This window comes from Nocardia sp. BMG51109, assembly GCF_000526215.1.
Taxonomy (GTDB): Bacteria; Actinomycetota; Actinomycetes; order Mycobacteriales; family Mycobacteriaceae; genus Nocardia.
This window is the reverse complement of record NZ_JAFQ01000004.1, coordinates 2,295,632-2,526,317: the sequence shown is the minus strand read 5'-3', so window position 1 is coordinate 2,526,317 and position 230,686 is coordinate 2,295,632. Positions and strand designations below refer to the sequence as shown.

The following is a 230,686-nucleotide window of genomic DNA, read 5'->3' as shown; positions in this document are numbered from 1 at the left end:
TGGCGCCGACCTACGCGGTGCCGCGCCTGCTCGCCCGTAACGGCCTGACCCTGCAGGACTTCGACTACTACGAGATCCACGAGGCGTTCGCGTCCGTGGTGCTGGCCACCCTGCAGGCGTGGGAGTCGGATCAGTACTGCAAGGAGCGGCTCGGCTTGGACGGCGCCCTCGGCGCGATCGATCGCGCCAAGCTCAACGTCAACGGCTCCTCGCTGGCGGCCGGCCACCCGTTCGCCGCGACCGGCGGCCGCATCATCGCCCAGACCGCGAAGCAGCTGGCGGAGAAGGGCTCCGGCCGCGCGCTGATCTCCATCTGCGCCGCCGGCGGCCAGGGCGTGGTGGCGATTCTGGAGCGCTGAGATTCTGGAGCGCTGAGATCCCGCCGCGCCGAATTCGGCCGTAGCCCAACACGTCCGGCGGGTCGGTGCCCGGGTTCCGGGAACGATGGTTCCGAGGACGAGGAATCCGGGCACCGGGCGTTCGACGCGATCACCGGGCCGCAATCATCGAGCAGAACCGCTCAGCAGATGTGGCCCATATTCACGGTGCCCGGTGGCGTCCCCAAGGGGCAGGCCTGGCGCTCGCGCTGCCGATCCAGCTCCTCCTGCTGACGTTGGCGCTGCTGGTCGAGCTGCTGCTGTTGTTCCTGGCGCTGCCGATCCAGCTCGGCCTGCCACGCCGGCAGGCCCTGCGCGTTCCACAGGATGGGGAACGCGCCCGGCCCGCAATCCTCGATGAACTGCTGTGTCGTATTGGCTTCGGCCACATAGCCGAGCCAGAAGATCCGGAGGTTCGTGCACAGCGCCTGCATGCCGACACCGGCGGGCGCATCGTCCTCGTTGACGCAGGTCGTCACGATTCGGCTGCCCTCGGGCTGTGCGCCGCAGGTGATCGGGCCGAACGGCCGGGCATCCGCCGCACCGGCGCCGAGTACCACGCCGGCCGCCAGAGTGATCGCCGCGGCACCGCCGGCCGCCGTCGCGCGCATATTCATGTAGGTCCCCCCGGATTGACGATCTGGAGATCAGCAGCCTGGCACAGGCGCGCACGGCATGTCAACGATACTCGCACGGAATACCCAGGGGCACTTCATCTCCGGCGCCTACCGATCCACCGGCCGTCATCCACAGACGACATGCCGACTGGCGACGTCGAAGGTGCGGCGGGCCAGGGCAGAGATGCTGACGGCATCGTACCCGGAGACCACGCTGCGCAGGCGATCGTGCAGCGGACCGGTCCAGTGCCGCGGGATCGCGCCGGCGCCCAGCAGGATTCCGGAGACCGACCCCGCGGTGGCGCCGTTGCAGCCGGTGTCCCAGCCGCCCTGCACCGTGAGCGCTATCGTTCTGCCGAAATCCCCTGCGCCCCACAGTAGCCCGGCGGCCACCAGGCAGCTGTTGCCGACCGCGTGCATCCAGTTGTAGTGCTCGTGACCGGTGTGGACCGTCGCGATCGCCTGCTCCCAGCCGACACCGCGGCGATGGTCGTCGATCACCTGCGCCAAGGCCCTCGCCAGCCGTGAATTCTCCGGAATCACCTGCTGTGCCGCGGTTATCGCGGACAACGGATCGGCGGCGCCGAACGATGCGGCGATCAGGGCGGCCGCCCACATCGCCGCCCAGACGCCGTTTCCGGTGTGCGACAGCGCGGCGTCGCGGGCCGCCAGGTCGGCGGCGCGCACCGGATCGTCGGGGCAGACGTATCCGTAGATGTCGGCGCGGCTCATCCCGCCGGTCCACTCCCGGTACGGGTTGCGGAACCGGGCGGTCGCCGGCGGCGTCCAGCCGTCGATGAGGTTGCGGTAGGCGACCCGCTCGGCGGTGTAGGTCTGCAGGAACGGCAGCCGCTCCAGCCAGCCGGCCGCGACATCACCGGCGGTGAAGCCGGTGCCGTGCTGCTCCAGCAGGTGCAGCCCGAGCACGGTGTAGTCGAGGGCGTCGTCGCGCGGGCAGCCGTCGACGCGGCCCCGGGTCGATTCCGGCCAGCCGCGCTGCAGCCGGTACCCGTCCGGCATCGGATTCGAGACGGGGACGTAGTCCGACAGCGGATAGGCGTCGGCGCGCTCCAGATAGGAGCGGATCACCTGCGGACTCCACCGGAACCCGTTCTCCAGCGGCTTGCCGAGCGTGCAGCCCACGCAGCGGCCGAGCCAGCCGCCCAGAATCCGGTCGTAGAGCCGGTTGCCGAACTGCGACGCGCCCGCAACCCGGTGCGCCGCGACGGTGTCGGCAACATCCTCGCCATCGCCGGCAACTGTGCCATTGCCGGCGGCCCCCTTACCCTCGGCGAGCCCGTCACCGATCTCGTCGTAGGGCCAGGCCGGGACGCTCGGTGCGGATTCGATGCGGTCGAGCAGGCGCCAGCACGACGCCGGATCGGGCAGCGCGGTGTGGGTCAGGTCGCGGACCTCTTCCGCGAAATCGTCCACGGCATAGCCGGATTCGCGACGCTGCAGCCATTCGAAGTACAACAGGGCGCGCGGGTCCCCTTCGGGGTGGCCGAAGAAGGCCAGTTCGATCGGTTCCATGATGGTCACAGGACGGTGGCAACCGTCGCGACGACCTCCGACAGCAATGGCAGCGATTCATCCCGCTGGGGCGCGCGCGCCCACCAGCGTCCCTCGTGGGTATGTCGGCCGAAGCCGGTGGGCAGGATGACATTGCTGCGGTGCGGGCCGATATCCACGCCGTGACGCTCCAGTTGGACGGTACATTCCAGAGAGGGGTACCCATCGAAGACGACGAGGAACGTCCGGCGCGGCGGCCGGTCGCGCACCAGCACCGGGCCGGGAACCCCGCGGACCATCAACTCGCCCAGCATCAGCGCGCCCAGCGGCTCGGGGGTGTTCACGACGGCGATCGAATCGACCAGCGGTAGCACGACGAAGCCCGGGGAAGTCACATGGACATGCGGCAACCCGAACAGCGACCGGTACGCTTGCGCCCAATCCTGGGGGGTGGCAAGTTCTTCCAACCGCAAGATCAACCTCATTCGGTTTTCGCTGCCCGGTACCGAGGTTCGCGCCGGGCGTGGGTATACCAGTGAAGACCGGAATACCGAGCAAACGCAGCGGTTTCGGTGAATCGCGCGCAAATTGTCAGGTACGAGTGCATGAGTTGTCATAGCGAACGTGGGTTCCGAAATCCTTGCGCCACAAACTGTTCGGTCGCAATAGTGAACGCGGAGGTCGATATCCGACCGAATACGCACTCGCGTTCCGACCCGGCGAGGAAAACCGCCGCGCCGCCGCGCCGCCGTCAACAGGCACGACGCCGCGCCGCGCGCCGCATCCCGGTGCCCGCCGGACTCGTGGCGCTTTCCCGGCGAGCCGCTCGACATCCGCATCGCGGGAGATCGGCCGGGGTACTCTCACAGCACAGCCGAGGCACCGGGACCCGGGAGGTTCGCTATGCCCTGCGACACCATGCTCATTGCCTACGACGGATCCGAGAACGCCAAACGGGCGGTCGAGTATGCGGGCCGGTTCCTGTCGGCCACCAGGGCGGTGGTACTCACCGCCTGGGAGCCGATGGTGCGCCAGGCCGCGCGGTTGTCCGGGCTCTCGGGGGTGATGCAGCCGGAGTGGCTCCCCGACGAGGAGATCGAGGACGTCGCCTACGTCGACGCCAAGCACACCAACGCGGAAGGGGTGCGGCTGGCCAAGCTGGCCGGGCTCAACGCCGAGGCGCGCACGGCCGAATGCACCTCGACGATCTGGAATGCCATCGTCGACGTCGCCGACGACCTGAACGTCGACATCATCGTGGCCGGCACCCGCGGCGCCACCGGCGTCCGCGCGCTGCTGCACTCCAGCGTCGCCGAGGCGGTTCTCAAGCACTGCCATCGCCCGATCCTGCTGGTGCCGCCGGGCCGGGACCCGGCCGACGCCGCGCGCTGATACCCGCAACGGCACCCCGGTGTCACCGCTCACGGTGAGACCTCCCTCGCCTCCGGGCTCCGTTTCGGACACGGCGGACTATCGTCGTCGGGACATGGACGGTTTTCTGCTCGCTCAGCCCGGCGGCGTGCTGCGCGCCGCAGGTACGCGCCGCGCGTTCGACGACGGTCGGCGGGCGGCCGACGCGCTGCGCGACGGGGCCGAGCTGATCGTGGGTGCGCTGGCGTTCGACCCGCGCCGCCCCGCCGCACTGGCCGAGCCGGACCGGGCCGAACACACCGCGGGACCGTGGCGCCCGGCGGCCTTACCGCCGCTGCCGGGAGTTCGGGTGATCACCGAGATACCCAGCGCCGCAGAGCATGTCGCGCGGGTGACGAAACTGGTAGAGCAGCTCTCGGACGTGGCGCAGCCGCTGCGCAAGGTAGTCGCGGCGCGATCGCTACTCGCCGAGGCGAGCGATCCCCTGGAGCCGGAAGTGGTGGCCGGCCATCTGCTCGCCCGCCATCCCCGGGCCAACGTCTTCGCGGTGGATCTCACGCCGGCGGGACGGCCCGGCGCCACCTTGGTCGGCGCGACGCCGGAGGTGCTGGTCGCCCGATACGGCGACACGGTGACGCTGCGCCCGCTGGCCGGTACCGCGGCCCGCCACCCCGATCCGGACGCCGATGCCGAACTGTCCCGAGAGTTGTTGTCCAGCACCAAGAATCGGGCCGAGCATGCCTTCGTCATCGACTGGATCCAGGAACGGCTCGGCCCGGTCTGCCGCGAGCTGACGGTCCCGGAGGCCCCGGAACTGATCAATACGGCCGAGGTCTGGCACCTGGCCACCCCGATCCACGGCCGCCTGCGCGACCCCGGCACCACGGCCCTGGACCTGGCGATGCTGCTGCACCCGACCCCGGCCGTCTGCGGCACCCCTACCGATCCGGCCCTCGAGATCATCACGGAGACGGAGGAGGACCGCGGCTTCTACGGCGGCGCGGTCGGCTGGTGCGACGCCCGCGGCGACGGCGAATGGGTCGTGGCGATCCGCTGCGCCGAACTGTCCGCCGACCGCCGCACGCTGCGCGCCTTCGGCGGCGGCGGCATCGTCGCGGCCTCGGACCCGAAGGCCGAACTCGACGAGACCACCGCGAAACTGCGCACGCTGCTGGGCGGGCTGCACTGCGCTGTTCCCGAATGACCCAGCGCAGCTCCCGAACAACTCGGCGCAGCCCCTGGACAACGCCCCGCGGCGCCCGCGCCGACCCGCACTCGTCGCCGGTCACAGTTCGATGTTGTAGGTTGACTCGGAATACGCCTGCGTCGATGTATGGGAGTACGCGATGAAGTTTGCCGGTCCTGGTGCTGCGAGCGCCGTCGCTGGAGCGCTGCTCGGCGTGGTCGCGGTGTTCGTCATCACCGCGGCGGCACAGCAGAACTCGCGCCCGGAGATCGATCGCAGCGGTGATGCGTCGTCGTCGCTGCTGAACAACGTTGAGTACGGCTCTCGCTGAGTCGCCGACCGTCGCTGCTGCTCCCGCCGACTCCGGCCCCGCGGCGCCGCTGGGCCGGCGCTGGTTCGCCGGTACCGTCGTCGCCGCGTTCCTGCTGAGCTTTCTGCAGGCACCCGGGCTCACCGTCGCCGATACCAAATACGATCTCGCCCAGAATCCGCTGGGCTTCCTGCAGCGGGCCGCGCACCTGTGGAGCAGTCAGGCCCCGATGGGGCAGGTGCAGAATCAGGCCTACGGGTACTTCTTCCCGCACGGGGCGTTCTTTTCGCTCGGGCACGCGATCGGGCTGCCGGCCTGGGCAACGCAGCGGATCTGGTGGGCGCTGCTGATCCTGGCCGGTTTCTGGGGGATCGTCCGGCTGTGCGAGGTGCTGGGCATCGGGACCCGCGGCTCGCGGGTGGTGGCGGCGCTGGCGTTCGCGCTCTCGCCGCGGGTGCTGACCACGCTCGGGTCCATCTCGTCGGAAACCCTGCCGATGATGCTGGCGCCGTGGGTGCTGCTGGCTCCCTGCGCCCTGGGAACCGCCTACGGCGTCCGCAAGCGCGGTGCGCGGTCACCGGCCGGCAGTGCGCTGGCGCTGGCGCTGATGGGCGCGGTGAACGCCGTCGCCACGGTGGCCGCGTTCCTGCCCGCGGTACTGTGGTGGCTGTCGTACCGGCCGAATCGGCGCTGGTGGCGGTTCACCCGGGCATGGATTCCGCTGGCGGTTCTCGCCACGTTCTGGTGGGTCGTGCCGCTGCTGCTGCTCGGCAGGGTGAGCCCGCCGTTCCTGGACTACATCGAATCCTCGGGGGTGACCACGCAGTGGGCCTCGCTGGCCGAGGTGCTGCGCGGGACCGGCAGCTGGACGCCGTTCGTCTCGCCGGAACGTATCGCCGGCGCCGTGCTGGTCACCCAGCCCGCCGCGGTGCTGGCGACGGGGCTGCTCGCCGCGGCGGGGATGGCCGGGCTGGCGCTGCGGTCCATGCCGCACCGGGGCCGGTTCGCGCTCATCCTGATCGTCGGGCTGGCCGGCATCTGCGCCGGATACGTCGGCGAGATCGGCGGACCGTTCGCCGAGCAGATCCGGATCTTCCTCGACGCCGGCGGGGCGCCGCTGCGCAATGTGCACAAGCTGGAACCGCTGATCCGCATACCGCTGGTGGTCGGCCTCGCGCATCTGCTACACCGGGTGCCGCTGCCGGCCTCGGTGCCGATGCCGGTGTGGCGCCGGGCCTTCGCCCGTCCCGAACGGGACCGGATGGTGGCGGTCACGGCCCTGATCCTGGCCGCGCTGACGCTGTCGACCTCGCTGGCCTGGACCTCCCGCCTCGCGCCGCGCGGCGCCTACGACGAGGTCCCGGCCTACTGGCGGCAGACCGCGGAATGGCTGGCGCACAACGCCTCCGGCACCCGCGCGCTGGTGGCTCCCGGCGCGCCGTTCGGCAGCCAGATCTGGGGCTTGACCCGCGACGAACCGTTGCAGGCGCTGGCGAGCACGCCGTGGGCGGTGCGCGACGCCGTGCCGCTCACCCCGCCGGGCGCGATCCGGGCGATGGATTCGGTGCAGCGCCTGATCGCCGACGGGCGGCCGTCCACCGGGCTGGCCCCGACCCTGGCCGCCCAGGGCATCGGAGTCGTGGTGCTGCGCAACGATCTCGACCCCGAGACCTCCCGCTCGACCCGCCCGATGCTCGCCCACCAGGCCGTCGAGGGTTCCCCGGGCCTGACGAAGGTGGCCGAGTTCGGCGACGACATCGAACTCGGGCACGGCGACGGCCTGGTTACCGACGGCGATCTCCGACCGGTCTATCCGGCCGTCGAGGTCTACCGGGTCGAGGGCACCCGGCCCGGTGCGCCGGTGGATGTCCGGAGCGGATCCGGTGCGCCACCGGCGTTTCCGGGTGCCTACACCGTGCCGCTCGATTCGGTACCGGTCGTGCAGGGCGGGCCCGAGGTGCTGGAGCGGCTGCGGCGTGCCGGCGACGCGCCGGTCGGGCCGACCGTACTGTCCTCCGATGCCGCGCGGGCCGGGCTGTCCGGTGGCGCGGTGACCGTCACCGACACCCCGATGGACCGCGAGGCCGACTTCGGCCGCGTCGACAACCACGCCTCGGCGCTGCGGGCGCCGACCGACCCGCGGCGCACGCACAACCTCGTGCCCGACTATCCCGTGCCCGGCGCGGCGCCGGTCGAGGGCGAATGGTCCGGCGCCACCGTCACCGCCTCCGGTTCCGCCGCCGATGCCACCCAGCTCGGCGGGGCCGCACCCGGCAGTTCCACCGCCGCGGCGGTCGACGACGATCCGTCCACCGCCTGGTTGAGCAACAGTGCCGAACATGCTGTCGGCCAGTGGATCCGGCTCGATCTCGATCGGCCGATCCGGTCCGGGTCGCTACAGCTGACGACCAGTCCTGCGGCGATCGGCGATCCGGTGAAATGGATGGAGGTGCGCACCGCGAACGGGACGGTTGCCGCCCGTGTTTCCAAACCCGGTGCGCCGGTGTCGGTTTCGCTGCCGCCCGGGCGCACCGACTGGGTGCGGATCACCGCGATCCGCACCGAGGGCGACAGCGCCGGCGGCCAGTTCGGCATCAGCGAACTCGGCCTGACCGACTACTCGAACCTGGACGCGCCGGTGCCGGTCGATATCCGGCACCGCACGGTGCTGCCGCCACCGCCGGCCGGTGCGCCGCTGCGGGGATGGTCGCTCGGACAGGAGTTCCCCGGGCGCGGCGGGTGTTTCGATGCTCCCGAGCGGGTGCGGTGCAGTAAAGGTATGGCCCTGTTCGCCGAGGAGCCGAGCACCTTCCAGCGCACACTGAGCGTTCCCGGGCCGATGGACGTGGCCCCGCGGCTGACCGTCCGCACCCGTCAGGGCCCGGCGCTGGAGTCGCTGCTGACCGATCCGGACCGGCCGATCGCCCGGGGCGAGGCGGAGGTCGGCGATCTGCGCGGTTCCGCCTTCGCCGCCACCGACGGCGATCCGCGCACCAGCTGGACGGCGCCCGAGGAGACGGTGCGCACCCCCGACGGACCGAAACCGACGCTCACCCTGGAACTTCCGAGGCCGACCCTGGTGGACGGCCTCGACATCACCACGCCGCGCGGCGACCTACCCGCCCGCCCCACCTCGGTGGCGGTGAATCTCGGCGACGGACCGCAGGTCCGCGAGATCGATGCGGACGCCGAACCCGGCAGCACGACCCGGATACCGTTGCACCCGCGGATCACCGACCACATCGAACTCAGCATCGACACCTGGAAATCCGTCCTGGACCGCACGGCCCTGGGGATCACCCAGGAGCAGCCACCGGGGCTGGCCGAGGTGTCGGTCCTCGGGCCGGACTACCCTCCCCCCGCCCCCCTGGACCGCCCGGTCACCGTCGACTGCGAGCACGGGCCCACCGTGGCGATGGCCGGGAAGATCGTGCACACCACCGTGACCGCGACGGCCGACGAACTACGTTCGGGCGCACCCGTTTCCGCGCAGGTGTGCGGAGTCGAGTCCGGCGGCGGGATGTCGAATCCCCCCGGGAGCACGGCCGGTTCGCCGGACAACACGTCCGCCCCGGCCGGAAGCACGGCCGGCGCCGCCGAGAACGATCCCCGGGCGCTCGACGAGGCGCACCGGAATTCCGGGTCCGCTGCGACTGCGGGCGAGGACATTTCGCCGCCGGGAACCGATACGCCGATAAGTCTGCCCGCCGGGCGCGTGGACGTGACCACCGCGCCGACCGACCTGTTCTCCGTCGACGAGCTGCGCCTCGATCACATCGGCGCCGAGGCCACGCCGATGGCCGCTCCCCCGGGCGCCCGGCTGCTGGTGCTGCCTCTGAGCACCAATGTGGGCTGGGTCGCGCACACCGCCGACGGCCGGGAGTTGCGCCCGGTCGTGGCGGACGGCTGGGAACAGGCCTGGCTGCTGCCGCCGGACGCGCAGGGCCCGATCACGGTCGAGTTCCCCACCGACCGCTGGTACCGACTGGCCATCTTCGGCGGCCTGCTGCTGGTGATTCCGCTTGTCGCCCTGGCCGTTCCGTGGCCCGGTCGTCGGCGACCGCGCGGGACCGGCGGCCGGATCGCCGAAAACGGCGGCCTCGGCGAACCTTCCGATAATCCGCCCGGCGGCCGCGAGCCGGACAATGACGGCCCCACCGCCACTGCCGATCATCCGACCAGCGGCCGAGTGCCCGAAAACGACAGCTCCGCCGATCGTCCGGCCGACAGGCGGGAGTCCGAAAGCAGCGGCCCCGGCGAAGCGGCTCACCGGAACCCGACAATGGCGGCTCCCCCGCCCGAGACCCACCCGGAAACCACTGCCGTCCCGGCGGATTCGCCCCCGCGCCCCTGGAAGGCCCGGATCCTCGGCATGATCGGGCTGGCCCTGGCCACCCTGCTGATCGCCGGCCCGATCGGATTCGGCCTGACCGCAGCGGGTCTCATCGCGGCGCGATTCGCGGGCCGCATCGTGCCGCGCGCACTGGTCGTCGTCGCGGGGGCGGGCACGGTGGTATCGATGGCGGCACTGTCCACGGGCCCGTGGCGGTCACCCGACGGCTACATGGGCGGATCAGTCTGGGTTCAGCTACCCGCGTTACTCGCCGTCATCGCGGTCGGCATCGCCGCACTCCCGTCACGCCGGGACGCCCGATAGTCCGTACACCTCATCGCCCGCGGCACCTCGTCGGCGAAATCGGTGGCAGCACTACCCCACCCGCTCGTGGTGGCATTCACCCGGCGACCACCTGGACGGCGCCGGCCGGGCATCACCCGAAACGGCGCCGGACCCACTGCCGCACCGGCTCCTCGATCAGTGCGTAGCCGGCCGCCGCCAGCGGCACGGTGAATGCCACGGTCAGTACCAGCACATGCAGGAAGCTGCGCTGGAACGGGACGATGCCGAATACCGGGAACACCATGGCCAGCACGGCCAGATGCCAGATGAAGATGCCGTAGGACCAGCGGCCGATCGCCGCGGCCACCCGGCTGCGCAGCCAGCGGTGCGGCCGGTTGCCGAGCACGAGGGGCGCCAGCAGCCCGAATCCGACCAGGGCGCCCAGCCCCATCTTCATCGCGTACTGCCAGGCGGCACCGCGTTCCAACCCGGCCGGGCCCGCCAGATCGGAGGCCGCGAGCAGGAAGGCGATCAGCCCCAACGGCCACATGACCCAGGGGTTTCCGGCGATCCGCCACCCCTGCGAGCCCGCGAGCCCCGGCCGGACGGCGCCCTCCTCGACCAGCTCGGCCAGCAGCATTCCGGCGACGAACCAGGGCAGATATCCGGGCAGCCAGTTGTCGGCGTGGATCGCGTCCGGCGTCGGCACCGGAAGGAAGTTCCAGCTCAGGCTGATCACTCCGAGCGCGAGCACGACGGGGGCGCGCCATCGAGCCGCCGCTCCGCGCAGCCACATCACCGCCCAGGCCAGGAGCGGCAGCACCAGATAGAAGGCCACCTCCACCGACAGGCTCCACATCTGGGTCAGCCCGTCGGTCAGCGTCAGCGGCACGAACACCTGCAGCAGCGCCAGATTCGACACCCACACCCGCAGACCCGCCGATTGTGCCGCCGTCGGCAGCAGTATCAGCACCGCGCAGACCACCACCCAGTACGCCGGCAGAATGCGGGCCGCGCGATGCAACAGGTAGCGACCCGCGGTCGGCGCCGTCCCGAGCCCGCGGGCGGCCGCGGCGTGCGGGCGCCACAGCAGGAATCCCGACAGCCCGAAGAACACGGCCACCGCCATATCGAACCGTCCCAATACCCGGCCCAGCACAGGTATTCCGTTCGCGCCGGTCTGAAAGGCGACGTGGGTCAACACGACTCCGAGCGCGGCCAGCCCGCGCATCCCCTCCAGAGCCGGAACGAATACGCGACGACCCGCGGCGGCCGAGTCGGGCCCGGACAGCTCGGCATGCGGTATTTCTGCATGCGGTATCTCTGCACGCGGTGTCTCGGCATGCGGTGTCACGGAGGCGGTCATCGGGCTCCAGTCTGCCGTCTCCGATGCTACGGCGGCGTTCCCGTCGGGGATTCCGGTATTTCCGGCCTCAGCTCGGCATGCGGACGGACCGGACTGTTAGTGTCAGGGCTCACGAACGCTGCCCCCTTGTCCGCAGCGTTCCCCCGGAGCGTCCTGTTCGATGACGAGGAGAGTTTGCATGGCACTCAGTGCCGGAACCAAGAGGACGGTGGCCTGCCTGCTCGTGGGACTCGGCGCGCTGCTGATCGTGGCAGCGCTGCTGATACCAACGTACGCCGTCGGCCAGCTGGCCAAGACTCCTCTCGACCTCGAGATCACCACCATCGCGAAGAATCGCACGGACGCGCCCAGCGAGGTGCTGGATTCCAGCACCCTCACCTCCGGTGACGGGCCCGCGAAGGTGGACCGGAACGTACGCCTGCTATCGCAGCGCTTCCTCACCGTCGAGGATCCGTCCGACAAGAGTGAGATGACGCTGCAGGCCGGTCAGACGATCCGCAACATCGATAAGCAGGGCGAGACGGGGCTGCTCAGCGCCACCATCGACCGGGTCACCATCGACCGCAAGGACGGCATGCCGGTCGGCGCCGATCCCAACGGTTCCATCGCGTCGTCGGTGAACAGCAAGGGCGAGAGCGTCGCCGAGCCGGTGCAGCACGACGGACTGCAGTACCGGTTCCCGATCGGCACCGAGCAGCAGACCTACCCCTACTTCGATATCAACGCGCGCCAGACCTTCGACATGAACTTCGTCGAGGAGTCCGAGATCAACGACCTGAAGGTCTACCACTTCCAGCAGCAGATCCCGCCCACGGATCTGGCGAAGGTGACCAACTCGCCCACCAACCGGGTCGCGCTGCCGGCGGCCAAGTGGGGCGTGGACGGCGGCGACGCCACCGTCACGATGGACCGCTACTACTCCAACACCCGCGACGTCTGGGTCGAGCCGGAGACCGGCACGATCATCAAGGGGTCCGAGCAGCTGCACATGTACTACTCGCGCGACGGGGCCAAGCCCGAGGTGACGGCGCTGAAGTCGACACTGGAGTTCGACGACAACACGGTGACCTCGCAGATCGCCGAGGCCAAGAAGTACATGGACGAGATCTCGCTCTACAGCCGGGTGCTGCCGATCGTATTCGGCGTCGTCGGCGTCGTCGCCCTGATCATCGGCCTGCTGATGGGCCTGCGCGGCGGCGGATCGGGCCCCACTCTCGTCCAGCGGCGTAACCCGAGCGAGCAGCCGACCGGGGACGACTCTCCGACCCAGCAGATCAATCTCGGCGACAACAAGTAGGTCTACTCACCGAGTGGCTCCCCGGCGCGAATGCCGGGGAGCCACTGGCGTTTTCGGGACCTGTGCGTTGTCGGGGAAGCTGGCCGAGCCCGCAGCGCTGTCCGAGGCGGCCACCGGGCGTCTCCGCGTTCCCCGGTCGGCACGTACCGACGATCATCGGGCCGCTCGGGAATTTCAGGCGCTAGAGCAGTTCCTGCCGAGCCCGGGAGTCCGGCGTGCCCGCGCGGGCGAGCGGACGGGCGGAGCCGAGGATCACCCCGACGATCCCGGCGGTGACGAGCGCGGCGCAGGCCGTCGCCGTGCCGAGCAGCGCGGGCAGCGAGCGGGCGAACAGCAGCATGATGCCCACCTCGGCGGCGAGGCCCGCCCAGGTGAGGGCGGCGAGCGCGGTGCGGTCCACCGCGATCGCGGACAGCAGCGCGCCCTGCAACAAGGCCAGCAGGGCGCCGTCGAGCGCGAACAGCCACAGCCACCCTTGGATCGGGGCATAGTCGGCGCCGGCGAACAGCGGTGCCAACGGGGCGCAGACGGCCGCGCCCACGACGGCGGCCACCCCGATCGCCGACAGCACTCCGAGCGCATCGCGAACGGCGCGGGCGGAATGCCGGGGCTGCGCCATCCGCGGATACAGCACGACTCCCACTGCCTGCGGCAGCCAGAACGCGATCTTGGTGGCGATCGCACCGAGCGCGTACCGGCTGGCATCGGCGTCGTCCAGCACGATCCGGGCCACGATCAGGTCGGCCGACGACAGCGCCATCAGTGCCGCCTGCACCTGCGCCGCCCGCAACACCGCCGGCACGCCGGGCGCCGGAAACGAGCCGGAACCCGGTGCGGTACCGGCGTTCTCGCGGGCGGCGCGCGCCCCCAACGCGGCGGCCGACAGACCTGCCGCGGTGCTCCACAGCGCGGCGGCCGAACCTCCGCCCAGAGCCAGCACGACCACCGCCGGAGTAACCCGGGCTATGCCGACACCACCCAGAACCGTTGCCAGCGAACGGAATCGGCGTTCGCCCTGCAGCACCCCCTGCTCTCCCGACACCAGCACCAGTACGGGAGCGGCCGCGAGCGCACCGGCCGCCGCCGCCCAGTTCGCCTGCAATATCACCGCGACCACGGGCACGAGGACGACCGCGACGACCGCGACGATCCCGGCGCACCGCCACCCCAGCCGCCGCACGACCGCCACCGGCGCGCCCCGCACCAGTTCGCGGGCCACCACGTTCTGCAGCGCCAGCGCCGGGACCGCGCACAACAGCTGCACTGCGAGCAGGCTCGCGAACTCGCCGTACCCGGCCACCCCGAGCCACCGCCCCGCCAGCAGTTGCAGCAGGTATCCGGCCACATTCGCGGTCATCGCCCCGGCCGTCACCAGCGTCAGATCCGCGACGACGGGCAGACGAGGTAGGGCGGGCATCCCGTCATGCTGCCACCCACCGGCGCGCCCCGGCATCCGGCCTGGCAGATACCGCGAGGACGAGGAACGTCCGGCGCGGCGGACGGTCGCGCACCGGCACCGGACCGGGAATGCCGGGGACCATCGACGCGCCGAGCATCAACGCGCCCGACCACGGACACGCGATCGGATCACCGCTGCGGGTGGCGCCGCCGGACCGGCGCGACCGCCGCGCGACCGACTCGCCGGTACCGCACACCCGGCACGTAGGGTGGCTGACCGTGACCGAGGGTGGCCGGGTGTCGAGCGGGCGGTGGCGCCCCTTCGTCCCTGCCGCCTACAGCCTCGCGCTGGCGCTGCTCATCGTCGGGCCGCTGCTCGGATCGGGGTATCTGCTGCTGCGGGACGCGGTGAGTACGCCGCGGTCCTATCTCACCGATTCGGCACTCGGCCTGGGGGATGCCGCGCCGCGCGCGGTGCCGCAGGACGCCCTGCTGGCCGTGCTGTCGGCGGTTGTCGACGGCGGCCTCGTCGTGAAGGCGATCCTGGTCGCGGCCCTGTGGGCGGCCGGATGGGGCGCGGCGGTGCTCGCGCGCCGGATGCTGCGCGCGTCAACCGGACCGCAGCTGGTGGCGGCCACCGTGGCCGTATGGAACCCGTACGTGGCCGAGCGACTGCTGCAGGGGCATTGGAGCCTGCTCACCGGATACGCCGCGCTGCCCTGGACGGTGCTGGCCGCACAGCGCATCCGCGCCTCATCCCGAAATACCGCTGCCCCCGGAAATGCCGTCGCCCCCCGAAATACCCTGCGCGCCCGAAATACCGTGGCCGACTGGGCAATACTCGCCGGATGCCTGGCCGTCGCGGGGCTGACCCCGACCGGCGCCCTGCTGGCGGGGTGCGTGGCGCTGACGGTGGCCGGTCGGCGGAACATCCCCTGGACGCTGGCACTGTGGTGCGCCGCCTCGGCGCCGTGGCTGACCGCGACCGCGCTGTCCGGCGCCGGGGCGGAGCCGTCGGATCCGGCGGGGATCGCGGCGTTCGCGGCGCGCGCCGAGCCGGGCCTGGCCACGCTGGGCAGCCTCGCGGGCCTGGGCGGGATCTGGAACTCGGATGCCGTACCCGCCTCGCGCACCACGCTTTTCGCATTGGCGGCGACGGCGGTACTGCTCGTCCTGGTCGCGGTCGGTGCCCGGAACGCCCTCGCGGCCGGTGATCCCGCGACCCGCCACACCCGCCGGGCGCTGCTCGCGGTGGCCGCCGCGGCGATCGTGCTGCCCGCCCTGGGCGCGACGGGGTGGGGCGTGCACATCGGGGAATACCTCGTCACCAGGATTCCCGGCGCCGGATTGCTCAGGGACACACAGAAATACGTCGCGCTGGCGATGCCCGGCTTCGCGGTGTGCGCCGCGGCCGGCTGCCGAACCGTGGCCGAGGCGGGCCGGAGCCGCGGCGGCTCCGTCGGAACGCCCCTGACCGCAACGTTTTTCATCGCCGCGCTGATACTGACGCTGCCCGACCTGATGTGGGGCGTCGGTGGCGCGTTGCGGCCGGTGCACTACCCGTCCGGCTGGCAGCACGTCGCGGCGCGAATCACCGCCCCGGGCGACGTCGCGGTCCTGCCCGCCGGAATGTTCCGCAAGTTCCCGTACAGCGGCCGCGCACCGGTGCTCGACCCCGCACCCCGAATGCTGCCCAGGGACGTCCTGCAGACCGGCGAACTCCCGGTCCGCGGCCGCACGGTCTCCGGCGAGGGCGCCCGCGCCCGCACCGCCGAACACCTGCTGCTGAGCGGCGCCGGCGCACCGGACCTCGCGGCCCGGGGCATCGGCTGGGTGCTGGTCGAACGAACCACCCCCGGCCCCCTCGGCGATTCGAAAACCACACTGGCCCAGCTGGACCCGGTCTATTCCGACGACGACCTGGCCCTGTACCGCGTCCCGGGCGCCACCGACCTCCGCCCGGACTCCCACACCCGCCACCGGCACACCGCCATCGCCGCCCACATCCTGTGGGCACTGCTCCTGTTCGCCGCCCCGGCAGCCCTACTCACCCGCCGCCTCCGACAGCGAACCGCGGCCGGCGAACCCACGACCGCCCGGTAGTTCCCCGCCGGCACATACGTACTCCGGCGTACTCCGGGCAGCCCTGTGCACCAACACCTGGTAACGCCCCACACCTGCCGTGGACCCCGTTGCTCTTCACCGGCGCGACAACACTTCTCACCCATCACCTCCGGCAGCGGCGCGAACGGAGAGGCGGCACCATCACATGCGCTACCGACACACGAGGGCAGCGCCCCGGGGACTGCCGACCCCGTCCACAGCACTGTCGCCGGCCGCCGCCGAGCCCCGGCCCACCACGTTCGGCGCCGTCCTACAGTCTTCGACGCCACCGATGTACGCGGCCCGGCCGAGTTCTATCGCCTCCTGCTGGGCTACGAATACCGCGCCGGAGACGAACCGCCCGGGCTCGGCGAGCCGGATACCGCCGATCGGCTCGTGCTCACCGTCGACGGCAGCGGGCATTTCGGATCCGAGCACTCGTGCGCCGACACCGCATCGTCGATCAGCGCCAACCCCCAGCACTGGCGCGCAATCGCCTGCACCACACCGAAACACACCGTCGCCTCCGCCTCCACGGGACACCGCATCCCGGGACCACCCGACACGGCGGAGCACAGCGGGGAGTGACCCGGCAGCGCGTGCGTGCGACATGATGGCCGCATGGCCGACAACTTCCCCGCTCTGCGTTCGACGGTCTTCGACGCCACCGATGTGCGCGGCCTGGCCGAGTTCTATCGCCTTCTGCTGGGCTACGAATACCGTGCCGGAGACGAACCGCCCGCGGCCGGCGAGCCCGATACCGCCGACTGGCTCGTGCTCGACGACCCTGCCGGGCACGCCCGCCTGGCCTTCCAGCAGGTCGCCGAGCTACCGCGGGCGAGCTGGCCGGAACCGGATGTGCCGCAACAACTTCACCTGGACCTGACCGTCCCGGATACCCGGGAGCTGATCGTGCAGCACGAACGGGCGCTGGCGCTGGGCGCGACCCTGCTGCTGGACCGGTTCGACGATCCGGTCGAGCCGCTGTACGTCTACGCGGATCCGGCGGGCCATCCGTTCTGCATATTCGTCGTATCGCCCGGCTCCTCGGACGCCTGAGCGTTACCGCGGATCGACGGGCGACCGCCGACCAGCCCCGACACGCACTCCCCGCGCACGGCGGCGGTGAGGACGTCGAGGACGCCGTTCGCCGTTTGCTCCCAGGAGAATTCGCGGGCGCGGGCGCGGGCCTTCTCCCCGAGGACCGTGCGGGTCTCGGTGCGGGTGAGCAGTTCGCCGACCGCCTCCGACAGCTGGTCGGCATCGTCGACCAGCATGCCGGTGACGCCGTCGACGACGGAGTCGGTGAGCCCGCGGGAGGACCGGTAGCCGACGGTCGGGACGCCGTGCTGGGCGGCCTCGATCACCGCCAGCCCCCAGCCCTCCTTGCGGGACGGCAGCACGTGCACCCAAGCGCGGGACAGCAATTCGTGCTTGCGGCACTCGTCCACATGCCCGTGGAAGGTGACCGCGTCCGCGATGCCGAGGTGCCGCGCACAGGCTTCGAGATTCTCCGACCACCAGCCGTCGCCGACCACGTCCAGCCGCACCTCGGGCAGGTGCGGTCGCAGCGCGGCCGTGGCGGCCAGCGCGTCCTCGATCTGCTTGTGCGGCACCAGCCGGGACAGCACCACGATGCTCGGGTGGGCCGTGCGGGTCCGGGCCGAGCCGGTCGGCGCCGGGCGCGGTATCGGCTCGGCGCCGTTGCGCACCACCGCGATCCGGTCCCGTCGCACACCCAGCGCGGCCAGTTCCTCCGCCGAAGGCAGCGACACGGTCAGGTACTGATTGCGCCGATGCGCGCGGGGCGACAGCCACGACTCGATCCACCAGCCGACGCGGCCCACCAGGCGCCCCGCCACCGGCCACTGCTCGCGATGGCCGTGATGCACGAGCACGACCGAGGGCGCCCGGGTCGCGACCCGGGCGAAGAACGGCATGCCGTTCTGGGTATCGATCACCGCATCCGGCCGCACCCCGCGCAGCGGTCCGAACCCGAACCGCCCGCACACCATCGCCACCAGGGCGCGCGGATACACGGTGAAACGCCCACCGGCACGGCTGATATCGATGCCGTCGACCCACTCCCGCCGCGCCGCGCCGCGATAGCGCGCGGTCCGCAGCGTCACCTTCACGCCGCGAGCGGCCAGGTGCGCGCCGACCTGCTCCAGGTATCGCTCACTGCCGCCGCCCTGCGGATGCCCGGTGTCCCGCCAGCACAGCAGCAACACCTCACGCACCGGACCGGGACCGCTGCCACCCGGAAAAAGATCCGCGAATCCGCCGGCGATCTCCGCCGCACCGGGCGTGATCATCGCTGCCGCGACCCGTGCGGCCGGAGCGGGCTCGCGGGGGCCGGTATCGGGCACGGCACATCTCCAGAGTGGTACTAGGTACTAGGTCGGACGACTGGCAGTCCGCACCACCCTATAGGCCACCCGCGCGGGCCATGTCATCGGCGGGCGACCGGTCGGCACCGGACCGCCCGCGACCGGGCGGCATCCGGCCCCGTCCGCTGTGCGAAACTGATTCGCTGTGCGCGCGGTCGGGACGCGACACGGACGACGGGAGCGGAGACGGCATGTGTGATCAGGGCGCGACCCGGCGAACACTGCCGACCGGGCCAAAGACACTGCCGACCGAACCGAAGACACTGCCGACCGGGCCGAGAACACTGCCGACCGAACCGGCGGAGGCAGCGTGCGCAACCCCGTAGGGCCCGGGTTCCTGCGCGGTCGGCCGCTTGCGCTCCTGCTCGGGCGAAGCACACCGGCGCTTCTGCGCGAGCGAGCGGCCACTTTTCTGCGTAACCGGGCCCCAGCCCTGCTGCGCAACCGCGCATCCGAACCGGCACCCGCAGGCGACACGACGTCCGCACACGACCGAACACGGCTCGGCGACCTCGGACCGCGCCCGAGTTTCGCCCGGCGGGCAACCCTGCGCCGGTCGCTGCGGCTGCTCGGCAGCTTCCGCTTCGAGCAGACCGATCCGGCCCGGTTCTACGGCGGCATCGCCGCCGATACCGCCGACCTGGTCCGCGACTTCTACCGCGACCTGACCGGCCGCGACCTCGGCGGCACGACCGTGCTGGACGTCGGCGGCGGCCCGGGCTATTTCGCCGACGAGTTCGCCGCGGCCGGCGCCCGGTACATCCCGCTCGAGCCGGACCCCAGCGAACTGCACGCCGCCGGGCTGACGGTCCCGGGCACCGTCCGCGGCTCCGGGATGGCGCTGCCGATCCGCGACGACGCCGTCGACATCTGCCTGTCCTCCAATGTCGCCGAACATGTTCCGAATCCCTGGCTGATGGCCGACGAGATGCTGCGGGTGACCAGACCGGGCGGGCTGATGGTGTTCTCCTACACGGTCTGGCTCGGGCCGTTCGGCGGGCACGAGACCGGACCCTGGCACTACCTCGGCGGCGAGTACGCCGCGCGCCGCTACCGGTGCAGGCACGGACACGAACCGAAGAACCGGTTCGGCCGGTCGCTGTTCGCCGTGCGCGCGGCCGACGGCATGCGCTGGGCGGACCGGTCGCCGGCGCGCACCCTGGCCGCCTTCCCGCGCTATCACCCGCGCTGGGCGTGGTGGCTGGTCCGGATACCGGGCCTGCGTGAACTATTCGTCAGCAATCTGGTGGTGGTAGCCGCACCGCGGTGACCGCGTCGGGCCGAGAACGACCGAGAACGCTGCCCCGGTGTTTGCCCATCCGGCGCGGCGCCGGTGTCACTATCGGCCGCGACGCCAGAGCCGGCCGACGCCGGATTCACACGGTTCGCTCCACGGCGGTTCCTGGATGGCCAGCCCGACCGTCTCCATCGGCGTCAGCCCCACCCGGCCGGCCAGCGCGCTGACGGTCGAGACCGCCTCGGCCGCCTGTAACGCCGCCGTCGCCTGCTCCAGCGTCAGGGTCCGGCCGGGTAGGAAGGAGACGACCCAGCCCCCCTGCCCGACACACCTCGCCTGATGTGGGGTCTGGTCGCTGGTCATCAACGCCCGGCCGACCACTTGCACCGCCATGACTCGGCTCTCCTGCGATTGCATATGAAAAATCGAGCGGAAGATTGCTACAAGCATGCTCCGCAACGGCTCACAATGCAATAGTGCGTTCTCCGAAAAGCGAACCGGCAGGTTGGATTTCGAGAATCGGGATGCCTGGCGTTAACTGTCGTGACGAGTGAGGCGCGAATCAGTCCCTGAGTCAGTCTCCGAATCAGTCCCTTAATCAATCCTCGGGCATGTGCACCCGGAGAACGGGCCGGGCCGGATGCTCCACCGCGACGGAGGGTTCGGCAACGGCTACCCGCCAGCCGGACGGCAACACCTCCTGCAGGCGGCTCGCGGCGCGGTGCAGCGGCGTACTCGGGGAGGACAACGGATCGTCGACTACCTCCGGGACAACCACCGCGTCGACTATCGGATCGATCATGCCCACCACCCGCCTATCCACGTTCGGTCCCGGTCGACCGCGGTCGGGCGCGTCCGCGGGCAATACCGGGGCTACCGGTGCAGTCGATCGTTTATGCCGTGCAATCGAACTGGTCAGTCATGAGACGTAGAACACACTCAGGATAAAACAGTCTGCGGCCGATTCCGTACAACGGTTGCGTCACACGCCGAAAACAACCGCCCGCACCGTGCGAGCGACGGTGCGGGCGGTGTGGATTCGCGGAGCGGGCGGCTAGCCGAGCCGCTGCTTGAGCGCCTCGAACTCGTCGCGCACGCCCGACGGCAGCTTCTCACCGATGAATTCGAACCATTCCTCGATGAGCGGAATCTCCTTGCGCCACTCCTCGGCGTCGACCTTCAGCGCCGCGTCGACGTCGGCCGGATTCACGTCCAGGCCGTCCAGGTCGAGCTGGCCGGCGGTGGGCACGTTGCCGATCGCGGTGGACTCGGCCTCGGCCTTGCCCTCGATGCGGTTGATGATCCACTCCAGCACGCGCGAGTTCTCGCCGAAGCCGGGCCACAGGAAGCGGCCGTCCTCGCCGCGGCGGAACCAGTTGACGTAGAAGATTTTCGGCAGCTTCTGCGCGTCGGCGCCCTTGCCGATGTTGATCCAGTGGCCCAGGTAGTCGCCGACGTGGTAACCCATGAACGGCAGCATGGCCATCGGGTCGCGGCGCACCGTGCCGACCTTGCCCTCGGCCGCGGCGGTCTGCTCGGACGACAGCGTGGCGCCCATGAACACGCCGTGCTGCCAGTCGAAGGACTCGGTCACCAGCGGCACCGTGGTCTTGCGGCGGCCGCCGAACAGGATCGCCGAGATCGGCACGCCCTGCGGGTCGTCCCACTCCGGCGCCAGTATCGGGCACTGCGACATCGGCGTGCAGTAGCGCGAGTTCGGATGGGCGGCAAGGGTTTCGGTATCGCGCAGATACCAGTCGTTACCCTTCCAGTCGATCAGGTGGTCGGGCTCGCCCTCCATGCCCTCCCACCAGACATCCTGGTCGTCGGTCAGGGCGACGTTGGTGAAGACGGTGTTGCCGTCGTCCATGGTGGCCATGGCGTTCGGGTTCGAGCTGTGGTTGGTGCCCGGCGCGACACCGAAGAAGCCGAACTCCGGATTCACCGCGTACAGCCGGCCGTCGTCACCGAAGCGCATCCAGGCGATGTCGTCGCCCAGGGTCTCGGCGCGCCAGCCCGGCACGGTCGGCTGGATCATCGCCAGGTTGGTCTTGCCGCAGGCGCTCGGGAACGCGGCCGCGACGTAGTAGTTCTTGTTCTCCGGCGAGATCAGCTTGAGGATCAGCATGTGCTCGGCCAGCCAGCCCTCGTCGTGCGCCATGGCCGAGGCGATCCGCAGCGAGTAGCACTTCTTGCCCAGCAGCGCGTTGCCGCCGTAGCCCGAACCGAAGGACCAGATCTCGCGGTCCTCGGGAAAGTGGGTGATGTACTTGGTGTCGTTGCACGGCCACGGGACGTCGGCCTGGCCCGGCTCCAGCGGGGCGCCGACCGAATGCAGCGCCTTCACGAACGGCTTGTCGGTGCCCAGCTTCTCCAGCGCGGCCGCGCCCATCCGGGTCATCACGCGCATCGAGATGACGACGTACTCGGAGTCGGTGATCTCCACGCCCAGCTTCGGATCGGCGGCGCCGAGCGGACCCATGCAGAACGGCACCACGAACATGGTGCGGCCCTTCATCGAACCCCGGTACAGATCGGACATGGTCTTGCGCATCTGCGCCGGATCGATCCAGTTGTTGGTCGGGCCGGCGTCGGCCTCCTCGCGCGAACAGATGAAGGTGCGCGATTCCACGCGGGCCACGTCGGAGGGATCGGAGAGCGCCAGGAAGGAGTTCGGCCGCTTGGCCTCGTTCAGTTTCTTCAGGGTGCCGGCCTCGACCAGCTGGGTGGTCAGCCTGTCCCATTCCTCGTCGGTACCGTCGGCCCAGACGACCCGATCCGGCTGGGTGAGTTCTGCGACCTCCTGCACCCAGGCGAGCAACCCTGCGTGTTTCGTCGGTGCGGTGCCATCGGATCCGTGAAGACCGGGAATGGTCACTGAGGTCATAAAAACTCTCCTGAGACGGGTGGCCGAGGAGGCGAAGAGTGGGCGCGAGCCCAGCTCGCGACGCCGGGGGGCCACCGTTGGCGGTGGGTACCCGCTCCGGCTTGCCGAAAGCACGCCCCGGGTGGGCGGCGTACAAGGACGAAGCGGACGCCCAGGGATTCCTTGATTAAGAGGTTAACGCGATGTGACCCCAGGTACGGAATGGGGTCGCTCACTCGGTACCCGGTCGTGACGCCCGGCAATCACCCGAGTCCGGGGCGCCCCGCACCGGTACTGATCGGTAATGCCGTCCGGCAAGGACTCATAGGCGCTGTCAACTCACCGATAGGAGACATATATAAGGCCTGTGGCATTCGAACAGCATGTGATGCGTCACACACCGGTGACCCCGGATTCCGGGTTGCCGGTGGGCGGGAGCGACGGCTCGGTTACTCCGGAAAGGCCTCGGCGATGACGGCGAGATCCCGTTCACACGCCGCCAATTGAGCCGGCTGCTGCGCGGATGCCTCGCGCAGTTGCCGCTCCAGTTCGGCGACGCGGCGATCGGTCTCCACCACCCGGGCGGTGCTGGCCCGCACCACCTGATCGGTGAGCCGGGACTCCGCCTCCACCAGGGCCGTCGCGACCCGCTGCTCCAGCTGTGCCTTCACGTTCACCAGCGCGTCGGATACCCACTGCCCCAGGTGCGCACGGTCGGCGAGGTGGCCGCGGGCGCGCACCACCCAGTACGCCACGCCCGCGCCGAGCAGCAGGGTCACCGGAACGGTCGCGTAGTCCAGGGCCGGCACCAGGGCCAGCGGCGCGACCACCAGCCGGCCCAGGCCGAAACCGGCGGACGCGCCCAGCGCGATCATCAGATGGTCCTCGACGCCGCGGTGCCGCGGTTCGGGGTCCGGGCCCAGGCTCGGCGGCGGATCGGTGCGGGAGGGCCCCGGCTCGGGGCCCGGGCCGGGGGCGGGGCCCGTCACGGCCTCGATCTGCCGGGCCAGCTCGGCCAGCCGCCGCTCGACGACCACGTCGAGCTCGGCGGTCAGCTCGTGCACCGATCGCTGCAGTTGTTCGGGATAGTCGCGGGCGGCGCGGCGGCCGAGGCGGTCCAGGTCGGCGCGCGCCGAGGCGTTCAACGCGCGGATCCGGGCGCCGACCTCGTGCAGCAGATCCACCCGGGCCAGATGCAGCCGGTTGCGCAGTGCCGCCATGGCCTGCGCGCGGCCGCCGTCGCGGCCGGCCAGCAGGGTCGCGCGCTCCTCGCGCAGCCGGCCGACGGATTCGCCCGAGCGCAGCGTGGCGGCCTGGGCTCGAATGCGCTCGCGGGTGTCGGCGAGCACGCGGGCCGTGACCGCGGCCGCCCGCCCCGGACCGCCGTCGGCGCCGACCGCCCTGGTCAGCATCGTGTGCAAGGCACCGAGACCGGACCGATCCAGCAGCGCGGGATCGCCGGACCGGCGGGCGCCGACCGCCAGCTGGGCCGAGACCGGCACGATATCGGCCGCGGCGCCCAGGACGGGGGCCAGCAGCGCACCGTTGCGGTCGAAGACCGTGCGCCACTCCGGATGCGCGTGAATGCCGTTCATGGCGAACACGATTCGCGTGCCGGCCGCGCCCAGCCGCCCGACCAGCCGCAGGGCGTCCGCACCGATCGTGGCGCCGGCGTCCAGCACCATCAGCGCGACCTGCGGCGCCGCGGCCGGCGCGGCGGGCTCGGTGAGCACGATATGCGGCTCGAACCGGGCCAATTCGGTGCGCAGCAGCATGGTGTTGGGGTCGCCGGGACCGATCAGGGTGACCGGCACCGGCGGCGTGCCGGGTTCGGCGCCGGTCGCCGGCACCGCCTGTAGCAGCGCGCTGCCCTGCGGATTCCACCGCGCCACAACGGCTTCCACCTGCTGCGGCAGGACCGGCGCGTCTGCGTCCGGCACCGGCACGGAGGCGGCCGGAACCGGCACCGAGGTGGAATCGACCTGATCAGAGTCCGGCACTGCTCATTCGCTCCCAGATCCGGACGTAACCGTTGTGCACCCGCAGCGCGGCTCGGCGTGCCGGTGCCGGCATGTCACCGGCGACCACCGCGCGCCAGCGCTGAGCGCGCAGCGCCGCGTCGTCGGCATCGGCCGGCCGCACCGACGGGTAACCGGCCGCGAGATGGGCGACCTCCGGCCCGGCCAGCCCGGCCTGCAGCCCCAGCCACAGCGCCTCGTCACCGGCGAGGTAGTCCTCGATCAGGTCGCGGGCCCGACCCGAACCGGCCGCGCCGCCCGGCACCGAGCGCGCGGCCAGGCGGGCGAGTTCGTCGAGGAATTCGCCGCCGCGCAGGACGCCGATGCGTTCGTAGCGCCGGTGCAGCAGGGCGTGCACCGGGTCGATGGCGCCGGCCGCGTGCAACAGCTGCAGCAGTTCCCGCGGACCCAGATCCGGCTCGTCCCGCAGCGCCGTCAGCGCGCAGGACACCCCGTGCAGGCCCCAGCGCTCCAGCACCGCCTGCCGGTCGGCGACATCGGGGCCCGCGGCCGCGGCGGTGAACAGCTCCGGCGACAGCGTGAAGGTGGGATCGGTCGTGCCCGCGTGCCGGCGCAGTGTGCGCAGGTCGTCGTCGTTCGGCGTGCCGGCCCGGGTGGCCACCGCCAGCGCGGCGACCACCGGCAGCACCGGGACACCCAGGCCGTGCGCCAGCTGTTCGGCCGCCGACACGGCGTCGGCCCACCGGGAGCCGATCGCATCGGCCTTGTTGAGCACCACGATCGTCCGGTCCGGGGGCAGCTCGGCCACGATGCGGCGGTCGGCGGCCTGCGGCGCCGCCGGCACCACGTAGACGACGAGATCGCCGTCCAGCTCCGGATCGGGGCGGCCCGGCTCGTCCACCGGCTCGGTCTCCACCGCCGATATCAGTGCCAGCGCCCGCAGCAGGGTGCTCTTGCCCGACCGGGCCCGGCCGGTGACCTGAATGACCAACGGCCGCCGCCACATTCCCGCGGCCGCCACCACCTGCTCGGCAATCCGGGGATCGTTCCCCGCGCCGACCCGCAGCGTGGCGATCAGCTGATCGAGCTCCGGCACCGGACCGCCCTGGTCGTTCCCGAGTCCCGATGCGGTGACTGCCGACACGTGCAACACCCCCTTCCGCCGCGCAATTCTGTCAGAACCGGACCCGGTTGTCGGCACGGACCACGGAGTTCGGCCCGGTATCACGGCGGCCGGGCCGCCCGACGCCACAGCGACCGGGCCGCCCGCCCGGTCACCGGGCGCGCGTGATGATCCGGTTGACGGCCCGAACCAGCTGGTTCGGCGCGTATTTCCCGGCCGCCGCCAGCACCTTGGCCTGCGCGCCGATCGAGTAGTGCACCCGCGGCAGCGGGCCCCGCCGCCGCGTCGCGCGCCAAATACCCTCGGCCACCTCGTCGGCGGTCAACCGCACGCCCAGCGATCGGGTCGAGGCGGTCCGCACGCCCGCGAGCATGCCGGTCGCGACGAACAGCGGCCAGATCGCCAGCACCCGGATGTCGTGGCGGTGCCATTCCAGATCGAGCGCCTCGGTGAGATTGCGCACCGCGGCCTTGGTCGCGCCATAGCCGGCCAGTTCGGCCTGGCCGTAGACCGCCGAGGCCGAGCACAGATTCACCACCTGCGCCCCGGGCGTATCCCGGAGGTATTCGAAGGCGGCGCGCGTACCGGCGATGACGCCACCCAGATTCACCGCCACGATCCGGTCGTATGCGGCCTGGTCGATGCTCTCGAACGCCCCCGCCCGCAGTACCCCGGCATTGTTGACCAGGATATCCAATCGCCCTGTCGCGGAATGGAATTCGGCCAGTCGCGCCCGCCACTGCGCGGCATCGGTGACATCCAGCACCCCGGTGCGCGCGCTGCCGCCGGCCGCGGTGATCTCGGCCGCGAGCCGTTCCAGTCCCGGCTCGTCGAGGTCGTAGGCGCCCACGTGATAGCCGCGCGCGGCGAACAGCAGTGCCGTCGCCCGCCCGATACCCGCGGCCGCCCCTGTCACGAAGATCGCCGGTTCACCCATGCGCGGCAGCATAGGCACCCGGCCCCCGGAGAGAGATACAGCACGCGCGACACCTCGGGTTCCGGCGCGTCACCGCAGGCCACAGGGACCGCGCCGGAGACTGGGAAACATCCGTACAACCGGGGTGCTCCACCTGTGGCACAGCACAATTCGATCTTCGGGCGAAGGCCGGGTGCGGACTCGTCACTTAGTGTGAAAGGGTCGGCCGCCGCCGAGGGGTGACTTCGGCGGTGTGGTTCGCGCGAACCGGCACGGCAGACCGCGGGGATCCGAAGGAAGGTTGCGATGACCATCACGGACGTCATCGGGAGAGTCGGCGGCGGGACGGCCGGCCTCGTCGGGCGAGCCGACGCGGCGTTCGACCGGGTCGCGGGGCGTGCCTCCCGGCGGCCACTGCCACCGTCACGGGATCCGTTCTTCCGGCCACCCGCCGATCTCGCCGCGCATCCTCCCGGCACCGTGCTGCGCAGCCGTCGCGTCCGGATCGGCCTGTTCGGCCTCGTTCCGCAGCGCGTGCGCGCCTGGCAGCTGGCCTACCGCAGCAACGATCTGCACTCCCGCCCGGAACTCGCCGTCACCACCGTGCTGCTGCCCGACGACGACCTCTCGAACCCCTCGGATATCTCGGATATCTCGGCCGGGCGCCCGCTGCTGGCCTTCCAGTCGGCGGTCGACGCGGTCTCGGAGAAATGCGCGCCCTCGTACGCCCTGCGCCTCGGCGCCCTCGTGCCGGGCTCGATCACCCAGCTGGAATACCTGTTGCTGGCGGGCGCCCTGCGGCGCGGCTGGGCGGTGAGCATCGCCGACCACGAGGGGCCGCACGGCCACTTCGGCGCGCCGCGCGAACCCGGCTACCGCGCCCTGGACGGCGTCCGCGCGGCGCTGCGCTTCGCCCCGCTGAACCTGTCCGCCGACACACCGGTCACGGTGTGGGGGTATTCGGGCGGCGGCATGGCCGGCGCGTGGGCGGTGGAGGCGGCGCACACCTACGCGCCCGAACTCGACGTCGTCGGCGCGGCGCTGGGTGCTCCGGTCGGCGATCCGGGCCGGGTGTTCGTGCGGCTCAACGGCGGTCGCTACGCCGGCTTCCCGGCCATCGTGATCGCCGCGCTGCGCACGATCTATCCCGCGGTGCGCCGCGTCCTCGACGAGGACATCACGCCCGCCGGACGGCAGCTGCTGAACCGTGCCGCGCGGCTGACGCCGCTCCTCGCGCTGCCGCTGCTGTCCCATCGCGACGTCGGCCGCTACCTGACCCGGCCGCTGGCCGAGGTCCTGGCCGAACCGGAGATGCGGGCCGTATTCGACGACCTGCGCCTCGGCACCGCCGCGCCGCACTGCCCGCTGCTCGTGATCCAGCCGCTGAGCGACCGGATCATCCATGTCGACGACGTGGACGCGCTGGTGGCCGACTACCGGCGCGGCGGCACCCCGGTCCGCTATCTGCGCGACCGCCTCAGCAGTCATTTCTCCCTGCTGCCGCTCGGCACGCCGCTCGTCCTCGACTGGCTGGCCGACCGGATCGCGGGACGGCCGGTGACGGATGCCACAACGCGAACCGTCCGGTCGGTGGCGGCCTCCCCGGCGAGCCGGCGCGGCCTCCTCGAAATGGCAGGCACCGCAACGCGTGTGGTGCTCGGCCGGCCGCTGCGCCGGCGAACCGAACCCGCCCCGCGCCCCGCCGACACCCTGGCCGCCTGATTCGCGCGCCCGGTCGGTCGGTGCGGTCGATTGCTGCGCTAATCATGGAGTACTGGACAATAGGAGCCGTGAACGACGCCGCGAACCCCACCGCCGGGAGCGACGGGCCTGGTCGAAAGGCCGACGCCACCGGCAGCCCGCGCAGCCACCAGGGGCCCCGCGGCCGGCACGCGGAGACCGCCGGAATCGGCCACGGCAGCACCGCCGGAATCGGCCACAGCAACACCGCCGGAACCGGCCACACGGAACGCATCGAGACGGCGGGCGGCGACCGGCCCCGGACCGCGGTTTCCGCACCGGCGGGACACCCGACCGGCTCCCGCCTCTACCCGCGGGTGACCAGCTTCCGGTCCCGCCGGGGCGCGATCACCCCGGCCCAGCAGCAATCCTGGGAGCGGACCTGGCCGCGCATCGGGCGCGAGGTGTCCGACGATCCGCTCGACACCGCCGCCTGGTTCGGCCGCGAGGCACCGCTGATCGTGGAGATCGGTTGCGGCACCGGCACCGCCACCGCCGCCATGGCGCTGGCCGAGCCGCAGTTCGACCTGATCGGCATCGAGGTCTACAAGCCCGGCCTGGCGCAGCTGGTGCAGCGCATCGAGCGCGAGGGCATCGAGAACGTCCGGCTGCTGCGCGGCGACGCCGTCGACGTTCTCGAAAACATGATTGCCAAGAATTCGCTGACCGGCGTTCGGGTCTTCTTCCCCGATCCGTGGCCGAAGGCTCGCCACCACAAACGGCGATTACTGCAGCCGAGCACGATGGCCCTCGTCGCCAGCCGCCTGAAGCCCGGCGGCGTGTTGCACGTCGCCACCGACCACGCCGACTACGCCGAGCACATCGCCGCGGTCGGCGCCGAAGAACCCCTGTTCACCGGCATGAACGAGGCGACGGGGGGCGACCCGGCCGCCTGGCGTTCGGGCGCGCCGATCGGGCTCGAACGCCCGGTCACCAAGTTCGAAAGCAAGGCACATCGGACCGGAAGCGTCATCACCGAGCTCGTTTGGGGGAAGATCGACGCATGAGCGAGCGCAGCGAGCGATCAATTAGCTCGGCCGTGGCCACGATCATGACCGGACCGAGCGTCAGCGAGGCCCGATCATGAGCGTCAGCGAGATGACCCCGGAGGTCATGGATGTCGCCGGAATAGTGCACGGCACCGCCTCGGGGCCGAGAGGAGACGCCGAGCCGACCGGCACCACCGCCGTCGGCGCCGCGGGCATCCCCGGCCCGACGGGCAACGCCACCGACGTGCGCCGGGTGCTGCTCGTCTGGGACGCCCCGAATCTCGACATGGGCCTGGGCGCGATCCTCGGGGGCCGACCCACCGCCGCCTACCGGCCGCGGTTCGACGCGCTGGGCCGGTGGCTGCTGGCCCGCACCGCCGAACTATCGGTGGGCAGCGTGCAGCGCGTCGAGCCGGAGGCGACGGTGTTCACCAATATCGCCCCCGGCACCGCCGATGTGGTGCGGCCGTGGGTGGAGGCGCTGCGCAACGTCGGCTACGCCGTCTTCGCCAAGCCCAAGATCGATGAGGACTCCGACGTCGACAGCGACATGCTGGCGCATATCGAATTGCGCCGCGGCGGTGCCGGACTGGCCGGCATCATGGTCGCCTCCGCCGACGGCCAGGCCTTCCGCGAGCCGCTCGAGGAGCTCGCGGGAAGCGGAATTCCCGTGCAGGTGCTGGGTTTCCGCGAGCATGCCAGCTGGGCGGTGACGTCCGATATCCTCGAGTTCATCGACCTCGAGGACATCCCGGGTGTGTTCCGCGAACCGCTGCCCCGGGTGAGCCTCGACTCGCTGCCCGAAGAGGGGGCCTGGCTGCAGCCCTTCCGGCCGCTGTCGGCCCTGCTCACGTCCCGCCCCGCTCAAGGAGTCGCTTAGTGTTCACCCGCTGGGGCGACCTGGTCTACAGATTCCGCTTTCTCGTCCTCGGTGCAGTCGTCGCCGCCCTGCTCGGCCTGGGCGGTTACGGCTTCGGCATCGAGGATCATCTCAGCGCCAGCGGCTGGGATGATCCGACCTCGGAGGCGACGCAGGCGGCACAGCTCAAGGACGAGGCATACGGCCGCGACCACACGGGCGACGTGCTGCTGCTCTACACCGCCCCGGACGGGAAGACGGTCGACGACCCGGAGTTCAGCCGCAAGATCACCGACAGTCTCGGCAGACTGCCACAGCGGTACCCCGACCAGATCGACAGGATCAACTACGCGTACTGGCGGGCCGCCGGCGGCCAGTGGACCTCGACGGGCGTCGCCTCCCCGGACAAGAAGGTCACCTTCGCCTCCCTGGCCATCAAGGGCAACAACGACACCGAGATGGTGAACAACTTCCGGAAGGTGAAGGACGTCTTCGCCATTCCCGGAGTGGACATCCAGGTCGCCGGCCAGCAGGCGGTGTCCGGCACGCTCAACGACACCATGGCCCAGGACCAGAAGCGGATGGAAGTCATCGCCATCCCGGTCGTCGCGGTCCTGCTGTTCTTCATCTTCGGCGGCATCGTCGCCGCGGCGATGCCGCTGATCGTCGGCGGCCTGACCGTGCTCGGCGCCAACGGCATAGTCATGGCCATCACCAAGTTCACCGAGGTGAACTCGTTCGTCAGTCCGGTCGTGTCGATGATCGGGCTCGGCCTCGCCATCGACTACGGCCTGTTCATAGTCAGTCGTTTCCGCGAGGAACTCGCCGAGGGGTACAGCACCGGCGCGGCGGTACGACGATCGGTGATGACCGCCGGCCGCACCGTGGCGATGTCGGCCACCATGATCATCGCGGCCAGCGCCGGCATGCTGCTGTTCCCGCAGGGCTTCCTGAAGTCGGTGGCCTACGGCACGATCGCCACGGTGCTGCTCGCGGCGCTGACCGCGCTCACCGTGCTGCCGGCGATCCTCGGCATCCTCGGCAAGCGCGTGGACATGCTGGGGCTCAAGTGGTTCCGCAAGACCAAGACCGCCGAGGAGATCGAGAACAGCTTCTGGGGGCGCGGCACCCAGTGGGTGATGAAGCACCCGCTGAAGGTCGCGATCCCGCTGTGCATCCTGCTGCTGCTGTTGATCATCCCGGTGAAGGACCTGAAGTTCGGCGGCATCAGCGAAACCTATCTGCCGCCGGACAATTCGACCCGCCTCGCGCAGGAGGAGTTCGACGAGCTGTTCCCGCAGTACCGGTCGAACCCGCTGCAGCTGGTCATGGTCACCGACAATCCCCGCGAGATCTACGGCGTCCTGCAGCAGGCGAACGAGGCGCCGGGGCTGGCCGAGAAGTTCAAGACGCCGGACAACCCGCCGAACGACTCCAACGTGTGGACCACGCAGACGTCGCTGGTCGACGCCGACACCGAAACCGCCGACGAGGCCATCGAACATCTGCGGCAGGACGTCGCGGTGCCCGACGACATGCAGTTCCTGGTGACCGGCCAGCCGGCCATCCAGAAGGACAGTATCGACGCGCTGCTCGACCGCATGCCGCTGATGATCGCGCTGGTCGTGCTGGTCACCACGCTGCTGATGTTCCTGACCTTCGGCTCGCTGGTGCTGCCGATCAAGGCGGCGCTGATGAGCGCGCTCGGCCTCGGCTCCACGCTCGGCATCCTGACCTGGATATTCGTCGACGGCAACGGGGCGGGGCTGCTCAATTTCACGCCGCAGCCGATCATGTCGCCGGTGCTGGTGCTGATCATCGCGATCATCTACGGCCTGTCCACCGACTACGAGGTGTTCCTGCTCTCCCGCATGGTGGAGGCGCGAAGTATGGGCGCCAGTACCACCGAGGCGGTGCGTTCCGGCACCGCGCAGACCGGTCGCATCATCACGGCCGCCGCGCTGATCCTGCTGGTGGTGACGGGCGCGTTCGCATTCTCGGATCTGGTGATGATGCAGTACATCGCGTACGGCATGATCGCCGCGCTGTTCATCGACGCCACCGTGCTGCGCATGCTGCTGGTGCCGGCCACCATGAAGCTGCTCGGCGACGACTGCTGGTGGGCGCCGAAGTGGATGAAGAAGATCCAGCGCAAGATCGGCCTCGGCGAGCCCATCCTGGACGACGAGCGTCCGGGCACCGACGATCTGGTCGACCTGGTCAAGACCACTCCGGTCACCGATCCGGTGACCCAGCAGATCCCCGTGATGCCCGACGGCACCCCGGCCAAGCCCGCGCGCCGGAAGAAGAAGCCCAAGCGCGCCCGGCGCCTGGAGGACGTGGACCCCGAGGCGCCCACGCAGCGTCTCGGTGAGATCGAGGACGAGGCCGATCCGCAGGACGATTCCGGTCCCGAAGGTGGTGCGGTGCAGGCATATTCGAGCGCCTCACCGACGGGCACGGCGGCGGATGCGCCCGAGCCGAATGCTCCCGCGACGACACCGCAGGCGAACTCCCCCTCGAGCACCCCGCCGTCGGGCACGGGTCGCTGGCTGAATTTGGGTGGCGCGCAATCGAAGCCGTCGGCAAGCGTGGGATCGCCGGATTCCCGTACGGCGCAACAGCGTTCGTCGTCGTCCGATCCCGGTGAGCCGCCGCAGGGGCTGATCGCGCCGCAGACCACGCCGCAGACGAACCTGAAGCTGCCGCGGGCGATCGAGCCGCAGTCGGGCGTGATCGGGATGACCCCGAACCCGAATATGCCGCAGGGCGAGGCGGATTCGCCGGAGCCGCCGTCGGCGCCGCCGCGGCTGTCCGGGGCGCTGCCGCCGGACGTGCCGACACCACCGGCGGGGCAACCGGTCGTGCCGCCGCGGCGCCCGGCCGAGCCGACCCGGCCGCCGGCGTCCTTCACACCGCCCGCCGCGCCGGAGCCGCCCGCGACTTCGGCCTGGTCGGCCGCGCTACCGCCGGATGCCTCGACCCCGCCGGCCGGACAACCGATGTCGGCACCGCAGCATCCGGTCGAGCCCCCTGCCGCACCGCCGATGCCGAGCGTGTCCACGCCGCCGTCGGTGTCGATACCGCGCTCGCCGGTGCCGCCGCGCATCGTGCCGCCCCGCGCGCCGGATGCGTCCCGCCATGCGGATCCGGACTCGTCCACCGGCCCGGCACCGCGCTCCGGCGACGAGTCGACGCAGCCCACCGGCCCGGTCGACACCACGTACCGCACGCTCCCGCCGGAGCAGCCGGTCGCACCGCATCCGGCCACCAGGGCCCAGATGTTCCACCCGCACGAGGCCAGGGAAGACGAGGCCGGGCAGCACGAAGCCGGGCAATACGAAGCCGGGCGATACGAAGCCACAGCGCACGAGACGGACTCCCCCGCACCGCATTCCGCCCCGGACAAGCCGTTCGCGAATCCGGAGCGGCCGGCGGATACGGCCGGACCGCAGGCCCAGCACACGGCGCTCGATCAGCCCGACCTGTCCGACCGCAGCAGCATCGAACAGTGGATGGCCGGCCTGCGCTCCTCTCGCCGCCGCCCCGACCAGCCGGACGAGGGCGAACAGCACGACACCCCGGGCCGCACCGTGAGCGTCAACGAGCTGCTCCGCCGCCAGAACCGCGACTGAGCAGTATCGGGGGCGGCCGGAGGCCGTCATCGGGTGTTACCGGCGGTTGCCGGTCCGGAGTCACTGCCGGGAACGATGTCACCGGAACCGTTGTCGCGCAGCAGGATGCGTTCGACAACCCGGAACGGAGGGGCGGGCATCGGATCGTGCGTCGCGTCGGTGAGCAGCTCGACGGTCTCGATACCGAGGTCCGCCAGGATGTTGCGGGCCGTCCGGATGTCCTCGTGGTCGACGCGATGCCCGGCGCCCGGACCGTCGGCGAAACCGATCGCCCGGGACGGCCTGCCCGCCAGCATAATTCGAGCGTCTCCGGCTCGCCGCGCCGGACTGGTCCGGCGGCGATACTCGATCAGGCCGGCGAGCGACACCGCGGGAAGCCGACCGGCGCGACTGAGCGCCGGCAGCTCGGAGGCGCCCGCCGGACCGCCGTCCCGGCCGTGCACCAGGCACAGCACGCCGGGGCCGACGGTTTTGCGGCAGGGAGCCGGCCCGCCGGGCACGCGCCCTGCGAACAGAGATGTGCGAGAACCTGTCTCGGCGTAACGCCCCGTCGAACGGAGCGGGTGTGACCGGGGCCGACGACGGCAGGCAGCGATCAGAATCCGGACATCAGGCGTCGGAACTGCGCCGCGAACGGCTGCTTGGCGGTGACGGATCCGAAGCGCAGCCGCCCCGTCACCACCAGGTGCAGTGGGCCGTACGGCGGGCCCGTGCGCACCTTGTTGTTCGCGCTGGAACCGATCAGGTCCAGTCCGTTCAGATCGACGGTGGCCTCGGCCGGCACGATCAGCGTCAGCGAACTGCAGAAATCGTCCACTCGCAGCTCGACCACCTGCGTCGACATCACCGCCTGGGTGAAATCGAGACTCACCCCGGACAGCTGGCTGCTCAGATGGAGCACGGGCGGAACCTGCCACCGGCCCTTGCGGTTCACGCTGGACAACCGCGTGCGGATGGTGTTTCCGGAGGGGGCCGGCGCCGGGCGGGCCCGGTCGAACGAGGGCCGCTCCGGCATCGGCGGTGCCTGATTCGGCTGCCCCTGCAGGCGGATACCCGGCAGGTCGACCAGCACCGCGTTCAGCTCGCCGCGGGTCTTGGCGGCCAGCGCGGTATCCATGCGCTCGGTGAACTCGCCGAGCGACAACATTCCGAGGCCGACCGCACGCTGCAGCAGCATCCCGACATGCTCGCGCTCGGTATCCGATACCCGCAGATCCCGGTCGCCCACCGCGCCCCCGGGCTCCGGCACCGACCGCGCTCCCGGACTCGATATCCCCGGGGTGGAAACCGTCTCACCGCCCATGCGACCGAGGGTACCGACGGCGGTGCCGCCGCACATCAGGGCAATCCCTGATCTCCTACTCCAGCCCCTGCTCGATCGCGTAGCGGGTCAGCTCGACGCGGTTGGCCAGCTGCAGTTTGCGTAACGTGGCCTGGACGTGGTTCTCGACCGTGCGGTGGCTGAGGCCGAGCCGGGTGGCGATCTGCTTGGCGGACAGGCCCTTGGCGACCAGGCGCAGCACCTCGGTCTCCCGCTCGGTGAGCGCCGGACGGTGCGGCTCGTCGCGCTCGGCGGGCGCGTTCGCGATGCGACGGTACTCGCCCAGCACCAGACCGGCCAGGCCCGGCGTGAACACCGCCTGACCCGCCGCGGTGGCGCGCACCGCATCGACCAACTCCGCGGCCGAGGCACTCTTCACCAGGTAGCCGGTGGCACCGGCCTTGATCGCGTCCAGCACGTCGTCGCGTTCGGCCGAGGCGGACAGCACCAGCACCCGGCTGCCGGGTGACACCCGCAGAATCTCGGCGGTGGCGTGCACGCCGGTGCCGTCGGGCAGCTGCATATCCATCAGGACGACCGCAGGACGCGCGGCGGCGGCCCGGCGGGTCGCCGCACCGACCCCGTCGGCGGTGGCGATCACCCGGAAACCCGCCTCGGCCAGATCGCGGGAGACCCCGTCCCGCCACATGGGGTGGTCGTCCACCACCATCACCGAGATGTCCTCGGCGGCACCGCTTTCACCTTCCGAGCTTTCGCCCGCTGAACCTTCACTCACCGATCCACCTCCCGTTCCTCGGTGTTGCGCGGCACCCGGAACTCCCATTCCGTGCCGTCGTCGGCGGTCAGCAGTTCCGCCACGCCGCCCAGTGCCTCGATGCGACCGACCATCGAGCGCGACACACCCATCCGGCCCTCGGCGGCGGCATCGGCGAGCCGCCCCGGAGCGATGCCCGGGCCGTCGTCGCGAACGCTGACCAGCACAGCATCGCCCACATCCTCGAGCAGGACATAGGCTTTCGCGCCCGGTCCGGCGTGCGCCGCGGTATTCGACAGCGCCGCGGCCACGGCGGCGGCGATCTCGCGGGCCATCCGCTCGCCGAGCAGCACCGCATCGCCGGGTGTCGAGACGAAGATCGACGGAGCCGTCTGCGCCGTCAGCAGCGGGCGCAGATCGACCTGTGCGCCCAGGGTTTTCGGCCGCTCGCCCTGTTCTGAGACGAGCACCCGCAGCGCCACCTCCTGCTCACCGGCGCGCTGCGCCAGTTCCGCCGTGCTGCCGCCGATTTCGGTGCCGCGGCGCTTGATGTAGCTGAGCACCTGCAGGACTCCGTCGTGCACCTCGCGCGCCAGCCGCTCGCGTTCCTCGGCGGCGGCCGTCAGGCGCACCGCGGCCTGCAGCTGCTGCTGGGCGCGCCGGGCGGTATTGGCGGCCAGGCCGATGGCCAGTCCCACCGACACCAGCACCGGCGCGGTGGCATCGGACCACAGATCGAGTTCCCACTGGGCGCGCACGACGATGCTCACCGCGGAGATCAACACACCGGACGACACCCCGCCGGCGGGACCCCACAGGATGGCCGCCGACATCACCGCGTTCGCGGCCCACAGCGTGGTGGGCAGCGTCTGGTGCCCGTGATACCAGTCGTAGTCGGCGACCAGCCGGGTCGATGCCATCAGCGCGATCACCACCGCGTGGTCGCCGAGCACCACCACCGTGCGCCGCCGCGCCGAGCCGGGATCGGCCCACCGCGACAACGGAATCGCCGAGACCACCGACCAGACCACCAGCACTCCGATGAGCGCCCAGCTGAGGCCGGGATGGCGGTAGTTGTCCACCGAAGCGATCTGCTGACCGACCGCGTACAGCACCGTCACCAGCCGGAAGGCCTGCGCCGCCCGCCACAGCGGGGCGGTGGCGACCGTATCGCGCTCGCGTTCGGCGCTCGCCATCACCGGCCTCCCGCCCCGGGTGCTTCCGGCACCCACCGACGCCCGGCGAGCGCGGCCGCGCCGGACCCGGGGCGAGATCGCTCAGCTGTCGCCCGCACTATTCGTCCCCCCACGATCACTGCCTGTTCCCCGGCTGCCACCCGGCGACGCCTCATCGTCTCCGGGCACGTCACCGCTGCCCCGCCCGGCCTCGGCGAGCCGATATTTCCCCTTCTCCGCCGTATCCGCCTCGGCAGGGAACATCGGCTCGTCCGCCCGCCCCGTATTGAGCTCCTGGTACAACTCCTCGGGCGTGTCGGCGAACAGCGAGCGGATCGCCGTGTTGAGCACCGCGACGAACGGCACCGCGAGCAGGCCGCCGGCGATGCCCGCCAGCACCACGCCGGCGGTGATCGCCAGCACCACCGCCAGCGGATGGATCCGCACCGCCCGGCCCAGCAGCAGCGGTTGCAGCACATGGCTTTCCAGCTGCATCACCGCGATCGTGATACCGAGCACGATCAGCGCCGTCACCAGGCCCTTCGTCATCAGCGCCAGGAACACCGCCACCGAGCCGGCCAGCACCGAGCCCACGATCGGGATGAACGCGCCGATGAACACCAGGGAGGCCAGCGGCAGCGCCAGGGGCACGCTGAGAATGGCCAGGCCGGCGCCGATACCGATGGCGTCCACCGCCGCCACCACGACCGTCGCGCGCACGAATCCGATCAGCGTGCCGAACCCCAGCTGACCGGCCCGGCGCACCCGCTCGCGCTGCTCGGTCGGGATGACCCGGGTGACGTACTGCCAGATCTGGTCGCCGCCGTAGAGGAAGAAGATGGTGATGAACAAGGTCAGGAAGATGCCGGTGAGGAACTCCCCGACCGCGGCCGCGGTGGTCAGCGCGCCGCTGGTGAGCGAGTCCTGATTGCTCTCCAGGGTCTTGATGATGGTGTTGCCGCCGCTGCGGATCTGATCGTCGCTCAGGTGCAGCGGGCCGTTGATCAACCAGTCCTGAATCGTCTGGACGCTGGTCTTGAACTCGTCGGTCAGCTGCGGCACGCCGCTGACGAACTGCTCGATGACGAAGGTGAAGATGCCCGCCAGCAGCCCGAGCGAACCGATCAGCGCGACGAGCACCGCGATCGAGCGGGGCAGCCCCATCCGCTGCATCCAGTCCACCAGCGGTGACAGCAGGGCGGCCAGCAGCAGCGCGATGGCCAGCGGGATGACGACCGTGGTCAGCCGGTGCGCGAGATAGGCGACGGCCAGCACGGCGACCAGGATGATCAGCAGTCGCCAGCACCATTCGGCGGCCTCCCGCACCAGGGGATGCACCGCCTCGGCGGCGCTGCGCGCCGGACGCTCCCGCACCACCGTGGCCCGCCCGGCCGGCTCCCCCGCCGTGTCGGTACGGTCGCCGCGACCCTTCCCCACGTCACTCACGCCGCGAGCCTAGCCGCACCGACCGACAACGAGCACGTGAGCGCGCGGATAGCAGGCGTACCATCGGCCGCCGTCGGGAGCACCGGCGCTCCGCAACGGCGCGAAACGATAGATTGGTCCTCGTGTCAGCGCCCTTGGAAGCGGTCAAACAGACCATGCGGACGCGCTGGCCGCTATATCTCGCATCGATGCTGGCGGCCAACGCCTTCGGTGCGATTCTGGTGTACGCGTTCATCCAGTACGGCCTGCCCTCCCCCGAGGGCACGCCGGCGGGTGTGCGGCGCACCGGCCTGGTGGTCCCGGTGTCGGTGTTCGTCGTCGGCGGCGCGCTGAGCGTCACCGCGTCGGCGCTGATGCTGCGCCCGGTGATGCGCTGGCGGCTGCGCGGCGGCCCGCCGAGCCGGCAGGAACAGATGGCCGCGCTGCACGCCCCGCTGCGGCAGGCCATCGTGCACCTGTTGCTGTGGCTGGTCTGCGGCGCGGTGCTGGCCGCGACGATCATCGTGGACACCCCGGAGCTGGCCGGCGCCGTCATCGTCACCGAATGTATGGCCGCGACCATCGTGTTCGGCTTCACCTACATGCTCGGCGAGCGGATCCTGCGGCCGGTCGCCGCGCACGCGCTGTCCACCGGCACCTTCGATCACACCCTCACCCCCGGCGTCGGCACCCGGATGGCGATGACCTGGGGCATGGGCACGTTCGCGCCCACCATCGCGATCGTGCTGCTGTGCGTCACCCAGATCACCTCCCAGGTGCGGTTCTCCGCGCAGTCCCTGGCGGTGTCGATCCTGCTGCTGTGCGGCGTGGTGATCATGCAGGCGCTGGCCCTGTCGATGCTGACCGGATCCAGCATCTCCGATCCCGTCCGCCAGCTCTCGCGGGCCATCGACCGGGTCCAGGAGGGTGCCCGCGACGTGCAGGTGGAGGTGTTCGACGGCAGCGAGATCGGACTGCTGCAGGTCGGTTTCAACCGCATGATGGACGAGGCCGCCCAGCGCCGCGAGCTGCAGGAGCTGTTCGGCCAGCACGTCGGCGAGGAGGTCGCGCGGCGCGCGCTCGCGCACGGCACCGAACTCGGCGGCGAGACCCGATTCGTCGCGGTGCTGTTCGTGGACATGGTCGGCTCCACCGCCACCGCGGCCGAACGGCCGCCCACCGAGGTGGTCAGCCTGCTCAACGAGTTCTTCCGGGTCGTCGTCGATGTCGTCGACCGCAACAACGGCCTCATCAACAAATTCGTCGGCGATGCCGCGCTGGCCATTTTCGGCGCGCCGCTGGACCGCCCGGACGCGCCGACCGCCGCCCTGACCGCCGCCCGAGAACTGCGCGAGGCGTTGCGCGAGGTGCCCGGCCTGGATATCGGCATCGGCGTCTCGGCCGGCCTGGCGGTCGCCGGAAATATCGGCGCCGCAAATCGTTTCGAATACACCGTGATCGGCGATCCCGTCAATGAGGCTTCCCGGCTGACGGAACTGGCCAAGGATCATCCGGGCCGGGTTCTCGGTTCGGGCAGCGCGTTGTATTTCGCGGACGAACACGAGCAGCGATTCTGGGAATCCGGCGACGAGGTGCAGCTGCGCGGCCGCCGCCGCAAGACGCGGCTGGCCTGGCCGAAGTCCGGGGAAGACCGGTCGGTGCCGACCGGCGCGGACGAGTCCGAGGCACGCCCGGATTCGGTCCTGGACTGATCGGTATGTGTCGCCGCCGCGCACGCAACCGTCAAACCAGGGGGCTGCTCCGGATAGCGCCGTTGGTTAGGCTGACTCGCGTGAGGGCCCATGGAGAACTAGCCGGCGACGCGGCGTCGCCCGCGGATCCGGGCCGCCGCGGGCGGTTCTGGTGGATGAAATGGGTTCTCGGCCTGGCGGTGTCGGCGCTGCTGATAGCCGAGGGCGTTTATCTCTGGCCCCGATTGCACGATTCCTGGCGAAATCTCACCGAAATCCATTGGGGCTGGGTCGCGGCCTGCATCCTGATGCAGGCGGTGTCGATGAGCGGTTTCGGCCGGATCCAGAAACAACTGTTACGCGCCGGCGGAGTGGACGTGAGCCAGCGCAAATCCGTGGCGGTGGTGTACGGCGCCACGGCGATGTCGGTGACGCTGCCGGCCGGTCAGGTGTTCTCCACCGCGTTCACCTACCGCCAGACCAGGCGCTGGGGAACGAGCCCGATCGTGGCCTCCTGGCAGCTGGTGATCTCCGGCGTGGTCGCCGCGGCCGGCCTGGCGCTGCTGGGTGTGGGCGGCGCGGTCCTGGTCGGCGACCAGGTCGGGCCGTGGAAGCTCGTGCTCCCGGTGGTCGCGGTCGTCGCGCTGATCTGGGCCGGCAACTACATCTCGAACAACCCGGGCTCGCTGGAATCGCTGGCCCGCCGGATCCTGCACCTGGTCAACCGGATTCGGCGGCATCGCGCCGACGACGGCCTGGACAAGGTCCACGAGATCCTGCATCAACTGGAGTCGGTGGATCTGGGCCGGCGCGACGGCGCCCTGGTGGCGGGGTGGGCGCTGGTGCACCGGCTCGGCGACGTGGCCTGCCTGGGCGCGGCCTGTTACGCCGTGGGCGCCGAGCCGCGGCTGGCCGGGCTGTTGATCGCGTTCAGCGTCGGGAAGGCGGTCGGCACGATACCGTTCGCGCCCGGCGGCATCGTCTACGTCGACGCCACCCTCATCTACAGCCTCACCGCCGCCGCCGGGCTGCCGGCCGCGCAGGCGGTCGCCGCGGCATTCGTGTACCGCATGGTCAGCTTCATCCTGGTGGCGATCATCGGGTGGATCGTGTTCGCGTTCCTGTTCCGCAAGCCCCAGGCCGAGGACGCCCAGTTCGAGAAGGAGTTCGAGCAGCGCTCGACGATCCTGGCCGAGCAGCGGCTCCGGAACGACAAACGAGGGGGCGACAAGCGAGGCGGCGACAAGCGGGCCGAGCGCGATCGCCGGGACGAGCCGGGCGAGCCCGGCTGAGGGGTACCTCGCGCCGAGCCGAACATCCCCCGCACTACCCTGTCCGGCGTGCGAAATCTGGTGCCGCTCGTGGCCGACGCCCTGCTGGTGATCGTGTTCTGCGCGATCGGCCGGCGCAGCCACGACGAGGCCGTGCTCGCCGGCCTGCTCCGCACGGTATGGCCGTTCGGCATCGGCCTGCTGGTCGGCTGGCTGCTCGCGGCGGGGATCGCGGCCCGCGGCGAGTTCGCCGCCGCGATACGGCGATTCGACCGCCGCCCGCTGTGGCCGGCCGGGGTGGTGGTGTGGCTGAGCACGCTGGTCGTCGGGATGGTGTTGCGGGTGGTCAGCGGTCAGGGCACCGCGGTGAGCTTCATCGTGGTCGCGGCGACCGTGCTGGCGTTGTTCCTGCTCGGCTGGCGTGCCGTCGCGCGGATGCTGGATCGTCCGAAGGCACAGGGCTGAGCCGTCCGAGCGGAACCGCGGCCCGGCCGGCGGAGAACTCGCGCTACTTGTCCGGTGCGGCCAGCGACTGCAACATGCGCGCGGCCATGCGCGCGGTGGCGTCGCCGCTGTCGGTGTTGTCGATGTGGATCGCGAACGCCAGATCACCCATGTTCGCCAGCAGCCAGCCGTTCTTGCCGGCGTCGGCCGCGTAGGCGGTGACGCCCGCGTACCGGCGCAGCGAGGCCAGCTCCGGGCCGGCGGCGGCATCGTCGGTCAGCATCCGGCGCAGCTGTTGCAGCACGTCGTCGGGGAGCTGTCTCAGCTGGGCCTCGGTGGTGGCCGGGCGGCCGATCTCGATCATCGGCGGCGCGACCGAGCCGCGCGAGATGGCCGCGGCCGCGATGGCCATCCCGAACGGGCTGGCCTGAATCGGGTCGGCGGCACCCTGTTTCACCTGCTCGACACCGCGGCCGCCGATCGGCAGCCGGCCGGTGGTCTGGTCGAGGCCGGGAACCTTGAAGCCGATGCCGACGCCCAGCACGGCCGCCGCCTCCGCGGCATCCTGCACCGAGACATCCTGTGGCGCCTTCTTCTTCATCACGGCCGCGGCCTGCTTGAACAGCTCCATGGTGCCGCCGGCGGGATAGGCGCCGGTGAAGGCCACCGGCCCCTGCTCGCTGGCATACGTGTTCTGCGCGGCCGCCACGACGGCGCCGGTGGACGGCTGGATCGCCACCAGCGTGGCCGCGGTGCCGGCGCTGACCACAGCGTCCTCGGCGGCCCGCTGCAACTTCTGGTCCAGCGTCGAGGCGACGTCCGGGCCGGGCGGCCCCTGCTGGCCGGCGAGCTGCGTGACCGGGCGGCCGTCCCCCTCGAACAGCTTCACTCCCCAGCCCGCATGCTGATCCCGATTCTCCTGCCACACCTTCTGCAGCGCATCGGTCATCGGCGAGGAGATCCGGCGGTCGGTGACGATCAGCCGCGGCTGCTTCTCCAGCACGACGCCCGGAATCGACGCCATCTTCGGCTCCAGGATGGCGAAATCGTCCTCGCGCAGGCGCACCGCGGTGACCGGCTTCCCCGGCGCGGCCGCCAGCTGCTGCATCAGTGAGGGGCCGGTGATCAGCGGCGCGACGGGCTCGATGGCATCGGCCAGCGCATTGGTCGAGGCCACCGGGTCCGGCATCTTGCCGGGATCGAGGTTCACGACATTGATGACCTGCTCGGCCATCAGCGTGTTGCCGGCGTTGTCGTTGACCTTCGGCGGCGGCGCGTCGGTGCGCACCAGCTTGACGCTGCGCTGATTGTCCAGCTGCGGGACCACCAGGCTGGGCTCCCAGGAGATTCGCCACCCGATCGCGAGCTTGCGGATCGACCCCTGCAGATCGTAGGTCCAGTCCTTACCCGGGCCGAAGTTCCAACCGGCCTGCAGGTTGAACATCGCCGAATCGCCGTCCAGGTCGATGTATTGGGCCAGCCGGTAATCCGGTTTGCCAGGATTGAGCCCGTCGAAGATTCGACGGAGCGTCGCCTCCGCGCCGTTGGGGTACGACGTCAGCTGGGCGGCACCGCCGGCATCCTTCTCATCCAGCAGATGAGTGAACTTTTCGACGATGGCTTGGGGGCTGTTCGGCTCCTCGTCGAGACCGCACGATCCCATCGCGATCACCAAGGCGACCGCGCCCACCAATGCCGCTGCGCCACGAAGGCGAAAGCGGCGGGATCCCCACACATCCATGTCGCCCACTCTTCACTCTTGTCACTCCAGCAACAAGACCAACGGTACCCGAAAGTAACGGACCCGGCGCCCGGTTGACGCCGACCGCATTCTCCATGCTCAGCGACCAGAATAATGCCCGTATCGCGTCATCCGGCACAGCAGATGCCAAAACGTTGGACGTGTTCTCGATGTGGCCGCCGGGACAGTCGTTCTCCGACAGCGGAATTCGTCGCGGCCCATCCGGTGTAATCTTGTAATCATTGTTTCACCACATCGAGCGTAAGTGAGGTAAGACCATGAGACACGGACCGCGGGGCCGGGGATTCGGGCGTCCGGGTGGTTGGCAACAGGCCGACCTCCCCGATGCCGCGGAGGCGCCGGACTGGTTCGCCGGCAGGTTGCCGAGCGACTGGTTCACGGGGCCTCCGGCGGTCGAGATCGACCGCGACGAGATCGTGGTGATCGGCGAATTGCCGCTGCCGGAGCAGGATCGCGGCGAGACACCGGCCACCGAGCAGTCCACCGAGGCGGAGCCGACCAGCACGACCGAGGCGGAGCCGAACGGCAAGACCGAAGCTGAGCCGGCCGGCGGCGAGACACCGACCACGGAGGTACCGCAGGCCACCCGGGACGGCCTCGTCGCGCGCTTCCGCGAAACCACCCGTCCGGCCCGGATACAAATCGCTCAGGAGGCGCAGGCCCGCTACGGCCGCAACGTCGCCTGGGGCGTCTCGGTGGAGGGCGAGCGAATCCTGTTCACCCACTTGGCGGTTCCGGTGATGACGCGGCTGCGCCAGCCGGAGCGAAAGGTGCTGGACACGCTGGTGGACGCCGGGGTCGCCCGCTCCCGCGCCGACGCGCTGGCCTGGACGGTGAAGCTGGCCGGCAAGCACGCCGAGGAATGGCTCGACGAGCTGCGCTCGGCCATGCGCAAGGTCGACGATCTGCGCGCCGAGGGTCCGCGCGGGCTCTGATATCGCGGGCGCCGACTAAGGTGTCCGGCATGGCACCGATCCTCGTGCTCAACGGCCCGAACCTGAATATGCTGGGCGCCCGCCAGCCCGACGTGTACGGCTCGGACACCCTCGACGACGTCATCGAGCTGTGCCGCAAGACGGCCGCGCGTTTCGGCCGGGAGATCATCGCGTTCCAGTCCAATTCCGAAGGCGCCCTCATCGATCGGGTGCACGCGGCGCGCGGGGCCGAGTCCGCCATCGTCATCAATCCCGGCGGATTCACCCACACCTCGGTGGCGCTGCGGGACGCGCTGGTCGTCCCGGAGGTGCCGATCGTGGAGGTGCACATCTCGAACGTGCACGCCCGGGAGGACTTCCGGCACCACTCCTACATCTCCCCCATCGCCACCGCGGTGGTCGCGGGCATGGGCATCCAGGGCTACGCCGCCGCCGTCGAATTCCTCTGCACCAGACCGTAGTTCGCTGGACACGTCGGCGATTCCGCGCTCGGCGAAAATCCCTGTGCGCCTCCGGGTGTAGTAGATATGCTACGAGCCATCCTGATGTTGCTACGGAGGGCAGGATGACAGTAGGCGATGACGTCGTGCTCGACGTCCGGGGTCTGCGAATGCGGTACGGCACCCGGGACGTGTTGCACGACGTGACATTTCAGGCCCGCGCGGGAGAGGTCCTGGTGCTGCTGGGGCCGAACGGCGCGGGTAAGACCACCACGATCGAGATCCTGGAGAGCTTCCGGATGCGGTCGGCCGGCGAGGTCACGGTGCTCGGCACCGATCCCGCGCACGGCGACGAGACGTGGCGGGCGCGGTTGGGCATCGTGCTGCAATCCTGGCGCGACCACGGCCGCTGGCGCGTGCGCGAGCTGCTGACCCAGCTCGGGGCGTACTACGCGCCGTATTCGACGGCGGCGATCACCCGGCCGTGGGACACCGACGAACTGATCGCCGCGGTCGGCCTGACCGAGCAGTCCGACACCAAGATCAGCAGACTGTCCGGCGGCCAGCGCCGCCGCCTGGACGTGGCCATCGGCATCGTCGGCCGGCCGGAACTGCTGTTCCTCGACGAACCCACCGCGGGCTTCGATCCGCAGGCGCGCCGCGAATTCCACGACCTGATCCACCGCCTGTCCGACGACGAGCACACCACGATCATGCTGACCACGCACGACCTGGACGAGGCGGAGAAGCTGGCCGACCGCATCCTGATCCTGGCCGGCGGGCGCATCATCGCCGACGGCTCGGCCGACGAGCTGTCGCGGCGGATCGCCGGCGAGGCCGAGGTGAAATGGACCCGCGAGGGTCAGCGGTTCGTGCACACCACCACCGAATCGACCAAGTTCGTCTACGAGCTGTTCCAGCAGTACGGCGAGGCGATCGGCGAACTGGAGGTGCGCCGCGCCTCGCTCGAGGACACCTACATGATCCTGGTGCAGCGCTTCGAGTCCGGGCAGGGCGGCGCCGAGGTGCACAGCCTGGAGGAGGTGACCCGATGAGTCCGATAGCGGCGGCGGCCCGGGCCGGGGCGGCTCGCGGGCTGACCGAGATGCGCCAGATGCACACCAACGGACAAGATCTGTTCGTGCAGTACTTCTGGCCGATGCTCATGCTCGTGGCGCTGTTTTTCATGCGCAACGGCCATTTCGAGAGCACCGGAATCGGTCTGGGGTCGCTGGCCCTGCCGAGCGTGCTGGGCCTGCTGGTGGCCTCGACCGGACTGCTCGGCATCTCGCAGTTCCTGGCCATCGATCGCGAAGACGGAACCCTGTTGCGCGCCAAGGCGACTCCGAACGGCATGTTCGGCTACCTGATCGGCAAGATCATCAGCACCTCCGGTTCCGTACTGGTGCAGGTGGTGGTCATGCTGGTGGCCGGGGCCTTCATCGTCGGCGGGCTGCACCTCGGCAGCGTCTACACCTGGTTCACCCTGGTCTGGGTGCTCGTGCTCGGCCTGCTCGCCACGCTGCCGATCGGGGCGGTCCTCGGCTCGGTGTTCGAGAACCCGCGCAATATCGGGTTCATCTCGTTTCCGATCATGGGCCTGGTCGCGGTGTCCGGCATCTTCTACCCCATCACCGCGATGCCGGGCTGGGTGCAGGGACTGGCCCAGGTCTTCCCGGTCTACTGGCTGGGCCTGGGCATGCGCTCGGCTCTGCTGCCCGGCGATGCGGCCGTCGTCGAGCTCGGCCACTCCTGGCGGCACTGGGAGACGCTCGGCATGCTGGGAGTCTGGACCGTGATCGGGCTGACGATCGCCCCGATCGTGTTGCGGCGCATGGCTCGTCGCGAATCCGGATCGAGCGTGGCCGCGCGCCGCGAGAGGGCGATGCGGAGTGCCTACTGAGGTCATCTACAACCGCATCGCGATGCTGCGCGCCGAGCGCGGCATCTCGCGGCGGCAGCTGGCCGAGGCCCTGGGCGTGCACTATCAGACCGTCGGATACCTGGAGCGCGGCGAGTACAACCCGAGCCTGCATCTGGCGCTGCGGATTTCGGAGTACTTCGGGGTGACGGTGGAGGTGATCTTCTCCGTCACGCCTTTCCCGCGGCTCGGGTCGGAATCCGAATCTGCTTGAACCACCGAGGTTTCCGCTGTCGAACCGGGCACAGGCAATCTCAGCGCCACACGACGTCCCGGCACGGCAACGTCCACTCGGCAGGACGAGGCCGGATCGCCCTCAGCCGATGAGGGTTTCGGCGAGAGCGCGCCATTGCGCACGGGGCACGTCATCGGGGTCGGTCGGTTGCACGACGAGCACCACTTGGTCGGCTCCCGCGTCGAGATGGCGCCTGACGCGGGTGGCGACGGCGTCGACGTCACCCCGGGCGACCAGCCCGTCGATCAGGCGGTCACTCGTACTGTCGATGTCGTCGTCGCCGAAGCCCATCCGGCGTAGGTTCTGGCGGTAGCCGCCCACCCGGGTCAAGAAGCCGACCGACTCGCGGACCGTGGCCCGGGCCCGCTCCGGATCCCGTTCGAGCACAACGTATTCCATGACGGCCAGGGTCGACTCGTCACCCAGGATCCGCCGGGCCCGCGCGGTGAACTCCGGGGTGACCAGCAGCGGCAGCGCGCCCGCCGCCCGGTCGCGGGACAGTTCCAGCATCCGCGGACCCAGCGCCGACAGCATCCGGGCGCTCGCCGGAACCGGCGGGTCGGCGGCGTCCAGGTCGTCGAGGTAGGCGTTCATGGTGCGCAGTGGCCGTTCACCGTGCGCCCCACCCAATCCCGTGATCAGCCGCCCCGGATCGGTGGCCTCGAGATCGCGGCGGAACGCGACCACATCCTCGGCGGAATACCTCCCGACCGGAACGATCGCGCTGCCGACGGTGACCTTCCCGGTCGCCCGGACGACGTCGCGCAGCGGGTCCAGCGTCGCCAGCTGTCCGCCGGCGATCCAGATCGTGGAGTAACCGAGACTCTCCAGCAGGGCGGCGTCGTCGAGGTGGCCGCCGTCGGCGCGCGCATCCAGGGTCACGCCGATCGGGCCCAGTTCGAGGTGTGTCATCTGTCGACGCCTTCCGTAGCGGTCTCATCGGATGAACGCGACGCTAGATCCTGAACCTAACTCGAGGTCAAGCGGCGGGCGGGAGCGCGTGCGAGGCGGGTCGGCACCGCGCATGGCCAGGTGCGATACCGCAGGCGCGCCACCGGGGCCACACACGCTCGTGCCGGACCGGTTTCGGGTTACCCTCGAAGAAATTGTCCGATTCGCCCAGGGAGTACGACCCCGTGCCGAACGAGCCCATCGATCTGAAACAGGACCGGCCGCACAGCGCCCGCATGTACGACTACATGCTCGACGGCAAGTCGAACTACGAGGTGGACCGGGCGGCGGCGGAGCAGGTCCTGCGGTCGAATCCCCACGCGCGCAAGGTCGCCAAGGCCAACCGGGCCTTCATGCACCGGGCGGCACGATTCCTGGCCGAGACGGGAATTCGGCAGTTCCTGGACATCGGCACCGGGATCCCGACCGAGCCCAATCTGCACCAGGTCGCGCAGGAGGTGAATCCGGCCGCGCGCGTGGTGTACGCCGACAACGACCCGATCGTCCTCGCCAACGCCCGAGCGCTGATGTCCAGCACGCCGGAGGGCCGCACCGCCTACGTGCACGCCGACCTCACCGACCCGGAGGCCATCCTGAACGCACCCGAGGTCGCCGCGACGCTGGATTTCGCGGAGCCGATCGCGGTGAGCCTCATCGCCGTCGCCCATTTCGTCCCCGGCGACCGGCTGTACGAGATCGTCGACAGTCTGCTGGCACCGCTGGTTCCCGGCAGCTACCTGGCGATGACCCACCTGACCACCGACATCGACCCCGAGGGCGTCGGCGCCACCGTCCGGGCCGCGGCGCAGGGCGGCATCGAGCTGGCGCCCCGCGACCGGGACGCCGTCGCCCGATTCTGCGCCGGACTGAACCTGGTCGAGCCCGGCATCGTCCCCCTGCACCGCTGGCGGCCCGAGATGGAGCAGCCCGCCACCTACGACGCCACCCTGCCGCTCTACGCCGCGGTCGCCCGCAAGCCCTGATCCGCCGCACAACCAAGCGCGCTGCCGCGGCGCCCGGTGGCGAACCGGAACGTCGATGTGATGTCCGCGGTCCTGCACGACTGGGACGACGACTCCGCGCACGCATCCTGCCGTCGATCAAGCGCTCCGCGAATCCAGGGCCCGGTGCGCATCGTGGATGGGCGGTTATCCGGCGGGCGTGCTCAGGTAGTGGTCGAGGTGGGTGGCTGCGGTGAGCATGGCCAGGCCCTGGGTGGTGAGCTTGTGTTGCCATTCGGTCAGGGCGGCGGTCAGTTCGTCTGTGCCGCGGGCCGTTCTGACCTGCTGGACCACGGTGGCGATGTGGTCCAGGGGGTAGCCGCCGCGTCTGAGGAGGTGGGCCAGGTCGGCGTCGCGGGTGTCGGTTGCGCGGAAGATCCGGTGGCCGGTGAGCGGGTCTCGGGCGGGGGCGAGGATGCCGACTCGTTCCCAGGTGCGCACCGTGGCCGGGGTGACGCCGAGCCGGTGCGCGAGCTCGCCGATGGATCGAATGCCGGGACCCGTTCGGTCCCAGTCATTTTCGGACTGCGAGGTGAGGTGGTCGACCGCCTTTCGCACCCGATCGAGGGTGTCGCGGTCGCGGAGCAGCCGGGCGTGGCCGCGGTCGATGATCGTCAGGGCCTTGTCCAGTTCGTTCGCGTGCAGCGCGTTCATGATCGCGCCGCCGGCCCGGTGGCCGTAGGCCGCGATGAGGGCGAGGTAGGCGCGAAGCGCCGCCGCGTGCAGTTCGGTGAAGATGCGGTAGCCGCTGTGCGTGCGGGCGGCGGGTGGGATGAACCCGTCTCGCTCGTAGTTGCGGACGGCCTGGGTCGAGAGGCCGTGTTCGCGGGCCAGGTCGGCAGGGCGCATGTTTTCACCGATTTGAGACTTTATGGCATTACTTGCTGGTGGTGGCTGACGAAGTTTACCTCGTTCGTTCAAAGATACGATTCAGGAGTATGAGCCAGGAGATTCGAGACTTCGCCAATCCGCCGTGTGAGCTGCTGGCACTGGGCGAACCGGCACACCCGACGCAGGAACCGGCCTTCGGGCCCCTCCGGAACGAACTGTTCGCATCGCTTGCGCGCCAAGGCTTCCGGTCCATCGCCCTGGAGACCGATCGGGTGTCGGCGCTCGCGGTGAACGACTTCGTCCAGGACGGCGTGGGAACACTCGAAAAGGCGATGGGGCAAGGCTTTTCGCACGGATTCGGCGAGCTGGAGGCCAACCGCCGGCTGGTCACCTGGATGCGCGAATACAACGAGGGCCGCCCCGCCACGGAACGGCTGGCCTTCCACGGCTTCGACGCGCCGACCGAGAACACCAGCGCACCCAGTCCCCGGCGCTATCTCGAATACGCGCGCGACTATCTGGGACTCGACCTAGACCTCGCGAACCTGCTGGGCGCCGACGAACGGTGGAGCCGCCAGGAGGCGATCCTGGACCCCGCCCTGTCGATCGGCGACAGCCCCGCGGCCGCGCACCTGCGGGCGATCGCCGACGACCTGCTCACCGCGCTCTACACCCGCGCGGCGGAGCTGATCGCGGCGACCTCGCGCGCCGACTGGTTCCGGGCCCGCACCCACCTCACCGCCGGCCTCGGGCTGCTGCGCTACCACAAGCAGGCCGCCCGGCGGATCGAGGAGGGCGCCCGAATATCCGGCCTGCTGGCCGCCCGGGACACGCTCATGGCCCGGAACCTCCTGGACATCCGCGGCATCGAGGAGCAGCGCGGCCCGACGCTGGTTTTCGCCAACAACGCTCACCTGCAACGCAATCGGAGCAGTATGCGCATGGCGGGGATGACCGTCGACTGGTCCCCCGCCGGCGCCATCGTGGGCGCCCTGCTGGACCGGCGGTACACCGTCGTCGTCGGCAGTCTGGGTCGCAGCGCAGCCCTCGGGCTCGGAGAGCCGGATCCGGACACCTACGAGGGGTTCCTGCAGGGGCACATCACCACCTGGGGCCTGACGAGCGCCGCCGCGGTCCCTTCCGCACGCACGCGCACGGACATGCGGGCGGGGCTGGCCTACGCTCCCCTCGACCAGGCAGTCGTCGACTCGGCCGACGCCATCCTGCATGCCGATGCCGGCCCGGTGCCCGCGAAGGAGCGCACGGCGTGATCACGCACCGCTGAGACCGACATCGGCCCGGACCGTCTTACGGCCCGGCCGATTCCAGCTCGCAACCGAGGATCCGGGCGCGGTGCTCGTCGCCCCACCGTTCCAGTGGGCGCAGGGCCGTACGCAGCTCCTCGCCGAGCGGAGTGAGCGAATATTCCACGCGCGGTGGAATTTCCGGATAGATCTCGCGATGGACGATGCCGCTGCCCTCCAGGTGGCGCAGGTTCTCGGCCAGCACCTTCTCACTGACCCCGTCGAGCAGCCGGCGGATGCGGCCGAAGCGCTGCGGACCCTCGCCGAGCACCCACATCAGGTGCATCCTCCACTTGCCGCCGACCACGTCGATGGCCACGGACATGCCGCACACGTCGTCATCCGGGTGACAGCCATCCGGGTGACAGTTATCCGCGTCACAGCTCGGCTCCATCGCGACCCTCCTGACGGTATTTCCCACCTCGAGGTAAGCAACCGGACCTCGACGTGCGGTATTCCCGAGACTACCGGCGGCCGCGACCATCGGAATCCGGCGCCACTTCCGATTTCGCGACAACACGAAGGATTTCACGATGTCTCAGCAGTCCGTCTCGGTCATCGGCCTGGGCCCGATGGGGCAGGCGATGGTGAAACAGTTCCTGGCGGCCGGCCTCGAGGTGACGGTGTGGAACCGGAGCCCCGACAAGGCCGATGCCATGGCCGAATCGGGCGCCACGCGGGCGGCCACCGTGGCCGAGGCGCTGGACGCCAACGAGGTGATCGTGGTCAGCCTGACCCACTACGACGCCATGTACGAGGTGCTGACCCCGGCGACCGGCCACCTGGCGGGCAAGGTGATCGTCAACCTGTCCTCCGACTCCCCGGAGCGGGCCCGGGCGGGCGGGGCCTGGATCCGCTCGCACGGTGCGGAATTCCTGTCCGGCGGTTTCATGTCGGCCGGCGACAACATCACGCATCCGGCGTCGTACATCTTCTTCAGCGGACCGCGGGAGGTCTTCGACGCGCACGCCGGCCTGCTGCGCCCGCTGAGTCCGCAGGAATACCTCGGCGCCGACGACGGTGTCGCACAGGTCTTCTACCAGGCCCTGCTGGTGATCTTCCACCCGTGGACGCTGGGGTTCACCCAGGCGCTGGCGGTCATCGAGAACTCCGGGCACGAGATCGACCAATTCCTGCCCTACGCGGAACGATCCAGCGCGGCGTTCCCGTACTTCATGACCGAGTACGCGACCGCGGCCAAGGCCGGCGGCTGGGGCGATGCGGCGAGCTGGGTGATGATGGACGCCGGCGCGCAGCACATCATCGACGCCAGCACGGAGTCCGGTGTCGACGCCACCCTGTCGCGGGCCGCACAAAGCCTGTGGCGCAAGGCGATTGCCGCAAACCGGGGGGCCGACCGGCCCGTGACGATGTACGAGTTGTTGCGCGGCGGCCGCTAGCTCAGGTACTCGGCGGCGAGCCGGGCACCGAGCTGCTCCAGCAGTGACCCGGCGTAGGCGATGGAACGCGCCGGGTCCGGTTCCAGCTCCGACAGCGCACGGCACCCGTCGAAGCCCGCCGTGCGCAGCTGTTCGCCGGACAGCAGGCAGCGCCCGGCCACCGCCACCACCGGTACACCGGCGGCGCGGGCGGCCGCGCGGACACCCATCGGCGCCTTACCGCGCAAGGTCTGCTCGTCCAGCGAACCCTCGCCGGTGACGACGAGAGCCGCACCGCGCAAACGGGATTCGATATCGGTCAGCTCCAGCACGACATCGATTCCGGGACGTTCGACCGCGCCGAGCACGGACATCGCACCGAAGCCGGTACCGCCGGCCGCCCCCGCGCCGGGGCGCCCGGCGGCTTCCGGATCGATCAGCTCGGCCCAATTCGCCAGGGCTGCTTCGAGAATCGCGCACTGACCGGGATCGGCGCCCTTCTGCGGGCCGAAGACCGCCGCCGCACCCTCGGGTCCGAGCAGCGGATTGTCGACATCGCTCGCGAGCGTGACCGTGGACTCGGCGAGGGCGGGGTGCAGGGCCGACCGATCCACTCGCGCCGCCTCAGCGAGAGCCGCTCCGCCCCTGGGGATCTCGTCGCCGCCGACATCGAGGATTCGCAGTCCGAGTGCCTGCAACATGCCCGCGCCACCGTCGCTGGACGCACTGCCGCCGACCCCGAGAACGAGGGACCGCGCACCCCGGTCGAGGGCGTGGGCGATCACCTGCCCCAAGCCGTAGGTGCCCGCATGCAGCGGATCGAGCTGCCCGCCGGGCAATGTCACCAGGCCCACGACGGAGGCCAGTTCGATCACAGCGGTATCGTCTCGCACCGCATAGCAAGTCGACACCGGAGCACCGGTCGGCCCCGACGCCGCCACCGATACCCGCTCCCACCCGGCCGCGAGAAAGGCGTCGACGGTCCCGTCCCCGCCGTCCGCCACCGGAACCTGCCGGATGTCGGCCTCCGGGACCTCCCGGGTGATCCCGGCCGCCAGCGCCGCCGCCACCTCGGCGGCCGTCAGCGACCCCTTGAACTTGTCCGGTGCCAGCACCACTCGCCGCGAAGTCCCGTTGATCATCCCGCCATTCTGCGATGCCGCCCGCTCGGCCTCCTACCGCGAATCGCATTCGCCCGGTCACGCGCGTCGGACGCGCACGACCGGTCGCTCAGTTCAGCGGAGCCTGGTCGACGTGGTCGATCGTGACGTCGCCGGTGCGCAGATACGTCATCACGGCATCGTCGAGCGGGGCGTTCCCGCGGCCGAAGGTGCCGTGGTCACCGCCCTCGACGGTGATCAGGGAGCCGTTCAGGACGGCCGACATGGCCGGGCCGCCTTCGTATTTGGTGGCCGCGTCGTGACGGCTCTGCAGAACCAGGGGCCGGGTGGGCAGCCCGCGGTTGGCGACGGCGACCGGCGTGGCCACCGGATCCCAATCGGAGCAGGCCACCCCGGACCGGACCATATCGGCCCGGGCGTCCAGGGCGTTGCCGCCGGAGGCGACGGTCGCGGCGGCCGTCCCGAGCAGTTCCATCCGGCCCGGTATCGCGTTCTCGTTGCAGGTGATCGCGGCGAATACGTTGCGGCCCGTGCTGTCGGTCGCCGTCACGCCCTCGATCGCCTGCAGTTCCCGGGTGTCGTTCGGATCGAGGTCGGCGTCGGCCATGGCGCGGGCGAAGGTCGGCCAGAAGCCGCGGGTGTAGGTCGCGACCGACGTCGCCGCCAGCAGCGGCACCTGCGCCGAGGTCCCGCCGGAGGTCAGCGCGCGAATCAGGTTCTGCAGCTGGCCGATCTGGTCGCGGCTGCCGTTGAGGCCGTCGCGGGCCACCTGGAGAACCGGTTCGGGCAGATTGCCCGGCAGGTCGGCGGTCGAGGCGGGCGGCGGGGTGAGGTTGGCGTACCAGCCGCCGCCCTGCGCGACCACCAGCCGCACCCAGTTCCGGTACACCTGCAGCGGTGTCGCGCCGAGGTGGTACTCGGCATCGTGCTCGGCGATCCAGCTGAACAGGTCGTCCAGGCGCTGCTTGCCGGCCAGCTGCTGCTGCGCGAACTGCTCGTTCCACACCCAGCCCGGATGCACGCTGGAGTCGAGCACCATGCGGTCGACCCGCTCGGGGAACATCGTCGCGTAGACCGCGCCCAGATAGGTGCCGTACGAGGTGCCGTAGAAGTCGATGCGGTCCAGGCCCAGAGCGGCGCGCACGGCGTCCATGTCCCGCGCGGTGTTCTCGGTGGTGATGGTCTGCACGTAGCCGGGTTGCGCCTCGTCACAGGCGGCGCGCGTGACACTGCGGTCCTCGTGATCGGCGATTCCGCAGCTCAGCGGCGTGGACCAACGCAGCCCGCGCGGCTGCACGGCGATGCGGTCGTAATGCTCGCTCAGCTCCGCGGGCAGCCGCGGCGAATGCTGGGCCCAATAGTCCAGGGCATCGGCGCCGGGGCCGCCGGGATTGGCGAACAGCGTGCCGAGCCGCTCCCCCGTCGCGCGGATCCGGCTGACGGTCACGTCGATTCGCGGCCCGTCGGGTGCGGAATAGTCGCGCGGCACCGAGATCACCGCGCATTCGGCGCCGCTGCCCGGCGCCACCGCGCCCTCCGGGCAGGCGCCGAACGCGGGCGCGGCGTCGGCGACCGCGACACCGACCGACTGCACACCCAGGCAGGCGGCGAACAGCCAGGCCACCGAGCGCATCGCGCGTCGTCTCGTCATCGGCGTCGTTCTCCCCGGTCGAGCCGCTCGAGCATCGGATCGCGCTCACAGTCGGCCACAAGCATTCTGGGCGGCCGCGGGCCCGGTGACAACTCGAGTCGGCCGCCGGCGGCGGGCAACCGGATACCCGTCACATTCGGCCCGCTCGCGTGCGCGACACAGTAGCGTCGAACCATGTCGACCGATGTGCGCAACAACAAGGAGCTCGATCGTTTCGAGATCTATGTGGACGACGGACTCGCCGGCATCGCGGAATATCAGGACACCGCCGCCGAGCGCGCCTTCGTCCACACCGAGATCTATTCCCGCTACGGGGGCCAGGGCTACGGGCGCACGCTGGTCCACGCCGCCCTCGACGCCAGCCGCGACGAGGGGTACGGAATCCTGCCGCTGTGCCCGATGGTGCACCGCTTCGTGGAGACCAGGCCGGAGTACGTGGCGCTGGTCCCGCAATGGGCGCGCGAACGGTTCGGGCTGCCCGAATGAGCCGGCTCCGCGAGTAGGCCGCGACAGACTCTGTCAGTAGGCCGCCTCTGTCAGTAGGCCGCCTCTGTCAGTAGGCCGCCTCTGTCAGTAGGCCGCCTCTGTCAGTAGGCCGCGACGGCTCCGTCGAGCGCCCGCTGCAGGCTCTCGCGCACCACCCGGGCGATCTCGGCGGGGCGGGCGGGCAGTTCGGCCACCGGCACGCCGAGATGGAAGCTGGCCGACTTCGCCTCGTCGCCGGTCGGCGGCACGGTCGGGTCGGGGCGCGGGCCGTAGCTGAGACCGAGGCCGACCAGGGCCGGGCGGGCGCCGAGCTTCATCGCGCGGAACGCGATGTGCCCGATGCCGCTGCCGACCGCCTGCACCCGGGTGGGGTCGACATCGTTGCAGGTGCCCTCGGGAAAGACCGCCACGGCGTCGCCGCGCGCCATCCGCTCGGCGCAGACGTCGATCATCCGCTGGCCCGCCGCGTTCACCGCGCGCAGGCCGTGATCCTTGCCGCGGAACACCGGAATGCCGCCCATCATGTCGACCTTGCGGCGCTGTTCGGGATCGATGAACAGCTCGTCCTTGGCCAGCACCCGGGCCCGCCCGATCACCGGCCGCAATCCGCTGCGCCAGGCCGCGGCCGCCACGGTGTAGGGATCCTGTTCGGAGAGGTGGTTGATCGCGATCAGCAGCGGGCGCCGCCGGGACACCAACTCCCGCAGGCCCTCCCGGGCCCCGTCGGCGTAGCTGATCCGCGGCCGGTAGCGCCGCGCCAGCAGTGCGTAAGCGCCCTTGGCCTGCCACCGATTCTGCCGGTGCTCCCGATAGAACTCGTACACGGCATCGCAGTTGTCGAGGACCACCTCGGGGTGTTGCATGCCGGAAACAGTAGCGAGAACGGCCCACGCACCCAAACGGTCCTGTGATTTGCCTTACACCCTACCGCCGGCGCGGTCCGTGCCGGTCCGGACACCGGCGCCGCGGCCATTGCGAGGCAACCGATCACTATGGCACGGGCCGATCGAAAAGCTCCCGCGCAACCCCTCCCGAATCCCGGTGCGGCTCGGTTCGCGACGGTCGGCGCGCAACCGGCGGTGGACCGGACGGGGCCCGCCGGAACCGCACCGCGAGACCGCGGAAACACGCCGTGGCGCAGTCGCGGCAACCAACACGGTCCCGTTTCGGCGACAGCGGTGCGATGATGACGGGGTGGCACGCGCAGAGGAACACGGCGACCGCTTCGGACGGGAATCCCAGCACGAGGAACAGGTGGTGCGGCCCGGCACGCTGCTGGTTTCGGCGACCGATCTGACCGAGCCCTCGTTCCGGCGCACCGTCGTGTACATCGTCGAGCACAACGACGCCGGCAGCCTCGGCGTAGTCATCAACCGGCCCAGCGACACGCCGGTGGGGGACGTGCTACCGCGCTGGGGCGAGCTGGCGGCCGCACCAGGTTCGCTGTACCTGGGCGGCCCGGTGAAGCGCGACGCGGCACTGTGCCTGGCCACGGTGAAGGTGGGCACCCCGATAGATCGGTCCGCCGGCCTGCGCCGGGTGGACGGCCGGGTGGCGCTGCTGGATCTGGATTCCGATCCGGACGTGATCGCGCCGATGGTGGAGGGTATCCGTGTCTTCGCTGGCTATGCGGGCTGGACGTTCGGGCAATTGGAGAGCGAGCTGGAGCGCGGCGACTGGATCGTGCTGTCGGCCCTGCCGAGCGACCCGATCGCCGGCCGCGCCGACCTGTGGGCTCAGGTGCTGCGCCGACAGCCGCTGCCGCTGTCGATGCTGGCCACGCATCCGATCGAACTGGAACGGAACTGAAAACGTATACGCCTAGTGTGGCCACTATTTCCGGATCCGTGATCCGACGATCGACCAGGCGAGCGTATGGCACGCTCGCCCAGTGACGGATCCGATACCCAGCCGTCTCGCGGCGGCGCTCCCGCACTCCCGGCCGTCGGTGGTGACCCGGCTCAGGCGGAGCTGCTGCGGGTGCTGTACGACCAGCACTCGGCGGCGCTGTGGCGCTACACCTACAGCCTCGTCGGGGATTCGGGGCGGGCCGAGGACATCGTGCAGGAGACGCTGTTGCGGGCGTGGCAACGCCCGCAGGTCCTCGATCAGTCGACCGCCTCGGCGCGGGCGTGGTTGTTCACCGTGGCCCGCAACATGGTGGTGGACGAGTACCGCAGCGCCCGCCATCGCCGGGAGTTCCGCACCGACAAGCCGCCCGAGCAGCCGACCCCGGACCAGGCGGACCGCGCCTTGGACGGCTGGCTGATCACGGATGCGCTCGCCCGGCTCAGCATCGACCACCGCGAGGTGATCGTGCGCGCCTACTACCGTGGCCTGTCGACCCAGCAGATCGCGACGGAACTGGCCATCCCCGAGGGCACGGTGAAATCCCGGATGCACTACGGCATGCGCGCGCTGCGCTCGGCACTACAGGAGATGGGGGTGACGAAGTGACGGACACGGCGCCAACGGCGGTGCCCGGCGGCGACGACGCGTACGCGACGTGGGATGCCCCTTACGTTCTCGGCGCCCTCGACCGTGCCGAACGATGGGAATTCGAGGCGCATCTGGCGCAGTGCGCGCGGTGCCGGGAGGCGGTGGCGGAGCTGGCCGGGATGCCCGGGTTGCTCGGGCAGGTGAATGCCGGTGTGGCGCTGTCGCTGGTCGATTCGGTACCCGGCGAGCCGACCGCGTACGAGGATCCGGGTGCGTTCGGTCACCCGGCGGCGTCTGCGCCGATGCCCACGTCCGCGCCGATGCCCGCGCCTATACCACTGTCCCGCTTGGCAACCCGGGCGCGCGAGGAGCGCCGCCGCGGGCGGGCACTCGCGGCCGCGGGGGCGGTGGCCGCGGCCGTCGCGGCGGCGGCCATCGCGATCCCGGTGACGACCTCGCTGAGCGAGAGCCCCGCTCCGGCGGCCGTTCCCCAGGTGGTGGCCGAGCGGAGCATGGATCCGGTGGTTCCCTCGCCGATCACCGCCAGTTTCCGGGTGGTGGCCGTACCCGACGGCACCCGGGTCGAAATGACGTGCAGCTACGCACCGTCCGCCACGCAGTACACGTGGCAGGGTTCGATGTGGGTACTGCACGCCGACGGCACCCAGTCGATGATCGCGCAGTGGACGGCCCAGCCGGGCGAGACCGTGGCGCCCGACGGCACCACCGCCGCCCCGCCGGATCAGATCCGTTCCATCGAGATCCGTTCCACCGCATCCAATCAGGCGTTGCTCCGGAGCAGCCTGTGATGCCCGGCATTTCTCGCAGCAGCGCCAGGGTCGTGCACAGGGCCGCGACGGCGATGCCCTGCGCACCGACCCGCAGGCCCAGGACGCTGTCCCATTTCTGGTGCAGCGCACGGGCGTCCGGCGGAATCACGCCCGATCGCGCGGCCGCCTTCTGCGCCTCGTCGATCGGCTCGGCGACGCCGGCGTAGCGGGTGAGGAACCCGAGTAGCAACGCCCGACGGCACTGTCCAGCGCTGCTAGTTTTTCTGGTCGTCGCCGTCCCCGGTCGATTCGGATCGCACGGTGTAGGTGCACATGCCGGTGTCCTCGCGCCGGGACCGGAACCGATGTCCGCCGACCGGTGCGTGCTCGGTCAGCACCCGCCGGACCGCGGCGTCCGACAGCGGATCGCCGACCGCGATCCGGGCACTGCCGTCCGGATAGGTCTTGGCCGCGATGCCTGCCCGGGCCAGCCGGTCGGCGACGTCCGCACCAGGCAGGTAGAGGAAGTTCGCGCGACTGCGCGGCACGCGGATACCGTGGCAGCGCAACGTCGTTCGCAGCATCTCGCGCCCGGTGGTGATGCGCAGCACCCGATCGTCCAGCTCCCGCCGCGCGGCGTAGGAGGCGGTCACCGCGGTGACCGCCGATTCGGGCACCCCGAACGGCAGCTGCAACCGCCGCACCCGGCGCACCAGGTCCGTCTGACCGATCGCGTAGCCGATGCGCAGCCCGGCCAGCCCGTAGGCCTTGGAGAAGGTCCGCAGGACCAGCAGATTCGGATAGCGGGAGACCAGCCCGACGGCGTCGAGAGTGTCGTCGGCGCCGAGGAATTCGACGTAGGCCTCGTCCAGGACCACCGGCACGTCGCGCGGCATCCCGAACAGGAATGCCTTGAGTTCGGCGGCCGGGACCACGGTGCCGGTCGGGTTGTGCGGACGGCACACCGCGACCAGCCCGGTGCGATCGCCGACGGCCCGCGCCAGCGCCCACAGGTCCTGCCGGCCCCGCGAATCCAGCGGCAGCGCAACGGTCTTCAGCCCCGCCATCCCCGCCAGGATCGGGTAGCCGTCGAAGGTCGGTGTCGCGTGGACCATCTCGTCGCCCGGGGCGGTCAGCGCCTGCATGATCTGCAGTGCCACGCCGGTCGCCCCCGAGCCGACCACGATCTGGTCCTCGGACACCCCCACCTGCCCGGCGATCAGCCGCGGCAGCCGGTGCGGCAGGAATTCCGGATACCGGTTCGCCTGCGCCAGCGTGCCGTTCATCGCCTCGACCACCGAGGGCAGTGGCGGAAACGGGTTTTCGCTCAGCCGCAGATCGAAGCGGACCGGATTCGTCACCTGTCGCGGCATCGTGTGCTGCGCCCGCACCGACTGCCGGGCCGAGGGGCGCCGGGCCGAGGTGGACCGGTTGCCGCTCATTCCGCGGCCCCCCAGCGCACGGCGGCCGCGGCGGCGAAATCACCGGCGTGCGCGAAGGCCGACAGCAGCACCACCGAGCCGTTGCGCAGCCGGCCCGCCCGATTCTCGGCATCCAGCGTGACGGGAATGCCCGCGGCGAACAGGTTTCCGCACCGGTCGAAGGTGTCGGGATGACGTTCCGCCGGCAGCTCCAGCGCGTCGTGCCAGTTGCGCAGGAACAACCGGTTGGGTTGATTGGTGACGAAGGTATCGACGTCGCGGCTCTTCATCCCGATCCGTTCACAGACCGCCAGCGCCACCTCGGGCACCAGCCGGTTGCCGCGCGCGAACACCTTGGTGATCTTGGATTCGTTGAAGCTGACGCAGCCCTGCCCCTCCCCCGGCTCCCAGTACTTGCGCTCCGAGTTGGTGCCGAAGTCCATATCGCCGGCGAATTCGGGATAGGTGCGGGCCTCGATGTCCAGGATCGGCGCCCGGTTGTTCTTCATCAGCAGCCCGACACCGCAGCCGTCGCCCGGCACCGGGGCCTGGGCGAGCCCACGGATGGTGCTCTGCGTGAACACCGGGCCCGCGGTGTTCTGGACCGCCGCGATCAATGCGCTGCGGGCGCTGGTGGTCTGCAGGATCATCCGCGCCAGCGACATCATGTGGATGAATGCCGCACAGCCGCCGTTGTGCACGTCGAGCACCCAGCCCGGGCGCATCCCGAGCCGCCGGGCCACCTCGGGCCCGGCGCCCAGTACCGGATTGGTCGGCAGCTGGGTATGGGTGATCACCACGTCGACATCCGAAACGACCCGTGCCCCATGACGTTCGATCAACGGCGCGACGGCGCGCTCGACCATGTCGACCGCCGTCTCGTCCCGATCGACGTGATGGCGGGCCTTGGGCGCCCGGAACATCACGTTCTTGGCCATCCGCTCGGAACGGGAGAACTGCGTGAAATACTCGGTGCCGACCGGGTCCCCGGGCAGATATCCGGCCACGTCGACCAGGCTGACCGGCGGCAGCGACAGGGTGGGTTCGGTGAAATCCATCGGCGCGTGCCTCACTTCATCCAGTCGGGGGTGACGGGCAGGCCGTGCGCCGCCCGGTATTCACAGATCGCCTTGAGGTTGTTCATCTCCAGCTGATGACCGGCGGAGAACATGTCCCAGAAGTCACCCACCCACACCGGCCGCTTCGGCGGCGCGGTCTCCGGGTAGGGGTTGTCGTCGTAGAACGGGTGGCGGCAGTTCATCCACAGCACCACCGAACCCGGCTTGTCGAACACCACCTGGGCGTCGACCACCCGCATCAGGTAGATCATCCACAGGTGTTTGCCCTGGTCCCAGGCGCAGTGGTAGTCGACGGTCAGCGCGTCCGGGTTGGCGACGGTGCGGGTGTAGATCTCGGTTTCCGAACCCAGCCGGTCGTAGGCCAGCCACAGCCCCGGCTCGTCGGTCTCGACGAATCCGCGCAGGCTGTAGGTCCATTCCTCCAGGCTGCGGGTGTCGGCCAGATACTCGTAGACCTCGCGCGGCGGTGCGGCGATGTAGGACTGCACCGGGCAGTACTCGCCGTAGATCTGGTCGTGCGGATACACCGACCGCAGCATGTCCATGATGATCGGCGTCGTGGCCTCGCGATCGGAGTTCTCGATGCGCAGGATCTCGGGGATGTCCTGCTGCGGAATATCGCTGAGCGCGGGCAGGGAACTGGTGGTCACGGATTCCTCCTGGGTATCGAGAGAAATGGAGCGAACGGCGGGATCTCGTCCGGGTCGCAGTCGATCGAGACGAACGACGGCCCGGTGGTTTCGAAGCAGTGGTCCAGCACGGCGGCGAGTTCGTCCGTGCCGGTGGGGGAGTACGAGGGCAGCCGCGGGAACATGGCGGCCACGCCCGCGCCGAGGTGGGCGGGCTGGAATCGGTTGAAGCTGTAGCGATCTCCGTAGTACAGCTGTTCCCGGGTGACGCACATGGCGTGCGCGTTGTTGTTGAACACCAGGAACGTCACCGGTAGCTCGTGCTCGATCGCGGTGTGAATCTCCATGCCGTGCATGAAGAATGCGCCGTCCCCGGCGACCACCAGGGTGCGCCGCACGCCGCCGCCGGAGCGCCGCCGCCGCGCGAAGGCCGAGCCGATGCCGGCGCCGAAGGCGTACCCCATGCCGCCCATGCCCAGCGCGACGACGAACCGGCCACCACGGGGGAGGCGCAGGTGGTGGACCACCGACGCACCCGTATTGCCGGCGTCGGCGAAGACGTCGGTGCCGGGATCGACGGTGGCATTGAGAGTTTCGACGATGTCCCGGTAGCGCAGCCCGGGGCCGGTGGCGGCGGGCACCTCGAGCGGGGTCAGCTCGCGCGGGCGCGCCGCGGCGAAGAAGGGACCGTCGGAGGGATTTGGGCGGTGCGGCGCCGGTTCGGGCTCGGTGGCGCCCTGGGATGCGGCGAGTTCGGCGAGGGCCGTCCTCAGGTCGGCGCTGGTGGCGTGCACCGACGCCGGGTAGGGCGGTTCGGCGCCCACGCTCGCCAGCGCGGGGCCGCGCAGCGCGTCGTCCAGCCCGGCCCGGGCCGTGACCGGCATGCGGGTGCCGACCAGCAGGCACAGCGCCGAACGCCGCACGGCGTCGACGAGTTCGGGGTGACCCATGGTGCCGGACACGCCGCAGAATCCGGGTTCGTCGGGGCCGTAGACGTCCTTGGCGTCCGGGGCCACGCCCACCGCGGCATCCAATACCGCTGCCAGGTGCCGCAATTCGTCGCGGGCGCCGTCGCGGGCCACCTGATCACCGGCGATGATCACGATCTTGCCGGTGGCCCGGGCCGAATGCAGCTCGGCCACCACCCGGTCCAGCCCGGCGTCGTCCCGGGCGGTGGACGGCCGCGGCGCGACGAACGGGGGCAGGTCACCGATCTCCGCCTGCTGAACGTCCTTGGGCAGCAACAGCACCGCCGGGCCGCCCCGCCGGGCCGCCGTCACCGCCCGGGACAGGTGCCGGGGCAGCGCGTCGACCGCGTCCACCCGGGCGCAGTACCGCGTGATCTGTTCGAAAAGCCTTGCGGCATCGAAGGTCCCGGCAAGACCGCTGGAATCCTGGAAGGCGCCCCGCCCTTCCAGCGCGGCCGGCTGCTGCCCGACCAGCGCCAGCACGGGCACCCGCGCGGCGAACGATTCCGCCAGCCCCGCAACGAGATTCATGGCGCCGCCGCCGGACGTGGCGCACACGACGCCGAGTCCGGCGGTGGATCGCGCGTATCCGTCGGCCATGGTGGCGGCGGAGAACTCGTGCTTGGCCACTACACCGGTCACGTCGTGGGGCGAGTCGAAGATCGCGTCGTAGAGGTCCTCGATGTTGGCGCCGTCCACGCCGAAGATGTGCCGGACCCCGAGGGTCGCGACGGCCTGCACCAGATAATCCACTGCCCGTGGTGGCATGAGGGCTCCTTTCTGCCGGGCCCGAGCGCACGATCGTTGTTCGCTCTGCCCGGAATACGACCCACGGCAGCGGGGAGTTCACACACCTAGGGCTGAACCGAGCACCCCCTGCCGGCAACGCCCGGCGGTTGCCGTTCCGCGACAGCCCTTGTGTGTATGTATACGTCTACGTATAGTGATTCACATGCCCAACAAGACCGTGTACGTATCCGACGACGACCTGCCCCTGTTCCAGCGCGCGCAGGAGTTGGTCGGCGGCAATCTGTCGGGGGCGATCGTGACGGCGCTGCGCCGGTTCATCGAACTGGAGGAGGGCCGGCAGCAGGGCTACGAGGAGGTCGTCCTGCGCGTCGGCCACAACGGCGGCAGACAGGTCCGCTTCTCGGGGGTCCTGCTGGGCGAGTTCCGCGATATCAACGATCAGCACCAGCAACACATCCGCGTGTACCGCAGCCGCAAGGGCAAGTTCGCGCTGCACATGCAGACCTCCGCGTGGGCCGAATATCCCACCGACAGCGGCGGCAACTGGATCAAGGACCTGACCAACTGGCGCAAGCTGCTCGGCGTCGGCGATCCCGACTGGGGCGATTTCACGCTGGACATCTACGACTCGGTCACCGATCTGAAGGGGAGGATCCCGAACAACCTCTACGCGCGCGTGCGCGACATCGTCGAGCATCCGCAGATCGAGGATCTCGACATCTGAGCCTCGGCGGGAACCTTTCCCGCACAACCGAATACGGCACAACCCACCCTTGGCCACTGTCGAAGTGGTCACGGCGCGGCCGATTCATGCATTCATAACCATTCACTGATGAGAGGGACAACCATGACCACCGGATATCCCCCGCCGGCCATTGCGGTCGCCGGCCTGCGGAAATCCTTCGGCGACCAGGTCGTGCTCGACGGCATCGACCTGAACGTCGGCGAAGGCACCATCTTCTCGCTACTCGGCCCCAACGGCGCGGGCAAGACCACGATGGTGCACATCCTGTCCACGCTGCTGCGCGCCGACGGTGGCGAGATCCGGGTGGGCGGCCACGATATCGCCGGCGATCCGGATGCGGTGCGCGCGATCATCGGCGTCACCGGGCAGTTCTCCGCCGTCGACGAACTGCTCACCGGTCGCGAGAACCTGCTGCTGATGGGCGATCTGCATCATCTGCCGCGCGGGGAGGGCCGCCGCCGCGCGGACGATCTGCTGGCCCGGTTCGACCTGGTGGAGGCGGCCGAGAAGGTGGCGGGCACCTACTCCGGCGGCATGACCCGGCGGCTCGACCTGGCCATGACGCTGGTCGGCGATCCGCAGGTGATCTTCCTGGACGAGCCGACCACCGGTCTCGATCCACGCAGCCGCCGCGGCATGTGGGAGATCATCCGCGAGCTGGTCGCGGACGGCGTGACGGTCTTCCTCACCACGCAGTACCTGGAGGAGGCGGATCAGCTCGCGGACCGGATCGCGGTCCTCGACCACGGCCGCATCGTCGCGCAGGGCACACCCGGCGAGCTGAAACGGCTGGTCCCCGGTGGCCACATCCGGTTGACGTTCGCCGATCGCGCCGCCCTGGACATCGCGGCGCGGCTGCTCGGCGGCGTGCCGCAGGCCGACGACCCGACCCTCGCGATCCCCAGCGACGGCGGCGTGCGTTCGCTGCGCGCCGTGCTGGACCGGCTCGACGCCGCCGACATCGAACCCGAGGGGCTGGCCGTGCACACCCCCGATCTCGACGACGTATTCCTCACCCTCACCGGACAACCCGTTCCCGACGTTCCCGAAAAGGAAACCGTGTCATGAGCACCACCTATGCGGTGGCCGATACCGCCACCATGCTGCGCCGGAATATGGTGCACGCCAAGCGTTATCCCGGCATGACGGTGATGTTGATCGCCCTGCCCGTCGTGCTGCTGCTGATGTTCAACTACGTGTTCGGCGGCGCGCTCGGCGGCGCCATCGACGGCGACTACATCGACTACCTCGCCCCGGGCATCATCCTGCTGGTCCCGGCGCTGCTGGTCACATCGGTCTCGGTGTCGGTGGCGACGGATATGACCAAGGGCATCGTCAATCGCTTTCGCACCATGTCGATGTCGCACTCCGCGATACTCACCGGCGAGGTGCTCGGCACGCTGATCCAGGGGCTGCTGGGCATCACCCTGATGGTCGGCGTCGCGCTGCTGCTCGGGTTCCGGCCGAATGCCGACCCGCTCGAATGGGTGGCCGCGGTGGGCCTGCTGACGGTGGTGGTCTTCGCATTGAACTGGCTCGGTGCGGGTTTCGGCGTCTCGGCCTCGAATCCGGAGAGCGCCAGCAACACCCCCATGCCCGTCGTATACCTGCCGATGCTCGGCAGCGGCCTGGTCCCGACCGACACCATGCCGACCGGCGTCCGCCAGTTCGCCGAGTACCAGCCCTTCACCCCGATCACCGAGACCCTGCGCGGCCTGCTGATGGGCACGGAGATCGGCAACAACGCCCTCATCGCCCTCGCCTGGTGCGCGGGCATCGCGATCGTCGGCTACCTCTGGGCGAAAACCACATTCCGCCGCAGGACCACCTGAGCCGGCACGCCGGACCGAACGCTCCCGGGACGACCTCGTCCCGGGAGCGTTCGTCTGCCCTCGGTGACGCCCGGAAGCCCTGATCCCGTCGTGGTCAGGCGGAGCGCACGGTGTCGAGGTAGCCGTCCAGCCAATCGGGGAAGTCCGTCAGGTCGGTCAGCACGACGTCCGCGCCCGCGGCGCGTAGCTCCTCGGCGTCGCAGGGGCCGGTGGTGACGGCGACGGAGTAGGCGCCGGCGGTGCGGGCGCCGAGCACGTCGCCGGTGTGGTCGCCGACGTAGATGCTCGCGCCGTGTTCGCGCAGGGCGTGTGCCTTGCGTTCCGCCCACAGATCGCCGACGACCGCATCCGTGGGAATGTCCAGCTCGGTCAGGTGCAGTTCGGCGTTGGGCTGGTATTTGGCCGTGACCACCAGCGTGCTGCCGCCCGCGGCGCGCACGGCCTCGATGGCCTCGCGCGCGCCGGGCATCGCGAGCGTTCCGGTGACGGCGTGGCCGGGATACATCTCGCGGTAGAGGTCGGCCATCGCCGCGACGTCGGCGGCCGGGAACCAGTGCGCGAGCTCGTCCTCCAGCGGCGGGCCGAGCCTGGTGATCGTCAGATCCCAGTCGATGTGGGTGCCGGTGCGTTCGGACAGCGCTCGATAGCAGGCGCGGATGCCGGGACGGGAATCGATCAGGGTCATGTCGAGGTCGAAGCCGACCGTGAGCGGCGGGCGCATCAGTCGGCCGATCGGCAGGCGTCGCGCAGCGAGCAGGCCCCGCACGCCTGGCCGCAACCACCGCTCGCGGAGGCGAGTCCGGCGATGGCCCCCGCGCCGGCGTTCGCGCCCGCGCCGAGCACGAACAGCGCGATCACCGCGGCCAGCAGCGCACCGATCAGGCCCACGATCCCGCCCGCCAGCAGCGCGATCATCCCGCCCGCGGCGAGCAGCACCCCCGCGCCGAAGGAGGTGGGGGCCGCGACCCGGTTGGCGACCCGGAAGGTCTCGTCCGTGCGCAGGGCAGCCTCGGTGTGCACACCGAAGAAGCGATTGCGAGGCAGGGAACCGGTCAGCCCGAGCACCCCGGTGACGACGGCCACCACCGCCAGCACGAACAGGATCAGCGCCAGCACGAACACCTCGCATACGGTACCCGGGTGTGAAAAGGCGGCGTTCGCGGAGGTCCCCCGGGAACCCTTTTTGGGCTCTGACATGCGCACGCTCTACCCTGGTAGCGACGTTCATTCCGGGGGCGTTCATTCCGGGGACATCGGCGACCAGAAGGCAGGACCGTGCAGGACACTCGTGTAACCGATCCGGTCGGCGCGACAGCCGGCGACAGCGACGTGCCCGCACACCGCTACAACGCCGACCTCGCCGGCCGCATCGAGCGCAAGTGGCAGCGGGCATGGGACGAGCGCGGCACCTTCCAGGCGCCCAACCCGGTCGGCCCGCTGCGCGGCGAGACGCCGGTCGACAAGCTGTTCATCCAGGACATGTTCCCGTACCCGTCCGGCGCGGGCCTGCACGTCGGCCATCCGCTGGGCTACATCGCCACCGACACGTTCGCCCGCTTCCACCGGATGCGCGGCCGCAACGTGCTGCATGCCCTGGGCTACGACGCCTTCGGCCTGCCCGCCGAGCAGTACGCGGTGCAGACCGGCGCGCATCCCCGGCAGACCACCGAGGCCAACATCAAGAACATGCGGCGCCAGCTGGACCGCCTGGGCCTGGGCCACGACCGGCGGCGCTCGTTCGCCACCACCGATCCCGAGTTCTACAAGTGGACGCAGTGGATCTTCCTGCGCATCTACAACGCCTGGTACGACACGGCGGCGAACAAGGCCCGCCCGATCGCCGAGCTGGAGGCCGAATTCGCCGCGGGCGAGCGCGACATCGACGGCGGCCGGGCCTGGGCGGAGCTGTCCCGGGCCGAGCGCGGCGAGCTGCTGGACTCCTATCGCCTGGTGTACCAGTCGGATTCGGTGGTCAACTGGTGCCCCGGCCTGGGCACGGTGCTGGCCAACGAGGAGGTCACCGCCGAGGGACGCAGCGAGCGGGGCAACTTCCCCGTGTTCCGCAAGCGCCTGCGGCAGTGGATGATGCGCATCACCGCCTACTCCGACCGGCTGGTCGACGATCTGGACCTGCTGGAGTGGCCGGACAACGTGAAGACCATGCAGCGCAACTGGATCGGCCGGTCGCGGGGCGCGCAGGTCACGTTCCCGGCCGGCGCGGGATCAGCGACGGGACGGGCGGGAGACGACCCTACCGCAGCGGCCGCGACGAAGGAGGGACCCGGAAGCCCCGCCATCGACACAGCGGAGACGGTCGAGGTGTTCACCACCCGGCCCGACACCCTGTTCGGTGCGACGTACGTGGTGCTGGCGCCCGAACACGAACTGGTGGACCGGCTGGTCGCCGCGCGGTACCCGGCGGGCGTCGACGAGCGCTGGACCTTCGGCTCCGACACCCCCGCGAAAGCCGTTGCGGCCTACCGCGAGTCGATCGCGGCGAAGTCGGATCTGGAACGCCAGGAGAACAAGGAGAAGACGGGCGTCTTCCTGGGCGTGCACGCGACCAACCCGGTGAACGGCGAGCAGGTTCCGGTGTTCATCGCCGACTACGTGCTGAGCGGCTACGGTACCGGTGCCATCATGGCCGTGCCCGGCCACGATCAGCGCGACTGGGAGTTCGCCTCCGCCTTCGGCCTGCCGATCGTGGAAGTCGTTGCCGGCGGCGATGTTTCGACGGCCGCATACTCCGGTGACGGTGTGCTGGTGAACTCCGACTATCTGAACGGCCTGGACATCGAGGCCGCGAAGGCGAAGGTCGTCGAGCATCTGGAGGCCGACGGCCACGGCCGCGGCACCGTGCAGTACAAGCTGCGCGACTGGCTGTTCGCGCGCCAGCGTTACTGGGGCGAGCCGTTCCCGATCGTCTACGACGAGGACGGGCAGGCGCACGCGCTGCCGGAATCCCTGCTGCCGGTGGAACTGCCGGAGGTCAAGGACTTCGCGCCGGTCACCTTCGATCCCGACGACGCCGATTCCGAACCGTCGCCGCCGCTGGCCAAGGCCACCGACTGGGTGAACGTCGAACTGGACCTGGGCGACGGGCCCAAGACCTACCGCCGCGACACCAACGTGATGCCGCAGTGGGCGGGCAGCTCCTGGTATCAGCTGCGCTACACCGATCCGACCAATACCGAGGCACTGGCCGCGCCGGAGAACGAGCGGTACTGGCTGGGCCCCCGCCCGGCCGAGCACGGCCCGGACGATCCGGGCGGCGTCGATCTGTACGTCGGCGGCGTCGAGCACGCGGTGCTGCACCTGCTGTACGCGCGGTTCTGGCAGAAGGTGCTGTTCGACCTGGGTGACGTGTCCGGTCCGGAACCGTATCGCCGGCTGTTCAACCAGGGCTACATCCAGGCCTACGCCTACACCGACAAGCGCGGCGCGTACGTGCCGGCCGCCGAGGTCGAGGAGCGGCTGGGCAAGTTCTTCTGGACCGACGGGGACGACGTCGAGCACGAGGTCTTCCAGGAGTACGGCAAGATCGGCAAGTCGCTGCGCAACGCCGTCTCGCCGGACGAGATGTACGACCTGTACGGGGCCGACACGTTCCGCTTCTACGAGATGGCGATGGGTCCGCTGGACACCTCGCGGCCGTGGGCGACCAAGGACGTCGTCGGCGCGCACCGGTTCCTGCAGCGGGTGTGGCGCCTGGTCGTCGACGAGGAGAGCGGCGCGGTGCGCACCACCGACGCCGAACCGTCCGGCGGCACACTGCGCCTGCTGCACAAGACGATCGACGGCGTCGACGCCGACTATGCCGCGCTGCGCGACAACACCGCAGGCGCCAAGCTGATCGAGCTGACCAACCACCTGACCAAGGGGTACCCGCAGGGCGCGCCGCGGTCGGTGGTGGAGCCGCTGGTGCTGATGCTGGCGCCGATGGCCCCGCACATCGCGGAGGAACTGTGGGAACGGCTGGGGCACAGCGACGCGCTGGCACACGGCCCGTTCCCCGTCGCGGATCCCGCACTGCTGGTGGAGGATTCGGTCGAGTACCCGATCCAGGTCAACGGCAAGGTCCGCAGCCGCATCAGCGTCCCCGCCGACGCCGACCGGCAGACCATCGAATCGGCCGCCCTGACCGACGAGAAGCTGCTGGAGTTCCTGAACGGCAAGCAGCCCCGCAAGGTCATCGTCGTCCCGGGCCGCCTGGTCAACGTCGTGGCGTAGGCGGACGGCGGCCGCCGGTCAGCGCGCGATCGGCCGCAGCACGATCTCGGTCGGATGAGCGTCGCCGGGTGTCTCGATCGCATTCCGCACCGCCCGGGCGACCGTCTCGGGGGTGAGGAACTCGTTCGGGTCGAACTCGCGGCCCTCGCCGGCGACGATGGCGCGCTGCATCTCCGTGGCGATGCGGCCGGGGTGCACCGAGGTCACGCGCAGGTCCGGCTCCTCGGCGCGCAGCGCGTCACCGAAGGCGCGCAGGCCGAACTTGCTCGCCGCGTACACACCCCAGCCCGGGTTGGCGCGCAGCCCGGCGCCCGAATTGATCAGCACCACATGGCCTTTGGCCGCCCGCAAGGCGGGGAGCAGAAGCCGGGTCAGTTCGGCCACCGCGATCAGGTTGGCCTCCAAGGTGTTTCGCCACTGCTCGACCGACGACTCCGCCAGGGTGCCCAGTTCGGCGATGCCGGCGTTGTGCACGAGCACGTCCAGCCGCTCGATCGGCGCGGCCGCGCGCCGCACCGCGGCGTAGTCGGTCAGCTCCACCGGCCACGGTGCGGCACCGGGCAATTCGGCCAGGATGCCGGTCAGCGCGTCCGCGGAGCGCGCGCCGAGCAGCAGATCGCGGCCGGGCGCCAGTTCCCGGGCGATGGCGGCGCCGAGTCCCCGGCTCGCCCCGGTGATCAGCGCGGTCGGCTTCGAGAGGTCGGAGCTGGATGCGGCCATGCGATCACCGTAACCGGGGCGACGGCACGCGGGCGCGAGCACCCGGCCGGCAAGCACCGGCCGGCGTTCGAGCGATTCGCGGGCATGCCGCCCGTAACCCCGGAGACGGCCGCGACGATGCACGCAATGGCCGGTGTGAGCAAACAGTCACCCCACGGGTGGCGAGCACCCCGCGGCCGGGTGTATCAATCTCGGCAACCGGAATCACGAACCGAGGCGAACAGTGTGAGTACTGCCGAACAGCAGCCGGCATCGCACCGGCCGGAGGGTGGGACCGTGCGGCACGCGTACCTGAAGGTGACGTCGCAGAATAGGGGTATGAACGGGCCCGGATTCACACCGACACAGCTGGCTGCCCGGGCCGCGTACCTCCTGCGAGGTAACGACCTGGGCACCATGACCAGCGCCGCACCCAAGCTGTACCCGCACATGTGGAGCTGGGACGCGGCGTTCGTCGCGGTGGGCCTAGCCCCGCTGAGCGTGGAACGCGCGGTGGTCGAACTCGACACGCTGCTGTCGGCGCAGTGGAAGAACGGGATGATCCCGCACATCGTGTTCGCCAACGGTGTGGACGGATATTTCCCGGGGCCGTCCCGCTGGGAGTGCCGCCGTCTGGCCGCCAACGCACCCGACGGCCCGGACACCTCCGGGATCACCCAGCCGCCCGTGCACGCCATCGCGGTCCAGCGGATCCTGGACCACTCCCGCCGGCACGGCCGCAGCACCCGCTCGGTCGCCGAGGCATTCCTCGATCGGCGCTGGCCCGACCTGATGCGCTGGCACCGCTGGCTGGCGCACGCGCGCGACCCCAAGCAGAACGGCCGCATCACGCTGTACCACGGCTGGGAGTCCGGGATGGACAACTCCCCGCGCTGGGACCGCGCGTACGAGAACGTGATCCCCGGCGACCTGACGCCCTACGAGCGCGCCGACATCACCCTGGTGGACGCGGCGCAGCGCCCCAGCGACCGCGAATACGACCGCTACATGTGGCTGGTGGAGCAGATGCGGCGGTGTGGATACGACGATTTCCAACTGGCCGCGACGATGGGCTTCGCGGTGGAGGACGTGTTCGTCACCGCGATCTTCGCGCTGGCCTGCGAGGTGCTGGCGAATATCGGCGAGGACTATCGGCTGCCGCACGCCGACGTGCGCGAGCTGTACGAGTGGGCCGATTACTTCCGCGCCGGGGTCGTCGCCACCACCGATTCCCGCACGGGCGCGGCCCGCGACTTCGATGTGCGCCTGGGCCGCTGGATCACCACCGAGACGCTGGCCATGTTCTCGCCGCTGCTGTGCGGCGGCCTGCCCCGCGACACCGAGCGCAGCCTGCTGCGGCTGTTCGAGGGCCCGCGCTTCTGCGGCCACCCGGACCTGTACTACGCGCTGCCGCCGTCGACGTCGCCCGTGTCGAAGGACTTCCGCCGGCGCGAATATTGGCGCGGCCCGGTGTGGCCGGTGATGAGCTGGCTGTTCTCCTGGGTGTTCGCCCGGCGCGGCTGGGCCGAGCGCTCGTTCATGCTGCGCGCCGAGGGCCTGCGCCAGGCGAGCGACGGCAGCTTCGCCGAGTACTACGACCCGTTCACCGGCGCGCCGCTGGGCAGCATGCAACAGTCCTGGACGGCGGCATCGGTGCTCGACTGGCTCGGGTGAGCCATGACGGTGGTCACAATCGGCTCGGCTGCTTACGCTCTTAGCCATGTACCGACGCACCGTGGCCCGTCCGAAAGTTCGTCGCGCTCTCCTGGTTCTGCCCGCGATAGCGGCGGCAGGCATCCTTTCCGCAACTTCCATGGCAATCGCCGAACCGGCGGGTCCGGACGTCTCGTCCTGGCAGCATGTCGACGGCCGGATGATCAACTGGTTCGAGGTCAGGGCCTCGGGCAACAACTTCGCGATGGTGAAGGCCACCGAGGGGCTCAACTACGTCAACCCGTACTTCGTGCCGGACAGCGTGCTGATGCGCGCGGCCGGAGTCGCCCGCGGCACCTATCACTACGCGCATCCCGAACTGCCGCCCGAACCGCAGGCGGCGCTGTACGCGACGACGGTCCTCGGCCAGAACGGCCCGCTGGACCTGCCGCCGGTCCTCGACCTGGAGACGTCCGGCGGCCTGCCGCCGGCGGGGCTGATCGACTGGACGCATCGCTACCTGAACACGGTGCAGGCGCTCACCGGCCGGGCGCCGATCATCTACACCTATCCGACGTTCTGGAAGACGGCGATGGCCGACACCAACGAGTTCACCGGCTACCCGCTGTGGATCGCCGACTACCGCGGCAACGACCAGCCCGAGGTGCCCGGCGGCTGGCCGGCCTGGACGTTCTGGCAGACCACCGATTCCGGGCATGTTCCGGGTATCGGCGGGAAGACCGATATGAACGTCTACAGCGGGGCGCAGGGCGATTTCGCGCGGTTCGCGAACATGCCGCCGACCGGCAGCAGCTGATCCGGCCCGAGCGCGCGGCGCGAGCCAGCGGAGACGGAGCCAGCGGAGACGAGGGGGTCGCGGAACCCGCGGACGGGTGGCGACCCCCTCGACCCACGCGTCCCCTCACAACACGCGAGATGGCTCCGCCAGGGGCGGCGGCTTACGCACCGATGTTGCCGCCCTTGCCATTCCACACCGCCACCACCGACGGCCGCGGCAGTGAGCTGCCGCCGTCGGGCCAATGCGATGCGGGCTTGTCCGCCGTCGCCCCGTCGCGCTCGCCGGGGTGCTGAACGCACACCGTGACCCGCTTGCCGGTGACGATGGGACCGCATGTCTCGGCGCCGAACGGCACCGTCAGGAACTGTTTGGTCTCGCCGCGGTTGGGGCCGTCCAGCACCACCGAGAACAGTCCGTCGTTGGCCTCCATGGCCCGCGACGAGTCGGTGGAGATCCACAGGTTGCCGTGGTCGTCGAAGGCGAGGTTGTCCGGCGCGGCGATCGGGCTGATGTTCGCCTTGTCGAATCCGGCGAAGTAGGTGTCGGCGGTCTTCGGATCGCCGCAGAGCAGCAGCACGGTCCAGGTGAATGTGGTGCCGGCGTGGTCGTCGTCGAGCTCGAGCACCTGGCCGAACTTGTTGGCGTTGCGCGGGTTCGCCTCGTCGGCGGCGGCCTTGCCGTCGGTGCCGCGCTTCTCGTTGTTGGTCAGCGCGACATACACCTTGCCGGACTTGGGGTTCGCCTCGAAGTCCTCGGGCCGGTCCATCTTGGTGGCGCCGGCCTTATCGGCCGCGAGCCGGGTGAACACCGCGACCTCCTCGGCCGTGAACCCCTCGACCTTCGATTCGGCCTTGCCGTCCTCGCCGGTCACCAATAGCGGAATCCAGCTGCCCTTACCGGTGAAACCCTGGTCGGAGGGCGGCTTTCCACTACCGTCGATCCGGTCCGGATGGTCGCCGGTGAACTTGGCGACATACAGCGTGCCCGCGTCCAGGATGGCGGTGTTCGTGCGGCGGTCGGCCGCCGTTCCGCCGGACTGCATCTTGCGGGAGGACACGAACTTGTACATGTAGTCGAAGCGCTCGTCGTCGCCCAGATAGGCGACCACGGTCCCGTCCCCGGTGACGTGGATGGTCGCCGCCTCGTGCTTGAACCGCCCGAGCGCGGTGTGCTTGATCGGCTTCGCGGACGGATCCCACGGATCGACCTCGACGACCCAGCCGAACCGGTTGGCCTCGTTGGGTTCCTTGGTCAGATCGAAGCGGGGGTCGAACCGCTCCCACTTGCGCTCGGAGGCGTCGCTGAAGCCGTAGCGCGCCAGCCGGGACTTCGCCGGTTCCGGCGTCTGTCCCGCGTTGGCGAAGTACTGGTTGATGTTCTCCTCGCCGGAAAGCACCGTGCCCCAAGGGGTCCGGCCGCCGGAACAGTTGTTGAACGTGCCGAGCACCTTGGTGCCGGTCGGGTCGGCGGCGGTTTTCAACAACGGGCTGCCGGCGGCCGGGCCGGTGACCACGAATTCGGTCGTGCCGGTGATGCGGCGGTTGTACTGACCGAATTCCGGTGTGAGCCTGCCGGATCCGGCCTCGCCGCGCACCTGGACCACCGAAAGACCATGTGCCGCAAGGGCGGTGCGATAGTGGACCTCGGACGGATTCGCCGGATCGTAGCCCGGGAACATCTGCGGCTCGGTGGTGTACTCGTGGTTGACCACCATGAGGTAGGTGTCCGGCGCGCCGTCGATCGGCAGCAGGGCGGCGAAATCGTTGTTGAACCCGAACTGCTTGGCCTGCGACTCCGGGGTCTGCCGCGCCGGGTCGAACTTCGGGGCGTCGGCGAACAGCGGGTCGCCCCACCGGATCACGACCTGGTGCTCGTAACCGGCCGCGGTCACGAAGGCGTCCTCGGAATTCGGCACGACCGGTGTGAAGTTGGTTCCGACCGGCACGCCGTCGACCAGGGTGCCCCCGGCGGCCGTGCCGGTGGGCTCGTCGTCACCGCAAGCCGCCAGCAGACCGCCCGTGCCGAACGCGGCCACCACCGCCGCACCGCCCTTGAGCATGCCGCGACGCGACAGGGCCGAGCGGACGATATCGCCGAAGTATTCGTTGCCCGAGGTGTTGGGCGCCTCGTGCGCACAGGCGTCACCGCACTTGTATCGGCAGGTGAGCGACGACCGCCTGGGGCCGCCGTCCCGCTTGACGAACAAGGTCAACGGTTGGATCGCCGACTTCGGCGGCGAAGGGTGAGAACTCACTGTTGCTCCCGGGGTTCAGCGTGCTGGGCGCACGCTAAACAGCGCAGGCAAGGGCCGGAAGACGAACAGGTGAACACAGGGCCAATACGTGACGCTTGCCACAGCCGTACCGGTCGGATTGTTCGTTTCCGGCTACAGCACCTGCGAGAGGAACTGGCGCAACCGCGGGGTCTCGGCATCGTCGAAGATCCGATCCGGCACGCCGGATTCGACGACCCGGCCCCGGTCCATGAACACCACGCGATCGGACACCGAACGGGCGAAACCCATTTCGTGCGTCACGACGAGCATCGTCATGCCGCCGGAGGCCAGGTCGGTCATCAGCGCCAGCACGCCCTTGATCAGTTCCGGATCCAGCGCCGAGGTGGCCTCGTCGAACAGCATCAGCCCCGGCTTCATCGCCAGCGCCCGGGCGATCGCGACGCGCTGCTGCTGCCCGCCGGACAGGTTCGCCGGGCGCGCGTCGGCGCGCCCCGCGAGGCCCACGGCCTCCAGCTGCTCGACGGCCACCGCGCGCGCCTCGTCCTTCGGCAGTCCGAGCAGCTTGCGCGGTCCCAGCGCCACGTTCTCGGCGATGGTCATGTGCGGGAACAGGTTGAAATGCTGGAAGACCATGCCGATGCGCCGGCGCAGCCGGTCCGGATCCTCCGTGAGCACCGAGACGCCGTCGAGCAGCACGTCGCCGGAATCCGGCTCGTACAGGCGGTTCAGCACGCGCAGCAGCGTGGACTTACCGGAGCCGGACGGGCCGATCACGGTGGTGGTGCGGCCCGCGTCGACGTGGATGTCGATACCGCGCAGCACCTCGTTGCGGCCCAGGGTCAGGTGCAGGCCGGTGCCGGTCAGCGAGGAGCTGTGCTGCTGATTCGGATTGTCGCTCACGCTCCGCGCCCTTCCGTGACGGCCGACTGTTCGATGGGATCCACCGGCTCCTCGGTGCGCCCGGTCCGCAGCCGACGGTCGACGTAGTTCACCAGATGGGTCAGCGGAATGGTGAGCAGCAGGTAGACCAGGCCGGCGGCGACCAGCGGAGAGAGGTTGCCGGTCTGCGCGTTGAGGTCGCGCCCGACGGCGAACAACTCCCGCTACGAGGCCAGCAGGCCCAGGAAGTAGATCAGCGAGGAGTCCTTGATCAGCGCGATGAACTGGTTCATCAGCGCGGGCAGCACCCGCCGCACGCCCTGCGGGATCACCACCAGGGTCATCGACTGCCGATACCCGAACCCGATGGCCCGCGCGGCCTCCAGCTGCCCCGCCTCCACGGATTGGATGCCGGAGCGGAAGATCTCGCCGATATACGCGGAGGCCAGCAGCGCCAGCCCCACCGCGCCCAGCCAGTACGGGTTGTTCCCGGTGAGGTTCTTGACCACCGGGCCGATGCCGAGGCCGATCAGCAGGATGATCACCACGGCGGGCAGGCCGCGGAAGATATCGGTGTACACCCGTGCGGGCCACCGCAGCCAGCGCGTGCGCGAGATTCCGGCGACCGCCAGCAGCATGCCCAGCAGGGTGCCCAGGACACCCGAGACCAGCGCCAGGATCAGGGTATTCGGCAGACCGGTCTCGAGCAGGTCGGGAAATGCCTTGCGGTACAGCGACCAGTCGAAGAACGTGTCCCGCAGTTGCTCCAGGGTCGACTTGGGCGCGGCCTGCTGCTGGGCGTCGGGTTTCTGGTGCTCGGCGGCGATCTCGTCGAAGTCCGGCAGCTGCGGCGTCGGCGCGGCCTTGGATCCCGGTTTCCAGCCCGGCGGGAAAGTCCTTGGCGCCCAGTCGGAATAGAGCTTCGCGTACGTGCCGTCGGCGATGATCGCGTCCAGGCCGGCGTTGAGCGCATCGATCAGCGGCTGGTTGTCCTTGCGCACCGCCCACGCCGTGAAGTTGTCCAGGCTGAAGGTGTTCTGCACGATCGCGGTGGAATCGCCCGGCTGGACGGCGCCGGTGGCCTGCGCCGACGGGGCGACCCAGGCGTCGATCTGGCCGGACTTCAGATTCGCGTACGCGGTGTTGTAGTCCGGGAACTTCACCGGCTCCAGCTTCAGCGTGTTGACGACGTACTCGTCCTGCACCGTGCCCTGCACCACGCCGATCCGCACGCCCGGTTTCAGGTCCGAGAAACCGTGCACCGCACTGCCGTTCGGCACCACCAGCGAGAAATAGCCGAAGTCGTAGCCGTTGGTGAACCCCACCAGCTTCCGGCGCTCGTCGGTGGTGGTGATGCTCGACGAACCGGCATCGAATCGCCCGTTGGCCACCTGCGCCAGCAGGCCGGAGAATTCGGTGCCGTTGAACTCCACCCGCAGGCCGAGTTTCGCGCCGATCGCACGCAGCAGCTCGTTGTCGAAGCCGGTGTAGGTGCCCTGCCCATTCACGCAGATGCTCGGCGGCGCGTCCGACAGCGTGCCGACGCTCAGCGTGCCCGGCGTGAGCAGGCCGAGCTTGCCGGTATCGATCCCCTCCAGCGGAACGGTGTTCGGCGTGGTGAACCGGTCGGTCCCGGACTGGGCGCCCGTGGCCAGGTTGGTCGGTGCCGCGGACGCCGACTCGACACCCGGCGGTGCGCACAGCCCGCTGTTCGCCGAGGTGTTGCTGCTGTCCGAACCACACGCCGTCAGAAACAGCAGGCTCAGGACCGAAACCACCGCGATCAGCGCACGGGATCGTGATACGGGCAAACGGACCATAGGCGAAAACATTAGCCGGAAACACTACCCATCAGTCGACCACACCCCAGTGCAACACCCGCGTGGTGAACAACATCAACCCCAGCGACACGGTCGCCACGACCACCAGGCCGACCACCGCCACCACCAGCGGACGCCAGCCGGTGCGCCCGAGCTCACGGAAGTCGGTGTTCAGCCCGACCCCCGCGAAGGTGAGCAGGAACGCCCACTTGGACACGTTGGCCAGGCTCGCCAGCTGGGCCTTGTCGATCCAGTGCACCGTCGCCAGCGCCGACACGACCAGGAAACCGAGCACGAACTTGGGGAACTTCTCCCAGACGAACGCCGCCTTGGCGCGCAGCCCCGGCGCGAGCGCGTCGGCCTCGCCCCGCGCCGCCCAGTACAGACCGAAGCCCAGCACCACGAACCCGATCAGGGCGTTGCGCGTCGACTTCACCAGCACCGCCACCTTGCCCGCCTCCTCGGAGTAGGCGTAGCCGGTCGCGGTGGTCTCGGCGGTGTTGTCCACGGCCAGACCGGCCCACAGGCCGAACTCGTGATCGGTCAGGCCGAGGCCGTGCCCGATCGCGGGCAGGGTGAACAGCGCCACCGCACCCAGCGCGAGAATGGCGGCGATCGCGTAGCCGACGTCCGCGTTGCGGGCGCGGATGGCGCCCCGGGCGGCCACGATCGCCGAGACCCCGCAGATCGAAGTCCCCACCGCCAGTAGCGAACCCAGCTTGCCGGACAGCCCCAGCAACCGCGCCACCACGAGGATGATCGCCCCCGCGACCGTCATATCGACCAGGATCAGCACGAAACTGGTCCCGCCCAGCTTCGCCACGTCACCGAGCACGAACCGCGAGCCCAGCGCGACGATGCCGACCTTCAGCCAGAACTCGTAGGTTCCGATACCCGGCTTGAAGATCCGGTGCACGCCGACGGTATTGGCGATGATCAGCCCGAAGAGGATGGCCCACAGCACATATTCGATGTCCGGGAAACGCCATTCGCGGTCGTGCGCGAAATCGTTCACCCAGATCTGGGTGTACTTGCCGAGCAGCCCGACCGCGATCAGCAGCGCGACACCCGGCAGATAGTCGAGCACCCGCCGCCCTGGCACGAACTCCGTTGCCGGAGTAGTTGTTTCGGTGGCCATCGGATCACCACGGGATCTTCGGCAGCACCCCGGCGACAGCGAGCAGCACGACCACACCCGCGACGATCACCGCCCACCAGTCCACGCCGATCCGCTCGACCACCGACCGTCGCGAGTCCCCCGCGGGGCCCGGCTCGCCCATCACTGACTCCCTCATCACTACCGACCGCGGCATTCGGCACGCGATCAGCAGCCATCATGAGGGCACGTGGCGTTCGGGGGAACCGATCGAATCACGGTGATTCGAGCCGGCACGGAAGCGGCTGTCCACCTGCGGATCCGACACCGCGCCCGAAAATACGCACCCGGCAGTGCCTTCCGAGTCCGGTTGCCGCTGCGTTCTCGGCCGGGCCCGAAGACCCGGCCGAGAACCGGAGTGGCGCAGTGTCGGTCGAGACAGCCCGTTACGAGCCCGACTGGAACCGGTCGCGCCAGCGGATGGCCTCCACCAGCTGGGTCAGGTCGTATTCGGGGCCGCCGGTGCCGACCGTGAACAGGGTCGCGCCGGCGTCCACCAGCGCCGCGGCATGATCGGCGCCCGGCCAGTCGACCGAGCGCTCGATAGCGCCCGGGTCGGTGCCCACGGTCGCGCAGTGTTCGGCGAGGATCTTCGACTTGCGTTCCAGCACATCCAGTTTCGCGAAGGTGTGCCAGATGTCGGCGTACTCGGCGACCAGTCGCAGCGTCTTCTTCTCGCCGCCACCGCCGATCAGGATCGGAATATCGCGCACGGGCTGCGGATTCAGCTTCTTCAGGCGGGCGTCGATGCGCGCCATGTAGTCCTTCAGCAGCGCCAGACGCGTTCCGGCCGTGCCGAATTCGTAGCCGTACTCGTCGTAGTCCTTCTCGAACCAGCCGGCGCCGATGCCGAGAATCAAGCGGCCGCCGGAGATGTGGTCGACGGTGCGTGCCATATCGGCGAGCAGATCCGGGTTCCGGTAGCCACCGCCGGTGACCAGGGCGCCCAGCTCCACCCGCTCGGTCTGCTCGGCGATCGCGCCGAGCATCGTCCAGCACTCGAAGTGCGCGCCGTCCGGATCCCCGTACAGCGGATAGAAGTGATCCCAGTTGAAGACGACATCCACCCCCGCGTCCTCGGCGCGGAGCACGGCATCGCGGATCAGGCCGTAGTCGGGGGCGTGCTGCGGCTGTAGCTGGACTCCGATGCGGACCGCTCGGGTCATATCTCCTCCTCGCTGCCGCCCGAAGCACCGGCCGGCAGTGTTCGATGATTCACAGACGGGTGACGTGGCTTACGCCGGTGCCAACCGGCCCCGGCCCCGAACTGTTCCCGAGGCTACCCCGCCGCCCCGCCGGCACGGCCTCCTCGTCGGGGTCCGAGCGGTAACCGGCGGGTTGGTAGGTTTGCCCCGTGAGCCGAGTGCACGAGACGGACCGGGCCGACGGATCGACGGCGGGCGATCATCGGGAGATCCGGCCCTACTACCTGTCGGGGAGATCGTCCGAGGCCGGGTTCGAGCGGTATCTGGCGACCGAATCGACGGTGAGCGTCTGGGCCGCCACCATGCAGCACGGTGCGCCGCCGTCGGCGCTGCTGGGGCGCGCGATCGAACGGTGTGGTCCGCGGGACGGGGCGCGGGTGGCGCGGATGACCATGGAGATCCTGGGGCCGATTCCGGTGGCCGAGATCGACGTTCGCGCCTGGGTCGAGCGGCCCGGCAAGCGGGTCGAGCTCGTGGCCGCCGAACTCGTGGCCGCCCGGCCCGACGGCTCCCGCCGCGTGGTCGCCACCGCCCGCGCGTGGCGCATCGCGACGTCGGACACGACGGCGGTCACCCTGGCCGCGGATGCTCCGCTGCCGCCGGTTCCGGCGGCGCCGGATGCCGACTCGACGATCCCGTCCGGGTGGCATGTCGGGTATGTGAAGACGGTCGATCTCCGGTCCCTCGACGGCGGGCGACGGGTGTGGGTGCGGCCGCGCACCGCCGTGGTCGACGACGAGCGGATGAGCCCGCTGGTCCGCACCCTGGCCGTCGCGGATATCGCCAATGGCGTCGGGGCGCGGCTCGATCCGGAGAAGTGGACCTTCCTCAACACGGATCTCACCGTCGACCTGTTCCGAAACCCGAACGGCGAGTGGATCGGCCTGGACGTGCAGACCTCCCTCGGCCCCGACGGTGTCGGCCTGTGCTCGACCGTGCTGCACGACGAGCAGGGCCCGATCGGCCGTGCGCTGCAAACCCTCGAGGTGCGCGCCCGCGACTGATGCGGCGCACGATCGTCAGGTGATGCGGGTGGCGAGGCCGGGGTAGTTCAGGATCAGGCCGAATTGGTCGTACGTCAGGCGACAGGCCACCCCGAACTCCGGTGCGGTGTAGTCGTAATGCCGTTCGGTGGAACGGGTATAGGTCTGTTCCAAACGCTCCACCGCCGGCCCGGCCGCACGGACGTAGGCCGCCGGTGCGGACATCGCGCGGCCGGTTTCCAGGCGCAACCGGTGCACGGGAAAGGTGTTGGTCATTGCCGAGGCCTCCAGATCCAGGTCCAGGCAGCCCTCCAGCCGGGGCGCGGGGGCACCGTCGATGTGCCAGCCGCCCACCCCGTCCGCCTCGATCACCGTGACCGTGGTGGCGCCGCGGGAACGACTCGTGATCCGCGCGTACCGGGTCACCCAGGATTCGTCCAGGCGGATCAGGTAATCCACGACCCAGGGCGTCCCGTCCTCGGTGGCCGTGGTGGTGCCTTCGACTTGCAGGCCGCGCTCGTCATCGGCGAAGAACGCGGCCTCGAATCCCACGCGCGCTCCTTCGTGCCGCCAGGAAGCGACGGTGGGCAGAGCGGTCGACGACACGGCGGCCTCCTCGGAAACAACCTATACACCAAGGTTTTTCGGTAATCGTTCAGGGTTGGACGAGGGCCGCCGCGCCGAACGACACGCTGAACCGTTCGCACCAGATCGTCACCGTGTCGAAGCCGGTCGGGTCCGTCCCGGCGGGCACCTGATAGTTCTGGTTGCCCTGGTTGCCCTTCAGCGCGCCGAGGTCGATGTACCGCCCGTCGTCGAGGTTGTGCCAGTCGTCCGGCCGCACCGGCTGATCGCTGAGCCAGACGTGCAGGGCGGGTCCGTCGGAGGTGCGCAGGTCGCTGATCCGCAGCGTCGCCGTGCCGTCCGGCGCGCGTTGCAGACTCGCCGAGCCGGAGGTCGAATGCTCATGAGAGACAAAGGTTCCCATCGCGACCACCGGCGGAGCCTGACCGTCGGCCGCCACCACGGCGGCCTCGTCCACCCGGACCGTGGTGAACAACCGCCAGGGCTGGAACAGATAGAGTCCGATCGCCAGCGCGAAGACCAGGCAGATCGCGAAGCCGGCCAGCAGCCGGGGCCGGGACAGTCGTATCGAGGACATGCCTCTCAGTGCCCCTCTCGGCGCGCGGCGTTACAGCGCGGGCGCGGAACTATCCTCTTCCGGCTCACGGGATCTCGACTACGACCTTGCCGAGGGCCCGCCCCTCGCCGACGTGCGCCAGGGCCTCGGGCACCTCGTCGAGGGAGAAACTGCGGTCGATACGGATGCCGACCCGGCCGGCGACGCACTGTTCGGCGAGCGGAACGAAGTGCGGCGGGCCCGGTTTCACGACCAGGACCCCCAGGTGGCGGCCGGTCACGGCGCCGACCAGCGCTCCGGCCGTCACGAGCCGCAGCAGTACCCGCGTGGTACCCCCGACACAGCGGTACCGGCCACCGCGGGCGAGCGCCCTTCGGTACGCGAACACCGAGCGGTAGCCCACGAGATCGAGCACGAGGTCGTACGGCCCGGTTGCGGTGAAATCCCGAGTGCGATAGTCGATCACCTCGTCGGCCCCGACCGAGCGCATGAACTCCAGCTTGGCGCCGTTGTCCACCCCGGTCACGTGCGCGCCGGCGTTCTTGGCGAGTGGGATCGCGAACGCCCCCGAGCCGCCGCCCGCCCCGTTGATCAGCACCGACGTGCCGGGACCGGCGCCCGCCGTGCCCTGCAGCGCGATCGCCCCGGCCTGCGGCAGCGTCGACGCCTCGGCGAACGTCAGCGACTCCGGCTTGCGGGCCAAGGCCGACTCGGGAGCCACCGCGTACTCGGCGAAACCTCCCTTGAGCGAAAGGTTGTCACCATAGACCTCGTCACCGAGCCGGAACCGGGTGACAGCGGAGCCCACGGCCTCGACCCGTCCGGCGATGTCGGAACCGAGAATCCGCCGCCCCGGCGCCCGCAATCCGTCGATACGCGAATAGAACGGCTTCCCCCGCAGGCACTCCCAGTCCGACAGGTTGAGCGAGGTGGCATGGACCCGGACGAGGACCTGCTTCTCGTTCGGCGCAGGTACCGGCACCTCCGCGATCGACAGCACCTCCGGGCCACCGTAGCGGCCGTAGACGACGGCCCTCACGATGTTCCACGATCCGGCACGGACCGACAGACTGGCATGGCATCCAGACTATGCGAGAACGGCCCGGACGGTGTGTGTTCCGAGGTTTATCAGCGCAGCCCTTCGCGCGCGAGATTCCAGCTCTGCCAACCGGATCCGTCCGAATGCGCACGTATCGCCTCGAGTACCGGTGCGCGCTGTGGTTCCGGCAGCCGGGCCACCGCGGGGGCGAGGTCGGCGGACAGGCCGCTCAGGTACACGGTGTCGATGTTCTTGCCCGCCTGCCGGCGATCGATGTTCCGGTCGGCGATCAGGCGCTCCGGATTCACGACGGCCAGCGCCAGCAGGGTCACCGCCGCCGTGCCGATCACCGCCCGCGGTAGCCACCGCCTGCGCAACCGGATCAGCCCGGCGAGCACCAGCACGTACACCAGGCCGATCCACAGCTCGCACACCTCCACCAGCAGGCGCAGCACGGTGAAACCGTAGGCCTGCTGGTAGGTCCACATGCGGTAGAGCGCGGAGGCGATGATCACCAGGGTCAGCACCGCCACCGCACCGAGCAGGGCGCGCAACCGGTTGCGGTCGGTACCGCGATCCTGCACGGCCCATCGCAGTACGGCGGCGATCACCGCCAACGTCAGGATCGTCACCGCCGACAGCTGCCAGAACCCCTGGCGCGCGTGCTCGGCATAGGTGAGGCCGGCGGTGCGCTGCACATAGTCGTCGCCGCCGAACAGCGTGGCCAGCTGGACGGCCACGAAGACCGCGAACAGCACGGTCAGCGTGCCCACCGGCAGCGCCCACTCCGCGGTTCGCCATCGGAGTCCGCGCCGATCGGCGCCTTCCTGCCGAGTCGCGGGCGGCGGCGGGCCGGCCAGCAGATACAGCGCGCCGGCGACCACACCCGCGGCAATCCCGAACGCCGCCAGTCCCTTTGCCGCCGACGCCGCATCCAGATCCGGTACCGCCGCGCTCAGCAGGCTCGCGAAGACGGCGTCCGCTCCCGCCAGCAGCGGTACGAACACCGCGAGCATGACCACGGTCACCGCCAGCGACACCCCGACTCGCACGCCCCGCGTTCCGCCGCCGCGACTCGAGGCGGCACGGAACAGCCACGGCGGCACCGTCAGGGCCGACCACGGCACGGCGAACGCATCGAACCACATGCCGAACGCCGACCGCCGGCCCACCAGAGCCAGCGATCCGGTCACCGTCGCGGCCGCGAGGCAGCAGGCGAACAGCCAGCCCGAGGCCCGCCAAGTACCCACCGACAACAGCGCCACAGTGAGAGCAGCCCACCATCGACGTCCTCGATACGGCTGTGGCGCAACCGGTTCGGCGGTGCCGGCTTCCCTGTCGGCCCCCTCGGGTTCCGTGCGCGGCGTGCCGGGAACAGCGGTGGCCGATTCCAGGGCGGACTCGTCGGCGTTCGGCTCGGTGCTCGTCTGGTCGGCGTTCGGCTCGGTACCCGCTCGGTCGGCGGTCGCCTCGGTACCCGCTCGGTCGGCGGTCGCCTCGGTACCTTCTTGGTCGGCGGTCGCCTCGATGCCCGCGAGGATCTGTCGCCATACCCGAGTCTCGGGCGAGATATCGATCTCCGGCGTCTCGGTGCCCGGCCCCGATGCGGAAACGGCGGGGCGCGAGCACTCTTCCATGTCCGTCGCGTCCGGATCGCCAACGTCGTCGCCCGCCGGGCCGGACGTCGCCGTGCCGGGTTCGGAGGGATCGACAAGACGTTCCGCCGCCGGTTCTTTCGGGTCTTTCCTCGCCGGTCCCGGTTTCCAGATCTCGGCGTCTGCCTCGGCCTCGATGCCGGACGGTGCGACCGCCGGGGGCGGGTTCAGGGAAGTAGTGGCCGCCGCGCGCCGGGCACCGCGGTCGACAACAACAATCGCAGCGCCGCAGACCAGCGCGGCCAGCAGCCACCCGACACCGGGGCGATCGAGCGGAATCGCGATCGCGCCGGCGACGCCCGCGGCGACGGTCGCCGGTAGAACACCGCGGGGCACCGCGACCCGCGTCCATCGCGGGGGGATTCGTTGCGGCACCGGTCTCTTCGAAGATTCCGCCGGCGTGACCACGGGAGTCGGGACGGTTGTGGGCGGCATGGTGAATACCTCCGGTAGGCGTGCGGGATCGTCCCGCGACCGGTGGTGCGGTCCGGGATTCGGGAGAGGGGCGGGGACGGGGAAGCTACGGGGAAGGCAAGGTCACCCGGATTCGGGAACCGGGGTCCGCGACGGCGACGGTGCCGCCGTGCAGGCCGACGATCCACCGGGCGATGGCCAGGCCGAGGCCGGTGCCGCCGCCCTCGGAGCGCCCGCCGCGGGTGAATCGCTCGAACACCCGGGCCCGATCGGCCGGCGGGATGCCGGGACCCTCGTCGCTCACCTCGAGCACGACGCCGTCGGCGGTGGCGTAGGCCGCGAGACATACCGTGCCCCCGGCCGGTCCGTGCCGAGCGGCGTTGTCCAGCAAGTTCAGCAGCACCTGGTGCAGGCGCGCCCGATCGGCATGCACGAGGAGTTCGGGCCGCGCCGAGGTCGTCACCCGCACCCCGCGCCCCGCCGCGGCGACCGCCGCCTCGGCCTCGGCCACGACGTCGGCCAACAACCGCTCGACCCGGATGGTCTCGCGGTCCAGCGCGATCGCGCCCGCCTCGACGCTGGACAGCTGCAACAGCTCCGACACCAGCCGGCCCAGGCGCTCGGTCTGTGTCAGGGCGGTGCGCAACGTCTCCGGATCGGAGTCCGCCACCCCGTCCACGAGGTTCTCCAGCACGGCCGTCACCGCCGTGATCGGGGTGCGCAGTTCGTGCGACACATTGGCGATGAAGTCGCGGCGCTGCTGGTCGGCGGCGGCCAGATCGGCCGCCATCGTGTTGAACGCGTCGGCCAGCTGCCCCACCTCGTCGCGGGAGGTGGCCCGGACCCGGTGCGAGTAGTCGCCGTCGGCCATCCGCTGCGCCGCGACCGTCATCTCCCGCAGCGGACGGGTGATGCCGTGCGCCAAGATTTGCGACGTGACCAGCGCGATCAGCAACGCCACCACGGTCGTCAGCGGCGGGATCCAGCCGATCTGCACACTGAAGAACGCGAAGGCGAGACCGCCCGAGCACACCATCAGGATGGCCAGCTTCAGCTTGATCGAGCGGACCGGATCCAGCGGCCGGGGCAGCCGTGCCCCGATCCGGTCGGCGAGGGTCGAGGTCATCGCACCTCCAACGCGTATCCGACGCCGTGCACGGTGCGGATGAGATCCGCACCGAGCTTGCGCCGCAAGGCTTTGACGTGGCTGTCGACGACCCGCGTTCCGGACGCGTCGGCCCATCCCCACACGTCACCGAGCAGTTGGTCGCGCGAGTACACCGCCCGCGGACGGCGCGCGAGATACGTCAGCAGCTCGAACTCCAAGGGCGTCAGCTGCTTTTCGGCGTCGGCACGCCACACCCGCCGCTGTTCGAGATCGATCCGCAGATCGCCGACGACCACGGCGGCATCGGAGCCGCCGGCCCGCGCGACCCGGCGCAGCAGCGCGTTGACCCGCGCGGTGAGCACGCGCATCGAGAACGGTTTCGTCAGGTAGTCGTCGGCGCCCACGCCGAGCCCGACCAGCATGTCGGTCTCGTCCGCGCGGGCGGTGAGCATCAGCACCGGAATCGGCCGCTGGGCCTGGATGCGCCGGCACACCTCGAGTCCGTCGAAGCCGGGCAGCATGAGGTCGAGCACCACCAGATCCGGCGCGTGGGCCTCGGCGGCGGCGACCCCGGCCGGTCCGTCACAGGCAATGGTGACCTCGAACCCCGTGGCACGCAGCCGCACGGCGATCGAGTCCGCGATCGCCGGCTCGTCCTCGACGACGAGAATCCGGCGCCCGCCGCGGTGCGGGTGGATCGGTTCCATACCCTGAGACCCTAAGGACCGACGGTGGAGATGGTTTGCGCCGAATGTGTGGATTCTGTGCAGGACTCACCGAACCGGCCACGCTCCCGCTCACGGCCGCCGGGCAACGGTGTGGGTGACGCTCATATTGCGCATCTCGCAGCCGACCACCGACATCGCGGCGAACAGCCGCCAGGCGCGGGCCCGCTGTTCGCCGATCGCCGAGACCGCAGCGTCCCAGTTCTCCTCGATATTGCGCAGCCAGGCCCGGTGGCTCGCGGTGAAGTGGTCGCGCAGGTCCTCGACCGTGTGCACGTCGAAGCCGGCCGACTCGAGGCAGTCGATCGCGGACGTGCGCGTGGGAATGTCGATCTCCGGGAAGATGTATGCGGTGATGAATCCGGAAAACCGTTGGAACAGACGGCCTCTGCGCGATGCCGTGATCTCGTGGCAGAACAGCCGGCCGCCGGGCCGCAGCAGGTCGTATGCCGTGCGCGCGTGCGCGCGGCGGGCCCGGGCGTCCAGGTGGAAGGTCATCTCGATGCTGGAGACCGCGTCGAACGGCCCGTCGGTGATGTCGCGGTAATCGCACAGCCGGATATCGACCCGATCGGAAACTCCGCACCGGCCGGCGAGTTCGCGCGCGTAGCGGGCCTGGTTGCGCGCCAGGGTCACGCCCACCACGTCGACGCCGTAATGCTGGGCCGCGTGGACGGCCAGAGCGCCCCAGCCGCAACCGATGTCGAGCAGCCGCATCCCGGGTTGCAGTTCCAGGCGTTCACAGACCCGATCCAGCTTGGCGAGCTGCGCCGCCTCCAGGTCGGTCGATTGTGCCGGGGACTTCCAGACGGCGCCCGAGTACACCATCGACGGGCCCAGCATCAGCCGGTAGAACTCGTCGTCCAGGTCGTAGTGGTGCCGGACGGCCGCCGCACCCCGCAGCCCGGCCCGGGCCACCTCCGTGGCGGGCGGCCGCGGCGGCAGCCCGACACCCCCGGAGTGGCGCAGCAGATCCGCGATGGCGGCCAATGCGGCCAGCCGCGCCAGGGTCGGCCGGACCCGCGGGGCCAGCAGATCGTCGAACGCATGCCCGGTGGCGCCCATGAACTCCCGGACGACGTCGACGAGACCACCCTCGATGTCGAGATCACCGCTGACGTAGGCCCGTGCCACACCGAGATCCCCCGGCCGAAACAACATCCACCGCAAGGCATTCCGATTGCGAAACACCACCACCGGCCCGTCCTCCCCAGCCGCACTGCCGTCCCACAGCCGAAGCCGGAGCCGCACGGATCCATCCGCGATCGTCTCCGCGATACGCAGCAGTCGATGTGCAGAGGTATCGATCATCTCGGCTCCCTGTCGATGATGGCGGCGGCCGGGCCCGAGCCGAGGCACAGGTGGTCGGGGATAGATCGAAATTAACCCCCCGAAACAGTCTTTCGAGCATCGCCCGGGAACCGTCCGGTAATCGCGAGAACGGACCCGGAAACGTTCACGCCCGACACGGGACGTTCACCCACCCGCCCGGCACCGGCCCAGTAAGATCGCTGCCTGCGGCCTGGCCGCACCCACCCTCTACTCGGATCGTCCGGCACGTTCCTGCCGGTGAAGGGATTGATTCACGATGGCCACGGTCACCTTCGACCGCGCGACCCGGGTGTACCCGGGCGCCACCACACCCGCCGTCGACAAGCTGGACCTGGAGATCGCCGACGGCGAGTTCCTGGTCCTCGTCGGCCCGTCCGGCTGCGGCAAGTCCACCTCGCTGCGCATGCTCGCGGGGCTCGAGGACGTCGACGGCGGGCGCATCCTGATCGGCGACAAGGACGTCACCGACGCCGAGCCCAAGGAGCGCGACATCGCGATGGTGTTCCAGAACTACGCGCTCTACCCGCACATGACGGTCGCGGAGAACATGGGCTTCGCGCTGAAGATGGCCAAGGTGCCCAAGGTGGAGAAGGAGCAGCGCGTGCGCGAGGCCGCCGAGCTGCTGGATCTGACGCAGTACCTGGACCGCAAGCCCAAGCAGCTGTCCGGCGGTCAGCGCCAGCGGGTGGCGATGGGCCGGGCCATCGTGCGGCAGCCGCAGGTGTTCCTGATGGACGAGCCGCTGTCGAACCTGGACGCCAAGCTGCGCGTGCAGACCCGCACCCAGATCGCGCAGTTGCAGCGCCGGCTCGCCACCACCACGGTCTACGTCACCCACGACCAGGTCGAGGCGATGACGATGGGCGACCGGGTGGCCGTGCTGAAAGACGGTGTGCTGCAACAGTGTGCGACCCCGCGCGACCTGTACCGGGATCCGGCGAACCTGTTCGTCGCCGGTTTCATGGGGTCGCCGGCGATGAACCTGTTCACGCTGCCGGTGCAGGCCGAGGGCGTGACGCTGGGCGGCCACACGCTGCCGGTGCCCCGCACGGTCACCGACGCGGTCGAGGGAACCGTGGAGGTCGGCATCCGGCCGGAACATTTCGAACTCGCCGGAACGGGTGACGGCATCGCGATCGAGATCGACGTGGTCGAGGAGCTCGGCTCCGACGCCTACATCTACGGCCGCACCCTCGGCGAGGACGGTACGCCGGGTACGGGCGAGACCGTGGTCGCCCGGGCCGACTGGCGCAACCCGCCGGCCAAGGGCGACAAGCTCACGCTCACAGCGACTCCCGAGCACATCTACTTCTTCGCGCCGGCCGACGGCACGCGCCTGAACTGAGCGAGCGCGCCGGGCGGGCCACACCGGCGCCCGCCCGGCACACCCAACCGCCCGACATGCGCCACGCCCGGCACAGCTCGAGTCGCGGCCGTCGAAACATGTCGCCGTCAGGACTTGCGGCGGCGCCACTTCCGGTTCAGGCGGATGCGCAGATTCTCCAGCGGGACCTCGTTTCCCGCCGCGCTGCGGATCTCGACACGCACCGGCTCGCCGGTGGAATCCTCGAGGCGTTCCAGCGGCGCCTCAGCGTCCTGCAGGTACTTGTCGCCCCACTGCCACAGGGCGAACACCACCGGCAGCAGATCGCGGCCCATGTCGGTGAGCACGTATTCGTTCCGGGTCCGCTTGCCCTCCTCCCGATAGGGCCGCTTGCGGAGCAGGCCGGCCTCGGTGAGCTTGCGCAGCGCGGCCGAGGCGGCGGCATCGGTGATGCCCACTCGCGCGGCGAAACCGTCGAAACGCGTGGTGCCGTAGATGGTCTCGCGCAGGATGAGCAGCGCGGACCGGGTTCCGACGACATCCAGCGCCTTCACGATCGAGCAGTGCTCGGGCTTCCACGAACTCAGATCGCGCAGCGGTCCTTCCAGTACAGCCGACATGACGACGATCATAGCAATTCTGACTTGTGGCAACTATTGCCAGCGATTAATCTGACTATAGTTATTCCTAGTTAGATGTCGCACAGCCGCGGCACGGAAGGAATCGTCATGAGAGACGCAGTGATCGTCGAGGCCGTGCGCACCCCGATCGGGAAGGGCAAGGCCACCGGCGCCCTGCACGCGACGCACCCGGTGGATCTGTTCGCCCACACCCTGCGCGAGGTGGTGCGGCGCAGCGGCATCGACCCGGAACTGATCGACGACGTGATCGGCGGCGTGGTCACCCAGGCCGGCGAGCAGGCCGCCAACGTGACCAGGCGGGCCGTGCTCGCCGCCGGCTATCCGGAGTCCGTGCCCGCGACCACCGTCGACCGCCAGTGCGGCAGCAGCCAGCAGGCCATCCACTTCGCCGCCCAGGGCGTGATCGCGGGCGCCTACGACGTGGTGGTCGCCGCCGGGCTGGAGTCGATGAGCCGAATCCCGATGGGCGCCGGCGTGCTCGACGCGTCGGACCTCGACGGGATCGCCTTCCGGGAGCGTTATCCGGAAGACCTTGTCCCGCAGGGCATCAGCGCCGAGCTGATCGCGGCGCGATGGGGCATCGATCGCACCGCCATGGACGAGTTCTCACTCGCCAGCCATGAGAAGGCCGCGGCGGCAACCAAGAACGGTGCGTTCGAGCCCGAGCTCGCGCCGATCGGCGGGCTGACCGCCGACGAGGGCATCCGGGTCGGCAGCACCCTGGACACCCTGGCCGGCCTGCGCCCGGCGTATTACAACGAGCAATACGCGGCCCGGTTCCCGGAGATCGGCTGGAATGTCACCGCCGCCAACGCCAGCCAGATCAACGACGGCAGCGCCGCGGTACTGATCACGACCAGCGAGGTCGCCGCCCGGCTCGGCCTGACCCCGCTGGCCCGGGTGCACAGCGTCGCCGTCGCGGGCGACGATCCGCTGCTGATGCTGACCGCGGTGCTACCGGCGACTCGGAAGGTGTTGCGGCGGGCCGGTTTACAGCTGTCCGATATCGACCTGGTCGAGATCAACGAGGCGTTCGCCTCCGTCGTGCTGGCATGGCAGCGCGATACCGGGGCGGACCCGTCGCGGGTGAACGTCAACGGTGGTGCCATCGCGCTGGGGCACCCCCTCGGCGCCTCCGGCGCACGGCTGGCCACCACGCTGGTGCACGCCATGCGCGAGCGCGGCGCGCGCTACGGCCTGCAAACCATGTGCGAGGCAGGCGGTTTGGCGAACGCCACGATCTACGAACGGCTGTGAACGGGTAGCGGCCGCCACCGGAAACCGTTCAGCCGGTGACCTGTTCGGCGAGTGCCATTCCGACGAGGAACGACACCGGCACGAGCACCAGAGCGAGGGTGGGCCAGATCCATATCTGCCACCGTTTCACCGCGGCCAGGATCATCATCACCAGTCCGCCGCCGAGCGCGACGGCGGTTCCGCCCCAGGAGACCAGGATTCCCCAGGTGGCCAGCTCTTCGCGACAGCCCGACTCCGCCCCGCAGGAATCGCTCGCCATCGCGAAGAACGGTGTGATGGACGCGGCCAGCAGACCGGCCGCCACGGCGAGCACGTACAACACGATGGCCAGCACCAGATCCCAGGTTCGCATCGGCTGGGCCGCCGCGGTTGGTGGGTGAGCGGTGGAGCCGTATCCCGGATGAGCCATGGTTCCAGCATGGGCGACCGGCATGCGCCAGACATCCGAGAAACTACTCAGCGGCCGCTGCGATATTCGCCGGTCGCCGGGCCCGAGTCGCTGTCGCCCGATGTGTCCGAAGAACGCTGTGACCACCGTGACCGACCGAACCCACGGCGTCGGCTTCCCGCCCGCGCGAGAGCGGTCCGCGAGCATCCCACCCCGCCCGCACCAGGCGGAAACCAGTCGGCAGGCACGCCCATTAGGCTGGCGCGGATGAGCGACCTGCTGGATCCGGAGTCGGCCTACGTGTACGCGATCCCGCTGCGTACCCGCTTCCGCGGCATCACGGTCCGCGAGGGAGTGCTGATCGAGGGCCCGCTCGGCTGGGGCGAATTCTGCCCGTTCCCGGAGTACGACGACCGGGAAGCGGCGAACTGGCTGGCCACCACGGTCGAACAGGTCACCGCGGGGTGGCCCGAACCGGTCCGCGACCGCATTCCGGTCAACTGCACCGTGCCCGCCGTCAGCGCCGAGCGCGCCCATGCCATTGTCGCCGGATCGGGTTGCCGCACAGCCAAAGTCAAGATCGCCGATCACCCGGACGCACTGCCCGAGGATCTGGACCGGGTCGCCGCGGTGCGCGACGCGCTGGGCCCGGACGGCGCGATCCGCGTGGACGCCAACGCGGTGTGGGACGTCGAGACCGCGGTGCGGCAGATCGAGCGGATCGACCGCGCCGCAGGCGGTCTCGAATATGTGGAACAACCCTGCCGCACCATCGAGGAACTGGCGGAGGTCCGGCGCCGCGTCGACGTCCGCGTCGCCGCCGACGAATCCATCCGCCGCGCCGAGGACCCGCTGCGGGTGGCGGTCGCCGGCGCGGCCGACGTGGCGGTGCTCAAGTGCACCCCGCTCGGCGGAGTGCGCCGGGCGCTACGGGTCGCCGAGGCCGCCGGGCTGCCCTGCGTCGTCTCCTCCGCGCTGGAGACCAGCATCGGCCTGCCCGCCCAGCTGGCCCTCGCGGGCGCCCTCCCGGACCTGGAGTTCGCCTGCGGCCTGGGCACCGTCCGCCTGTTCGACGGCGACCTGATCACGGACTCGCTACTCCCCGAGAACGGCTCTTTACCAGTACCTCGGACCCCGCCACAACCCGATCCCGAACTGCTGCACCGCTTCCGCCACCCCGACCCGCAGCGAGAACGCTGGTGGCGCGACCGCCTCGACCGCGTGCGCCGACTGCTGGACTAGCACCCACCGGCATTCCGGCACGCACCCGAGCCCCGATCCGCCGGCGTCGCGCGAAAACGGCGGGCGATCAGCTCGGCCGGTCCGGGTGCAGGTCTTCGATATCGGCCACGCTCGCCGCGCCCGGGCCGAGGCTGCGGCCTCGACGACTCCGTTCAGTTGCTGTGCAGGCGCTCGGCGAACGGATCGGTACCGGCCGTCAGCACCAGGAGGCGTGCGGGCGGCATACCGCCCAGCCGCTGCCGTCCGGCTTCTGCACTCCGGTCCATGTCTTGGCGCGCGACTCGGTGCCGAGGGCGCGTTCCGGAGTGTTCTGGTTGTATCGGCCGCTGCGGTATTCGCGCCGGTTGTCCTGCTGTTCGAGGCGGTTCAGCACATTGGGGTTGGTGTGGTGGTAACCGCGCGGATCGATGTGGTGCCAGCCGCCGCCGTCGGTGTTGTTGCCGATCACACCCCTGCCGGTACCCGCGTGCGGACTCGCGGCATTGCCGGACCGGGGCCCGGGGTCGGCCCCGGCGGTGCCGCCCGCGAGTACTGTTCCGGCGGCCGCGGCCCCGATGACCAGGATCGATGCCGCCATGCGCGACAACCGTCGCGGCGGCTCCGTCGTCGACGATCCTCGCGGACCGCCGTCCGCCGCCGTCGTTCGCATGGGAAGTACACGTCGCATATCGGCCCCTTTGCCTCTGCTGTCGTGCGCTCTGGCCACCTAGTCGACAGAGCCCATCTACGTAGATGAATAGTACGTAAATAGATCGTACGTATCCAGACAGTAGATTGCCGCGAACGTGACCGAGACCATGCCGATGCCTCCACGCAGACAGGACCGGCTCACGCAGACAGGACCGACGTCTGCAGACGAGCGCCGGCCGACGGGGACGGATGTTGCCTCGCGGTTGCAGTGCCGCCTCCGCAAAGAGGGTCACGACTCACCGAGGCAGAGCGGCTCACACCAACGGGGACGACCCACGCAACAGATGCCGATCCACGACAATCCCCCGACTCGGCGGCGATCCGGCCGGATTCAGCCGAACCGGACGCCGCAGCCCAGCATGGTGGTGCGCAGCAGCAGCGCGGCCTCCGGGCCGATCACGCCGTCGACGAGATCCAGGTAGCGGGAGCAGAATTCGGGGCCGTGCGGAGCCAACTCGGCGCCGGCGGGTTCGAGGTGGTGGGCCAGTTCGTGCAAGATCACCAATTCCCTTAGGGCCCAGGCAGTTCCGCGGGCGTGCAGGGGCACCGCCAGCACGGCGCGCTCGGATTCGTAGTGCGCGGCCGTGGTTCCGCCCCGCTCGCGGACGGTGAGCGGCGTGCTCGCCCGATCCCATTGCGCGCGTATCCAATTCAGCGCCAGCACCCGATTCGCGTAGCGCTGCACCGATTCCACCGAGGCGAACCGCCGCTCGATCGGCAGCGTGATCTGCGAACCGTGCAGGTCCACCGTCCGCACCCCGTGCTCGTCGGCGCGTTCGAACATCCGCCGGACCAGGCCCTCGGCGTCATACACCCGGGCGCGCTGAGTATCCCGCGCAGCCATCACGCAGCCCCTCTCGACCGTGGATCGGCAGCCGGGACCGGGCTGTCCGCTGGGCATGCGACGCGCACCGGACAGCAGTCGCCGAGCCGTTGCCCGGGCCGGGGAGCGGCACCGCCGATGTGCGGCGGCTCATCCGAGCACATCACCCGGGCACCGGGACGGCCCGCCCGCCATCACGCCTCACCGGCGTCCAGTTGCCCGCGCGCCGCGCCCAGTTCGGGCGAGTTGCCCAGCCGCGCCGCCCGGCCCGCGCGATCGCCCGCGCGGCGTGCCGCGGCCGAATAGCCCGCCGACTCCTGCGGCCCCCGCCAGGTGCCGCGCGCCTCGGAGGTGCGGGTGTAGAAGTCCCGCAGTTCGAGTTCCTTGTCGCGCAGGGCGAGCGCGGTGCCCGGGTCGGCCGTCGGCTCCGCCCGCACCTCGGCCTCCACATCGGCCTTGACCTCGGACAGGCGCTTACCCACCCGGGCGGCGAATGCCATCTGGAAATTCAGCCGGGCCGTCACCGCGGCGACAGGGGCCTGAACGCGCCGTTGCACCTTTCGGCCCCAGCGGTTCTCGACGACGATCTTCTCCACCGTCGCAGATTTGTAGCGGCCGGACTTGATGTACTGGTCCGAGGCGCGCACCATTTGCACCAGCAGGCTCGCGTACAGCGCCTCGCAGGTGGTGATGTCGGTGTCGAAACCGTAGGCATACACCTGGGTGGACGAGCGGGCGACATCGCAGCGAACGTCATTGGCCGCCGCGATCGCCACGAAGAGCTGGACGTAGGTGCGCAACCCGCGCTTGCCCGCCTCGCCGATCGGAACGACCTTCTGGGTCGGCATCTTCCGGTGTTCGCGGCCGGCCACATGGGCGCGCGCCACCGTCAGGTCGATCGACGAACGGGTCGCCAGGCGCTGTGCGGCGGCGAGAAAGGCCTCGGCCTCGTGCTCGTTGTCGGTCGACTCGGCCTGGCGCAGCAGCCCACCGATCCGGGTGAGCAGTTTGTCGTGGGTCTGGGTCGACATCGCGGCCCAGGATACGAGAAAGGACCGACATCGCGGCGGGCGTACGGACCGCCCGGCCCCGGAAGCGATAGTGAAGTGTCACGACGTATGGGCCCGGAGCGGATGCCACATCGAACACCTCGGGCCGACAATGTATCTTGCCTTGTGCAACCGGCTGAGTGTGCTGGCGCTCACGTCTCGACCCTGGAGTATCAATGGCTGTGAACAAGGTGTCGTCGGCTTCGAACACAGTGCCGTCACGACGCTCGTCCCTGGTGTCTCGCGCCGCGCTGGCCGCTGTCTCGGCCGCGCTGCTGACAGCGACCTTCACCAGCGCCTGTTCGAGCGGCGGCGGGGACGACGCCGTCAACCAGAACATGAACGGCCGCGGGCCCATCACCTATGTGGAGGGCAAGGACACCACCGAGTCCGGCGCGGTGAAACAGCTGATCGAGCGCTGGAACGCCGCCCACCCGGACGAGAAGGTGACGTTCAAGGAGCAGTCCAACGACGCCTCCCAGCAGTACGACGACCTGGCCCAGCACATGCGGGCCAAGCAGTCCGACTACGACGTGATGGCGCTGGACGTGCCGTGGACCGCGGAGTTCGCCGCCAAGGGCTGGCTGCAGCCGCTGAAGGACTCCTTCGCCGTCGACACCGCCACGCTGCTGTCGCCGACGGTGGCCAGCGCCACCTACAAGGGCACCCTGTACGCGGCGCCGCGCAACACCAACGGCGGCCTGCTGTACTACCGCAAGGACCTGGTGCCGAACCCGCCGAAGACCTGGGCGGAGCTGCAGGGTACCTGCGGCGTCGCCCGCGACCGCCAGATCGGCTGCTACGCCGGGCAATTCGCCCCCTACGAGGGCCTGACGGTGAACTCCGCCGAGGTGATCAACGCCTACGGCGGCAGCTTCGTCGGGCCGGACGGCAAGACCCCGACGGTGGACAGCCCGGAGTCCCGCGCCGGCCTGCAGGTGCTCGTCGACGGCTACAAGAACGGCGAGATCCCGAAGGAGGCCATCTCCTTCAAGGAGCCGGAGAGCCAGAACGCCTTCGCCCAGGGCCAGTTGATGTACCTGCGCACCTGGCCGAACTTCTACGGCGTGGCCGAGGCCGACTCCTCGGCGGTGAAGGGCAATGTCGGCGTGGCGCCGCTGCCGGGCAAGGACGGCATCGGCGCGTCCACCCTCGGTGGCTACAACGCCGCCATCAGCGCCTACTCCAAGCACAAGGCCACCTCGCTGGACTTCCTGCGGTTCATGATCAGCGAAGAGGCCCAGCGGATCGTCGCGGAGGGCGCGTTCCCGCCGGTGCGGCAGTCGATGTACGACGACCCGGCGCTGATCGCGAAGTTCCCGTACCTGCCGGCGCTGAAGGATTCGATCGCCAGCGCTGTGCCGCGGCCGGTTACCCCCTACTATCCGGCAGTGTCGAAAGCCATCCAGGACAACGCCTATGCTGCCCTGACCGGAGCCAAATCCGTCGACGACGCGATCACCGGCATGCAGAAGGGCATTCAGGCGGCCGGGTCGTAGTCCGGTGATCGCGCGCGACGGAGAAGAACCACCCGAGCCAGCCCCGTAGGAGAGAAGTAACGTGTCAGATCCTTCGGGAGCGACCGACCTCGCGCCGCCCGCCGGACCACCGGCGGACCCGACCCCGGATCGGACGGCCGGATCCCGAAGGCCCCTGCGGGGTCCGGCGCGGGCGTGGTTGTTCGTCACGCCCGTGCTGCTCGCCCTGGCCGTCGTCATCGGTTATCCCGTGGTGCGGGCCGTCATCATGTCCTTCCAGAAGGACTCGGGGCTCAACGAGGCCACCGGGATGTTCGAGGAGGGCGGCTTCGCCGGGTTCGACAACTACACACACTGGCTGCTGCAGCAGTGCACGATTCCCGGCGGCGGCCTCGAGCCCTGTCCCACCGGCAATCTGGGTTCGCAGTTCTGGGTGGCCATCGGCATCACGCTGCTGTTCACGGTCGTGACGGTGACGCTGGAGGCCACCATCGGGCTGGGGATGGCCATGGTGATGGGCAAGACGTTCCGCGGCCGGGCGCTGCTGCGGGCGGCGGTGCTGATCCCGTGGGCGATCCCGACCGCGGTCACCGCCCGGCTGTGGGAGTTCATGTTCCAGTACGACGGCGTCGTGAATCGCGTGCTGGGCACCCACATCCTGTGGCAGACCGATCCGTGGTGGTCGCGGTTCGCGGTGATCATCGCCGACGTCTGGAAGACCACGCCGTTCATGGCGCTGCTGATTCTGGCCGGGCTGCAGGTGATTCCGGGCGACGTGTACGAGGCGGCGCGGGTGGACGGCGCCTCGGCCTGGCAGCGGTTCACTCAGATCACGCTGCCGCTGGTGAAGCCGGCGCTGCTGGTGGCGGTGCTGTTCCGCACCATGGACGCGCTGCGCCTGTACGACCTGCCCGCCATCATGACGCAGGGCAATCCCGCGACCCGGACGATCTCGATCCTGGTGGTCGACCAGGTGCGCCAGGGCCAGAACGGCGCCGCCGCGCTGTCGATCCTCACCTTCCTGCTGATCTTCGCGGTCGCCTTCGTGCTGGTGAAGGTGTTGGGCGCCAACGCCGTCGCCACCCAGGAAGAACAACGGAGGGCCCGCTGATGACCACGCTCACCGATGCGACTCCCGCGACCCCCGACGCCACCCCGGTCGCCGCGGCACCCGTGCCGTGGAGCAAGCGGCTGAAGTCGGCGCGCCTCTACGTCGGCGCGCTGATCGTGCTGGTGTGGGGGCTGGCGCCGTTCTACTGGATGGTGGTCACGGCCTTCCGCGACTCGGACTACACGTTCGACAACACGCCCTGGCCGACGCACATCACGCTGGAGAACTTCCGCAACGCCTTCGACACCACCCGCGGCAACGACTTCGGGCGGGCGGTCACCAACAGCGTCGTCATCGGCCTGGCCACCGCGGCCATCGCGCTGCTGATCGGGATGCTGGCCGCCTACGCCCTGGCGCGGCTCACCTTCCGCGGGAAGACGCTGGTGGCCGGGCTGGTGCTGAGCGCCTCGATGTTCCCGGTGGTGGTGCTGGTGACGCCGCTGTTCCAGCTGTTCACCGATATCGGCTGGATCGGGCACTACCAGGCCATGATCGTCCCGAACATCTCGTTCGTGCTGCCGCTGACCGTCTACATCCTGGCCTCGTTCTTCGCCGAGCTGCCGTGGGAGCTGGAGGAGGCCGCACGCATCGACGGCGCCACCCGATTCCAGGCGTTCCGGCTGGTCATGCTGCCGCTGGCCGCGCCGGCGGTGTTCACCACCGCCATCCTCGCCTTCATCGCCGCGGTGAACGAGTACCTGCTGGCCCGGCTGCTGTCGTCGGATTCCACCGAGCCGGTGACGGTGGCGATCGCGCGCTTCTCCGGCAACGATCCGCTGGTGCAGCCGTACGCGGCGATCATGGCGGCGGGCACCATCGTCACGGTGCCGCTGGTGATCATGGTGCTGATCTTCCAGCGCCGCATCATCTCGGGCCTGACCGCGGGCGGCGTGAAGAGCTGACCTCGGCCCCACCCCTGCCTGCCGCACCACCCCCCTGCCTGCCGCAACAGCCCCGTCCGCCACGGCACCCCCTGCCGCCGCGCCCCGATGAGATAGCCGGACGGCATCACCGAGGTACGATGACGATCACTCGGGTTTCTCTCGTCACGGCGAGGGGCGACAGGCGGGACTGCTCCTCGTAGCACGGTTTGCGGCGCAACCACACGCAGGGGAGATGATCGTGAGCTCGATCCGCAAGCGACGCAGCCACGGCAGCCGGGAGGCGGCGCCGTACGCCTCGGTCGCCGGCTGGAACGAGCCGGCCTCCGGCACCGCTCGCCGCGGGCAGGCCGCACCGGGCCGGCCACACCGGCGGCCCCGGCCGCCGAATCGCGGAGCGGCACAGACCCGTCCGGAGCGCACCCGGGCCCAGCGGGTGCGGCGGCTGCTGCTGGCGCTGTTCCTGATCTTCTTCGTCCTCCCGGCGCTGCTGCTGACGCTGTCCTACTGGAGCGCCGAGATCCCCGAGCCGGCCGCGGTGCAGACCAACCAGATCGCCACCGTCACCGCGTCCGACGGCAGCACGGTGCTGGCGAAAGTGGTTCCCCCGGAGGGCAACCGGACCCCGGTACCGCTGTCGGACGTGCCGCAGCCGGTCCGCAACGCGATGCTGTCGGCCGAGGATCGGAACTTCTACACCAACCCCGGCTACTCGACCGAGGCGTACGCGCGCGCGGCCCGCGACAACCTGCTGGGCCACGACGACGCCGGCGGCGGCTCCACGATCACCCAGCAATACGTCAAGAACGCGTTCCTGAGTTCCGAACGCACGCTGTCGCGCAAGATGCGCGAGCTGATCATCTCGGCGAAGATGGCGCGGCAGTGGAGCAAGGACGACATCCTCGCGGCCTACTTCAACACCATCTACTACGGCCGCGGCGCGTACGGGATCGCGGCGGCCGCCCGGGCCTACTTCGACAAGCCGGTCCCGGAGCTGAACCTCGCCGAGGGCGCGGTGCTCGCCGCCGTGGTGCGCACGCCGTCGATACTCGATCCGGAAACCCACCTGGACCAGCTGAAGGCGCGCTGGAACTACGTGCTCGACGGCATGGTCGAGATGGGCACGCTGCCGGCCGGGGAGCGCGACGCGATCCAGTTCCCGGATATCGCGCCGATCGCCCAGACGGCCGACGACTCGGCGCACGGCCCGACCGGCCTGATCCGCACCCAGGTGCTGCGCGAGCTGCGCGCCGCCGGGGTGAGCGAGCACGAGATCAACACCGGCGCACTGCAGGTGGTGACGACCATCGACGCCCGCGCCCAGCAGGCCGCCACGGACGCCGTGCGCAACCGCCTGGGCCCGCAGCCGCCCGAACTGCGCGGCGCGGTCGTCTCGATCGATCCGCGCTCGGGCGCCGTTCGCGCCTACTACGGCGGCGACGACGGCGCCGGCTTCGATTTCGCGCAAGCCCCCTTGCAGACCGGATCGTCGTTCAAGACCTTCGCGGTGCTGGCGGCGCTGCAGCAGGGGATGCCGCTGTCCTATCGGCTCGACAGCGCGCCGGTCACGGTGAACGGCGTCCGGGTCACCAATGTCGAGGGCGAATCCTGCGGCACCTGCGCGCTCTCGGAGGCCTACAAGCGCTCGCTCAACACCAGCTTCTACCGGCTCGCCCAGACCATCGGGCCGCAGGCGATCGCCGACGCCGCGCATCAGGCCGGAATCCCGAAGCAGATCCCCGGGGTGCCCGGCCGCACCCTCACCGACGGCGACGGCCCGCCGCCGCCCGCGATAGTGCTCGGCGTGTATTCGGTGCGCCCGATCGACATGGCCTCGGCGTACGCGACCATCGCCGCGGCGGGCGTTTACCACCAGCCGTACTTCGTGCAACGGGTCGTGACCGGCGACGGCCGCGTGCTGCTGGACCGCGGTGCGCACGGCGGGCAGCTACCACCGGGCGAGCAGCGCATCCCGCGGCAGGCCGCCGAGACGACCATCCAGGCGATGCTGCCGATCGCCGCGTACTCCCACGGCCACGCGCTGGCCGACCGGCCGTCGGCCGCCAAGACCGGCACCACCCAGCTGGGCGATACCGGGGCGAACAAGGACGCGTGGATGATCGGCTTCACGCCGTCGCTGGCGACGGCCACGTGGGTCGGCACCGAACAGTCGCAGCCCATCCACACGTCGGGGGGCGCGCCCATCTACGGGTCCGGCCTGCCGTCGGATATCTGGAAGCAGACGATGGACGGCGCGCTGGCCGACACCCCGGTGGAGCCGTTCGGTGTGCCGGAGCAGAGCCCGCCGCCGGTCCCGCTGTTCAGCGACCCGCCCGCGGCACAGGCACCGTCGACGCAGGCGCCGCAGGGGGGCGGACCGTTCGACGTGCTCGGCCCGCAGTCGGGACAGCAGCAGCCGCAGCAACAGCAGGCGCCGGAACCCGCGCCGGAACCCGTGGTCGTGCTCCCGCCCCCGCCGCCCGAACCGAGGCAGGTGGAGATCTTCCCCGGGCTGAGCATCCCGGTGCCGGGCTGACCGACAACGCTGCCGGGCCGACCGGCGGTCTACACCGCCGGACCGCGGAGCGACGTGCCGTAGCGAACGACAACGTCGGGGCAGCCGAGTTGTGACAAAACGAATCCTCGTTGTGCAGCCATCATCCGGCGACCGCCGATAGGGTGGAGCCCGGGTGAGAAACCTGGTGCGCAAACCGCATGACTGCCGTTCACAAGGCGCCGGACATCGACATCGATGACATGGCATGAATTCCGAATGGGCCCGATGTCCGGCGACAGTGGCAGGATGCGGGAGGATGTGCGCACAGTGACAAACCAACGGGACGAACTCGTCGCAGGGGATCCGCCGCAAGCGGTCACGGATGGGATCGGACCCCGCTGGCAGCATCGTGGAGTCCGGCGTCGGCCCGAGCCGCGCGGGATTGCACACAGCACGAGACATAGGGGCGACACCGGTGGATTTCAATGTCGTTGACCGCCACGAGACGCTGGTGGCGGGGACGGTGCTACGGAGCCCGGCACTGGCGGTCGAGGGACCGCGCCGGCTGAAGGTGGAGGAGACCTGGAAGCGCACTCTCGCGCGCAAACTACCCGGCCCGCCGGCGACCGCGTACGTGGACCACGCGCCGGAAATCGGGTCGTATCTGACCCACATCGTCGGCTATCACTGCGCCACCGTGGACGATCTGCTGGCCGGTGACGTGCTGGCCCGGGTGCCCGCCGGCCGGTTCGCCCGGTTCATCCGCAGCGGCGACAACCTGGGCGACACCATCGTGTCCGTCTGGCGCGCGGTGTGGGATCTCGAGGCGGCCGGGGCGCTGGTGCGCTCCTACACCGGAGACTTCGAGCATTATCCGGATACGAAGACGGTCGAGGTGTTCGTCGCCCTGAAGGACGACGGCACGGTCGAGGGCGACAGGTAGGGGGCACGACGGTGGACTTCGAAATCGTGACACTGGACGACAGCCTGGTCGCCGGGCTGACCGTGCCGCTGGCGGGCCGCGAGGTGACCGCGCGCGACCTGGATCTGGTGAACTTCACCTGGGATCGCTACCTGTCCCGGGAGAAGAACGTGCCCCGGGTGGCCGCCTACATCGGACAGTACGACCACGCCGTCGCGGTGCTCGGCTACGCACTGGAATCGTTGCAGGAGCTGGACACCGGCGACGTGATGACGCGCATCCCGGCCGGGCGCTACGCCAAGTTCGTCGTCTCCGACAAGCCCTACGACCTGCTGCGCACGGCGTGGGCGAAGGTGGCCAAGGCCGAGAGCGCCGGCACCATCACCCGCTCGCACACCGCGGAGCTGGAGCGCTACACCGGCCCGACATCGGTCGAGGTGTACGTCTCGCTGGACTGAGACCGGCGACACGGCAGAGCCCGGCCGGGAACTCCGGCCGGGCTCTGCCTCGGGCAGGGCTGCCTACTGGGCCCCGCTGATGAACTCCTCCAGCTGAGTCCGGGCGACATCGTCGGCCAGCTGCTGCGGCGGCGACTTCATCAGGTAGGCCGAGGCCGGCAGGATCGGGCCGCCGAGGCCGCGGTCCTTGGCGATCTTGGCCGCGCGGATGGCGTCGATGATGATGCCGGCCGAGTTCGGCGAATCCCACACCTCGAGCTTGTACTCCAGGTTCAGCGGCACGTCGCCGAAGGCACGGCCCTCCAGCCGCACGTAGGCCCACTTCCGGTCGTCGAGCCAGCCGACGTGGTCGGACGGGCCGATATGCACCTCGTTCGCGCCCAGCTCCTTCTTCAGGTTGCTGGTGACGGCCTGGGTCTTGGAGATCTTCTTGGACTCCAGCCGCTCCCGCTCGAGCATGTTCTTGAAATCCATGTTGCCGCCGACGTTCAGCTGCATCGTGCGGTCCAGCTGGACGCCGCGGTCCTCGAACAGCTTGGCCATCACGCGGTGCGTTATGGTCGCGCCGACCTGGCTCTTGATGTCGTCGCCGACGATCGGGACGCCGGCGTCGGCGAACTTGCGCGCCCACTCCGGATCCGACGCGATGAACACCGGCAGCGCGTTCACGAACGCGACACCGGCGTCGATAGCGCACTGCGCGTAGAACTTGTCGGCCTCCTCCGAGCCCACCGGCAGGTAGGACACCAGGACATCGACCTGCGCGGCCCGGAGCGCCTCGACCACGTCGACCGCCTCGGTATCGGACAGCTCGATGGTCTCCGCGTAGTACTTGCCGATGCCGTCCAGCGTCGGGCCGCGCTGCACGGCGACCCCGCTCGGCGGCACGTCCGAGATCTTGATGGTGTTGTTCTCGCTGGCGAATATCGCATCCGACAGGTCGAACCCGACCTTCTTGGCGTCGACGTCGAACGCGGCGACGAACTTCACGTCGCGGACGTGGTAGGTCCCGAACTTGACATGCATGAGGCCGGGCACGGTCGCGCTCTCATCCGCGTCCCGGTAGTACTGCACGCCCTGGATCAGCGAAGACGCGCAGTTGCCCACACCCACGATGGCCACCCGAATCTCGGTACCGGATTCGGCGCCCGCCTTGCCGGCGTGCTCAGCCGTGTTGACATCACTCATGGCCGATATTTCCCTCTTTCTGTGGTGCCGCCTTCATCGACTGCTCCGCGGCGATCAATTCGTTGAGCCAGCGCACTTCGCGCTCGCTGGATTCCAGGCCGAGCTGGTGTAGCTGGCGGGTGTAGCGATCGAGGGTGCCGCTGGCCCGTTTGATCGCCTCCCGCAGTCCCTCTCGGCGCTCCTCGACCTGCCGCCGCCTGCCCTCGAGAATCCGCATCCGCGCCTCGGCGGGGGTGCGGCCGAAGAAGGCGAGGTGAACGCCGAAGCCGTCGTCGGTGTAGTTCTGCGGACCGGTGTCGGCGAGCAGCTCACTGAACCGCTCCCGGCCGGCCTCGGTCAGCTGATAGACCCGCCGCGCACGCCTCGTGACCGCACCGGCCGGACTCTCCTCGGCGATCAGCTCGTCGGCCTGCATGCGGCGCAGGGTCGGGTAGAGCGATCCGTAGGAAAAGGCCCGGAACGGGCCCAGCAGGCCCGTCAGCCGCTTGCGCAGCTCGTAGCCGTGCATGGGCGAGTCCAGGAGCAGCCCGAGAATCGCCAGCTCGAGCACGGGCCTCACCTCCTGACTGTTATCTGCAGACCTAACCGGTTGATGCGATGACCAACTATATCGGACCGATACATCCAGCGACACCCCGGGGCCGTGTGAACCGATCCGTTCGGTCAGCGGGGGCGCGACGTCGGTGGGGACAGCTACTCTGGGGGGCGTGCGAATTCAGCGGCAGGTGGTCGACTATGCGCTCCGGCGCAGGTCGCTGCTGGCCGACGTCTATGCGGGCCGAGTGGACGTCGCCGAGGTGTGCGATGCGCACCCGTATCTGTTGCGGGCGGCGAAGTTCCACGGGCGGGGGAGCGAGGTCACATGTCCGATCTGCCGGAAAGAGCAGTTGACCCTCGTGTCGTGGGTCTACGGCGACGGACTGGGGCCGGCCGCGGGTTCGGCCCGCGCGCCCGAGGAGCTGGTCCGGCTGGCGGAGACCCGCGAGGAGTTCACGGTGCACGTCGTCGAGGTGTGCCGAACCTGCAGCTGGAACCATCTGGTGCAGTCCTATGTACTCGGCCGCACGCCGGCGCCCAGGCGTCGTCGCACCGGCACCCGGCGGACCGCCGCCGAGTGATGGGCACCGTCGACTGATATGCGGAGCACAGGTGTGCCCGCCCGCGATCGAGCGCACAGCGGCTCGAGCGAGGAGGCCCGAAGGAGGAGGCTTGCGTAACCCTGGCACGTTCCGCGAGCATCTCCGTCGGGCACCGTGGCGTCGGCGGCCGTCCGGCACCGTGGCCGCCGCTGTCGGACACCGCGGTGGCAGCGGTGCGTAACCGCGTAGGCTCCCGCTCCGATCACCGAACGATCAGCGCGTCGATCGCAACGAGCTACCCGGACCGTTACGAGTTATGGAGATCCAGGCTGTGACTTCGCCCTACGACGATGGACCCGACGGCGGGCACCCCCCGCGCGGCTCACAACCGCGGCCCGGCGGCTATCCGCCGCCCCGGCAGTCCGGCCCGCCACCCGGGCGCCCACTGCCACCGGTTCCTCCAGGGCAGGGCCCCGGCCCGGGCCCGCGCGGTCCCGGCGGCCCGCCGCCGCGCCGGCCCGGACCACCGCCGCAGGGGGACCCTCGCGGCTCACAGCCGCCGCGCGGGCCGGGCGGTCAGCCGCCGCGCCGGCCCGGACCACCGCCGCCGCAGCGTCCGGGGTCCGCACCCCGGTCCGGCCCGGTGCCGAACCCCGACGAACCCACCAGGAAGACCCCGACGGGATCGCTGAGCGAGGCGGTCGCCCAGCGAAATCAGCGCTCCGGCGCGGCCGGCCGGCCGCGCTCGGCACGCGACGGCAACCGCGCGTCCGCCGGCCCGAGCACCGGCGGCCATCGGGCCGGCGGCGCGCCGCCCTCCGGGCCGCCCCCGCGCAGGGGTTCCGGCGGCAGCGGCTCCGGCCCCGGTGGCCGCCGCCCGCAGGCGAAGAAGAAGTCGCCGTGGCGCATCGTGCGTCGTGTGCTGTACGTGTTGCTGGCGTTGGCCATCGTGGTGCCCAGTGCGGTCTTCCTGGTCGCCTACACCACCGCATCGGTACCCCAGCCGGGTGATCTCAAAACCAATCAGGTCGCCACCATCCTCGCCTCCGACGGCACCTCGGAGATCAGCAAGATCGTTCCGCCGGAGGGCAACCGCACCGACGTCACCATCGACCAGATACCGCCGCACGTCCGCAATGCCGTGCTCGCGGCCGAGGACCGGGACTTCTACACCAACCCGGGCTTCTCGATCTCCGGTTTCACCCGCGCCGCCCGCGACAACCTGCTGGGCCGCGACAGCGCCGGCGGTGGCTCGACGATCACCCAGCAGTACGTCAAGAACTCGATGGTCGGCAGCCAGCGCTCGGTCACCCGCAAGATGCGCGAGCTGGTGATATCGGCCAAGATGGCGCGGCAGTGGGCCAAGGACGACATCCTGGCCGCCTACCTGAACACCATCCCGTTCGGCCGCGGCACCTTCGGCATCGACGCGGCGGCGCACGCCTACTTCGACAAGAAGGTGCAGGACCTGACGGTCGAGGAGGGCGCGATGCTCGCCGCGACCATTCAGCAGCCCTACGGCCTGGATCCGGAGAACAATCCGAAGGGCGCCGAGGCGCGCTGGAACTACGTGCTCGACGGCATGGTCGGCGCCGGCTTCCTGCCGGCCGCCCAGCGGCAGGGGATGACCTACCCGCCGGTGCAGCCGTCGAGCAAGGCCAGCGAGGACCCCACCGGTTCCGGGCCCGAGGGCTTGATAAAGCGCCAGGTGATGAAGGAGCTGTCCGACGCCGGCATCAGCGACACCCAGATAAATACCGAGGGCCTGCAGATCACCACCACGATCGACCAGAAGGCGCAGCAGGCCGCCGTCGACGCCGCCCAGAAGAACATGCAGGGCGAGCCCGACAATCTCCGCACGGCCGTGGTGTCGGTGGATCCGAAGACGGGCGCGGTGCGGGCCTACTACGGCGGCTCCGACGGCCAGGGCTACGACTTCGCCAACGCCGGCCTGATGCCGGGTTCGTCGTTCAAGCCGTTCGGCCTGGCGGCGAACCTGGAGCTGGGCAAGCCGCTGTCGACGATGTACGACAGCGCGCCGCTCACCGTGAACGGCATAAAGATCACCAACGTGGAGGGCGAGTCCTGCGGCACCTGCACCATCGCCGAGGCGCTGAAGCGGTCGCTGAACACCAGCTTCTACCGCATGGAGCTGGACATGGGCCAGAACTCGGGCCCGCAGAAGATCGCCGCCATGGCGCACAAGCTCGGCATCCCGGAAACCATTCCGGGCGTGGGCAAGAGCCTGTCCGACCCCGACGGCGGCCCGCCGAACAACGGCATCGTGCTCGGCCAGTACCAGGCCCGGCCGCTGGATATGGCCTCGGCGTACGCGACCCTGGCCGCCTCCGGCACGTATCACCAGCCGCATTTCGTATCGAAGGTGGTGACCTCCGACGGGCAGGTCCTCCTCGACCGCGGCGATGTCGCCGGTGAACGCCGCGTCCCGGGACCGATCGCCGACAACGTGACCTCGGCGATGCAGCCGATCGCGGGCTGGTCGCGGCATCACGATCTGGCCGGCGGCCGGGCCTCGGCGGCCAAGACCGGCACCGCCCAGCTCGGCGAGACCGGCGAGAACCGCGACGCCTGGATGGTCGGCTACACGCCGTCGCTGTCCACGGCGGTGTGGATAGGCACCGAGGACGGCGAGAAGCTGCGCGGGAGCAGCGGGATGATATACGGTTCCGGCCTCCCGTCGGATATCTGGAAGGACACCATGGACGGCGCCCTGAAGGGCACGCCCAACGAGCCCTTCCCGAAGCCGGCACCCATCGCGGGCCAGGCGGGCGTGCCGTCGTGGACCGCGGCCTACACGCCACCGTCCACGACGCAGGAGTACACGCCGCCGGTGGTGGTGGCCCCGTCACAGGTGGAGATCCTGCCGGGCATAACGATTCCGGTGCCGGGCGTGCAGCCCAACCAGCAGTCGCCGCAGCAGCGGCAGCAGGGCCAGCAGCAGGAGTCCGGTCAGGGCCCGCTGCCCGGTCAGCCGGTCGCTCCCTCCGGCGCACCCGGTGGGACCGAGGGTGAATCACAAGGCACGGGCAACGATTCGGCGCCGGGGCAACGGTAGCCTCGAGTGCCGTGATCGAGCAGCAACTGGTGAACCCGCCAGCCGCCGGGGACGCGGAGGCCGACGAGAACCGCGGCCACACGTCCCCGGCGGTGCCGGCACCGGACCTGCGCTCCGCCGACCGCCGTGACAAACCCAGCCGCACCGATTCGCTGACCGCGCAGCTGTCCACCATCGTGGGCGGACCGGTCGGCGACCACGCGCTGATCGGACGCACCCGGTTCTGGACGCCGCTGCGGGTGATGCTGGCATTCGCGGTGGTATTCCTGGCGCTGAGCTGGGCGGGTAAGGCCGGTTGCATCCAGCAGACCTCCGACGGCGCCGGCGGGCTGACCCTGGACTGGAACAACGGCCGCCAGTACGTGGCCATGTGTTACTCGGACACGGTGCCGCTGTTCGGCGCCGAGCATCTGGACGAGGGCGCGTTCCCGTACAAGAAGCAGTGGACCGAAATCGGTGCCGACGGCCGGCCGGACGCGCGGTACATGGAGTATCCGGTGCTGTCGGGTCTCTACCAGTACGTCGCGAGCCAGCTGGCCTTCGCCTGGAAACAGCTGCCCCTGCCCGATGCGCTGACCGTCGTGGTGTATTTCAACATCGCCGTCGTGGGGCTGGCGCTGGCCTGGCTGGTGACGGTGTGGGCCTCCGCGCGGCTGTCCGGCCGCCGGGTGTGGGATGCCGCGCTGGTGGCGCTGTCGCCGCTGGTGCTGGTCCACGCGTTCACCAATTTCGACGCGCTGGCAACGGCTTTCGCGGCGACCGGCCTGCTGGCCTGGGCGCGTCGGCGCCCGGTGCTGGCGGGCGTGCTGCTCGGCCTGGGCGGTGCGGCGAAGCTGTATCCGCTGCTGCTCCTGGGCCCGATTCTGGTGCTGTGCCTGCGCACCGAGAACCGCCAGCGGCTGACCGGACTGCGTGAGCGGCTGCGCGACCGCGGCGGGATCGGCCACGGCCTCCGCGAGTACCTCGCTGACGCGCAGCTGAGCCCGCTGCGGTCGGCCGGCCTCACGATCACCGCGGCGGCCGGATCCTGGCTGCTGGTGAATCTGCCGATCGCCCTGCCGTTCTCGTCCGGCTGGCGGGAATTCTTCCGGCTGAACACCGAACGCCACGCCGACCCGGATTCGATCTACAACGTGATCACGTCGTTCACCGGCTGGCCGGGCTTCGACGGCACGCTCACCCCGTCGCAACCCCCGACCGTGCTGAATCTGGTGTCGCTGGCGCTGTTCGCGGCCGCCTGCGCGGTCATCGCCTACATCGGGCTGACCGCGGCGCGGCGGCCGCGGGTGGCGCAGTTGATGTTTCTGGTGGTGGCCGCGTTCCTGCTGACCAACAAGGTGTGGAGCCCGCAGTACTCGCTGTGGCTGGTGCCGCTCGCGGTGCTGGCGCTGCCGCATCGGCGAATCCTGTTGGCGTGGATGACGATCGACGCGCTGGTGTGGTTCCCGCGCATGTACTACTACCTGGGCGTCGACCAGAAGGGCGTGCCCGAGCAGTGGTTCACCGGCACCGTGATTCTGCGCGACCTGGCGGTGATCGGGCTGTGCGCGTTGATAGTTCGGCAGATCTACCGGCCGTCGGAGGACGTGGTCCGGCGCGACGGCACCGACGATCCGGTCGGCGGCGTGCTGGACCGGGCGGCCGATCCGCTGCTGCCGTGGCTGCCGTCGGCGCTGCGGCCGCACCCGACACCGCTCGCCTCGGCCGTGGCGCCGGTCCCGGCACACCGATAGCCGCCCGGCGGAGTGGTCCACGGTTCGCGCCGTGTTGTGGACCTGGCACCGTGCCACTTCGATGGAAAGATCGCTGTATGAGCACTCTCGGCGACAGCGCCACAACATTTCTCGCCCTGCACCGCCCCGGCGATCCCGCGATCCTGCCGACGGTCTGGGACGCCTGGTCGGCGAATCTGGTGCAGGAGGCCGGATTCGCGGGGCTCACGGTCGGCAGCCATCCGCTGGCCGACTCCGTCGGCAAGTCCGACCAGGAAGGCATGGCATTCCCGGAGGTGCTCGCGCGGGTGCGCGAGATCACCTCGGCCGTGGGCATTCCCGTCTCGGTCGATCTGGAATCGGGCTACGGTCAGCAACCCGAGCGGCTGATCGAGGGTCTGCTGGCGGCCGGCGCGATCGGATTCAATCTGGAGGACACCGTGCATGCCGAGGGAGGCCGGCTGCGCGAGCCGCAGGAACATGCCGATCTCGTGGCGGCGCTGCGCCGGGCCGCGGACGCGACCGGCGTGCACGTGGTCATCAATGCCCGCACCGACCTGCTGCTGCGGCAGATCGGGGACGAGTCGGACCGGGTCGACCGGGCCATCGCCCGGTTGCGGCTGGCCGCCGAGGCGGGAGCCGACGTGCTGTACCCGGTGGGCGTCCACGCGCCCGACGTACAACGCCGGCTCTGCGCCGAACTGCCGTTGCCCGTCAACGCCATCGGCATACCCGACCAGGGCGGGCCGGGCTACTTCGCCGAACTCGGCGTCGCCCGAGTCAGTTTCGGCCCGTTCCTGCAACGAGCCCTGAACACCGAGGTGAACCGGCTCCTCGAGCGGTGGCGCTGAAAGATCCTGCGACACCGATCAGCGAGTTGTGATCGACTGCGCCGCACGGGCATCCGCCGAGAGTTCGTCCGTCTCCGCGTCCACGCTCGAACGATCCGGCGCCCGCCGTGCGGCCAGCACCATGCCGACGACACCGATGCCGAGCCCGGCAATCGTCAACGGCCGCAACGGCTGATCGATCAGCAGCCAGGCCATCAGAGCGGTGACGGCGGGCGTGGCGAAGAACAGCCTGCCCACCCGGGTGGTGTCCCAGCGCCGCAGCATGGCGTTGAGCAACAGGAACGCGCCCATCGAATTGACCACCACGATCCACACCATGGCGCCGGCGAAGCGCGCCGGATCGGCGATGTGAAAGTCGTTGCCCACCAGTGCGAGCAGACCCGCCACCGGCGCGCTGGCCAGCGCATGCACCGCGGTCGAGCTGCGCGTATCGATGGTCGGCGTGAAGCGCTTCTGATACACGGTGCCGAGGCTGAGGCCCAGCAGGCCGACGAGGCACAGCACCAGCCCCGCGAGCGAGAACGCCGACTGATCGACGACGGCCAGCCCGACACCGATCCCGCCGAGCCCGAAGCCCAGCCACTGACGGACCGTGACGTTCTCGCCCAGTACGCGCCCCGCGAACAGGGCGATCACCACCGGATTCAGGCCCTGCACCAGGGAGATCACCGCCGCCGAGACGTGCTCGGCCATCGCCGTGTAGAACGCGCCGAACTGCACCGCCTGCATCAGCAGACCGGCGACGGTGGCGTGCACCAACTGAGCCCCGCGCGGCCACCGTGCGCGCACCACAACGGCGTACAGCGTGAGGGCCACCCCGGCCAGCCCGAATCGGACGAACAACACCAGGAAAGGCGGCGCGGCGCCCACCCCGACGATTCCCGCGATGAACGCGCTGCTCCACATCACGATGAAGGCCGCGGGCGCGACCGTATCCCTCAGCCGAGTCTTCACGAGGCCTCCCGCAGTAACCATCTGAACCGGTTATTACCGTGTCACCGACCCAAGTAACCTGTCAAGGTGGTTACGATGGGGGCATGTTCACGTTCGTCGGCGGCAATCTCGCGCTGGATTTCGCCGGGACGGTCGCCGCCCGCACCAGCGACTACCGGGACAGACTGGTCACACCGGCAGACCTGGCGCGCTGGCTGGTCGAGGCCGACCTGCTCGATACGGTTCCGCACTGCGACGACGCCGACCTGCGCCGCGCCGTCGACGTGCGCGAGGCCACCTACCGGCTGGCGCTGGCCACCATGCGGCACGAGCCGTTCGACGAGGCCGATCGCACGCTCGTCAACGAGGCCGCCCGGGGCGACCTGCCCGTCGTCACACTGCTCCCCGACACCCCCGATACCCTGGTGCGCCGCACCGGCACCGTGGAGGCCGCCCTCGCGGCCATCGCACGCTCTACGATCGACCTGCTGGGCGGCCCCGACCGGCAGCGCATCAAACAATGCGGCCGGGACGGCTGCACCCGGCTCTATATCGACACCTCGCGCGGCGGCACCCGGCGCTGGTGCGAGATGGCCCGATGCGGCAATCGCGCGAAGAGCGCCGCGTTCCGGGCCCGGCACACCGGGTCGTGACGCCGCCGCGCGCGACAACGACTGCGGCAGGGCGGGATTCTCTCAGCGGTAGATCGACACCAGATCGCCGCTGTTGTACTTGGGCACCGGCGCGGGGTCGACCACCCGCGCCCGGGGATGCGCCCGCAGGAAGGCGAAGAAGAACACCGCCAGCAGCAGCGCGCGCCCCCAGACGCCGAACTGCACGACATGCTGTTCGAGGTCGGCCGATTCCCCCGAGGCGAGGGCATAGAAGTAGCGGAACACCCCGATCCCGATCGCGGCATCCGCCAGCAGATACCCGGCGACGGCCGACCACGGCACCGCGAGCAGCACCAGGAACGGAATCAGCCACAGGGTGTACTGCGGCGAATGCACCTTGTGGAACAACAGGAATCCACACAGCATCGCGCCGCTCACACCGACCCACGGATACGCCTCACCCGAGCTGTAGCGCTTCCAGCCCAGACCCAGCGCCAGCACGAACGACACCAGCACCAGCACCGGCGACGCCGCCGACACCACGTCCTGGAACGACGCCTCGCTGCCCGCCGTATCTCCGAACAGCGGCCGCAACCCCCAGTACCACAGCGAGTTCGTGGTGATGTCGGCCTCGCGCAACTGCTGGAAGGTGATCGAGGCCCGCCATCCCTCGTAACCCGCCACGGCGAACGGCAGGTTGATCGCGACCACCGTCCCGGCCGCGGCGGCCACCACCGCCAGCGCGCCCCGCACGTCGTAACCGCGCAGCGGCCGAACGTCACCGTCGCGCGGCTCGTCACCGCGGGTCAGCACGTATATCAGCAGGGGCAGCACGAAGATCCCCGGATACAGCTTCAGGCAGAAACCGATCGCCAGCAGGACCGCGGCGGCGATCCCTCTGGCCCGCAACGAGTATCGGGGCAGCGCGGTGACGACGTACACCGCGGCCACCGACATGCACACCACCGGCAGTTCCCAGTTGTGGAAGGCGTAGAGCAGCAGCGGCGGACTCACCGACCACAGCAGTGCGGCCGGGCCCGACAGCCGGCCCAGCAGCCACGCGGTCAGCAGCGCGAACGGTGCCAGCAGCAGCGCCGAATGCAGCAGGAACGCGGCGTCGTCATGGGCGCCCAGCGCGCCGAGCCACATCAGCAGGCCACTGAGTACCGGGTATTCCACAGCGCCACCGGTCAGTGTGCCGTCGGGGGTGATACCGCCGCTGATGTACGGGAACACGTGCTCGTTGATGCTGCGCCCGAGCCACAGGAACTGGATGTCGGAGTAGCAGACCCGGGAGTCCTTGATGTGGTCGAACATCTCGCTGCGGCCGTCGGAATCGAACGGGCCGCCGGCGCATCGCGCCTTGTTGAGATAGGCGAACACCAGCAGCACGCCGCACAGCAGCGTCGCCACGACGGCGGCGGCCCGGCCCACCGGGCGCGCGGTATCCGCTCGGTTCGACATGGGCACCACGATATGTTCCCACCCCGCCGCCGTCCGCACTCGTCCGCGCGGGGCCCGGCCTCTCGTCCGCGCGGGGCCCGGCACCGACTGCCGCCCGGGCTCGACGTCGCTTTCCGCCGGACTCGATTTCGTGGCGGATCACCAGCTCATGTAGCCTTGGCGGGTTGCTGACGCAACGACCCTCCTGCCCACGGACCGTCCGTGGGCCGTCCTTAGTCCACAGGAGGTGATGGGTTCCCGTGCGTCAATACGAAGTGATGGTCATTCTCGATCCAACCCTGGATGAGCGCACCGTCGGTCCGAACCTGGACAAGATGCTCACCGTGATTTCCCAGCAGGGTGGCAAGGTCGACAAGGTCGACATCTGGGGCCGCCGCCGGCTGGCCTACGAGATCTCCAAGCAGAGCGAGGGCATCTACGCGGTCATCGATCTGACGGCCAAGCCCGACACGGTGAGCGAGCTCGACCGCCAGCTGGGGCTGAACGAGTCGGTGCTGCGCACCAAGGTGCTGCGCAACGTCAAGAAGTAAGCGCCCTGTCGGAGGACCAACCGCCCTCGTAGTCGTCGGTACCTGTCTCTAGGCTCTAGCGCGACACGGGATCAGCGGACTTCACCGGACAGCAGGAGGAACCATGGCAGGCGACACGGTCATCACCGTCATCGGAAATTTGACGGCCGACCCGGAACTTCGATTCACGCCCGCGGGCGCGGCGGTGGCCAACTTCACCGTGGCCTCGACGCCCCGCATATTCGACCGTAATACCAACGAATGGAAAGACGGCGAGGCGCTTTTCCTGCGCTGCAACATCTGGCGTGATGCTGCGGAGAACGTCGCCGAAAGCCTGACCCGAGGCACCCGAGTGATCGTGAGCGGCCGACTTCGGCAGCGCTCCTTCGAAACCCGCGAGGGCGAGAAGCGCACGGTTGTGGAGCTCGAGGTCGACGAGATCGGCCCCTCCCTGCGCTACGCCACCGCGAAGGTCAACAAGACGACACGCGGCGGCGGTGGCGGCGGCGGTTTCGGTGGTTCCGGCGGTGGTGGGGGCTTCGGCGGCTCCGGTGGCGGCGCTCGCGGCGGACAGCAGAACTCCGCCGGCGACGACCCCTGGGGCAACGCCCCCGCAGCCGGCTCCTTCGGAGGCGGCGCAATGGACGACGAACCGCCGTTCTAGAACGGCTTTCACACTGGGGCCCAACGGCTCCCGAACACGACGGAGTAGAAGACAATGGCCAAAGCACCGGCGCGCGAAAAGGTGCTGAAGAAGAAGGCGTGTGCCTTCTGCAAGGAGAGCAAGGCTGCCGCCAAGAACGGCAACAAGGCAGCCGACATCGACTACAAGGACACGACGCTGCTGCGGAAGTACGTCAGCGATCGCGGCAAGATCCGTGCCCGCCGTGTCACCGGCAACTGCGTGCAGCACCAGCGCGATGTCGCCGTCGCGGTCAAGAACAGCCGCGAGATGGCGCTGCTGCCGTACGTGTCCACGGCTCGCTGAGAGGGAGGCACACGACGATGAAGCTGATTCTGACTGCGGATGTGGACAATCTCGGTGCGCCCGGCGACACCGTGGAGGTCAAGGACGGCTACGGCCGTAACTTCCTGCTCCCGCGCGGCCTGGCCATCCCGGCCACCCGGGGCGCGCAGAAGCAGGTCGAGGGCATCCGGCGGGCACAGGACGCCCGCCGCGTGCGCGATCTCGACCACGCCAACGAGCTGAAGCAGGCCATCGAGGGCCTGACGGGCGTCTCGCTGTCGGTCAAGACCGCGGGCACCGGGAAGCTGTTCGGCTCGGTCACCCCGGCCGACGTCGCGGGCGCCGTCAAGACCGCCGGCGGCCCGGTGCTGGACAAGCGCAGCATCGAACTGCCCAAGGCGCACATCAAGAGCACCGGCAAGCACGGCGTCGTCGTGCACCTGCACCCCGATGTGGCCGCCAAGTTCGACCTGGAGGTCGTCGCCGCCGAGTGACCATCCGGTCACCCGGTGCCGGAAGGCTATCGGGCGGCAGCGCGCGAATATTTCGACGAAGACCACCTCCGCGCCGATCGGTGCGGAGGTGGTCTTCGGCTGCCCGTTTTCCGGATCTCCCGTGATTTGCTATTCATTAGCCGTTCCCGAGGGGGCGGGCCGCGGATATCGTCGGCAAATATCCGCGGGTAGTCCAACCCCAGTTCGGGATGGTTTGGGGAGAACGTGGCAAACCGACCATTCGCATTGTGATGCGGGTCATAGCGAGCGAGAGCGCTGTTAACCCAACACGCCCGGCCGTTCATCTTTACCGACACGCCGATGCACTATCGATCCACAGGTGCACAACCATGGAAAAGCATTCCTACCTGGATATTGTTGTGTTTTCCGGCATATTTTCCCCAGGTAATACACAGGGGCTACACAACAGCGGGTGAACAGTCCCCAGGCTGTCCACAGAAGTGCGCACAACTCGGTTTGGTAGTCCCCAGACCAGTCGCTTAGGTTCTTTCCGGTGTCGTGACCCGACGCCCGGAACACCACGATTTCGTGAGTCTTGCAGAACGCAGCGTCGGTTTGCTGGATCGCCGTCCGCGAACCACCGCAGGCCGCCGTCGGCGCCGCAGGACGAACCGAACCTGTCGGTACCCGGGGGTAGAACCGGGTCATCGATGCGGACGCAGTCGGGCGTGACAGGAGAGGACGGTCGAGTCGGTGGCAGTCGTCGACGATCGCGGGCACTCGGAGTACGCCGACTCGCAGGGGGAGGATTTCGGCCGCCAGCCGCCGCACGACATGTCGGCCGAGCAGTCGGTACTCGGCGGCATGCTGCTGAGCAAGGACGCGATCGCCGACGTCGTCGAGGTGGTGCGCCCCGCCGATTTCTACCGCCCCGCCCATCAGGCCGTCTACGACGCCGTCCTCGACCTGTACAGCCGCGGCGAACCCGCCGACCCGGTCACCGTCGCCGCCGCCCTGGACCGCCGCGGCGAACTCAAGCGCATCGGCGGCCCTCCCTATCTGGTCACGCTGACCCAGACCGTCCCCACCGCCGCCAACGCCTCCTACTACGCCGAAATCGTCGCGGAGAAGTCGATTCTGCGCCGTCTGGTGGAGGCCGGCACCCGCATCGTGCAGTACGGCTACGCCGGCGCCGACGGCCAGGACGTCGCCGAGGTCGTCGACCGAGCCCAGGCCGAGATCTACGACGTCACCGAGCGCCGCTCCAGCGAGGACTACCTCCCCCTCGAGGAACTCCTGCAGCCCACGATGGACGAGATCGACTCCATCGCCAGCCGCGGCGGCATGTCCCTCGGCGTCCCCACCGGCTTCACCGAGCTGGACGAGGTAACCAACGGCCTGCACCCCGGCCAGATGATCATCGTCGCGGCCCGCCCGGGTGTGGGTAAAGCGCTGGCCCTGGACACCCCCGTGCCGACGCCGTCGGGCTGGACCACCATGGGCGAGATCGCCGTCGGTGGCGAGCTTCTCGATATCCGTGGACGGTCCACTCGCGTCGTCGCCGCCACCGAGGTCATGTTCGAGCGCCCGTGCTACGAGGTCGAATTCTCCGACGGAACGGTCATCGTCGCGGACGAACAACACCAGTGGCCGACCATTTCCGCCTTCGGTGGGGCTCCGTTCCACGTTCACACCACCGGCGACATCGCTAACACCCTGCGCGACACGGACGATCGACTTGTCCACCGGGTGCCCGCGACGGTTCGACACGAGTCTCGGCAGATCGTCGACGTCCGGAAGATCGACCCGATTCCGGTGCGTTGCGTCGAGGTGGACAACCCTGAGCACCTCTACCTCGCGGGGCACTCCATGGTCCCGACCCACAACTCGACCCTCGGCATGGATTTCATGCGGAGTGCTTCGGTGAAGCACGGGCTGGCCAGTGTGATCTTCTCGCTGGAGATGAGCCGGACCGAGATCGTCATGCGCCTGTTGTCGGCGGAGGCGAAGATCAAGCTCGGAGATATGCGGTCCGGGCGGATGAGCGATGACGACTGGACGCGGCTGGCGCGCAGGATGAGTGAGATCAGCGAGGCGCCGCTGTTCGTCGATGATTCGCCGAATATGACGATGATGGAGATCCGGGCCAAGGCGCGGCGGCTCAAGCAGCGCCACGATCTGCGACTCGTCGTGGTCGACTACATGCAGCTGATGACGTCCGGAAAAAAGGTCGAATCCCGCCAGCAGGAAGTCTCGGAATTCTCCCGAAGCCTCAAACTTCTGGCGAAGGAATTAGAGGTTCCGGTCGTCGCGATCTCCCAGCTGAACCGCGGACCGGAACAGCGAACAGATAAGCGCCCCATGGTATCCGACCTGCGCGAGTCGGGCTGCATGCCCGCATCGACGCGAATTCTGCGGGCGGACACCGGCGGCGAGACCACCCTGGGTGAGCTGCTCACCGGCGGCGAGCAGCCACTCGTGTGGTCGCTCGACGAGCGGATGCGGATGGTTGCCCGCCCCATGGTGAAGGTGTTCCCCAGCGGACGCAAAGAGGTATTCCGGCTTCGGCTCGCTTCCGGCCGCGAGGTGGAGGCAACGGGCAACCACCCGTTCCTGACGGTCGACGGCTGGATTTCCCTGGACAAGTTGCGGATCGGCGACCGGCTGGCCACCCCGCGCCGGGTTCCCGAGCCGGTACACACCGAGCGCATGGCCGATGCCGAGGTGATACTGCTCGCTCATATGATCGGCGACGGATCGTGCGTCGAACGGCAGCCGATTCGATACACCAGCATCGACGAGGAGAACCTGACCGCCGTTACCTCCGCCGCTACACACTTCGGCGTCACGGCAATCCGTGACGAATACGCGGCCGCGCGGGTTACCACCCTCCGATTGCCCGCGCCGTACCGGCTCGCACGCGATAAACGCAACCCGATCGCCGCATGGCTCGACGAACTCGGAATCTTCGGGCTCCGCAGCTACGAAAAGTTCGTTCCCGACCGCATTTTCGCCCTGCCGAATGATCAGGTCGCGCTGTTTCTCCGGCATCTGTGGGCCACCGACGGCTCGGTCCGCTGGGATCGGACGTGCCGACAGGCCCGCATCTACTACGCGTCGACCAGCCGGAAACTCATCGACGGAATCGCGCAACTGCTGCTACGGCTCGGGGTGCACGGACGGATCGAGTACGTCACGGAGTCCGGCTATCGCGACTGCTGGCACCTCACGGTCGACGGAGCGGACAACCAGACGATCTTCCTGCGAGACATCGGAGTCCACGGCGCCCGCGGTGTGGCCGGGGCGGCGGTCCTTCCGGAACTCGAGGCGGTGGCCCGCCATACGAATGACGACACGGTGCCCGAGGAGGTGTGGAACAAGGTCCGGGATCTCTTGGCCACCGAGCACATGACCCATCGGGAATTCGCGGCCGCGATGAACTCCCGCTTCTGCGGATCGACCATGTGGAAGCACGGCCCCAACCGCGCCCGCTTGGCCCGCGTCGCCACGGTGCTGGAGGATGCCGACATCGAGATGCTGGCGACCAACGATGTCTTCTGGGACCGGATCGTCGAGATCACCAGCCTGGGCGAACAGGACGTCTACGACGGAACGGTCCCGGGAACGCACAACTTTGTCGCACAAGGCATTTCAGCGCACAACTCTTTGGAACAGGATGCCGACATGGTCATTCTGCTGCACCGCCCCGACGCATTCGAGCGTGACGACCCTCGTGGCGGCGAGGCCGACCTGATTCTGGGTAAGCACCGAAATGGTCCCACCGCCACCATTACCGTGGCCCACCAGCTGCACTTGAGCCGGTTCGTGGATATGGCGCGGGGGTAAACGGCCGTTCGACGGCACCGAGCGAATCCGCCGGATCTGGAAGACTCCGCCCGCGCTGGGCAGGGACTCGCTGTCGACGTCCCTGCGGATCCGGGAGGACACCCGCCGTGCGGCCGCCCGTCAGTGAAACCCTTGCGAGACACCGCGATAGATCCGGATCACGGCCTCGCCGCAAGGGATCGCAACCGGTGGAGTCGCGTATTCCTTTCCCGGAGAGGGGATTGCGTCAGCGACCGGTGGTGCCGTCGATCAGTTCGCGAAGGATGTCCGCGTGGCCCGCGTGGCGGCCGGTTTCCTCGATCATGTGGGTGAGTGCCCAGCGCACGCTCGGGGCGGGGCGGCCCGCTCGGGGGATGGACACGGCGAGATCGGTGCAGTTGTCCAGGATTTCGTTCGCGCGCCGGACCGTCTCGCGGTAGCGCGCAACGACGTCGGCCACCGTATCCGCCGGAGATGCCTCGAACGTCGCCTGCCAGTCGGTGACGTTGTCCCCGAGGAACATCGAGCGTTCGACGTGGGTCAGGTGTTCCAGCAGGCCGAGCAGGTTCGTGCCCGACGGGACCGCGGCGGTGCGCACCTGGGGTTCGGGTGCGCCGTCGACCTTCGCGGCGATCGAGGTTCGGAGGTAGTCGAGGAAGCCGCGCAGGGTCTCGGACTCGCTGCTGCCGGTCCGGGGTGGTGGGGCGTCGCGGCGGCGGTTGCGGGGCTTGGTGCCGGGCATGATCGGTTTCCTCCTTGGCTCTGACTTATCAGGCGGTGCGGCGGAGCAGCAGGACGTGGTCTGTGACCTCGGCGGTGTGGCCGTCCGGCCCGGACGCGATCCGGCGGGGTGCGTCGGCCCGCTCGATCGTCCATATCGCCGGGTCCGGATCGATACCCGCGGCGACCTCCTGCGGGGTCGGGTACCGGACGTCGGGGTCCGGGTTCCACGACCACGGCGCGGTCGAACCGTGGTCCACCACCAGCAGCCGACCGCCCGGCCGCAGCGCGTGCGCGGCCGCGCGCAGGACGTCGGCCCTGCCCATATCGAACGGAGTGTGCAAGTAGTGGGCATTGACCAGGTCGAATTCGCCGGGCGGGAAGGACTCTCGGAGATCGTGCGGCGCGGCGGCCACGCGGTCGCCCAGGCCGTACGACACCGCCAGGTCGGCGAGCCGGCCGGCGGCCACGGCCGAGATGTCGACGGCCGTGACGTGCCAGCCCCGGCGGGCGAGCCACAGCGCGTCACCGCCGTCCCCGCATCCGAGGTCCAGCGCATCGCCGGGCGACAGGCTCGAAACCGTCTCGGCGAGAATAATATTCGGCTGCGGGTCGATGGCTGCCAGCCGGGCGGCGTGCACGCCGTTCCAGAATCCGACCGGATCGGTGGTGCTCATGGGGGGCTCCTTCTGTCGGTACGGACCCAGTCTCGCCGGGCTCGGTACGGACCCAGTCTCGCCGGGCTCGGCGCGTCTGGCACGCAACCTTGCCGATACGGCAAAATGGCCCCGCGCATCCGAGACGGTGCGGCCCTACGAGGAGAGCAGCCTTGTCCCACACCATCGCGATGACGCTCACCCCGTTCGCCACCGATCGGCGGATGGCGGGCCGCCGTCTCGCCGACATCGTCTCGGGCCGCATCGCTGCCCCGACCGGAGCGTACGTCGACCGCGCGACGGTCGACCGCTCCTCCGACGAGTCCTACGATCCCGCCCGGGAACAGGAACTCTGGGACGCCGTAGAGCGGCTCACCGCTCCGTATCCGACCTGAATCGGCAGACCGCCGCGGAGTACGAGTGCCCGTGTGCGGCGCGACTACCGCCGCAGGTACGGAAGGCGTTCGCGCGTATCCGGACTTGCCGGGCCCCGGCGGCTACACCCTCCGCAGCGTGTCGATCCGGCGCGCATCGTCGGCCAGTATGGCCATGACCTCCGCCGGGGTGGGTTTGCCCGCGTTTTCCGCCGCCACCTCCGCAACCCGGCTGCGCAGGATTTCATCGTGCAGTGCTCGTTCCACCGCGGCCGTCACTGCGGCGGCGGAATCCACCACGAGTGCCACCCCGGCGGCCGCGGCACGGGCGGCGTTGATCGGCTGATCGGCCCCCTGCGGCCAGAGAACCAGAGGGATGCCACGGCTCAGCGCACCGAGGATCGTCCCCGAACCACCCGCCGCGACAACGAGTTCCACATCGTCCAGCAGCGTGTCCAGCGGCGCGAACGACACGTGCCGCAGTTCGCCGCGAGCACCGGCCGCGGGCGGCTGCTGAACGACGAGACCGAGCGTGACCAGAACGTTGACATCCGCATCGGCGACGGCCGGCCCGATCTCGGCCAGCGTCGACTCGTCGGAGAACACCGTCCCCAGCGTGAGCAACACGGTCGGCTTGCCCGGGTCGGTGAAGCGGGGCAGGTCGTCGGTCGCGCCCCCGGAACAGCCGATCACACCCGCGGGACGGCGGTGAGCCCGCGCACGAACAGGCAGGACCGGCGCCGGAGCGACCCACTCGGGATCCTGCAGAGCCGAGGGCCACGGGTCGATGTAGCTCGACGGCGTGACCGGCCGTACCCCTGCGCGTTCGTAGTGCGGCGCCACGGACCGCGCGATCTCGGTCAGCACCGAAGCCACTCCCGGGCCGACCGCGGCCTGGTGCCAGGGAACGTTCAGCCGTGCGGCGATCAGCGGACCGACGGTGTCGAAGGTCTCGGCCACGACGAGATCCGGCGCCCACTCCCGAGCCCGGTCGAACGTCTCCTCGGCGTCGAGCTCCAGCCGGGTGTTCCCGAAGGTCTCGCCGATCATCCCGGGACCGGGGCGCAGCGGGTCCGCGCCCGTCCGACGGGCCGCTTCGGCCACGAGAACCTCGGGTCCGGCCCCGGCGGCAAGGAATTCGGCTCCCGGCGCCAACTCCCGATCGGCCAACGACCGTACGTCCGCACTGGCCAGTAAGGCGACGGTGTGGCCGGCATCGATCGCGGCCGCCATCAGCGGGGCCAACGGGAGGATGTGGCCGTAGGCGGGTACGGCGCTGAACAGCATTCGCATGGTGCGGGACTCCGATTCTGGGCGCTCGGGGTGACGAGGAGTAGAGGCCGGATTCGCCCCGGCCGTTACACGCTCCCGAAGCCGGCGGGTCCGGCAGGGCGCTCGTTTCGCTAGCCGGGGCGGTAGCGGGCGCGGATGTGGAAGCGTTCGCCCTGGGGGCCGAGGATGCTCAGGAACTCCACGGGCTGATCGTCGGCGTTGCCGAACCAGTGCGGGAGGTGGGTGTCGAATTCGGCGACCTCGCCGGTGCCGAGGACGAGGTCCCGGTCGCCGAGGATGACGCGCAGCCGGCCGTTGAGGACGTACAGCCAGTGGTAGCCCTCGTGCGAACGGGGATCGGGTTCGCGGTCGTCCGGTCCGGCCGGGAGGATCTGCTTGAACGCTTGCAGCCCACCGGGTTTGCGGGTCAGCGGGATGACGGTCATGCCGTCGCGGGTGAACGGCCGCGGGTAGACGCGGGGATCGCCGCTCGCGGGGGCGCCGACCAGCTCGTCGAGCGGGACCCGGTAGGTCTTCGCCAGCGCCAGCAGCAGTTCCAGGCCGGGCCGGCGCTGCCCGGACTCGAGCCGGGACAGCGTGCTGACCGGAATGCCGGTGCTCTTCGACACGGCGGTCAGCGTGTCGCCGCTGCGGCGGCGCAGCTCGCGGAGCCGGGGACCGACCGCGGCCAGCACGTCGCCGAACTCGTCGGCCGTGCCTTCGCGACGTTCGGGATCTTCGCTCCGCATGCCCATACCTGCACTGTTCCCCCGCTTTGCGGTTTTGGCAAAGATCTTTGTCGCTTTCGCACGGGACGGGCATGTTGGTCCCTACCGGAGGCCGCCATGTACCGGCCTCCGCACCACCGGAAAGGCGAGGACAGTGGACGAACAGTTCTGGGAAGACCGGTATCGCGGCCGCGACCAGCTCTTCAGCGGCGCACCCAACGGTGTGCTCGTCGCCGAGGCCGCCGGCCTGGCGCCGGGGCGCGCGCTCGACGTCGGCTGCGGGGAAGGGGCCGATGCGATCTGGCTGGCCCGGCGCGGCTGGCAGGTCACCGCGATCGACATCGCTCCGACCGCCCTGCGCCGCGCCGCGGCCGCGGATACCACCGGCCGCGTGACGTGGACGCACGCAAACCTGGCCGGTACGCCGCCACCGCCGGGCGCGTTCGATCTGGTGTCGGTCCAATACTTCCCGCTGCGGCTCGAATCGGATCACACCGCGCTACGCGGGCTGCTGAACGCCGTCGCCTCCGGCGGCACGCTGCTCGTCGGCAGTCACGACATCAGCGACCTGCCACCGGGTCGGGACAATGACTTCGACCCCGCCGACTACTACCACCCCGGCGATATCGCCGCTCTCCTCGGCGACGACTGGACCGTACTGATCAACGAGACCCGTCCGCGCACCGCGCCCGCGCCGCCGGGTACACACCACGCCCACGACACCGTCCTGCGCGCGCGACGCCTGCGATAGACCGGAACATCGTGCGAACTTGGCTGCCGACGCTGGGGACCTCCCGTCCCTCCGACGCCGGTATCCACTGCCACCGGCGCAGTGGCCGCGACATGAACCGCCGCCGCAACCAGGTCGGTGACTGCAGAACCCCGCGCGGGCGGTGATAAGAGGCTGAGGGCCGTCGCGATACCCGGAGACGCCCCAGGCCGGGCCGAGTTCGGCCGACACCTGGCGACGGGCCGAGAACCCGCGGACCGCCGAGCATCACGCGACGATGCCCGGGCAGGACTCAGTTGTCGCTGCCGTCTCCCGGGTAGTGCGGCATGGTCCACTCGCCGTGCGCGGGGGCCGGGACCGAGGCGGCGTCCAGGGTGAATGTCACGGCGACGTGGCCCGGGCCCGGGTACTGCGGCGGTTCGGCTCCGTAGTGGTGGTAGCCGGGGCCGGTGATCTCCTGGCTGACCGTTCCGCTGCGGCCGTTGTCGGTGTTGGTCCAGTGCGCGGTGACGGTGACGCGGCAGTCGCCGACGCCCCACAGCGTCGCCTGGAAGTTGAAGAGCGCGCCGCCGTTCGCCAGGCCGCCGTGGCCGATGCTGGGGTCGATCCGCCCGGCGCACAGGCCCGATCGGCTCAGGGTGAAGAGGGTGTCCCACGATCCCTGTTCGGGCGTGGCGACGGCGGGCGTGGCCGAGGCGGGCGCGGCCGTGGCGAGCGCCGGCGCGGCGGCGAGCGCGGCCACGGCGAACAGCCGGGAGGCGGTGGTGCGCATGGATCTCCCCTCATGGGTACGGCCTGGTCCGAGCAGACTACCTCCGCGGACCGATCGGCCGGCCGCAATCCGGCGCGCCCGTCACCCGCCGCGCCCGGCGAGCCCTCCCGAGCACGCGATCACGACCGCGCCGGCAGCGCGCGGGGGCGAAGCGGCGTCCCGCCCGCGTATTCCTCCATGGCATGGGCCAGCCAGCCGGCCGTGCGGGCGACCGCGAAGATCGCCTCGCCGGAGCCGGGAACCAGGCCGTAGACCGCGCAGAGGGTGGCGAGCGCGAAGTCGATGTTGTGCTCGGGCTGCCGCCGAATGCGCAGCTCGGTCAGGATCGCCTCGGCGGCAAGGAGTTTCGGGTGATCGGGGGCGAGCCGCCGGATCTGCTCGAACAAGTGCGCGCCGCGCGCGTCGGCGTCGCGGTAGACGGCGTGGCCGGCACCCGGGATCCGCTCACCACGCCGGAGCAGATCGCCGATGACGCGCGGCACGGCGGCCCGATCCGGAATATCGGCGAGCAGGCGCTCGACGGCGCGGGTGGCGCCACCGTGCATGGGGCCGCCGACCGTCCCGAGCCCGGTGCCGACCACCGCGTACGGATCGGCCCGCACCGAGGCCGCGACGCGGGCGGCGAACGTGGAGGAGGCCAGCTCGTGATCGGCGAGCAGGATCAGCGCGGTATCGAGCGCCTTCAGCACCCGATCGGATTCCGGCGGGTGCGGGCACAGCCGCGACCACAGCATTTCGGCGATGGTCGGCCCGGCCGGTTCCGACAGCGGCGGCAGCGCCTCGGCCATGCCCGCGATCAGCGTGCGCGCGGTGGCGGTCACGGCGCCGGGATCGAGATGGAACCGCAGCGGATCGCTGACCGACAGCGCGGTCACGATGATCTGCACGCGATCCAGCGGGGCCAGGTCGGTGGGCAGCCCGTACTGAACGGCCCGCGCCGTCGCGACCGCCCGCAGCCGGCACCGCCAGGGACCGGAATCGGTGAGCTCACCGCCCCACAGCCATTCGGCCACCGCCTCGAATCGGTGGGTATCGGCCAGCTCCAAGGCATCTCGGCCGCGATAGTACGGCCGGTCCGGGCCGAGTACGGTGATCCGCGATTCGATGGCGATCTCGGTCGGCGCGGCACGACGCCGGGGTTTTCCGCGCCGCGCGAGCCGTTCGATGTCGGCGGGATCGAACAGGCTGCGGCGGCGGTCCGGATCGAAGTGCCGCCGCAGGACGCCGCGGCTGACATAGGAATAGAGCGTGGCCGGTTTGACTCCGAGCCGGTCGGCGGCGGTCTTCGCATCTATCCGGTCGTCCGCCACGGGTTGACGATAATCAATATTGATCGGGATCGACAGGACGGAGCACAGTTCGGTCATGACCCTTGTGCGACAGTTCGAATTCCACGCTCGGTCCTGTGCGGCATTGGGCTCTCCGTTGTATTCCGCTCTGCTGGAGGAGATCTCGCGCGACGTCGGCAGCGGCGGACCGTGTGCCCGGGTGCTCGACGGCTATGCGCACCTGCCGTTCGCGGCCGCGCTGCCGCTGCGTCTGCTCGGTGCCGTGCACGCGCTGGTCTTGACCGGGGCCGCACCCGAACTCGCCGGGTATTACCCGAGCGCGTCGACGAACGGCCGACGAGGTGCCGACGACACGGTGTGGCACACCGACGACAACACGGTGCGGCACACCGACGACAACATGGTGTGGCACGCATTTCGCCAGGTCGTCCGGGACCGTCCGGAGGAGATACGCGACCGATTGGCCACGCCGCCGCAGACCAACGAGGTGGGCCGGGCCGTTCCGCTGATCACGGGCCTACTGGCGGCGGTCGACGCGATGCCGCTGCCGATCCGGCTGGTGGAGCTGGGCAGCAGCGCGGGACTGAACCTGCGCGCCGACCACTTCCGTTGGTACGCCGATGGTTTCGAGTGGGGTCCACCGGATTCGCCGGTCGCGATCGGCGCGGCCTGGCGCGGCCCGGTACCGGCGTGGCTGCGCGATGCGGCGCGGCGGCATCCGCGACCGGCCGTGATCGAACGCCGCGGCTGCGATCCGGACCCGCTGGATCCGCTGTCGCCGGACGGCGCCCTCGCGCTGCGGTCCTACGTCTGGCCGGACCAGCCGGAGCGCGCCGCGCGGTTGGACGGCGCGCTCCGGCTGGCCGCGCAAATCCCGGCCGAGATCAGCACGAAGGGCGCCGCGGAGTTCCTGGCCGATCTCGAACCGGAGCCCGGAACCCTCACCATCGTCTGGCATTCGGTGATGCGGCAGTACGTACCGGCGGGTGAATGGGCCCTCGTGACCGGCGAACTGGAGCGGCTGGCCGCCGCGAGCCGACCGGACGCGGGCTTCGCGCACATCTGCTTCGAACCGGAGCGCGGCGAGCCCGGCGAGGGCTTTCCGCTCACCGTGCGCATCGGGTCGGCGCCGCCGGTGCTGCTCGCCCGCGCCGCGCCGCACGGAGTGCCGGCATTCGCCTGACCCGGAGCCGGCTGTCCCGCCGGCACCTGCGAAGGCGCGCGTCGGAGTCGGAGTCGCCGTCCCGCACCGTCCGGGGTCCACGGCCGCGCGCTCGCCGGCCGTTGCCGCACAAGCGAACTCAGGCTCGGTCTCGGAGCAGCAGCAAAGAGTAGGCGGCGAGGGTTCCGGTGTCGGTGATCTCGCCGGAGCGGATCATGGCCTCCAGGCGGGTGCGGTCGAACCACTCCGAGCACATGTCCTGTTCCTCCGGTTCGCGCTCGGGCTCGCCGGGCGTCAGCTCGGTCGCCAGGTAGACGCGGCCGTGCTGGCGCAGGGTGCCGGGTGCGGCGTCGATCGGGCCGAGGTAGGTCAGTCGCCCGGCCCGCAGCCCGGTCTCCTCGCGCAGTTCGCGGTGTGCCAGATCCTCCGGGTCGCCGACCGCGAGATCCGGCAGCGTGCCCGCCGGGAACTCCCAGCACCGCCGGCCCAGCGGGTAGCGGAACTGTTCGACCAGGTGGAACCGGTCGCCGTGCTGCGGCACGACCATGACGAAATCGGGCCGATCGATGACGCCGTAGATGTCGACGGTGCCGTCGGACCGCCGAATGGTGTCCTCGCGCACTTCCATCCAGCGATTGCGGTACACGGTCTGCGATCCGAGCGTTTCCATGCCCCGGATTGTGCCCCGGCTGATCGGATTGTGCCGCTGTCGCGGCCGGCCCCGTCAGCCCGCCCCGGACAGGTGCTTCACGCTCGCCGGGGTGGCATATCCCCGGCGGCGCAGGAACCAGCGGATTCGGGTGAGGTCGCGGCCCGCGGGCGGCACGCCGCCCATCGCGTCCATGATGCGGTTGGCGGCGTGGCACGCGACGCTGATGCGGACGGCCTCCGTCAGCGCCGCCTCGGTCACGCCGGCCGCCCGGACCCGCTCCACATCGGCCCGCGTCAGCTCGTCGGGCGCGTCGGCGAGCTTGGCGAGAAAGTCCAGGACGACAACGACTTCGATGGGCTGTCCCGATTCCGCCGGCCGCTCCAGCGCGCGGATCACCAGTTCCTGGTCCTGGAAGCTCTCGGCGACCGCCTGATGGCAGGTGCGGGAGAATTCGCACCGGTTGCGCGCGGAGGTGAACGCCGCGAACAGTTCTCGCTCGCCGACGCTCCACGCGGAGGGGCCGCGCATCAGATCCTGCAGCAGGTCGCTGAACGGCGTCCCGAAGTAGCGATGCCGGTAGATCTGCACCTTGGCCGCGTCCGGCACCTCGGTCCGCCCGAGCACGCGCAGGGCACGCAGCGTCGACCGGCCCGGCAGGTCGTGACCGCGGTCGATGGCGGCGAGCCTCATTCCCGCTCCTCCAGGACGCGCTGCACGGCCCGCAACCGCCGATCGGCGGCGCCGACGGCGGCCACCACCGTGGCCTCGAAAACCTCGTCCTCGGAACGGCTCTCGGTCAGCGTGGCGACCTGATCGTCAGTGACCCGGTGCGCGTGCCGGGCCACGGTGTCGACGAACGGGCCGAGATCGTCGGGTAATGCGGTGGCGCCGCCGGACGCCGCCTCGAAGATCGATCGGCGAATATCGGCGGGCAGGGTGGCGGGGGCCGATTGCACATGCTCGACGAAGCCGTCCCAACGGTCTGCGCGTGATCCCATCGATCCATCTTGCAGCATCCGCGTACGGCACGAACTGTATGTCGGGAGAACGGTTTTCGGTTGTTATCGAGCCCTCGCGCGGGCACCGGTCGCGCGGTGATCCGGATCGCTAGACTCGCCGCGGTGACGGGAACAGAGGATGTGCGGCGCACCCGCGACGCCTACGACGACGTCGCCGAGCTGTACGCCGCGACATTCGAACACGCACTGGCCGACGATCCGTTCGACCGCGCGATGCTGGGAGCGTTCGCCGAGCTGGCCCGCGGCGGCGGCACCGTCGCCGATATCGGTTGCGGCCCCGGGCGGATCACCGGGCACCTGGCCGAACTCGGCCTCGACGTATTCGGTATCGACCTGTCGCCGGAGATGATCCGGCTGGCGCGGGCCGCCCATCCCGCCCTGCGCTTCGAGGTCGGTTCGATGACGGAGCCGGCCGCGGCCGACGGCGCACTGGGCGCGATCGTGGCCTGGTACAGCATCATTCACATTCCGCCGGAACGGCTGCCCGGCGTCGTCGCCGGATTCCATCGGGCGCTCGCCGACCGCGGGCACCTGCTGCTGGCATACCAGGCCGCCGCCGGACCGGACGCCGTACTGCCCCACGATCACCGGGTGGCCCCGAGCTTCCTGTGGTCGCCGGACCGGCTGGAGCGGCTGCTGCGGGACGGCGGATTCCGGGTCGTGGCCCGGATGGTGCGGGAGCCGGAACGGGATCGGGAGTGGGAGCGGCATCCGCAGGCGTACCTGCTGGCCGAGAAGTCGTCGGCGAGTTGATCGCGCGCTCCCCCGGGGCGGCGTGATATCCAGGGCAGATGCAGCCGGCACGCGCGAGCTACGACGTGGTGGTCGTCGGCGGCGGCCACAACGGGCTGGTGGCCGCGGCATATCTGGCCCGGGCCGGACGCTCGGTGCTGGTCCTCGAACGCCGCGACCACACCGGCGGCGCGGCCACCTCGGAGCGGGTCTTCGCGGGCGTGGACGCGCGGTTGTCCCGGTACTCCTACCTGGTGAGCCTGCTGCCGCGGCAGATCGTGCGGGACCTGGACCTCCGGTTCACGACGCGGCGACGCCGGATCTCGTCCTACACACCGGTCGGCGACGCCGGGCTGCTGATCGACAGCGCCGACGAATACCGCACGCGCGCAAGCTTCCTCCGGGTCACCGGGGCGGAGTCCGACTACCTGGCGTGGCAGCGTTTCTACGAGATGACCGGCCGGCTCGCGCAGCGGGTGTTTCCCACGCTGACCCGGCCGCTGCCCACCCGCGCCGAATTGCGGCGTGTCATCGATGATTCCGCGGCCTGGGAGGCGATCTTCGAACGCCCGCTGGGCGAGACGATCGAGGCCACGTTCGCCGACGACACGGTGCGCGGCGTCGCGTTCACCGACGCGCTGATCGGAACCTTCACCCATGCGCACGATCCGGCCCTGCGGCAGAACCGCTGCTTCCTCTACCACGTGATCGGCGGCGGGACCGGCGACTGGGACGTGCCGATCGGCGGGATGGGCGCGCTGACCGATGCGCTCGCCGCGTCGGCCCGCGCCGCCGGGGCCGAGCTGATCACCGAGAGCGCGGTCACCGCCATCGACACCGACGGCGAGGCGGCGGAGGTGCGTTTCGAGACCGGCGCGGTCGGCGCGCGGCACGTGCTGGTGAACGCCGCACCGCGGGAACTGTCGCGGCTGCTCGGCGAGTCCGCGCCCGACCGGCCCGAGGGCTGCCAGCTCAAGGTGAACATGCTGCTGCACCGGTTGCCCCGGCTGCGGGACGCCGTCGACCCGGGAGACGCGTTCGCGGGCACGTTCCACATCGCCGAGGGATACGCCCAACTGGACCGGGCCTACCTGGAGGCCGAGGCGGGGCGGCTCCCGACGGCCCTGCCGTCGGAGATCTACTGCCACACCCTCACCGACCCCTCGATCCTCGCGCCCGGCTTGGCGGCCCGCGGCACCCACACCCTGACGCTGTTCGGCCTGCACACTCCCGCGAATCTGTTCCTGGACCGGCCCGCGGAGGCCACCCGCCTCGCGGTCGATTCGGCGCTGGCCCAGTTGGATTCGGTGCTGGCCGAGCCGATTCGCGACTGTCTGGCCGTGGATGCCGAGGGGCGGCCGTGCCTCGAGGCGAAGAATCCGCTGGATCTGGAGCGCGAGCTGGGCCTGCCGGGCGGCCACATCTTCCACGGCGACCTGGAGTTCCCCTTCCGCACCGACGATGCGGCCGACCCGGCCGCGCGGTGGGGTGTGAGCACCGGCCACCGCACCGTATTCCTGTGCGGCGCCGGCACCGTCCGCGGCGGCGGGGTCAGCGGGATCGGCGGCCACAATGCCGCCATGGCCGTTCTCGAATCGGGCTGAGTACCGAGCGGCCGGGTGCGCCCGATCAGCGCGGAGTCGTACGGACCACCAGGGTGCGCAACGGGAGATCGAATTCGCCGGAGCGCGTTTCGGGCCGGCCGCGCAGATATTCCGCGATACGCGCGAGGAGTGCGGCGCGATCGGCCGAATCCAGCACCAGGGCGTGCGAATGGGTTCCGACGGTGGCGGCGAGGCTTTCCGCGGTGCGCCGCTGGGTGTGCGGAAAGTACTGGCGCCGGAACGGTGCGAACAGCGGATGCGCCGGGTCGGGGTCGCGTGAGCGCTGCCGCGTCAGCACCTCGGTGCGAGAGAGCCGGTCCAGTTCCGCCACCCATTCGACCGAGGAGTCGTGCATATTCCAGAACGCCGCCAGCACGCCGCCGGGCCGCAGCACCCGCGCGATCTCCGGGAACGCCCGCGGTGGGTCGAACCAGTGGAATGCCTGCCCGACCAGTACGGCATCGACCGAATCGGCCGGTAGCGGAATACTTTCCGCGCTTCCGGCCAGCGCGGCCGGCCGCGGATGCCGCCGGGCGAATTCGGCCCGCATGGCGTCGTCGGGCTCGACCGCGGTCACCCGCGCGCCGACCTCGATCAGGCCGTCGGTGAGCTTTCCGGTACCCGCGGCGAGATCGAGCACCTCGGGCTCGGCGGTCGCGCCGAGCGGTTCCAGTGCCCACCGGATTCCGGCGAGCGGATAGTCCGGCCGATGCGCGGCATAGGCCCCGGCCTCCGCACCGAACGAATTCGCCCGGCGCGCCCACAGTTCGGGGTGGCTCGGATTCGGTTCACCGGTCTCGCTCACGCGGCAATGCTATCCGCCTGAATGAACCCGTCACCGGACGACGGGCAGACCCGATCCGGGTTCGGACAGCCACAGCAGCCAGGGCGGCACGATGAGCGCGGCGAACTCCTCGTAACCGGCCGTGCCCGGGTGGTAGTCGTCCTCGGACGCGACCTCGCGCATCCAGGTTGTGCTCTGCCGCAGCGGCTGATGCACGCGCACGTACGACACGCCCTCGGCGCCGCAGACTTCGGCGAACTCGGCATCCAATTTCTCGATCCGGCTGTTGTGTTCGTCGTCGTTCACCGGCGGTGGCGCGACCATCAGCGTCGGCCAGCCGAGCCCGCGGGTCCCGCGCAGTACCGCCGTCAGATTGGCCACCGAGCGTTCGGTGGGCACCCATGTCCGGCCGTCGTCCAGCAGGGTGTCGTCGATACCGAAGGAGAGCACCACGCGCCCGTCGATATCGGCCGGTAGCCGGCGCCGGCACTCGCCCTCCCACCGCTCCGCGATATCGGTCGACGTCGCCCGGCGCACGCCCAGGTTGTAGTAGGTCACTGGATATCCGGCGCCGGCCGCGCGGGCGGCCAGCCGGCCCGCCCAGCCGAGACACTGCCTGTCCCCCAGACCGGCCACCAGCGAGTCCCCGACGAAGCAGATACGGACGTCTCGAACCACCGTGTGATGGTTTCACGTCCGCGGCGCATTGATGGGACAAAGGGCGGAATCCACGCGCGAACCGCCGGGCCATAGGATCGCGGTGACGTGTCGGGGAGGGAGCCGGGAGGGAGTACGTATGGCAACGCCCGGGCCGGACGCCGGCTTACGACAGGACGACGACGCGGACTCCGTCCGAACCGGCCACGGAGACACCGGCGAGTCGCGCGGCTCCGCCGAATCGGACGGCCCTGCCGGACGAGCCCGACGGCGTGTTGCCGCCGGATGGCTCGGCACGCTGCTGCATACTCTCACCCCAGCCGACCCCGCTCCCTCGATCCGAAAGATCCGATACGACATGCGAGTCGACGGGCGGGAGATTCCCGTCTCCGGCAGCCTGCTGCAGCCACGGATCCGGCGCACCAGCGACATCATCCGGGTCGCGCTGTCGGCGGTGCTGGTGGCGGTCGTCGTCGCGGGCTCGCTGATCACGCGGCCGCGCTGGGAGGCGCTGGAGCGCTCGCTGTCCGACATTCTCGGCATCCTGACGCCCGAGCAGTCGAACCTGGTCTATCTGCTCTACGGCGCCGCGATCGTGGCGCTGCCGTTCGCGATCCTGGTGCGGTTGATCTTCCGCTGGCAGTGGACCCTGCTGTTCGGATATCTGACGGCCGGGCTGATCGCGGTCGTCCTGCTGTCGATCACCGGCACCGGAATCTCGGCGCCGCAATGGCATGTGGCCGCGCAGCTGGACACCTTCCTGTCCCAGTTCCTCGACGACCCGCGCTGGATCGCCATGCTCACCGCGATGCTGACGGTTGCCAGCCCGTGGCTGCCGGCCTCGTGGCGGCGCTGGTGGTGGGCGCTGCTGCTGGCGTTCGTGCCACTGCATCTGTTCGTCAGCCTGGTGGTGCCGTCGCGGGCGATGTTCGGCCTGGCGCTGGGCTGGTGGGTCGGGGCGGTGATCGTGCTGCTGGTCGGCACGCCCGCGCTGGAGGTGCCGCTGGACGCCGCAGTCCGGGTCCTGGCCAAGCGCGGCTACACGGTCACGAGCTTCACCGTGCTGCGACCGGCCGGGCCGGGGCCGCTGCAACTGTCGGCGGAGACCGGGCCCGATCACCGGCTGACGGTGGAGCTCTACGGCCAGAATCAGCGCAGCTGGGGAATCCTGCGCCAGGTGCGCCGCTGGCTGACCTTCCGGCCGGGCGAGCGCGCACCGGCCTTCGCGTCGCTGCGGCGCGCGGTCGAACATCGGGCGCTGATGGGCATCGCGATCGGCGATCTCGGCCTGGCCAGTAACAAGCCGCTCACGGTGGCCGCCCTGGAGCGCGGCTGGACGCTCTACGCGCACACGGTTCCACGCGGCCGGACGCTGTCGACCGGCGACGAGGCCGCCCTCGGCACCGTGTGGCAGGCGCTGCAGACCATGCACCGGGCCCAGATCTCGCACGGCGATCTGCGCGCCGAGGAGATCCGCCTGGTCGACGGCCGGGTGTTGTTCAGCGGGTTCATGGTCGCCGAATTCGGTTCCTACGAGGCGCGATTCTCCTCCGACGTGGCTCAGCTGCTGCTGTCGACCGGTGCGATGTTCGGCCCGGAACCGGTGGTGCGCACCGCGATTCAGGTACTCGGCGATCAGGCGGTGCTCAATGCCTCACGGCGGCTGACGAAATCGGCGCTGCCGGCCCCGGTGCGCAATTCGGCGCCCGACGCCAAGGGTCTGATGAAGCGGGTGCGCGCGGAGGTGCTGCTGCAGACCGGCGAGGATCGCATCGAGGCCGCGCAGATCACCCGGTTCAGCCGCAACCAGTTCATCCAGCTGGTGCTGTTGATCGCCCTGGTCTATGTCGCCTACCCGTTCATCAGCCAGGTGCCGACGTTCATCACCGAACTGGGCCGGGCCAACTGGTGGTGGGCGCTGCTCGGGCTGGCCGTCTCGGTCGCGACCTATCTCGGGGCCGCCATGGCGCTGTGGGGGTGCACGTCGGAGTCGGTGAACTTCCGCAATCTGTTTCTCGCCCAGGTGGCCAACACGTTCGCGGCCACCACCACGCCGGCCGGCGTCGGCGGACTCGCGCTGAACGTGCGCTTCCTGCAGAAGAACGGGCTGGGCGCGATGCGGGCCACCGCGGCCGTGGCGCTGCAGCAGTCGGTTCAGGTGATCACGCACGTCGGGCTGCTGATCGTCTTCAGTGTGGCCGCAGGGGTTTCGGCGAATCTGGGGCATTTCGTGCCCAGCCCGACCGTGCTGTATCTGGTGGCCGGCGCGGTGCTCGGACTGGTCGGCGTGGCGATGTTCGTGCCGACCGTGCGGCGGTGGCTGCGCACCGAGGTCCGCCCGCAGCTGTCGGAGGTCGTGCGCGAGCTGCGCGAGCTGGCGCACAGCCCGGTCCGGCTGGCGATGATCGTGGGCGGTTGTGCCGCAATCACTCTCGGCGCGGCCGGTGCATTGTGGGCCAGCATCGAGGCGTTCGGCGGCAGCACCACGTTCGTCACGGTCACCATGGCCACCATGGTCGGCGGGACGCTGGCCTCGGCCGCGCCCACGCCGGGCGGCGTGGGCGCCGTCGAGGCCGCCCTGATCGGTCTGCTCGCCGGCGCATTCGGTGTGCCGCAGGCCATCGCGGTTCCCGCCGTGCTGCTGTACCGCGTGCTGACCTGCTGGTTGCCGGTGTTCGGCGGCTGGCTGATCATGCGCCGGCTCACCAGCCGCGACATGATCTGAGTTCAGTGGGGGCGCGGCCCATCGGGCAGTGCGCCCAGTTCCCCGAGGGCCTGCTCCGCGGACAGGCAGCCGGCGGTGGTCAGCTCGAGATTGCCCAGCGACGCCTCGTGCACCTCCGGTGCCGCCGCGGTGACGCAGTCGGCGATCGGATGCACGGTGAAACCGAGATCGGTACCGTGCCGGGCAGTCTGCTCGACGGTCAGGTTCGTCGCCACCCCGGTGATCAGCAGCGTGTCCACACCGCGTGCGGCCAGCCAGTCCGGCAGCGCGGTCCCCGCCAGACCGGACAGCTTCTGGTTGTCGAACGTGGCGCCCTGCTCCGCCTGCTCGGCCATGGCCGGAACGATCTGCGAGCCGGGCGATTCCGGCCGGAACTCGGTCTGGGCCGCGGCGACGGAACGCATGAACCCGGTGTTGCGCACCAGACCGCCCTCACCCACGGGAATCGTGAACCGGGTGAAAACCAGTGGCACCCCGGCCTTCCGGGCGGCGGCGTGAAACGCCACCGCCCGCTCGACAACCCCGCTCGCGGCGACGGGCTCGGCCAGCATCGGCCCGAAGAACCCGTCGGGTTCGATGACGTTCACCTGCCAGTGCAGCGCGAGCACAGCGGTCCGAGCACTATCGAAGGCCATGAAACCCATACTGCCCCAACCGCACCGCCCCCGCCGGGAAGGTCCCTGGCGGGCCGGCCGTGATCAGCCCGAATAGTCCTTGCGGAGTTGGACTTTGACGACCTTGCCGCTGGCGTTGCGGGGGAGTTCGGGGACGACGACCAGGTCCTTGGGGTGCTTGTAGCGGGCCAGGTTCTCGTTCAGGAACGGGGCGAGTTCCTCCAGGGTCAGGGTGTCGTCCGCGTCGGTCAGGGCGACGACGGCCACCGGGACCTCGCCCCACTTGTCGTGGGCGCGGCCGACGACCGCGGCCTCGTGGATCTTCGGGTGGGCGAACAGGACGTTCTCGACCTCGGCGCAGTAGATGTTCTCGCCGCCGGAGATGATCATGTCCTTCTTGCGGTCCACCACCCAGACGAAGCCCTCCTCGTCGGCGCGGACCAGATCGCCGGAGTGGAACCAGCCGCCGGCGAACGCCTCCGCGGTGGCCTCCGGCTTGTTCCAGTAGCCCTGCATGAGAGTCGGTCCGCGATAGACGATTTCGCCGATCTCACCGGGAGCGACATCGTTCATCTCGTCGTCGACGATGCGGCTCTGGATGGTCGGGATGGGCCTGCCCACCGAACCGAGCTTGCGCAGCTGGTCGCGGCCCTCCAGCACGCAGGTGATCGGCGACATCTCGGTCTGACCGAACACCGCGACGTTCTGCGCCTCCGGGAAGCATTCGGCCATCGCCCGCAGCACCGTGTCGGAGGCGGGCGCCGCACCCCAGCTGAGCATCTTCAGCGCGGTCTTGCGCTGCTTGACCGTCGGCTCCTCGCAGATCAGCTGCCACTGCGCGGGCACACAGAACGCGGTGGTGGCCTGCTCGGCCTCGACCGCGTCGAGGAACTCGGTGGCGTCGAACGCGCCGAGCGGGTGCAGCACGGTCTTGGTGCCGAGCTGGAAAGCCGGTGCGAGACTGCCGATTCCGGCGATGTGGAACAGCGGCGAGGTGCAGAAGCCGACCGATTCCGCGGAGATGTCCATGGCGCGGATGCAGGTCAGCGCCTGCGCCGTCATATTGGTGTGGGACAGGATCGCGCCCTTGGGGCTCCCGGTGGTGCCCGAGGTGTACATGATCAGGCAGGGCGTGTCCTCCGGAATGTCCAGCGGCACATGGGGTTCGCCCTCTTCGGCCAGCGCGTCGTCGTAGCCCACCACGCCGTCGGCGGTCTGCCCGCCGATCACGATGCAGGTCTCCAGGCCCGGGGACTGAGCCTGCACGCCCGTCGCCAGTGGTTGCAGCAGGCTGTCGGTGACGATCGCCTTGCCGCCGGAGTCGGCGACGATGTAGGCGACCTCCGGCGGCGTCAGCCGGAAGTTCACCGGCACCGCGATGGCGCCGAGCGCGTTGATTCCGAACACCGCCTCGAGGTACTCGGGATAATTGAGCGCGAGGATGAGCACCCGATCGCCGAACCCGACCCCTCGACGGGCGAGCGCGTCCGCGAACTTCAGCGAGCGCTCGTGCAACTGCTTCCAGGTGGTGTCCTGACCCCGGAACCGGATCGCGACGGCGTCCGGGCGCATCAGCGCGTGCGCCGCGATCTGGTTGTTCCAGTGGTTGCGCCGCGACCGGATCGGTTCGGCGAGCGCTCGGGCACCGGTGGTCATGTATGGTCCTCTCCGCCTTCGGCTGAACAACCGCGAGAATAGCAGCTAACTTTTGACCGTGACAAGGGTTACAGAGAGGGTTCGACAGCTCGTTTCTCATCTGATCTTTTTCCAGCTCATCCCAGATCTTTCGATTGATGCAAACTACGTCGACCAGAGCGCGTTTCCGGATAACCTAGGATGGGCGAGCAAACTGCGGCTTACATCAAGGTTGAACTCGGCGTCCCGCCCGTGCCACTATCGAGCCCAGCCGCGGGCGCGCGTGCCTGCGTAATCAAGGAGGTCCCCCCGATGTTGCGCACCAGGTTCACCGAGGAGTTCGGCGTCGAGCACCCGATCGTGCAGGGCGGCATGATGTGGGTCGGCCGGGCCGAACTCGTGGCGGCCGTCGCGAATGCCGGAGGGCTCGGCTTCATCACCGCGCTCACCCAGCCCACCCCCGAGGATCTGCGCAAGGAGATCGCCCGCGCCCGCGAGCTCACCGACAAGCCGTTCGGCGTGAACGTGACGATCCTGCCCTCGATCAATCCGCCGCCGTACGAGGAGTACGTGCAGGCCATCATCGAGTCCGGGGTGAAAATCGTCGAGACCGCCGGCAGCAACCCGGAGCCGTTCCTCCCGGGCTATCGGGCCGCCGGAATCAAGGTGCTGCACAAGTGCACCAGCGTGCGGCACGCGCTCAAGGCACAGAAGATCGGCGTCGACGGCGTATCCATCGACGGCTTCGAATGCGCCGGACATCCGGGCGAGGACGACGTGCCGGGCCTGGTGCTGATCCCCGCCGCCGCCAAGGCGCTGGAGATTCCGATCATCGCCTCCGGCGGCATCGCCGACGCCCGCGGGCTGGTGGCCGCGCTGGCGCTGGGCGCCGACGGCGTCAACATGGGCACCCGGTTCCTGTGCACCCGGGAATCGGCCGTGCACCAGAAGGTCAAGGAGCAGATCGTCGCGCACACCGAGCGCAACACCCAGCTCATCTTCCGCACCATGCGCAATACCGCCCGCGTGGCCGACAACGAGATCAGTCGCAAGGTCGTCGAGATCGAGGCGGCCGGCGGAAAATTCGAGGACGTCCGCGAGCTGGTCGCCGGCGTACGCGGCCGCCGCGTATTCGAGGACGGTGACCTGGACGCCGGCATCTGGTCCGCGGGTCAGGTCCAGGGGCTCATCGACGACATCCCCAGCTGCGACGAGCTGATCTCCCGCATGGTCTCCGAGGCCGAATCACTGATCAACTCTCGCCTCGCCTCTTTCGTCGCCTGAGCGGCCCCGGCCCTCGCACCGCGGTGGGCCGGATAGCCCGGATCCCGGGACGACGGCTCCCGGGACGACGGCTCCCGGCCGGGTTCCGCCCGCTCACGCCCGGGCGAGGACCGCGTTGTAGTCGTGGCTGGCGATGACCTCGATGCCCTCGGGGAGGGCGTGCAGGCGCTGGATGGTTTCGAAGGTCTTGTCCCGGTCGGTGTCGAAGAGCTGGCCCGGCAGCGGCGCCTTCTCTCGAATCAGCTCGATCTGCAGGGTGTTCCAGACCGCGTCGCCGACCAGCAGAACGCGGGTGCCGTCGTCCACCGCGAGCAGGACGCCGATGCTGCCGGGGGTGTGGCCGGAGAGATCGACGAGGATCACCGCGCCGTCACCGAACAGATCGTGGCTGCGGGCGAAGGTGAGGACGGGTGGTCCCGACAGCTCGACGTTGCCGATCCGGCGGTCCTGCAGGGTCGCGCGAACCACGCTGTGGGGTGCCCGGTCTCCGGACATCGCCCATTCGTATTCGATTCCGGGAACGCGCAACTCGAGCGACTCGGGCATGTCCAGCAGGCCCGACACGTGGTCCCAGTGCAGATGGGTGGCCAGCGCGAAATCGATGTCCTCGCCCGACAGCTTCCGGGTCGACAGCGCGTCGGCGAGGCCGAGAACCGGCTTGTCGGGCGAGACCAGCAGGCCGACCGGGAAGGGCAGGCCCGGCATCACCCGCTTGTGCAGATTCGCGCAGATCGCCGGATCGACCAGGAACCGGGCCTGCGGATGCTCGATCAGGAAGGCGCCCATCGCCATCGGCAGCGACCGCAGGCTGCGCATCCCCTCGGCGACGAGGGTGGCCGGCGCGGAGGTGCGTGCCTGCGCGAGCGCGGTCATGGCGACCGTCCGGCGGGCCGGCGGGAGCGGCGCCACCGGCAGGTTCGCGAGGAAGCCGGCATCGGGACGGCGCGGCCGCAGCAGTCGGCGAGGGGTCGCGATCACCGCGGCACAGCAGTCGGCCAGCGCACCCAGAACGCCGGGGCGGCCGGCAGTCACATCCGGCTGATCGATAGGTTCTGTCACAGCGCCACGCTATGCGATCGTCGCGGCGTGCCGGTAGCCCCTTCTCCCCGACGCGAGTTGTCGGCATAATCGCCGGGGGATACCTGACGCCCGGGGATCTCCGCCGACTGCGGGGAGGAGCGCCACATGGGGCACAGCACGACGATCGATCAGTACTCGACACCATGACCGAACCTCCGCCCAGTACCGGCGCCGGGCCCGCGACCGCGGGTTCGGCGGCCGAGGCATCGGTCCTGACGTCCACTTGCCATGCGGTCCCGGCGAATCGGGACGCGCGGCGCGCACCCGGAGCGGTGCGATGAACGGTCGGCCGAGCACTCGGGAGCGGGGCGGGGTGTTGTTCCTGTTCTCCGGCCAGGGCGGCGAATACGCCGGAATGGGCCGGGCGCTGGCGGCGCGGTATCCGGCGTTCGCCCGGGCGGTCGACGCCGCGGCGGAGGCCGTGGTGCGGGCCGGCGGCCCGCGGGTGTGGACGCCCCGGCACGGGTTCGCGAACAGCCTCGCGGCGGCCGACGCGATCCAACCGGCACTGTTCAGCTACCAGTTCGCGCTGGCGGAACTGTTGCGGGAATGGCGGATTCGCCTCGACGCGGTCGCCGGGTACGGCGTCGGCGAGGTCGCGGGCGCCGTGGTGAGCGGGGCGCTCCCGCTGGCCGACGGCGCTCGGGTCGCGGTGGCCCGCGGCCGGGTGCCGCAGGACGGTCCCGGCGCGGCCGCGGTGCTGGAGGGTGACCCCGACGAATTGCGGCGCATGGTGGAGCCGATGCGCGCCGCCGTCGCGATCGCGTCGGTCGACGGGCCGCGCTCGGTCGTGGTGTCCGGCGAACCGCGCTACGTCGAGACGCTGCTGCGGCGGGCCCACCGGCGCGGGCTGCCCGCCCGCACTCTCGCCGTCGATCCGACGCTGCATCGCCCTTCGGCGCGAGACCTGGTGCCCGACTTCGTCACCCGACTCGACGGACTCGCCGTCGGCCGGCCGCGGCTGCCGATCTATTCGACCGTCCGGCGTGCCCAGGTGCTGGAGACGGCCGCACTGACCGCCGAGTACTGGACCGAGAACGTCTGCGGCACCGTGGAACTGGCCGCGGCACTGGAAACCGCCGCGGCCGACGGTCTCTCGACGGTGGTGGAGGTCGCGCCCAGCCCGGTGCTGGCCGCGGCGGTGCGCGGCTACGACGAGTTTCGCGAGTCGACATATACGGTGGCCGATCGGGACGACGAGGCCGAGACCTTTCTCGAGGCGGTCGCCCGGCTGCACGCCGAAGGCAGGACGGCACCACCGGTTACGGAGGCGGGTCCGCCCTTCGGCAACGAGGCGGGCGAGCATCGGCCGACGGCCGTCGCGGACCCGTCCCCGGCAGCGACAACCGGTGCCGCCACGGGTTACGAGTGGCTGACCGCCGCCGGTCCGGCATCGTCGCGGCGCAGCGGTGCACCGAGGAGACCCGGCATTCCGGATGCCACCGACGGCACCGGCCGCGCCGTGGACGGCGACGTGACCGACCCGACCGGCGACATGGCCGAAAACACCCGGGGCACAGCCGTTTACGGACCCACCGTCGCCACCGCGGCCGGATGGGCGGCGTCGATCGTGACCGAAGAGCACTGGGTGCCGGAACCGTTCCCGGACCACCACGCCGCGCCGCACCGCCCGCCGCTGGAGCGAGCGCTCGTGGTGGGCGAGTCCACGCTCGCGGTGGCGCTCGAGCGGGAGCTGGACCGGCGGCTGTCGGCGCTGCGCGTGACCTGCGATCCGGCCGACGCCGGACCGATCGTCTCGTCGCTGACGACCGGCCACACCGCCCCGACGGCCATCGTCCTGGTATGGCCGACACCGGACCGCCCGGTCCCGGTCACGACGGGTATCGCGGGAGCCCTCGACCTACTGCAGCGAGTCCAGGACGGCCCGGCGACCACCCTGACGGTGGTTCTGACCGATCGCGACTCGCTCACTCAGAACGCGATCGCCGGCCTGGTCCGGACACTGCAATTGGAGTCGGCCCTCCCGACCCGATTGATCTGGGCATCGGACGACGACCCGGCGCCCGTGGCCGATCAGGTGCTGAATCCGACTGTCTCCCAAGAGATTAGGATTTCGGACCACACCGTCCGCGGCCGCCGGTTCCGGTCCGTCGCCGCCGGATCCGCGCCGATCGGCATCCGCGCCGAGGGCACCTACGTGGTGACCGGCGGGCTCGGCACCCTCGGCGCGGTGGCGGTCCGCTGGCTGCTCGAGGCCGGTGCGCGCGACGTCGTCGTGCTCACCCGCGCGCCGCGCCCGCTGCCCCGGCTGCTCGACGGCCTGGACGACCGCATCGTCGTGGTCCGCTGCGATGTCACCGATCGCGCCGATCTGGCCAACGCGCTGTTCGACATTCGCGCCTGCGGGTCGACCGTGCGCGGGGTGGTGCACGCGGCGGGTGTCCGGCGAGATGCCGAATTCGGCTCGGTGACAACGGGTGTGCTCGCCGATCTGTACGAGCCCCGGGTCGGCGCGGCCGGTCATCTGCTCGACCTCACCGCACCCGATCCGGTCGATTTCGTGCTGCTGTCCTCCTCGTCGACCGGTGCGCTCGGAGCGCCGGGGCAGGCCGCCGACGCCGCCGTGCACGCCGCCCTGGACACCCTGGCGCGCAGCCGGATCGACGACCGCATCCGCAGCATCGGCTGGGGCGTATGGATTTCCGGACCGGTGGTCTCCGCGGGCGACGCCAGGCTGCGCCGGGCCGGAATGGTCCCGTTCGATGTGGCGCGGGGCACCGCGGTGCTGTCGGTGGCCCTGGGCCACCGGTCGCCGTCGGTACTTGCCGTCGACTACGCCCCTACCGACGACGCCGGTCCGATCGCCGCCCGCCTGCGCGGCCTGCTTCCGGAAGGCGCCGGACCTCCGCAGCCCGCCCCGAAACCCCTCGGCGTCAAACCCGTACCGCTGCACGGCCATTCGACCGCCGCGGCCCTGGGTGCGGCCCTGACCCGCGGAATCCGCCCCACCCCGCCCCGCGACGAAGCACTCTGAACGCGACTCCACCCGCCACCGGTGCCCGTGGCGTGTCGGTCCCGACCGCCCGCGAACCCGGCGCATGATGGCCGGCATGCCCGAGTCGAAGAAGTAGCCGCGGTTGTCCTTCGCCGCCCTCGCCCTGATCCTGCTCGGCGGCCCTGGTCCTACCGATCATCGATTCTCAGGGCCTGCGCGGCAGATCGGTGCTGGAGCTGACGGCCCAGGTGGCGGTCGCCAGCACCGCCTGCATCGTCGCGTTGCCCCTGGTCATCGACGCCTCCGCCGCGCCACGGGCGGCGCTCGGCACGGTCGCGGCGGCCGCCGAGCTGTGGTATCTGCTGCGCACGCTGGAACGGTCGGGGTGTGCATCCGGGCGTGGCGATCGCGGCACGGCGCGCCGGAGGGGAACCAGGGCAGTGGTTCAGGAGGAGGGGCGGCCGAGTAGTCGATCCGTTTCGCGGCGTTCGCGTTTGGTGGGTCGGCCGGAGCCGCGATCACGGCGCGGTACGGACGCGCGGACCTCGGGCGGGGGCGGCGGCGGAGACTTGTCGATCAGGCACTGGGCGGCGATGGCCGCACCCACGCGCTTCACGATGATCCGCTGCACGACGACGATGCGTTCGATTCCGTGGACCCGCACCCGTACCTCGTCGCCCGGCTTGATCTGCTGGGCGGGCTTGGCCGCGACGCCGTTGACGCGGACGTGCCCGCCGCGGCAGGCCGTAGCCGCCGCGGATCGTGTCTTGAACAGCCGCACGGCCCATACCCAGGAGTCGACCCGGGCGGTACCGGCCTGCGACCGATCCGTTTCCTCGCGCATACAGTCGGCAGACTACGCGCCGGACCGAACGGGGGTCAGTTGACCCGGCGTGCGGTGACTATCGAGTCGGGATTCAGGTTCGAGTACTCGACCGGATCGCCGGCCTGCGGCGCGTGCAGGATCTGACCGTCACCGGCGTACATGGCCACGTGACCGCCGCCGTTCTGGATGACCAGATCGCCGGGCTTCAGATCCTGGAAGGCGACCGGCTGGCCGACGTGGGACTGCTCGAAGCTGGTGCGCGGCAGTTCGATACCGGCCTGCTTGTACGCCCACTTGACCAGGCCGGAGCAGTCGAAGCCGTTCGGGCCGTTACCACCCCAGACGTACTGGGCACCGATCTTGGTGCGGGCGGCGTCGAGGGCGGCCATGCCGTTGGTCTGCTCGAGCAGGCCGGGCGCCATCGCGTTCGGCGCCGGTGCGGGCTGACCCGGCAGCATGGCCTGCGGCGCCGGTGCGGCCATTGCCTGCTGGACACCCTTGATTTCGTCGGCGTGATCGGCCAGCGCCTGGTTGGCCTGCGCGACCTGCTGGTCGTATTCCGGGCCAACCGGCACGTCGAAGTTGCCGAAACCGGGAACGTTGATGGTCGCTGCCTGTGCCGAGATCGCCGGCATCGCACCGGTCGAAGCGGCCACGGCGCCGAAAACCAGCGCACCCTTCACGGAATTCGGAACCCGAGATTCCCGTTGCAAGCTGTGTTTACCCACCGAGCTGAGTCTCCTGTTTCTTCCTGCCCAACCGCCGACCGGGTTAGCTGACGGGTTCGGGTCGGGAAGATCGGCCCTACCCCGCCGGCCGTGCGGCCGAAGGGGATTCACCCCACAAACGTGGTTCCCCGGCTCGGTGATCGGGCTGCCCACCCGACCTCCGATTAGGCGGTGACTCGGTGGGCCGCCTCGCTGGCGAGTCGACTGCTTCCACCGGGTCACGAAGAGATTACGACGCCCCGGCCGTGTTGTCCACTCCAACGGAGCACTTGTCGTCCGGCGCGTCCGCGGAGACTGCGGACGCCTCGGATCCGGGTGTGCTCAGGGCCTGTTCGGGGCACTGATAACGGGCCGTAACCGACTCCGTCACCGGTGTTATCGGACCGAGAGGACGCGGCGTTATCCGGCCGGAATCCGTTATACGACCCGGACATCGGTTCAGGACATCGGTTCAGTTCGCCGCGCCGCCACGCGCGTCCGATGCCTGCTCCAGTTCGGCGATCCGGCGACGGGCGTCGGCCAGCTCGACCTCGAGCCGGCCCAATGCCACCACCACGGGACCGACCGCGAGATCGGCGACCAGCTGGGGATCGTCGTAACCCTTCTCGATCGCTTCCAGGATCTTGGCGCGGATCTGCGTGGCGACCGGCGCACCCTCCGGCACGTTCCAGGATTCGACCACCTGGGCAACGTCGGGAGTGGCTTCCGCCGAGACGAACTCCTCCGACATGATCCCTCCCTGCGCCGGTGCCTCCGGTTCGTGGACCTTCGAACCATAGCCGTTTCTAGGGCAATCGGTAGACGCACCCAGAATCTTCCGGCGACGCGCTACGGTGTACGGGCATGGACCCCGTGCGGAATCCGTATGCACCAGGAGCCGGTCAGCGGCCGCCCGAATTGGCCGGACGCGCCAGGCAGCTGGACACTTTCGACATCGTGCTGGAACGCGTCTCCGCCGGCCGGCCGGAACGCAGCGTCATGCTCACCGGGTTGCGCGGCGTCGGAAAGACCGTACTGCTCAACCAGCTTCGCTCGGCGGCCCGCTCCCGCGGTTGGGGCACCGGCAAATTGGAGGCCCGGCCCGATCAGGAGCTGCGCCGGCCGCTGGCCTCGGCCCTGCACATGGCGGTGCGGCAGATCGCCGTGGCCCATCGCAATCCGGAGATGGTCGACGACTTTCTGGGCATACTCAAGGCTTTCGCGCTGCGCGCCACCGCCGACAAGGGCATGCGCGACCGCTGGCAGCCGGGCATCGACGTCCCGGCCGTCACCGGCCGGGCGGATTCCGGCGATATCGAGATCGATCTCGTCGAACTGCTGATGGAGGCGGCGCAGCTGGCGAGCGATATCGGCGTCGGCATCGCGATCTTCATCGACGAGATGCAGGACCTCGGCCCGGACGACGTCTCCGCGATCTGCGGCGCCTGCCACGAACTGAGCCAGGAGGCGGCGCCGCTGATCGTGGTGGGCGCGGGGCTGCCGCACCTGCCGGCGGTGCTCTCGGCCTCGAAGAGCTACTCCGAGCGGCTGTTCGGCTATCACAGGATCGACCGGCTGGATCGCGAGGCGGCCGATCTTGCCCTGATCGCACCGGCCGAACGGGAGCAGGTGAAGTTCAGCGAGGCCGCGCTGGACGTGCTGTACCACAAGGCGGACGGTTATCCGTACTTCGTGCAGGCGTACGGCAAGGCCACCTGGGACGTGGCGGCGCAGAGCCCGATCACCGCCGAGGACGTCGAGCTGGGCGCGCCGGCCGCCGAGGAGGAGTTGGCGGTCGGCTTCTTCGGTTCCCGGTACGAGCGCGCCACTCCGGCCGAGCGGGAATATATGCGCGCCATGGCCGATCTGTCCGGCGACGACGGCCCGGTGGCGACGTCGGCGGTCGCCACCGAGCTGGGCCGCAAGCCCGCATCGCTGTCCCCGGCGCGGGACGGGCTGATCAAGAAGGGCCTCATCTATTCGGCCGAGCGCGGGACGATCGGGTTCACGGTGCCGCATTTCGGCCGGTATCTGCGCAGCGTCGCGAGCTGACGGCCGCGCCGCCCGGGCCACGACCGCACCCGCTCGGTCGGGATCTGCGCGAGTCGAGCGGATCCGGCCGGCAGCCCGCCGTTCACCGGAGACGTCAGGGTGGCGCCGGGACGCAGTGGTCGAATCCGTTGTCCGAGTTGCGCTTCAGCGGCCATTGCAGGGACCGTGTCCGCGTCTGCGGGCCGTAGACGCCGTCGAGATGGGCGCCGGTCTCGGCCTGCCGGGTGCGCACGGCGTTTCGCACCTCGGGGCCGTACGCCCCGTCCATCTCGATCGGGATGCCGTGACATGTCTTCAGTGCGCTTTGCAGCTCGCGCACCGCGGGACCGCGATCTCCGTCGGAGAGCAGACACAGCGGTTCGTTGCGATCGCTTGCACCGCTGGGTAAATCGACGTGGGCATCGTTTCCGACCGGAATCCGGGCGGTCCAGTAGCAGTGCTTGTTGACGACCGGTGCCGCTCCGGGCGGCGGCTTTCCGGGCGGCGACTGCACGCCGCGACCGCCCGAGGTGACCGCGATCGTCACCACCGTACCGGCCACCGCGACGGCACCGATCACACCGGCAAGTGCGGCGATTCGTGCACGACGGCCGCGCGGCAGTGCGTGCAACGGCCAAGGGCGCCTGACTGATTCGTCGCCGCGCACCGCCGCCGAGACGGCCAGCGCGAATTCCGAGCAGCTCTGGTATCGCCGCTCGGGTTCGTCGGCCATGGCGCGCGCGACCACGGCGTCGAGCCTCGGCGGAAGGTCCGGTTGACCCCGGGTCGGCGCCATCGTGGCGTCGTCCGGACGGGTGTCCGCGACCTCGCGCCGCGGTGAGCGCCCACCCGGATTCGAGCCGGTGAGCAGGGCCAGCAGGGTCGCGCCGAGGGAATAGATATCGGCCCGGCGATCGACCGACCGCCCGGCCAGCACCTCCGGCGCGGCATAGGCGGGAGTGCAGTCCAGCCAACCGGTTTCGGTCACGGTGGCATCGGCCTCGATGGTGCGGGCGAGCCCGAAATCCACGACCATCACCCGGTCGCGGTCCTCATCGCCCTCGGCCACCAGCAGGTTCGACGGCTTCACGTCGCGGTGCAGCATGTTCTGCTCGTGCGCATGCTGCAACCCGCGGGCGGCCTCGCGGACGATATGTGCGGCACGCTCCGGCGACAGCCCCGCGGGCTCGGCCCGGACCAGCTCACCCGCGTCGGTGCCCGCCACGTACTGCATCGCGATCCACAGCGCGTCGCCTTCGGCCCCGCGCGTGAACACGGAGACCACATTCGGGTGGTCGAGCCGGCAGACCATATCCGCCTCGCGCCGAAACAGGCTGCGGTAGCGCGGATTCGCGCCCAGTCGCTCGTCGAGCACCTTCAGCGCCACCTGCCGCGGCAGTTCCGGATCGTCGGCCAGATACACCGACCCCATCCCGCCCGACCCCAGCACACGGACGATCGTGTAGCCCGCGAACACCTGCCCTGGCTGCAACAACATCCCGTCCTCCGCTGGACCTGCGAACCTTCGCCGCCTCGAGCTCCCCGATCAGCACTCCACATCCGCACCACGACTGTCAAGTCGGCGGCGACAACGTGCGGATGTGGACGGTCCACGGTCGATGCGCTCGAGTGTCACCGGCACGCCCGCGCGTTCAACCGGCCGGCTGTGCCGAACTCCTCTCGAATTCCTCACTATGACAGAGGTTTCCGGGGAAACGCGGCGATCGGCACGGGCCGCTGCGGTCGGCCGCGTGCCGCAGCGGGCGAACGCGCCGGACGCGCAAGGTCACACGCCGACGAACCGCTCCGCGTTGTCGGCGGCCCACCGGGCGAAGGTCGTCGCGGGCCGGCCGGTGATATCCGGAACGCTGGTGGTGGGCAGATCCGCGGGCCGCGGATCGAAGCCGTAGAGCACGTTGTCGACATACCAGGGCGCGGTGTCGCCCATGGTCGGGGCGAGAGCGGTGACGGTCTCCTCGCGCGAGGACCGCCGGAAGGCGATGTCGCGGCCGAGTGCGTCGGCGAGCTGCCCGACAAGGTCCGTGCGAGTGAGGATCTCCGGCCCCGCCAGGGCGCAGGAGCGGCCGATGTAGGCCTCGGTCAGCAGGGCGGTAGCGGCGACGGAGGCGATGTCGTCCATGGCGATGGGCGCGGTCGCGCCGTCGGGGCGAGGCTCCCGGACCACGCCGGTCGCGTTGATCTGGTGCGACCAGATCAGCGTGTTCTCCATGAAATCGGCCGGCCACAGATGAGTCCACGCCAGTCCGCTGGCCTCGACGGCCATACCTACGCTGCCCCACCAGCTCTCGGGTTCGCCGGACAGATCGACAACCTGGCGCACCCCGGCCGCGCGGGCGAGCGCGAGCGCCTCGGCGGCGGTATCGGGCATCGGCGCCAGGTACATCCGCTTCACGTCCGCGAAGGCGGGCGCCAGCGTGTCCGGCCGCCGCAGGCTACCCTCGACGACCTCCACTCCGGCGGGTAGCGCGGCCTTGCGCGGATCGACGGTCAGTGCGCGGATATCGGTGGCGCCCCGGGCGAGCAGGTGGTCGACGACCTTGCGGCCGATGTTCGCGGTGGCTCCGGTCACCAGAATGGCCATTCGTCCCTCTCCGACGCGACTGCTGGACCGGCCCATCCTGCCGGATTCCCGCCGTCGTGTGCGGCATCGGGCCGCACCGCGACATCGGTACTCGAGCTACTTGCCCACACAGGATCGATGCACTAGTGTCGAATATACGTTCGAGAGGCATCGAGTAGGCCGGGCCCGCCGCAAGCGGGGTTCGGCAGGAAATTATCAGCACGGCTAGGTAGCGCGCTAGATATTCCTAGATTTCTCTCGAATACCCCCTGCATGAAAATCTCTATGCCTATAGGGAATTCGCTAGACACCGCTCGAAAGCCCTGACCGGCCGCCGCCGCAAGGGTCCGGGTAGCCCCACCACACCGGATCCGACTGCCCCCGGCGACGGCTTGTCATAAATATCTACAGCTATCTACCCAGGATGGTAGATAGCTGTAGATATTCCTGTGCGGGCCCTCGAGGGACCGTCACCTGCGCTACGTCGCCGCCTCCGACCTGGTCGAAGGCAGGAACGGGGCGTGCAGGTTCTCCTCGGTGGACGGGCCGACCTGCCAGTCGGCGATCCATGGGCCGGTGCCCTCGCTCGGATCCAGCACGCCGGCCTCCAGCCACTGGTAGCGCCCGTCGAGCACGGCGCGGGCCACCGCGGTGTCGACGTCGTCGGTGTTGTCCCACAGCGCGTCGAACAACCGGCGGACCCGCAGGCGCGACTGCCGGCAGAAGGCGTCGGCCAGCTGCTCGGCCGCGTCGGCCTCCGGATCGCCGGCCACCCGCAACGCCCGAGCCCGGACGCACGCCGCCGACATCGCGAACAGCTCGGCGCCGATGTCGACGATCCGGCCCAGGAACCCCTGCCGGTACTCGAGTTTCGCCTGCCACCGGCCCATCGCGTACATCAGCGACCGCGCCTGCTTGCGCGACATCCGCTCGACGAAGCGCACATGCTTTGCCAGCGGCCCGAATTCGGCGAACGTCGCCGGCGACGTGCCCGCGCCGACCGCCAGCTGCGGGAACCACCTGGCGTAGAAACCACCGGCGCCCACCGCCGCCTTGGCCTTGTCCTTGAATACGGCATTGCGGTCGACCAGCGCGCCGGCCGCGGACATGTGCGCGTCGGCCATCTCCCGGGCGACCAGCAGCCGCATGATCTCGCTGGACCCCTCGAAGATCCGGTTGATGCGCAGATCGCGGACCATCTGCTCGGCCGGGACCGCGCGCTCCCCCCGGGCGGCCAGCGAGGCCGCGGTCTCGTACCCGCGCCCGCCCCGGATCTGCACCAGTTCGTCGGCGATCTGGCAGCTCATCTCCGAGGCCCACAGCTTCGCCAGCGCGGCCTCGATGCGGATGTCGTTGCGCGCCTCGTCGCACATGGTGGCCGACAGGTCGAGCGCCGCCTCCAGCGCGAAAGCCGTTGCGGCGATGAAGGACAACTTCGATCCGACCGCGCCGTGCTCGCCGACCGGGCGCCCCCACTGCACCCGGGCGGCAGACCATTCCCGCCCGATCTTCAGCGACCACTTCGCCGCGCCGGTGCACAGGGCGGGAATCGCCAGGCGGCCGGCGTTCAGGGTGGTGAGCGCGATCTTGAGACCGTCGCCCTCGCGGCCGACCAGATTGCGCTTGGGCACCCGCACTCGATGCATGCGCGTGACGCCGTTCTCGATGCCGCGCAACCCCATGAAGGCGTTGCGGCGCTCCACGGTGATGCCGGGAGAATCGGCCTCCACCACGAACGCGGAGATCCCGCCGCGGTGGCCCTCGCTCTTGGGCACCCGGGCCATCACGACGAGCAGTTCGGCCACCACGCCGTTGGTCGTCCACAGCTTCACGCCGTCGAGTTCGTAGGCCTCGCCGTCGTCGGTCGGCGTCGCGGTGGAGGCCATCCGGGCCGGGTCGGATCCCACATCGGGCTCGGTGAGCAGGAAGGCGCTGACCGCGCCCCGCGCGCAGCGGGGCAGGAACTCGCGCTTCTGCTCGTCGGTGCCGGCCAGCTTCAACGGCTCCGGCACGCCGATCGACTGGTGCGCCGACAGCAGCACGCCCAGGCTGGGATGGGCGGAACCGACCACCATCAGCGCCTTGTTGTAGCCCACCTGCGAAAGCCCCTGCCCGCCGTACTCTTCGGGGATCTTCAGCCCGAAGCAGCCGAGTTCGGCCAGGCCACGCACGTACTCGGCGGGAATCTTCGAGGTCTCCTCGATCACGGTGCCGTCGATGGTCTCCGCGTACGCGCGCAGGCGCTTCAGGTATGTCTCGGTCTTGGCGGTGTCCTCGGTCGTGGGCTGCGGATACGGGTGGATCAGATCGAGCCGGAAGCGACCGAGAAACATCTCCTTCGCGAACGACGGTTTGGCCCAGGTGGTTTCGCGGGATTCCTCGACTAGTGCGCGGGCCTGCTCTTCGGTGGCGTCGACTTTCACGGTGGTCGCCATACTGTCCTCCATCGGACGTGATCAGAATCACATTCGAGTGTAGGAGGGTTTGTTACTCGCCGGTAGGGGTGCCGGTCGGGAGAATCGGAAATGTATCCGATGATCTTGGGAGACCGGCGGATCCGGGACATTCGGGGCCCGCCGGCGTCCGACCGGTTCGTCCGGAATCACAGAGGGACGACACCGGTTCGGCATCGCGTCGATAACACCCGGTTCGGACCGCTGACGCGCTGGAAATTCCAAGCGATAAACCCGGCGAGAGCGGACTTCCAGGAGCGAGTCATGTCCACGATCGCGGTGCCCGCCGCCGACCACGACGGCCACCATGTCACCGCCGGCGCCGACGGCCACCGTGTCACCGTGGGCACCGACAACCACCGTGTCACCGCCGGCGCCGACAGCCACCGTGTCACCGCCGGCGCCGACAGCCACCGTGTCACCGTGGGCACCGACAACCACCGTGTCACCGCCGGCGCCGACAGCCACCGTGTCACCGCCGGCGCCGACAGCCACCGTGTCACCGCCGGCGCCGACAGCCACCGTGTCACCGCCGGCGCCGACGACGGCACGCCGCTGGCCGTGCGCGTGTTCGGCCCGCCGACCGCGCCGCTGACCGTGGTGTTCGTGCACGGGCACTGCCTGCGCGCCGAATCCTGGTTCTACCTGCTCGCACAGCTGCGGCAGCGGTGGAACGGGCGCATCCGGATGGTCTGTTACGACCACCGCGGCCACGGCGAATCGGGTTCGGCCGATCCGGCCACCTACACCATCGAACAGCTCGGGTACGACCTCGATGCGGTACTGCGGACCACCGCACCGACGGGACCCGTTGTGCTGGTGGGACATTCGATGGGGGCGATGGTGGTGCTCGGCTACGCCCGACTGTTTCCGGCGGCGATCGGCACCCGCATCGCGGGCATCGGCCTGATCGCCGGCGCGGCCGGCGGGCTGACGAGCGTCGGCGTCGCCCGATTCCTGCGCCGGCGCGCGGTGACCTCGCTGCGGGTGGCGGTGCACCGCGCGCCGCGGGTGATGCAGGCGTCGAAACGGCTGAGCCACCGGATCTTCGAGCCGATCGTGCGGGAGGCGAGCTTCGGCACCCGGCGGGTGAGCCCGCGCATGGCGGCGGTCGCGACCGCGATGCTCAACGAGACCCCACTGGCGACCATGGCCGGCTTCCTGGACTCGCTGATCCGCTTCGACGAAACCGCGAGCCTGCGCCTGCTGGCCGACCTGCCGGCGCTGGTGCTGGCCGGGTCGGCCGACGTCATGGTGCCCTTCGCCCACTCGGTGGTGCTGGCCTCGCAGCTCGGCGGCGCCGAACTCGTCCGCGTCGACGGCGCCGGGCACAGCGTGATCCTGGAACGCGCCGAGGAGGTGGCGGCCGCGATCGCGGCACTGGTCGAGCGAGTCGTCGACGAACCGGGCAGCCGCCCGGAGGCATACGCGGTGGCAGGCTGAACGCCCCGAGGTAAACGAGCGTTTTTCGGACCTTGACGAGCGCTCTCGACAAAGATCACGTATTGTGTTGTATATCACCATGTGCGGTCTGTCACATGCTGTTTTCGCACGTGCTGTGGCATATCGCAGGCGTTCTGGCTTACGGGTTCGAGGAGGATTCGATGACACGCAGCGAGATTGCGGAGTTGCGCTTCGCGGTCGGCCAGCTCCGGCAGTGCATCGGCGCACTGCGATCCCACTACGGGGATTCCAACTCCGTGCGGCGTCTGGAGAACGACCTCGAGCGACTGAACATCGACGCCGAGGAGTTCGAGAAGTCACCCCCGCCGGAGATCGCCCAGCGCCGCGAGCAGGACGTCATCTACGTCCCGGACAGCAAGTCCGACGAGGCCGCCTGGATGGGCGCGCAGGACGAGGGCCTGGGCTTCCACTCCCGCCCGCGCACCAAGTAGCGCCCGCGCACCAAGTAGTCCGGCGAGGTAGTACCCGGCATCGGGGCTCCGATCGCCCCGTGCCCATCGTCCGACGCAGGCCGGGAGCGGGGGCAGATCAGCCGCGGCGACGCCCGCGCACGCCGGGCAAGCGGGTGCGCTCACCGACGGCGCGGCGGCTGCCGACTTCGACAGCACCGCCACCCCGCAATCGGGGCCCGGATCGACGGCGGCCGGCCCGTACCTCTCTTGCGCCGCGCCGATTCGTGCACCAGCGTCGCCGCCCTCCGCGCTCCGGCCATCGCACTCGGCGCAATCGCACCGCCGTCGACGTTCGGTGGTACTGCGCCGCATCGGCCGAAATACCGGACCAAGTGCGGCCCGGCCGCGGAGCGTCCGGCTCCGACAGGCCGATGTCGTCGAGCCCGAGTCCGTTGCGCACCAACACCTTCGCCATCGCCGGCACCGGACAGCTTCTCTGCGCCGAAGTTCCCTGCCGTCGTCCCTGCCGTCCGGCGCATGCGAGGGGCGGCGCACCGCGCCACTCGTCGTGCGCACCGACACTCCGATCGCCGCCCTCCTCGCCGGCCCCTCCGGCCGCGCCGCGTGCTACCAGCTAACTGGCCTACGGCGGGCACCACTGTCCGATGCGGGTGCGCGGAACGATCATGCGGACCTCGTTCGGCGCCGCGGGAGCGGCTGCGGGGAGGGTGCCGGGCGACACCGCGAGAGTGACCCAGGCCACTGTTGTTGCTGGTGTGTGACATTCGGACGGGTGCGAATCCGGTCTGAAATGAGCAATTTCCGAATGCGCTCCGAAAGCGTCTGTGTTCCAGCACAGTTCGTGACATTTGCTTACGGTTCACTGTCGGAGCATCGATGCCTCATGATCAGAAAATGTGGCGCAAATCATAGCCGTTCAGGCGGGTCGATATTCCCGGGACGGGGTCCTTGCCATAGCAAGGGTGACGTATGGTGCTCACCATCACATCCGATGCCGGAGGTAACGATGACGTTCCACCGAATAGATCAGCGAGGCATCCTGCAGTGAGTGCACCGACACGCACATCCGGATCGGGCACCGGAGTTTTCGGAACCGGCCGTGCGGCAATTGCGACGCGGACCCTGCGCACCGACCGCTGGTGGATCCCACCACTGATCACGGTGCTGGGGCTGGGCGCATTCATCATCTACGCGACCGTGCGTGCCTTCGTCCGCACGGCGTACTGGGTTCCCGACTACCACTACCTGACACCGTTCTACTCACCGTGCGTGAGCACTTCGTGCGTCGAAGGGGCCGCCCACTTCGGGCACTGGGTGGGCGAGCTGCCGGTGTGGATCCCGCTCGGGTTCGTGGTGCTGCCCTTCCTGCTGCTGTTCCGCCTGACCTGCTACTACTACCGCAAGGCCTACTATCGCGCGGTCTGGTTCTCGCCGCCGGCCTGCGCGGTGGCCGAGCCGCACGCGAAATACACAGGGGAGACCAGGCTTCCGCTGATCATCCAGAACGTGCACCGCTACTTCTTCTACGTCGCGTGCCTCGTCTCGGTGGTCAACACCTACGACGCGATCGTCGCGTTCCACGGTAAGTCCGGCGGTTTCGGATTCGGCCTGGGCAACCTGGTGCTGCTGCTGAACGTCGTGCTGCTGTGGGCCTACACGCTGTCGTGCCATTCCTGCCGGCACATCGCGGGCGGGCGGCTCAAGCACTTCTCCGCGCATCCGGTCCGCTACTGGTTCTGGACCCAGGTGTCGCGGCTGAACACCCGGCACATGGCGCTGGCCTGGACCACGCTGGGAACGCTGGTACTCACCGACTTCTACGTCATGCTCGTCGCCAGCGAGACCATCTCCGACCTGCGCTTCGTGAATTGATTTCGACGTCTCATAATCCTCAGTCCCCCAGGAGTATTCGGTTCCATGCCTGAAGTCGAACGGCACAAGTACGACGTCGTCGTGATCGGTGCCGGTGGCGCCGGATTGCGGGCGGTGATCGAGGCCCGCGAGCACGGACTGTCGGTGGCGGTGGTGTGCAAGTCGCTGTTCGGCAAGGCGCACACCGTGATGGCCGAGGGCGGCTGCGCGGCGTCGATGGGCAACGCCAACGAAAAGGACAGCTGGCAGACGCATTTCAAGGACACGATGCGCGGCGGCAAGTTCCTCAACAACTGGCGGATGGCCGAACTGCACGCCCAGGAGGCCCCCGACCGGGTGTGGGAACTGGAAACCTATGGGGCGCTGTTCGATCGGACCGCCGACGGCCGGATCAGCCAGCGCAACTTCGGCGGCCACACCTACCCGCGGCTGGCGCACGTCGGCGACCGCACCGGCCTCGAGCTCATCCGCACCATGCAGCAGAAGATCGTCTCGCTGCAACAGGAGGATTTCGCCGAGACCGGCGACTACGAGGCGCGCATCAAGGTGTTCGCCGAATGCACCGTCACCGATCTGCTCAAGGACGGCGACCGGATCGCCGGGGCATTCGGGTACTGGCGGGAGTCCGGGCGGTTCATCCTGTTCGAGACGCCCGCGGTGGTGCTGGCCACCGGCGGAATCGGCAAGTCCTACAAGGTCACCTCGAACTCCTGGGAGTACACCGGCGACGGCCACGCGCTGGCGCTGCGGGCCGGGGCGACGCTGATCAACATGGAGTTCCTGCAGTTCCACCCGACCGGCATGGTCTGGCCGCCGAGCGTGAAGGGCATCCTCGTCACCGAGGGCGTCCGCGGCGACGGCGGGGTGCTGAAGAACTCCGAGGGCAAGCGCTTCATGTTCGACTACATCCCCACGGTGTTCAAGGGGCAGTACGCCGAGACCGAGGAGGAGGCCGATCAGTGGCTGCGCGACAACGACTCCGCGCGCCGCACTCCCGACCTGCTGCCGCGTGACGAGGTCGCCCGCGCCATCAACGAAGAGGTGAAGGCCGGGCGCGGCACCCCGCACGGCGGCGTCTACCTGGACATCGCCTCCCGGCTGCCCACCGCGGAGATCCTCAAGCGGCTGCCGTCCATGCATCACCAGTTCAAAGAGCTTGCGGACGTGGACATCACGAAGGAGCCGATGGAGGTCGGGCCCACCTGCCACTACGTGATGGGCGGGATCGAGGTCGACCCGGACACCGGATCCGCCACCGTGACGGGGCTGTTCGCGGCGGGTGAATGCTCCGGCGGCATGCACGGCTCCAACCGGCTCGGCGGCAACTCGCTGTCGGATCTGCTGGTCTTCGGCCGCCGGGCGGGCCTGGGCGCCGCCACCTACGTCGAGGGGCTGGGTGACAAGCGCCCGGAGATCTCCGACGCGGATCTGTCCGCCGCGGCGAAAACCGCACTGGCACCGTTCGATCCGCCGGACAGCGGGTCCGGCGAGAATCCGTACACCCTGCACACCGACATGCAGCAGTCGATGAACGACCTGGTCGGCATCATCCGCAAGGAGCACGAGCTGCGGGAGGCGATCGAGAAGCTCGACGCGCTGCGCGAGCGTTTCGACAGCGTCACCGTGGAGGGCCACCGGCAGTTCAACCCCGGCTGGCATCTCGCCCTGGACCTGCGCAACATGCTGGTGGTCAGCGAGTGCGTGGCCCAGGCGGCGCTGCTGCGCACCGAGAGCCGCGGCGGCCACACCCGCGACGATCACCCGCAGATGGATCCGGCCTGGCGGCACACGCTGCTGGTGTGCCGGGTCGACCCCGGCTCGGCCGACCGCACCGTGCCGGCCGTGACCGTGACACCGGCCGAACAGAAGCCGATGCGCGACGACCTGCTCGCCCTGTTCGACCTGAGTGAGCTCGAAAAGTATTACACCTCGGAGGAAATCGCCGCCCATCCGGCGGCCGCTGATACCTCCGCGAAAGGGGATGCGTAGCAATGGGTTACGACGCCCGATTCCGAGTATGGCGCGGCGACACCGAGGGTGGTGCCCTCCAGGACTTCACCGTGCAGGTGAACGAGGGCGAGGTCGTGCTCGACATCGTCCACCGGCTGCAGGCCACCCAGGCGCCCGATCTCGCGGTGCGCTGGAACTGCAAGGCCGGCAAGTGCGGATCGTGTTCGGCGGAGGTCAACGGCCGCCCGCGGCTGCTGTGCATGACGCGGATGTCGACGTTCGATCCGGACGAGGTCATCACGGTCACCCCGATGCGCACCTTCCCGGTGATCCGCGACCTGGTGACCGATGTGTCGTTCAATTACCAGAAGGCACGCGAGATTCCGTCGTTCACCCCACCGGCCGATCTGAAGCCGGGGGAATACCGGATGCAGCAGCGCGACGTGGAGCGCTCGCAGGAGTTCCGCAAGTGCATCGAGTGCTTCCTGTGCCAGGACACCTGTCACGTGGTGCGCGACCACGACGACAACAAGGAGTCCTTCGCCGGACCGCGCTACCTGATGCGGATCGCCGAGCTGGAGATGCATCCGCTCGACGCCGCCGACCGCCGGGACATGGCGCAGGACGAGTTCGGCCTGGGCTACTGCAATATCACCAAGTGCTGTACCGAGGTGTGCCCGGAACACATCAAGATCACCGACAACGCGCTCATCCCGATGAAGGAGCGCGTGGTGGACCGGAAATACGATCCGGTCGTCTGGCTGGGTAACAAACTCTTCCGGCGCTAGGCGTCCCACCGCTTGTCAACCACGTCCGCCACCCGATGGTCCGAGGAGGAGCCGCCGGGTGGCGGACGTATGTCCGGGCGCGTTCGATTCGATGCGATGCGGGGGAATGTCGTATAGTGCGACCCGAGGTAACACATGGGCCGACGCGAGCGTTCAGAGTCGGGTCGCTTCAGAGTTGGGTCACCACGCCGATGGCGACCACCGCGACCAGCAGACCGACCAATAACGCCGACAGCATGGCCCCGGTCAACATGTACACACCCGCCGCGGATACCACGAACAACATTCCGACGATCAGCCGTTCGACCCAGTCGTCGGGGAGTAGTTTGCGGTACCGGGGAGAGGTGTTCCTGAGCCCACGGTCCACAGATAGTTGGATACCCATTGATCGGGTGGGCAAACATTCATTCGTTGTATAACGGCTGCCGATTCGTGATCTTCCTTCGGCGCGGGGGCCGCGGACGAAAATGTCCCGGCGGCGTGCCGGAGCAGTGCCGAGCGGGCCCGTCGGTGGCAGAGGCCGACCGGCCCGCCCGAAAGATGGTCAGGCGCGGCCGATTCCGCCGGAGCGGACGCCATCCACGAAACCGGTCCACTCGTCCGGCCCGAAGATCAACGCGGGGCCGCCGGGGTGCTTGCTGTCGCGGACGCCGACGCGGCCGTCGGCCAGGAACGCGACCTCGACGCATTCCTTGCCCGCCCCGCTGCGGCTGCTCTTGAACCACTCGACACCGACCAACTCACTGCTCATCCTGTGTCCTTTCCGAGCTCGGGCCGCCGCGGCCCGCGTCGACACGCGGGGCACCGGCCCGGCTCAAACGGTGTACTCCTTCGCGGCCTGCCGCAGCAGGTGCCTACTCGTGGGAACATCCAGCGCGCACTGCAACAGGCCCTCGTGCGCCCGTCGATACCGCAGCACATCGCTCGGTCTTTCGAGATACAGATCCCCCGTGAAGCCCTCCACGTAAACCACCGGAGGCTCCACCGGTTGCCCCTTACCGTCGGTCCCGAACTCGAGGATGACGAACGGGCCGGTCGAAAGGCCCAGCGGGACACCCGCGCTGAAGGGGAGGATGCGCAACGTGACATTGTCCCGGGTGCTCAAATCGGCCAAGTGTCGCAGTTGCGCCGCCATCACCCTGGCACTTCCGACCACCCGGCGCAAGATCGATTCGCCGAGCACCACGTCCACGGTCGCGGGATGGGTGCGGCGAGTTATCAACGCCTGCCGCTGGAGTCGCAGCTGCACCCGGCGCTCCAGCTCGGCCTCGCCGTCGTCCGGGAAACCCAGGCCCGTCAGCGCGCGGGCGTAGTCGGCGGTCTGCAGCAGGCCCGGCACCAGCTCCGACTGGTACGCCGTCAGGCACTGGGCCGAGGCCTCCAAACCCACGTAGACATCGAAGTTTTCGGGGATCAGATCGCCGTAGGCGTGCCACCAGCTCTTGACGGCGGCCTGCTGGGCGAGGCCCTTGAGGCCCTCGGCGATGTCGTCGGGGATGCCGTAGATGCGGCACAGTTCCTGAATATCTATCGTGCGGATGCGATCCGCCTGCCCCTTCTCCAGTCGTTGCAGCGTGCTGGCGCCCCACTCCATCAGCCTGGCGGCCTCGGCGATGGTCAGGCCCGCCTGAGTTCGCCAGTCCCGCAGGTATCTTCCGAGCTGGCGACGGGGGAGGGTCGACGACGCGTTCGCGGAATTCTCAGACACAGCGCACTCCGTTCTGTCGAATGCCGGTCGGTCCGTATGCGACAGGTCGGGGTGGCGTCGGCCCGCGAGCCCCACCCCGACCCGCGCTTCGTTGCGGCAGGGAGCTTTCGTCCACTATGGAGAATCTTGCTCCCCCTGATGGATTCGCTGCTGGAGATTCGCGCGAATTCCTTCTGGATATCCAATTCGGGCTTGGCGATCGTCCAGTTAAGGGATGCTGTAAGTGTGCCAGAGGTCGTGGCACCCTTCAGCAGTCGCACGCAGGAACGAGGAGTCATGGCTGTACACGTCATCGGGTCGTCGTTGATGACCAGCGATCTAACCCCCCATCGGGCCCGCAGCGTCGGTTCCGAGAGCTGGGTGGTGTCCTATCTTCCCGGCCGTACGCTGACCGGCGTCCAGGCGGTAGCCGCGCTACAGGTTGCCGAAGTGGTGCCACCACTGCTCGACGCCGTCGGGGGGCTCGCCGATGAGGTCGGGTTGACGCCGCTGGAAGCCGTCGGCATGGCAATTCACCAGCAGCCCTGGGATGATCACGCCGCCCCGCCGGGTCGCCGAAGTCGGCGGTCGACGGCGGAGGTGCCGGCATGCAACTGACCAGCCTGCACATGCCCGTCGCCGGATTGCTGCGCTGCGGCGTCGATCCGGGCGTGCTGAACGCCGAACAGGCCCATACCGCAATGCAACTGCATCTGGACTGCACCGTGGACAGCTGCCGGGTGCGCCGCCGCGCCCGGACCGTCCTGGTGGAGCAGGGACGCTGCGTGCTCGACGAGAGAGCGCTGCCGTGAGAGAAGCGTCTGCGCGGCCCACTCGGCCCGACGAGGATCGGACGGTGGTGCGGCTGTTCCCTCCAGTCAGTCGCACCACCGCCCGCCATGCGGCCCGCCGTTCGGCGGGCCCCGCGCGGCACACCGTCGCTCCCGGACGGCAGGTTCCCCGCCCGACCGCCGTACGGCCCGGTCCCGGACGCCACGCTGCGTCCGTGCGGCGCACCACAGTTCGGCGCCGGCCTGCGCACGCCGGCCCGGATCGCTACGACCGTTTCCTGCTCTGGTTCGCAGGACTGCTGTTCAGCGTCCGGATCTCCCTGGTCGGGCGGAAGCCGATCGACGAGCCGTAGCGATCCCGGCGGTGTGGATCAGTGCCGGTACCCCCGGCGGTGTGGATCAGGTGCCGGTGTGGATCAGGGTGCCGGTACCCCGGTGACCACGCCGGCCATCGCGTCGATGAACGGCTGACCGCCCATGATGGCCCCGCCGGCCAGTGCACCGATGAGTGCGCCGATCGGTCCGGTGAGCCAGCTCAGCCAGAACAGTCCGAGGACCGCGCCGATGAGGCCGCCGACCACACCGCCGGCGACCATGCCGACGACGTTCTCGTTGACCTCGGTGACGAGGCGGCTCATCGGATCGATGGGCTGCAACTCGCCGATGTCCTTCGCGGTGGCCGCCGGGGCCAGCGACAGGCTCCGGCCGTCCGCGCTGATCTGCTGGGCCATCGGCAGGCGGTGACCGCGGAGCTCGAAAGACGTTGGCACCTCGGCGATCGTCTCACCGGCGGACGATCGCAGGGTGATCCTGCTGCCGTCGGCGGCGGTCTCGAATCGACCGCCGTCGACGGTCGTGGTGACCACGCGATCGTCCTCGGACGCCGTGGTGTGGTAAGCGACTCCCCGATCGACACCCGACGAGGTGAGCTCTCGGGCCGGGGTCGACGGGCTGGCGTTCACGGTTCCCGCAGCAACGCCCACGGCGGCAGCGGCCATGAGGGTGACGGCGAACGTGCCGAACTTCATCCTCTGTTATCCTTTTTATACTCTAAATTCGCCGAGCCCTCTTGCTGCCCGGTCAGGGACACACAGCGCCCGACTCTGGTTGGCCAACGGTGTTTTTGGCGAGGTGCGCGAGCGGTTCGTTGCCGGATCGTTACTTTGGCACGCGCTCGACTCGACGCGGCGCTCCGCATCGTGTATGCACTACGTGTCTGTGGCTCGTTCTCGGTCTGTGGCTCGTGCTCGCCGCACCGGCTCGTACTCACAGGCCCGCACTCGGATTGACTCGCACACTTCGGATCTCGGCACAGGTGATTCGAAACCGACAGCCTGGAGGATGGTAGGTGTCGCGCCGACGTATCCATGCCGGATTCACCCTGGCGGGCTTCGTCATCGCGGCCGCGCTCTCGGCGGCCTGCCTCGCCGCCGCGGTGCTGTCGCTGACGGGTGACGACGAACCCGCACCCGGGCGGGCGCAGGCCGCCGGAACCGCGAGCCCGGTCGCGACGGTTCCGCCGACGACGATGGACCAGCCGCTCCCCGCGGTGTCCGGCACCCCCGACACGCCCGCCCCCGAGGGCCCGGAACCGCCGCCGATGATCAACAAAGACGCTGCGCTGCACAAGGATCCCGCCGCGATCGAGGTGAACGTCGGCGACTGCGTGGTATTCGGCGCACCGGACACCCCCGTCAGCAAGGCCACCTGCGGCAGCCCGGGCGCCGGGTACAAGGTCGTCGACAAGGCCGGCCCGGACCGGCGCTGCCCCACCGACGTGGACCGCTCCTACACCGACGCCGCACCCGGTTCGCCCGCGCTGTGTCTCGACATCAACTGGGTGGTCGGGAGCTGCATGGACGTCGCACCCGACGCGCCGAAGCCGATCGCCTGCGGTGCCACCGGCCGGCAGCCGGTGCGCGTGGTGGAGATCAAGCAGGGCACCGCCAACGTCAACGAATGCTCGTCCGGTAACCGAGGTTTCGTCTACAACCAGCGCCGCTTCGTGGTGTGCGTGGCCTCCACCTGAGAGCCGCACCGGTTGCGGGCGCTGCCGGGACCCCTATCCTTCTCGGTAACAGGGCGGGTACGGCGACCGCGGCGACCACCAGGTGCGCGGCGTTCGAGGTTCCTGCGCGAGTGAGGTGAGAGGAACCGGCATGGGCCGCAGGCGTTACGCGGAACCCGAGGACTGGCAGGAGCAGGCCGAGGACGAGCGCTGGCCGGTGGCCGATCCGGAGGACGACCGGTGGGCGGCGGCGCAGAGCCGGCGGCGCGAGCCGATCACCGAGGCCGACGAGGAACGCTGGGACGCCACCCAGAGCCGGCGGCGGACCGGGCGACTGCGGGTGGAGGTTCCGCCCATCGTCAATCCGTATTCGATCATCGCGCTGATCGGCGCGCTGCTGGGGCTGTTCCCGGTGGCGATCGTGTTCGGGCTCATCTCGTTCAGCCATCCCCGCGGGCGGGCGATGGCGATGTTCGCGCTGCTGCTCGGGATCCTCGAGGTGGTGGCGATCGCCGGCGCGGTCGTGCTGTCCGGGGCGACGTTGCCGCGCACGGTATTTCGCAGCGATCCGGCACCGGCCGCCGCCACGACCGTCGTCACCGCCGCGCCCGCGCCGACGGCCGCGACCACCACCGCGGCGGCCACCTCGACTCCGGCCGTCCCGCCCGAGGTCGCCAAGGGCACGGCGTGCACGCAGGAGCAGCTCGGGCTGATCGGCGCCGGGCCGGACGACAGCACCCTGCTGTGCCTGCGCAGCGGCGGAGCCTACCGGTGGGCCGGGCCCAACCCGGTATCGACGGCCGTGCACGAGGACGGCACGAAATGCATTCCGGGAACCGACAGCACGGCGCGCACCACCGAGGGGCGCGCACTCGTCTGCGAGGGTCAGGGGCGCGGCACCTGGACGCTCTGGGTCGAGTGACGCCCCGATGAGCCGCCACGGGTAGCGTCGCCAAGCATGAACCGACGGGCGGTTCGTCGTGCCGTGACGAGTTGTGCGCTGCTGGGGCCGAGCCTGCTGGGGGTCGGCTGCTTTCTGGTGCTGCCGATCGTCGTGGTGGCGTGGCTGAGCCTGCACAGCTGGAACCTGTTGGGGCCCATGCGGTTCGTGGGGCTCGGGAACTGGCGTTCGGTGCTCGCCGACCGGGAGTTCGGGCATGCGCTGCTGGTGACGCTGGCGCTGACGGCGATCGTGGTGCCGGTGCAGACCGTGCTGGGCTTCGCCGTCGCGGCGCCGCTGGCGCGGCGGCGGGGCGGGTCCGTGCTGCGGGTGATGTACGCATTGCCGTGGATGTGCGCGCCGGTGGCGGTGGGCGTGGTGTGGCAGTGGATGTTCGCGCCGACCGGAGGCGCGCTGAACGCGGTATTCGGGCGGCGGATCGAATGGCTGTCGGAGCCCGCCCTGGCCCTGCCTTCGGTTGCGGCGGTGAGCATCTGGTCGAATTTCGGCTACGTGGCGCTGTTCTTCGTCGCCGGGATCCGGGCGATTCCGGGCGAGATCCTCGATGCCGGGGCGCTCGACGGCGCCACGGGCTGGCGGCGGATCCGGTGGCTGATGCTGCCGCTGCTGCGGCCCACCATGTTCTTCGTCCTGGTCACCGGCGTGCTGACCGCATTCCAGACCTTCGACACCGTCTATGCCCTCACCCGCGGCGGGCCGGGGGACCGCACGGAGGTGGTGTCGATGCGGATCTTCACCGAGGCATTCGACGCGGCGCGGCCCGGGCGGGCGGCGGTGATGGCGATCGTGGTGTTCGCCGTCATCTTCGCGATCACGCTGGTGCAGCACAGGTACTTCCGGGGCAGGACCACCTATGAGTACTGAACCCTCCGGACGGATGGCGGCCACGCCCCGGCACTCGGCTGCCGGGTTCCCTGCGGACAGCGAGGAGGCCGGGACGGTGATCGAGAGCGCCGCACCGACGGCCGGCTCGGCCGGCCGCGGGCCCGTGCGATCGACTCGGGCACCGCGTGGCGGACGCGTGGACCTCATCCGGACCGGCGTCGTGTACCTTCTGCTACTCGCCGGGGCTCTTCTGACGATCGCGCCGCTGGTGCTCAGTGCCCTCACGGCGGCGAAGACGCCCGGGCAGTTCGCCGCGGGATCGCCGTTGACGCTGCCGAATCCGGTGACGGGTGACAACTTTCGCACCGTACTGGATCAGGGCGGGCTCGGGCGGGCCATGGTGGTGACGGCGCTGATGACGGTCTTCGTCACCGGCGGGCAGCTCGTCACATCGATCCTGGCCGCATATGCGTTCGCGCGCACCGAATTCCCGGGACGGGACGCGCTGTTCTGGGTGTACCTGGGCACCATGATGGTGCCGCCCGTGGTGACCCTGATTCCGCTGTATCTGATGTTCGCCGAGCTGGGCTGGTTGAACACCTTCTGGGCGTTGGTGATTCCGTTCGCGTTCGGCTCGCCCTACGCGATATTCTTACTGCGCCAATACTTCCGGATGATTCCGGAGGAACTGCTCGGCGCCGCGCGGCTCGACGGCGCGAGCACCGCCGACATCCTGGTGCACGTGATGGTGCCGATGAGCCGGCCGATCCTCGCCACCCTGACGCTGATCACCATCGTCTCGCAGTGGAACAACTTCATGTGGCCGCTGGTCGCCGCCAGCGGCAGCACCTGGCAGGTGCTGACAGTGGCCACGGCCAACCTGCAGACCCGGTACAACGCACAGTGGACGCTGGTCACGGCGGCGACGACACTGGCGATCGTGCCGCTGGTGGTGCTGTTCCTGGCATTCCGGCGCCAGGTGCTGCGGTCGATCGGATGGACGGCGCCGCGATGAGGATCACGGCCCCGAAGATCTCGACGCAGGTGGTCCTCGCCCTGGCATTGAGCGCGCTGCTGCTGGTCGCCGCGGCGCTGTGGCTGGGGCGCACCGGCGACGGGTCGGGGCGCACGGTGCTGCGGCTGCGAGTCTGGGAGGAGCGCCTGGTCCCCGCGTACCGGGCGTCGCTGGACGCGTTCGAGCGCGCCAACCCCGATGTCGAGGTGCGGATCACGGTGCTGCCGTGGGCTTCCTATCAGCAAAAGCTGCGCCTCGACGTCGCGGGTGGCACGGCGGACGATCTGTTCTGGACCAACCTGTACGAGGACTACGCCGATGCCGGGCGGTTGGTCGACGCCGGTGCCGCGCTCGGCCCGCGGGCCGTGGGCAACCTGGATCCCGCCGCGGTCGACCAGTACACCCGCGACGGAACGCTCTGGGCCGTACCGCAATCGGTCGACGGCGGCACGGCGGTGTTCTACAACCGCGACCTGCTCGCGGCGGCGCACGTGGATCCCGCGGAGCTGAACGCGGTGCGGTGGAGCCCCGGCGGCGACGACACGTTCCGGCCGCTGCTGCGGCGGCTCGCCGCGGTGGCACCGTGGGCGTACAACGCGGGCAGCGACTTCCAGTCCCTCGAGCTGCCGTATCTCGGCTCGGCGGGCGGGGCCTTCCAGCGCGACGGCCGCTTCGTGTTCGACAGCCCGGAGGGCGTCACCGCGTTCGGCTATCTGGTACGCCTGATCGCGGATCGGCTGTCCCCGTCGGCCGCGGACACCAATGCCACCGGTGACTCCACCAATGCCGACTTCGCGAAAAATGCCTTCCTGCAAGGGAAGCTGGCCTTGTTCCAGTCCGGGACCTTCAACCTGGCGCAGATCGCCCAGCAGGCCCCTTTCCCGTGGGGCATCGCGATGCTGCCGCAGGGACCGGCCGGGCGAGTGAGCACCGACAATGCGATCGGCGTCGCGGGAAATGCCGACAGCCCGCACCCCGACGCCGTGCGCCGGGTGCTGGCCTGGCTGGGCAGCGCCGCGGGCAACCGCCCGCTCGCCGACGACGGTGCCACCGTTCCGGCCGTCGTCGCCGATCAGCAGATCTATCGAAACTATTGGGCCGCCAAGGGAATCGACGTCGCGCCGTTCTTCGACGTGCTGGACGGGCCGCATATCGCGTCCGGCGGCGGGCCCGGATTCACCGCGGCCCTGCAGGCCGCGCAGCGGGTACTCGGCGAGATGTTCCTCGGCCGGATTCCCGTGCCCGAGGCCCTCTCTCGTGCCGTCGCCGCCGCAGAGGACGCCGCAGGACAGTGACGAGGCGATCGGGACCGCAGACAACCGGACGGCGATTGTCCTGCGCGGCAGATGTTCTCCCGTGCCGACTACTGGCACCCCGAGCCGTCTCCCGGTCCGCTTCCGCATTCGGCCCCGAACCTGTCCGAGAAACGAGGCCCGAGACATGCTGCGCGGCAGGCGTTCCCCCGCTGCGGTATGCCGAGTTCAGATGCGGGTGATGTCGACCAGCGGCGTGCGTGGGGCGAACTTCGGCTTGCGGGCCTGGCCGGAGATCTCCAGCAGGCGCACGGCCCGGTAGCGATGCGGGCGCAGCGGTTCGAGGTATTCGACCATGGCGTCGTCGTCCAGCGGGCGGCCCAGCAGTGTCCAGCCGACGATCGAGGCCAGGTGGAAGTCGCCCACCGACAGGGCGTCCGGGTCGCCGAAGGCACGCTGCGCGACCTCGGCCGCCGTCCACTCGCCGATGCCGGGCACCGTGCGCAACCGCCGCGCCGCCGCCTGGGGGTCCATTCCGGCGGCCTGCTCGAGCTTGTCGGCCATCCGAGCGGCCAGCACGATGGTCCGGGAGCGCTGCGGATCGACGTTGGCGCGGTGGTACGTCCAGGACGGAATGTAGCGCCACGTCTCGGCGTCCGGCGGCACCCGCATCGGCGCCGGGGTCGGGCCCGGCGCGGATTCGCCGAACCGCCACACCAGCTTCCGCCACGACGCGCGGGCCGAGACGGTGTGCACCCGCTGCTCCAGGATCGAGGGCACCAGCGCCTCGAACACCAGTCCGGTGCGCAGCATCCGCAACCCCGGGAAGCGGCGGTGCGCCTCGGCGATCTTCGGATGCGCCGGGGCGAAGCCGGTGACGTCCTCGTCGAGGCACAGCATCCGCGGCAGGCGGTCGAGGAATTCCGCGGCGCCCGGCCCCCACGCCCGCGCCGCCACCGCGCACGGCCCGGACTGGGTGAGCCGATAGGTCACCGCACCCGTCGGCATCCGCGACGCCTGCCAGTGCGCTCCGTCCGGCGTCCGCCGGTGACACGGGTCGCCGGCGCCGCGCCGCAGCGGTGTCACGGTGTGCGCGAGATCGATCGGGCCCTCGGCGGTCACCGTGCGCGCCGCGCCGTCGATCTTCGTAACCACCCGGACATTGTGCTCCGGACGGCGCTCGGGCCGGACACCGACCCGCATCGATGAAGTGATCCGGGGCACATTCGGTTTCGCGAGCCCCACCACCGGCAAAGGCGGCACGGTCAGATGACCAGTAGCTTGTAACGGAACAATCACATACGGCGATCCTGATACCGATTGATCACATCGGCAATCGGACGGCATACGCCACGACGGAGGTTTCCATGGTTACCAATGTTCTGAATTGGCTACTGAGCACCTGGGGCAGTGTCTTCGCCGGTAGCTCCGGCTACTCGATCCCGCCGGGCACCCTGCCGTTCGGCAGCTGAGTCACCGCCACCGGAGCACCCGCGGCACCGGCAACGGGTGCTCCGGCGCGGGAAGTCGCCGCGTTCCAGCAGGAGGTTCGCAGCGAATTCTCAGGGTTCCAGCAGGAATTGGGCGAGGTGCCGACCGGTACGGCCGGCCAGCTGCTCCGCCTGGGTGCGACAGGAGAAGCCGTCGGCCAGGAAGGCTGTCGCGGAACCGGCGTCCCGCAGCGCGGGAAGTAACCCGTGCTCGGCCACCGCGACCGAGATGTCGTAATGCCCCGACTGCATCCCGAAATTTCCGGCAAGCCCGCAGCAACCGCTGCTTTCGGTGACCTCGACACCGGCCTTCCGCAGCACGCGCCGGTCGGCGTCGAAGCCGAGAACCGCGTGTTGATGGCAGTGTGGCTGGACCACCGCCGACGTGTCGGAGCGGTCCGGCGGTTGCCAGTCCGGATGCCTTTCCAGGAATTCGGCGAGTGTGAGTACCGCCTGCGCGGTCGCGGCCGAGCGCGGGTCCCCGGGTAGCAGGTCCGGCAGATCCGAGCGCAGTGCCGCCGCGCAGGACGGCTCCAGCCCGACGACCGGCCCACCGGCCCGCACGTGCTCGTCGAGCGCATCGAGCGTGGCGCGCAACCGCTTCCGGGCGCCGCCGAGCTGTCCGGTGCTGATCCAGGTGAGTCCGCAGCAGACCCGCCGTCGCGGAATCCGCACCCGGTGGCCGAGCGACTCGATCAATTCGACCGCCGCCCAGCCGATCTCGGGCGCGAACGCGTCGGTGAAGCTGTCGATCCACAGCAGCACGCCCGGATCGCCGCCCGCCGGGACATCGCCGCGGGCGGCTCCGCCCGGATGGTCGCCGGCCCGCGATTTCCACATCGCGCGAAAGCTCCTGTCCGCCAGCCGCGGAACCGGGCGGCGCGGATCCATGCCCGCGGCCCGCAGCCCGATCCGGCGCAGCGGGGCCACCCCGGCGACGGCGTTGACCGTCCCCGGCAGCCGGGTGCCGAACGCGAGCCAGCGCGAGAGCCGGCCGAGGACGTAGTGGTCCATGGGCCGCGGGCGGTGCCGGTACCGGCGGTGCAGCGCCTCCGACTTGTAGGTGGCCATATCCACGCCGGCCGGGCAGTCCGAACCGCAGGCCTTGCAGGACAGGCACAGATCGAGGGATTCGGAGACCGCCGGGGACCGCCAGTCCAGGTCGCCGCGCACCACCTCCTGCAGGACCCGGGCGCGGCCGCGGGTGGTGTCCTTCTCGTCGGCGGTCGCCAGATACGACGGGCACATGAACCCGCCCGTGGCGCGGATATCCGCGCGGCACTTGCCGAGTCCGACGCAGCGGTGCACCGCGGTGCCGACGTCGCCGTCCCCGAGGAAGGCGAACCCGCCCGCCGCGGGCGCCGGGCGCAAGCCGGCCAGGCGCAGGTCGGCATCGATCGCCCTGGGCCGCACCAGAACACCCGGGTTCAGCAGGTCGTCGGGATCGAAAAGCGCCTTGAACTCGGCGAAGGCGGCCAGTGCGGCCGGGGAGTACATGCGCGACAGCAGTTCCGAGCGGGCCCGGCCGTCGCCGTGCTCCCCGGACAGCGATCCGCCGAAACGCACCACCCGATCGGCGGCATCCTCCAGGAAGGCCCGGAACCGTTGCGGCGCATCGGCGATGGGCAGATCCAGCCGCACGTGGATACAGCCGTCGCCGACGTGCCCGTACAGCAGGCCGTCGACGCCGTGGGCGCGCTTCAGATCCTCGAAGTCGCGCAGGTAGTCACCCAGGTTCGCGGGCGGCACCGCGGCGTCCTCCCAGCCGGGCCAGGCCGGATGGCCGTCCGGGGTGCGCCCGGCCAGGCCGGCGCCCTCCCCCCGGATCCGCCACAGCCGCGCGGCCTCCTCGGGGTCGGCGACGATCCGGCTGTCCAGCGCGTTCGCGGCCCGGCACAGCGCCGACGCCCGGTCGTGCGCCTCGCCGGTGGTGTCCCCGGCGAATTCGACGAACAGCCAACCACGTCCGTTCGGCAACTCCGGAACGGCGCCGTGGTGCACGCGCACGACGTCCACCAGCCGGGCGTCGATCCCTTCCACGGCGATCGGCGCCCCGGCCATGACCGTCGCGACATCGTCGGCGGCCGTGGGCATGTCCGGATATCCGAGCACGACCAGCACGGTGCCGCGCGGCACCGGCACCAGGTCCACGCTCGCCTCCAGCAGCAGACCGCAGGTGCCCTCGGTGCCGACGAAGGCCCGGGCCGCCGATGGATTGCGCTCGGGCAGCAGATGTTCCAGCCCGTAGCCCGACGCCTGCCGGTCGAATCGGCCGAGTTCGGTGCGGATCACGGCCAGGTGGTCGCGGGCGAAGCCGCCGAGCCCGGGCACCGAGTCCAGTCCCCCGGCGAGCACCCGCTCCGTCCCGGTGCCGTCGAGAATCCGCAGTTCCCGCACGGTATCGGAGGTCCGGCCCCAGGCGACCGCGCGCGGTCCGCAGGCGTTGTTGCCGATCATCCCGCCCAGCGTGCACCGGTTCTGGGTCGACGGATCGGGCCCGAAGCGCAACCCGTGCGCGCTGCCGTGCCGTTGCAGCGAACCCAGCACCGCGCCTGGTCGCACTCGCGCGCACCGCTTCTCGGGATCCACCCGGACCGAGTTCAGATGCCTGCTGAAGTCCAGCACCAGCCCGGGACCGATGGAGTTGCCCGCCACCGACGTCCCCGCACCGCGCGCGGTGACCGGCCGCCCCTCGGCCCGTGCGAACTCCAGCGCGGCCGCCACATCCGCATCGCTGCGCGGGAAGACCACCGCCTCCGGAAGCACGCGGTAGTTCGAGGCGTCGGACGAGTACTCCGCCCGCCGCCGCTCGGAATCGTCGACCTCCCCGTCGATCCTGTCGCCCAGCGCCCGCACCCACGATCCGGCCATACCGCCACACTATTCCGAGTGTCACCAGTTACCCGGACTCGGCACCCGCTCGGAGCGAACAAACCCCAGTACATCGGTGCCTGTGGAGACCCTGACCGAACAGCAACGGACGTCGGCGGCGGACCCGAATCGCGCTGAACCGAACGGTACACAACGACAACGGTCCGGCCCGTTCGACGCTGCACTGTCGCTTCCGTTCGAGCCCCGCCTCGCCACGGACGGTCCGGCACAGACCGATGGTGTGCCGCGAGTGCGCGTATCCCGGTCGGCACCAATGCGGGGAGTCACCGCGCCGAACCGAGCCGCTCCGCCGATCCGACGCCTGTTTGTCGGTCTCGCCCGTCACCTACGCTGCTGTTCCGGGTGACGTGCGGGTGAGCGGAGGATTCATGGCGACGAACGAGCCGGGCGGCCGGAAGCGGGATGCGGTCGCCACCAGGGCGGCGATCCTGGCGGCGGCGCAGCAGTCGTTCGCGGAGCGGGGTTACGAGCGGGCGACCGTGCGGGACATCGCGGCCCGCGCGGGCGTGAACCAGGCCCTGCTGTTCCGGTACTTCGGCACCAAGGACGACCTGTTCCGGGCGGCGATCGCCGACCGCGGCCGGCGACTGCTCGCGGACGGGCCCGCCGACGGCCTGTTCGCCCGGCTGCTGGCCCGCGCGCTGGTACCGGTCGACGAACCGGCCCAGGCGTATTGGCTACAGGCCGCGCTGCGGTCGAGCGGGCACGAGTCCAGCGCCTCGGTGATTCGCCGGGAACTGGGCGACGAATACGTTCGCGAGCTGTCCGCGCTCACCGACGGGCCGGACGGCGAGCTGCGCGCCGAACTGCTGCTGGCATGGCTGCTCGGCATCGGGCTGGTGCGTTCGGTGCACCGCCGCGAGTCGCTGGCGAGCGCCGATCCGGCGGCGGTTGCCGCCCATGTGCTCCGCGCCGCCCAGGCGCTGCTGGAGCAGACGGATACGAATTTTCCACCGCGATAACCGGATTCGATCGTTGACTGGGCCTCGCGCCGTCTCTTAACGTAGGTAAGTAAGCAGTTGCTTACATCGGTGGGGCCACCCGGCGCCGGGGAAGGAAGACCGCATGACCGTCAACACCGAGGTGCGCCGATTCCCCTTCGGCGAACCGGTCCGTCTCGACATCGATCCGCTGTTCGCGAAGCTTCGCCGCGAGGAACCGGTTTCGCGCATTCTGCTGCCCTACGGCGGTGAGGGGTGGCTGGTCACCCGCTACGAGGACGTGAAGCTGGTGCTCGCGGACCGGCGGTTCAGCCGTGCCGCGGCGGCCGGGCGCGAGGACGTTCCGCGCACGACGCCGACGCCGGCCCGGCCGGATTCGCTGCTCGGCCTGGATCCGCCGGAGCACAGCAGGCTGCGCAAGCTGGTCGCCAAAGCGTTCACCGGCCGCCGGGTCGAGTTGTTGCGCCCGCGCGTGCAGGAGATCGTGGACGCGCTGCTGGGCGATATCGAACGGGCCGGGCCGCCCACCGATCTGGTGCGCGATTTCGCGCTGCCGCTGCCGGTCACGGTGATCTGCGAGGTACTCGGCGTCCCGCCGCGCGACCAGCACCGGTTCCGGGAATTCTCCGACATGATCGTCTCCACCACCGCCTACACCCGCGAGCAGATCATTGCCGGGCGCGTGGCCCTGGAGGAGTATCTCGCCGAGCTGATCGCGGAACGTCGCCGCCGCCCGTCCGAGGATCTGCTGCACGCGCTGGTCACCGCGCGCGACGACGACGATCGGCTGAGCGAGATCGAGCTGATCAACCTGGGCATCGGCCTGCTGATCGGCGGCCACGAGACGACCGCCAACCAGATCGCCAACTTCACCTACCTGCTGCTCACCGAGCGGGAGCACTGGGAACTGCTGCGCGAGCGGCCGGACCGGGTGCGCGGCGCGATCGAGGAACTGCTGCGCTACGTCCAGCTGGGTTCGGGCGGTTCGTCACCCCGGATCGCCACCGAGGATGTCGAGCTGGCCGGGGTCACGGTGCGGGCCGGTGAGGCGGTGTTCGTGAATATGCAGGCCGCCAATCGCGACGAGGCCGTCTTCGAGGATCCGGAGCGACTCGACCTCACCCGCACGCACAATCCGCACGTCGCGTTCGGACACGGCGCCCACCACTGCGTCGGCGCGCAGCTGGCCCGGATCGAACTACAGGTCGCGATGGGCGCACTGCTGCAACGGTTCCCGTCGCTGCGGCTGGCCGTGCCGGCCGACGAGGTGTCGTGGAAGATCGGCCTGCTGGTGCGCGGGCCGACGGCGCTCCCGTTGAGCTGGTAACCGGGATCTGCTCCCGCTCCTTCCCGCGGATTTCGCCGTCCGCGAACCGGGTCCGGCCGCGGTACCACTTGCCCTCAACCAATGTTGAGGTCTTAGTGTCGGTGCCCTCGGGTTCGATGACCCGGAGGAGAAGGAGCGGTCGGATGAGTATCGAGTCGGAGGCGTGGAGTCAGCTCTACCGGCAGGCACACGCACCACAGGAACGGCGGGCGATCGGCCGCGCCACGGCGCGGCGCATCCTGCGCTTCGCCCGGCCGCACCGGCCGCAACTGATCGGGTTCCTGGCGTTCAGCGTCGCGTCGGCGCTGTTGGCGGTGGCCAATCCGGTGCTGGCCGGCCAGGTGGTCGACGGCATCGTCGGCCATGCCGCGCCGGGGTCGGTGGTCATGCTGGCGGCGGTGATCGGCGCGGTCGCGGTGCTGGACGCCGGGCTGGGCATCGTGATCCGCTGGCTGTCGGCGCGGATCGGCGAGGGCCTGATCCTGGACCTGCGCACGGCCGTCTTCGACCACGTGCAGCGGCTGCCCGTAGCGTTCTTCACCCGCACCCGGACCGGCGCGCTGGTCAGCCGCCTGAACAGCGATGTGATCGGTGCGCAGCGCGCCTTCAGCACCACGCTGTCGGGCGTGGTCACCAACGCCGTCACCCTGCTGCTCACGCTGGTGGTGATGGTGCGGCTGTCCTGGCAGATCACGCTGCTGGCGCTGATCCTGTTGCCGCTGTTCATGTTTCCCGCGCGCCGGATGGGGTCGCGGGTGGCCGAGATCCAGCGCGAGGCCGCCCAGCTGAACGCCGCGATGAGCAGCCAGATGACGGAGCGGTTCTCCGCGCCGGGCGCCACCCTGGTGAAGCTGTTCGGCCGGCCACGGCAGGAGTCGACGGAGTTCGCGCTGCGCGCCGGGCGCGTGCGGGATATCGGCGTGCGGACGGCGATGCTGCAGACGATCTTCGTGACGGCGCTGACGCTGGTGTCGGCGCTGGCGGTCGCGCTGGTCTACGGCCTCGGCGGCTGGTACGCGCTGCGCGGACAGCTGGACGCCGGCTCGGTGGTGGCGCTGTCGCTGCTGCTGACCCGCCTCTATACCCCGCTGACCGCACTCGCCAGCGCCCGGGTGGACATCATGTCGGCGCTGGTCAGCTTCGAGCGGGTCTTCGAGGTGCTGGATCTGAAGCCGCTGATCCAGGACGCTCCCGACGCGAAACCGGTGCCTGCCGGGCCGGTTTCGGTGCGGTTCGACGATGTCCGCTTCGGCTACCCGTCGGCCGACAAGGTGTCGCTGGCCTCGCTGGAGGATGTCGCCACACTGGACGCGCGCGGCGGAGTGGAGGTGCTGCACGGGATTTCGCTGCACGCCGAGCCCGGGCAGATGGTCGCCCTGGTCGGCTCGTCGGGCGCCGGGAAATCGACCATCGCCCAATTGGTTTCGCGACTGTACGACGTCGACTCCGGAGGGGTGCGGCTGAACGGCGTGGATGTGCGCGAGCTGACCGGTCGCTCGATTCACGACACGGTCGGCCTGGTCACCCAGGACGGCCACCTGTTCCACGACTCCATCCGCGCCAATCTGCGCCTGGCCCGGCCGGAGGCGACAGACGCGGACATGTGGGAGGCGCTGCGCCGCGCCCGGCTGCACGAGCTGGTCGCCGCGCTGCCCGACGGGCTGGATACGGTGGTCGGCGAGTGCGGCTACCGGCTCTCCGGCGGTGAGCGGCAACGCCTGACGATCGCCCGCCTGCTGCTCAAGCAGCCCCGGGTGGTCATCCTGGACGAGGCCACCGCCTCGCTGGACTCCACCTCGGAGGCGGCCGTGCAGGAGGCGCTGGCCGAGGCCCTGGAGGGCAGGACATCGCTGGTGATCGCCCACCGCCTGTCCACGATCCGCAGCGCCGACCAGATCCTGGTGCTGGAGGAGGGCCGAATCGTCGAGCGCGGCACCCACTCCCGGCTGCTGAGCGCGGGCGGCCGCTACACCGAGCTGTACCGCACCCAGTTCGCCACCGACGACGATCCGGAACCGGTGGCCGTGTGATCCGAGCGGTGCGCACAGAGGCCGCAGGTACAGAGATACCGCAGGTATAGAGATACCGCCGAATTCCTGTTCGAGGGACCGGAACAGGAGTCCGGCGGCATCGTCGTTCATCCGGTGCGGCGACCTACCCGAGCACGGCGCTGTGCACGGACGACGCCGCAGGCGTGGATCGGTGGGTCCCCGGTATCAGTTGCGGCGGGGGTCGTTGCAGCGGGCGTCCCACGCGGCGGGCAGATCGTCGGAAATTACCGGCGCGTCCAGAATTTCGTCGTCGAAACCGAAGGCGTCCAGTAACGAGGGCAGGTTGTCGGCGAGGTTGTCGATGGCCCGGGCGAGCTGCCGCTTGATCGTCTCGACGGCGGCGACGTCGAGCAGGCCGTGGGTGAGGTACCATGCGGCATGCTCGTCGAGATAATGCAGCGCGAAAACGTCACGCGCGGCGGCGATCTCGGGATATTCGGCTCGCGCGTCGAGCAGGCTCAGGGCCTCTTCGGCGCAGTATGCCTCGGCCAGGTTCAGGGCCTCCGGGATGACCGCCAACCGGTCGGCCAGCGCAGGCGTCGCCAGATGTTGCTGCGCCTCCTGCACGATCGTGAGAGTACGAGCGCTGAGCAGGCGTATGCGGTCGGCGGCGTCGGCGGGGTCGTGTAGCTCGGGTTCCGGCGGCTGTTTGCCGGCGAGTTGTCTGGCCAGGACGCGACCGGCGACGGAACCGAGGACGTGACAGTCGCCCTCCCCGGTGATGGCCGCATGACAGACGCCCAGGTAGCCGGCGACCCGGTTGGCGCTGAACATGCCCTGCGCACCCATCTTGATGCGGCAGTGCGTGACCGTATCCAGCGCGTGCAGCTGGATGAAGTGCTTGGCCAGCATCACCGACACGACGGTGTCGCGATCGGTGAGATCGCTGTCGGCCAGGAAGGTCTTGATCGAGTTGCCGTAGACGGTCCGGGCGACGGTGCCCGCCAGGTCGGTGAGCAGAGTGTTGCGCACGTGCGGGATATCGGCCATGAGCGGGCTGTCGAACGGCGTCAGCGGCACCACCCGCTTGGCGGCGTAGCGCAGCGCGATGTAGAGCGAGGCGCGGGCCGAGGCGTTCAGGCAGGACGACAGGGCCAGCCGCCCGACCGTCAGCTGGCTGATCGCCGAGGAGAAGGCCCGCTTCCGGCTGTTCTCGTCGCGCCAGGTCAGCACGCCCTCGTCATCGATGGTGGCCAGGTCGTTGCTCAGCCAGGCATCGCGCTCGACCCGGAGATTGTCGAAGCTGATGACCGAGTTGTCCATGATGACCAGCGGTTGATGATCGAGCTGGGTGATCGTCACGCCGGGGCACGGGTCGCCGTTGGCGTCGCGCAGCCGCGCGGTGAACAGGTGCACGCCCTGATCGACGCCCGCCGCATCGATGAACCGCGCACCGATGACACAGACCCGGGCGACCGGGATGCCGACGCTGGGCATGAATTTCCGGGCCCGCGGGTTCGGGGTGTTGAGCACGAACCCGTCACCGTCCCAGGTCGCGGTGGTCTGCATGAATCCGATGTTGGATCCGCACCCGTACTCGGTGAGCAGCATGACGCCGATGCTGGAGGCGTCGTCCAGATCGTGCAGATACGGTGCGGCGGAATCGGAATCGGTCAGGGTGGCCAGGCTGCCCGAGGCCAGGTTGTAGTGGCCGGAGATCAGTGGGATCAGGTCCGTCGCCAGCACCGCGGACCAGTCGAAGACCGCGAACAGCTCGGGTAGATCGGTGGCGACGGCGCGAGTGCTGCCGATCTCCTTGACCAGATACCGCAAGTGATCATAGGCGTTCTCCCGCCGTTGCTCCTGACTCTGCCGCTCGGTGACGGCGAAGTCCGGGTTGGTCAGAACCTGTTGCAGTTGCTGGTGGAACTCCAGGTCACCGTGCCGGAGAAGCTCCGCCAGCGATGTGCGTTCCCGGTAGCCGTTTGTAGCCATAACTGCCTCCTACATTTTTCCGATCCCAGCGGTCGCTCGTCTACCGTCGGGCATACTCGAGGCAACCGCTTTCGGACCTCGATGCACCGGAGCCCGCTGTGATCGCATGTTCACGCGAACACGACCGGGGACCGAGGCGGGAGGGCCGGGCGATCACCCGTCAAACGTTCAATGCACCACCTTCACGTGAATGTCGTTCGCTACCCGGCCACCGGGTTCCGCGCGCAGCGCGGTGGAGCGGACGCGGGCCGATCCAGGCCCTCGAAGAGCCGACGCCGGCCCTCGGTGAATCGCGGGAACACAGCAACGGTTCCCGAAGCCACGGTCGCTCGATCTGATTTCGCCGGTGAGGCGGGCGATCGGTCGGTATCGGCCGGGAAACAGCGTGAGTACGCCGCCGGGCCGCTATTACGGTCGGGTCGAACTGCGACACCCTCGTTGCCGCAGAGTTGCCTTTGACCCAATCGAGACACGAATTGTATTGTGACACAAACCGTGTTGGAGTTCACCACGAACGGTGACAAAAATTTGGGGTGGAGCGCGCCCGGTCTTAGTGGTACGTCCCAATATTGCCGAGGGCCGCCGGGCGGCCGGGCGAGCGGCTGCACGCGGCGGGAGTGATCATCACCGGCGCGATACATCTCCGACGCGCCGATCGTCGAGTCGGGTCCGGAACCGGTAGTTCCGGACCGGCTCGCGCTCCGCCCACGGCCCCCGCTCGCCGAAGGCCGTCGGCCCGAACAGTTCTCACCGACACGGCCCTCCACACCGCCGGATACGCTCCCCACCAGCGCCGCGAAAGCTGTTACCGCCCAACACAACCGAGCGCGACCGGAGCGCCGGGTGGGACCTCGGCAGCCACCCGCCCCGGCGCTCGCGCAACAGTGCGGTCGAGAAAACTACTTCGTCAGAGGACGAACTGGGGGGACGGCGGGAAAACGACAGGAAATGCCGTCAACGCTCGGTGAAATGGGCCGGGGCGCCAGAGGAGATCATTTTCGGGAACCGCCAGTTTCATTTCCGGAAGGGTATCCAGGAGTTGATCGATAACGTCCTGCGCGAGCAGAATCCCGTACGGGCGGGCATGTGCGGGACAGGCATGGTCGCCGGTGCTGAACGCCAAATTCCAGCCATTGTCCAGAAATTCGCCCGTGTTCATCTCCGGATCCGTATTACATGCGGCCATACTGATGACCACCGGCTGATCCGCCGGCAGCCATACGTCCTCGATCAGAATGGGCTGGCGAGGATAGGTGATGCAATAGTTCGCCATCGGCGGGTCGGTCGCCAGTCGTTCGTCGAGTGCGGTCCGCGTCGACAGCGGAACCCTATTGTCCTCGCTGGTGAAACGGATATCGGTGAGCATCAGCAGCAGCGTGTTGGCGATCAGGTTCACCGGCGGTTCGACACCGGCCGCGAACAACAGGACCAACTGGTGCACCATCTCCTCGTCGGACATTCCGGTGGAATGCTGGACCAGCCTCGTGGTGACGTCGTCGGCCGGGTGGGCGCGCTTCAGGGCGGTGAGGTCTACCAGCGCCTGGCCCATGATCGCGTTCACGGTGTCGGTGTCCACACCGTCGAACATCGCGGCACTGGCGGTGGCGACCCGTTCACCGATCTCCGGTGGACAGCCGAGCATCTCGCAGAAGACGGAGAAGACCAACGGGAGGATGTACTGGTTCAACAGGTCCGCATTCCCGTCCTCGCAGAACGTGTTGATGATCGGGATGGCGGAGTTCTCCACCATGGTGCGCAGCGAGTTCAGGTCGATACCGGCCAAGGCGTCGTTCAGGGCACTGCGGTAGCGGGTGTGCTCCGCACCGCTGGTACGAATCGCGTTGGGCCGGTATTCGATCATCGGCATGATCGGAATATCCGACGGTACGGTTTTCTGCCAGATACTCGGATCGGCCGGAAAATGGTGCGAGTCGTTGAGAATTCGTACGGCTGTGCCATATTTGACGACCAGGGTTGCCGGCACGCCCGGCCACATCTCGATCGGCACCAGCGGTCCGTAATCGCTGCGCATCCGGCGGTAGAACCCGTGCGGGTCGGCCGCGAATTCCGGACTGTAAATGGGGATTCGAGGACCTACGAGCTCGATCGACGACATTGAGTTGGCGGTAGCACCCTGATGCGTGTGCTGCGGATACACGTGGTCTCCTTGAAATCGGCTGCGGCAGCATAGTACCCAAGCAGAGGCCCAGCGTCGCCCGCATGCTCGAAGGGTGCTGACGCCGAAACCGTGCCGTTGCTGGGCCGAGCCGTGCGCGGCCGGCCCTGCCGGGATCGGCCGCGACTACGGTGAACCGTTGGGGCACAGCATGATCGCACCCGTGCCCCCACGCCGGTCCGCGCGGCTACTCGTGTCCGGCCAGAATCACCGGCAATCGTCCATGGCCGTTGCTGATGAATCCGGGAACCGTACCCAGTTCCGCCGGTCCGGTCGCCAAGGTCATCTCGGGGAAGCGCTCGAAAAGGGACTTCAGGGCGATTCCGGCTTCCAGCCGCGCCAGTGCCGCGCCCAGGCACAGGTGCCGTCCCCAGCCGAATGCCAAGTGGTCCTTGGTTTTCCGGGTCACGTCGAATTCGCCGGCGGTGGCGCCGAAGACCTGCGGGTCGCGGTTGGCCGCGGCGTAGGAGGCGAGGATGGCCTCGCCCTTCGCGATGTGGACGGGGCCCGCGGCCGTATCGATCGTGATGTCGTCGACGGCGAAGCGCAGCGGCAAATTCGCGACCGGGGCCTCGAACCGCAGCGCCTCTTCGACCAGTTCGCTCCAGGAGACCTCGCCCGAGACCACGTGGGCTCGCTGGTCCGGCGCCGTGAGCAGCAGATAGATGGCCTGGTCGAGCAGGTTGACGGTGGTCTCGTGCCCGGCGCTGATGACCAGCAGCAGGGTGTCGACGAGCTCCTGCTCGGTCAGCTGGGAGCCGTCCTCCTCGTCCCGGTGCGCGACCAGCACGCTGGTCATGTCGTCGCCCGGGGTGGCACGGCGGTAGGCGACGAGCTCACGCAGGATGCGCTGCATCTCGAGAAAGTTGGCCTGCGCCTGCTCCGGGGTCAGCGAGGTGTCGAAGATGCCGTCCACGCACGTGCGCAGGCCCGGCCCCAGCGATTCGGGAACGCCCATCAACTCCGTGATGACCCGGATCGGCAGCGGATAGCAGAAGCCCTCCCGCAGGTCGGCCGGTTGGCCCGCGGGCGTCTGCGCCAGCCGGCCCAGCAGGTCGGTGGCGATCGCCTCGACGCGCGGCCGCATCTCCTCCATCCGCTGCCGGGTGAACGCGGGCCGGACCAGTTTCCGTAGCCGGGCGTGGTCGTCGCCGTAGGCGGTGAACATGTTGTTCACCGCCACCCACGTGAACAACGGCCAGTCCGGACCGATCTCGCCGTTGATGAAGGCCGGCCAGTGCTGGCGCGAGTCCTTCGACACCCGCGGGTCGAGTAGCAGGCTGCGCAGAATCTGGTGGTCGGTCACCGACCAGGCCGGGACGCCCTCCGGCAGCACAACGCGGACGATCGGTCCGCGTTCGCGCAGGCGTGCGGCCTCGCCCTGGATGTCGGCGCCCTGAATGTCCAGGACTACCGCGTCGTGATGCTCCATCATGATCTCCTCACTAGACATGCAACGGTGGAGAGGTGGGGAAGACGACCGGCAGTTCCGTGAGGGCACGGTGAAGTGGGCCGGGCCGCCACACCAGTTCGCTGGGATGCACGGCCAACCTCATGTCCGGGAGCGCGTCGAGCAGCTGGTCGACGGCGTCCTCGGCGATCTGCAGGCCGGGTATCCGGGCCGGGCACTGATGTTCGCCCGCGGAGAAGGCGAGATGTGAGCGGTTGCCCCGGAGATCCGGCGCCCGCACCGCGGGGTCGGCGTTGCAGGCCGCCATGCTGATCAGGACGGGCTGATGAGCGGGTAGCCAGGTGTCGTCGATGAAGACCGGCTGGCGCGGATAGGTGGCGCAGTAGTTCGCCAGCGGCGGATTGGTGAACGAGACCTCTTCCAGCGCATCGCGCGTCGAGAGGCTGCCGTCCAGCAGGTTGCCGGCGAACCGGTCGTCGGTCAGCATCAGCAACAGCGTGTTGCTGATCAGATGCACCTCGGGCTCCGAACCGCCGCCGTGCAGGGTGACGAGCTGGTGGACGACTTCCTCTTCGCTGAGGTTGCTGGGATGCCTGATCTGGCGGGTGGTGATGTCGTCGTCGGTACTGGCCTGCTTGCGCCGGACGTGCTGGTAGAGGGTGCCCATCAGCAGGTCGTTTCCGGCCTCGGCGTCGCCGGAGGCGTCGAAGATGGCCGCCATGCCCCGTCCGACCTTGTCGAGGGTGTCGTCGTCGAAGCCGAGCATGTACCCCAGGGATTTGTAGACGAGGGGGTAGATGTACTGGCCGAGCAGATCGGCTCGCCCCCAGGGCTCGGTACCGTCGCCGCCGCAGAAGTTGTTGATCAGGTCGATAGCGAACCGCTCGACCACGCCGTGCATGGCGTGCAGGTCGACCCCGGCGATCGAATCGCGATTCGCATCGCCGTACCGCACATGGTCGTTGCCGGAGTTGCGCAGGGCGTTGGGCCGCCACTCCAGCATCGGCCGCAGCGGGTGATCGGCGGGCAGGGTCTTCTCCCACACCCGCGGATCGGAGGGAAAATGGTCGGGGTCATGCAGAATCCGCACCGCGGTCCGGTGCGAGATCACCAAGGTCGCGGGCACATCCCTGTCCAGCCAGACCGGTACCAGCGACCGAAAACGCCGCCGCATCTGCTCGTAGACGCGATGCGGATCGGCCGCGAACTCGGGTGTGTACAGCGCGAACTCGGGTTCGGTGTCGACGGGTGAGCCGTGCACTACGGTACGACGCCGCTCCGGCGACGTTCCGGGCAGCTGCGGCGTGGTCAATCTCCAACTCCAACGGTAGATGAGAATGTTGACGAGTCATGCTCAGCGGCAACGCATTCCGCACAAACTACTGTGAGCCACAGCCGACCCCCGGACAGGTCAGGACACCACCGAGCCCTGGGCATCCGTGTACACTCGTCGGCTCATCCCGCTCCCTCCGGGGTCAAAGTGATTGCCCTAGAGCATGTTTCAAGCGTTTTCAGATGGTACAGATCGCCGCCGAGTCGTGCAGGCCGACCCGCCGCATTCGGTGGGGCTGCCCGACGAACCGCTGGCCAACGCTCCGCGCCGCATTCGCCATCTCCCCGGAACGGACCCGGACCCGCCGTGACACTCGATCACACGTTCGGGTTCCGGGTGAATTCCGAGCCGACCGGTCGTTCAGAATGTGGGCGAGGCCACGCGGTCCTGCGCGGTCGAACTACCATGCGTGCTCTCGGCTGCGTCCTTGTGCGCCACGATGTTCGACCAGCCCACCACGCCCAGTGCGGCCACACCGAGAATCGCCCCGATCCACGCCACCGCCGGGTAGCCCGCACCCGCGCCGATGGCCAGGCCGCCGAGCCACGGACCGGCCGTGATACCGAGGTTGAACGACGAGACATTGCCCGCCGCACCCAGGGTGGAGGCCGCGGGCGCCAGGGTGAACACCCGGCTGTTCAACACCGGATTGATGCCGAAACCGAAGGCGCCCACCAGGAATACCAGCACGGCCACCGGGAGGATGTGCTGCGCGGCGAGGGCCAGCAGGGCGGAGCTGAGGATGAGCCCGCCGATGCCGACGCCGAGCGTGCGCATCGGATGCGCGTCGGCGGTGCGGCCACCGACCACGATGCCGATCACCCCGCCGAGGCCGTAGATCGCCAGCACCACCGGAACCCAGCCCTCGGCCAGTCGGGTCGTCTCGGTCAGCAACGCACCGAGGTAGCCGAACGTGACGAGCAGGGCGGCCGTGGCCAGCGCGGTGGTTGCGTACAGCAGCCAGACCCGGCCGGACGCCAAGGCGCGCAGCTCGTTTCGCACCTGCGGTGGTTCCGTGTGACGGGCGTCCGGGATCTTGGCGAACACGCCCACCATGGCCAGCACCGCCAGCACCGCGACCGCCCAGAACGCGGCGCGCCAGCCCAGATGCTGCCCGAGGAACGTCCCCGCCGGCAGGCCGACGATGGTGGCCACGGTGAGCCCGCCCGCGACCACGCTCATCGCCTTGCCGCGGGCATTGCCGGGAACCAGGCCGACGGCGGTCGCGGCGGCCACCGACCAGAATCCGGCGTACACGAACGCCGCCACCGCGCGGGTCGCGAAGAGTATCCGGTAGTCGGAGGTCAGCGCGCCGACCACGTGCGCGACGGCGAAGACCGCGAGGAAGGCGAGGAGGGCGTTGCGGCGCGACCATCGCAGCGTCGCGACCGCGAGGACCGGCGCTCCCACCAGCATTCCCATCGCGAACGCCGAGATGAGCAGTCCGGCCTGCGGCACCGAAACGCCGAGGTCGCTTGCCATTTCGGTGAGCAAACCCGCGAGCATCAGCTCCGAGGTGCCCTGGGCGAAGATCGACAGGCCCAGGATGTAGACGGCCGACGGCATCGGGACTTCCTTCCAGTTCGGGATACTTCAGTTTTGGACATTTCAGTTCAAAACACGGGCAGCACAGGACCCGGCCCCTCGAAGGGACTACGCCCGCGGGATCACAGACAGCTCAGCGCGACATTCGCGATCGCCGTCAGGGTCTCTCGATCGGCCCCGCCACGGGCCGCCACCCGCATGCCGCTGATCGCGGCCACCACGAAATTCGCGAGATCGCCCGCCGCCCTGGACCTATCGATCTCGCCCGCCCGCTGACCGGCCTCGATGGTTGCGGTGAGCGCCTCCAGCCGCCGATCCCGGTCGACCCGCAACAGGCGCGCCACCTCCGGATCGCGCTGCCCCAGCTCGACCGTCGCGTTCACCACCAGACAACCCAGCGGATCGTCCTGCGGCGCGTCGATGACCACCCACAGCAGCGCCCGCACCTTGTCCTTCGCCGATCCGGGACCGTCCAGCAGCTCGAAGGTGCCGGCGTTCTTATCGGCCATATACCGGCGCAGCGCCCGCTCGAACAGGTCGTGCTTGCCGGCGAACGTGTTGTAGATGCTGCTGCGACCCAAACCCGTTGCGGTACAAAGGTCCTGCGTCGACGTCCCGTCGTACCCGGAATCCCAGAACGCCCGCATCGCGGCATCCACCGCCCGGTCCTCGTCGAATTGCCTGGGTCGTGCCATGTAGCCACCGTATCAGTTTTAGATAGATCAGTACAAAACTGAACCGAGGGCGCTCGCACACCTGTCCCGGACGAGTCACGGCATGAACCGGCCAGGGACCGCTGCGAGCGGTCTCACCAAGGGATCCTGTGGTTGGTCAGAACTCTCCGGCGACGCCCAGCACGGTGCGCCCGGAGTGTCCCCCGGACCGGATCGACTCCAGGACCTCGGCCACCCGGGTGACGGGTGCGTAGTTCTCGTAGTCCGAAAGGTGCTGCGGCTTCAGGTCTTTGCCCAGCCGGGCCCACAGTTCCCGGCGCTGCTCGATCGGGAAGTGCGCCGAATCGATGCCCAGCAACGAGACCCCGCGCAGGATGAAAGGCATGACGGTGGTGGGCAGTTCGTTGCCGCCGGTCAGGCCGCTCACGGCCGCCGCGCCGCCGTACCGGATCGTACTCAGCACGTGCGCAAGGGATTTGCCGCCGACGCTGTCCACCGCGCCCGCCCACTGCGCCTTGGCGAGCGGCCGCGGCTTGGCCTCCGGATCCTCCGGCAGCCGCCCGATCACCGACTTCGCACCGAGCGCGGCCAGCCGCTCGCCCGCATCGGTCTTACCGGTCGAGGCGACGACCTCGAACCCGAGCCCGCCCAGGATGTCGACGGCGACCGTGCCGACACCCCCGGTCGCGCCGGTGACCAGCACCGGGCCGGAGTCGGGCGTCAGGCCGCGCTCCAGCAGGGCCTGCACGCTCATCGCCGCGGTGAAGCCCGCGGTGCCGATCGCCGCGGCCTCCCGGGTGCTCAGGCCGTCCAGCGGCACCACCCACTCGGCCGACACGCGCGCATATTCGGCGAACCCGCCGTTGTGCGACGTCCCGAGCTCGTAGCCGTGCGCGATCACCCGATCCCCGGGCGAGAACGCCGGATCCTCGGAGGAGACCACCTCCCCGGCCAGATCGATGCCCGGAATGATCGGATACTCGCGGACCACCCCACCCCGGGGCGTGACAGCCAGCCCATCCTTGAAGTTGGCACCGGAGAAGTGCACCTTGATCGTCACGGTGCCCGCCCCGAGAAAGTCGTCCCCCACCTCCTCCCGAGCCAACACCACACCACTGTCCGTCTCGTGCGCCACCATCGCCCAAAACTGCATGCTTCCGAGCATAGGTGCGCCCGCCACCGATCAACATCACCATCGCCCCGGCGACCGGTCGGCGCATATGCGCGGCCGGTTCCGATATCGATTGCCGACCGCGCGTCTAGACGCGCCCGTAGCCGATTCGCATCAGCCGGAAGCGATCGGCAACCTCCGACAGGTTGACATTGCCGCGTACACGGCAACCTTTACAGAACCGGCCTGCGGAGACGATCAGCGGCACAGGGTGTCTCATCGACGTTCGTTGGCGAGATACCGCGCCTGGCCAGTGGAGCATCCGGCCGAGTGTACGAGTAGCAGATCGGTTACCGCATCGCCGGAGACGGTGTACTCGGAATGTCTCGGCATCCGTGAACAGCCGGCGGGCGGCGCGGGGAGTTCCAGGTGGACGAGCCGGTCACCGAGTCCATGTAAGGGCAGGTTCTGGATGTGACCTGCGCGGCGGCGGACGTGAAAGGAAACGATAAGACCGCACCAAGCCGCCTGGAACACGTTGGGCGGGTGACGGGCGAGAACGTGACCATAAGAAGAAAGACCGGTACGCGCAAGCCTGCACCTCCGTGGTGGACGCACTGGGCGGGTAGCACGGCACTGCTCATCGGACTTTGTTGTGCGGCATTGCTATTTCTGTGTGCAGCTGCCGGCTGGGCAGCCATGGCCGGTGAGCTCATGACCGCGCTCTTCGGTTTCGTGATTCTGTTCGGACTGTGCGTGATGTGGCCGGTGCTCACGACGATAGGAGTCATCCGCTACCGAACGTATCTGATCAGCCTGATCGCGCCCATCCTCGTTCTCGGGTTCCTCGCGGGTGTCGGGTCGGGATTCGTCGAGACGGCCGGTTGGCGGGTCTCCAAGGGACCGATGGAGCGTGCAGCGGCCAACTGTGCAGATGCCGACCGTGGGCTGTACGGGGTCTATCTCGTCCACTCGGTCGAGGAACGGAACAGGGGCTGTCTGTTCACTACAAATAACTACACGGACGGAGCCGAAGTCGGGTACGCCTACTTCCCGAATGGTGTTCCCTCACGAGGTTCTGAGCCTCCTGGGATTTCTCATTTGGTTTACGAGCCGTTCGAAGGTCCCTGGCACAAGGTCTTCTACCACTCGTGACTTATGCCGTGCTGAGGATCTGTGCGGGGACCGCATCACCAAGTTTGTCGGCAAGTCGACACAGACGGGTTGCGGAATATCGACACCGCCCCCAGGCTCATCACCATAGCTCTACGACCACTCACACCTCGACCTGTCGCAACACCTCGCCATCGACGCCACCTGACAATGCGAGAACACCGCCACATATCGCCGCGAGTCACAGTCGCCACCGACGGACGACTGTCGGAAAGCGTGTCGAAAAGTGCTGTTGCCCAATAACTCCGGTCGGACCTCTCGTACGGCCACGCCCATACCTCCGCCGCGCCACCAATGCTCGTGCTCGACGGTGACGCCCTCGACCTGATCGGTGGTGGAGTCGCGCTCGTCGGCTACGCGCGAGTGGTAGAGCGCTCGCCTCGGGGGAACCGGCGGTCGGCTCCGTCGTTCGGCAGGCCCAGCCGACTATGCAGCGATGACGTTGTCCGCTGCGATCGAGCCCAGAGCCTCGACTGGGAACTGACCCACGCGCTCGAGAAATACGTCCAGTTCCCTCCTGTCGACAGCTGCCGCACACTACATGGGAACGCCCCGGGGCCGATGCGCTCCGGGGCCTTCCTCTGTAACGGGCGGGCACCAGGTTGCCACTTGCTTGCTCGATGTCGCGGTGCAGGCATCAAGTTCCTCCGGGGTGCGGTCCTTTGGCCCGAGAGCCGCACTCGATCGTCGGATCGAGTCAGCGGGCGTAGGAGGCTACTCCGACCGGCCCGACGCCGATGCACATGCCTAGTTCGGGTGTGCGGGAAGTGATTCGGAGGGTCGAGCCGTTGCCTACCAGGCGGACGAATGCTGTGTGCAGGCCCGACTGCACCGGGACGGAGACGGGTTGGCCGTGTTCGAGGCCGACGACTATGCGGCCGTCGTGGTCGGCGAAATAGTTGAGTTGGGCTGTCCAGCCGTTGTCGAGTAGGGGGCCGTCGAGGGGGAGTTCGACCGGGGCGCGGCTGTCTATGCGGTAGCCGCAGCCGGGTTCCGGGCCCGGGCGGATGCCTCGGTTCCACCAGACCTGGGCAGGGACGACCTTGCCGGTGTCGGTGATCATGCGCAGGTCGGGGGTGGAGTCGGCGAAGGCGTGCGGGGCGGCCGCGGACAGGACGCGGCTGTTCAGATTCTGCGGGTATGCCAGCGGGGTCAGGACCATCCAAGGGACTTCTTGGTCGAGGAGGGGGGCGCCGCCGGCGGCCAGGGTGGGCTCGAGGTTCGTCAGATATGTCCGGGTCGGGCTGAGCGACCACGAGCGAACGAAGGTTGTCGTGGACCACAGGCTGCTCGCCACGAACAGCACGGCCGCGACAGCGGCCACCCGGCGAGCCGGGGAGTGCCCGTCGCGGTAACCGCCACGATCGTCGGATCGACTGTCGCCACCGCTCGGCCTCCCCACCCGGACACGCCGGGGCGGGATAGGTAGTGCTGCACTACCGAAATCCCACCGGCCCAGCCGATTACCGGCGGTCTCGCCACGGCGCCGGGCTCTCAGCAGCAGGGCGCCCGCGGCGGCCAGGACCACCGTGACGTCGGCGAGGTAGCGCAGCGACTGCATGAGTTCGGCCGCGGTGTTCGGGCCGCCGCGCAGCAGGGCCATCGACACCTGGACGCCGATTACGTACGCCACCACCAGGATCCACACCGGCGCGGTGCGGACCCGGGTCCGCACCGAGACCGCGACGAGGGCTCCCAGCGCGATCCAGGCGATCACCACCGTCCAGGTCGGCGGCACCGCCCAAGGGGTGGACGGCAGCCAGCGCGCCCAGGCCCAGGGACCGCCCAGCAGCGTCGGCACGATGCCCAGGGAGGTGGCGCTGTGCAACAGATTCCACAGATTTCCGGGGTCGCTGTGGATGGCCGCCGTGTCGAGCACCGAGAGGTACGCCGCCGCCCAGCATGCCAGTACCGCAACCGAACCGGCCCACAGCGCGGCGCCCCGCCGGGCAACCGTGCGCAGGACATCCGGCCGTCCGTCGAGGTAGCCGACGAGCGCCGCCACGGCGAACGCGACGAACGGAATCACCACGGACTTCTCGAAGAACAACAGCCCCACGGCGAAGACCACGGTCCCGGATATCGCGTATCGCCGCCGGCCGGTGCGGACCAGCAGGGCCGCATCGCCGATCACCCAGGCGAGCGCGGCCTGCAGAGGCAAGGCATTGAGCGCGGCCGACCACCAGGCGAACGACGGCAGCGTCAGCGGGCAGAACAGATAGAAGACCAGCGGCAGCAGGATTACCCAGCGAGTGGTCCGCGCCGCGTTCCGGACCCGAGCACCGATACGGCCCGACCGAGCACCGCCTATAACAGCATCGCCCGGAACAGCCCCGCCCCCTGCCGAATCCAGCACGACCAGCATCCGCCATACCGCCACCGACGCCGCGAGCTGCAAGACCAGCAGCGACAGCACCGGCCCCGCCCACACCAGCGGCGCCGCCTTGGTGACGACCCACCCGACCGCGAAGGCCAGCGGCATGAAGTGCCCGTCGTGGTTGTGCAGCAACAGGTCCGACGACAGCAGCGGATACGTCCCCGCGCGTCCCATGAGGATGAGGTCGTCCCAATAGAAATACCCGCTCCCGGAGACCCAGGCCCGAATCCCCAGTTGGGCCAGGATCAGAGCGACCGCCGCCGCGAGCGGCGATACGCGCCGCCCGGGCCGCCGGGCCGCGACCCGCCGCCGGACAGGCTGGTGGTCCGGTGCGGTGGCCGCGGCGACGTCCATGGCCACCCACCGTACTGCCGCTCCGCCGCCACACCGCGCGGGCGCGCCCCGGGGCGCGAGACTTGCTGTGTCACATTGTCACAGATACCGTGGCGGTCCGGGTCGGGGACAAGCAGCGGCAGCCGGGCACGCACGCCGAGGTCGCGCGCGTGGCGCGGTTGCCACGACCTCCGGACAGGTGAGCGATGCCGAAACGGGTGCAGCTGACACATGATCAGAGTTGGAGTCGCGACGACCGGACCGTGGTCGTCGCCGAGCCCGGCCGCTGGGCGAATCCGTTCCGGGCCGGCGCCCGCCCCGGCGCCACCCGGGAAGTGGTCACCACGCGGTTCCGCGAATGGCTCGTGCACAGCGACGACGACGCGGCCGCCGCCATGCGGGCGGCGCTGCCGGAACTCCGCGGCAAGGACCTGGCCTGCTGGTGCCCGCCCGGCGACCCGTGCCACGGTGACGTCCTGCTCGACCTCGCCAACAATGGCGCCGCGAACTCCGAACCCGCCGAACAACTCTGAACCGTCGACCCCTGAAACTCGGTGGCCCGCAGTACTCGATCAGGTCAGCGACGGTATTTCCGCTGGTACGGCAGTCAATTCGGGCAGCGACACGCCCTCGACGCGGCCGCCGGTACAAGACGGCGCCCGGCACGTTCCGGGCGGCTCTCGGCCGGAATCCCTTGTGCGCCCGGCACAGCGACCGCGGAATGGATCCCAGCCGAAACCACGCCGGGGAGGAACGAGAAGCAGAACCGCTCAGGCGAATCGCGGGGCGCGCTTCTCCAGGAAGGCGGCGATGCCCTCGCGGCCGTCGGGGGAGTCGGCGCAGTCGGAGATGAAGGCCGACTCGCGGGCGAGTTGTTCCTCGAGGGTGTGGCTGGAGCTGACCAGCAGCAGCTTCTTCACGTGCGCGTTGGAATTCTTGGGCCCGGCGGCGAACCGCTCGGCCAATTCGTCGACGGCGGCGCCGAGTTCGGCATCGGGGACCACGCGGTGCACCAGTCCCCAGTCCAGCGCCTCGCCGGCCGACAGCGCGCGGTTGGTGAGCATCAGGTCCTGGGTGCGGCGCAGGCCGATCAGGCGGGGCAGGTAGTACGAGGCGCCACCGTCGGGGCTCAGCCCGGCGCGGGTGTAGGCCATGGTGAACGACGCCGATTCCCCGGCGAGCACCAGGTCACCGGTGACCGCGAGGCTGAAGCCGGCGCCGGCGGCGATGCCGTTCACGGCGGTGAGCAACAGCGCGTCCATCCGGGCGAACGACGAAATCGCCTCGTGCAGCGAGTCGGCCAGATTCTTGACGTATGTCCCGGCGGCGCTGTCCTGGGCCGCCATCGCCTTCAGGTCGCCACCCGCGGAGAAGAACTTGCCCGCGCCGGTCAGCGTGACCACCTTCAGCGACGGATCGTCGGCGCACTTGCTCGCCAGGTCCGCCAGCTCCCGGCCGAGGACGTGATCGATGCCGTTGGCCGCCTTCGGCCTGTCCAGGGTGATCCGGGCGATACCGCCGCTCTGCTCGAACCGTAGGGTCTCGTACTCGGTCATGCGCTGCCTTCCGTGGATTGTCCTGCTGTCTGATCTTGCCGCACGACGCGGTGCCGAAACCGGTCCGGTCATTCCGGAACCAACTCCAGGCGGACGCCGAGCAGCCGGACCGGGCGGTCGAGTGCGAAACGATCCAGCACCTGCAGGGCGGTCCGCACGATCTCGTCGACGTCGGTGCTGGGCGCGGGCAGCTTGCGCTGCTTGGTCCGGGTGTAGAAGGTGTTGCTGCGCACGGTCACCCCGACCCGCCGGGTGACTCGGCCGGCGGCGATCATCTCCTCGGCGACCTCGGCGGCGAGCCGGGCGACCTGGGCGTCGATCTCGGCGCGGTCGGTGAGATCGTGCGGGAAGGTCTCGGATTTGCTGCGGCCCACCGGAATCCGCGGCTCGGTCAGCACGTCCGTATCGCCCACGCCGCGGCCGAGCAGCCACAGATAGGGCCCCGTGGCCGGCCCGAACTCGGCGGCCAGCACCGCACGGTCGGCGGTCGCCAGCTGGGAAACCGTCTCGATGCCCAGGTCGGCCAGCCGCTTCGCGATGCGCGGCCCGATACCCCAGAGCGCGCTGGTCGGCCGGTGGCCCATCAGCTCGGCCCAGTTCTCGGCCGTCAACCGGAAGGTGCCGGTGCCGGACGCCTCGACGGATGCGTCGTCGGGCTGAGCGCCATCGGGCCCAGCAGTACCGGGCTCAGCGTCGACTGACTCGGCAGTGCCGGGCTCCGGGTCGCCGGGCTCAGCAGTTCTGGGCTCGGCGGTACGGGGCTCAGCGGCGGTACGGGACTCAGCGGTACCGGATTCGGCGGTACCGGGCTCGCCGATATCCGGCCCGCCCTTGCCGACGGCCTTGGCGAACCCGGTCGCCAGCTTGGCCCGAAGCTTGTTGTCGCCCAGGCCGATCGAACAGCCGAGATCCAGTTTCGCGACGGCGGCGCGGATCTCGCCGGCCAGGCGCTCGGGATCGTCGGTGTCGGCCGCCAGGAACGCCTCGTCCCAGCCGAGCACCTCCACCCGGACCTCGAAGGTGCGCAGCAGATCCATCACCTCGTCCGAGGCCTCCTCGTAGGTGGCCATGTCCAGCGGCAGGAACACGCCCTCCGGGCAGGTCCTGGCCGCGGCCCGCAACGGCATGCCCGCCCGTACACCGAACGCCCGCGCCGGATACGACGCGCAGGTCACGACCTTGCGTGCTTCGGCAGGATCGCCGTTGCCGCCGACGATGACCGGCCGCCCACGCAGCTCCGGGTGCCGGCGATATTCCACCGCCGCCTGGAACTGGTCGAGATCGACGTGCAGCAGCCAGCGTGGCATATCGAACAGTCTGCCCGGTCCCCAGCGATCCGGCGGCCTCGGCCGTACGATTTTCCCAGGATGAGCGAGGCACGAACGCCGAGCCCATATCCGACTATCACGGAGCCGGCCGATGACGAACGCGATCGACCTCGACAGCGCCCGCGCGATCCTCGCCGCCCAGCCGTTCAGCAGACTGCTCGGCGCCGAGATCGGCGACTACGACGAGGACGGCGTGACGTTGGTCATCCCGATCCGCCCGGAACTCGGCCAGCAGTTCGGATTCGTGCACGGCGGCGTTCTCGCCTACGCCGCCGACAACGCCCTCACCTACGCCGCGGCCCTGGCCCTGGGCCCGAACGTGCTCACCGGCGGTTTCACGATCACGTACCTGCGCCCCGCCCGCGGCGCACGCCTCCGCGCCCGCGCCCGCGTCACCGGCGCAACCCGCCGGCAGGCGGTATGTCAGTGTGAAATCCATGCCGAGGACGAAGACGGCGAATCGGTGCTGGTCGCGGTCGCCCAGGGCACCACGCGCGCGGTCGATCGAGAGCTCCCGTCGACCGAATCCTGACTCCGCTCGCGACACACCCCGCAACCAGGTGGAATATCTTCGGTTACCGATCACACGATTTGAATCGGAACGTTTGGGGCATGTAGACATCCGTCCGAATGGATACGTTGGTTGCTCGGCAACGGTCGTGCGACAAGTCGGGGAACGAAGTGATTGCAGGTGAGTGACGGAAATTCGGAAAACAGCTCGCGTCCACCCGGGTTGTCGCACCTGCGACCGACAGTGTTCGCCCTGGCCTGCACCGCCGTCGTGGCGGTGCTGCTGCTGTTCCTCACGGTGGATCCGTGGCTGCAGAAGGCGGGAATCCTGGTCGGCGGGCTCGACGTGCACATCTATCGAGACGGTGCCTGGAAGATCCTGCACGGTCATCCGCTCTACACCGAGGAGACGTACTTCGGGCTGCTCTACACCTACACGCCGTTCTCCACGCTGGCGTTCATTCCGATAGCGCTGTTCCCCTGGGGCTGGGTCACCAACACGTGGCTCGTGCTCAACCTCGGGGTGCTGTTCGTCGGCGTGCTGATGAGCTGGCGGCTGCTCGGCTACCGGATCGACCGGCGACTGACGATCGTCAGCGCGCTGATGTCGCTGACCTGTGTATTCATCGAACCCGTTCGCACCACGCTGTTCTACGGGCAGATCAATCTGATCCTGATGGTGCTGGTGCTGTGGGACTTCTCCCGGGGTGAGCGCAGCCGCCTGCGCGGGATCGGCGCGGGGCTGGCGGCGGGCGTGAAGCTGGTGCCGCTGTATTTCGTCGTGCAGTTCCTCGCCATGCGGCAGTGGCGTTCGGCCTGGACGGCGGCGGGGACCTTCCTCGGCACCATCCTGGTGTCGGGGCTGCTGCTGCCCGGCGAGTCCAAGCAGTACTGGACGTCGACGTTCTTCCAGTCCAATCGGATCGGCGAGGACGCGCATCCGTCCAACCAGTCCATCCGCGGCGCCATAGCGCACCTGATGGGGCAGCATTCGGCGCCGATGTGGCTGTGGATTCTGATCGCGGGCGCCGTCACGGTGATCAGCCTGGTCGTCACGACGGGCCTCTACCGGCACGGCGAAAAGCTGCTGGCGGTCACGCTGGCCGGAATGAACGCGTGCGCGATCTCGCCGTTCGCGTGGGGCCACCACTGGGTGTGGTTCGTCCCGCTGCTGGTCTACATCGCGCATCTGGCGCAGTCCCGGCCGGCCTGGTGGCTCGCCGCCGGGGCCCTGGTGGTCTCGATCGGCGCCTGGGCCTACGAATGGAACCCCACCTGGGTCAGCATCGGGGTGTTCCTGCTGCCGCCGTATTGGCCGATGGGGCAGCTGCTGATGAACGCCTACGTCTCGATCTACGCGATCGTGCTGGCGAGCGCGAGCGGACTGCTCTGGCGGCTGTGGCGCAAGAGCGGCGGGCGCACCGGCGGGGAGCTCACCCCCGACGCCGAACCCGTCTCCGCGGCATCGGTCGTCGGCGCGGCGCCGGATGTCGCCGAGGCGCCGGAGGCCACGAGGAACGGCGCCGAGAAGTCGGGTGTCACCGAGAAGTCGGGTGTCACCGAGAAGTCGGATGTCACAGAGAAGTCGGATGTCGTATAGGTGACACAGACAAGGGTCGGGCGCCGCCCCGGAGGACGGCGCCCGACCCTGTCCGTGTGCTCGAGCCCGAGTGGTGATCAGGCCGACGCGGCCAGCGGCCGCTCGTAGGCCGGCTCGGCGACCGGCTCGATGGCGTAGGCCAGGATGTCGGCGACGTCCTCGACGGGGCGAACGTCCAAGGCAGCCAACACCTCCGCCGGCACCTCGTCCAGGTCCGGCTCGTTGCGGGCCGGGATGAACACGGTCTTCAGGCCGGCCCGCTGCGCGGCGAGCAGCTTCTGCTTCACGCCGCCGATCGGCAGCACCCGGCCGTTCAGCGTGACCTCACCGGTCATGCCGACATCGCCGCGCACCTGGCGATCCAGCGCCAGCGACACCAGGGCGGTGACCATGGTGACGCCCGCCGACGGTCCGTCCTTGGGCACCGCGCCCGCCGGGAAGTGGATGTGGATGTCGCGGTCCAGCATCTTCGGCTCGATGCCGATCTCCTCCAGGTGGGAGCGCACGTAGGTCAGCGCGATCTGCGCGGATTCCTTCATCACGTCGCCCAGCTGTCCGGTCAGGGTGAGCGAGCGCTCGCCCTCGGCGGCGTTGGCCTCGATGTAGAGGACGTCGCCGCCGGCGCCGGTCACCGCCAGGCCGGTCGCCACGCCCGGAACCGCGGTGCGCTCCACCGAGTCCGGGGTGAACCGCGGGCGGCCCAGGTAGTCCTTCAGGTCGCCCAGGCCGATGGTGATCGGTTCGGACGGCGAAGGCACCGCAGCGTTTCCGGACCGGACGAGGTTGTCGTAGCCCAGTTCCGGGTCGTAGCCGAGTGTTTCGCCCGCCTCGCCGTCGATCCGGCTGCCGGAGTCGGGTGTTGTGGTGGGGGCCGGCTCCTCGGTGGAGACGTCCCGCGCGGCCGTGGCGATCGATCCCTCCGACAAGCGGGTCGCCGCCTTGCGCAAAGCCTTGGCGATCAACCGCTCCATCTGCCGCACCCCGGCCTCCCGGGTGTAGTTCGCCGCGATCTCGCGCAGCGCCTCCTCGGTGATGGTCACCTCGTCGGCGGTCAGCGCGTTGCGGTCCAGCTGCCGCGGCACCAGGAAGTCGCGGGCGATGGCCACCTTGTCGTCCTCGGTGTAGCCGTCGACCGTGATCAGCTCCAGGCGGTCCAGCAGCGGTCCGGGAATCGTCTCCATGACGTTCGCGGTCGCGATGAACAGCACGTCGGACAGGTCCAGATCCAGATCCAGGTAGTGGTCGCGGAAGGTGTGGTTCTGCGCCGGATCCAGCACCTCCAGCAGCGCGGCCGCCGGATCGCCCCGGAAGTCCGAGCCGACCTTGTCGATCTCATCCAGCAGCACAACGGGATTCATCGAACCCGCCTCCTTGACGGCGCGCACGATGCGGCCGGGCAGGGCGCCGACGTAGGTGCGCCGGTGACCGCGGATCTCCGCCTCGTCGCGCACGCCGCCCAGGGCCACACGCACGAACTTGCGGCCCAGCGCCCGGGCCACGCTCTCGCCCAGCGAGGTCTTGCCGACACCGGGCGGACCGACCAGCACCAGCACCGCGCCGGAGCCGCGGCCGCCGACGACCTCCAGCCCCCGTGCGGCCCGCCGGGCACGCACGGCCAGGTACTCGACCATGCGGTCCTTCACCTCGTCCAGGCCGTGGTGATCGGCGTCGAGCACCTCGCGCGCCGACGGGATATCGGTCGAGTCGGTGGTCTTCACGGCCCACGGCAGATCCAGGACGGTGTCCAGCCAGGTGCGGATCCAGCCCGACTCCGGGCTCTGATCGCTGCCCCGCTCGAGCCGGTCGACCTCGCGCAGCGCGGCCTCGCGGACGTTGTCCGGCAGGTCGGCGTTCTCCACCCGGGTGCGGTAGTCCTCGGCGCCGTCGGGCTCGTTCTCGCCCAGTTCCTTGCGAATTGCGTTGAGCTGCTGGCGCAGCAGGAACTCGCGCTGGGACTTCTCCATCCCCTCGCGCACGTCCTCGCTGATCTTCTCGGTGACCTCGACCTCGGCGATGTGGTCCTTGGTCCAGTCGATCAGATTCGTCAGGCGGGTGGCGACGTCCGGGGTTTCCAGCAGTTCGCGCTTCTGCTCGTCGGACAGGTACGGCGCGTAGCCGGCGGTGTCGGCCAGTGCGGACGGATCGCTGAGCCGGTTCACTGCGTCGATGACCTGCCATGCCTCGCGGCGTTGCAGCACCGAGACGACCAGTTTCTTGTATTCCGCGGCCAGTTCGCGGGTGTGGTCGTCCGGTTCGAGGGTCTCGACCGGTTCGGCCTCGACCCACAGCGCGGCGCCCGGTCCGGTCACGCCGTGCCCGATCCGGGCGCGCTGCTCGGCCTTCAGCACCGCGGCCGGGGCGCCGCCGCGCATCCGGCCGACCTGCTCGATCGTGGCGACCACGCCGTAGCCCGCGTAGCCCTCGGACAGCCGCGGCGCGAGCAGCACGGATTCCAGGTTCGCGGCCCGCGCGGCATCGATGGCGGCCTGCGACGACTCGTCCAGCTCGATCGGAACGACCATGCCGGGCAGCACGACCGGGTCGGTCAGGAACAACACCGGTAGACGTTGTGGGGTACTCACAGATTCAGCCCCTTCCAAAGTTGAGCGTCACCTACTCAACCCCGGGCGCCTCGGTCTTGTTCCGACCCGGTGTTCGCCCCCGGCGAAAGACGGAACGAGGCCACCGCTTCTCAGGCCGGGCGGCCCGCCCGGCTCACGACAACGTTCCGGTCGCGTGGTCGATTCCGTGGGCTCCGTGGGCCCCGCCGCCGTGCCGATCACCGAGATCGGGCAGATCACCGATCACATCGGCCGGGCGGACGGGTATCCGGGTCACGGGGCGGCCGGTGGCGGCGCGAATCGCGGCGGCCACGGCCGGAGTCGCCGAGACGGTGGGTGGTTCCCCGACGCCGCGCAGCCCGTACGGGGCGTCCGGGTCCGCGAGTTCGAGGACGTCGACCCGCATGGGTGGCGTGTCCGCGATGGTCGGAATCAGATAGTCGGTCAGCGACGGGTTGCGCAGGCATCCGTTCTCGACGATCAGCTCCTCCATCAGCGCCAGGCCCATGCCCTGCACCGCGCCGCCCTGGATCTGGCCGACCACCGCGTCCGGATTGATCGCGCGGCCGACGTCCTGGGCGGCATCGAGGGCCACCACGCGCACGAGGCCGAGTTCGACGTCGACATCCACCACCGCACGGTGCGCGCAGAACGCGAACTGCACCGTGACATCGCCCTGCCCCGTCGCCGGATCCATCGGGCCGGTCGGACGGTGGTGATATTCGGCTTGCGCGCCGAAGGCCGCGGGCGCTCCCGGACGGTCGAGAATCGCGGCCAGGCTCGTCACCGCCTGTCCGGTGGTGTCGACGATCGCGCCATCGGTAATCCGCCAGTCCCGCAAAGGAATTCCGGTCTGCCCGGCGGCCTCAGCGAATATCCGGGCGCGCAATTCGGCGCACGCCGCGCGGACCGCGCCGACGGTCATATAGGTCTGCCGGGATGCGGAGGTGGAGCCCGCCTCGCCCGAATCCGTATGCGCCGGAGCGAGATACACCGTTCCGATCCCGAGTTCCTCGCGCACCACCTGACCGAGCACGGTGACCAGCCCCTGACCGACCTCGGCGGCCGCCGTGTACACGGTGACCACGGGCGCACCGTCGGCGTCGCGGTGCAAAGAAACCCGCGCGGTCGAATAGTCGTCGGCGCCTTCACCGAACGCCACGTTCTTGAATCCCACGGCGTAGCCGACGCCGCGCCGGACCCCCTCACCCCGGGTGCTGCCCAGCGCACCGCCGGGCAGTTCCCGAGGGTCGGCACCGAGCGGCGGTAACGGCATATCGCGGACCCGGCGCAGCAGCTCGGCCACCGGCGCCGGCGAGTCGACCAGTTGCCCGGTGTGCATGCGCGCGCCCCGGCACAGCGCATTACGCTGCCGGAGCTCCACCGGATCCATCCCCAATCGACCTGCGAGACGGTCCATCTGGGCCTCGTAGGCGAACGCGACCTGCACCGCGCCGAACCCGCGCATCGCCCCGCAGACCGGGTTGTGGGTGTAGACGGCGTAGGCGTCCAGCTCCACGGCCGGCACCTGGTAGGGCCCGGCGCCGAAGACCGCGGCATTGAAGGCGACCTCCGGCGAACACGAGGCGTAGGCCCCGCCGTCGAGAACCACCTGCGCGGCCACGTACAGCAGCGTGCCGTCGCGCAGCGCGCCGTGCTCGTACCGCAGCCGGGCCGGATGACGGTGCACATGCGCGCGGAACGACTCGAGCCGGTGGTAGAACCATCCGCACCGGACGGCCGGTGCACAGCGCCAGCAGGCAGGCCGGCGCGTGCACGGTGAGATCCTCGCGCCCGCCGAACGCGCCGCCGACGCCCGCCAGGGACACCCGGACACGCTCCGGCGGCAGGTCCAGAATGCGCGCGAGCTGGCGGCGATCCTGGTGCAGCCATTGGCTCGCCACTCGAAGGGTCACGCCGCCGTCCGGATCCGGTTGCGCGAGACCGGCTTCCGGGCCGAGAAAGACCTGGTCCTGCATGCCGACCCGGTACTCGCCGCGCACGACGACCTCGGCACGCCGCCGCGCCCCGACCGGATCTCCCCGCCGGATCGGGACGTGCCGGGTGATATTGCCGGACGGCCACACTCGCGGCGCCCGCGGATCGAAGGCGGCCCGCCACGGATCGAGCATCGGCGCCAGCGGTTCGTAGCCGATCTCGATCGCGTCCAGCGCCCGGCGGGCCAGTTCCGCGGTCTCGGCGGCGACGAACGCGACCGGTTCTCCTTCGCACCGCACCACGTCCTCGGCCAGCACCGGGGTGTCCGGGCGTTCCAGCCCGTGCCGGTTGATACCCGGCACGTCGGTGTGGGTCAGGACCGCCGCCACTCCCGGCAGCGCCCGCGCCGCGGAGGTGTCGAGGTGCGCGATGCGCGCATGCGGATGAGGACTGCGCAGCGTGGCGCCGTGCAGCATGCCCTCGGCCCGCAGATCCGAGGCGTAGGGGAAGGCGCCGGTCACCTTCGCGATACCGTCGGGCCGCAACGGACTCTCGCCGAGAACGCCTCGGTAGGTGCTGGTGCGGCCTTCGATCGACGCACTCACGGTCATCCTTCCGCGCCGGCGACCGTCGGCCGGGTGGTGTCCACCGCGGGCTCGGCCGGTGCGACGGGCCGGACCGGAACACCCTGAGTGACAACCGATTCGGGCCGTATGGCGAACAACAGCCAGGTGACCGCGGCGCCTCCGGCGAATCCGACCGCGGCGGCGATATCGCCCAGTCCCGGAACGGCATTCGCGAGCGGCCCGGTGAACAGGCTCTGATTCATGAACGGAACGGAGACGACGAGCCCGAAGACCCAAGCCGCCAGCCCGGCCCGGACGCGACGCCCCTTGTCGTAGAACGGATCCGGCGCGGTCCGGCCGCGCGCCACCACACCCAGATAGACGATCATCACGCCGAGCCACGGCCCGACCCAGTAGCCGAGCAGGAACAGGTACGACTGGAAGCTGTCGTAATAGTCGCCCTGCCCGGCGATCCAGCCGCCCACGGTGCCGATCGCACCCACCAGCACCACCGACTGCCACCGCCGCAACGGAATGTCCAGCAGCAGAGCGGCCATCGAGCCGGAGTAGCAGTCGATGCACGCCGTCACGGTGTTGGACAGCCACAGCGCGACGAGGACCACGACGCCGAGCACGCCGGGAAGCACCTTGTCCACCAGGTCGGCCGGGGTCCCGACCATGGTCTGGGTACCGATCGCCGCGCCGAGTGTGCCGATCCACCACGAAGCCAGGAAGGCGCCGCCGCCCGCCGCCACGCCGATCAGCCTGCCCGGCACCGCGACCGGCAGGTAACGGCTGTAGTCGGAGGCGTAGGAGGAGAAGCTCATCGCCCGCGCCGCCTGCACCGCGACGGTCGCGATGAACGCACCCGACAGCCCCAGCGCGCCGGCCCGCTCGGAATCGAAACCGGCACCGAGGTTTCCGTCCGACAGCGCGTACCAGGACACGGCCAGGAAGACGACGGTCAGCACCACCGCCAGAATCCGCTGGACACGATGGATCAACCGGTAGCCCGCCACCGCGAGCAGGATCTGCGCGACCACGGTGACGACGAACGACGGTGCGAAACCCAGCCCCGTGAGCGTCTGAATCGTGAAGGCGCCCAAGACGGATTCGACCGCGAACCAGGCCGCCGCCTTGCAGAACACCAGCAGCGCGACGACCACATTGCCGTAGTACCCGAACGGACCGCGCGACTGCACCAGCTGGGCGACCCCGAATCGCGGCCCGTACCGCGAGAGCAGGCCGATGGCCAGCGATCCGATCGCGCTGCCGAGCCCCACCGCGAGCGTCGCCTGGGCGAATCCGAGGCCGAATCCGGCGGTGCCGAGAATGCCGCTGGTCAGCGTGGCGAACTGCACGTTGGAGCTGAACCACATGGTGAACAGCGAACCGGCCCGGCCGTGCCGATCGGCCGCCGCGACGGGCTCGACACCCCGACGTTCGATGACGAAGAGATCGCCGGGTATCAGGCGCGACAGCGTGGACGGGGATGCGTTTCCAGACACAGGCTTCCTCCGGGGGCGGCCCGAGCGGCGGCGGCGATGCCGTCCGGTTCGGACCGGAGAACGAGAGCTACGGCGCGGAAGTCCGCGCGTGCCAACGGAAGCTATGGACCCGCCGAAACGGGTGTCAATGGCCGTCACACGCCGTTTACCTGCGGTGACATCAATTTGTCGGGGGATACAACGCCGGGCGTCCGCCCCGTCGTGTTTTTGGACACCGTGTCCTTGGGCGCGCCGCCCGGTTCCGGTTACCGTCGGCATCTCCCCTGATCACGTGACGACAAGGAGCGCCGTGCCCACCGGAACCGACGTGCCCGGAACCGACGTCCCCGCCCTCCCCACCGACGTCGCGAACCTGCGCCGAGCCTTCGAGGTGGCCGCCCGCTCGGCCGCCGGAGGCAACCACCCCTTCGGCGCCGTGCTCGCGGATCCGGACGGCCGGGTGCTGCTCGAGACGGAGAACACCGTAGTCACCGACAATGACTGCACGGGCCATGCCGAGATCAATCTGGTCCGCCAGGCCGCCCGCCTGCATCCGGCGGACCGGCTGCGCGGCATGACGCTCTACAGCAGCGCCGAACCCTGCGCGATGTGCTCCGGCGCGATCTACTGGAGCGGGCTCGGCCGCGTGGTCTACGGGCTGTCGGAATCCGGCCTGCTCGCCCTGACCGGCGCCCATCCGGAGAATCCGACGATGTCGCTGCCGTGCCGCGAGGTGCTGGCGCGCGGCCAGCATCCGATCGAGGTCGTCGGCCCGCAGCTGGAGACGGAGGCGGCCGCCGCGCACGCCGATTTCTGGTCGTGAAACGAGATCGTTACCGTCCGGGCTCGAGCGGGTAACCCGCGGCGGCGGCAGGTCAGGATGATATGGCCATGCAGCTTTCGGACGTGACGGCCCTTCCCGGTCTGGCCTCCGTCCGGCTGATCCACGGCACCGAGCAGCTCGATCGGCAGGTGCGCTGGGTGTACACCACGGACCTGCTGGATTTCCGGAAGTATCTGGCCGGCGGCGAAATCGTCCTGACCAGCACCACCTGGCGCCGCCGCCCCGAGGATTCCGACTATTTCGTGCGCGCCCTGGCCGACGGCGGCGCGGTGGCCCTGATGGCGGGCACGGCCATGCTCGGCGTCATGCCGCCCGATCTGGTGCGCGCCTGCGCCCTCCACCGGATGCCGCTGTTCCAGGTGCCCGACGAGCTGTCGTTCGGGGATATCGCCGAGGAGGTCATCGGGCGGCTGCACGAGGAGCGCGGTTCGGCGCTCGAGCAGATGGTGGGCCGGCATCGACGGCTGCTGTCGTCGTTCACCCGCGGCGATCCGCTCGAGGCGGGCACCGACCTGCTGCGCACCGAACTCGGATTCGACAGCTGGACGATGTCGCTGACCGGCCGGGTGCTGTCCGGCCGGTGCCCGTATTCGGCGGAGGTCCGAGCGGTGGCGGCCCGGCACGCGGTGGACGCCGTCCGGCTGCCGGTGTACCGGCAGACGCCGGAGGGACCGGTGACCCTGCTGGCCGCGACCCCCGGTGGAGCACCGCAGGCGCCCACGCGGCTGCTGGCCTGCGCCGCCGATCTGCGCGACTGGTCGCAGGCCGAACGCGAGACCGTGGAGGAGGTCGCGGCATTTCTCGGGGCATGGCTGGCACGCACCGACGAAGGCGAGCGGCAGCGCCGCGAGCAGCTGGCCCGGCTGGCCGCGCTGCTGGATCGCGACGACACCGATCCCGCCACCGTGGCCGCCGCGCTGACCTCCGCCGGGCTGGATCCCGAACGCCCGCACCAGATCCTGCGCGCCCAGGCGGGCGGAGAGGCGACGGGGGAATGGGCCCGGCAGATCCTCACCGAACTGATCGCCGAGCAGGCGCCGGACGCCGTCACGGCCGCGGTCGGCACCGGGGCGGTGGCCGTGATCCCGAGGCATCCGCAGGCGCCGGCGGCGCTGGACACGTCGTCGCTCCGGCACCGCCTGGAATGCCTGGGCCCCCTGCTCGACGGCAATTCGATCGGCGTGGGCGCCGGCGGTATCGGGGCCGGCGCCCACGCCCTGCGCCGCGCGTGGGATCAGGCCGAACACGCGCTGCTGGTGGCCCGGCAGCACCCCGGCGGCCCGTCGCTGGTCGACATCGACGAGGTGGACACCTTCGGCATGCTGCTGGCGGCCACCCCCGACAGCCTGCGCAGCGTGTTCTGCGACCGGGTGCTCGGGCCCGTCGAGGAGTACGACGCGCGCGGCCGCACCGATCTGCTCGACACCCTGGCCGCCTATCTGGCCGCCTCGGGCTCCTGGCACACCGTGGCCGCCGAGCGGCACCTGCACGTCAACACGCTGCGCTACCGCATCCGCCGGGTCGAGGAGCTGACCGGCCGCGATCTGTCCCAATGGCGCGACCGCTTCGACTTCCAGCTCGCCCTCGACCTGCGCCGCAACCGGATCGGCGACCGGTCCTAGGCCGCGGCACCACGCGCTCGGCAGGATGCGCCTCGGTGCGGGGCGCCGCTGTCGGGCCGCGAACGAACAGCGCGGCGACCTACTCCGACCCGGCCGGCCACTCCCGGGAAACCGCGAACCTACGCTGACATTTGCGGCGATTTCCCTTGCCGCCCAGATCATGTGATGGGCAGGGTGTTGAATCGGGGGCGAGACGTCCCCGCGTCGTGCGCGGGGGACGCGCCGACGACCGACCGCGAGGAGTGGATCATGCTGGCAGCGCGCCTTCACCTGGGACCGGAACGCCGACTCGAACTGGCGGAGGTTCCCACGCCGGAGCCGGGCCCGGACCACGTGCTGATCAAGGTCGAGGCGGCCGGGGTCTGCCTGTCGGACGTGCACCTGATCGACGGGATGCTGACGCCGATGTTCCTGAACGGCGACACCGTCACGCTGGGTCACGAGGTCGCGGGCACCGTGCACACGCTGGGTCCGGGCGTGACCGGGCCGAAGGTCGGCGACCGGGTGCTGCTGCAGGCCGGCGAACGGCGCGGCGAGATGACCTACACGCGCGGCGTCGACTACGACGGCGGCTGGGCCGAATACGCCCTGGCCCGCGTCGACACGCTGGTGCCGATCCCCGACGACCTGCCCTTCGAACAGGCTTGCTTCATCCCCGACGCGGTCTCGACGCCATGGGCGGCGATCACCGCGACCGCCCGGGTCGAACCGGCGGAGGCGGTGGGCGTGTGGGGCATCGGCGGGCTCGGCGCGCACGGCGTGCAGTTGCTGCGATTGGTCGGCGCCGCCCCGATCATCGCGGTCGACCCGCTGCCCGCGGCCCGGCAGCGCGCCCTGGAATTCGGCGCCGACCTGGCCTTCGACCCGGCCGAACCGGACCTGCGGAGCAAGATCTACGCCGCCACGGACGGCGCCGGACTGGCGGCGGCCTTCGATTTCGCCGGTGTCGCGCCGGTGCGCGAACAGGCCGCGGTCTGCCTGGGCCCGGGCGGTCGTCTGGTACTGGTCGGACTCACCGACAAGCCGATCACCCTCACCGGGGGCACCGCGTTCAGCTTCTTCCAGCAGCAGCTGCGCGGGCACTACGGGTCGTCGCCCGAGCACGTCCCCCAGCTGGTCCGGCTGCAGCGCCTGCACCGCATCGACTTCGCCCGCTCGGTCAGTTCCGTCGTGCCGCTGGCGGATGCCCAGAAGGCGGTGCACGCGCTCGAGGCCAAGCAGGGCAACCCGATCCGCATCGTGCTGAAGCCCTGACCCGCTGCTACGTTGTTCCCCACCGATATTCCGCAGCAGCTCTAGGGGGATCCCACCGATGACGACACTCACCGGCGGGGTGTTCATCGATTGGGAACAGCTGACCGGCCAGACCAAGTTCGTCGTCGATCTGGTGAGTTTTCCGATCTTCAGCGCCATCGCCGGCTGGCTGACGAACTGGACCGGCGTACTGATGCTGTTCTGGCCGGTCTTCTTCCGCGGCGTCCGGATTCCGGGCCTGCAGGTGCTGTATCCGTACTTCCCGCGCCGCGTGCAAGTGCTACCGACCTTCTCCGGCGACGGCAAGCGGATCGGCTTCCAGGGTTTCATCCCGGCCCGGGCCGAGAAGATGGCCAGCATCTGCGTCGACATGGCGATCATGCGGATCGGCAGCCCCCGGGACTTCATCCACGAGCTGGATCTCCAGGGCATCGCCGACTACATCGCGGAGGCGGCGCGCGGCCGGGTCCGCTCGATCGTCGACGACGTGATGCAGCGGGAGAATCCGGAGCTGTGGCGCGCGGTACCCCGGCCCGCCAAACAGGCGCTGTACCAGCGGGTGGAGCGCGAGCTGCCGGAGCTGACCCGCCGGGGCTTCGAGCGGCTGGGCAACAATGTCGATCAGCTCATCGACATCAAGAGCTTCGTGATCCGCTACCTACAGGCCAACCCGTACATCCTCAAGGACCTCACCACCACCATCGCCGCCCCGGAACTGAAGTTCATGGTGCGCATCGGCCTGCTCGGGGCGCCGTTCGGCCTGTTGCTGGCGCTGTATCTGGAAGTGCACCACGACATTCCGGTGATCGGCTGGCTGCCGGCCTGGGTGGTCATTCTCGCGGCGGCCGCGGGCATCGGCGTCCTCGTCAACGTGATCGCGATCAAGATGGTCTTCGAGCCCGGCGACCCCCAGCCGCGCTACAAGTACCTGTGGAAACAGGCACTGCTGGCCAAGCGGCAGCCGCAGGCCGCCGCGGACCTCGCGCACATCCTGGCCTACCAGGTGCTGACGCTGCCCAATCTGGCCGGCGAACTGCTCGACGGGCCCAACGGAGACAAGACCCGGCAGCTGGTCGAGCGCCTGATCGCCGACGAGATCCACCGCCAGCTCGGCCGCACCACGTCGGTGGTCCGCGCCGCCTTCGGCCGCCGCCAGTTCGACAACCTCAAGGTCGGCGCCGCCGGGGCGGCGGTAGACCTGGCGCCGAGCCTGGTCGAGGACGAGGCGTTCGCGCTCGAACAGGCCAAGAAGATCGACGACTTCGCCGCCCGCAAGCTGCAGAAGCTCACCCCGGGCGAGTTCATGGAGATGTTCTACGCCTCGGTGGAGCAGGATGCCTGGCTGCTGTATCTGCACGGTGCGGCGCTGGGCCTGGTCGTCGGCGGGGCGCACCTGATCCTGTTCGGCTGGTAGCCAATAACAAGCACGCGTGCTTGCATTTTTTCGGGCCGGTTGCCATGCTGAACGCCGGGTGGATCCGCTCCGCCCGGTGCGCACAGCGTCGTGCGCACCTTCGGGCCGAGGGCAGGGAAGATATGGCTGATCTGGAAGCGCTGCTCGGGGACTTCCGCGCGGAATGCACCGATCTCGACAGCGCCGTGGCGCCGCTGGATCCGACCGGGTGGCGGCGCGACACCCCGGCGCACGGCTGGACCATCGCCCATCAGATCGGCCACCTGACCTGGACCGACGAGATCGCGACGCTCTCGGCCACCGACCCCGGGGCATTCGCGGAGGTACTGCGGGAGGCGATGCGGCCATTGCCCGCCGCGTCGGACACCGCCCACCGAGCCTCTGCCCACCCGGACGCCGCCCGCCAGGAGACCACAACCCCGGACCCGTCAGCCTTCGTCGACGAGGCCGCCGAGCGAGCCGCCGCGGCCCCGGCCCCCGAACTGCTCGACCGCTGGCGGCGCGGCCGCGCCGCCCTGGACGATGCCCTGCGCGCCGTCCCTGCCGGAACCAAACTGCCCTGGTTCGGACCGCCGATGAGCGTCGCGTCGATGGTCAGCGCGCGATTGATGGAAACCTGGGCGCACGGGCAGGACGTGGCCGACGCGCTCGGCATCCGCCGGCCGCCGACGGCCCGGCTGCGCAATATCGCCCATATCGGCGTTCGCACGAGGAACTTCGCCTACTTGGTCCATGGACGGACGCCACCCGACGAGGAGTTCCGGATCGAGCTGACCGCACCGGACGGCGGCACGTGGGCCTGGGGTCCGAAGCATGCCGCGCAACGCATTACGGGCCCGGCCCTGGACTTCTGCCTACTGGTGACGCAGCGCCGCCACCGCGACGACGTGGCCCTGACGACGAGCGGCCCGGACACCGCCGACTGGCTCACCATCGCACAGGCGTTCGCCGGGCCCGCCGGAACCGGCCGTGCCCCAGGCTCGTTCGCCTGATCGGAAAGAATGGGAGCTGGCGGGCGCCAACTTTGGGTGCGCCGTGCCTGTGCCGACCGGACGCCGTTGGCCGGAGGTTTTGCCAGATGGCAGTCGAAGCGGACGCTCCGCCAGCTATTGATTGTTTACCCCGCCGTTCACGGCCGGAAACGCCTGTAATACAAAGAGATCGGCATTCGACAGATATCCGGGATTTGCATTCCCCGTGGCGGTAATTGCCGGATAACCGGCCGAAATAACCCGCCCGGTGGCCGTTTGCTGGCCCGCTCAAACTGTGATCTTGATCGCACCGACCGGAAGGGGTGCCGGACGGCGCAGTAACCTGGACGTGCGTGCGACTTTCAACGGTGCGGGTCGCCGCCGGCAGGGGGCCACGGGAGAGGGAAAGGAACGCACCGTCATGTCGCAGTATCCGGCGACGGAACGTCGCAGCAGCCGGCGATCGGGGCAGATCCTCCAGCACACCGCCATCGTGTTCGCCGGCATGGCCAGCATCGGTCTCACCGTCGCCGCCGGCTCCTATGTCGTCGATCAGATCGCCGAGTCGACCCGACCGCCCGACGCGGGGCGCCCGGCACCGAACGCCGCCGTACCGGCCGAAGCACCGGCATTCGCACCCGATAACCGCGAATATCCCCGCGGCGCAGCGGCAATCGAGCAGGTAGGACTGGCGGCCGGGCAGGTGAGCCTGGCGGCCGAGAGCCGGCGAGTGCCCGTCGCGCTGCTCGCACCGCACACCCTGAACGTTCCGCGGCCCACCGACACGCCGCGGGCCCCGCAGATTGCCCAGCGAGTCGGCCACGTCGTCCTGCCGACCGCGCCACACCGGCCCGCAGACCAGAGCGGCATGGGCGGCAGGCTGCGATTACCCGGTGGCGCCTACGTCGGCGCCGATATCGGCCCGGGCGGACCGAATTCGGTCTCGATGACCGTGGACACCGACGCGTTCGCGACGTCCACCGGTCGTCCGGGCCCGGCCGCGCCCGACACCGCGTCGCAGGTGACGAGGTTCCGCACGGATCTCGACACCGACAGCGGTGAGGTCACGCTCGCGGTGTCCGGTCCGCTGCTGGGACAGCACGACATGCGGCTGCAACGGCACCCCCGCCCGGACACCACTGCGCCGCCCACCTCCGCGACCGACGTACCGGCCACCGTGCGCCCGGAGGCCGAAACACCAACGGAGACACTGGAGGCGGTCGCCGCCGACCCCGAACGCGCGGTCGCCGACAACTCCCGGACCACGGTCGGCTCAGAGACCACAGCCGCCACCGGCACCGACACCACTGTCGCCGCCGGCTCCGACACCACTGTCGCCGCCGGCTCCGACACCACTGTCGCCGCCGGCTCCGAGGCCACGGGGGCGCGACCCGTCCTCGGCAACTCCTGACGTAGCGCGACACGCCCGCACCGACGGCTACCGTTGTCCCCGTGTTCGATTATTGCGTGATCGGCGGCGGCATCGTCGGAGTCGCCACGGCGCACCGCATCCTGGCGAGCCGTCCGGGCGCGAGCCTGGTGCTGGTGGACAAGGCCGCATCGCTGGCCGCCCACCAGACCGGACACAACAGCGGCGTCATCCACAGCGGAATCTATTACGAGCCGGGCAGTCTCAAGGCCAGGTACTGCCGCCGGGGCGCGCAGTGGACCAAGGAATTCGCCGCCGCGCACGACATTCCGTACCGGGTATGCGGAAAGCTGTTGGTGGCCACGGATTCCGCCGAGCACGACCGGATGGTGGCGCTGTACGAGCGGTCGGTCGCCAACGGCGTCGCGGTGGAGCGGCTCGACGCGGCCGAGCTGGCTCGGCGCGAACCGCACGTCACGGGGCTGGGCGCGCTGTTCGTCCCCGACACCGGCATCATCGACTTCACCCGCGTCACCGAGGCGCTGGCCGACCGGGTGCGGACCGACGGCGGCCGGATCGTGCTCGGCGCCGAGATCACCGCCATCGACGAGAACTCGGACGCGGTAACCGTTTCCGGCCCCTCCGGCAGCTGGCGAGCGCGGCGGCTGGTGGTCTGCGGCGGGCTGCAGGCCGACCGGCTGGCCCGGGCCGCCGGACTGCCGATCACACTGCGTATCGTGCCGTTCCGCGGCGAGTACTACCAACTGCCGCCGCGGCGCGCGGATCTGGTGCGCACCCTGATCTACCCGATCCCGGACCCCGAGCTGCCGTTTCTCGGCGTCCACCTGAGCCCGACCATCGACGGCGGGCTGACCGTCGGGCCCAACGCGGTGCTGGGCCTGTCCCGCGAGGGCTACCGCAAGGGCGGCATCGATCCGCGCGACGCCCGAGAGGTGCTGGGCTACCGGGGTTTTCACCGGCTGGCGGCGGCCAACGTGGGCACCGGACTGCGAGAACTGCGCAATTCGCTGTTCCGCCGCGGCTATCTGGCGCAGTGCCGCCGGTACTGCCCGGAGCTGACCCTCGCCGACCTGCTGCCGCGCGAGGCCGGCATCCGCGCCCAGGCCGTCTTGCCCGATGGCACGCTGGCGCACGATTTTCTGATCGAGCGCACCGCGCGGTCGGTACACGTGCTCAACGCCCCGTCGCCCGCGGCCACCTCGGCGCTGCCCATCGCCGATCACATTGTCGCCCAATTGGACATTTGATTAGTACTGCGGCGCAGCCGATTTCCCGGCTCCCGCCGATTCCCGGTAATTTGCCGATCCCCTTCATTAAAGAGGAGAGTTGTAGTACTTTTGGCGGCAGCCGTGGAACAGGAAAAACATGTCTATGGGCCACATCAGGTACGCGAGCGACGTCGGTGCGCCGATCGAGGTCGCGTTCACGTACACGGAAAACCCCGTGTTCGTCCCGGAGTGGATGTTCGGTGTCACCGCCTTCGAGCCGGTCGGCGAGGCCCGCCGCGGGCCCGGGGCGCTGTTCGCCGCCACCGTCCGACTGGGGGTGTGGCGTTCCACGGTCGAGTGTGAGATCACCGAGTACCGCCGCGGTGCGGTGATCGGATACACGCTGCGCAGGCGCCGGCCGGGGAAGGTGGCGCCTGCGCACCCCGAACCCGGAAGTCCTTCGCCCCGACCGGCGATGGGCACCCTGACGCTCCGCTTCGACCCGCTCGGGTACGGCCGCTCGGTGCTGACCTCCGAGGCCGACTACCCGCCGGTCCGCGGCGTCCTGCGGCGACTGTGCGCCCGCCCCGTCGACGCGGCGGTGCGATCGGCCGTCCGTCGCAGCGAATCGCACCTGCGCAGGCGGATCGAGCGGTTCCACGACACCGATCTTGTCGGTCGGATTGCGTAGGGTACCCGTCATGATCATCGTGAGCACCGACGGATCCTGCCTGCGCAATCCGGGCGGCGCCATCGGCTGGGCCTGGGTCGATCATCAGGGCACCTCGGCCAGCGGCGGCGCGGCGAGCGGCACCAACCAGGTAGCCGAGCTACGCGCGGTCCTGGAGGCGATCGTCGCGCACCCCGGGCCGGAGCCGCTGCTCATCGAGAGCGATTCGCTCTATGCGATCAAATGTGCGTCGGAATGGATCTCGGGCTGGCGGGTCAACGGCTGGCGCACCTCCACCGGCAACGCGGTGAAGAACGCCGAACTGGTGCAGCACATCGATCATCATCTCGCCTCCCGCCCCGGCCCCGTCCGGTTCCGCTGGGTACGCGGCCATGTCGGCAACTACTTCAACGAGCAGGCCGACAAGCTCGCCGGCCAGGCGGCCCGGGAGGCCGCGGCGATGCCGGATGCCATCGCCTCCGGCATCGCCGATCTACCCACCCTGGTCCCGGCCGGCCGCAAGGCCACGGCTACCGACGCCGTCGCGGAAAGTCCGGCACGTGCCGCCGCACCGCCGGAAGATTCTGCCGCACCGGCGAAAAGCCCTGCCGCCCCGGCGAAGCCGCTCGACACGGCCGCCACGGTGGCCACGTCCGAGGCACTCACACTGTTCTGACGGTCCGCACACCGATGCGTTCCGACCAGCAGCCGCTGCACCTTTCGGCCGCACGGCACCGAGCGCCTCCGGCGGTGGTGGATCGGCCCACCGCCGGAGGCCACCGGCACTCGAACTCGGCCACCCCGGCTGGTTCGTCTCAGGCGCCGGGCCGTCTCGTCTCAGCCGCCCGGCTGGGGCGCGGGGGCTTCGCCGGGCTGACCCTCACCGGCACCGGACGGAACGCCGGGGGCGGGGACCGTCGAGCCGCCGCCCATGTCGTTCATCATCGGCGACTGGAAGCTCGACGCCAGCCACTTGCCGTCCTTGTTCTCCATGGTGGCCACGACGCCGATGGTCATCTTCTGCGGCTGCGGGGTCGCGGCCTTCGACTGGTTCTGCGTGATCAGCATGATCACGGTCGCCTTGCTGTCGTCGCCGGACTCCCAGGCGCAGTGGATCTCGTCGATGCCGGAACGGGCCTGCGCCTGGGTGGTGATGTCCTTCAGCGCGCTCGAGGCGGCATCGAACTGGTTCGCCCAGTCGCCGGTGGACCGGTCCTTGACCCGCTTGACGTAGTCGTCGAAGTTCTTCGAGTCGTACGTGCCGACCTGCCGTCCGAAGTCGCAGGCGGCCGCGGTCGCCTCGTCGCGCGCGTCCAGCTGTCCGCCGCGGTCGCTGGCCTGCAGATAGAACACCACCACGGCGGTAACCGCCGCCACCAGCACCACTCCCGCGGCGAAGGCGGCCACGATCGGCCACAGGTTGGACCGGCCACCGCCCGGCTGCGGCGAGTGCATCCGCTCGGTCGGCTCGGCGGAGCCCGCGAACGCGGGACCGGCGGGACCGGACGCGGCGGGCGTCGGCTGGGCGGTCCCGAGCTTGACCGTCTCGTCCTCGCCAGTCCCGGACTTCACGCCCTCGGACTTCGCGGTGTCGAACTTCACGGTCTCGGATTCCGCCGACTCGGCTTCGGCGGACTTGCCTTCAGCCTCGGTGGACCCCTTTTCGATCTTGGCCGTCACGTCCGCGTCGGTGGTGTCTTGCGGCCGAGGAGCGTCGGCCTTCGCCTCGGCATCGGTAGTCGGTTCGTCCTTGGCAGCGTCTTCGTCGGACATGAACTGATGTATCACTTTCCCGGCGTGCTCAGGCACACCGCGTTGCCGGGTCGGCTCGGACGGGTCCGGGCCGGACAGGTTCTGTCAGCGAGTATGCCCGCCCCGGCGGTGTCGCCGCCGGGCCGGGCCACGCTCACCGCACCGGGGGCAGGGTCCGCTCGTTCGGATCGGCTCCCGCCGGCATCTGAGCGCCGTTGTTGGGCACGTCGGGCCGCGGCGCATTCGACGAACCGCGGATCTGCTGATCCGGTGGCGGGCTCGTGCAGTAGTTCCACTTCGGCAGCGTGCCGTCCTGGACCACGTACGGTGCGGTCGGCTTGTTGTCGTACTGGCAGAACGGCCGCGGCCAGATATCGACGATGGTATGGAACTCGTTGTCGTGCGCCGGCACGCCGATCGCGGAGCTGCCGACCACCAGGGACGGGAACAGTGCCTGCAGCGCCGGCCTGCGCAGCTGCGCCGCCTTGGTGATCGCCTCGAAGTTGGCCGCCAGGCTGGTGATCGGATCGGCCGTCTTGTCCAGCACCGCCCCCAGCTGCTGCATCTGGCCGGGCGCCGAATCCAGGATCTTGCGCAATTCGTCGTCCGCGCTGCTGAACTGGTTGAACAGCGTCTGCGAATTATTGGTCAAGGTGCTCAGGTCCGGCTGCGCCTGCGATGTCGTGGATGCGATCGTCCGCAGGTTCGTCAGCAGATTGGTGGTCTGCGGCAGCAGATTGTCCAGGCCGGCGGTGACCACGCTGAGCGCATTGATCATGTCGCGCAGCTGATCCGGGCCACCCGACAGCGCGACATCCATATCGTTCAGGATCGAGGTGAACCGATCGGGATCGATCTGGTCGAAGAAGGCGCTCGCATTGTCCAGCACCGACCACACCGGGGTCGGGGTCGTCACCTTCTGCGGATCGAACCGGACGCTCGCCCCGTCGGCCAGGAACGGTCCCTGATCGGTCTCCGGCCGGAAATCGATGTACTGCTCACCGGCCCCGGAGAGGGCCTGCACCGCGATCCGGGTGTCGACCGGAATGTGGTAGCGGCTGTCGATCTCGGCCTCGGCGGCGATCGCACCGCCGTGATCGGTCAGGTCGATCGAGTTGACCTTGCCGATCCGGTAGCCGCGCAGCGTCACGTCGTTGCCCGGCTGCAGGCCGCCCGAGCGATCCAGGCTCACGGTGACCGTGTAGGTCTGCCGCACCGGATTCACCCGCATCACGCTCACCAGCAGGTACGCCGCACCGATCACGAAGACGACCACCAGGCCCACACTGGACAGCACCAGCTTGTGCCGCATCAGCCAGCTCATCGGTGGCCTCCCGTCACTCGCCCGTAGACGATCTGCAGCACCTGGATCAGGCTTCCCGCGAAGTCCTGGGCATCGCGCACATCCCAGAACTTACTGTGCTGCGGGTCGGTCACCAGGCCCACGTCGAGCTGGGTCAGAATCGCCTGGACGGCGAGCGTGTTGCCCTTGAACGACGCATCCACACCGGGCCGCAGGTCGTGCAGCGAATCCATCAGCGGACCGAAGTTGTTGCGCGTCTGTGCCAGTGCGCCCATCAGCTGATGCAGATTGTCGAGCAGGCTGGACAGCTGTTCGGTGCTCGTATTCGCGTAGTCGCCCAGCGCGGCGCTGGTGGTGGAGACCTTGGTCAGCAGGTCACCGATCTGCTTATTGTTCTCGGCGATGGTGCCGATCATCGACGGCAAGGTCTCGGCGACCTGACCCAACTCGTTGTGCCGGGCCTCGACGCTGGCGGTCAGCGCGTCGAATCCGGCGAGCGTGCTGTCGATCCGGTCGCTGTTGCTGTGCAGCGTCGTGGTCACGCTCGTCATCTGGCGCAGCAGGCTGGCCAGCTGGTCGGGCCGCCCGCCGACGACCGAATCCAGTTCCGAGGTCAGCTTGGTCAGCGCGGCCATACCGCCGCCGTTGAACAGCATCGAGATCGACAGCAGCAGCTCCTCGACGGTGGCCCCGGCCGAGGTCTGATCGAGCCCCAGGGTGTCGCCGCTCTTCAGCAGCTCCCCGCCCGGCGCGTCCTGGGGCTTGGAGACCGCGATGAACACGTCGCCGAGCGGCGTGGCCTGGCGCAGCTCGGCCTTCGTGCCCTTCGGCAGCTCGATGTCCTTGCGGATGGTCATATCCACGATGGCCTGGAAGTTCTTGGTCTCGATGTGGCTGACCACCCCGACATCCGAGCCGCCGATCTTGACCTTGGCCTGATCGGGCAGATTGAGCGCATTGGCGAAAACCGCACGCACGGTGTAGGTCTCGCCCTGCAGGCCCGGCTTGGGCAACGGCACCTTCTCCACCGTCAGGCCGCAGCCCGACGCCGTCAGCACCGCGACCGACGCCGCGAACGCCACCGCGGCGCGCCGTGTCCGTCGTGTCAGATGCTGGATCATTTCGTCATTCCCATCAGCGCCGCGGTCAACCCGAGGTCGGGCCCGAGGTCCTGCACCTTTCCGGTCCGGCAGCCGTCGGCGCGCATCTGAATCCGCTCGCAGAACAGGCTGATGATCTCGCCGGAGAAGATGGTGCCGGTGAGGCCGTGCAGCCGGACGAAACCGCGCTGCCGATCCATCGACCGGTCCAGGTTCTGCAGCAGCAGCGGCGCGGTGTCGGCGACCTCGGTGAGACCGGCGGCGTTGGCGCGCAACTGGTTGGTCACCTCGGTCAGGCCGGTCAGGCTGGAGGCGAGCTGATCCTGGTACTGGGTGAACGCGCCGCTGGTGTTGTTCAGGAAGTCGTTCATCTGGGTCAGCGTCGCCTGCAGGCCCGGTGCCTGCTCGGCCAGCAGCGAGGACATCTGGGTGATCTGGTTGCTGAAATCGCGGACCGACTGGTCGTTCTCGGCCAGCATCGTGGTCAGCTCGTTGAGCTTGATGATGATGCTCGACACCGCGTCCTTGTTGTCGACGCCGAGCTTCAGCGCGCCGGACAGCGCGTTCAGGGTGTCGCGAATCTTGTCGCCCTGGCCGTTGACCATGTCGTAGAGCAGGGTCCCCGACAGCGGACCCTCCTGAGCGCCCGGCGCGGGCTTCAGCGCATCGGCGAACTGGTCGATGGTCTTGATCATCGTGTCCAGCTCGACCGGGGTGCGGGTCTGCTCGACGGTCAGATGCGCCTTGTCGGGCAGCGCCGGCCCGCCCGTGTAGGCGGGGGTCAGCTCGATGTGCCGGTCGGTGACGATCGACGGCGAGATCAGCGCCGGCGTCACGTTCACCGGGATCTTCACCTTGTTCTCGATGATCATGTGGACCTCGACGAACTGCCCCTTGGGCACGATCTTGTCCACCTTGCCGACCTCGAGGCCGAGCACCGTGATCGGGTTGCCCTCGAACATGCCGGCGATATTGCGGAAGTCGGCGGTGATGTGCGTGGTCGCGCCCACCGTGTCCTGGACGCCGGTCGGCACGATCGAGCAGCTGCCCAGTGCCAGTGCGACCGCGCCGAGCGCGGCAGCCTTGGCGGCGCGTACCGCACCGGTCGCCGTGGGCCGGCGCAGCCGGGGCATCCTCGCGGTCATCCCTCTCACTGTCATCCCTGGCACCCCTCGATGACTCGGGCGAAGCACAACCAGTTGTCCGGGAACAGCCACGGCACGCCGACCTCACCGTAGGGTCCGTTGCCGAAGGCGTTGTTGAACTGGCGCACACCCACCGGCATGATCTGCAGCAGCCGGTCCAGGTTGTCCTTGTTCTTCTGCAGGCCCTCGGACATGGTGTTCAGCTGCTCGATGGTCGGCCCGAGCTGGTTGTCGTTCTGCGCGCCGATCTCCTGCAGCTGCCTGGTCAGCGTCGCGACGTTGTCCAGCAGCCGGCGCAGCAGCTCCTGGCGTTCCATCACCCGGCCCGCGATGGCCTGGCCCTGAGTGATCACCAGCAGCACGCTGTTGCGATTGTCGCCGAGGATCGTGGTGACCTTGTCCAGATCCTTCAGCAGCTGATCGACCTGGTCGCGCCGGCTGTTGATGGTCTTGGCCAGCGCGCCGACGCTGTCGAGCGCCTCCGCGGTCAGCTGCGGGGAGCCGTTGATCTGGTCGCCGAGCACCTGGAACGACTGGACCAGCTTCTGGGTGTCGAGCGCCTCGAACTTCGGCGTGCCGACCTGCACCACATCGGCCAGATCGTAGGGAACCTGGGTGTTGCTCTTCGGAATTCGCTTGTCCTTCAGGCCGGAACCGGTGCCCGGATCCAGCGCGATGTAGCGGGCACCGAGCAGGGTCGCCATCTTGATCGACGCCCTGGCGTTCGCGCTCAGCTTCACGTCGTTGTTCACCTGGAGGGTGAGCAGCACGTGGTCGCCCTCGATCTCGGCGCCGGATACCGTGCCCACCGGAACGCCGGACACGTCGACCTTGTCGCCGATCTTCACGCCGGCGGCCTGCGCGAACTCCGCCTCGACGTCCTGGGTGCCGATGCCGATCTTCTTGTAGCCGCTCGACGCGACCAGCAGCGCGACGATCAGCACGGCGCCGATCGCGCCGAGCCAGAAGTAGCGATTGCCCTGAAAGCGGCGCCGCAGCCGCGCTCCGAATGTCGTCATGGCCGGCACACCGCCGAATGGGAGTTGCCGCCGATCTGGCTGAGCAGGCCGCGCGGCAGCAGGATGTTGTACAGCGAGACGTCCAGGCTGCACAGGTAGGCGTCGACGTATGTGCCGTTCTGCGAGGCCTTGGCGATATCCGACAGCATGTTCGGCAGGTCCACCGCGGCCCGGTCGAGCTTGGCCCCGTTATCGATCAGCATGGTCAGCGCGTCGCGGCTGGACTGCTGCGCGGTGACCAGCTTCGGCTGCACCTGCCCGACCATGTTCACCAATCCCGTGGTGGCATCGGCGATCTGGACCGTGGACTGCTGCAGCGATTGGCCCTGCTCGTAGAGCCCGCCGATGAGCGCGCGGGTCTGAGTCACCAGAGTCTCCAATTCGTCGCCCCGCTTGGCCAGCCCCTGCATCGTCGCCGACAGATTCGTGATCACGTCGGTGAGGATGGCGTCACGGCGCTGAAAATCGCCGGCCAGCCCCGCCGCCTGGGTGAGGAAGGTGCTCAGCGACACCCCGTCACCCTGCAGCGCCATGATGAAGGTGTTCGACAGGTTGTTGATCTGCTCGGGTTGCAGCGTCTGGAACAGCGGCTGGAATCCGTTGAGCAGCCCGGAGATATCGAACGACGGCTCGGTCCGATCCAACGGGATCGATCCGTTGTTCCGCAACGGCACCGCGTCCCCCGTCTTGCCGGGTGCCAGTGCCAGATACCGCTGGCCGATCAGGTTCTGGTAGCGGACCAGGGCCTTGGTATTGCCGAACAGCGTCTGATCGCGCTCCACATCGAAGGTCACCTTGGCCCTGTGGTCGCCGTCGAGCTCGATCTCCTTGACCTTGCCGACCCGCACACCCGCCATCCGGACGTCGTCGTTGACCCGCAGCCCGAGCACATCGCTGAACGTCGCCGAGTAGCTGTTGGTGTCGCCATCGACACTGCGCGCCAACGTATTCCACACGATGACCGTCACCAGGATCGAAACGATCGCGAAGATGCCGAATCCGATCAGCGGCTTGCGAATGCTCATCGGCCTGCACCGGCCTCGGCAACTTGCAAGGTTCCACCCCTCAGGATCGAGCTCAACAACAGGTACTCGGCCGTGCTGGGCTGACGGCCCAGCAGTGCCGTGATGGCGGAATCCCCGGTGTAGGAGATCGGACCGGCCGCGGGCGTCGGCTGAGCCGCGGGGGCCGCCGGAGTCGGCTGTGCCGCGGGAGCCGGCGGCGCGGGCGGCAGCAGCGGCGGGATGCCCGGGATCGCCGGGAACAGGCCCTGCAGCGGAGTCCCGGCGAACGGGGTGGCGGGCGCCGGGTCCTGCGGTGCCGCGGTCTCGGTGGTGACGCCCGGGATGTCCGGCAGGCCGGGCATCGGGGCGAGCGGAGGCAGCCCCTGAGCGGCGTCGAGCCGGCGCGGCTTCATCGACTCCGGCAGCTGACCGGGATCGGAGACCTCCGGCGCGGTGCCACAGCTGGGCGCGGTCAGTTCACCGTAGCGCGGGCAGTCCGACCGGTCGTAGGGCTTGTACGGAGTGAGCGTGATGCCCAAGTTCCAGACCATCTGCCGCTGCGGGCCCCAGTGGAAGGTGGTATTCAGCGCCCGGAGCGAATTGTTCAGGTTCGCGATGGCCTGCGGAATCGCCTGCGGGTTGTCGGACAGGGCGCCGAACATGTCGCTGGTGCCCGCGGTGATCGACTTGCCGAGATCGGGATTGCGCGCGAACAGCGCGTTGACCTTGTCGACCGTGCCGGAGGTACCCGACAGCAGAGCGACGAGTTGCTGCCGCTTGTCGGTGACGGTCTGCGCGGTCTTCACCGAATCCGCCAGCACCTGCATCAATTCCGGTGCCGACTGGTTGAGCGCGTTCGCCGACGCGGAGAAATCGTCGAGGGTCTGATCCACGTCGGGCACGGCCCCGCGCACCTGGGTCAGCCAGTTGTCCAGCCGCTCGACGGTCGAGCCCGGCACCCGGCCGTCGCCCTGCAGCGAATAGGACAGGGTGCTCAGCACCCGGCCCAGCTGCACCGGGTCGATCTTGTTCAGGATGGTGCGCACCGTGGTCAGGGTGTCCTGCAGCGCGATGGTGCCCTGGCTGCGGTCCTCCGGGATCTGCGATCCGGCGCGCAGCGACGCCTCGTCCGGGCCGTTGTAGACCAGCTCGATGGAGGTCACGGCGAACAGATTGCTCGGGACCACGCGCGCGGTGACATTGGCCGGGATGTCGCCGACGTACTCCGGCTTCATCTCGATGTTCACCTGCTGCGTCTCGCCCTTGTTCGCCACCGCGACGTCCTTGACGACCCCGACCAGCACGCCGCGGAACTTCACGTCGGCGTTCTCCGGCAGCCCGTCGCCGGTGGTGCCCATGCTGGCGGTGACGTCCACCTTCGGGTGCATGATCTTGCCCTGGTACCGGGCCATCAGGAAGACCAGGATCAGCACGAACACGACCAATCCCGAGGCGCCCGCGATGAGCAGTTGCCGCATCGTCGGTCCGCGGCCACTCGGATCGATGATCATCCGCGCCCCTTACCCCGAGATCCTGATGCCGGGGTTGATGCCCCAGACGGCCAAGGTGATGAACAGGTCGGCGAACACGACCGCGATGATGCAGAACTTGATCGCGCGGCCGGCCGCCACACCCACGCCCTCCGGACCGCCGGAGGCGAAGAATCCGTAGTAGCACTGGATGAACGTCGTGATCGCCACGAAGACAATGGCTTTGAGCAGCGACCACAGCACGTCGTGCGGAATCAGGAACTGATAGAAGTAGTGCTGGAAGGTGCCGGTGGCGGTGCCGCCGATCAGCTGCACGGTCAGCGAGCAGGTGATGTAGGCGAACGGCAGCGCCAGGCAGTACAGCGGAATGATGGCGATCATCGCCGCGATCATCCGGGTGCTGACCAGATACGGCAGCGGCCGGATGGCCTGGGACTCCAGCGCATCGATCTCCTCGGAGATGCGCATGGCACCCAGCTGCGCGGTGAACCGGCACCCCGCCTGCGAGGCGAATGCCACCGTGGCCAGCATCGGCCCGAGTTCCCGGGTGGTCGCGAAGGCGGACACCGCGCCCGTGATCGGACCCAGCCCCAGCAGGTTCAGCGAGTTGTATCCCTGGATGCCGACGGTCATGCCGCCGAACGCGCTGAGGATGAGCACCACGCCGATGGTGCCGCCGCCGACGACGATATTGCCGTTGCCCCAGGTGACGTCCGAGAGCAGGCGCCACACTTCCTTCGGATAGTGCTTGAACGCCAGCGGCATCGAACCGATCGACCGCAGGAAGAAGAACACCTGGTGACCGATCCGGGCCAGCCAGTCCCGCGGGGCGGTGGCGGATCCCCGGATCCGCTGGAGCGGCCGCAGCAGCGGCGGTACATAGGTAGACGACACCGGCTCAGACCATCTGTGAGGGGAACAGGGTGTTGTAGATCTGCGTGATGATCAGATTCACACCGAACAGCATCACCGCGGACAGCACCACGGCCGTATTCACGGAGTTGGCGACACCACCGGGGCCACCGCGGGTGTTCAGCCCGGAGTCACAGGCGATGATCGCGGCGAGCAACCCGAAGATCAGCGATTTCACCAGGGCCGCAATCAGATCCGAGACCACCGCGAACGACGAGAACGTGCCGATGTAGGAACCGGGCGTCCCGTTCTGGGCGAACACATTGAAGATATAGCCGGTCAGGAAACCGACGAAGATGACGAAGCCGCACAGCAGCACCGACACCAGCATGGCCGCGCCCAGCCTGGGGGTGACCAGCCGCCGCAGCGGATCGACGCCCATCACCCGCATCGCGTCGATCTCCTCGCGGATCGTGCGCGAGCCGAGATCTGCGCAGATGGCCGAGCCGACGGCGCCGGCGATCATCAGCGAGGTGACCAGCGGGGCGCCCTGCTGGATGATGCCCAGACCGTTCGCCGCGCCGATGAACGAGGTCGCACCGACCTGACCCGCCACCGAACCGACCTGAATCGAGACGATCACACCGATCGGGATGGCGACCAGGAGAGTGGGCGCGGCGGCGACCGAGGCCATGAAGGCGCATTGCCTGATGAACTCGCCGAACGGGAAGCGCCGGCGGACGATGGCGACGAACAGCTCGCCGATGGCGGCGATACCCATGGTGATCTGACGGCCGAATGTCTCGAGCGAGCGCTTGGGGTGATCTTGCCAGTACGCCTTGGTCCAGTCGACTGCTCCACTCATCCGTGACCCGGCCGGCGGACTGTTGGTGACCTGCACTTACTAACCCCTCTCGACGCCGGTTACACGCCCCGGCGACTGTGTTGCCTGACGCACCTTACTACGGAGTTAGGAGAAACACACCATAAAGTGTGCGCGCCGTCATAGACCCAGATCACGCTCCGGCTTCGGCTGTGATCGGCAACATGAAGTTGGGGCGAACCACAATGCAACGAGACAAAGTACTAGAACGAGTTACAGGTTTCTTGAACAAATGTCCAACTCGCCCTCCTGTGCAATTTTCCGGGATTGAATTAATCGTCGGGACGACGCACCTGAAGATCTTTCGCAAGCCTATCCGCGCCCGAGCCGATTCCGGGACAGCCCGCCCCGGGTGTCGTGCCGGGACGACGCGCCGGTCGTGACCGGAAACCGCGACCGCACAGACCCGGCCGTAACGGCGCGGGGACAGGTGTCGATCCGGCAAACAACACAACAGCAAGAGGCGCGCCCCGGCCCGAATACTGACAGGATGTAGTACTACATGGCTGATATCGTGCGGGCTTCCGACGTCTGGAGGGACATGTTCAACAAACTCGCCAGGGCGGCTCGTGCCGCCTTCGCCGTGGCCGTAGGCGCGGCGCTGCTCGGCACGGGCGCGGGTGTCGCGCACGCGGATCCGGGCCCAGCGATCGGGGGTGGCTCCGGAATCATCGTCGACAATCAGTACGAGTGCACCGTCACCACCATCGGCCACGACTCGGCCGGCCGGCTGGTCGGCCTGACGGCCGGGCACTGCGGCGAGGCGGGCTCGCAGGTGTGGGCCGAAAGCGACCGGGGGGCCGGTGTCATCGGCACCTTCGCCTACTCCGACCACGATCTGGACTACGCGGTCATCGAGTTCACCAACGTCGTTCCCGTCAACCGGGTCGGCAACGTCACGATCGCCTCCCTCGGGGCGCCCGCCCAGTTCCCCGCGATCGCCTGCAAGGAGGGCCGCACCACCGGCAACACCTGCGGCATCACCTGGGGAGATGTCTTCCAGACCGACGAGACGTGGACGCAGATGTGCGTCGTGGAGGGCGATTCGGGTGCGCCGGTCGTGATCGGCAACACGCTGGTCGCGATGGTGAACGCCTACCTGGCGGTGGCCTGCTTCGGGCCCGAGGTCGGCACCAATATGAGCGCGATCATGAACGACATGAACACCAATCACGGCGGGGTCGGCGCGGGCTTCACACCGATCTAACGGCGGATCTCGTCTTTCCGGCGGATGCGGGGCGGTGAGGTTTCCTCACCGCCTCGCGGTGTGTCCGGGCACCGGCGGCTGTACGGCCGGGCCCACCACGCCGCAGTGCGGCAGGCAGTCGACCGTCGACCGCTCCGGACGCCGACGGCGGGGACCGCCCAGCAGCAGGGCCGCCACTACCGCGCCGACGATCAGCAGTCCGGCGCAGATCCGCATCGCGACGGTGAATCCGTGGTCGATCACCGACGCGTCTCCGATCGATCCCGAGATGCCGGCCACGCCGGGCAGCGCGGCCACCGCGAGCAACTGCGCGGTCCGGGCCACGGCATTGTTCACGCCCGAGGCGATCCCGGCGGCCGCGGCGGGCACAGCGCCCAGCACCGCCCCGGTCAGGGGCGCGACCAGCGCCGACAATCCGAGCCCGAAGATCACGACACCGGGCAGCACGTCGCGCAGATATCCGGCCGCGGTCGCCGAATCCGGGCCGATCCGCAGCAGCAACAGCACCCCGGCCGCGGCCACCAGCGGCCCGGCCGTCATCGGCAGGCGCGGCCCGTGCCGCTGGGCCCATCGCCCGGCCCGGGCCGACAGCACCAGCATCAGCACGGTGACCGGCAGCGTCGCCACCCCCGAGAACAACGGGGAGTACCCGGCGACCTGCTGTAGCTGCAGGACCAGCAGGAAGAACACGCCGCCCAGGGCGGCGTAGACGGCCAGGGTCACCAGATTGGCCGCGGTGAAGACCCGGCCCGAGCGCGCGTCGCGGCCCTCTGCCCGGGCCCGGTCCGGGGACGAGGCGGGAGCCGCGGATCGGGCAGGCGCCGAGGACGATTCGGCCGTCGAGGACGGCCCGGTCTCCGGAGACGCACCGTCTGCCGGGGACGAGGCGGCCGTCGGGAACAGCTCGGCCCCGGTGAACAGGCCCGGCGGAACCAAGGGGTGATCGCTGCGCATTTCGATCACCGCGAAGACCGCCAGCAGCACCAGCCCGGCCACGCTCAGCAGCGGTGTCGCCTGGATCAGCCCGAAGGTCAACGCGCCGAGCCCGGCCGCCACCACCAGCGCGCCGGGTACGTCCAGCCGGTCGGGCGCGTCCGGGTCGCGGCTCTCCGGCACGTGCCGCACCGAGACCGCCACCACCACGGCGGCCAGCGGCACATTGATGAGGAAGATGGACCGCCAGCCGGCGACCTCGATCAACCAGCCGCCCAGGAACGGGCCGAGGGCACCGGCGACGCCGCCGAAGCCGGACCACAGGCCGATCGCGGCGCCCTGATCGCGGTCATCGATCGACGAGGAGATCAGCGCGAGGCTGCCGGGAGTCAGCAGCGCGCCCGCGATGCCCTGCAAGACGCGCGCCGTCACCAGCATCTCGATGTTCACGGCGGCCCCGCACAGGACCGAGGCGGCGGCGAAACCGATCGTGCCCCAGACGAACACGCGCCTGCGGCCGAGCCGATCGCCGAGCGACCCGCCGAGCAGGATGAACGACGCCAGCGTCAGCGTGTAGCCGCTCAGGATCCACTGCAATCCGGATACGCCTGCGTGCATCGACTCGCCGATCCGGGGCAGGGCGATATTGACGACCGTCGCGTCCAGGGCCGCCACCGAGGAGCCGAGCACGGTGGCCAGCACGATCCACCGTCCGGTCGACGAACCCAACCGCGGCGGCTGCGTGGTACTCACGGCACCACGCTACGGCCGCCGGGCGCTCGACGGCTCGCGGCAGGGCGTCGGTGCGGCGTGACAGGGGTGGCGGTACCGGCGTGCCGGGGTGTCAGAGATTCTGCACGCAGACCACGAATCGGCGCTGGTCGTAGACGAATCCGCCGTCATCGTGCGGGCAGGCGTCGACGCTGTCGGTGTTCGGCAGAATGGTCAGCACCCGCACGCCCTCGACGGCGGGCTGGGTGCATTCGATCCGCTCGGCGACATCGCCGCCGATATCCATGCAGCCGCCGACCACCCAGTCCCGGTCCAGGCACAGGGCGCCGGTCTCCCGGCCGCGCAGGGTCTCGTAGTACACATTGTCGGTGTCCGAGGCGCACTCGTCGGAGGTCGGCGCCTTGCCGACCACCTTGTAATTGGATTCGCGGCCGCCGCATGCCGCGTGCTCGATGGTGGCCTCCTCGGTGGTCCCACCCAGCTGCACGCAATCGCCGACCTGAGCCTGAAAATCGACGTCGCCACCGGTGGCCGGGGGCTTGGACGTCGGCGCGGACCCGGTGCTCGTCGCGGACTGCGCCGCACCGCCGCCGGCCGCCGTGGGATGACCGCCGACGGTCGAACCGCATCCGGCGAGACCGAGGACGACGACGGCCGAGGCCGGCAACAGGATTCGAACCGAGGCCAACGGATATGACATGAGACCCTCCCCGAGCCGTCCTGCTTCGAATTCGCACCCGGGAGCCTTCGAAGTCACCTTATTTGTTGCTCATGCTAACGGCGGACGATTCTCCGCGTTCCATGCCCGGGTCATCGGCGTCGGCGAATCGCGCGCACGAGCCGGATTCGAGGCTCTGGCAAACGATCTGAGTATGGTGAAGGAGTCGGCCCGAAGGGAGTAAACCGTGAAGCTGATCAGCGCAATCTTGTGTTCGGCGGCAGCGGTTGGGGCCTGTGCCTGCGCCGCCGCGACGGCCTCAGCAACCGATGTGCATTGCTACTCCGCCGACGGCCGGGACGTGACGGTCGTCGAGGGCGACACCGCCTGCCGGGCGGCCGCCGCCGACTCCGGTCGTGCGCATGCCGCCGGTTTCGACGGCGTCGGCTATGCCAGGGCGGCGGCCGGAGCGGTCGCGCTGGGGGTCGGGGCCGCCGGCGGCGTCGGGGCCGGCGAGGGCATCACCGGGCTGCCGGTCGCGATCGGGCTCGGCCCGGACGCGTACGCGCTCACCTCGCTCGATGCCGCACCGGGCGGCAACCGGGCCGGTGTCGCGGTGGCGCTGAACGGCTCTCGGGCACAGGTGGATTCGAGCGAACACCCGGTGGTCTGCCTGGGATCGGCGGCGCTGGCGTGGGATTCGCTCGACGGCGACGGCTGCCTGGCGACACCGGTCGGGTTGTGGCGCACCCCGGCGTCACCGCCCTGAGCCACCGCAACCCTGCACGCTGACCACACTGGAACGCCGCGCCCCCTGAAGCAGTGCGATCCCCTGAAGCAGCACGACAGCCTGGAGCAGCACGACCGCCGAGGGGCTGAAGGACGTCGTCGTCATCGGCGCCTCCGAACCGTGCGGGCATGATCGATCCGGCTGTCCTGCGGCCCGTCTCGACGTGCAGGTCAAGATCGAGCGTCCGGACGCGAGGCGGCCCAGGACATCTTCTCGAAGTACCTGACCGGGGGCAGCTGCACGCCGACGATGTCGCCGAGTTCGGCGGCGATCACGCCGAGTGATCGTCGGAGCTACGCTGATTCCGCGGATTCGGGTAACCCGGTAGCGGACGACCGAACGGATGGCCGCGGTACAGCGGCGTCAGGAGGGCGGCAGATGGTCGCGGCAGCGCCTTTCCCAGAACCCGAGCCTTTCCCAGAACCCGAGCCTTCCTCGGAGCCCGAATCCCTTCCCGACCCCGAGTCTCCCGCCGGGCCGGTCGAGGCGCAGCCGGGAGCGGACGCGCAGCGCATGGTGATCGACCCGCGGTTCGTGCCGGTCGTGCACCGGTTCTTCCGGATGTTCGCCCGCCCCACCCGCGGCGGCGGGGCCTTCGCGGTGTACCTGCACGGCCGACCCGTCGTGGATGTCTGGGCCGGCGAGGCGGCCCCGGGACGACAATGGCGGCACGACACCGTGGCGCTGAGCTTCTCCACCGGTAAAGGTGTCGCGGCGACGGTGCTGCACCGGCTGGCCGAACGCGGCCTGCTCGAATACGACGCACCGGTGGCCGAGTACTGGCCGGAATTCGCGGTGAACGGCAAGGAGACGATCACGGTGCGGGACATGCTCTCGCATCGGGCCGGCCTGCACCGCGTGCGTGGACTCACCGCCACCCCGGACGGCCTCCTCGACTATGACGCGATGGTGGCGGCGCTGGCCGAGGGCGTCGCGGATCCGCGGCGGACGCAGGGGTCGGGGTATCACGCGGTCACCTTCGGCTGGCTGGTCGCCGAGCTGGTGCAGCGGGTGACCGGCGACGAGTTCACCGACGTGCTGCGCCGGGAGATCGCCGAACCGCTGCGCACCCCGGAATTCTGGTATCGGGTGCCGGAATCCGAGCGCCCGCGCATCGCCCGCACCTTCCCGCGGCTGCGCGTGCCGGGCCTGCGCTGGGATGCCGCCTCCGCGCTGATCGCCCGGTCCCGGGTGGTCGCCGCCGTCGCCGAGGCCGGTATGCCCGCCGGGCTCGACGCGCTGGTTGTCGATCCGCGCCTGCACGACGCCGTGATTCCCGGTTTCAACGGGGTGTTCTCGGCGCGGGCGCTGGCGCGGATGTACGGGGCGCTGGCGAGCGACGGGCGGACGGCGGACGGAACGCCGGCGGCCCCGCTGTTGCGCCCGGAGACGATCGCGGTGATCAACCGGGTGCAGCACACCGAGCGGCGCGACTACGTGCTCGGCGTCCGGGTGCCGTTCACCCTCGGCTATCACCGGCCGCCGGTGCTGTCCCGGCGTCCACCTCGAAAGGCATTCGGCCACTACGGCGTCGGCGGGTCGGGCGCCTTCTCCGATCCTGAACTGGGCATGTCGGTCGCCTTCGTCACCAATCGGCTCGGCAACTCGTTCAACACGATCGGCGACGGGCGGCTGGCGCGATTGGCGGGCCTGGCGCAGGCCGCGGTCCTGCGGGATCGGGTCTGACCCGGCCTCCGGCGGGGCCGGAATCGTTCGAACCGCTCGGCCCCGCACCTCGTATTCGTCCATATGAGTAGACAGGCCGGACCTCGGGTGCCACGGTGGGCCGCGGTACACGCGCTGTGGGCCGGCGCGGATTTCGAACGATATTTCCGATGGCGGCGAGATCGCGAGGGCGACCCGTTCTTCGTCCGTTTTCCCGGATTCGGCGCCGTATTGTTTACTGGAACAAATTCTGGTGCTCGGGAATTGTTTCGCGCGCCGATCGATATTCTGCGCCCACCGCACCCGAATCCCATTGAACCGCTGGTGGGTTCGGCCTCACTGATTCTCGCCGAAGATGGACGGCACAGGCGCGAGCGGACTTTACTGGCCCCGGCATTTCATCGCGACCGAATTCGCCGGTACGGCAGCATTATTCGCGATGCGACCCTGGACGAGCTGCGCGGGCACGGCAGCACCCCGCCGTGGCGGCCCGGAACCCGGGTGGATGCCCGGGCGGCGGCCCGGTCGATCACGCTGCGGGTGATCCTGACCGCGGTGTTCGGGGTGGACGATCCGGCGCGCCGGGCCGAGTACACCGCGGCGGTCGGCGCCTTCCTGACCGCCTTCAGCGGACCGCTGCTGCTCGTTCCGGCCTTGCGGCACGGCGCCTTCGGATACGCGCCGTGGGACCGGTTCGTGGCCGCGCGGGCCCGGCTGGACGAGCTGATCTCCGCCGATATCGCGCGCCGCCGGGGCGCCGGCGAGACCGGCGCCGACATCCTGGACATGCTGCTGCACTCGCGCTACGAGGACGGCACCGCAATATCCGACGACGACCTGCGCGACCAGTTGCGCACCCTGCTGGTGGCCGGCCACGAGACCACCGCGACCAGCCTGGTGTGGGCACTGTTCCGGTTGCACCGGCAACCGCACACGCTGCGTCGGCTACGCGCCGAACTGGACGACGCGGGTCCCGGCTTCGACCCCGGCGAACAAGCGCGATTGCCGTATCTGGACGCCGTCTGCCAGGAGACGCTGCGGCTGCACCCACCGGTGCCGATCGTGCTGCGCCGGCTGACCGGGCCGTTCGCGTTGCGCGGCGTCGACCTGGCCGCCGGGGACACGATGGGGATCTCCCTCCCGCTGCTGCACTCCGATCCCGAGGTCTGGGCCGAGCCGGAGCGTTTCCGCCCCGAACGTTTTCTCGAGCGCCGCTACGGGCCCTTCGAGTTCGCGCCGTACGGCGGCGGGCACCGGCGCTGCGTCGGCGCGTCGCTGGCGGACCACGAGCTGCGCATCGTGCTGGCCACCCTGCTCACCCACGTCGTGCTGGCACCGTCACCGCGGTACGCCCGCGGCCGGATTCCGGTGGCCGTGCCGCACAACATCGCCACCGGACCGCACGCCGGGATCACGTTCGACGTCGTATCGGAATGTCCGCGAACCGCCACTCGTATGTGAATTGAATCACAATGAGGTTTGGTAACGCATCGGTGTGATTTTTCGATGCCCGATCGGTTCTCCGAAGCCGACTCGCCGATGCGAACGGCGCAGATGCGCCACCGGGGCAATCCACCGGCGACCTGGTGACGAGTTGCACAGCACAAGACCGAACTTCATAACCGGCAGAACGCAATTGGCGTGCCGCCGCACGGGATGTAGTAATGGAACCCGGGGTCGGGGCCCAGAGGAATCTTCCTGCTCGCGTATCCGCGTGCGTCATGAGGATGGAGAGGACGAGAACGGCAGTGCGCACCACTACCTGTCGCAGACCCGGACGGAACATATCGACTCGCATCGCGAGAATCGGTGTTCTATCCCTGGCGGCGACCGCCGCCGGTGCGATCGCCTTCGCACCCGCCTCGGCCGCGCCGCTGTGGCCGGGCGGCCCCGAGGTCCCGGGGGCACCCGCCTCCGTGCCGCAACCGCAGCCGGAACCGGGCGCCGCGCCGATGAACAACCCGCCGGCACTGCCGGCGGCCAATTTCGCCGCGCCCAACATCGCGCCCGGCGACGGTGAGGTCGTGGGCGTGGCCCAGCCGGTCGTGATCAACTTCAAGGAACCGGTCGGCGATCACGCCGCCGCCGAGAAGGCCATCCGGATCACCTCCACCAACCCGGTGCAGGGCCACTTCTACTGGTACGGCGACAAGCAGGTGCGCTGGCGGCCGGAGAGCTTCTGGACGGCCAACTCCGACATCACCGTCGAGGCGGGCGGCACCACGGTGGCCTACAAGGTCGGCGACGAGGTGATCACGACGGCCGACGACGCCACCCACATGATCACCGTCACCCGCAACGGCGAG

General features: G+C 69.7%; 201 protein-coding genes, 2 pseudogenes and 1 riboswitch (2 of these 204 cut by a window edge). Of the genes and pseudogenes, 97 read left to right on the top strand and 106 right to left on the bottom strand.

The annotated features are described in order from the left end of the window. Positions 1-359 carry the 3' end of an acetyl-CoA C-acetyltransferase gene (locus D892_RS0112895; RefSeq protein ID WP_024801635.1) on the top strand. The gene continues 1,054 nt to the left of window position 1, outside the view, so only the last 359 of its 1,413 coding nucleotides appear in the window; its start codon lies off the left edge, out of view; the stop codon is at positions 357-359. Between the two features lie 161 nt (positions 360-520). On the opposite strand, the gene D892_RS0112890 is transcribed toward D892_RS0112895, so the two are convergent. From D892_RS0112890 to D892_RS0112880, 3 genes are all read right to left on the bottom strand, one after another. Beyond that, positions 521-994 carry a hypothetical protein gene (locus D892_RS0112890; protein ID WP_024801634.1) on the bottom strand — a complete coding sequence of 158 codons (474 nt, stop codon included), beginning with the start codon at positions 992-994 and terminating at the stop codon, positions 521-523. Between the two features lie 126 nt (positions 995-1,120). Beyond that, positions 1,121-2,527 (bottom strand): ADP-ribosylglycohydrolase family protein, encoded by a 1,407-nt coding sequence (locus D892_RS41055; protein WP_084161530.1) that lies wholly within the window; start codon positions 2,525-2,527, stop codon positions 1,121-1,123. Between the two features lie 5 nt (positions 2,528-2,532). After that, positions 2,533-2,991 carry a hypothetical protein gene (locus D892_RS0112880; RefSeq protein WP_156959484.1) on the bottom strand — a complete coding sequence of 153 codons (459 nt, stop codon included), beginning with the start codon at positions 2,989-2,991 and terminating at the stop codon, positions 2,533-2,535. 418 nt (positions 2,992-3,409) lie between these two features. Between D892_RS0112880 and D892_RS0112875 the strand changes: the two genes are divergently transcribed. The 4 genes from D892_RS0112875 to D892_RS41050 all read left to right on the top strand — a co-directional run bounded on the left by D892_RS0112875 (position 3,410) and on the right by D892_RS41050 (position 10,030). Next, positions 3,410-3,898, top strand: a complete 489-nt coding sequence (locus D892_RS0112875; protein ID WP_024801631.1) for a universal stress protein — start codon at positions 3,410-3,412, stop codon at positions 3,896-3,898. Between the two features lie 94 nt (positions 3,899-3,992). Beyond that, positions 3,993-5,081, top strand: coding sequence for an isochorismate synthase MenF (locus D892_RS0112870; RefSeq protein ID WP_024801630.1), 1,089 nt, complete (start codon positions 3,993-3,995; stop codon positions 5,079-5,081). A gap of 142 nt (positions 5,082-5,223) precedes the next feature. Next, complete coding sequence (locus D892_RS45085) at positions 5,224-5,394, top strand: DUF2613 domain-containing protein (protein WP_084161047.1); 171 nt, start codon at positions 5,224-5,226, stop codon at positions 5,392-5,394. Next, a complete protein-coding gene (locus D892_RS41050) occupies positions 5,375-10,030 on the top strand; it encodes an alpha-(1->3)-arabinofuranosyltransferase (protein WP_232236074.1) in 4,656 nt (1,551 codons plus the stop codon). The genes D892_RS45085 and D892_RS41050 overlap by 20 nt, the downstream gene beginning before the upstream one ends. A 112-nt stretch (positions 10,031-10,142) precedes the next feature. Here the strand turns inward: D892_RS41050 and D892_RS0112850 are convergent, their stop codons facing one another. Beyond that, positions 10,143-11,357, bottom strand: a complete 1,215-nt coding sequence (locus tag D892_RS0112850; RefSeq protein WP_024801628.1) for an acyltransferase — start codon at positions 11,355-11,357, stop codon at positions 10,143-10,145. A 178-nt stretch (positions 11,358-11,535) separates the two neighbouring features. On the opposite strand from D892_RS0112850, the gene D892_RS0112845 reads away from it, so the two are divergent. Beyond that, the gene (locus D892_RS0112845; RefSeq protein ID WP_024801627.1) at positions 11,536-12,654 is read left to right on the top strand and encodes a DUF3068 domain-containing protein; all 1,119 of its coding nucleotides are present in this window, start codon (positions 11,536-11,538) and stop codon (positions 12,652-12,654) included. Positions 12,655-12,835: 181 nt separating this feature from the next. Here D892_RS0112845 and D892_RS0112840 read toward each other — a convergent pair whose 3' ends face one another. Further along, a complete protein-coding gene (locus D892_RS0112840) occupies positions 12,836-14,071 on the bottom strand; it encodes a polysaccharide biosynthesis protein (protein ID WP_024801626.1) in 1,236 nt (411 codons plus the stop codon). A 278-nt stretch (positions 14,072-14,349) separates the two neighbouring features. Between D892_RS0112840 and D892_RS47705 the strand changes: the two genes are divergently transcribed. After that, positions 14,350-16,155: a hypothetical protein gene (locus D892_RS47705; RefSeq protein WP_024801625.1), complete on the top strand. Its 1,806-nt coding sequence runs from the start codon at positions 14,350-14,352 to the stop codon at positions 16,153-16,155. A gap of 171 nt (positions 16,156-16,326) precedes the next feature. Here D892_RS47705 and D892_RS46595 read toward each other — a convergent pair whose 3' ends face one another. Beyond that, complete coding sequence (locus D892_RS46595; RefSeq protein ID WP_156959482.1) at positions 16,327-16,578, bottom strand: hypothetical protein; 252 nt, start codon at positions 16,576-16,578, stop codon at positions 16,327-16,329. Positions 16,579-16,776: 198 nt separating this feature from the next. Here D892_RS46595 and D892_RS0112825 point away from each other — a divergent pair, with 198 nt between their 5' ends. Further along, the gene (locus D892_RS0112825) at positions 16,777-17,214 is read left to right on the top strand and encodes a VOC family protein (RefSeq protein ID WP_024801623.1); all 438 of its coding nucleotides are present in this window, start codon (positions 16,777-16,779) and stop codon (positions 17,212-17,214) included. On the opposite strand, the gene D892_RS0112820 is transcribed toward D892_RS0112825, so the two are convergent. Continuing rightward, a complete protein-coding gene (locus D892_RS0112820; RefSeq protein WP_024801622.1) occupies positions 17,148-18,395 on the bottom strand; it encodes a glycosyltransferase family 4 protein in 1,248 nt (415 codons plus the stop codon). The two genes, D892_RS0112825 and D892_RS0112820, sit on opposite strands and share 67 nt — an antisense overlap. A 697-nt stretch (positions 18,396-19,092) precedes the next feature. On the opposite strand from D892_RS0112820, the gene D892_RS41045 reads away from it, so the two are divergent. Beyond that, on the top strand, positions 19,093-19,815 hold the full coding sequence (locus D892_RS41045; RefSeq protein ID WP_036568797.1) for a class I SAM-dependent methyltransferase: 723 nt from the start codon (positions 19,093-19,095) through the stop codon (positions 19,813-19,815). Between the two features lie 69 nt (positions 19,816-19,884). Here D892_RS41045 and D892_RS0112810 read toward each other — a convergent pair whose 3' ends face one another. The 6 genes from D892_RS0112810 to D892_RS0112785 form a co-directional block, all read right to left on the bottom strand. Then, on the bottom strand, positions 19,885-20,175 hold the full coding sequence (locus D892_RS0112810) for a hypothetical protein (RefSeq protein WP_024801620.1): 291 nt from the start codon (positions 20,173-20,175) through the stop codon (positions 19,885-19,887). A gap of 205 nt (positions 20,176-20,380) precedes the next feature. After that, complete coding sequence (locus D892_RS0112805) at positions 20,381-20,584, bottom strand: hypothetical protein (protein WP_051499651.1); 204 nt, start codon at positions 20,582-20,584, stop codon at positions 20,381-20,383. 252 nt (positions 20,585-20,836) lie between these two features. Further along, on the bottom strand, positions 20,837-22,669 hold the full coding sequence (locus D892_RS0112800) for a phosphoenolpyruvate carboxykinase (GTP) (RefSeq protein ID WP_024801618.1): 1,833 nt from the start codon (positions 22,667-22,669) through the stop codon (positions 20,837-20,839). A 428-nt stretch (positions 22,670-23,097) separates the two neighbouring features. Continuing rightward, a complete protein-coding gene (locus D892_RS0112795) occupies positions 23,098-24,648 on the bottom strand; it encodes a hypothetical protein (protein ID WP_024801617.1) in 1,551 nt (516 codons plus the stop codon). Continuing rightward, the gene (locus tag D892_RS0112790) at positions 24,635-25,771 is read right to left on the bottom strand and encodes a hypothetical protein (protein WP_051499648.1); all 1,137 of its coding nucleotides are present in this window, start codon (positions 25,769-25,771) and stop codon (positions 24,635-24,637) included. Before D892_RS0112790 ends, D892_RS0112795 begins: the two co-directional genes overlap by 14 nt. A 130-nt stretch (positions 25,772-25,901) precedes the next feature. Further along, the gene (locus D892_RS0112785; RefSeq protein ID WP_024801615.1) at positions 25,902-26,687 is read right to left on the bottom strand and encodes an SDR family oxidoreductase; all 786 of its coding nucleotides are present in this window, start codon (positions 26,685-26,687) and stop codon (positions 25,902-25,904) included. Between the two features lie 285 nt (positions 26,688-26,972). Between D892_RS0112785 and D892_RS0112780 the strand changes: the two genes are divergently transcribed. The 4 genes from D892_RS0112780 to D892_RS0112765 all read left to right on the top strand — a co-directional run bounded on the left by D892_RS0112780 (position 26,973) and on the right by D892_RS0112765 (position 33,889). Next, on the top strand, positions 26,973-28,388 hold the full coding sequence (locus D892_RS0112780) for a lipase family protein (RefSeq protein ID WP_024801614.1): 1,416 nt from the start codon (positions 26,973-26,975) through the stop codon (positions 28,386-28,388). A 251-nt stretch (positions 28,389-28,639) separates the two neighbouring features. Further along, a complete protein-coding gene (gene trmB, locus D892_RS41040; protein ID WP_084161524.1) occupies positions 28,640-29,413 on the top strand; it encodes a tRNA (guanosine(46)-N7)-methyltransferase TrmB in 774 nt (257 codons plus the stop codon). A gap of 76 nt (positions 29,414-29,489) precedes the next feature. Beyond that, the gene (locus D892_RS0112770) at positions 29,490-30,275 is read left to right on the top strand and encodes an NYN domain-containing protein (protein WP_024801612.1); all 786 of its coding nucleotides are present in this window, start codon (positions 29,490-29,492) and stop codon (positions 30,273-30,275) included. Next, the gene (locus D892_RS0112765; protein WP_024801611.1) at positions 30,275-33,889 is read left to right on the top strand and encodes an MMPL family transporter; all 3,615 of its coding nucleotides are present in this window, start codon (positions 30,275-30,277) and stop codon (positions 33,887-33,889) included. The genes D892_RS0112770 and D892_RS0112765 overlap by 1 nt, the downstream gene beginning before the upstream one ends. Positions 33,890-33,915: 26 nt before the next feature. Here D892_RS0112765 and D892_RS0112760 read toward each other — a convergent pair whose 3' ends face one another. The 5 genes from D892_RS0112760 to D892_RS0112740 all read right to left on the bottom strand — a co-directional run bounded on the left by D892_RS0112760 (position 33,916) and on the right by D892_RS0112740 (position 38,477). Then, positions 33,916-34,389: a hypothetical protein gene (locus D892_RS0112760; RefSeq protein ID WP_156959481.1), complete on the bottom strand. Its 474-nt coding sequence runs from the start codon at positions 34,387-34,389 to the stop codon at positions 33,916-33,918. Between the two features lie 95 nt (positions 34,390-34,484). Further along, the gene (locus tag D892_RS0112755; protein ID WP_024801609.1) at positions 34,485-35,117 is read right to left on the bottom strand and encodes a DUF1707 domain-containing protein; all 633 of its coding nucleotides are present in this window, start codon (positions 35,115-35,117) and stop codon (positions 34,485-34,487) included. Positions 35,118-35,247: 130 nt separating this feature from the next. Continuing rightward, positions 35,248-35,880: a response regulator transcription factor gene (locus tag D892_RS0112750; RefSeq protein ID WP_051499642.1), complete on the bottom strand. Its 633-nt coding sequence runs from the start codon at positions 35,878-35,880 to the stop codon at positions 35,248-35,250. Positions 35,881-35,942: 62 nt separating this feature from the next. After that, positions 35,943-37,121, bottom strand: a complete 1,179-nt coding sequence (macS, locus tag D892_RS0112745; RefSeq protein ID WP_024801607.1) for a MacS family sensor histidine kinase — start codon at positions 37,119-37,121, stop codon at positions 35,943-35,945. An 81-nt stretch (positions 37,122-37,202) separates the two neighbouring features. Then, positions 37,203-38,477 (bottom strand): AI-2E family transporter, encoded by a 1,275-nt coding sequence (locus D892_RS0112740; RefSeq protein WP_369801821.1) that lies wholly within the window; start codon positions 38,475-38,477, stop codon positions 37,203-37,205. Positions 38,478-38,701: 224 nt separating this feature from the next. Here D892_RS0112740 and D892_RS0112735 point away from each other — a divergent pair, with 224 nt between their 5' ends. The 3 genes from D892_RS0112735 to D892_RS0112725 all read left to right on the top strand — a co-directional run bounded on the left by D892_RS0112735 (position 38,702) and on the right by D892_RS0112725 (position 41,952). Continuing rightward, the gene (locus tag D892_RS0112735) at positions 38,702-40,237 is read left to right on the top strand and encodes an adenylate/guanylate cyclase domain-containing protein (protein WP_051499640.1); all 1,536 of its coding nucleotides are present in this window, start codon (positions 38,702-38,704) and stop codon (positions 40,235-40,237) included. 155 nt (positions 40,238-40,392) lie between these two features. Next, positions 40,393-41,508 carry a YbhN family protein gene (locus D892_RS0112730; protein WP_232236334.1) on the top strand — a complete coding sequence of 372 codons (1,116 nt, stop codon included), beginning with the start codon at positions 40,393-40,395 and terminating at the stop codon, positions 41,506-41,508. Between the two features lie 48 nt (positions 41,509-41,556). Beyond that, positions 41,557-41,952: a DUF3054 domain-containing protein gene (locus D892_RS0112725; protein ID WP_024801603.1), complete on the top strand. Its 396-nt coding sequence runs from the start codon at positions 41,557-41,559 to the stop codon at positions 41,950-41,952. 43 nt (positions 41,953-41,995) lie between these two features. Here D892_RS0112725 and D892_RS0112720 read toward each other — a convergent pair whose 3' ends face one another. Then, entirely contained in the window at positions 41,996-43,672 is a 1,677-nt protein-coding gene (locus D892_RS0112720; RefSeq protein WP_051499638.1) for an NTF2-like N-terminal transpeptidase domain-containing protein, read from the bottom strand. A 278-nt stretch (positions 43,673-43,950) separates the two neighbouring features. Between D892_RS0112720 and D892_RS0112715 the strand changes: the two genes are divergently transcribed. From D892_RS0112715 to D892_RS0112695, 5 genes are all read left to right on the top strand, one after another. After that, positions 43,951-44,628, top strand: a complete 678-nt coding sequence (locus D892_RS0112715; protein ID WP_024801601.1) for a hypothetical protein — start codon at positions 43,951-43,953, stop codon at positions 44,626-44,628. Positions 44,629-44,657: 29 nt separating this feature from the next. Further along, positions 44,658-45,089 carry a type II 3-dehydroquinate dehydratase gene (aroQ, locus tag D892_RS0112710; protein WP_036566995.1) on the top strand — a complete coding sequence of 144 codons (432 nt, stop codon included), beginning with the start codon at positions 44,658-44,660 and terminating at the stop codon, positions 45,087-45,089. A gap of 104 nt (positions 45,090-45,193) precedes the next feature. Next, on the top strand, positions 45,194-46,123 hold the full coding sequence (locus D892_RS0112705) for an ABC transporter ATP-binding protein (RefSeq protein ID WP_024801599.1): 930 nt from the start codon (positions 45,194-45,196) through the stop codon (positions 46,121-46,123). Next, positions 46,120-46,971 carry an ABC transporter permease gene (locus D892_RS0112700; protein ID WP_024801598.1) on the top strand — a complete coding sequence of 284 codons (852 nt, stop codon included), beginning with the start codon at positions 46,120-46,122 and terminating at the stop codon, positions 46,969-46,971. Before D892_RS0112705 ends, D892_RS0112700 begins: the two co-directional genes overlap by 4 nt. Beyond that, on the top strand, positions 46,961-47,203 hold the full coding sequence (locus tag D892_RS0112695) for a helix-turn-helix transcriptional regulator (protein ID WP_024801597.1): 243 nt from the start codon (positions 46,961-46,963) through the stop codon (positions 47,201-47,203). The genes D892_RS0112700 and D892_RS0112695 overlap by 11 nt, the downstream gene beginning before the upstream one ends. A gap of 102 nt (positions 47,204-47,305) precedes the next feature. Here D892_RS0112695 and D892_RS0112690 read toward each other — a convergent pair whose 3' ends face one another. Further along, the gene (locus D892_RS0112690) at positions 47,306-48,136 is read right to left on the bottom strand and encodes a TIGR03620 family F420-dependent LLM class oxidoreductase (protein WP_024801596.1); all 831 of its coding nucleotides are present in this window, start codon (positions 48,134-48,136) and stop codon (positions 47,306-47,308) included. A gap of 224 nt (positions 48,137-48,360) precedes the next feature. On the opposite strand from D892_RS0112690, the gene D892_RS0112685 reads away from it, so the two are divergent. Further along, positions 48,361-49,158 (top strand): SAM-dependent methyltransferase, encoded by a 798-nt coding sequence (locus tag D892_RS0112685; RefSeq protein ID WP_024801595.1) that lies wholly within the window; start codon positions 48,361-48,363, stop codon positions 49,156-49,158. Positions 49,159-49,323: 165 nt separating this feature from the next. Here the strand turns inward: D892_RS0112685 and D892_RS0112680 are convergent, their stop codons facing one another. Next, positions 49,324-50,025 carry a TioE family transcriptional regulator gene (locus D892_RS0112680; RefSeq protein ID WP_024801594.1) on the bottom strand — a complete coding sequence of 234 codons (702 nt, stop codon included), beginning with the start codon at positions 50,023-50,025 and terminating at the stop codon, positions 49,324-49,326. Positions 50,026-50,114: 89 nt separating this feature from the next. On the opposite strand from D892_RS0112680, the gene D892_RS0112675 reads away from it, so the two are divergent. Continuing rightward, positions 50,115-51,278: an erythromycin esterase family protein gene (locus D892_RS0112675; RefSeq protein WP_024801593.1), complete on the top strand. Its 1,164-nt coding sequence runs from the start codon at positions 50,115-50,117 to the stop codon at positions 51,276-51,278. Between the two features lie 37 nt (positions 51,279-51,315). On the opposite strand, the gene D892_RS0112670 is transcribed toward D892_RS0112675, so the two are convergent. Beyond that, complete coding sequence (locus D892_RS0112670; RefSeq protein WP_024801592.1) at positions 51,316-51,636, bottom strand: helix-turn-helix domain-containing protein; 321 nt, start codon at positions 51,634-51,636, stop codon at positions 51,316-51,318. Positions 51,637-51,799: 163 nt separating this feature from the next. On the opposite strand from D892_RS0112670, the gene D892_RS0112665 reads away from it, so the two are divergent. After that, positions 51,800-52,711: an NAD(P)-dependent oxidoreductase gene (locus D892_RS0112665; RefSeq protein WP_255360298.1), complete on the top strand. Its 912-nt coding sequence runs from the start codon at positions 51,800-51,802 to the stop codon at positions 52,709-52,711. Here the strand turns inward: D892_RS0112665 and D892_RS0112660 are convergent. After that, entirely contained in the window at positions 52,708-53,832 is a 1,125-nt protein-coding gene (locus D892_RS0112660; RefSeq protein WP_024801590.1) for a glycerate kinase, read from the bottom strand. The two genes, D892_RS0112665 and D892_RS0112660, sit on opposite strands and share 4 nt — an antisense overlap. Positions 53,833-53,920: 88 nt before the next feature. After that, positions 53,921-55,462, bottom strand: a complete 1,542-nt coding sequence (locus D892_RS0112655; RefSeq protein WP_024801589.1) for an alpha/beta hydrolase — start codon at positions 55,460-55,462, stop codon at positions 53,921-53,923. 174 nt (positions 55,463-55,636) lie between these two features. On the opposite strand from D892_RS0112655, the gene D892_RS0112650 reads away from it, so the two are divergent. After that, positions 55,637-55,948 (top strand): GNAT family N-acetyltransferase, encoded by a 312-nt coding sequence (locus D892_RS0112650; RefSeq protein ID WP_024801588.1) that lies wholly within the window; start codon positions 55,637-55,639, stop codon positions 55,946-55,948. Positions 55,949-56,049: 101 nt separating this feature from the next. Here D892_RS0112650 and D892_RS0112645 read toward each other — a convergent pair whose 3' ends face one another. Further along, on the bottom strand, positions 56,050-56,811 hold the full coding sequence (locus D892_RS0112645) for a 1-acyl-sn-glycerol-3-phosphate acyltransferase (protein WP_024801587.1): 762 nt from the start codon (positions 56,809-56,811) through the stop codon (positions 56,050-56,052). A gap of 331 nt (positions 56,812-57,142) precedes the next feature. On the opposite strand from D892_RS0112645, the gene D892_RS0112640 reads away from it, so the two are divergent. From D892_RS0112640 to D892_RS47700, 3 genes are all read left to right on the top strand, one after another. After that, positions 57,143-57,757 (top strand): YqgE/AlgH family protein, encoded by a 615-nt coding sequence (locus D892_RS0112640; RefSeq protein WP_024801586.1) that lies wholly within the window; start codon positions 57,143-57,145, stop codon positions 57,755-57,757. 66 nt (positions 57,758-57,823) lie between these two features. Continuing rightward, the gene (locus D892_RS0112635) at positions 57,824-58,405 is read left to right on the top strand and encodes a sigma-70 family RNA polymerase sigma factor (protein ID WP_024801585.1); all 582 of its coding nucleotides are present in this window, start codon (positions 57,824-57,826) and stop codon (positions 58,403-58,405) included. Then, a complete protein-coding gene (locus D892_RS47700) occupies positions 58,402-59,196 on the top strand; it encodes a zf-HC2 domain-containing protein (RefSeq protein WP_024801584.1) in 795 nt (264 codons plus the stop codon). Before D892_RS0112635 ends, D892_RS47700 begins: the two co-directional genes overlap by 4 nt. Positions 59,197-59,432: 236 nt before the next feature. Here the strand turns inward: D892_RS47700 and D892_RS41035 are convergent, their stop codons facing one another. From D892_RS41035 to D892_RS0112605, 4 genes are all read right to left on the bottom strand, one after another. After that, complete coding sequence (locus D892_RS41035; protein ID WP_369801820.1) at positions 59,433-60,530, bottom strand: aminotransferase class I/II-fold pyridoxal phosphate-dependent enzyme; 1,098 nt, start codon at positions 60,528-60,530, stop codon at positions 59,433-59,435. Positions 60,531-60,595: 65 nt separating this feature from the next. Next, a complete protein-coding gene (locus D892_RS0112615) occupies positions 60,596-61,636 on the bottom strand; it encodes a 3-oxoacyl-ACP synthase III family protein (RefSeq protein ID WP_051499053.1) in 1,041 nt (346 codons plus the stop codon). A gap of 11 nt (positions 61,637-61,647) precedes the next feature. Further along, the gene (locus D892_RS0112610; RefSeq protein ID WP_024801581.1) at positions 61,648-62,307 is read right to left on the bottom strand and encodes a hypothetical protein; all 660 of its coding nucleotides are present in this window, start codon (positions 62,305-62,307) and stop codon (positions 61,648-61,650) included. Then, the gene (locus tag D892_RS0112605; RefSeq protein ID WP_024801580.1) at positions 62,304-64,022 is read right to left on the bottom strand and encodes a thiamine pyrophosphate-binding protein; all 1,719 of its coding nucleotides are present in this window, start codon (positions 64,020-64,022) and stop codon (positions 62,304-62,306) included. The genes D892_RS0112610 and D892_RS0112605 overlap by 4 nt, the downstream gene beginning before the upstream one ends. Before the next feature lie 184 nt (positions 64,023-64,206). On the opposite strand from D892_RS0112605, the gene D892_RS0112600 reads away from it, so the two are divergent. The 3 genes from D892_RS0112600 to D892_RS0112590 all read left to right on the top strand — a co-directional run bounded on the left by D892_RS0112600 (position 64,207) and on the right by D892_RS0112590 (position 66,581). After that, positions 64,207-64,728 carry an EXLDI protein gene (locus D892_RS0112600; protein WP_024801579.1) on the top strand — a complete coding sequence of 174 codons (522 nt, stop codon included), beginning with the start codon at positions 64,207-64,209 and terminating at the stop codon, positions 64,726-64,728. A gap of 123 nt (positions 64,729-64,851) precedes the next feature. After that, complete coding sequence (locus tag D892_RS0112595) at positions 64,852-65,817, top strand: daunorubicin resistance protein DrrA family ABC transporter ATP-binding protein (RefSeq protein WP_024801578.1); 966 nt, start codon at positions 64,852-64,854, stop codon at positions 65,815-65,817. Next, on the top strand, positions 65,814-66,581 hold the full coding sequence (locus tag D892_RS0112590) for an ABC transporter permease (RefSeq protein ID WP_024801577.1): 768 nt from the start codon (positions 65,814-65,816) through the stop codon (positions 66,579-66,581). The genes D892_RS0112595 and D892_RS0112590 overlap by 4 nt, the downstream gene beginning before the upstream one ends. Before the next feature lie 94 nt (positions 66,582-66,675). Here D892_RS0112590 and D892_RS0112585 read toward each other — a convergent pair whose 3' ends face one another. Then, a complete protein-coding gene (locus D892_RS0112585; RefSeq protein ID WP_036568778.1) occupies positions 66,676-67,302 on the bottom strand; it encodes an HAD family hydrolase in 627 nt (208 codons plus the stop codon). After that, a complete protein-coding gene (locus D892_RS0112580; RefSeq protein WP_232236071.1) occupies positions 67,302-67,778 on the bottom strand; it encodes an SdpI family protein in 477 nt (158 codons plus the stop codon). The genes D892_RS0112585 and D892_RS0112580 overlap by 1 nt, the downstream gene beginning before the upstream one ends. A gap of 78 nt (positions 67,779-67,856) precedes the next feature. On the opposite strand from D892_RS0112580, the gene leuS reads away from it, so the two are divergent. Next, the gene (leuS, locus tag D892_RS0112575; RefSeq protein ID WP_024801574.1) at positions 67,857-70,811 is read left to right on the top strand and encodes a leucine--tRNA ligase; all 2,955 of its coding nucleotides are present in this window, start codon (positions 67,857-67,859) and stop codon (positions 70,809-70,811) included. An 18-nt stretch (positions 70,812-70,829) separates the two neighbouring features. On the opposite strand, the gene D892_RS0112570 is transcribed toward leuS, so the two are convergent. Beyond that, positions 70,830-71,531, bottom strand: a complete 702-nt coding sequence (locus D892_RS0112570) for an SDR family oxidoreductase (protein ID WP_024801573.1) — start codon at positions 71,529-71,531, stop codon at positions 70,830-70,832. A 318-nt stretch (positions 71,532-71,849) separates the two neighbouring features. Here D892_RS0112570 and D892_RS0112565 point away from each other — a divergent pair, with 318 nt between their 5' ends. Together D892_RS0112565 and D892_RS0112560 are read left to right on the top strand one after the other, a co-directional pair. After that, positions 71,850-73,184: a glycogen debranching protein gene (locus tag D892_RS0112565; protein ID WP_024801572.1), complete on the top strand. Its 1,335-nt coding sequence runs from the start codon at positions 71,850-71,852 to the stop codon at positions 73,182-73,184. 46 nt (positions 73,185-73,230) lie between these two features. After that, on the top strand, positions 73,231-73,980 hold the full coding sequence (locus tag D892_RS0112560) for a glycoside hydrolase family 25 protein (RefSeq protein ID WP_024801571.1): 750 nt from the start codon (positions 73,231-73,233) through the stop codon (positions 73,978-73,980). Positions 73,981-74,122: 142 nt separating this feature from the next. On the opposite strand, the gene D892_RS0112555 is transcribed toward D892_RS0112560, so the two are convergent. The 6 genes and pseudogenes from D892_RS0112555 to D892_RS0112530 form a co-directional block, all read right to left on the bottom strand. Beyond that, complete coding sequence (locus D892_RS0112555) at positions 74,123-76,216, bottom strand: PhoX family phosphatase (protein ID WP_036566986.1); 2,094 nt, start codon at positions 76,214-76,216, stop codon at positions 74,123-74,125. Between the two features lie 132 nt (positions 76,217-76,348). Next, on the bottom strand, positions 76,349-77,098 hold the full coding sequence (locus tag D892_RS0112550) for an amino acid ABC transporter ATP-binding protein (protein ID WP_304413526.1): 750 nt from the start codon (positions 77,096-77,098) through the stop codon (positions 76,349-76,351). After that, positions 77,095-78,897, bottom strand: a pseudogene (locus D892_RS41030) (ABC transporter substrate-binding protein/permease). The gene D892_RS0112550 and the pseudogene D892_RS41030 overlap by 4 nt, the downstream one beginning before the upstream one ends. Before the next feature lie 31 nt (positions 78,898-78,928). After that, positions 78,929-80,035, bottom strand: coding sequence for a YeiH family protein (locus tag D892_RS0112540; protein WP_036566984.1), 1,107 nt, complete (start codon positions 80,033-80,035; stop codon positions 78,929-78,931). A 4-nt stretch (positions 80,036-80,039) separates the two neighbouring features. Further along, the gene (locus D892_RS47695) at positions 80,040-80,177 is read right to left on the bottom strand and encodes a hypothetical protein (protein ID WP_198037214.1); all 138 of its coding nucleotides are present in this window, start codon (positions 80,175-80,177) and stop codon (positions 80,040-80,042) included. A gap of 262 nt (positions 80,178-80,439) precedes the next feature. Continuing rightward, positions 80,440-81,219: an LLM class F420-dependent oxidoreductase gene (locus D892_RS0112530; protein WP_024801567.1), complete on the bottom strand. Its 780-nt coding sequence runs from the start codon at positions 81,217-81,219 to the stop codon at positions 80,440-80,442. Positions 81,220-81,467: 248 nt separating this feature from the next. On the opposite strand from D892_RS0112530, the gene D892_RS0112525 reads away from it, so the two are divergent. Further along, positions 81,468-82,262, top strand: coding sequence for a thioesterase family protein (locus D892_RS0112525; RefSeq protein ID WP_036568776.1), 795 nt, complete (start codon positions 81,468-81,470; stop codon positions 82,260-82,262). Between the two features lie 15 nt (positions 82,263-82,277). Here the strand turns inward: D892_RS0112525 and D892_RS0112520 are convergent, their stop codons facing one another. The 7 genes from D892_RS0112520 to D892_RS41020 form a co-directional block, all read right to left on the bottom strand. Then, on the bottom strand, positions 82,278-82,847 hold the full coding sequence (locus D892_RS0112520) for a putative glycolipid-binding domain-containing protein (protein ID WP_024801565.1): 570 nt from the start codon (positions 82,845-82,847) through the stop codon (positions 82,278-82,280). Between the two features lie 49 nt (positions 82,848-82,896). Then, the gene (locus D892_RS0112515; protein WP_036566980.1) at positions 82,897-83,403 is read right to left on the bottom strand and encodes a DM13 domain-containing protein; all 507 of its coding nucleotides are present in this window, start codon (positions 83,401-83,403) and stop codon (positions 82,897-82,899) included. A 64-nt stretch (positions 83,404-83,467) separates the two neighbouring features. Further along, on the bottom strand, positions 83,468-84,421 hold the full coding sequence (locus D892_RS0112510; protein ID WP_024801563.1) for an NAD(P)-dependent alcohol dehydrogenase: 954 nt from the start codon (positions 84,419-84,421) through the stop codon (positions 83,468-83,470). An 89-nt stretch (positions 84,422-84,510) separates the two neighbouring features. Further along, positions 84,511-86,412: a DUF4153 domain-containing protein gene (locus D892_RS41025; protein WP_024801562.1), complete on the bottom strand. Its 1,902-nt coding sequence runs from the start codon at positions 86,410-86,412 to the stop codon at positions 84,511-84,513. A gap of 184 nt (positions 86,413-86,596) precedes the next feature. Continuing rightward, positions 86,597-87,616, bottom strand: a complete 1,020-nt coding sequence (locus D892_RS0112500; protein WP_024801561.1) for a HAMP domain-containing sensor histidine kinase — start codon at positions 87,614-87,616, stop codon at positions 86,597-86,599. Continuing rightward, complete coding sequence (locus tag D892_RS0112495) at positions 87,613-88,305, bottom strand: response regulator transcription factor (RefSeq protein WP_084161044.1); 693 nt, start codon at positions 88,303-88,305, stop codon at positions 87,613-87,615. Before D892_RS0112495 ends, D892_RS0112500 begins: the two co-directional genes overlap by 4 nt. Before the next feature lie 90 nt (positions 88,306-88,395). Beyond that, positions 88,396-89,634: a class I SAM-dependent methyltransferase gene (locus D892_RS41020; protein WP_051499052.1), complete on the bottom strand. Its 1,239-nt coding sequence runs from the start codon at positions 89,632-89,634 to the stop codon at positions 88,396-88,398. Between the two features lie 277 nt (positions 89,635-89,911). Here D892_RS41020 and D892_RS0112485 point away from each other — a divergent pair, with 277 nt between their 5' ends. After that, a complete protein-coding gene (locus tag D892_RS0112485; protein WP_024801559.1) occupies positions 89,912-91,000 on the top strand; it encodes an ABC transporter ATP-binding protein in 1,089 nt (362 codons plus the stop codon). A gap of 107 nt (positions 91,001-91,107) precedes the next feature. On the opposite strand, the gene D892_RS0112480 is transcribed toward D892_RS0112485, so the two are convergent. Then, a complete protein-coding gene (locus tag D892_RS0112480; protein WP_036568772.1) occupies positions 91,108-91,599 on the bottom strand; it encodes a helix-turn-helix domain-containing protein in 492 nt (163 codons plus the stop codon). Between the two features lie 108 nt (positions 91,600-91,707). On the opposite strand from D892_RS0112480, the gene D892_RS0112475 reads away from it, so the two are divergent. Then, positions 91,708-92,877 carry a thiolase family protein gene (locus D892_RS0112475; RefSeq protein ID WP_024801557.1) on the top strand — a complete coding sequence of 390 codons (1,170 nt, stop codon included), beginning with the start codon at positions 91,708-91,710 and terminating at the stop codon, positions 92,875-92,877. 28 nt (positions 92,878-92,905) lie between these two features. Here the strand turns inward: D892_RS0112475 and D892_RS0112470 are convergent, their stop codons facing one another. Further along, on the bottom strand, positions 92,906-93,286 hold the full coding sequence (locus D892_RS0112470; RefSeq protein ID WP_156959479.1) for a hypothetical protein: 381 nt from the start codon (positions 93,284-93,286) through the stop codon (positions 92,906-92,908). Between the two features lie 246 nt (positions 93,287-93,532). On the opposite strand from D892_RS0112470, the gene D892_RS0112465 reads away from it, so the two are divergent. Beyond that, positions 93,533-94,507: an o-succinylbenzoate synthase gene (locus D892_RS0112465; RefSeq protein ID WP_024801555.1), complete on the top strand. Its 975-nt coding sequence runs from the start codon at positions 93,533-93,535 to the stop codon at positions 94,505-94,507. Between the two features lie 196 nt (positions 94,508-94,703). Here the strand turns inward: D892_RS0112465 and D892_RS0112460 are convergent, their stop codons facing one another. The 3 genes from D892_RS0112460 to D892_RS0112450 all read right to left on the bottom strand — a co-directional run bounded on the left by D892_RS0112460 (position 94,704) and on the right by D892_RS0112450 (position 97,051). After that, positions 94,704-95,084, bottom strand: a complete 381-nt coding sequence (locus D892_RS0112460; protein ID WP_024801554.1) for a hypothetical protein — start codon at positions 95,082-95,084, stop codon at positions 94,704-94,706. A gap of 444 nt (positions 95,085-95,528) precedes the next feature. Then, entirely contained in the window at positions 95,529-96,041 is a 513-nt protein-coding gene (locus D892_RS0112455; RefSeq protein ID WP_024801553.1) for a TIGR04338 family metallohydrolase, read from the bottom strand. 173 nt (positions 96,042-96,214) lie between these two features. Continuing rightward, the gene (locus D892_RS0112450) at positions 96,215-97,051 is read right to left on the bottom strand and encodes a DUF2786 domain-containing protein (protein ID WP_036566977.1); all 837 of its coding nucleotides are present in this window, start codon (positions 97,049-97,051) and stop codon (positions 96,215-96,217) included. Positions 97,052-97,245: 194 nt separating this feature from the next. Here D892_RS0112450 and D892_RS0112445 point away from each other — a divergent pair, with 194 nt between their 5' ends. The 6 genes from D892_RS0112445 (at position 97,246) to D892_RS0112420 (ending at position 104,416) form a co-directional block, all read left to right on the top strand. Next, positions 97,246-98,568: an ABC transporter substrate-binding protein gene (locus D892_RS0112445; RefSeq protein ID WP_024801551.1), complete on the top strand. Its 1,323-nt coding sequence runs from the start codon at positions 97,246-97,248 to the stop codon at positions 98,566-98,568. Positions 98,569-98,722: 154 nt separating this feature from the next. Next, positions 98,723-99,658, top strand: coding sequence for a carbohydrate ABC transporter permease (locus D892_RS0112440; protein ID WP_036568771.1), 936 nt, complete (start codon positions 98,723-98,725; stop codon positions 99,656-99,658). Beyond that, entirely contained in the window at positions 99,658-100,560 is a 903-nt protein-coding gene (locus tag D892_RS0112435) for a carbohydrate ABC transporter permease (RefSeq protein WP_084161043.1), read from the top strand. The genes D892_RS0112440 and D892_RS0112435 overlap by 1 nt, the downstream gene beginning before the upstream one ends. Positions 100,561-100,774: 214 nt before the next feature. After that, entirely contained in the window at positions 100,775-103,075 is a 2,301-nt protein-coding gene (locus tag D892_RS0112430; RefSeq protein WP_024801548.1) for a transglycosylase domain-containing protein, read from the top strand. A gap of 436 nt (positions 103,076-103,511) precedes the next feature. Further along, on the top strand, positions 103,512-103,979 hold the full coding sequence (locus tag D892_RS0112425; protein ID WP_024801547.1) for a GyrI-like domain-containing protein: 468 nt from the start codon (positions 103,512-103,514) through the stop codon (positions 103,977-103,979). 11 nt (positions 103,980-103,990) lie between these two features. After that, the gene (locus tag D892_RS0112420) at positions 103,991-104,416 is read left to right on the top strand and encodes a GyrI-like domain-containing protein (protein ID WP_024801546.1); all 426 of its coding nucleotides are present in this window, start codon (positions 103,991-103,993) and stop codon (positions 104,414-104,416) included. 63 nt (positions 104,417-104,479) lie between these two features. Here D892_RS0112420 and D892_RS0112415 read toward each other — a convergent pair whose 3' ends face one another. Both D892_RS0112415 and D892_RS0112410 read right to left on the bottom strand, forming a co-directional pair. Beyond that, positions 104,480-105,604, bottom strand: coding sequence for an inositol-3-phosphate synthase (locus tag D892_RS0112415; protein WP_024801545.1), 1,125 nt, complete (start codon positions 105,602-105,604; stop codon positions 104,480-104,482). After that, positions 105,597-106,154, bottom strand: a complete 558-nt coding sequence (locus D892_RS0112410) for a PadR family transcriptional regulator (protein ID WP_024801544.1) — start codon at positions 106,152-106,154, stop codon at positions 105,597-105,599. The genes D892_RS0112415 and D892_RS0112410 overlap by 8 nt, the downstream gene beginning before the upstream one ends. 157 nt (positions 106,155-106,311) lie before the next feature. Here D892_RS0112410 and D892_RS0112405 point away from each other — a divergent pair, with 157 nt between their 5' ends. From D892_RS0112405 to D892_RS0112390, 4 genes are all read left to right on the top strand, one after another. Continuing rightward, positions 106,312-106,722: a DUF5318 family protein gene (locus D892_RS0112405; protein WP_024801543.1), complete on the top strand. Its 411-nt coding sequence runs from the start codon at positions 106,312-106,314 to the stop codon at positions 106,720-106,722. Between the two features lie 868 nt (positions 106,723-107,590). Continuing rightward, positions 107,591-109,759: a transglycosylase domain-containing protein gene (locus D892_RS0112400; protein WP_232236333.1), complete on the top strand. Its 2,169-nt coding sequence runs from the start codon at positions 107,591-107,593 to the stop codon at positions 109,757-109,759. Between the two features lie 11 nt (positions 109,760-109,770). Further along, entirely contained in the window at positions 109,771-111,492 is a 1,722-nt protein-coding gene (locus D892_RS0112395) for a glycosyltransferase 87 family protein (protein WP_024801541.1), read from the top strand. 77 nt (positions 111,493-111,569) lie between these two features. Further along, positions 111,570-112,322 carry an isocitrate lyase/phosphoenolpyruvate mutase family protein gene (locus D892_RS0112390; protein WP_024801540.1) on the top strand — a complete coding sequence of 251 codons (753 nt, stop codon included), beginning with the start codon at positions 111,570-111,572 and terminating at the stop codon, positions 112,320-112,322. Positions 112,323-112,340: 18 nt separating this feature from the next. On the opposite strand, the gene D892_RS0112385 is transcribed toward D892_RS0112390, so the two are convergent. After that, positions 112,341-113,276: a DMT family transporter gene (locus tag D892_RS0112385; RefSeq protein ID WP_024801539.1), complete on the bottom strand. Its 936-nt coding sequence runs from the start codon at positions 113,274-113,276 to the stop codon at positions 112,341-112,343. Positions 113,277-113,359: 83 nt separating this feature from the next. Here D892_RS0112385 and D892_RS0112380 point away from each other — a divergent pair, with 83 nt between their 5' ends. Beyond that, a complete protein-coding gene (locus D892_RS0112380; RefSeq protein ID WP_024801538.1) occupies positions 113,360-113,908 on the top strand; it encodes an ABATE domain-containing protein in 549 nt (182 codons plus the stop codon). Positions 113,909-113,950: 42 nt separating this feature from the next. Here D892_RS0112380 and D892_RS0112375 read toward each other — a convergent pair whose 3' ends face one another. Continuing rightward, positions 113,951-115,333 carry a glycosyltransferase 87 family protein gene (locus D892_RS0112375; protein WP_024801537.1) on the bottom strand — a complete coding sequence of 461 codons (1,383 nt, stop codon included), beginning with the start codon at positions 115,331-115,333 and terminating at the stop codon, positions 113,951-113,953. 239 nt (positions 115,334-115,572) lie between these two features. Here D892_RS0112375 and rpsF point away from each other — a divergent pair, with 239 nt between their 5' ends. The 5 genes from rpsF to D892_RS0112350 all read left to right on the top strand — a co-directional run bounded on the left by rpsF (position 115,573) and on the right by D892_RS0112350 (position 121,110). Then, complete coding sequence (gene rpsF, locus D892_RS0112370; RefSeq protein ID WP_024801536.1) at positions 115,573-115,863, top strand: 30S ribosomal protein S6; 291 nt, start codon at positions 115,573-115,575, stop codon at positions 115,861-115,863. A 103-nt stretch (positions 115,864-115,966) separates the two neighbouring features. Next, positions 115,967-116,506: a single-stranded DNA-binding protein gene (locus tag D892_RS0112365; RefSeq protein WP_024801535.1), complete on the top strand. Its 540-nt coding sequence runs from the start codon at positions 115,967-115,969 to the stop codon at positions 116,504-116,506. Positions 116,507-116,560: 54 nt separating this feature from the next. Continuing rightward, entirely contained in the window at positions 116,561-116,830 is a 270-nt protein-coding gene (gene rpsR / locus D892_RS0112360) for a 30S ribosomal protein S18 (protein ID WP_024801534.1), read from the top strand. Between the two features lie 17 nt (positions 116,831-116,847). Beyond that, a complete protein-coding gene (rplI, locus tag D892_RS0112355; protein WP_024801533.1) occupies positions 116,848-117,303 on the top strand; it encodes a 50S ribosomal protein L9 in 456 nt (151 codons plus the stop codon). 714 nt (positions 117,304-118,017) lie between these two features. Continuing rightward, positions 118,018-121,110, top strand: coding sequence for a replicative DNA helicase (locus D892_RS0112350; RefSeq protein WP_024801532.1), 3,093 nt, complete (start codon positions 118,018-118,020; stop codon positions 121,108-121,110). A gap of 226 nt (positions 121,111-121,336) precedes the next feature. On the opposite strand, the gene D892_RS0112345 is transcribed toward D892_RS0112350, so the two are convergent. Both D892_RS0112345 and D892_RS0112340 read right to left on the bottom strand, forming a co-directional pair. Then, positions 121,337-121,831, bottom strand: coding sequence for a DinB family protein (locus D892_RS0112345; protein WP_024801531.1), 495 nt, complete (start codon positions 121,829-121,831; stop codon positions 121,337-121,339). 28 nt (positions 121,832-121,859) lie between these two features. Beyond that, positions 121,860-122,486, bottom strand: coding sequence for a cyclopropane-fatty-acyl-phospholipid synthase family protein (locus D892_RS0112340; protein WP_024801530.1), 627 nt, complete (start codon positions 122,484-122,486; stop codon positions 121,860-121,862). 152 nt (positions 122,487-122,638) lie between these two features. On the opposite strand from D892_RS0112340, the gene D892_RS0112335 reads away from it, so the two are divergent. After that, a complete protein-coding gene (locus tag D892_RS0112335; protein ID WP_024801529.1) occupies positions 122,639-122,860 on the top strand; it encodes a hypothetical protein in 222 nt (73 codons plus the stop codon). Positions 122,861-122,962: 102 nt separating this feature from the next. Here the strand turns inward: D892_RS0112335 and D892_RS0112330 are convergent, their stop codons facing one another. Both D892_RS0112330 and D892_RS0112325 read right to left on the bottom strand, forming a co-directional pair. Next, positions 122,963-124,132 carry a glycosyltransferase gene (locus D892_RS0112330; RefSeq protein ID WP_051499051.1) on the bottom strand — a complete coding sequence of 390 codons (1,170 nt, stop codon included), beginning with the start codon at positions 124,130-124,132 and terminating at the stop codon, positions 122,963-122,965. 110 nt (positions 124,133-124,242) lie between these two features. Beyond that, positions 124,243-124,860, bottom strand: coding sequence for a helix-turn-helix domain-containing protein (locus tag D892_RS0112325; RefSeq protein ID WP_051499628.1), 618 nt, complete (start codon positions 124,858-124,860; stop codon positions 124,243-124,245). Between the two features lie 133 nt (positions 124,861-124,993). On the opposite strand from D892_RS0112325, the gene D892_RS0112320 reads away from it, so the two are divergent. Further along, entirely contained in the window at positions 124,994-125,590 is a 597-nt protein-coding gene (locus tag D892_RS0112320; RefSeq protein WP_024801526.1) for a bifunctional 2-polyprenyl-6-hydroxyphenol methylase/3-demethylubiquinol 3-O-methyltransferase UbiG, read from the top strand. A gap of 271 nt (positions 125,591-125,861) precedes the next feature. On the opposite strand, the gene D892_RS43640 is transcribed toward D892_RS0112320, so the two are convergent. After that, positions 125,862-126,341 (bottom strand): hypothetical protein, encoded by a 480-nt coding sequence (locus D892_RS43640; protein WP_024801525.1) that lies wholly within the window; start codon positions 126,339-126,341, stop codon positions 125,862-125,864. A 119-nt stretch (positions 126,342-126,460) separates the two neighbouring features. Then, complete coding sequence (locus D892_RS0112310) at positions 126,461-127,651, bottom strand: citrate/2-methylcitrate synthase (RefSeq protein ID WP_198036883.1); 1,191 nt, start codon at positions 127,649-127,651, stop codon at positions 126,461-126,463. Between the two features lie 55 nt (positions 127,652-127,706). On the opposite strand from D892_RS0112310, the gene D892_RS0112305 reads away from it, so the two are divergent. Beyond that, the gene (locus D892_RS0112305; protein ID WP_024801523.1) at positions 127,707-128,813 is read left to right on the top strand and encodes a DUF2332 domain-containing protein; all 1,107 of its coding nucleotides are present in this window, start codon (positions 127,707-127,709) and stop codon (positions 128,811-128,813) included. Positions 128,814-128,931: 118 nt separating this feature from the next. Here the strand turns inward: D892_RS0112305 and D892_RS0112300 are convergent, their stop codons facing one another. From D892_RS0112300 to D892_RS41005, 3 genes are read right to left on the bottom strand one after another with little or no spacing between them, the layout of a single operon-like run. Next, positions 128,932-129,462: an NUDIX hydrolase gene (locus D892_RS0112300; protein ID WP_036566972.1), complete on the bottom strand. Its 531-nt coding sequence runs from the start codon at positions 129,460-129,462 to the stop codon at positions 128,932-128,934. 54 nt (positions 129,463-129,516) lie between these two features. After that, positions 129,517-130,134 (bottom strand): hypothetical protein, encoded by a 618-nt coding sequence (locus D892_RS43635; protein ID WP_024801521.1) that lies wholly within the window; start codon positions 130,132-130,134, stop codon positions 129,517-129,519. Then, positions 130,131-130,442, bottom strand: a complete 312-nt coding sequence (locus tag D892_RS41005; protein WP_063630025.1) for a hypothetical protein — start codon at positions 130,440-130,442, stop codon at positions 130,131-130,133. The genes D892_RS43635 and D892_RS41005 overlap by 4 nt, the downstream gene beginning before the upstream one ends. A gap of 123 nt (positions 130,443-130,565) precedes the next feature. Between D892_RS41005 and D892_RS0112285 the strand changes: the two genes are divergently transcribed. Both D892_RS0112285 and D892_RS0112280 read left to right on the top strand, forming a co-directional pair. Next, positions 130,566-131,216 (top strand): class I SAM-dependent methyltransferase, encoded by a 651-nt coding sequence (locus D892_RS0112285; protein ID WP_024801519.1) that lies wholly within the window; start codon positions 130,566-130,568, stop codon positions 131,214-131,216. Between the two features lie 38 nt (positions 131,217-131,254). Further along, a complete protein-coding gene (locus D892_RS0112280) occupies positions 131,255-132,799 on the top strand; it encodes an NAD(P)/FAD-dependent oxidoreductase (protein ID WP_024801518.1) in 1,545 nt (514 codons plus the stop codon). A gap of 25 nt (positions 132,800-132,824) precedes the next feature. On the opposite strand, the gene D892_RS0112275 is transcribed toward D892_RS0112280, so the two are convergent. After that, entirely contained in the window at positions 132,825-133,604 is a 780-nt protein-coding gene (locus D892_RS0112275) for a class I SAM-dependent methyltransferase (protein WP_024801517.1), read from the bottom strand. Between the two features lie 30 nt (positions 133,605-133,634). Beyond that, a complete protein-coding gene (locus tag D892_RS0112270; protein ID WP_024801516.1) occupies positions 133,635-134,261 on the bottom strand; it encodes a GDSL-type esterase/lipase family protein in 627 nt (208 codons plus the stop codon). 337 nt (positions 134,262-134,598) lie between these two features. Here D892_RS0112270 and D892_RS0112260 point away from each other — a divergent pair, with 337 nt between their 5' ends. Beyond that, on the top strand, positions 134,599-136,965 hold the full coding sequence (locus D892_RS0112260) for a lysylphosphatidylglycerol synthase transmembrane domain-containing protein (protein ID WP_024801515.1): 2,367 nt from the start codon (positions 134,599-134,601) through the stop codon (positions 136,963-136,965). A 2-nt stretch (positions 136,966-136,967) separates the two neighbouring features. On the opposite strand, the gene D892_RS0112255 is transcribed toward D892_RS0112260, so the two are convergent. Then, complete coding sequence (locus D892_RS0112255; protein WP_024801514.1) at positions 136,968-137,600, bottom strand: cysteine hydrolase; 633 nt, start codon at positions 137,598-137,600, stop codon at positions 136,968-136,970. Between the two features lie 63 nt (positions 137,601-137,663). After that, complete coding sequence (fadD5, locus tag D892_RS0112250) at positions 137,664-139,235, bottom strand: fatty-acid--CoA ligase FadD5 (RefSeq protein WP_024801513.1); 1,572 nt, start codon at positions 139,233-139,235, stop codon at positions 137,664-137,666. Between the two features lie 291 nt (positions 139,236-139,526). Between fadD5 and D892_RS0112245 the strand changes: the two genes are divergently transcribed. Then, positions 139,527-140,498: a nitronate monooxygenase family protein gene (locus D892_RS0112245; RefSeq protein WP_024801512.1), complete on the top strand. Its 972-nt coding sequence runs from the start codon at positions 139,527-139,529 to the stop codon at positions 140,496-140,498. Positions 140,499-140,591: 93 nt separating this feature from the next. On the opposite strand, the gene D892_RS0112240 is transcribed toward D892_RS0112245, so the two are convergent. After that, the gene (locus D892_RS0112240) at positions 140,592-141,557 is read right to left on the bottom strand and encodes an MBL fold metallo-hydrolase (protein WP_198036882.1); all 966 of its coding nucleotides are present in this window, start codon (positions 141,555-141,557) and stop codon (positions 140,592-140,594) included. Positions 141,558-141,855: 298 nt separating this feature from the next. Between D892_RS0112240 and D892_RS0112235 the strand changes: the two genes are divergently transcribed. Beyond that, positions 141,856-144,573 (top strand): SDR family NAD(P)-dependent oxidoreductase, encoded by a 2,718-nt coding sequence (locus D892_RS0112235; protein ID WP_084161040.1) that lies wholly within the window; start codon positions 141,856-141,858, stop codon positions 144,571-144,573. 166 nt (positions 144,574-144,739) lie between these two features. Here D892_RS0112235 and D892_RS49585 read toward each other — a convergent pair whose 3' ends face one another. The 4 genes from D892_RS49585 to D892_RS0112215 form a co-directional block, all read right to left on the bottom strand. Next, positions 144,740-144,904: a hypothetical protein gene (locus D892_RS49585; protein WP_156959477.1), complete on the bottom strand. Its 165-nt coding sequence runs from the start codon at positions 144,902-144,904 to the stop codon at positions 144,740-144,742. A gap of 75 nt (positions 144,905-144,979) precedes the next feature. Continuing rightward, complete coding sequence (locus tag D892_RS0112225; RefSeq protein WP_024801509.1) at positions 144,980-145,378, bottom strand: RNA-binding S4 domain-containing protein; 399 nt, start codon at positions 145,376-145,378, stop codon at positions 144,980-144,982. A gap of 35 nt (positions 145,379-145,413) precedes the next feature. After that, positions 145,414-146,088 (bottom strand): C40 family peptidase, encoded by a 675-nt coding sequence (locus tag D892_RS0112220; protein ID WP_024801508.1) that lies wholly within the window; start codon positions 146,086-146,088, stop codon positions 145,414-145,416. 17 nt (positions 146,089-146,105) lie between these two features. After that, positions 146,106-146,269: riboswitch (cyclic di-AMP (ydaO/yuaA leader) on the bottom strand. A 270-nt stretch (positions 146,270-146,539) separates the two neighbouring features. After that, the gene (locus D892_RS0112215; protein WP_024801507.1) at positions 146,540-146,818 is read right to left on the bottom strand and encodes a hypothetical protein; all 279 of its coding nucleotides are present in this window, start codon (positions 146,816-146,818) and stop codon (positions 146,540-146,542) included. A 113-nt stretch (positions 146,819-146,931) separates the two neighbouring features. Here D892_RS0112215 and D892_RS0112210 point away from each other — a divergent pair, with 113 nt between their 5' ends. Next, positions 146,932-148,119, top strand: a complete 1,188-nt coding sequence (locus D892_RS0112210; protein ID WP_024801506.1) for an ATP-binding protein — start codon at positions 146,932-146,934, stop codon at positions 148,117-148,119. 94 nt (positions 148,120-148,213) lie between these two features. On the opposite strand, the gene D892_RS41000 is transcribed toward D892_RS0112210, so the two are convergent. The 3 genes from D892_RS41000 to D892_RS0112195 form a co-directional block, all read right to left on the bottom strand. Next, positions 148,214-149,596, bottom strand: coding sequence for a serine/threonine-protein kinase (locus tag D892_RS41000; protein WP_024801505.1), 1,383 nt, complete (start codon positions 149,594-149,596; stop codon positions 148,214-148,216). A 288-nt stretch (positions 149,597-149,884) separates the two neighbouring features. Next, on the bottom strand, positions 149,885-150,700 hold the full coding sequence (locus tag D892_RS0112200; RefSeq protein WP_024801504.1) for an NAD(P)H-binding protein: 816 nt from the start codon (positions 150,698-150,700) through the stop codon (positions 149,885-149,887). Between the two features lie 458 nt (positions 150,701-151,158). After that, positions 151,159-153,114, bottom strand: coding sequence for an acyl-CoA dehydrogenase family protein (locus D892_RS0112195; protein ID WP_024801503.1), 1,956 nt, complete (start codon positions 153,112-153,114; stop codon positions 151,159-151,161). A gap of 282 nt (positions 153,115-153,396) precedes the next feature. Here D892_RS0112195 and D892_RS40995 point away from each other — a divergent pair, with 282 nt between their 5' ends. The 5 genes from D892_RS40995 (at position 153,397) to D892_RS0112165 (ending at position 159,619) form a co-directional block, all read left to right on the top strand. Continuing rightward, positions 153,397-154,575 (top strand): alpha/beta fold hydrolase, encoded by a 1,179-nt coding sequence (locus D892_RS40995; RefSeq protein WP_084161506.1) that lies wholly within the window; start codon positions 153,397-153,399, stop codon positions 154,573-154,575. A 161-nt stretch (positions 154,576-154,736) separates the two neighbouring features. Further along, positions 154,737-155,027 carry a hypothetical protein gene (locus D892_RS0112185; RefSeq protein ID WP_024801501.1) on the top strand — a complete coding sequence of 97 codons (291 nt, stop codon included), beginning with the start codon at positions 154,737-154,739 and terminating at the stop codon, positions 155,025-155,027. Positions 155,028-156,053: 1,026 nt separating this feature from the next. Then, positions 156,054-156,881 carry a hypothetical protein gene (locus tag D892_RS0112175; RefSeq protein ID WP_024801500.1) on the top strand — a complete coding sequence of 276 codons (828 nt, stop codon included), beginning with the start codon at positions 156,054-156,056 and terminating at the stop codon, positions 156,879-156,881. 45 nt (positions 156,882-156,926) lie between these two features. After that, entirely contained in the window at positions 156,927-158,870 is a 1,944-nt protein-coding gene (locus D892_RS0112170; protein WP_024801499.1) for a fumarate reductase/succinate dehydrogenase flavoprotein subunit, read from the top strand. A 2-nt stretch (positions 158,871-158,872) separates the two neighbouring features. Beyond that, complete coding sequence (locus tag D892_RS0112165) at positions 158,873-159,619, top strand: succinate dehydrogenase/fumarate reductase iron-sulfur subunit (protein ID WP_024801498.1); 747 nt, start codon at positions 158,873-158,875, stop codon at positions 159,617-159,619. 169 nt (positions 159,620-159,788) lie between these two features. Here D892_RS0112165 and D892_RS0112160 read toward each other — a convergent pair whose 3' ends face one another. The 3 genes from D892_RS0112160 to D892_RS0112150 all read right to left on the bottom strand — a co-directional run bounded on the left by D892_RS0112160 (position 159,789) and on the right by D892_RS0112150 (position 161,327). Next, positions 159,789-159,986 (bottom strand): hypothetical protein, encoded by a 198-nt coding sequence (locus tag D892_RS0112160; protein WP_024801497.1) that lies wholly within the window; start codon positions 159,984-159,986, stop codon positions 159,789-159,791. 177 nt (positions 159,987-160,163) lie between these two features. After that, complete coding sequence (locus D892_RS0112155; RefSeq protein ID WP_024801496.1) at positions 160,164-160,370, bottom strand: DUF397 domain-containing protein; 207 nt, start codon at positions 160,368-160,370, stop codon at positions 160,164-160,166. Between the two features lie 63 nt (positions 160,371-160,433). Continuing rightward, positions 160,434-161,327: a helix-turn-helix transcriptional regulator gene (locus D892_RS0112150; protein WP_024801495.1), complete on the bottom strand. Its 894-nt coding sequence runs from the start codon at positions 161,325-161,327 to the stop codon at positions 160,434-160,436. A gap of 138 nt (positions 161,328-161,465) precedes the next feature. Between D892_RS0112150 and D892_RS45075 the strand changes: the two genes are divergently transcribed. The 3 genes from D892_RS45075 (at position 161,466) to D892_RS46575 (ending at position 162,450) form a co-directional block, all read left to right on the top strand. Beyond that, positions 161,466-161,924 (top strand): hypothetical protein, encoded by a 459-nt coding sequence (locus tag D892_RS45075; protein WP_232236064.1) that lies wholly within the window; start codon positions 161,466-161,468, stop codon positions 161,922-161,924. After that, positions 161,915-162,118 carry a hypothetical protein gene (locus tag D892_RS0112140; RefSeq protein WP_024801494.1) on the top strand — a complete coding sequence of 68 codons (204 nt, stop codon included), beginning with the start codon at positions 161,915-161,917 and terminating at the stop codon, positions 162,116-162,118. Before D892_RS45075 ends, D892_RS0112140 begins: the two co-directional genes overlap by 10 nt. A gap of 194 nt (positions 162,119-162,312) precedes the next feature. Next, positions 162,313-162,450 (top strand): hypothetical protein, encoded by a 138-nt coding sequence (locus D892_RS46575; RefSeq protein ID WP_156959476.1) that lies wholly within the window; start codon positions 162,313-162,315, stop codon positions 162,448-162,450. Between the two features lie 63 nt (positions 162,451-162,513). On the opposite strand, the gene D892_RS0112130 is transcribed toward D892_RS46575, so the two are convergent. Then, positions 162,514-163,125 carry a hypothetical protein gene (locus tag D892_RS0112130; RefSeq protein ID WP_024801493.1) on the bottom strand — a complete coding sequence of 204 codons (612 nt, stop codon included), beginning with the start codon at positions 163,123-163,125 and terminating at the stop codon, positions 162,514-162,516. A gap of 320 nt (positions 163,126-163,445) precedes the next feature. Between D892_RS0112130 and D892_RS43630 the strand changes: the two genes are divergently transcribed. From D892_RS43630 to D892_RS0112105, 5 genes are all read left to right on the top strand, one after another. Further along, a complete protein-coding gene (locus tag D892_RS43630) occupies positions 163,446-164,126 on the top strand; it encodes a hypothetical protein (protein ID WP_024801492.1) in 681 nt (226 codons plus the stop codon). A 130-nt stretch (positions 164,127-164,256) separates the two neighbouring features. Beyond that, a complete protein-coding gene (locus D892_RS0112120) occupies positions 164,257-165,027 on the top strand; it encodes a hypothetical protein (protein ID WP_024801491.1) in 771 nt (256 codons plus the stop codon). 36 nt (positions 165,028-165,063) lie between these two features. Continuing rightward, positions 165,064-165,930 (top strand): carbohydrate ABC transporter permease, encoded by an 867-nt coding sequence (locus tag D892_RS0112115; protein WP_024801490.1) that lies wholly within the window; start codon positions 165,064-165,066, stop codon positions 165,928-165,930. A gap of 166 nt (positions 165,931-166,096) precedes the next feature. Further along, positions 166,097-166,906: a carbohydrate ABC transporter permease gene (locus D892_RS0112110; protein ID WP_024801489.1), complete on the top strand. Its 810-nt coding sequence runs from the start codon at positions 166,097-166,099 to the stop codon at positions 166,904-166,906. Then, complete coding sequence (locus D892_RS0112105; RefSeq protein WP_156959475.1) at positions 166,903-168,201, top strand: sugar ABC transporter substrate-binding protein; 1,299 nt, start codon at positions 166,903-166,905, stop codon at positions 168,199-168,201. The genes D892_RS0112110 and D892_RS0112105 overlap by 4 nt, the downstream gene beginning before the upstream one ends. A gap of 186 nt (positions 168,202-168,387) precedes the next feature. Here the strand turns inward: D892_RS0112105 and D892_RS0112100 are convergent, their stop codons facing one another. Further along, the gene (locus tag D892_RS0112100; protein ID WP_036568743.1) at positions 168,388-169,314 is read right to left on the bottom strand and encodes a DNA-3-methyladenine glycosylase; all 927 of its coding nucleotides are present in this window, start codon (positions 169,312-169,314) and stop codon (positions 168,388-168,390) included. A gap of 407 nt (positions 169,315-169,721) precedes the next feature. Further along, positions 169,722-172,520, bottom strand: coding sequence for an FAD-binding and (Fe-S)-binding domain-containing protein (locus D892_RS0112090; RefSeq protein ID WP_024801486.1), 2,799 nt, complete (start codon positions 172,518-172,520; stop codon positions 169,722-169,724). Between the two features lie 389 nt (positions 172,521-172,909). On the opposite strand from D892_RS0112090, the gene D892_RS0112085 reads away from it, so the two are divergent. From D892_RS0112085 to D892_RS0112075, 3 genes are all read left to right on the top strand, one after another. Next, positions 172,910-173,503: a TetR/AcrR family transcriptional regulator gene (locus D892_RS0112085; protein WP_024801485.1), complete on the top strand. Its 594-nt coding sequence runs from the start codon at positions 172,910-172,912 to the stop codon at positions 173,501-173,503. Between the two features lie 103 nt (positions 173,504-173,606). Next, positions 173,607-174,809, top strand: a complete 1,203-nt coding sequence (locus tag D892_RS0112080; protein ID WP_024801484.1) for a cytochrome P450 — start codon at positions 173,607-173,609, stop codon at positions 174,807-174,809. Positions 174,810-174,952: 143 nt separating this feature from the next. Beyond that, complete coding sequence (locus tag D892_RS0112075) at positions 174,953-176,839, top strand: ABC transporter ATP-binding protein (RefSeq protein ID WP_024801483.1); 1,887 nt, start codon at positions 174,953-174,955, stop codon at positions 176,837-176,839. Between the two features lie 186 nt (positions 176,840-177,025). Here the strand turns inward: D892_RS0112075 and D892_RS0112070 are convergent, their stop codons facing one another. The 7 genes from D892_RS0112070 to D892_RS0112035 form a co-directional block, all read right to left on the bottom strand. After that, positions 177,026-178,795, bottom strand: a complete 1,770-nt coding sequence (locus tag D892_RS0112070) for an acyl-CoA dehydrogenase (RefSeq protein WP_024801482.1) — start codon at positions 178,793-178,795, stop codon at positions 177,026-177,028. A 907-nt stretch (positions 178,796-179,702) separates the two neighbouring features. After that, a complete protein-coding gene (locus tag D892_RS0112065) occupies positions 179,703-180,911 on the bottom strand; it encodes a cytochrome P450 (protein WP_036568742.1) in 1,209 nt (402 codons plus the stop codon). A 247-nt stretch (positions 180,912-181,158) separates the two neighbouring features. Then, entirely contained in the window at positions 181,159-182,424 is a 1,266-nt protein-coding gene (locus D892_RS0112060) for a cytochrome P450 (RefSeq protein WP_232236063.1), read from the bottom strand. Beyond that, a complete protein-coding gene (locus D892_RS0112055; protein ID WP_051499050.1) occupies positions 182,417-183,694 on the bottom strand; it encodes a cytochrome P450 in 1,278 nt (425 codons plus the stop codon). The genes D892_RS0112060 and D892_RS0112055 overlap by 8 nt, the downstream gene beginning before the upstream one ends. A 381-nt stretch (positions 183,695-184,075) precedes the next feature. Continuing rightward, positions 184,076-185,281, bottom strand: coding sequence for a Cmx/CmrA family chloramphenicol efflux MFS transporter (locus D892_RS0112045; RefSeq protein ID WP_024801478.1), 1,206 nt, complete (start codon positions 185,279-185,281; stop codon positions 184,076-184,078). Between the two features lie 101 nt (positions 185,282-185,382). Beyond that, a complete protein-coding gene (locus tag D892_RS0112040) occupies positions 185,383-185,955 on the bottom strand; it encodes a TetR/AcrR family transcriptional regulator (RefSeq protein ID WP_024801477.1) in 573 nt (190 codons plus the stop codon). 136 nt (positions 185,956-186,091) lie between these two features. Further along, positions 186,092-187,087, bottom strand: coding sequence for an oxidoreductase (locus D892_RS0112035; protein WP_024801476.1), 996 nt, complete (start codon positions 187,085-187,087; stop codon positions 186,092-186,094). A gap of 432 nt (positions 187,088-187,519) precedes the next feature. Here D892_RS0112035 and D892_RS0112025 point away from each other — a divergent pair, with 432 nt between their 5' ends. Beyond that, entirely contained in the window at positions 187,520-188,200 is a 681-nt protein-coding gene (locus D892_RS0112025; protein ID WP_156959474.1) for a hypothetical protein, read from the top strand. A gap of 715 nt (positions 188,201-188,915) precedes the next feature. On the opposite strand, the gene D892_RS0112020 is transcribed toward D892_RS0112025, so the two are convergent. Beyond that, positions 188,916-190,949 (bottom strand): hypothetical protein, encoded by a 2,034-nt coding sequence (locus D892_RS0112020; RefSeq protein WP_051499049.1) that lies wholly within the window; start codon positions 190,947-190,949, stop codon positions 188,916-188,918. A 185-nt stretch (positions 190,950-191,134) separates the two neighbouring features. On the opposite strand from D892_RS0112020, the gene D892_RS0112015 reads away from it, so the two are divergent. Then, positions 191,135-191,461, top strand: coding sequence for a DUF4326 domain-containing protein (locus tag D892_RS0112015; protein WP_024801473.1), 327 nt, complete (start codon positions 191,135-191,137; stop codon positions 191,459-191,461). Positions 191,462-191,698: 237 nt separating this feature from the next. Here D892_RS0112015 and D892_RS0112010 read toward each other — a convergent pair whose 3' ends face one another. Together D892_RS0112010 and D892_RS0112005 are read right to left on the bottom strand one after the other, a co-directional pair. Next, positions 191,699-192,484: an enoyl-CoA hydratase/isomerase family protein gene (locus tag D892_RS0112010; RefSeq protein ID WP_024801472.1), complete on the bottom strand. Its 786-nt coding sequence runs from the start codon at positions 192,482-192,484 to the stop codon at positions 191,699-191,701. 68 nt (positions 192,485-192,552) lie between these two features. Next, the gene (locus D892_RS0112005) at positions 192,553-193,791 is read right to left on the bottom strand and encodes a DNA polymerase IV (protein ID WP_024801471.1); all 1,239 of its coding nucleotides are present in this window, start codon (positions 193,789-193,791) and stop codon (positions 192,553-192,555) included. A gap of 112 nt (positions 193,792-193,903) precedes the next feature. Between D892_RS0112005 and D892_RS0112000 the strand changes: the two genes are divergently transcribed. Both D892_RS0112000 and D892_RS40985 read left to right on the top strand, forming a co-directional pair. Next, positions 193,904-194,344, top strand: a complete 441-nt coding sequence (locus tag D892_RS0112000) for a PaaI family thioesterase (RefSeq protein WP_024801470.1) — start codon at positions 193,904-193,906, stop codon at positions 194,342-194,344. A 159-nt stretch (positions 194,345-194,503) separates the two neighbouring features. Then, positions 194,504-195,922, top strand: a complete 1,419-nt coding sequence (locus D892_RS40985) for a glycosyltransferase 87 family protein (RefSeq protein WP_232236062.1) — start codon at positions 194,504-194,506, stop codon at positions 195,920-195,922. 77 nt (positions 195,923-195,999) lie between these two features. Here D892_RS40985 and lon read toward each other — a convergent pair whose 3' ends face one another. The 4 genes and pseudogenes from lon to D892_RS0111980 form a co-directional block, all read right to left on the bottom strand. Then, positions 196,000-198,444 carry an endopeptidase La gene (gene lon / locus D892_RS0111990; protein ID WP_232236332.1) on the bottom strand — a complete coding sequence of 815 codons (2,445 nt, stop codon included), beginning with the start codon at positions 198,442-198,444 and terminating at the stop codon, positions 196,000-196,002. Between the two features lie 193 nt (positions 198,445-198,637). After that, entirely contained in the window at positions 198,638-200,173 is a 1,536-nt protein-coding gene (locus D892_RS45070) for a molybdopterin cofactor-binding domain-containing protein (protein WP_063629957.1), read from the bottom strand. A gap of 100 nt (positions 200,174-200,273) precedes the next feature. Further along, positions 200,274-200,897, bottom strand: a pseudogene (locus D892_RS49155) (xanthine dehydrogenase family protein molybdopterin-binding subunit); the annotation flags it as partial. A gap of 131 nt (positions 200,898-201,028) precedes the next feature. Beyond that, complete coding sequence (locus tag D892_RS0111980; protein ID WP_024801467.1) at positions 201,029-202,495, bottom strand: cytosine permease; 1,467 nt, start codon at positions 202,493-202,495, stop codon at positions 201,029-201,031. A gap of 289 nt (positions 202,496-202,784) precedes the next feature. Here D892_RS0111980 and D892_RS0111975 point away from each other — a divergent pair, with 289 nt between their 5' ends. From D892_RS0111975 to D892_RS0111935, 9 genes are all read left to right on the top strand, one after another. Further along, complete coding sequence (locus D892_RS0111975; RefSeq protein ID WP_024801466.1) at positions 202,785-203,297, top strand: nucleoside deaminase; 513 nt, start codon at positions 202,785-202,787, stop codon at positions 203,295-203,297. 68 nt (positions 203,298-203,365) lie between these two features. Then, positions 203,366-204,940 carry a PucR family transcriptional regulator gene (locus D892_RS43625; protein WP_198036881.1) on the top strand — a complete coding sequence of 525 codons (1,575 nt, stop codon included), beginning with the start codon at positions 203,366-203,368 and terminating at the stop codon, positions 204,938-204,940. A gap of 249 nt (positions 204,941-205,189) precedes the next feature. Continuing rightward, positions 205,190-206,194: a zinc-binding dehydrogenase gene (locus D892_RS0111965; protein WP_036566960.1), complete on the top strand. Its 1,005-nt coding sequence runs from the start codon at positions 205,190-205,192 to the stop codon at positions 206,192-206,194. A 58-nt stretch (positions 206,195-206,252) separates the two neighbouring features. Then, positions 206,253-207,608: a hypothetical protein gene (locus tag D892_RS0111960; protein ID WP_024801463.1), complete on the top strand. Its 1,356-nt coding sequence runs from the start codon at positions 206,253-206,255 to the stop codon at positions 207,606-207,608. Positions 207,609-207,730: 122 nt separating this feature from the next. Next, positions 207,731-208,600, top strand: a complete 870-nt coding sequence (locus D892_RS0111955) for a TIGR03084 family metal-binding protein (protein ID WP_024801462.1) — start codon at positions 207,731-207,733, stop codon at positions 208,598-208,600. 400 nt (positions 208,601-209,000) lie between these two features. Next, a complete protein-coding gene (locus D892_RS0111950; RefSeq protein WP_156959473.1) occupies positions 209,001-209,990 on the top strand; it encodes a hypothetical protein in 990 nt (329 codons plus the stop codon). 41 nt (positions 209,991-210,031) lie between these two features. Next, complete coding sequence (gene lhgO / locus D892_RS0111945; RefSeq protein WP_024801460.1) at positions 210,032-211,216, top strand: L-2-hydroxyglutarate oxidase; 1,185 nt, start codon at positions 210,032-210,034, stop codon at positions 211,214-211,216. A 124-nt stretch (positions 211,217-211,340) separates the two neighbouring features. Continuing rightward, positions 211,341-211,868 carry an SRPBCC family protein gene (locus tag D892_RS0111940; protein WP_024801459.1) on the top strand — a complete coding sequence of 176 codons (528 nt, stop codon included), beginning with the start codon at positions 211,341-211,343 and terminating at the stop codon, positions 211,866-211,868. Positions 211,869-211,878: 10 nt separating this feature from the next. Then, positions 211,879-212,523: a ribonuclease H gene (locus D892_RS0111935; protein ID WP_024801458.1), complete on the top strand. Its 645-nt coding sequence runs from the start codon at positions 211,879-211,881 to the stop codon at positions 212,521-212,523. 161 nt (positions 212,524-212,684) lie between these two features. Here the strand turns inward: D892_RS0111935 and D892_RS40970 are convergent, their stop codons facing one another. The 9 genes from D892_RS40970 to D892_RS0111890 all read right to left on the bottom strand — a co-directional run bounded on the left by D892_RS40970 (position 212,685) and on the right by D892_RS0111890 (position 222,377). After that, on the bottom strand, positions 212,685-213,620 hold the full coding sequence (locus tag D892_RS40970) for a hypothetical protein (RefSeq protein WP_156959472.1): 936 nt from the start codon (positions 213,618-213,620) through the stop codon (positions 212,685-212,687). A gap of 133 nt (positions 213,621-213,753) precedes the next feature. Next, a complete protein-coding gene (locus D892_RS0111925) occupies positions 213,754-214,923 on the bottom strand; it encodes an MlaD family protein (protein ID WP_024801456.1) in 1,170 nt (389 codons plus the stop codon). Next, positions 214,920-216,023 (bottom strand): MCE family protein, encoded by a 1,104-nt coding sequence (locus D892_RS0111920; RefSeq protein WP_036566957.1) that lies wholly within the window; start codon positions 216,021-216,023, stop codon positions 214,920-214,922. Before D892_RS0111920 ends, D892_RS0111925 begins: the two co-directional genes overlap by 4 nt. Beyond that, positions 216,020-217,147: an MCE family protein gene (locus D892_RS0111915; RefSeq protein WP_024801454.1), complete on the bottom strand. Its 1,128-nt coding sequence runs from the start codon at positions 217,145-217,147 to the stop codon at positions 216,020-216,022. The genes D892_RS0111920 and D892_RS0111915 overlap by 4 nt, the downstream gene beginning before the upstream one ends. 11 nt (positions 217,148-217,158) lie before the next feature. Continuing rightward, positions 217,159-218,166 carry an MCE family protein gene (locus D892_RS0111910; RefSeq protein WP_024801453.1) on the bottom strand — a complete coding sequence of 336 codons (1,008 nt, stop codon included), beginning with the start codon at positions 218,164-218,166 and terminating at the stop codon, positions 217,159-217,161. Then, positions 218,163-219,191: an MCE family protein gene (locus D892_RS0111905; protein ID WP_024801452.1), complete on the bottom strand. Its 1,029-nt coding sequence runs from the start codon at positions 219,189-219,191 to the stop codon at positions 218,163-218,165. Before D892_RS0111905 ends, D892_RS0111910 begins: the two co-directional genes overlap by 4 nt. Next, a complete protein-coding gene (locus tag D892_RS0111900) occupies positions 219,188-220,681 on the bottom strand; it encodes an MlaD family protein (protein WP_024801451.1) in 1,494 nt (497 codons plus the stop codon). Before D892_RS0111900 ends, D892_RS0111905 begins: the two co-directional genes overlap by 4 nt. Positions 220,682-220,690: 9 nt before the next feature. Then, positions 220,691-221,554, bottom strand: a complete 864-nt coding sequence (locus D892_RS0111895; RefSeq protein ID WP_024801450.1) for an ABC transporter permease — start codon at positions 221,552-221,554, stop codon at positions 220,691-220,693. Positions 221,555-221,558: 4 nt separating this feature from the next. Continuing rightward, a complete protein-coding gene (locus D892_RS0111890) occupies positions 221,559-222,377 on the bottom strand; it encodes an ABC transporter permease (RefSeq protein WP_051499620.1) in 819 nt (272 codons plus the stop codon). A 559-nt stretch (positions 222,378-222,936) separates the two neighbouring features. Between D892_RS0111890 and D892_RS0111885 the strand changes: the two genes are divergently transcribed. Beyond that, positions 222,937-223,602: a trypsin-like peptidase domain-containing protein gene (locus D892_RS0111885; RefSeq protein WP_024801448.1), complete on the top strand. Its 666-nt coding sequence runs from the start codon at positions 222,937-222,939 to the stop codon at positions 223,600-223,602. A 45-nt stretch (positions 223,603-223,647) separates the two neighbouring features. Here the strand turns inward: D892_RS0111885 and D892_RS45065 are convergent, their stop codons facing one another. Beyond that, positions 223,648-225,288: an MFS transporter gene (locus D892_RS45065; protein ID WP_024801447.1), complete on the bottom strand. Its 1,641-nt coding sequence runs from the start codon at positions 225,286-225,288 to the stop codon at positions 223,648-223,650. 91 nt (positions 225,289-225,379) lie between these two features. Then, positions 225,380-225,967, bottom strand: coding sequence for a hypothetical protein (locus tag D892_RS0111875; RefSeq protein WP_024801446.1), 588 nt, complete (start codon positions 225,965-225,967; stop codon positions 225,380-225,382). Positions 225,968-226,172: 205 nt separating this feature from the next. On the opposite strand from D892_RS0111875, the gene D892_RS0111870 reads away from it, so the two are divergent. The 4 genes from D892_RS0111870 to D892_RS0111840 form a co-directional block, all read left to right on the top strand. Further along, a complete protein-coding gene (locus tag D892_RS0111870; RefSeq protein ID WP_024801445.1) occupies positions 226,173-226,694 on the top strand; it encodes a DUF6764 family protein in 522 nt (173 codons plus the stop codon). 534 nt (positions 226,695-227,228) lie between these two features. Then, positions 227,229-228,401, top strand: coding sequence for a serine hydrolase domain-containing protein (locus tag D892_RS0111855; protein ID WP_024801444.1), 1,173 nt, complete (start codon positions 227,229-227,231; stop codon positions 228,399-228,401). 63 nt (positions 228,402-228,464) lie between these two features. Continuing rightward, positions 228,465-229,841, top strand: coding sequence for a cytochrome P450 (locus D892_RS0111850; protein ID WP_051499048.1), 1,377 nt, complete (start codon positions 228,465-228,467; stop codon positions 229,839-229,841). Between the two features lie 266 nt (positions 229,842-230,107). Continuing rightward, positions 230,108-230,686, top strand: the 5' portion of a protein-coding gene (locus D892_RS0111840) for an Ig-like domain-containing protein (RefSeq protein ID WP_156959471.1). The gene runs 372 nt beyond the window's last position; 579 of the gene's 951 nt are visible here — the first part of the coding sequence; its start codon is at positions 230,108-230,110; its stop codon lies beyond the right edge, outside the window.

Excerpts from the sequence above, each read along its gene's own strand:
- D892_RS0112890 (WP_024801634.1), bottom strand. The coding sequence starts at position 994 with ATGAATATGCGCGCGACGGCGGCCGGCGGTGCCGCGGCGATCACTCTG.
- D892_RS41055 (WP_084161530.1), bottom strand. The coding sequence starts at position 2,527 with ATGGAACCGATCGAACTGGCCTTCTTCGGCCACCCCGAAGGGGACCCG.
- D892_RS0112880 (WP_156959484.1), bottom strand. The coding sequence starts at position 2,991 with ATGAGGTTGATCTTGCGGTTGGAAGAACTTGCCACCCCCCAGGATTGG.
- D892_RS0112875 (WP_024801631.1), top strand. The coding sequence starts at position 3,410 with ATGCCCTGCGACACCATGCTCATTGCCTACGACGGATCCGAGAACGCC.
- D892_RS0112870 (WP_024801630.1), top strand. The coding sequence starts at position 3,993 with ATGGACGGTTTTCTGCTCGCTCAGCCCGGCGGCGTGCTGCGCGCCGCA.
- D892_RS45085 (WP_084161047.1), top strand. The coding sequence starts at position 5,224 with ATGAAGTTTGCCGGTCCTGGTGCTGCGAGCGCCGTCGCTGGAGCGCTG.
- D892_RS0112850 (WP_024801628.1), bottom strand. The coding sequence starts at position 11,357 with ATGACCGCCTCCGTGACACCGCATGCCGAGACACCGCGTGCAGAGATA.
- D892_RS0112845 (WP_024801627.1), top strand. The coding sequence starts at position 11,536 with ATGGCACTCAGTGCCGGAACCAAGAGGACGGTGGCCTGCCTGCTCGTG.
- D892_RS0112840 (WP_024801626.1), bottom strand. The coding sequence starts at position 14,071 with ATGCCCGCCCTACCTCGTCTGCCCGTCGTCGCGGATCTGACGCTGGTG.
- D892_RS46595 (WP_156959482.1), bottom strand. The coding sequence starts at position 16,578 with ATGCCCGCTGCCGTCGACGGTGAGCACGAGCCGATCGGCGGTATCCGG.
- D892_RS0112825 (WP_024801623.1), top strand. The coding sequence starts at position 16,777 with ATGGCCGACAACTTCCCCGCTCTGCGTTCGACGGTCTTCGACGCCACC.
- D892_RS0112810 (WP_024801620.1), bottom strand. The coding sequence starts at position 20,175 with ATGGCGGTGCAAGTGGTCGGCCGGGCGTTGATGACCAGCGACCAGACC.
- D892_RS0112805 (WP_051499651.1), bottom strand. The coding sequence starts at position 20,584 with ATGATCGATCCGATAGTCGACGCGGTGGTTGTCCCGGAGGTAGTCGAC.
- D892_RS0112800 (WP_024801618.1), bottom strand. The coding sequence starts at position 22,669 with ATGACCTCAGTGACCATTCCCGGTCTTCACGGATCCGATGGCACCGCA.
- D892_RS0112785 (WP_024801615.1), bottom strand. The coding sequence starts at position 26,687 with ATGGGTGAACCGGCGATCTTCGTGACAGGGGCGGCCGCGGGTATCGGG.
- D892_RS0112780 (WP_024801614.1), top strand. The coding sequence starts at position 26,973 with ATGACCATCACGGACGTCATCGGGAGAGTCGGCGGCGGGACGGCCGGC.
- D892_RS0112770 (WP_024801612.1), top strand. The coding sequence starts at position 29,490 with ATGAGCGTCAGCGAGATGACCCCGGAGGTCATGGATGTCGCCGGAATA.
- D892_RS0112750 (WP_051499642.1), bottom strand. The coding sequence starts at position 35,880 with ATGGTGGTGGACGACCACCCCATGTGGCGGGACGGGGTCTCCCGCGAT.
- macS (WP_024801607.1), bottom strand. The coding sequence starts at position 37,121 with ATGGCGAGCGCCGAACGCGAGCGCGATACGGTCGCCACCGCCCCGCTG.
- D892_RS0112735 (WP_051499640.1), top strand. The coding sequence starts at position 38,702 with ATGCGGACGCGCTGGCCGCTATATCTCGCATCGATGCTGGCGGCCAAC.
- D892_RS0112730 (WP_232236334.1), top strand. The coding sequence starts at position 40,393 with ATGAAATGGGTTCTCGGCCTGGCGGTGTCGGCGCTGCTGATAGCCGAG.
- D892_RS0112720 (WP_051499638.1), bottom strand. The coding sequence starts at position 43,672 with ATGGATGTGTGGGGATCCCGCCGCTTTCGCCTTCGTGGCGCAGCGGCA.
- D892_RS0112715 (WP_024801601.1), top strand. The coding sequence starts at position 43,951 with ATGAGACACGGACCGCGGGGCCGGGGATTCGGGCGTCCGGGTGGTTGG.
- aroQ (WP_036566995.1), top strand. The coding sequence starts at position 44,658 with ATGGCACCGATCCTCGTGCTCAACGGCCCGAACCTGAATATGCTGGGC.
- D892_RS0112705 (WP_024801599.1), top strand. The coding sequence starts at position 45,194 with ATGACAGTAGGCGATGACGTCGTGCTCGACGTCCGGGGTCTGCGAATG.
- D892_RS0112700 (WP_024801598.1), top strand. The coding sequence starts at position 46,120 with ATGAGTCCGATAGCGGCGGCGGCCCGGGCCGGGGCGGCTCGCGGGCTG.
- D892_RS0112690 (WP_024801596.1), bottom strand. The coding sequence starts at position 48,136 with ATGACACACCTCGAACTGGGCCCGATCGGCGTGACCCTGGATGCGCGC.
- D892_RS0112680 (WP_024801594.1), bottom strand. The coding sequence starts at position 50,025 with ATGCGCCCTGCCGACCTGGCCCGCGAACACGGCCTCTCGACCCAGGCC.
- D892_RS0112675 (WP_024801593.1), top strand. The coding sequence starts at position 50,115 with ATGAGCCAGGAGATTCGAGACTTCGCCAATCCGCCGTGTGAGCTGCTG.
- D892_RS0112670 (WP_024801592.1), bottom strand. The coding sequence starts at position 51,636 with ATGTCCGTGGCCATCGACGTGGTCGGCGGCAAGTGGAGGATGCACCTG.
- D892_RS0112660 (WP_024801590.1), bottom strand. The coding sequence starts at position 53,832 with ATGATCAACGGGACTTCGCGGCGAGTGGTGCTGGCACCGGACAAGTTC.
- D892_RS0112655 (WP_024801589.1), bottom strand. The coding sequence starts at position 55,462 with ATGACGAGACGACGCGCGATGCGCTCGGTGGCCTGGCTGTTCGCCGCC.
- D892_RS0112650 (WP_024801588.1), top strand. The coding sequence starts at position 55,637 with ATGTCGACCGATGTGCGCAACAACAAGGAGCTCGATCGTTTCGAGATC.
- D892_RS0112645 (WP_024801587.1), bottom strand. The coding sequence starts at position 56,811 with ATGCAACACCCCGAGGTGGTCCTCGACAACTGCGATGCCGTGTACGAG.
- D892_RS0112635 (WP_024801585.1), top strand. The coding sequence starts at position 57,824 with ATGGCACGCTCGCCCAGTGACGGATCCGATACCCAGCCGTCTCGCGGC.
- D892_RS41035 (WP_369801820.1), bottom strand. The coding sequence starts at position 60,530 with ATGCCGCGACAGGTGACGAATCCGGTCCGCTTCGATCTGCGGCTGAGC.
- D892_RS0112615 (WP_051499053.1), bottom strand. The coding sequence starts at position 61,636 with ATGGATTTCACCGAACCCACCCTGTCGCTGCCGCCGGTCAGCCTGGTC.
- D892_RS0112605 (WP_024801580.1), bottom strand. The coding sequence starts at position 64,022 with ATGCCACCACGGGCAGTGGATTATCTGGTGCAGGCCGTCGCGACCCTC.
- D892_RS0112600 (WP_024801579.1), top strand. The coding sequence starts at position 64,207 with ATGCCCAACAAGACCGTGTACGTATCCGACGACGACCTGCCCCTGTTC.
- D892_RS0112595 (WP_024801578.1), top strand. The coding sequence starts at position 64,852 with ATGACCACCGGATATCCCCCGCCGGCCATTGCGGTCGCCGGCCTGCGG.
- D892_RS0112590 (WP_024801577.1), top strand. The coding sequence starts at position 65,814 with ATGAGCACCACCTATGCGGTGGCCGATACCGCCACCATGCTGCGCCGG.
- D892_RS0112585 (WP_036568778.1), bottom strand. The coding sequence starts at position 67,302 with ATGCGCCCGCCGCTCACGGTCGGCTTCGACCTCGACATGACCCTGATC.
- D892_RS0112580 (WP_232236071.1), bottom strand. The coding sequence starts at position 67,778 with ATGTCAGAGCCCAAAAAGGGTTCCCGGGGGACCTCCGCGAACGCCGCC.
- D892_RS0112570 (WP_024801573.1), bottom strand. The coding sequence starts at position 71,531 with ATGGCCGCATCCAGCTCCGACCTCTCGAAGCCGACCGCGCTGATCACC.
- D892_RS0112565 (WP_024801572.1), top strand. The coding sequence starts at position 71,850 with ATGAACGGGCCCGGATTCACACCGACACAGCTGGCTGCCCGGGCCGCG.
- D892_RS0112560 (WP_024801571.1), top strand. The coding sequence starts at position 73,231 with ATGTACCGACGCACCGTGGCCCGTCCGAAAGTTCGTCGCGCTCTCCTG.
- D892_RS0112540 (WP_036566984.1), bottom strand. The coding sequence starts at position 80,035 with ATGGCCACCGAAACAACTACTCCGGCAACGGAGTTCGTGCCAGGGCGG.
- D892_RS47695 (WP_198037214.1), bottom strand. The coding sequence starts at position 80,177 with ATGGGCGAGCCGGGCCCCGCGGGGGACTCGCGACGGTCGGTGGTCGAG.
- D892_RS0112530 (WP_024801567.1), bottom strand. The coding sequence starts at position 81,219 with ATGACCCGAGCGGTCCGCATCGGAGTCCAGCTACAGCCGCAGCACGCC.
- D892_RS0112515 (WP_036566980.1), bottom strand. The coding sequence starts at position 83,403 with ATGTCCTCGATACGACTGTCCCGGCCCCGGCTGCTGGCCGGCTTCGCG.
- D892_RS0112500 (WP_024801561.1), bottom strand. The coding sequence starts at position 87,616 with ATGACCTCGACCCTCGCCGACCGGATCGGGGCACGGCTGCCCCGGCCG.
- D892_RS0112495 (WP_084161044.1), bottom strand. The coding sequence starts at position 88,305 with ATGGAACCGATCCACCCGCACCGCGGCGGGCGCCGGATTCTCGTCGTC.
- D892_RS41020 (WP_051499052.1), bottom strand. The coding sequence starts at position 89,634 with ATGATCGATACCTCTGCACATCGACTGCTGCGTATCGCGGAGACGATC.
- D892_RS0112485 (WP_024801559.1), top strand. The coding sequence starts at position 89,912 with ATGGCCACGGTCACCTTCGACCGCGCGACCCGGGTGTACCCGGGCGCC.
- D892_RS0112480 (WP_036568772.1), bottom strand. The coding sequence starts at position 91,599 with ATGTCGGCTGTACTGGAAGGACCGCTGCGCGATCTGAGTTCGTGGAAG.
- D892_RS0112475 (WP_024801557.1), top strand. The coding sequence starts at position 91,708 with ATGAGAGACGCAGTGATCGTCGAGGCCGTGCGCACCCCGATCGGGAAG.
- D892_RS0112470 (WP_156959479.1), bottom strand. The coding sequence starts at position 93,286 with ATGGCTCATCCGGGATACGGCTCCACCGCTCACCCACCAACCGCGGCG.
- D892_RS0112465 (WP_024801555.1), top strand. The coding sequence starts at position 93,533 with ATGAGCGACCTGCTGGATCCGGAGTCGGCCTACGTGTACGCGATCCCG.
- D892_RS0112460 (WP_024801554.1), bottom strand. The coding sequence starts at position 95,084 with ATGGCGGCATCGATCCTGGTCATCGGGGCCGCGGCCGCCGGAACAGTA.
- D892_RS0112455 (WP_024801553.1), bottom strand. The coding sequence starts at position 96,041 with ATGGCTGCGCGGGATACTCAGCGCGCCCGGGTGTATGACGCCGAGGGC.
- D892_RS0112450 (WP_036566977.1), bottom strand. The coding sequence starts at position 97,051 with ATGTCGACCCAGACCCACGACAAACTGCTCACCCGGATCGGTGGGCTG.
- D892_RS0112445 (WP_024801551.1), top strand. The coding sequence starts at position 97,246 with ATGGCTGTGAACAAGGTGTCGTCGGCTTCGAACACAGTGCCGTCACGA.
- D892_RS0112435 (WP_084161043.1), top strand. The coding sequence starts at position 99,658 with ATGACCACGCTCACCGATGCGACTCCCGCGACCCCCGACGCCACCCCG.
- D892_RS0112430 (WP_024801548.1), top strand. The coding sequence starts at position 100,775 with ATGATCGTGAGCTCGATCCGCAAGCGACGCAGCCACGGCAGCCGGGAG.
- D892_RS0112415 (WP_024801545.1), bottom strand. The coding sequence starts at position 105,604 with ATGAGTGATGTCAACACGGCTGAGCACGCCGGCAAGGCGGGCGCCGAA.
- D892_RS0112390 (WP_024801540.1), top strand. The coding sequence starts at position 111,570 with ATGAGCACTCTCGGCGACAGCGCCACAACATTTCTCGCCCTGCACCGC.
- D892_RS0112380 (WP_024801538.1), top strand. The coding sequence starts at position 113,360 with ATGTTCACGTTCGTCGGCGGCAATCTCGCGCTGGATTTCGCCGGGACG.
- D892_RS0112375 (WP_024801537.1), bottom strand. The coding sequence starts at position 115,333 with ATGTCGAACCGAGCGGATACCGCGCGCCCGGTGGGCCGGGCCGCCGCC.
- D892_RS0112365 (WP_024801535.1), top strand. The coding sequence starts at position 115,967 with ATGGCAGGCGACACGGTCATCACCGTCATCGGAAATTTGACGGCCGAC.
- rpsR (WP_024801534.1), top strand. The coding sequence starts at position 116,561 with ATGGCCAAAGCACCGGCGCGCGAAAAGGTGCTGAAGAAGAAGGCGTGT.
- rplI (WP_024801533.1), top strand. The coding sequence starts at position 116,848 with ATGAAGCTGATTCTGACTGCGGATGTGGACAATCTCGGTGCGCCCGGC.
- D892_RS0112345 (WP_024801531.1), bottom strand. The coding sequence starts at position 121,831 with ATGCCCGGCACCAAGCCCCGCAACCGCCGCCGCGACGCCCCACCACCC.
- D892_RS0112340 (WP_024801530.1), bottom strand. The coding sequence starts at position 122,486 with ATGAGCACCACCGATCCGGTCGGATTCTGGAACGGCGTGCACGCCGCC.
- D892_RS0112330 (WP_051499051.1), bottom strand. The coding sequence starts at position 124,132 with ATGCGAATGCTGTTCAGCGCCGTACCCGCCTACGGCCACATCCTCCCG.
- D892_RS0112325 (WP_051499628.1), bottom strand. The coding sequence starts at position 124,860 with ATGCGGAGCGAAGATCCCGAACGTCGCGAAGGCACGGCCGACGAGTTC.
- D892_RS43640 (WP_024801525.1), bottom strand. The coding sequence starts at position 126,341 with ATGCGCACCACCGCCTCCCGGCTGTTCGCCGTGGCCGCGCTCGCCGCC.
- D892_RS0112305 (WP_024801523.1), top strand. The coding sequence starts at position 127,707 with ATGACCCTTGTGCGACAGTTCGAATTCCACGCTCGGTCCTGTGCGGCA.
- D892_RS0112300 (WP_036566972.1), bottom strand. The coding sequence starts at position 129,462 with ATGGAAACGCTCGGATCGCAGACCGTGTACCGCAATCGCTGGATGGAA.
- D892_RS43635 (WP_024801521.1), bottom strand. The coding sequence starts at position 130,134 with ATGAGGCTCGCCGCCATCGACCGCGGTCACGACCTGCCGGGCCGGTCG.
- D892_RS41005 (WP_063630025.1), bottom strand. The coding sequence starts at position 130,442 with ATGGGATCACGCGCAGACCGTTGGGACGGCTTCGTCGAGCATGTGCAA.
- D892_RS0112280 (WP_024801518.1), top strand. The coding sequence starts at position 131,255 with ATGCAGCCGGCACGCGCGAGCTACGACGTGGTGGTCGTCGGCGGCGGC.
- D892_RS0112260 (WP_024801515.1), top strand. The coding sequence starts at position 134,599 with ATGCGAGTCGACGGGCGGGAGATTCCCGTCTCCGGCAGCCTGCTGCAG.
- D892_RS0112255 (WP_024801514.1), bottom strand. The coding sequence starts at position 137,600 with ATGGCCTTCGATAGTGCTCGGACCGCTGTGCTCGCGCTGCACTGGCAG.
- fadD5 (WP_024801513.1), bottom strand. The coding sequence starts at position 139,235 with ATGACCACCGGTGCCCGAGCGCTCGCCGAACCGATCCGGTCGCGGCGC.
- D892_RS0112245 (WP_024801512.1), top strand. The coding sequence starts at position 139,527 with ATGTTGCGCACCAGGTTCACCGAGGAGTTCGGCGTCGAGCACCCGATC.
- D892_RS0112235 (WP_084161040.1), top strand. The coding sequence starts at position 141,856 with ATGAACGGTCGGCCGAGCACTCGGGAGCGGGGCGGGGTGTTGTTCCTG.
- D892_RS0112225 (WP_024801509.1), bottom strand. The coding sequence starts at position 145,378 with ATGCGCGAGGAAACGGATCGGTCGCAGGCCGGTACCGCCCGGGTCGAC.
- D892_RS0112215 (WP_024801507.1), bottom strand. The coding sequence starts at position 146,818 with ATGTCGGAGGAGTTCGTCTCGGCGGAAGCCACTCCCGACGTTGCCCAG.
- D892_RS0112210 (WP_024801506.1), top strand. The coding sequence starts at position 146,932 with ATGGACCCCGTGCGGAATCCGTATGCACCAGGAGCCGGTCAGCGGCCG.
- D892_RS41000 (WP_024801505.1), bottom strand. The coding sequence starts at position 149,596 with ATGTTGTTGCAGCCAGGGCAGGTGTTCGCGGGCTACACGATCGTCCGT.
- D892_RS0112200 (WP_024801504.1), bottom strand. The coding sequence starts at position 150,700 with ATGGCCATTCTGGTGACCGGAGCCACCGCGAACATCGGCCGCAAGGTC.
- D892_RS0112195 (WP_024801503.1), bottom strand. The coding sequence starts at position 153,114 with ATGGCGACCACCGTGAAAGTCGACGCCACCGAAGAGCAGGCCCGCGCA.
- D892_RS40995 (WP_084161506.1), top strand. The coding sequence starts at position 153,397 with ATGTCCACGATCGCGGTGCCCGCCGCCGACCACGACGGCCACCATGTC.
- D892_RS0112185 (WP_024801501.1), top strand. The coding sequence starts at position 154,737 with ATGACACGCAGCGAGATTGCGGAGTTGCGCTTCGCGGTCGGCCAGCTC.
- D892_RS0112170 (WP_024801499.1), top strand. The coding sequence starts at position 156,927 with ATGCCTGAAGTCGAACGGCACAAGTACGACGTCGTCGTGATCGGTGCC.
- D892_RS0112165 (WP_024801498.1), top strand. The coding sequence starts at position 158,873 with ATGGGTTACGACGCCCGATTCCGAGTATGGCGCGGCGACACCGAGGGT.
- D892_RS0112155 (WP_024801496.1), bottom strand. The coding sequence starts at position 160,370 with ATGAGCAGTGAGTTGGTCGGTGTCGAGTGGTTCAAGAGCAGCCGCAGC.
- D892_RS45075 (WP_232236064.1), top strand. The coding sequence starts at position 161,466 with ATGGATTCGCTGCTGGAGATTCGCGCGAATTCCTTCTGGATATCCAAT.
- D892_RS0112140 (WP_024801494.1), top strand. The coding sequence starts at position 161,915 with ATGCAACTGACCAGCCTGCACATGCCCGTCGCCGGATTGCTGCGCTGC.
- D892_RS0112130 (WP_024801493.1), bottom strand. The coding sequence starts at position 163,125 with ATGAAGTTCGGCACGTTCGCCGTCACCCTCATGGCCGCTGCCGCCGTG.
- D892_RS0112120 (WP_024801491.1), top strand. The coding sequence starts at position 164,257 with ATGGGCCGCAGGCGTTACGCGGAACCCGAGGACTGGCAGGAGCAGGCC.
- D892_RS0112115 (WP_024801490.1), top strand. The coding sequence starts at position 165,064 with ATGAACCGACGGGCGGTTCGTCGTGCCGTGACGAGTTGTGCGCTGCTG.
- D892_RS0112105 (WP_156959475.1), top strand. The coding sequence starts at position 166,903 with ATGAGGATCACGGCCCCGAAGATCTCGACGCAGGTGGTCCTCGCCCTG.
- D892_RS0112090 (WP_024801486.1), bottom strand. The coding sequence starts at position 172,520 with ATGGCCGGATCGTGGGTGCGGGCGCTGGGCGACAGGATCGACGGGGAG.
- D892_RS0112085 (WP_024801485.1), top strand. The coding sequence starts at position 172,910 with ATGGCGACGAACGAGCCGGGCGGCCGGAAGCGGGATGCGGTCGCCACC.
- D892_RS0112080 (WP_024801484.1), top strand. The coding sequence starts at position 173,607 with ATGACCGTCAACACCGAGGTGCGCCGATTCCCCTTCGGCGAACCGGTC.
- D892_RS0112075 (WP_024801483.1), top strand. The coding sequence starts at position 174,953 with ATGAGTATCGAGTCGGAGGCGTGGAGTCAGCTCTACCGGCAGGCACAC.
- D892_RS0112070 (WP_024801482.1), bottom strand. The coding sequence starts at position 178,795 with ATGGCTACAAACGGCTACCGGGAACGCACATCGCTGGCGGAGCTTCTC.
- D892_RS0112065 (WP_036568742.1), bottom strand. The coding sequence starts at position 180,911 with ATGTCGTCGATCGAGCTCGTAGGTCCTCGAATCCCCATTTACAGTCCG.
- D892_RS0112060 (WP_232236063.1), bottom strand. The coding sequence starts at position 182,424 with ATGTCTAGTGAGGAGATCATGATGGAGCATCACGACGCGGTAGTCCTG.
- D892_RS0112045 (WP_024801478.1), bottom strand. The coding sequence starts at position 185,281 with ATGCCGTCGGCCGTCTACATCCTGGGCCTGTCGATCTTCGCCCAGGGC.
- D892_RS0112040 (WP_024801477.1), bottom strand. The coding sequence starts at position 185,955 with ATGGCACGACCCAGGCAATTCGACGAGGACCGGGCGGTGGATGCCGCG.
- D892_RS0112035 (WP_024801476.1), bottom strand. The coding sequence starts at position 187,087 with ATGCAGTTTTGGGCGATGGTGGCGCACGAGACGGACAGTGGTGTGGTG.
- D892_RS0112020 (WP_051499049.1), bottom strand. The coding sequence starts at position 190,949 with ATGGACGTCGCCGCGGCCACCGCACCGGACCACCAGCCTGTCCGGCGG.
- D892_RS0112015 (WP_024801473.1), top strand. The coding sequence starts at position 191,135 with ATGCCGAAACGGGTGCAGCTGACACATGATCAGAGTTGGAGTCGCGAC.
- D892_RS0112010 (WP_024801472.1), bottom strand. The coding sequence starts at position 192,484 with ATGACCGAGTACGAGACCCTACGGTTCGAGCAGAGCGGCGGTATCGCC.
- D892_RS0112005 (WP_024801471.1), bottom strand. The coding sequence starts at position 193,791 with ATGCCACGCTGGCTGCTGCACGTCGATCTCGACCAGTTCCAGGCGGCG.
- D892_RS0112000 (WP_024801470.1), top strand. The coding sequence starts at position 193,904 with ATGACGAACGCGATCGACCTCGACAGCGCCCGCGCGATCCTCGCCGCC.
- lon (WP_232236332.1), bottom strand. The coding sequence starts at position 198,444 with ATGGTCGTTCCGATCGAGCTGGACGAGTCGTCGCAGGCCGCCATCGAT.
- D892_RS43625 (WP_198036881.1), top strand. The coding sequence starts at position 203,366 with ATGCAGCTTTCGGACGTGACGGCCCTTCCCGGTCTGGCCTCCGTCCGG.
- D892_RS0111965 (WP_036566960.1), top strand. The coding sequence starts at position 205,190 with ATGCTGGCAGCGCGCCTTCACCTGGGACCGGAACGCCGACTCGAACTG.
- D892_RS0111960 (WP_024801463.1), top strand. The coding sequence starts at position 206,253 with ATGACGACACTCACCGGCGGGGTGTTCATCGATTGGGAACAGCTGACC.
- D892_RS0111955 (WP_024801462.1), top strand. The coding sequence starts at position 207,731 with ATGGCTGATCTGGAAGCGCTGCTCGGGGACTTCCGCGCGGAATGCACC.
- D892_RS0111950 (WP_156959473.1), top strand. The coding sequence starts at position 209,001 with ATGTCGCAGTATCCGGCGACGGAACGTCGCAGCAGCCGGCGATCGGGG.
- D892_RS0111940 (WP_024801459.1), top strand. The coding sequence starts at position 211,341 with ATGGGCCACATCAGGTACGCGAGCGACGTCGGTGCGCCGATCGAGGTC.
- D892_RS0111935 (WP_024801458.1), top strand. The coding sequence starts at position 211,879 with ATGATCATCGTGAGCACCGACGGATCCTGCCTGCGCAATCCGGGCGGC.
- D892_RS40970 (WP_156959472.1), bottom strand. The coding sequence starts at position 213,620 with ATGTCCGACGAAGACGCTGCCAAGGACGAACCGACTACCGATGCCGAG.
- D892_RS0111925 (WP_024801456.1), bottom strand. The coding sequence starts at position 214,923 with ATGAGCTGGCTGATGCGGCACAAGCTGGTGCTGTCCAGTGTGGGCCTG.
- D892_RS0111920 (WP_036566957.1), bottom strand. The coding sequence starts at position 216,023 with ATGATCCAGCATCTGACACGACGGACACGGCGCGCCGCGGTGGCGTTC.
- D892_RS0111915 (WP_024801454.1), bottom strand. The coding sequence starts at position 217,147 with ATGACCGCGAGGATGCCCCGGCTGCGCCGGCCCACGGCGACCGGTGCG.
- D892_RS0111910 (WP_024801453.1), bottom strand. The coding sequence starts at position 218,166 with ATGACGACATTCGGAGCGCGGCTGCGGCGCCGCTTTCAGGGCAATCGC.
- D892_RS0111905 (WP_024801452.1), bottom strand. The coding sequence starts at position 219,191 with ATGAGCATTCGCAAGCCGCTGATCGGATTCGGCATCTTCGCGATCGTT.
- D892_RS0111900 (WP_024801451.1), bottom strand. The coding sequence starts at position 220,681 with ATGATCATCGATCCGAGTGGCCGCGGACCGACGATGCGGCAACTGCTC.
- D892_RS0111890 (WP_051499620.1), bottom strand. The coding sequence starts at position 222,377 with ATGAGTGGAGCAGTCGACTGGACCAAGGCGTACTGGCAAGATCACCCC.
- D892_RS0111885 (WP_024801448.1), top strand. The coding sequence starts at position 222,937 with ATGTTCAACAAACTCGCCAGGGCGGCTCGTGCCGCCTTCGCCGTGGCC.
- D892_RS0111875 (WP_024801446.1), bottom strand. The coding sequence starts at position 225,967 with ATGTCATATCCGTTGGCCTCGGTTCGAATCCTGTTGCCGGCCTCGGCC.
- D892_RS0111855 (WP_024801444.1), top strand. The coding sequence starts at position 227,229 with ATGGTGATCGACCCGCGGTTCGTGCCGGTCGTGCACCGGTTCTTCCGG.
- D892_RS0111850 (WP_051499048.1), top strand. The coding sequence starts at position 228,465 with ATGAGTAGACAGGCCGGACCTCGGGTGCCACGGTGGGCCGCGGTACAC.